253 protein-coding genes, 1 tRNA gene, 1 pseudogene and 2 riboswitches (1 of these 257 cut by a window edge) are annotated in these 230,686 nt (G+C 40.6%); of the genes and pseudogenes, 204 read left to right on the top strand and 51 right to left on the bottom strand.

Annotation, left to right across the window (positions count from 1 at the left end):
- The 4 genes from fdhA to NST01_RS12155 form a co-directional block, all read left to right on the top strand.
- A protein-coding gene (gene fdhA / locus NST01_RS12170) for a formaldehyde dehydrogenase, glutathione-independent (RefSeq protein ID WP_046526825.1) crosses the window boundary here: on the top strand, window positions 1-1,058 show its 3' portion. 157 nt of this gene lie to the left of the window's left edge; only the last 1,058 of its 1,215 coding nucleotides appear in the window; its start codon lies off the left edge, out of view; its stop codon occupies window positions 1,056-1,058.
- A 209-nt stretch (window positions 1,059-1,267) separates the two neighbouring features.
- Window positions 1,268-2,212 carry an ABC transporter ATP-binding protein gene (locus NST01_RS12165; protein ID WP_341041951.1) on the top strand — a complete coding sequence of 315 codons (945 nt, stop codon included), beginning with the start codon at window positions 1,268-1,270 and terminating at the stop codon, window positions 2,210-2,212.
- Window positions 2,213-2,231: 19 nt separating this feature from the next.
- Window positions 2,232-3,398, top strand: coding sequence for an ABC transporter permease (locus NST01_RS12160; RefSeq protein WP_341041949.1), 1,167 nt, complete (start codon window positions 2,232-2,234; stop codon window positions 3,396-3,398).
- The gene (locus tag NST01_RS12155) at window positions 3,391-4,512 is read left to right on the top strand and encodes an ABC transporter permease (protein WP_046344081.1); all 1,122 of its coding nucleotides are present in this window, start codon (window positions 3,391-3,393) and stop codon (window positions 4,510-4,512) included. The genes NST01_RS12160 and NST01_RS12155 overlap by 8 nt, the downstream gene beginning before the upstream one ends.
- 138 nt (window positions 4,513-4,650) lie before the next feature.
- Here the strand turns inward: NST01_RS12155 and NST01_RS12150 are convergent, their stop codons facing one another.
- A complete protein-coding gene (locus NST01_RS12150) occupies window positions 4,651-5,544 on the bottom strand; it encodes a LysR family transcriptional regulator (protein WP_129547735.1) in 894 nt (297 codons plus the stop codon).
- 130 nt (window positions 5,545-5,674) lie between these two features.
- Between NST01_RS12150 and NST01_RS12145 the strand changes: the two genes are divergently transcribed.
- From NST01_RS12145 to NST01_RS12120, 6 genes are all read left to right on the top strand, one after another.
- On the top strand, window positions 5,675-7,117 hold the full coding sequence (locus NST01_RS12145; protein WP_025207691.1) for an alanine/glycine:cation symporter family protein: 1,443 nt from the start codon (window positions 5,675-5,677) through the stop codon (window positions 7,115-7,117).
- A complete protein-coding gene (locus NST01_RS12140; protein ID WP_056705384.1) occupies window positions 7,114-8,271 on the top strand; it encodes an iron-containing alcohol dehydrogenase in 1,158 nt (385 codons plus the stop codon). The genes NST01_RS12145 and NST01_RS12140 overlap by 4 nt, the downstream gene beginning before the upstream one ends.
- 237 nt (window positions 8,272-8,508) lie before the next feature.
- Window positions 8,509-9,258 carry an SDR family oxidoreductase gene (locus NST01_RS12135; protein WP_326115831.1) on the top strand — a complete coding sequence of 250 codons (750 nt, stop codon included), beginning with the start codon at window positions 8,509-8,511 and terminating at the stop codon, window positions 9,256-9,258.
- Window positions 9,259-9,629: 371 nt separating this feature from the next.
- Window positions 9,630-10,850 (top strand): MFS transporter, encoded by a 1,221-nt coding sequence (locus NST01_RS12130; protein ID WP_048001496.1) that lies wholly within the window; start codon window positions 9,630-9,632, stop codon window positions 10,848-10,850.
- Between the two features lie 70 nt (window positions 10,851-10,920).
- Window positions 10,921-11,961 (top strand): 2,3-butanediol dehydrogenase, encoded by a 1,041-nt coding sequence (locus NST01_RS12125; protein WP_008342621.1) that lies wholly within the window; start codon window positions 10,921-10,923, stop codon window positions 11,959-11,961.
- Between the two features lie 128 nt (window positions 11,962-12,089).
- Window positions 12,090-12,920 carry a manganese catalase family protein gene (locus tag NST01_RS12120; protein ID WP_007501404.1) on the top strand — a complete coding sequence of 277 codons (831 nt, stop codon included), beginning with the start codon at window positions 12,090-12,092 and terminating at the stop codon, window positions 12,918-12,920.
- Window positions 12,921-12,955: 35 nt separating this feature from the next.
- Here the strand turns inward: NST01_RS12120 and NST01_RS12115 are convergent, their stop codons facing one another.
- Genes NST01_RS12115 through NST01_RS12100 form a run of 4 tightly spaced genes read right to left on the bottom strand, consistent with a single transcriptional unit; the run spans window position 12,956 to window position 15,998 of the window.
- Window positions 12,956-13,669, bottom strand: a complete 714-nt coding sequence (locus NST01_RS12115) for an amino acid ABC transporter permease (protein ID WP_255835830.1) — start codon at window positions 13,667-13,669, stop codon at window positions 12,956-12,958.
- Window positions 13,670-13,681: 12 nt separating this feature from the next.
- A complete protein-coding gene (locus NST01_RS12110) occupies window positions 13,682-14,380 on the bottom strand; it encodes an amino acid ABC transporter permease (RefSeq protein WP_008342617.1) in 699 nt (232 codons plus the stop codon).
- Window positions 14,377-15,237, bottom strand: a complete 861-nt coding sequence (locus NST01_RS12105) for an amino acid ABC transporter substrate-binding protein (RefSeq protein WP_125589849.1) — start codon at window positions 15,235-15,237, stop codon at window positions 14,377-14,379. Before NST01_RS12105 ends, NST01_RS12110 begins: the two co-directional genes overlap by 4 nt.
- A complete protein-coding gene (locus NST01_RS12100) occupies window positions 15,234-15,998 on the bottom strand; it encodes an amino acid ABC transporter ATP-binding protein (RefSeq protein WP_034646521.1) in 765 nt (254 codons plus the stop codon). The genes NST01_RS12105 and NST01_RS12100 overlap by 4 nt, the downstream gene beginning before the upstream one ends.
- Window positions 15,999-16,142: 144 nt before the next feature.
- Between NST01_RS12100 and NST01_RS12095 the strand changes: the two genes are divergently transcribed.
- From NST01_RS12095 to NST01_RS11985, 23 genes are all read left to right on the top strand, one after another.
- Window positions 16,143-17,312, top strand: a complete 1,170-nt coding sequence (locus tag NST01_RS12095) for an acyl-CoA dehydrogenase family protein (protein WP_136944780.1) — start codon at window positions 16,143-16,145, stop codon at window positions 17,310-17,312.
- Between the two features lie 115 nt (window positions 17,313-17,427).
- Window positions 17,428-18,216: a BPU family class D beta-lactamase gene (blaBPU, locus tag NST01_RS12090; protein ID WP_081114540.1), complete on the top strand. Its 789-nt coding sequence runs from the start codon at window positions 17,428-17,430 to the stop codon at window positions 18,214-18,216.
- Between the two features lie 304 nt (window positions 18,217-18,520).
- Window positions 18,521-25,369 carry a DNRLRE domain-containing protein gene (locus NST01_RS12085; RefSeq protein ID WP_411801840.1) on the top strand — a complete coding sequence of 2,283 codons (6,849 nt, stop codon included), beginning with the start codon at window positions 18,521-18,523 and terminating at the stop codon, window positions 25,367-25,369.
- A gap of 15 nt (window positions 25,370-25,384) precedes the next feature.
- Window positions 25,385-26,143, top strand: a complete 759-nt coding sequence (locus tag NST01_RS12080) for a hypothetical protein (protein ID WP_254000680.1) — start codon at window positions 25,385-25,387, stop codon at window positions 26,141-26,143.
- Window positions 26,144-26,326: 183 nt separating this feature from the next.
- Window positions 26,327-26,563 carry a hypothetical protein gene (locus NST01_RS12075; protein WP_235633542.1) on the top strand — a complete coding sequence of 79 codons (237 nt, stop codon included), beginning with the start codon at window positions 26,327-26,329 and terminating at the stop codon, window positions 26,561-26,563.
- Between the two features lie 371 nt (window positions 26,564-26,934).
- Window positions 26,935-27,330 (top strand): hypothetical protein, encoded by a 396-nt coding sequence (locus NST01_RS12070; RefSeq protein ID WP_235633541.1) that lies wholly within the window; start codon window positions 26,935-26,937, stop codon window positions 27,328-27,330.
- A gap of 293 nt (window positions 27,331-27,623) precedes the next feature.
- Window positions 27,624-28,382 (top strand): Imm26 family immunity protein, encoded by a 759-nt coding sequence (locus NST01_RS12065; protein ID WP_008342601.1) that lies wholly within the window; start codon window positions 27,624-27,626, stop codon window positions 28,380-28,382.
- 47 nt (window positions 28,383-28,429) lie between these two features.
- Window positions 28,430-28,672: a DNA-binding protein gene (locus NST01_RS12060; protein ID WP_254000679.1), complete on the top strand. Its 243-nt coding sequence runs from the start codon at window positions 28,430-28,432 to the stop codon at window positions 28,670-28,672.
- A 65-nt stretch (window positions 28,673-28,737) separates the two neighbouring features.
- Window positions 28,738-29,121 carry a DUF2750 domain-containing protein gene (locus NST01_RS12055; protein ID WP_322535883.1) on the top strand — a complete coding sequence of 128 codons (384 nt, stop codon included), beginning with the start codon at window positions 28,738-28,740 and terminating at the stop codon, window positions 29,119-29,121.
- A 24-nt stretch (window positions 29,122-29,145) separates the two neighbouring features.
- Window positions 29,146-29,775, top strand: coding sequence for a hypothetical protein (locus NST01_RS12050; protein WP_056705355.1), 630 nt, complete (start codon window positions 29,146-29,148; stop codon window positions 29,773-29,775).
- 56 nt (window positions 29,776-29,831) lie between these two features.
- Window positions 29,832-30,440: a hypothetical protein gene (locus NST01_RS12045; RefSeq protein WP_017358071.1), complete on the top strand. Its 609-nt coding sequence runs from the start codon at window positions 29,832-29,834 to the stop codon at window positions 30,438-30,440.
- 23 nt (window positions 30,441-30,463) lie between these two features.
- Complete coding sequence (locus tag NST01_RS12040) at window positions 30,464-31,147, top strand: DUF7003 family protein (protein ID WP_046344065.1); 684 nt, start codon at window positions 30,464-30,466, stop codon at window positions 31,145-31,147.
- A 39-nt stretch (window positions 31,148-31,186) separates the two neighbouring features.
- Window positions 31,187-31,663, top strand: a complete 477-nt coding sequence (locus NST01_RS12035; protein WP_017358069.1) for a hypothetical protein — start codon at window positions 31,187-31,189, stop codon at window positions 31,661-31,663.
- 47 nt (window positions 31,664-31,710) lie between these two features.
- The gene (locus NST01_RS12030; RefSeq protein ID WP_255835831.1) at window positions 31,711-32,109 is read left to right on the top strand and encodes a YxiG family protein; all 399 of its coding nucleotides are present in this window, start codon (window positions 31,711-31,713) and stop codon (window positions 32,107-32,109) included.
- 58 nt (window positions 32,110-32,167) lie between these two features.
- Window positions 32,168-32,515 carry a YxiJ-like family protein gene (locus tag NST01_RS12025; RefSeq protein WP_255835832.1) on the top strand — a complete coding sequence of 116 codons (348 nt, stop codon included), beginning with the start codon at window positions 32,168-32,170 and terminating at the stop codon, window positions 32,513-32,515.
- 18 nt (window positions 32,516-32,533) lie between these two features.
- Window positions 32,534-32,911, top strand: a complete 378-nt coding sequence (locus tag NST01_RS12020) for a hypothetical protein (RefSeq protein WP_081114544.1) — start codon at window positions 32,534-32,536, stop codon at window positions 32,909-32,911.
- Window positions 32,912-32,964: 53 nt separating this feature from the next.
- Window positions 32,965-33,834, top strand: coding sequence for an alpha/beta hydrolase (locus NST01_RS12015; protein WP_035390910.1), 870 nt, complete (start codon window positions 32,965-32,967; stop codon window positions 33,832-33,834).
- 71 nt (window positions 33,835-33,905) lie between these two features.
- On the top strand, window positions 33,906-34,262 hold the full coding sequence (locus NST01_RS12010) for a winged helix-turn-helix transcriptional regulator (protein WP_012010675.1): 357 nt from the start codon (window positions 33,906-33,908) through the stop codon (window positions 34,260-34,262).
- A gap of 338 nt (window positions 34,263-34,600) precedes the next feature.
- The gene (gene hxlA / locus NST01_RS12005) at window positions 34,601-35,233 is read left to right on the top strand and encodes a 3-hexulose-6-phosphate synthase (protein WP_024718772.1); all 633 of its coding nucleotides are present in this window, start codon (window positions 34,601-34,603) and stop codon (window positions 35,231-35,233) included.
- Window positions 35,230-35,787 (top strand): 6-phospho-3-hexuloisomerase, encoded by a 558-nt coding sequence (gene hxlB, locus NST01_RS12000; protein WP_052321112.1) that lies wholly within the window; start codon window positions 35,230-35,232, stop codon window positions 35,785-35,787. Before hxlA ends, hxlB begins: the two co-directional genes overlap by 4 nt.
- Window positions 35,788-35,935: 148 nt before the next feature.
- A complete protein-coding gene (locus NST01_RS11995; RefSeq protein ID WP_341041946.1) occupies window positions 35,936-36,661 on the top strand; it encodes a DsbA family oxidoreductase in 726 nt (241 codons plus the stop codon).
- Between the two features lie 94 nt (window positions 36,662-36,755).
- Window positions 36,756-37,211 carry a MarR family winged helix-turn-helix transcriptional regulator gene (locus NST01_RS11990; protein ID WP_340969079.1) on the top strand — a complete coding sequence of 152 codons (456 nt, stop codon included), beginning with the start codon at window positions 36,756-36,758 and terminating at the stop codon, window positions 37,209-37,211.
- 10 nt (window positions 37,212-37,221) lie between these two features.
- Complete coding sequence (locus NST01_RS11985; RefSeq protein ID WP_272511838.1) at window positions 37,222-38,238, top strand: serine hydrolase domain-containing protein; 1,017 nt, start codon at window positions 37,222-37,224, stop codon at window positions 38,236-38,238.
- Between the two features lie 5 nt (window positions 38,239-38,243).
- Here the strand turns inward: NST01_RS11985 and NST01_RS11980 are convergent, their stop codons facing one another.
- Window positions 38,244-39,356 carry a GntR family transcriptional regulator gene (locus NST01_RS11980; RefSeq protein ID WP_254000674.1) on the bottom strand — a complete coding sequence of 371 codons (1,113 nt, stop codon included), beginning with the start codon at window positions 39,354-39,356 and terminating at the stop codon, window positions 38,244-38,246.
- A 272-nt stretch (window positions 39,357-39,628) separates the two neighbouring features.
- On the opposite strand from NST01_RS11980, the gene NST01_RS11975 reads away from it, so the two are divergent.
- The 4 genes from NST01_RS11975 to NST01_RS11960 all read left to right on the top strand — a co-directional run bounded on the left by NST01_RS11975 (window position 39,629) and on the right by NST01_RS11960 (window position 44,816).
- Window positions 39,629-41,254 (top strand): xylulokinase, encoded by a 1,626-nt coding sequence (locus NST01_RS11975; protein ID WP_254000673.1) that lies wholly within the window; start codon window positions 39,629-39,631, stop codon window positions 41,252-41,254.
- On the top strand, window positions 41,248-41,952 hold the full coding sequence (locus NST01_RS11970; RefSeq protein ID WP_007501382.1) for an L-ribulose-5-phosphate 4-epimerase: 705 nt from the start codon (window positions 41,248-41,250) through the stop codon (window positions 41,950-41,952). The genes NST01_RS11975 and NST01_RS11970 overlap by 7 nt, the downstream gene beginning before the upstream one ends.
- A 17-nt stretch (window positions 41,953-41,969) precedes the next feature.
- The gene (gene araA, locus NST01_RS11965) at window positions 41,970-43,391 is read left to right on the top strand and encodes an L-arabinose isomerase (protein WP_254000672.1); all 1,422 of its coding nucleotides are present in this window, start codon (window positions 41,970-41,972) and stop codon (window positions 43,389-43,391) included.
- An 84-nt stretch (window positions 43,392-43,475) separates the two neighbouring features.
- Window positions 43,476-44,816, top strand: a complete 1,341-nt coding sequence (locus tag NST01_RS11960) for a sugar porter family MFS transporter (RefSeq protein ID WP_007501378.1) — start codon at window positions 43,476-43,478, stop codon at window positions 44,814-44,816.
- 36 nt (window positions 44,817-44,852) lie between these two features.
- Here the strand turns inward: NST01_RS11960 and NST01_RS11955 are convergent, their stop codons facing one another.
- Window positions 44,853-45,074: a hypothetical protein gene (locus NST01_RS11955; protein WP_224558471.1), complete on the bottom strand. Its 222-nt coding sequence runs from the start codon at window positions 45,072-45,074 to the stop codon at window positions 44,853-44,855.
- A 27-nt stretch (window positions 45,075-45,101) separates the two neighbouring features.
- Window positions 45,102-45,419, bottom strand: a complete 318-nt coding sequence (locus tag NST01_RS11950) for a hypothetical protein (protein ID WP_039964179.1) — start codon at window positions 45,417-45,419, stop codon at window positions 45,102-45,104.
- A 183-nt stretch (window positions 45,420-45,602) separates the two neighbouring features.
- Between NST01_RS11950 and NST01_RS11945 the strand changes: the two genes are divergently transcribed.
- Entirely contained in the window at window positions 45,603-45,896 is a 294-nt protein-coding gene (locus NST01_RS11945; RefSeq protein WP_017358055.1) for a CotD family spore coat protein, read from the top strand.
- Between the two features lie 52 nt (window positions 45,897-45,948).
- Here NST01_RS11945 and NST01_RS11940 read toward each other — a convergent pair whose 3' ends face one another.
- The 5 genes from NST01_RS11940 to NST01_RS11920 form a co-directional block, all read right to left on the bottom strand.
- Window positions 45,949-46,617, bottom strand: a complete 669-nt coding sequence (locus NST01_RS11940; protein ID WP_048003086.1) for an ABC transporter ATP-binding protein — start codon at window positions 46,615-46,617, stop codon at window positions 45,949-45,951.
- Complete coding sequence (locus tag NST01_RS11935; protein WP_017358053.1) at window positions 46,610-47,155, bottom strand: hypothetical protein; 546 nt, start codon at window positions 47,153-47,155, stop codon at window positions 46,610-46,612. Before NST01_RS11935 ends, NST01_RS11940 begins: the two co-directional genes overlap by 8 nt.
- 21 nt (window positions 47,156-47,176) lie before the next feature.
- The gene (locus NST01_RS11930) at window positions 47,177-47,677 is read right to left on the bottom strand and encodes a stage II sporulation protein M (RefSeq protein ID WP_025207663.1); all 501 of its coding nucleotides are present in this window, start codon (window positions 47,675-47,677) and stop codon (window positions 47,177-47,179) included.
- Between the two features lies 1 nt (window position 47,678).
- Window positions 47,679-49,217 (bottom strand): hypothetical protein, encoded by a 1,539-nt coding sequence (locus NST01_RS11925; protein ID WP_234823396.1) that lies wholly within the window; start codon window positions 49,215-49,217, stop codon window positions 47,679-47,681.
- Window positions 49,218-49,516: 299 nt separating this feature from the next.
- Entirely contained in the window at window positions 49,517-49,843 is a 327-nt protein-coding gene (locus NST01_RS11920) for an uberolysin/carnocyclin family circular bacteriocin (RefSeq protein ID WP_017358050.1), read from the bottom strand.
- Window positions 49,844-50,089: 246 nt separating this feature from the next.
- On the opposite strand from NST01_RS11920, the gene NST01_RS11915 reads away from it, so the two are divergent.
- The 3 genes from NST01_RS11915 (at window position 50,090) to NST01_RS11905 (ending at window position 52,791) form a co-directional block, all read left to right on the top strand.
- On the top strand, window positions 50,090-50,734 hold the full coding sequence (locus tag NST01_RS11915; protein WP_445662196.1) for a GNAT family N-acetyltransferase: 645 nt from the start codon (window positions 50,090-50,092) through the stop codon (window positions 50,732-50,734).
- The gene (locus tag NST01_RS11910; protein WP_017358048.1) at window positions 50,688-51,242 is read left to right on the top strand and encodes a hypothetical protein; all 555 of its coding nucleotides are present in this window, start codon (window positions 50,688-50,690) and stop codon (window positions 51,240-51,242) included. The genes NST01_RS11915 and NST01_RS11910 overlap by 47 nt, the downstream gene beginning before the upstream one ends.
- Before the next feature lie 154 nt (window positions 51,243-51,396).
- A complete protein-coding gene (locus tag NST01_RS11905) occupies window positions 51,397-52,791 on the top strand; it encodes a polysaccharide deacetylase family protein (RefSeq protein WP_048003090.1) in 1,395 nt (464 codons plus the stop codon).
- 109 nt (window positions 52,792-52,900) lie between these two features.
- Here NST01_RS11905 and NST01_RS11900 read toward each other — a convergent pair whose 3' ends face one another.
- Window positions 52,901-53,407 carry a restriction endonuclease gene (locus NST01_RS11900; RefSeq protein ID WP_048003091.1) on the bottom strand — a complete coding sequence of 169 codons (507 nt, stop codon included), beginning with the start codon at window positions 53,405-53,407 and terminating at the stop codon, window positions 52,901-52,903.
- A gap of 345 nt (window positions 53,408-53,752) precedes the next feature.
- Here NST01_RS11900 and NST01_RS11895 point away from each other — a divergent pair, with 345 nt between their 5' ends.
- On the top strand, window positions 53,753-54,163 hold the full coding sequence (locus tag NST01_RS11895) for an Imm1 family immunity protein (protein WP_048003092.1): 411 nt from the start codon (window positions 53,753-53,755) through the stop codon (window positions 54,161-54,163).
- 45 nt (window positions 54,164-54,208) lie between these two features.
- Entirely contained in the window at window positions 54,209-54,490 is a 282-nt protein-coding gene (locus tag NST01_RS11890; protein WP_048003093.1) for a DUF3986 family protein, read from the top strand.
- A gap of 150 nt (window positions 54,491-54,640) precedes the next feature.
- Here NST01_RS11890 and NST01_RS11885 read toward each other — a convergent pair.
- The 4 genes and pseudogenes from NST01_RS11885 to sigK all read right to left on the bottom strand — a co-directional run.
- Window positions 54,641-55,039: pseudogene (locus NST01_RS11885) on the bottom strand (sigma-70 family RNA polymerase sigma factor); the annotation flags it as partial.
- A gap of 21 nt (window positions 55,040-55,060) precedes the next feature.
- Window positions 55,061-55,720, bottom strand: coding sequence for a hypothetical protein (locus tag NST01_RS11880; RefSeq protein WP_048003094.1), 660 nt, complete (start codon window positions 55,718-55,720; stop codon window positions 55,061-55,063).
- A gap of 100 nt (window positions 55,721-55,820) precedes the next feature.
- On the bottom strand, window positions 55,821-56,291 hold the full coding sequence (locus NST01_RS11875; RefSeq protein WP_048003095.1) for an ImmA/IrrE family metallo-endopeptidase: 471 nt from the start codon (window positions 56,289-56,291) through the stop codon (window positions 55,821-55,823).
- 562 nt (window positions 56,292-56,853) lie between these two features.
- The gene (gene sigK, locus NST01_RS11870) at window positions 56,854-57,582 is read right to left on the bottom strand and encodes an RNA polymerase sporulation sigma factor SigK (protein WP_058014952.1); all 729 of its coding nucleotides are present in this window, start codon (window positions 57,580-57,582) and stop codon (window positions 56,854-56,856) included.
- 231 nt (window positions 57,583-57,813) lie between these two features.
- Between sigK and NST01_RS11865 the strand changes: the two genes are divergently transcribed.
- The 4 genes from NST01_RS11865 (at window position 57,814) to NST01_RS11850 (ending at window position 60,870) form a co-directional block, all read left to right on the top strand.
- Window positions 57,814-58,935, top strand: a complete 1,122-nt coding sequence (locus NST01_RS11865; RefSeq protein WP_007501361.1) for a response regulator aspartate phosphatase — start codon at window positions 57,814-57,816, stop codon at window positions 58,933-58,935.
- Window positions 58,936-59,101: 166 nt separating this feature from the next.
- Window positions 59,102-59,842, top strand: coding sequence for a polysaccharide deacetylase family protein (locus tag NST01_RS11860; RefSeq protein ID WP_048003096.1), 741 nt, complete (start codon window positions 59,102-59,104; stop codon window positions 59,840-59,842).
- Window positions 59,843-59,913: 71 nt separating this feature from the next.
- Window positions 59,914-60,642, top strand: a complete 729-nt coding sequence (locus tag NST01_RS11855; protein ID WP_230677074.1) for an SGNH/GDSL hydrolase family protein — start codon at window positions 59,914-59,916, stop codon at window positions 60,640-60,642.
- A gap of 78 nt (window positions 60,643-60,720) precedes the next feature.
- Window positions 60,721-60,870 (top strand): hypothetical protein, encoded by a 150-nt coding sequence (locus NST01_RS11850; protein WP_003217499.1) that lies wholly within the window; start codon window positions 60,721-60,723, stop codon window positions 60,868-60,870.
- Window positions 60,871-61,006: 136 nt separating this feature from the next.
- Here NST01_RS11850 and NST01_RS11845 read toward each other — a convergent pair whose 3' ends face one another.
- On the bottom strand, window positions 61,007-61,147 hold the full coding sequence (locus NST01_RS11845) for a sporulation histidine kinase inhibitor Sda (RefSeq protein WP_003217327.1): 141 nt from the start codon (window positions 61,145-61,147) through the stop codon (window positions 61,007-61,009).
- 362 nt (window positions 61,148-61,509) lie between these two features.
- Here NST01_RS11845 and NST01_RS11840 point away from each other — a divergent pair, with 362 nt between their 5' ends.
- The 8 genes from NST01_RS11840 to NST01_RS11805 are packed head-to-tail and all read left to right on the top strand — an operon-like array spanning window position 61,510 to window position 66,527.
- A complete protein-coding gene (locus tag NST01_RS11840; RefSeq protein ID WP_008356191.1) occupies window positions 61,510-62,031 on the top strand; it encodes a YqeG family HAD IIIA-type phosphatase in 522 nt (173 codons plus the stop codon).
- Between the two features lie 2 nt (window positions 62,032-62,033).
- Window positions 62,034-63,134 (top strand): ribosome biogenesis GTPase YqeH, encoded by a 1,101-nt coding sequence (gene yqeH, locus NST01_RS11835; RefSeq protein ID WP_007501357.1) that lies wholly within the window; start codon window positions 62,034-62,036, stop codon window positions 63,132-63,134.
- 21 nt (window positions 63,135-63,155) lie between these two features.
- A complete protein-coding gene (aroE, locus tag NST01_RS11830) occupies window positions 63,156-63,998 on the top strand; it encodes a shikimate dehydrogenase (RefSeq protein WP_019743209.1) in 843 nt (280 codons plus the stop codon).
- Window positions 63,992-64,282 (top strand): ribosome assembly RNA-binding protein YhbY, encoded by a 291-nt coding sequence (yhbY, locus tag NST01_RS11825; RefSeq protein WP_008342507.1) that lies wholly within the window; start codon window positions 63,992-63,994, stop codon window positions 64,280-64,282. The genes aroE and yhbY overlap by 7 nt, the downstream gene beginning before the upstream one ends.
- A gap of 13 nt (window positions 64,283-64,295) precedes the next feature.
- Window positions 64,296-64,865, top strand: coding sequence for a nicotinate-nucleotide adenylyltransferase (locus NST01_RS11820; protein ID WP_045034392.1), 570 nt, complete (start codon window positions 64,296-64,298; stop codon window positions 64,863-64,865).
- The gene (yqeK, locus tag NST01_RS11815; protein ID WP_017358029.1) at window positions 64,855-65,418 is read left to right on the top strand and encodes a bis(5'-nucleosyl)-tetraphosphatase (symmetrical) YqeK; all 564 of its coding nucleotides are present in this window, start codon (window positions 64,855-64,857) and stop codon (window positions 65,416-65,418) included. The genes NST01_RS11820 and yqeK overlap by 11 nt, the downstream gene beginning before the upstream one ends.
- Window positions 65,419-65,430: 12 nt before the next feature.
- On the top strand, window positions 65,431-65,787 hold the full coding sequence (gene rsfS, locus NST01_RS11810; protein WP_326115787.1) for a ribosome silencing factor: 357 nt from the start codon (window positions 65,431-65,433) through the stop codon (window positions 65,785-65,787).
- On the top strand, window positions 65,784-66,527 hold the full coding sequence (locus tag NST01_RS11805; protein ID WP_341041945.1) for a class I SAM-dependent DNA methyltransferase: 744 nt from the start codon (window positions 65,784-65,786) through the stop codon (window positions 66,525-66,527). Before rsfS ends, NST01_RS11805 begins: the two co-directional genes overlap by 4 nt.
- 48 nt (window positions 66,528-66,575) lie before the next feature.
- Here NST01_RS11805 and comER read toward each other — a convergent pair whose 3' ends face one another.
- Window positions 66,576-67,424 carry a late competence protein ComER gene (gene comER, locus NST01_RS11800; protein ID WP_008342498.1) on the bottom strand — a complete coding sequence of 283 codons (849 nt, stop codon included), beginning with the start codon at window positions 67,422-67,424 and terminating at the stop codon, window positions 66,576-66,578.
- Between the two features lie 215 nt (window positions 67,425-67,639).
- Between comER and NST01_RS11795 the strand changes: the two genes are divergently transcribed.
- From NST01_RS11795 to NST01_RS11785, 3 genes are all read left to right on the top strand, one after another.
- Window positions 67,640-68,146, top strand: a complete 507-nt coding sequence (locus NST01_RS11795) for a ComEA family DNA-binding protein (protein WP_341041944.1) — start codon at window positions 67,640-67,642, stop codon at window positions 68,144-68,146.
- A gap of 64 nt (window positions 68,147-68,210) precedes the next feature.
- On the top strand, window positions 68,211-68,780 hold the full coding sequence (locus NST01_RS11790) for a ComE operon protein 2 (RefSeq protein ID WP_008342495.1): 570 nt from the start codon (window positions 68,211-68,213) through the stop codon (window positions 68,778-68,780).
- Entirely contained in the window at window positions 68,773-71,100 is a 2,328-nt protein-coding gene (locus tag NST01_RS11785) for a DNA internalization-related competence protein ComEC/Rec2 (protein WP_326116049.1), read from the top strand. The genes NST01_RS11790 and NST01_RS11785 overlap by 8 nt, the downstream gene beginning before the upstream one ends.
- A gap of 39 nt (window positions 71,101-71,139) precedes the next feature.
- Here NST01_RS11785 and NST01_RS11780 read toward each other — a convergent pair whose 3' ends face one another.
- On the bottom strand, window positions 71,140-71,274 hold the full coding sequence (locus NST01_RS11780; protein WP_008342491.1) for a YqzM family protein: 135 nt from the start codon (window positions 71,272-71,274) through the stop codon (window positions 71,140-71,142).
- A 238-nt stretch (window positions 71,275-71,512) separates the two neighbouring features.
- On the opposite strand from NST01_RS11780, the gene holA reads away from it, so the two are divergent.
- Entirely contained in the window at window positions 71,513-72,532 is a 1,020-nt protein-coding gene (gene holA / locus NST01_RS11775; RefSeq protein WP_017358025.1) for a DNA polymerase III subunit delta, read from the top strand.
- 133 nt (window positions 72,533-72,665) lie between these two features.
- Here holA and rpsT read toward each other — a convergent pair whose 3' ends face one another.
- Entirely contained in the window at window positions 72,666-72,932 is a 267-nt protein-coding gene (gene rpsT / locus NST01_RS11770) for a 30S ribosomal protein S20 (protein ID WP_008342485.1), read from the bottom strand.
- 198 nt (window positions 72,933-73,130) lie between these two features.
- On the opposite strand from rpsT, the gene gpr reads away from it, so the two are divergent.
- The 12 genes from gpr to mtaB all read left to right on the top strand — a co-directional run bounded on the left by gpr (window position 73,131) and on the right by mtaB (window position 87,131).
- The gene (gene gpr, locus NST01_RS11765) at window positions 73,131-74,246 is read left to right on the top strand and encodes a GPR endopeptidase (RefSeq protein ID WP_008342483.1); all 1,116 of its coding nucleotides are present in this window, start codon (window positions 73,131-73,133) and stop codon (window positions 74,244-74,246) included.
- Window positions 74,247-74,312: 66 nt separating this feature from the next.
- Window positions 74,313-75,521, top strand: a complete 1,209-nt coding sequence (locus NST01_RS11760) for a stage II sporulation protein P (protein ID WP_050827433.1) — start codon at window positions 74,313-74,315, stop codon at window positions 75,519-75,521.
- Window positions 75,522-75,534: 13 nt separating this feature from the next.
- Window positions 75,535-75,867, top strand: a complete 333-nt coding sequence (locus tag NST01_RS11755) for a YqxA family protein (RefSeq protein WP_017358024.1) — start codon at window positions 75,535-75,537, stop codon at window positions 75,865-75,867.
- A gap of 165 nt (window positions 75,868-76,032) precedes the next feature.
- Entirely contained in the window at window positions 76,033-77,871 is a 1,839-nt protein-coding gene (gene lepA / locus NST01_RS11750) for a translation elongation factor 4 (protein WP_008342476.1), read from the top strand.
- Window positions 77,872-77,985: 114 nt separating this feature from the next.
- Window positions 77,986-79,125: a radical SAM family heme chaperone HemW gene (hemW, locus tag NST01_RS11745; RefSeq protein ID WP_181891665.1), complete on the top strand. Its 1,140-nt coding sequence runs from the start codon at window positions 77,986-77,988 to the stop codon at window positions 79,123-79,125.
- A gap of 81 nt (window positions 79,126-79,206) precedes the next feature.
- Window positions 79,207-80,238 carry a heat-inducible transcriptional repressor HrcA gene (gene hrcA, locus NST01_RS11740; RefSeq protein ID WP_008342473.1) on the top strand — a complete coding sequence of 344 codons (1,032 nt, stop codon included), beginning with the start codon at window positions 79,207-79,209 and terminating at the stop codon, window positions 80,236-80,238.
- A gap of 63 nt (window positions 80,239-80,301) precedes the next feature.
- The gene (gene grpE / locus NST01_RS11735; protein ID WP_008342471.1) at window positions 80,302-80,859 is read left to right on the top strand and encodes a nucleotide exchange factor GrpE; all 558 of its coding nucleotides are present in this window, start codon (window positions 80,302-80,304) and stop codon (window positions 80,857-80,859) included.
- A 24-nt stretch (window positions 80,860-80,883) separates the two neighbouring features.
- On the top strand, window positions 80,884-82,722 hold the full coding sequence (gene dnaK / locus NST01_RS11730) for a molecular chaperone DnaK (RefSeq protein WP_008342469.1): 1,839 nt from the start codon (window positions 80,884-80,886) through the stop codon (window positions 82,720-82,722).
- A 165-nt stretch (window positions 82,723-82,887) separates the two neighbouring features.
- Entirely contained in the window at window positions 82,888-84,021 is a 1,134-nt protein-coding gene (dnaJ, locus tag NST01_RS11725; protein ID WP_008342467.1) for a molecular chaperone DnaJ, read from the top strand.
- Between the two features lie 22 nt (window positions 84,022-84,043).
- On the top strand, window positions 84,044-84,979 hold the full coding sequence (gene prmA / locus NST01_RS11720) for a 50S ribosomal protein L11 methyltransferase (RefSeq protein ID WP_035390850.1): 936 nt from the start codon (window positions 84,044-84,046) through the stop codon (window positions 84,977-84,979).
- Window positions 84,980-85,002: 23 nt separating this feature from the next.
- The gene (locus tag NST01_RS11715) at window positions 85,003-85,773 is read left to right on the top strand and encodes a 16S rRNA (uracil(1498)-N(3))-methyltransferase (RefSeq protein ID WP_046344016.1); all 771 of its coding nucleotides are present in this window, start codon (window positions 85,003-85,005) and stop codon (window positions 85,771-85,773) included.
- Window positions 85,773-87,131, top strand: a complete 1,359-nt coding sequence (gene mtaB, locus NST01_RS11710) for a tRNA (N(6)-L-threonylcarbamoyladenosine(37)-C(2))-methylthiotransferase MtaB (RefSeq protein ID WP_341042557.1) — start codon at window positions 85,773-85,775, stop codon at window positions 87,129-87,131. The genes NST01_RS11715 and mtaB overlap by 1 nt, the downstream gene beginning before the upstream one ends.
- Before the next feature lie 40 nt (window positions 87,132-87,171).
- Here the strand turns inward: mtaB and NST01_RS11705 are convergent, their stop codons facing one another.
- Complete coding sequence (locus NST01_RS11705; RefSeq protein ID WP_007501320.1) at window positions 87,172-88,101, bottom strand: Na/Pi symporter; 930 nt, start codon at window positions 88,099-88,101, stop codon at window positions 87,172-87,174.
- A 178-nt stretch (window positions 88,102-88,279) separates the two neighbouring features.
- Here NST01_RS11705 and rpsU point away from each other — a divergent pair, with 178 nt between their 5' ends.
- The 25 genes from rpsU (at window position 88,280) to NST01_RS11580 (ending at window position 111,629) form a co-directional block, all read left to right on the top strand.
- A complete protein-coding gene (rpsU, locus tag NST01_RS11700; protein WP_003152957.1) occupies window positions 88,280-88,453 on the top strand; it encodes a 30S ribosomal protein S21 in 174 nt (57 codons plus the stop codon).
- A 14-nt stretch (window positions 88,454-88,467) separates the two neighbouring features.
- Complete coding sequence (locus NST01_RS11695) at window positions 88,468-88,917, top strand: GatB/YqeY domain-containing protein (protein ID WP_007501319.1); 450 nt, start codon at window positions 88,468-88,470, stop codon at window positions 88,915-88,917.
- A gap of 141 nt (window positions 88,918-89,058) precedes the next feature.
- Window positions 89,059-90,372 (top strand): NfeD family protein, encoded by a 1,314-nt coding sequence (locus NST01_RS11690; protein ID WP_073413896.1) that lies wholly within the window; start codon window positions 89,059-89,061, stop codon window positions 90,370-90,372.
- 27 nt (window positions 90,373-90,399) lie between these two features.
- On the top strand, window positions 90,400-91,392 hold the full coding sequence (gene floA, locus NST01_RS11685) for a flotillin-like protein FloA (protein WP_007501317.1): 993 nt from the start codon (window positions 90,400-90,402) through the stop codon (window positions 91,390-91,392).
- A 31-nt stretch (window positions 91,393-91,423) separates the two neighbouring features.
- A complete protein-coding gene (locus NST01_RS11680) occupies window positions 91,424-91,921 on the top strand; it encodes a hypothetical protein (RefSeq protein ID WP_035702737.1) in 498 nt (165 codons plus the stop codon).
- 206 nt (window positions 91,922-92,127) lie between these two features.
- Window positions 92,128-92,409 carry a sporulation protein YqfC gene (gene yqfC / locus NST01_RS11675; RefSeq protein WP_003217398.1) on the top strand — a complete coding sequence of 94 codons (282 nt, stop codon included), beginning with the start codon at window positions 92,128-92,130 and terminating at the stop codon, window positions 92,407-92,409.
- Window positions 92,410-92,427: 18 nt separating this feature from the next.
- Window positions 92,428-93,618: a sporulation protein YqfD gene (yqfD, locus tag NST01_RS11670; RefSeq protein WP_041090989.1), complete on the top strand. Its 1,191-nt coding sequence runs from the start codon at window positions 92,428-92,430 to the stop codon at window positions 93,616-93,618.
- Between the two features lie 3 nt (window positions 93,619-93,621).
- Window positions 93,622-94,581, top strand: coding sequence for a PhoH family protein (locus tag NST01_RS11665; protein ID WP_008342419.1), 960 nt, complete (start codon window positions 93,622-93,624; stop codon window positions 94,579-94,581).
- Between the two features lie 114 nt (window positions 94,582-94,695).
- Window positions 94,696-96,810: an HD family phosphohydrolase gene (locus NST01_RS11660; RefSeq protein WP_370648338.1), complete on the top strand. Its 2,115-nt coding sequence runs from the start codon at window positions 94,696-94,698 to the stop codon at window positions 96,808-96,810.
- Complete coding sequence (ybeY, locus tag NST01_RS11655) at window positions 96,811-97,290, top strand: rRNA maturation RNase YbeY (RefSeq protein WP_007501310.1); 480 nt, start codon at window positions 96,811-96,813, stop codon at window positions 97,288-97,290.
- Window positions 97,268-97,654 carry a diacylglycerol kinase family protein gene (locus tag NST01_RS11650; protein ID WP_024718818.1) on the top strand — a complete coding sequence of 129 codons (387 nt, stop codon included), beginning with the start codon at window positions 97,268-97,270 and terminating at the stop codon, window positions 97,652-97,654. Before ybeY ends, NST01_RS11650 begins: the two co-directional genes overlap by 23 nt.
- A gap of 112 nt (window positions 97,655-97,766) precedes the next feature.
- Window positions 97,767-98,165, top strand: a complete 399-nt coding sequence (locus NST01_RS11645) for a cytidine deaminase (RefSeq protein WP_008342410.1) — start codon at window positions 97,767-97,769, stop codon at window positions 98,163-98,165.
- Window positions 98,158-99,063 carry a GTPase Era gene (era, locus tag NST01_RS11640; protein ID WP_007501305.1) on the top strand — a complete coding sequence of 302 codons (906 nt, stop codon included), beginning with the start codon at window positions 98,158-98,160 and terminating at the stop codon, window positions 99,061-99,063. The genes NST01_RS11645 and era overlap by 8 nt, the downstream gene beginning before the upstream one ends.
- Window positions 99,064-99,210: 147 nt before the next feature.
- A complete protein-coding gene (locus NST01_RS11635; RefSeq protein ID WP_008342408.1) occupies window positions 99,211-99,354 on the top strand; it encodes a YqzL family protein in 144 nt (47 codons plus the stop codon).
- A 35-nt stretch (window positions 99,355-99,389) separates the two neighbouring features.
- The gene (gene recO, locus NST01_RS11630; protein ID WP_007501304.1) at window positions 99,390-100,160 is read left to right on the top strand and encodes a DNA repair protein RecO; all 771 of its coding nucleotides are present in this window, start codon (window positions 99,390-99,392) and stop codon (window positions 100,158-100,160) included.
- 329 nt (window positions 100,161-100,489) lie between these two features.
- Window positions 100,490-101,377: a glycine--tRNA ligase subunit alpha gene (glyQ, locus tag NST01_RS11625; protein WP_003217487.1), complete on the top strand. Its 888-nt coding sequence runs from the start codon at window positions 100,490-100,492 to the stop codon at window positions 101,375-101,377.
- Window positions 101,370-103,415, top strand: a complete 2,046-nt coding sequence (glyS, locus tag NST01_RS11620; protein WP_341041942.1) for a glycine--tRNA ligase subunit beta — start codon at window positions 101,370-101,372, stop codon at window positions 103,413-103,415. Before glyQ ends, glyS begins: the two co-directional genes overlap by 8 nt.
- 166 nt (window positions 103,416-103,581) lie before the next feature.
- Window positions 103,582-104,220 carry a helix-turn-helix transcriptional regulator gene (locus NST01_RS11615; protein ID WP_024423017.1) on the top strand — a complete coding sequence of 213 codons (639 nt, stop codon included), beginning with the start codon at window positions 103,582-103,584 and terminating at the stop codon, window positions 104,218-104,220.
- Window positions 104,221-104,245: 25 nt separating this feature from the next.
- Complete coding sequence (locus NST01_RS11610) at window positions 104,246-105,067, top strand: pyruvate, water dikinase regulatory protein (RefSeq protein WP_008342399.1); 822 nt, start codon at window positions 104,246-104,248, stop codon at window positions 105,065-105,067.
- 261 nt (window positions 105,068-105,328) lie between these two features.
- Window positions 105,329-105,829 (top strand): YaiI/YqxD family protein, encoded by a 501-nt coding sequence (locus tag NST01_RS11605; protein ID WP_008342395.1) that lies wholly within the window; start codon window positions 105,329-105,331, stop codon window positions 105,827-105,829.
- Window positions 105,830-105,862: 33 nt separating this feature from the next.
- On the top strand, window positions 105,863-107,692 hold the full coding sequence (dnaG, locus tag NST01_RS11600) for a DNA primase (protein ID WP_008342393.1): 1,830 nt from the start codon (window positions 105,863-105,865) through the stop codon (window positions 107,690-107,692).
- Between the two features lie 203 nt (window positions 107,693-107,895).
- On the top strand, window positions 107,896-109,017 hold the full coding sequence (rpoD, locus tag NST01_RS11595; RefSeq protein WP_008342392.1) for an RNA polymerase sigma factor RpoD: 1,122 nt from the start codon (window positions 107,896-107,898) through the stop codon (window positions 109,015-109,017).
- 301 nt (window positions 109,018-109,318) lie between these two features.
- Window positions 109,319-109,678 carry a cytochrome c550 gene (cccA, locus tag NST01_RS11590; RefSeq protein ID WP_008342390.1) on the top strand — a complete coding sequence of 120 codons (360 nt, stop codon included), beginning with the start codon at window positions 109,319-109,321 and terminating at the stop codon, window positions 109,676-109,678.
- 120 nt (window positions 109,679-109,798) lie between these two features.
- Complete coding sequence (locus NST01_RS11585; RefSeq protein WP_250026298.1) at window positions 109,799-110,515, top strand: tRNA (adenine(22)-N(1))-methyltransferase; 717 nt, start codon at window positions 109,799-109,801, stop codon at window positions 110,513-110,515.
- Complete coding sequence (locus NST01_RS11580; RefSeq protein ID WP_048001530.1) at window positions 110,508-111,629, top strand: Nif3-like dinuclear metal center hexameric protein; 1,122 nt, start codon at window positions 110,508-110,510, stop codon at window positions 111,627-111,629. Before NST01_RS11585 ends, NST01_RS11580 begins: the two co-directional genes overlap by 8 nt.
- A 36-nt stretch (window positions 111,630-111,665) precedes the next feature.
- On the opposite strand, the gene NST01_RS11575 is transcribed toward NST01_RS11580, so the two are convergent.
- Together NST01_RS11575 and vrrA are read right to left on the bottom strand one after the other, a co-directional pair.
- On the bottom strand, window positions 111,666-112,610 hold the full coding sequence (locus NST01_RS11575; RefSeq protein ID WP_007501283.1) for a 4-hydroxy-3-methylbut-2-enyl diphosphate reductase: 945 nt from the start codon (window positions 112,608-112,610) through the stop codon (window positions 111,666-111,668).
- A gap of 156 nt (window positions 112,611-112,766) precedes the next feature.
- A complete protein-coding gene (gene vrrA, locus NST01_RS11570) occupies window positions 112,767-113,489 on the bottom strand; it encodes a VrrA/YqfQ family protein (RefSeq protein WP_017367618.1) in 723 nt (240 codons plus the stop codon).
- A 155-nt stretch (window positions 113,490-113,644) separates the two neighbouring features.
- Between vrrA and NST01_RS11565 the strand changes: the two genes are divergently transcribed.
- Window positions 113,645-114,964, top strand: coding sequence for a DEAD/DEAH box helicase (locus NST01_RS11565; RefSeq protein WP_007501280.1), 1,320 nt, complete (start codon window positions 113,645-113,647; stop codon window positions 114,962-114,964).
- A gap of 9 nt (window positions 114,965-114,973) precedes the next feature.
- Window positions 114,974-115,867 (top strand): deoxyribonuclease IV, encoded by an 894-nt coding sequence (locus NST01_RS11560; RefSeq protein WP_017358005.1) that lies wholly within the window; start codon window positions 114,974-114,976, stop codon window positions 115,865-115,867.
- Between the two features lie 49 nt (window positions 115,868-115,916).
- On the opposite strand, the gene NST01_RS11555 is transcribed toward NST01_RS11560, so the two are convergent.
- Complete coding sequence (locus NST01_RS11555; protein ID WP_008342377.1) at window positions 115,917-116,171, bottom strand: DUF2624 domain-containing protein; 255 nt, start codon at window positions 116,169-116,171, stop codon at window positions 115,917-115,919.
- Between the two features lie 140 nt (window positions 116,172-116,311).
- Here NST01_RS11555 and NST01_RS11550 point away from each other — a divergent pair, with 140 nt between their 5' ends.
- The 5 genes from NST01_RS11550 to NST01_RS11530 all read left to right on the top strand — a co-directional run bounded on the left by NST01_RS11550 (window position 116,312) and on the right by NST01_RS11530 (window position 120,431).
- Window positions 116,312-117,193 (top strand): YitT family protein, encoded by an 882-nt coding sequence (locus NST01_RS11550; RefSeq protein ID WP_007501276.1) that lies wholly within the window; start codon window positions 116,312-116,314, stop codon window positions 117,191-117,193.
- A 136-nt stretch (window positions 117,194-117,329) separates the two neighbouring features.
- Window positions 117,330-118,106 carry a metal ABC transporter ATP-binding protein gene (locus NST01_RS11545; RefSeq protein ID WP_008342368.1) on the top strand — a complete coding sequence of 259 codons (777 nt, stop codon included), beginning with the start codon at window positions 117,330-117,332 and terminating at the stop codon, window positions 118,104-118,106.
- On the top strand, window positions 118,106-118,966 hold the full coding sequence (locus NST01_RS11540) for a metal ABC transporter permease (RefSeq protein ID WP_341041940.1): 861 nt from the start codon (window positions 118,106-118,108) through the stop codon (window positions 118,964-118,966). The genes NST01_RS11545 and NST01_RS11540 overlap by 1 nt, the downstream gene beginning before the upstream one ends.
- On the top strand, window positions 118,944-119,372 hold the full coding sequence (locus NST01_RS11535) for a Fur family transcriptional regulator (protein ID WP_003217433.1): 429 nt from the start codon (window positions 118,944-118,946) through the stop codon (window positions 119,370-119,372). The genes NST01_RS11540 and NST01_RS11535 overlap by 23 nt, the downstream gene beginning before the upstream one ends.
- A gap of 141 nt (window positions 119,373-119,513) precedes the next feature.
- Complete coding sequence (locus tag NST01_RS11530) at window positions 119,514-120,431, top strand: ROK family protein (RefSeq protein WP_025207635.1); 918 nt, start codon at window positions 119,514-119,516, stop codon at window positions 120,429-120,431.
- Window positions 120,432-120,455: 24 nt separating this feature from the next.
- On the opposite strand, the gene NST01_RS11525 is transcribed toward NST01_RS11530, so the two are convergent.
- Window positions 120,456-121,034 (bottom strand): 5' nucleotidase, NT5C type, encoded by a 579-nt coding sequence (locus NST01_RS11525; RefSeq protein WP_008342361.1) that lies wholly within the window; start codon window positions 121,032-121,034, stop codon window positions 120,456-120,458.
- A 139-nt stretch (window positions 121,035-121,173) separates the two neighbouring features.
- Here NST01_RS11525 and NST01_RS11520 point away from each other — a divergent pair, with 139 nt between their 5' ends.
- Window positions 121,174-121,536: a DUF308 domain-containing protein gene (locus NST01_RS11520; protein WP_008342359.1), complete on the top strand. Its 363-nt coding sequence runs from the start codon at window positions 121,174-121,176 to the stop codon at window positions 121,534-121,536.
- Window positions 121,537-121,584: 48 nt separating this feature from the next.
- On the opposite strand, the gene ispG is transcribed toward NST01_RS11520, so the two are convergent.
- Together ispG and NST01_RS11510 are read right to left on the bottom strand one after the other, a co-directional pair.
- Entirely contained in the window at window positions 121,585-122,700 is a 1,116-nt protein-coding gene (gene ispG / locus NST01_RS11515) for a flavodoxin-dependent (E)-4-hydroxy-3-methylbut-2-enyl-diphosphate synthase (RefSeq protein ID WP_008342357.1), read from the bottom strand.
- Between the two features lie 106 nt (window positions 122,701-122,806).
- Window positions 122,807-123,109, bottom strand: coding sequence for a hypothetical protein (locus NST01_RS11510; RefSeq protein ID WP_007501268.1), 303 nt, complete (start codon window positions 123,107-123,109; stop codon window positions 122,807-122,809).
- Window positions 123,110-123,301: 192 nt separating this feature from the next.
- Between NST01_RS11510 and NST01_RS11505 the strand changes: the two genes are divergently transcribed.
- Window positions 123,302-123,838: a GNAT family N-acetyltransferase gene (locus NST01_RS11505; protein ID WP_236810496.1), complete on the top strand. Its 537-nt coding sequence runs from the start codon at window positions 123,302-123,304 to the stop codon at window positions 123,836-123,838.
- A 39-nt stretch (window positions 123,839-123,877) separates the two neighbouring features.
- Here the strand turns inward: NST01_RS11505 and NST01_RS11500 are convergent, their stop codons facing one another.
- Complete coding sequence (locus NST01_RS11500; protein ID WP_341041938.1) at window positions 123,878-124,630, bottom strand: DUF1189 domain-containing protein; 753 nt, start codon at window positions 124,628-124,630, stop codon at window positions 123,878-123,880.
- 143 nt (window positions 124,631-124,773) lie between these two features.
- Between NST01_RS11500 and NST01_RS11495 the strand changes: the two genes are divergently transcribed.
- The 9 genes from NST01_RS11495 (at window position 124,774) to pstB (NST01_RS11455) (ending at window position 134,375) form a co-directional block, all read left to right on the top strand.
- Window positions 124,774-125,259 carry a DUF456 domain-containing protein gene (locus tag NST01_RS11495; RefSeq protein WP_025207633.1) on the top strand — a complete coding sequence of 162 codons (486 nt, stop codon included), beginning with the start codon at window positions 124,774-124,776 and terminating at the stop codon, window positions 125,257-125,259.
- 183 nt (window positions 125,260-125,442) lie between these two features.
- Window positions 125,443-126,051, top strand: coding sequence for a superoxide dismutase SodA (sodA, locus tag NST01_RS11490; protein WP_007501264.1), 609 nt, complete (start codon window positions 125,443-125,445; stop codon window positions 126,049-126,051).
- A gap of 123 nt (window positions 126,052-126,174) precedes the next feature.
- Window positions 126,175-127,461, top strand: a complete 1,287-nt coding sequence (locus tag NST01_RS11485) for an MFS transporter (RefSeq protein WP_025207632.1) — start codon at window positions 126,175-126,177, stop codon at window positions 127,459-127,461.
- A 122-nt stretch (window positions 127,462-127,583) separates the two neighbouring features.
- Window positions 127,584-129,719: a peptidoglycan D,D-transpeptidase FtsI family protein gene (locus tag NST01_RS11480; protein WP_017358000.1), complete on the top strand. Its 2,136-nt coding sequence runs from the start codon at window positions 127,584-127,586 to the stop codon at window positions 129,717-129,719.
- A gap of 214 nt (window positions 129,720-129,933) precedes the next feature.
- Window positions 129,934-130,851, top strand: coding sequence for a phosphate ABC transporter substrate-binding protein (locus NST01_RS11475; protein WP_017367609.1), 918 nt, complete (start codon window positions 129,934-129,936; stop codon window positions 130,849-130,851).
- A gap of 79 nt (window positions 130,852-130,930) precedes the next feature.
- On the top strand, window positions 130,931-131,857 hold the full coding sequence (gene pstC, locus NST01_RS11470; RefSeq protein WP_017367608.1) for a phosphate ABC transporter permease subunit PstC: 927 nt from the start codon (window positions 130,931-130,933) through the stop codon (window positions 131,855-131,857).
- Window positions 131,857-132,741, top strand: a complete 885-nt coding sequence (gene pstA / locus NST01_RS11465; protein ID WP_035390827.1) for a phosphate ABC transporter permease PstA — start codon at window positions 131,857-131,859, stop codon at window positions 132,739-132,741. The genes pstC and pstA overlap by 1 nt, the downstream gene beginning before the upstream one ends.
- Window positions 132,742-132,764: 23 nt before the next feature.
- Complete coding sequence (pstB, locus tag NST01_RS11460; RefSeq protein ID WP_007501258.1) at window positions 132,765-133,577, top strand: phosphate ABC transporter ATP-binding protein PstB; 813 nt, start codon at window positions 132,765-132,767, stop codon at window positions 133,575-133,577.
- A 15-nt stretch (window positions 133,578-133,592) separates the two neighbouring features.
- Window positions 133,593-134,375 carry a phosphate ABC transporter ATP-binding protein PstB gene (gene pstB / locus NST01_RS11455; protein WP_017367606.1) on the top strand — a complete coding sequence of 261 codons (783 nt, stop codon included), beginning with the start codon at window positions 133,593-133,595 and terminating at the stop codon, window positions 134,373-134,375.
- A 44-nt stretch (window positions 134,376-134,419) separates the two neighbouring features.
- On the opposite strand, the gene NST01_RS11450 is transcribed toward pstB (NST01_RS11455), so the two are convergent.
- Together NST01_RS11450 and NST01_RS11445 are read right to left on the bottom strand one after the other, a co-directional pair.
- Window positions 134,420-134,920: an endolytic transglycosylase MltG gene (locus tag NST01_RS11450; RefSeq protein WP_008342335.1), complete on the bottom strand. Its 501-nt coding sequence runs from the start codon at window positions 134,918-134,920 to the stop codon at window positions 134,420-134,422.
- Window positions 134,917-135,264 (bottom strand): hypothetical protein, encoded by a 348-nt coding sequence (locus NST01_RS11445; protein WP_003217285.1) that lies wholly within the window; start codon window positions 135,262-135,264, stop codon window positions 134,917-134,919. The genes NST01_RS11450 and NST01_RS11445 overlap by 4 nt, the downstream gene beginning before the upstream one ends.
- Window positions 135,265-135,715: 451 nt before the next feature.
- On the opposite strand from NST01_RS11445, the gene rpmG reads away from it, so the two are divergent.
- From rpmG to NST01_RS11390, 11 genes are all read left to right on the top strand, one after another.
- Entirely contained in the window at window positions 135,716-135,865 is a 150-nt protein-coding gene (gene rpmG / locus NST01_RS11440; protein ID WP_008360061.1) for a 50S ribosomal protein L33, read from the top strand.
- Window positions 135,866-135,914: 49 nt separating this feature from the next.
- Window positions 135,915-136,475 (top strand): 5-formyltetrahydrofolate cyclo-ligase, encoded by a 561-nt coding sequence (locus NST01_RS11435; RefSeq protein WP_025207630.1) that lies wholly within the window; start codon window positions 135,915-135,917, stop codon window positions 136,473-136,475.
- A 160-nt stretch (window positions 136,476-136,635) separates the two neighbouring features.
- Window positions 136,636-136,959 carry a hypothetical protein gene (locus tag NST01_RS11430; RefSeq protein ID WP_223255640.1) on the top strand — a complete coding sequence of 108 codons (324 nt, stop codon included), beginning with the start codon at window positions 136,636-136,638 and terminating at the stop codon, window positions 136,957-136,959.
- Between the two features lie 100 nt (window positions 136,960-137,059).
- Entirely contained in the window at window positions 137,060-137,233 is a 174-nt protein-coding gene (locus NST01_RS11425; RefSeq protein WP_165378921.1) for a hypothetical protein, read from the top strand.
- 87 nt (window positions 137,234-137,320) lie between these two features.
- Window positions 137,321-138,859 (top strand): rhomboid family intramembrane serine protease, encoded by a 1,539-nt coding sequence (locus NST01_RS11420; RefSeq protein WP_341041936.1) that lies wholly within the window; start codon window positions 137,321-137,323, stop codon window positions 138,857-138,859.
- A gap of 71 nt (window positions 138,860-138,930) precedes the next feature.
- Window positions 138,931-139,134, top strand: a complete 204-nt coding sequence (locus NST01_RS11415) for a YqgQ family protein (RefSeq protein WP_008342322.1) — start codon at window positions 138,931-138,933, stop codon at window positions 139,132-139,134.
- 13 nt (window positions 139,135-139,147) lie between these two features.
- Window positions 139,148-140,101, top strand: coding sequence for an ROK family glucokinase (locus NST01_RS11410; RefSeq protein ID WP_035390822.1), 954 nt, complete (start codon window positions 139,148-139,150; stop codon window positions 140,099-140,101).
- Window positions 140,102-140,313: 212 nt separating this feature from the next.
- Window positions 140,314-142,233 (top strand): LTA synthase family protein, encoded by a 1,920-nt coding sequence (locus NST01_RS11405; protein ID WP_025207626.1) that lies wholly within the window; start codon window positions 140,314-140,316, stop codon window positions 142,231-142,233.
- Between the two features lie 85 nt (window positions 142,234-142,318).
- Window positions 142,319-143,440 (top strand): M14 family metallopeptidase, encoded by a 1,122-nt coding sequence (locus tag NST01_RS11400; RefSeq protein WP_035390821.1) that lies wholly within the window; start codon window positions 142,319-142,321, stop codon window positions 143,438-143,440.
- 330 nt (window positions 143,441-143,770) lie between these two features.
- Window positions 143,771-145,024, top strand: a complete 1,254-nt coding sequence (locus tag NST01_RS11395; RefSeq protein WP_035702765.1) for an MFS transporter — start codon at window positions 143,771-143,773, stop codon at window positions 145,022-145,024.
- A gap of 77 nt (window positions 145,025-145,101) precedes the next feature.
- Complete coding sequence (locus NST01_RS11390; protein WP_008342314.1) at window positions 145,102-145,416, top strand: MTH1187 family thiamine-binding protein; 315 nt, start codon at window positions 145,102-145,104, stop codon at window positions 145,414-145,416.
- A 24-nt stretch (window positions 145,417-145,440) separates the two neighbouring features.
- Here the strand turns inward: NST01_RS11390 and NST01_RS11385 are convergent, their stop codons facing one another.
- Window positions 145,441-145,614: a DUF2759 domain-containing protein gene (locus NST01_RS11385; protein WP_003217333.1), complete on the bottom strand. Its 174-nt coding sequence runs from the start codon at window positions 145,612-145,614 to the stop codon at window positions 145,441-145,443.
- Window positions 145,615-145,774: 160 nt separating this feature from the next.
- On the opposite strand from NST01_RS11385, the gene NST01_RS11380 reads away from it, so the two are divergent.
- Window positions 145,775-146,413 (top strand): MBL fold metallo-hydrolase, encoded by a 639-nt coding sequence (locus NST01_RS11380; RefSeq protein WP_017357989.1) that lies wholly within the window; start codon window positions 145,775-145,777, stop codon window positions 146,411-146,413.
- Between the two features lie 48 nt (window positions 146,414-146,461).
- On the opposite strand, the gene NST01_RS11375 is transcribed toward NST01_RS11380, so the two are convergent.
- Window positions 146,462-146,704, bottom strand: coding sequence for a DUF2626 domain-containing protein (locus tag NST01_RS11375; RefSeq protein ID WP_003217440.1), 243 nt, complete (start codon window positions 146,702-146,704; stop codon window positions 146,462-146,464).
- A 212-nt stretch (window positions 146,705-146,916) separates the two neighbouring features.
- On the opposite strand from NST01_RS11375, the gene NST01_RS11370 reads away from it, so the two are divergent.
- Complete coding sequence (locus NST01_RS11370) at window positions 146,917-147,297, top strand: Spx/MgsR family RNA polymerase-binding regulatory protein (protein ID WP_007501232.1); 381 nt, start codon at window positions 146,917-146,919, stop codon at window positions 147,295-147,297.
- A 55-nt stretch (window positions 147,298-147,352) separates the two neighbouring features.
- On the opposite strand, the gene NST01_RS11365 is transcribed toward NST01_RS11370, so the two are convergent.
- A tRNA-Gln gene (locus NST01_RS11365) sits at window positions 147,353-147,423 on the bottom strand.
- Window positions 147,424-147,522: 99 nt separating this feature from the next.
- Between NST01_RS11365 and NST01_RS11360 the strand changes: the two genes are divergently transcribed.
- The 9 genes from NST01_RS11360 to NST01_RS11320 all read left to right on the top strand — a co-directional run bounded on the left by NST01_RS11360 (window position 147,523) and on the right by NST01_RS11320 (window position 153,064).
- Window positions 147,523-148,392: an STAS domain-containing protein gene (locus NST01_RS11360; RefSeq protein ID WP_007501231.1), complete on the top strand. Its 870-nt coding sequence runs from the start codon at window positions 147,523-147,525 to the stop codon at window positions 148,390-148,392.
- A gap of 465 nt (window positions 148,393-148,857) precedes the next feature.
- On the top strand, window positions 148,858-149,928 hold the full coding sequence (comGA, locus tag NST01_RS11355; protein WP_017357987.1) for a competence type IV pilus ATPase ComGA: 1,071 nt from the start codon (window positions 148,858-148,860) through the stop codon (window positions 149,926-149,928).
- A complete protein-coding gene (gene comGB / locus NST01_RS11350) occupies window positions 149,909-150,949 on the top strand; it encodes a competence type IV pilus assembly protein ComGB (RefSeq protein WP_341041933.1) in 1,041 nt (346 codons plus the stop codon). The genes comGA and comGB overlap by 20 nt, the downstream gene beginning before the upstream one ends.
- A gap of 16 nt (window positions 150,950-150,965) precedes the next feature.
- Window positions 150,966-151,259 (top strand): competence type IV pilus major pilin ComGC, encoded by a 294-nt coding sequence (gene comGC / locus NST01_RS11345; RefSeq protein WP_008342186.1) that lies wholly within the window; start codon window positions 150,966-150,968, stop codon window positions 151,257-151,259.
- The gene (gene comGD, locus NST01_RS11340) at window positions 151,252-151,698 is read left to right on the top strand and encodes a competence type IV pilus minor pilin ComGD (protein WP_035702770.1); all 447 of its coding nucleotides are present in this window, start codon (window positions 151,252-151,254) and stop codon (window positions 151,696-151,698) included. The genes comGC and comGD overlap by 8 nt, the downstream gene beginning before the upstream one ends.
- Window positions 151,682-151,996 (top strand): competence type IV pilus minor pilin ComGE, encoded by a 315-nt coding sequence (gene comGE / locus NST01_RS11335; protein ID WP_035702773.1) that lies wholly within the window; start codon window positions 151,682-151,684, stop codon window positions 151,994-151,996. The genes comGD and comGE overlap by 17 nt, the downstream gene beginning before the upstream one ends.
- The gene (gene comGF, locus NST01_RS11330; RefSeq protein WP_341041932.1) at window positions 151,938-152,435 is read left to right on the top strand and encodes a competence type IV pilus minor pilin ComGF; all 498 of its coding nucleotides are present in this window, start codon (window positions 151,938-151,940) and stop codon (window positions 152,433-152,435) included. Before comGE ends, comGF begins: the two co-directional genes overlap by 59 nt.
- Window positions 152,432-152,815, top strand: a complete 384-nt coding sequence (locus tag NST01_RS11325) for a competence type IV pilus minor pilin ComGG (RefSeq protein ID WP_035702776.1) — start codon at window positions 152,432-152,434, stop codon at window positions 152,813-152,815. Before comGF ends, NST01_RS11325 begins: the two co-directional genes overlap by 4 nt.
- Window positions 152,816-152,875: 60 nt before the next feature.
- Window positions 152,876-153,064, top strand: a complete 189-nt coding sequence (locus NST01_RS11320; protein WP_008360237.1) for a YqzE family protein — start codon at window positions 152,876-152,878, stop codon at window positions 153,062-153,064.
- A 33-nt stretch (window positions 153,065-153,097) separates the two neighbouring features.
- Here NST01_RS11320 and NST01_RS11315 read toward each other — a convergent pair whose 3' ends face one another.
- Window positions 153,098-153,424, bottom strand: a complete 327-nt coding sequence (locus NST01_RS11315) for a DUF3889 domain-containing protein (protein WP_048001387.1) — start codon at window positions 153,422-153,424, stop codon at window positions 153,098-153,100.
- A gap of 252 nt (window positions 153,425-153,676) precedes the next feature.
- On the opposite strand from NST01_RS11315, the gene tapA reads away from it, so the two are divergent.
- The 3 genes from tapA to tasA are packed head-to-tail and all read left to right on the top strand — an operon-like array spanning window position 153,677 to window position 155,685.
- Window positions 153,677-154,204, top strand: a complete 528-nt coding sequence (gene tapA, locus NST01_RS11310) for an amyloid fiber anchoring/assembly protein TapA (RefSeq protein ID WP_046527018.1) — start codon at window positions 153,677-153,679, stop codon at window positions 154,202-154,204.
- Window positions 154,205-154,253: 49 nt separating this feature from the next.
- Window positions 154,254-154,826, top strand: coding sequence for a signal peptidase I SipW (gene sipW / locus NST01_RS11305; RefSeq protein WP_017357979.1), 573 nt, complete (start codon window positions 154,254-154,256; stop codon window positions 154,824-154,826).
- 58 nt (window positions 154,827-154,884) lie between these two features.
- On the top strand, window positions 154,885-155,685 hold the full coding sequence (gene tasA, locus NST01_RS11300) for a biofilm matrix protein TasA (RefSeq protein WP_035390805.1): 801 nt from the start codon (window positions 154,885-154,887) through the stop codon (window positions 155,683-155,685).
- Between the two features lie 67 nt (window positions 155,686-155,752).
- Here tasA and sinR read toward each other — a convergent pair whose 3' ends face one another.
- The 4 genes from sinR to NST01_RS11280 form a co-directional block, all read right to left on the bottom strand.
- Window positions 155,753-156,088, bottom strand: a complete 336-nt coding sequence (gene sinR, locus NST01_RS11295; RefSeq protein WP_017357978.1) for a transcriptional regulator SinR — start codon at window positions 156,086-156,088, stop codon at window positions 155,753-155,755.
- A gap of 33 nt (window positions 156,089-156,121) precedes the next feature.
- A complete protein-coding gene (locus NST01_RS11290; protein WP_008342197.1) occupies window positions 156,122-156,286 on the bottom strand; it encodes an anti-repressor SinI family protein in 165 nt (54 codons plus the stop codon).
- A 184-nt stretch (window positions 156,287-156,470) separates the two neighbouring features.
- Complete coding sequence (locus NST01_RS11285; protein ID WP_017367588.1) at window positions 156,471-157,268, bottom strand: YqhG family protein; 798 nt, start codon at window positions 157,266-157,268, stop codon at window positions 156,471-156,473.
- Window positions 157,269-157,282: 14 nt separating this feature from the next.
- Window positions 157,283-158,953, bottom strand: a complete 1,671-nt coding sequence (locus NST01_RS11280; protein ID WP_008342199.1) for a DEAD/DEAH box helicase — start codon at window positions 158,951-158,953, stop codon at window positions 157,283-157,285.
- 250 nt (window positions 158,954-159,203) lie between these two features.
- A riboswitch (glycine riboswitch) is annotated at window positions 159,204-159,311 on the top strand.
- Between the two features lie 3 nt (window positions 159,312-159,314).
- A riboswitch (glycine riboswitch) is annotated at window positions 159,315-159,410 on the top strand.
- A 104-nt stretch (window positions 159,411-159,514) separates the two neighbouring features.
- On the opposite strand from NST01_RS11280, the gene gcvT reads away from it, so the two are divergent.
- Genes gcvT through gcvPB form a run of 3 tightly spaced genes read left to right on the top strand, consistent with a single transcriptional unit; the run spans window position 159,515 to window position 163,428 of the window.
- Window positions 159,515-160,612: a glycine cleavage system aminomethyltransferase GcvT gene (gene gcvT / locus NST01_RS11275; protein WP_072367814.1), complete on the top strand. Its 1,098-nt coding sequence runs from the start codon at window positions 159,515-159,517 to the stop codon at window positions 160,610-160,612.
- Window positions 160,613-160,628: 16 nt separating this feature from the next.
- Window positions 160,629-161,975, top strand: coding sequence for an aminomethyl-transferring glycine dehydrogenase subunit GcvPA (gene gcvPA / locus NST01_RS11270; protein ID WP_065460690.1), 1,347 nt, complete (start codon window positions 160,629-160,631; stop codon window positions 161,973-161,975).
- Complete coding sequence (gcvPB, locus tag NST01_RS11265) at window positions 161,968-163,428, top strand: aminomethyl-transferring glycine dehydrogenase subunit GcvPB (RefSeq protein WP_017367585.1); 1,461 nt, start codon at window positions 161,968-161,970, stop codon at window positions 163,426-163,428. The genes gcvPA and gcvPB overlap by 8 nt, the downstream gene beginning before the upstream one ends.
- Before the next feature lie 40 nt (window positions 163,429-163,468).
- On the opposite strand, the gene NST01_RS11260 is transcribed toward gcvPB, so the two are convergent.
- On the bottom strand, window positions 163,469-163,849 hold the full coding sequence (locus tag NST01_RS11260; RefSeq protein WP_024718853.1) for a rhodanese-like domain-containing protein: 381 nt from the start codon (window positions 163,847-163,849) through the stop codon (window positions 163,469-163,471).
- 219 nt (window positions 163,850-164,068) lie between these two features.
- Between NST01_RS11260 and NST01_RS11255 the strand changes: the two genes are divergently transcribed.
- The 3 genes from NST01_RS11255 to NST01_RS11245 all read left to right on the top strand — a co-directional run bounded on the left by NST01_RS11255 (window position 164,069) and on the right by NST01_RS11245 (window position 166,607).
- A complete protein-coding gene (locus NST01_RS11255) occupies window positions 164,069-164,905 on the top strand; it encodes a lipoate--protein ligase family protein (protein ID WP_017357972.1) in 837 nt (278 codons plus the stop codon).
- An 85-nt stretch (window positions 164,906-164,990) separates the two neighbouring features.
- Complete coding sequence (gene mntR, locus NST01_RS11250; protein ID WP_003215946.1) at window positions 164,991-165,425, top strand: transcriptional regulator MntR; 435 nt, start codon at window positions 164,991-164,993, stop codon at window positions 165,423-165,425.
- Between the two features lie 306 nt (window positions 165,426-165,731).
- Window positions 165,732-166,607 carry a patatin-like phospholipase family protein gene (locus tag NST01_RS11245; protein ID WP_008342205.1) on the top strand — a complete coding sequence of 292 codons (876 nt, stop codon included), beginning with the start codon at window positions 165,732-165,734 and terminating at the stop codon, window positions 166,605-166,607.
- Here the strand turns inward: NST01_RS11245 and NST01_RS11240 are convergent.
- Together NST01_RS11240 and NST01_RS11235 are read right to left on the bottom strand one after the other, a co-directional pair.
- On the bottom strand, window positions 166,604-166,999 hold the full coding sequence (locus tag NST01_RS11240; RefSeq protein WP_007501201.1) for an SA1362 family protein: 396 nt from the start codon (window positions 166,997-166,999) through the stop codon (window positions 166,604-166,606). The genes NST01_RS11245 and NST01_RS11240 overlap by 4 nt on opposite strands.
- A gap of 38 nt (window positions 167,000-167,037) precedes the next feature.
- Window positions 167,038-167,994 (bottom strand): DUF1385 domain-containing protein, encoded by a 957-nt coding sequence (locus tag NST01_RS11235; RefSeq protein ID WP_046527015.1) that lies wholly within the window; start codon window positions 167,992-167,994, stop codon window positions 167,038-167,040.
- A 221-nt stretch (window positions 167,995-168,215) separates the two neighbouring features.
- Here NST01_RS11235 and NST01_RS11230 point away from each other — a divergent pair, with 221 nt between their 5' ends.
- The 29 genes from NST01_RS11230 to NST01_RS11090 all read left to right on the top strand — a co-directional run bounded on the left by NST01_RS11230 (window position 168,216) and on the right by NST01_RS11090 (window position 193,738).
- Entirely contained in the window at window positions 168,216-168,743 is a 528-nt protein-coding gene (locus NST01_RS11230) for a YqhR family membrane protein (protein WP_035702799.1), read from the top strand.
- Between the two features lie 109 nt (window positions 168,744-168,852).
- Window positions 168,853-169,296, top strand: coding sequence for a type II 3-dehydroquinate dehydratase (aroQ, locus tag NST01_RS11225; RefSeq protein ID WP_007501195.1), 444 nt, complete (start codon window positions 168,853-168,855; stop codon window positions 169,294-169,296).
- Entirely contained in the window at window positions 169,293-170,354 is a 1,062-nt protein-coding gene (locus tag NST01_RS11220; RefSeq protein ID WP_007501193.1) for a M24 family metallopeptidase, read from the top strand. Before aroQ ends, NST01_RS11220 begins: the two co-directional genes overlap by 4 nt.
- Window positions 170,355-170,379: 25 nt before the next feature.
- On the top strand, window positions 170,380-170,937 hold the full coding sequence (efp, locus tag NST01_RS11215; protein WP_007501192.1) for an elongation factor P: 558 nt from the start codon (window positions 170,380-170,382) through the stop codon (window positions 170,935-170,937).
- 171 nt (window positions 170,938-171,108) lie between these two features.
- Entirely contained in the window at window positions 171,109-171,390 is a 282-nt protein-coding gene (locus NST01_RS11210) for a YqhV family protein (protein WP_017367580.1), read from the top strand.
- A 66-nt stretch (window positions 171,391-171,456) separates the two neighbouring features.
- On the top strand, window positions 171,457-172,380 hold the full coding sequence (gene spoIIIAA, locus NST01_RS11205) for a stage III sporulation protein AA (protein ID WP_041091756.1): 924 nt from the start codon (window positions 171,457-171,459) through the stop codon (window positions 172,378-172,380).
- Window positions 172,374-172,889, top strand: a complete 516-nt coding sequence (gene spoIIIAB / locus NST01_RS11200; RefSeq protein ID WP_007501189.1) for a stage III sporulation protein SpoIIIAB — start codon at window positions 172,374-172,376, stop codon at window positions 172,887-172,889. Before spoIIIAA ends, spoIIIAB begins: the two co-directional genes overlap by 7 nt.
- Window positions 172,890-172,908: 19 nt before the next feature.
- A complete protein-coding gene (gene spoIIIAC, locus NST01_RS11195) occupies window positions 172,909-173,115 on the top strand; it encodes a stage III sporulation protein AC (protein ID WP_003153142.1) in 207 nt (68 codons plus the stop codon).
- Window positions 173,112-173,525, top strand: coding sequence for a stage III sporulation protein AD (spoIIIAD, locus tag NST01_RS11190; RefSeq protein ID WP_087978339.1), 414 nt, complete (start codon window positions 173,112-173,114; stop codon window positions 173,523-173,525). The genes spoIIIAC and spoIIIAD overlap by 4 nt, the downstream gene beginning before the upstream one ends.
- A 19-nt stretch (window positions 173,526-173,544) precedes the next feature.
- Window positions 173,545-174,738 carry a stage III sporulation protein AE gene (gene spoIIIAE / locus NST01_RS11185; protein WP_017357967.1) on the top strand — a complete coding sequence of 398 codons (1,194 nt, stop codon included), beginning with the start codon at window positions 173,545-173,547 and terminating at the stop codon, window positions 174,736-174,738.
- Between the two features lie 14 nt (window positions 174,739-174,752).
- On the top strand, window positions 174,753-175,385 hold the full coding sequence (gene spoIIIAF, locus NST01_RS11180) for a stage III sporulation protein AF (RefSeq protein WP_007501185.1): 633 nt from the start codon (window positions 174,753-174,755) through the stop codon (window positions 175,383-175,385).
- Between the two features lie 28 nt (window positions 175,386-175,413).
- Entirely contained in the window at window positions 175,414-176,049 is a 636-nt protein-coding gene (gene spoIIIAG, locus NST01_RS11175) for a stage III sporulation protein AG (protein WP_370539206.1), read from the top strand.
- Complete coding sequence (locus NST01_RS11170; protein ID WP_024718861.1) at window positions 176,049-176,681, top strand: SpoIIIAH-like family protein; 633 nt, start codon at window positions 176,049-176,051, stop codon at window positions 176,679-176,681. Before spoIIIAG ends, NST01_RS11170 begins: the two co-directional genes overlap by 1 nt.
- Window positions 176,682-176,875: 194 nt before the next feature.
- Window positions 176,876-177,358: an acetyl-CoA carboxylase biotin carboxyl carrier protein gene (accB, locus tag NST01_RS11165; RefSeq protein ID WP_008342216.1), complete on the top strand. Its 483-nt coding sequence runs from the start codon at window positions 176,876-176,878 to the stop codon at window positions 177,356-177,358.
- 11 nt (window positions 177,359-177,369) lie between these two features.
- On the top strand, window positions 177,370-178,719 hold the full coding sequence (accC, locus tag NST01_RS11160; protein ID WP_008342217.1) for an acetyl-CoA carboxylase biotin carboxylase subunit: 1,350 nt from the start codon (window positions 177,370-177,372) through the stop codon (window positions 178,717-178,719).
- Between the two features lie 25 nt (window positions 178,720-178,744).
- Window positions 178,745-179,152 (top strand): Asp23/Gls24 family envelope stress response protein, encoded by a 408-nt coding sequence (locus tag NST01_RS11155; RefSeq protein WP_017357965.1) that lies wholly within the window; start codon window positions 178,745-178,747, stop codon window positions 179,150-179,152.
- A gap of 209 nt (window positions 179,153-179,361) precedes the next feature.
- A complete protein-coding gene (nusB, locus tag NST01_RS11150) occupies window positions 179,362-179,754 on the top strand; it encodes a transcription antitermination factor NusB (protein ID WP_008342218.1) in 393 nt (130 codons plus the stop codon).
- A gap of 14 nt (window positions 179,755-179,768) precedes the next feature.
- Window positions 179,769-180,620, top strand: a complete 852-nt coding sequence (folD, locus tag NST01_RS11145) for a bifunctional methylenetetrahydrofolate dehydrogenase/methenyltetrahydrofolate cyclohydrolase FolD (protein WP_007501171.1) — start codon at window positions 179,769-179,771, stop codon at window positions 180,618-180,620.
- Between the two features lie 70 nt (window positions 180,621-180,690).
- A complete protein-coding gene (xseA, locus tag NST01_RS11140; protein WP_046343949.1) occupies window positions 180,691-182,049 on the top strand; it encodes an exodeoxyribonuclease VII large subunit in 1,359 nt (452 codons plus the stop codon).
- Window positions 182,033-182,293 (top strand): exodeoxyribonuclease VII small subunit, encoded by a 261-nt coding sequence (locus NST01_RS11135; protein ID WP_003215880.1) that lies wholly within the window; start codon window positions 182,033-182,035, stop codon window positions 182,291-182,293. Before xseA ends, NST01_RS11135 begins: the two co-directional genes overlap by 17 nt.
- Window positions 182,277-183,173, top strand: a complete 897-nt coding sequence (locus tag NST01_RS11130; protein ID WP_393919932.1) for a polyprenyl synthetase family protein — start codon at window positions 182,277-182,279, stop codon at window positions 183,171-183,173. The genes NST01_RS11135 and NST01_RS11130 overlap by 17 nt, the downstream gene beginning before the upstream one ends.
- A gap of 151 nt (window positions 183,174-183,324) precedes the next feature.
- Complete coding sequence (gene dxs, locus NST01_RS11125; protein WP_007501165.1) at window positions 183,325-185,226, top strand: 1-deoxy-D-xylulose-5-phosphate synthase; 1,902 nt, start codon at window positions 183,325-183,327, stop codon at window positions 185,224-185,226.
- Complete coding sequence (locus NST01_RS11120) at window positions 185,223-186,077, top strand: TlyA family RNA methyltransferase (protein WP_249476727.1); 855 nt, start codon at window positions 185,223-185,225, stop codon at window positions 186,075-186,077. The genes dxs and NST01_RS11120 overlap by 4 nt, the downstream gene beginning before the upstream one ends.
- A 366-nt stretch (window positions 186,078-186,443) precedes the next feature.
- On the top strand, window positions 186,444-186,893 hold the full coding sequence (gene ahrC, locus NST01_RS11115) for a transcriptional regulator AhrC/ArgR (protein ID WP_007501163.1): 450 nt from the start codon (window positions 186,444-186,446) through the stop codon (window positions 186,891-186,893).
- 34 nt (window positions 186,894-186,927) lie between these two features.
- Window positions 186,928-188,661, top strand: coding sequence for a DNA repair protein RecN (gene recN, locus NST01_RS11110; RefSeq protein ID WP_008342224.1), 1,734 nt, complete (start codon window positions 186,928-186,930; stop codon window positions 188,659-188,661).
- Window positions 188,662-188,859: 198 nt separating this feature from the next.
- Complete coding sequence (gene spoIVB / locus NST01_RS11105; RefSeq protein WP_008342225.1) at window positions 188,860-190,137, top strand: SpoIVB peptidase; 1,278 nt, start codon at window positions 188,860-188,862, stop codon at window positions 190,135-190,137.
- 283 nt (window positions 190,138-190,420) lie between these two features.
- Entirely contained in the window at window positions 190,421-191,224 is an 804-nt protein-coding gene (gene spo0A, locus NST01_RS11100) for a sporulation transcription factor Spo0A (RefSeq protein ID WP_008342226.1), read from the top strand.
- A 449-nt stretch (window positions 191,225-191,673) separates the two neighbouring features.
- Window positions 191,674-192,774, top strand: coding sequence for a Rap family tetratricopeptide repeat protein (locus tag NST01_RS11095; RefSeq protein WP_019743381.1), 1,101 nt, complete (start codon window positions 191,674-191,676; stop codon window positions 192,772-192,774).
- A 226-nt stretch (window positions 192,775-193,000) separates the two neighbouring features.
- Entirely contained in the window at window positions 193,001-193,738 is a 738-nt protein-coding gene (locus NST01_RS11090) for a glycerophosphodiester phosphodiesterase (RefSeq protein ID WP_017367573.1), read from the top strand.
- A gap of 33 nt (window positions 193,739-193,771) precedes the next feature.
- Here the strand turns inward: NST01_RS11090 and NST01_RS11085 are convergent, their stop codons facing one another.
- Complete coding sequence (locus tag NST01_RS11085; RefSeq protein ID WP_017357960.1) at window positions 193,772-194,008, bottom strand: DUF2627 domain-containing protein; 237 nt, start codon at window positions 194,006-194,008, stop codon at window positions 193,772-193,774.
- 149 nt (window positions 194,009-194,157) lie between these two features.
- Between NST01_RS11085 and NST01_RS11080 the strand changes: the two genes are divergently transcribed.
- The 9 genes from NST01_RS11080 (at window position 194,158) to NST01_RS11040 (ending at window position 204,582) form a co-directional block, all read left to right on the top strand.
- A complete protein-coding gene (locus NST01_RS11080; protein WP_017367572.1) occupies window positions 194,158-196,230 on the top strand; it encodes a sigma-54 interaction domain-containing protein in 2,073 nt (690 codons plus the stop codon).
- 125 nt (window positions 196,231-196,355) lie between these two features.
- Entirely contained in the window at window positions 196,356-197,249 is an 894-nt protein-coding gene (gene yqiS / locus NST01_RS11075; protein ID WP_008342231.1) for a phosphate butyryltransferase, read from the top strand.
- A 25-nt stretch (window positions 197,250-197,274) separates the two neighbouring features.
- Window positions 197,275-198,369, top strand: a complete 1,095-nt coding sequence (gene bcd / locus NST01_RS11070) for a branched-chain amino acid dehydrogenase (protein WP_007501155.1) — start codon at window positions 197,275-197,277, stop codon at window positions 198,367-198,369.
- Between the two features lie 33 nt (window positions 198,370-198,402).
- Complete coding sequence (buk, locus tag NST01_RS11065; protein ID WP_017357958.1) at window positions 198,403-199,524, top strand: butyrate kinase; 1,122 nt, start codon at window positions 198,403-198,405, stop codon at window positions 199,522-199,524.
- Entirely contained in the window at window positions 199,514-200,938 is a 1,425-nt protein-coding gene (lpdA, locus tag NST01_RS11060; protein ID WP_035390778.1) for a dihydrolipoyl dehydrogenase, read from the top strand. Before buk ends, lpdA begins: the two co-directional genes overlap by 11 nt.
- Before the next feature lie 17 nt (window positions 200,939-200,955).
- The gene (locus NST01_RS11055; RefSeq protein ID WP_017367570.1) at window positions 200,956-201,948 is read left to right on the top strand and encodes a thiamine pyrophosphate-dependent dehydrogenase E1 component subunit alpha; all 993 of its coding nucleotides are present in this window, start codon (window positions 200,956-200,958) and stop codon (window positions 201,946-201,948) included.
- Window positions 201,949-201,960: 12 nt separating this feature from the next.
- Window positions 201,961-202,944: an alpha-ketoacid dehydrogenase subunit beta gene (locus NST01_RS11050; protein WP_007501148.1), complete on the top strand. Its 984-nt coding sequence runs from the start codon at window positions 201,961-201,963 to the stop codon at window positions 202,942-202,944.
- Window positions 202,945-202,963: 19 nt separating this feature from the next.
- A complete protein-coding gene (locus tag NST01_RS11045; RefSeq protein ID WP_255835854.1) occupies window positions 202,964-204,220 on the top strand; it encodes a dihydrolipoamide acetyltransferase family protein in 1,257 nt (418 codons plus the stop codon).
- Window positions 204,221-204,288: 68 nt separating this feature from the next.
- Window positions 204,289-204,582, top strand: a complete 294-nt coding sequence (locus tag NST01_RS11040) for a YesK family protein (protein ID WP_008342236.1) — start codon at window positions 204,289-204,291, stop codon at window positions 204,580-204,582.
- Window positions 204,583-204,596: 14 nt separating this feature from the next.
- Here the strand turns inward: NST01_RS11040 and NST01_RS11035 are convergent, their stop codons facing one another.
- Window positions 204,597-205,490: a YegS/Rv2252/BmrU family lipid kinase gene (locus NST01_RS11035; protein WP_008342237.1), complete on the bottom strand. Its 894-nt coding sequence runs from the start codon at window positions 205,488-205,490 to the stop codon at window positions 204,597-204,599.
- A 167-nt stretch (window positions 205,491-205,657) separates the two neighbouring features.
- On the opposite strand from NST01_RS11035, the gene NST01_RS11030 reads away from it, so the two are divergent.
- The 6 genes from NST01_RS11030 to NST01_RS11005 all read left to right on the top strand — a co-directional run bounded on the left by NST01_RS11030 (window position 205,658) and on the right by NST01_RS11005 (window position 210,179).
- Window positions 205,658-206,095, top strand: a complete 438-nt coding sequence (locus tag NST01_RS11030) for a BrxA/BrxB family bacilliredoxin (RefSeq protein WP_007501138.1) — start codon at window positions 205,658-205,660, stop codon at window positions 206,093-206,095.
- 196 nt (window positions 206,096-206,291) lie between these two features.
- The gene (locus tag NST01_RS11025; protein ID WP_008342238.1) at window positions 206,292-207,056 is read left to right on the top strand and encodes a transporter substrate-binding domain-containing protein; all 765 of its coding nucleotides are present in this window, start codon (window positions 206,292-206,294) and stop codon (window positions 207,054-207,056) included.
- A 127-nt stretch (window positions 207,057-207,183) separates the two neighbouring features.
- Window positions 207,184-207,837, top strand: coding sequence for an amino acid ABC transporter permease (locus NST01_RS11020; protein ID WP_008342239.1), 654 nt, complete (start codon window positions 207,184-207,186; stop codon window positions 207,835-207,837).
- Window positions 207,830-208,552 (top strand): amino acid ABC transporter ATP-binding protein, encoded by a 723-nt coding sequence (locus NST01_RS11015; RefSeq protein WP_017357952.1) that lies wholly within the window; start codon window positions 207,830-207,832, stop codon window positions 208,550-208,552. Before NST01_RS11020 ends, NST01_RS11015 begins: the two co-directional genes overlap by 8 nt.
- A gap of 111 nt (window positions 208,553-208,663) precedes the next feature.
- On the top strand, window positions 208,664-209,617 hold the full coding sequence (locus NST01_RS11010) for an aromatic acid exporter family protein (protein WP_024718896.1): 954 nt from the start codon (window positions 208,664-208,666) through the stop codon (window positions 209,615-209,617).
- A gap of 52 nt (window positions 209,618-209,669) precedes the next feature.
- Entirely contained in the window at window positions 209,670-210,179 is a 510-nt protein-coding gene (locus tag NST01_RS11005) for a L,D-transpeptidase (RefSeq protein ID WP_326115730.1), read from the top strand.
- A 39-nt stretch (window positions 210,180-210,218) separates the two neighbouring features.
- Here NST01_RS11005 and prli42 read toward each other — a convergent pair whose 3' ends face one another.
- On the bottom strand, window positions 210,219-210,311 hold the full coding sequence (prli42, locus tag NST01_RS11000) for a stressosome-associated protein Prli42 (protein WP_017357951.1): 93 nt from the start codon (window positions 210,309-210,311) through the stop codon (window positions 210,219-210,221).
- A gap of 101 nt (window positions 210,312-210,412) precedes the next feature.
- Between prli42 and mce the strand changes: the two genes are divergently transcribed.
- Genes mce through NST01_RS10980 form a run of 4 tightly spaced genes read left to right on the top strand, consistent with a single transcriptional unit; the run spans window position 210,413 to window position 213,908 of the window.
- Window positions 210,413-210,835: a methylmalonyl-CoA epimerase gene (gene mce / locus NST01_RS10995; protein ID WP_035702812.1), complete on the top strand. Its 423-nt coding sequence runs from the start codon at window positions 210,413-210,415 to the stop codon at window positions 210,833-210,835.
- Window positions 210,828-212,291, top strand: coding sequence for an acyl-CoA carboxylase subunit beta (locus NST01_RS10990; RefSeq protein ID WP_017357949.1), 1,464 nt, complete (start codon window positions 210,828-210,830; stop codon window positions 212,289-212,291). Before mce ends, NST01_RS10990 begins: the two co-directional genes overlap by 8 nt.
- A 16-nt stretch (window positions 212,292-212,307) precedes the next feature.
- Window positions 212,308-213,429 (top strand): tripeptidase T, encoded by a 1,122-nt coding sequence (locus tag NST01_RS10985; RefSeq protein ID WP_048003058.1) that lies wholly within the window; start codon window positions 212,308-212,310, stop codon window positions 213,427-213,429.
- Window positions 213,430-213,443: 14 nt separating this feature from the next.
- On the top strand, window positions 213,444-213,908 hold the full coding sequence (locus NST01_RS10980) for a chemotaxis protein CheW (protein WP_008342245.1): 465 nt from the start codon (window positions 213,444-213,446) through the stop codon (window positions 213,906-213,908).
- Between the two features lie 126 nt (window positions 213,909-214,034).
- Here the strand turns inward: NST01_RS10980 and NST01_RS10975 are convergent, their stop codons facing one another.
- Together NST01_RS10975 and NST01_RS10970 are read right to left on the bottom strand one after the other, a co-directional pair.
- The gene (locus tag NST01_RS10975; RefSeq protein WP_024718902.1) at window positions 214,035-214,853 is read right to left on the bottom strand and encodes a membrane protein insertase YidC; all 819 of its coding nucleotides are present in this window, start codon (window positions 214,851-214,853) and stop codon (window positions 214,035-214,037) included.
- Between the two features lie 25 nt (window positions 214,854-214,878).
- The gene (locus tag NST01_RS10970) at window positions 214,879-215,160 is read right to left on the bottom strand and encodes a hypothetical protein (protein ID WP_008342247.1); all 282 of its coding nucleotides are present in this window, start codon (window positions 215,158-215,160) and stop codon (window positions 214,879-214,881) included.
- Window positions 215,161-215,280: 120 nt separating this feature from the next.
- Here NST01_RS10970 and NST01_RS10965 point away from each other — a divergent pair, with 120 nt between their 5' ends.
- The 4 genes from NST01_RS10965 to NST01_RS10950 all read left to right on the top strand — a co-directional run bounded on the left by NST01_RS10965 (window position 215,281) and on the right by NST01_RS10950 (window position 219,809).
- Window positions 215,281-216,537, top strand: a complete 1,257-nt coding sequence (locus tag NST01_RS10965; protein ID WP_216099380.1) for a DNA polymerase IV — start codon at window positions 215,281-215,283, stop codon at window positions 216,535-216,537.
- Between the two features lie 98 nt (window positions 216,538-216,635).
- On the top strand, window positions 216,636-218,045 hold the full coding sequence (gene gndA, locus NST01_RS10960; RefSeq protein ID WP_017357947.1) for an NADP-dependent phosphogluconate dehydrogenase: 1,410 nt from the start codon (window positions 216,636-216,638) through the stop codon (window positions 218,043-218,045).
- Between the two features lie 118 nt (window positions 218,046-218,163).
- Complete coding sequence (locus NST01_RS10955; RefSeq protein ID WP_024718904.1) at window positions 218,164-219,009, top strand: GRP family sugar transporter; 846 nt, start codon at window positions 218,164-218,166, stop codon at window positions 219,007-219,009.
- A 14-nt stretch (window positions 219,010-219,023) separates the two neighbouring features.
- A complete protein-coding gene (locus NST01_RS10950; protein WP_056705213.1) occupies window positions 219,024-219,809 on the top strand; it encodes an SDR family oxidoreductase in 786 nt (261 codons plus the stop codon).
- A gap of 119 nt (window positions 219,810-219,928) precedes the next feature.
- Here NST01_RS10950 and NST01_RS10945 read toward each other — a convergent pair whose 3' ends face one another.
- Window positions 219,929-220,927, bottom strand: coding sequence for a hypothetical protein (locus NST01_RS10945; RefSeq protein ID WP_341041928.1), 999 nt, complete (start codon window positions 220,925-220,927; stop codon window positions 219,929-219,931).
- A gap of 438 nt (window positions 220,928-221,365) precedes the next feature.
- Here NST01_RS10945 and NST01_RS10940 point away from each other — a divergent pair, with 438 nt between their 5' ends.
- The 5 genes from NST01_RS10940 to NST01_RS10920 all read left to right on the top strand — a co-directional run bounded on the left by NST01_RS10940 (window position 221,366) and on the right by NST01_RS10920 (window position 225,673).
- Window positions 221,366-221,677 carry a PTS sugar transporter subunit IIB gene (locus tag NST01_RS10940; protein WP_008342261.1) on the top strand — a complete coding sequence of 104 codons (312 nt, stop codon included), beginning with the start codon at window positions 221,366-221,368 and terminating at the stop codon, window positions 221,675-221,677.
- Window positions 221,678-221,680: 3 nt separating this feature from the next.
- On the top strand, window positions 221,681-222,013 hold the full coding sequence (locus NST01_RS10935) for a PTS lactose/cellobiose transporter subunit IIA (RefSeq protein WP_017357943.1): 333 nt from the start codon (window positions 221,681-221,683) through the stop codon (window positions 222,011-222,013).
- 25 nt (window positions 222,014-222,038) lie between these two features.
- Complete coding sequence (celB, locus tag NST01_RS10930; RefSeq protein WP_007501108.1) at window positions 222,039-223,385, top strand: PTS cellobiose transporter subunit IIC; 1,347 nt, start codon at window positions 222,039-222,041, stop codon at window positions 223,383-223,385.
- The gene (locus NST01_RS10925) at window positions 223,369-224,775 is read left to right on the top strand and encodes a glycoside hydrolase family 1 protein (RefSeq protein WP_138826037.1); all 1,407 of its coding nucleotides are present in this window, start codon (window positions 223,369-223,371) and stop codon (window positions 224,773-224,775) included. The genes celB and NST01_RS10925 overlap by 17 nt, the downstream gene beginning before the upstream one ends.
- Window positions 224,776-224,950: 175 nt before the next feature.
- On the top strand, window positions 224,951-225,673 hold the full coding sequence (locus tag NST01_RS10920) for a GntR family transcriptional regulator (RefSeq protein ID WP_326115718.1): 723 nt from the start codon (window positions 224,951-224,953) through the stop codon (window positions 225,671-225,673).
- 50 nt (window positions 225,674-225,723) lie between these two features.
- On the opposite strand, the gene zwf is transcribed toward NST01_RS10920, so the two are convergent.
- Window positions 225,724-227,199 (bottom strand): glucose-6-phosphate dehydrogenase, encoded by a 1,476-nt coding sequence (gene zwf / locus NST01_RS10915; protein WP_008342269.1) that lies wholly within the window; start codon window positions 227,197-227,199, stop codon window positions 225,724-225,726.
- A 222-nt stretch (window positions 227,200-227,421) separates the two neighbouring features.
- Here zwf and rnz point away from each other — a divergent pair, with 222 nt between their 5' ends.
- Window positions 227,422-228,351, top strand: coding sequence for a ribonuclease Z (rnz, locus tag NST01_RS10910; protein WP_035702824.1), 930 nt, complete (start codon window positions 227,422-227,424; stop codon window positions 228,349-228,351).
- 139 nt (window positions 228,352-228,490) lie between these two features.
- Window positions 228,491-229,798 carry an aminotransferase class I/II-fold pyridoxal phosphate-dependent enzyme gene (locus NST01_RS10905; protein WP_017357939.1) on the top strand — a complete coding sequence of 436 codons (1,308 nt, stop codon included), beginning with the start codon at window positions 228,491-228,493 and terminating at the stop codon, window positions 229,796-229,798.
- A 45-nt stretch (window positions 229,799-229,843) separates the two neighbouring features.
- Here the strand turns inward: NST01_RS10905 and NST01_RS10900 are convergent, their stop codons facing one another.
- Window positions 229,844-230,608, bottom strand: coding sequence for an alpha/beta fold hydrolase (locus tag NST01_RS10900; protein ID WP_017367554.1), 765 nt, complete (start codon window positions 230,606-230,608; stop codon window positions 229,844-229,846).
- Between the last annotated feature and the right edge of the window lie 78 nt (window positions 230,609-230,686).

Raw genomic sequence — 230,686 nt, 5'->3', positions numbered from 1 at the left:
CAAACATTTGCGGGAGCGACCAGCACATGGTAAGAGGGCGTACAACTGCGCCTGAAGGACTTGTCCTTGGTCATGAAATTACTGGTGAAGTCGTTGAAGTTGGACGAGATGTAGAGTTTATCCAAAAGGGTGATCTCGTATCAGTTCCATTTAATATTGCCTGTGGTCGCTGCGTCATGTGTAAAGAACAAAAAACCCATGTGTGTTTAAATGTGAACCCCGATCGACCTGGCTCAGCTTATGGATATGTAGATATGGGCGGATGGGTTGGCGGCCAATCGGAGTACGTCATGGTGCCATATGCTGATTTCCAGCTACTCAAATTTCCGGACAAAGATCAGGCGATGGAAAAAATACTTGATTTGACGATGCTTTCTGATATATTCCCGACAGGTTTTCATGGTGCTTATACGGCTGGCGTAAAGCCGGGCTCTACCGTCTATATTGCTGGTGCAGGGCCAGTAGGTCTTGCAGCAGCGCATTCCGCTCAGCTCCTTGGCGCTTCTGTTGTCATCGTAGGTGATCTTAATGAACAAAGGCTCGAGCAGGCGAGAAGCTTTGGCTGCGAAACGATTAACTTACGAAAACATGATCGAATCGGTGAACAAATGACAAACATCCTTGGAGAGCCAGAAGTCGACTGTGCGGTCGATTGTGTCGGCTTTGAAGCTTCAGGTCATGGAGATCAAGGAGAAGCACCAGCCACTGTTTTAAATACAATTATGGATATTACCAAAGTTGGCGGTAAACTTGGAATTCCAGGACTTTACGTCACAGAAGATCCAGGTGCTGTGGATGAAGATGCAAAAGTTGGATCTCTGAAAGTGCGAATTGGACTTGGCTGGGCCAAAGCCCATACCTTTGTGACAGGCCAAACCCCTGTCATGCAATATCACCGCAGCTTGATGAAATCTATTTTAAGCGGAAGGGCACAAATCGCCAAAGCCGTTAATGCGACCGTCATTTCCCTTGATCAAGCCCCTAAAGGATATAGCGATTTTGATTCGGGTGTGGCGAAGAAATTTGTGATTGACCCGCATGGCATGATTTCTAAATAATGATCCATCGAAAAAAACTTACAGGATTTTTCCTGTAAGTTTTTTTGTTTATAAATATAAAAAGACCTATACTGTTCTTCTACATTTCATAACGTGGTAAAATGAGTAAATTGGAAAAAATGATCTTTAGTTGAAAGACATACCATAAAACAGTTGGCAATGATTGGACAGGATTATGATAGATAGGAAGAATAGAGGAGAGATTGCGATTGCTAAAAGTACAAAACATCATCAAAAATTATGAAGGTAAACAAGTATTAAAAGGGATTAGCTTCCACTTAAAACAAGGTGAATCATTTGGATTGTTGGGCCCTAATGGTGCAGGGAAATCAACCTTAATCGGTATCATGACAGGACTTATACATGCAACGAGCGGGACTGTTAAGATTGGAGGCATTGATCTACATAAAGAAACAAAGCATGCACAGCAATTGATTGGCATTGTTCCGCAAGAGATCGCTTTATATTTAGATATGTCAGCAAAAGAAAATTTAACGTTTTGGGGGAAAATGTATGGACTTAAAGGAGAAGAATTAAAAAGCAGAGTACAAGAAATCCTTGAATTAATTGGTCTGGGTAATAGAGCGAATGATAAGGTGAAAGTATTCTCAGGAGGGATGAAAAGAAGAGTGAATATAGGATGTGCGATTTTGCATCGGCCAAAACTATTAATAATGGATGAGCCTACAGTGGGTATAGACCCGCAATCCAGAAATCATATATTAGAAACAGTTAAAACGTTAAATGGTGAAGGAATGACGATTATTTATACGAGTCATTACATGGAGGAAGTCGAATATCTATGTGAAAAAATAGCTATTATGGATCAAGGTTCTTTCATTAAGGTAGGTGATTTAAGTGAATTGGCTGAGCTTGTTGGAGAAAAGAGAGAAATCATTTTTACGATTAAATGTGAACAAGGACAAAAGGATATGGAGCGAGTGTGCCGATATATAAATGAATACCACCCATTGAATGACTTTACGGTGCAGGAAAATCAAATCAAATTATTTGATGACAATCCTCAGCATTTACTAAGTCAACTTATTCAAGGTGTAACCGCATTACATGTTCAATTAATTTCAGCAGAAGTTGTAGAACCAAATTTAGAAAATGTATTCTTGTATTTAACAGGTAAGAAATTACGAGACTAGACCGAATAGAGGTAAGTATATGAGTATTTGGGTTGTACTGAAAGATCTATTATTGTTTTTTAGGGATAAGAAAAGCTTTTTTACACTTTTTTTTATGCCTATCATATTAATTGCTATTTTAGGTGCAGCATTTGGAGATAACATGAAGAAAGATAGCGAAATTAGGATCAATTCATTTCGAGTAGGAATAACAGATCAAGATAAGTCCGCTACAAGTAAAATGTTTCTTTCAACATTGTCTAAGAGTGAACTCAGTGACATATTTGAAGTGAAGGTCACCTCGAAAAATCAGCTAGAGAAAGATTTAAATAGTAGAGACATTACAATGGGTATAATCATCAAGCCGAATTTTGAAAAAAGCCTATTAAATCATGATCATGTGCAATTGAATATTTTGAAAGGACCTAATTCAAGCTTACAGGAAATGGTCCTAGAAAATGTGGTTTTGCAATTCTTTCAAAATTATCATATGAATCGTATTCTGGTGCCGTTGAATCAAGGTAAAGAAGTGGAGGTCGTGTCTGATCAACTGAAAAAAGAACTAGTGAACGAAAGGAATATTCATATCAACAGCCAGCCGATTACATCCTTCCAATACTACGCAGGCGGGATGGGTGTGCTTTTTTTATTAATGACTGTTGTTTTCTTGGTTGGCAGTATGATAGAGGAAAAAGAAGAAGAAGTTTATAAAAGACTACTAGTATCAAAATTAAACAATACTAGTTATATCATTGGAAAGTTATTGGGCATTATTTTAATGAGTATGATTCAACTTGCGGTCATTATTTTATTTACTAGCTTTGTCTTTAAGGTGAACTGGGGAGAGCCTTTTACTGTTGTTATGATCGGATGTAGTTTTATATTAAATGCTGCGGGTTTCGGGGTGCTGATTGGTTCTTTTATCAAAAGAGAAAAAACGTTTAATAGTGTGGGGATTTTAGGCACTCAAGTGTTAGCTGCTTTAGGCGGGAGTATGGTGCCCTTATACTTATTCCCACAATGGGTGATTGATATCAGCTATTTTTTACCTAATTCTCTTGCACTTCAAATGTTTTTGAAAAGTATGGCAGGTGCTGATTTTAGTGAAATACAAAACGGATTATTACTTAGCTGTGGGATGGGAATGGCTTTCTTCATCATTGCTTTATTAAGAATGTCTTTTGAAAGGAAGCATCGTTATGCATAAAATATTAGCCATTATCACGTTAAAGTTAAAAGAAACATTAAAGTCCCCATTGACCCTCATTTTTTTATTTGTGATGCCAATTGTATTTAGTTTTATCTTTGGTAGTACCGCATCTGATACAAAGAAACCGACAGTTGCTTTTATTCTAGAGCCCAGTCAAGGTAAACTAGATCAAGAAATTTTTCAAATTCTCGAAAAAAACACCAAATTTCTCTGGGTAAAGGCAACTGAAAGCGACGCAAAAGATTTAGTATCTGAAGAAAAGGTAGTTGCGTCTGTGAAAGTCGTAAACCAATTAAAGTCCCATCTAAAAGAAAATAAAGAGATTTTTGATGTGACAGTTTATAAAAAAACTGAAGAATATGCAGTCTTATCTCCCTATTTAAAAGAGACAGCTGCCATCATTTATCAAATCAATCAGGGTGTGAAAGAGCAGAAAAGTGTTTCTCTCACCAATGCATTGAACAAGTTAAATGAATCTGGTACGATTTCATTGGCCGAAAAAAATCAAAATGGTCAAGCAAGCCAACAACCAAATTTAATACCGCTTGGCTTTACCATTATGTTTATGATGTTTGCGATTTCAAGCTCTTTGTCATCTATACATTCGGAGTATAAAAATTATACATGGCAAAGATTGCTTTCGAGTCCAATCCATAAAATATATGTACTTCTGGGCTATTTAATGGCATATTTCCTTCTTGGATGGATACAATTGGGTGTTCTTTTGACCATCTTATCTATTTTCTTTAATGTCTACTTAGGCAACCTGTTTCTTATCTTATTGTTCGGATCATTTGTTATAGGCCTTGTCGTAAGTTTAGGATTTATGATAGCTACTTTATCTCAAACAAAAAAACAAGCTGAAATCTTTAGTGCAATTGTCATTGTAGGATCGTGCATGCTGGGTGGTATTTATTGGCCTTTAGATATCGTTCCAGACATTATGAAGAAGATTTCTTTGACTATACCGCAAACATGGATGATGTCTGGTTTTGGTGAGATCATGAGCGGCAATGTTAATCTTTCTATCTTATTATTAGATGCGACGGTTTTAATTGCTTTTACGGTGGTCTTTATGATCATTGGTTTGAAGAGCATCAGATCCTATTAATCCTTTGTTCTTCTAAAAAGCCCTCTATAGCTATGTAGAGGGCTTTTTGTATACACGTGATTTACTTTAAATGATTGGATAACTCGTTAATATTTAATGGTGAAAGAAATTGAAGGCTGCCCAAGTAAATATTTCACATTACCCATTGAGAAGGATATATTCCTCTGTTAAATCAACAAACGCCTTCAAAGCAGGAGACATCCATTTATTTTTATGCCAGAATAGTTGGATTTTCGTTGTGAGACAGGGTCCCATCCAATTGATTTTAATCATATGGCCTTCTGTTATTTCTCTTTTTATAGAAATTTCGGGAAGTACAGCAATTCCTAGACCAGCCATTACACATTTTTTAATGGCTTCTACATCTGCTAGTTCTAGTTTACTTCTCGGTTTTGCTCCTGTCTGTGTCAAAGAGTGTTCGAAGGCATAACGATAATCGCAGTCTTCAGTTAACAACAATCTTTGCTCGTCTAAATCGATAGGATATACTTTTTGTTTTTTGCTCAATGGATTTGTTGGACAGCATACAATGGCCATCGGTTCATCTTTTAATTCTTTTACAATTAAATGTGAGGATACGACAGGATTCATCGATAATAGGGCGACATCAATTTGTCCTTCTAGTAATAGATTTAAAACATCCTTTTCAGCTATTCCGGGACGGAAAATCAGTTCTACTTTAGGATACGTTGTTTGAAAGTCCGTTAAAATATGAGGAAGTCGATAGGTACATTGTGTTTCAGATGCACATATTCTCAAAATGCCGCTTGGCTCACTCATCCCGCCAACAGCCTCTAATGCTTCTCCTGTTAAACCTAAAATCTTATCCGTATAATCTTGAAACTTCATACCAACTTCTGTTAAAATCACCCTTTTTCCAAGCCTTTCAAAAAGAGGGGTTCCTAACTCTTCTTCTAATGCAGCGATATTTGCCGTGATACTAGATTGAGCATAGCCAAGTATTTGTGCTGTTTTTGTAAAGTTTAATACTTTTGATGCTGTTTGGAACATCATCAGTTGCTTTATTTCCAACGTCAATCCCTCCTAAATCGGATGAGCCGATTGATGCAATCAGAAAACTTCTATAGATAGATCATAACATTTTTACTATGATAAAAGTAGGCGCTTTCATTATTTAGAATGTTCAGATTTTATAGGGGGGATGGCTTTGTTTGAAACGATTGTCAATTCAATAAATGACTTTTTATGGACATATATTTTAGTCGTTATGTTAATAGGGATTGGAATCTACTTTACGGTGAGAATGAAGTTTATGCAAATTGTCTTACTAAAAGAGATCTTCCGTTCTATTTTTGAAAAAGCCCCAAAAATAAAAGGGAGTCAAGACATTTCTTCAATGCAAGCTTTCTTTATCGGAGCAGCGACGAGGATTGGAACTGGAAATATGGCAGGTGTTGCTATTGCCATCACAGTTGGTGGTCCTGGAGCTATTTTTTGGATGTGGTTTGCAGCAGTTTTAGGGGGAGCTTCTGCATTTGTCGAAAGCACACTCGCTCAAATATATAAAGTGAGAACAAGTGATGGTTTTAAAGGGGGGCCAGGCTATTATATACAAAAGCAATTTGGACTGAAATGGCCAAGTAGGATCTTTGCCTTTTCTGTTATTCTTAGTTTTGGCTTGATTTTTAATGCAGTACAAACGAACACCATCACAAATGCCTTTCGATATTCATTTGGTATCAATCCAATTGGTATGGGGGTATTCGTAACCATTCTTACGGCTCTCATCATTTTTGGTGGTGTAAAGAGAATTGCCCGCTTTACCCAAATCATTGTGCCAATCATGTCCTCGTTTTATATTATCTTAGCACTTTATGTGATAGTGACAAATATCGCTGATGTACCCGCAGCATTAGCAAGTATTATGAAAAGTGCGTTTGGATTAGAGCAAATGGTTGGAGGCGGAATCGGCGCTGCAATAATGAACGGTGTCAAACGCGGTTTATTTTCCAATGAAGCAGGAATGGGAAGTGCGCCAAATGCAGCAGCTGCTGCCCATGTTTCACACCCAGTAAAACAAGGGTTTGTTCAATTATTAGGCGTATTTTTTGATACATTAGTTGTTTGTAGTTGTACAGCATTTATTATTATGCTATCAACAGTAGAAACAGCAGGTGATTTGTCAGGTATTGAAATCACTCAAGCTGCAATGGCGCAGCATTTCGGTTCTTGGGCTAGTATTTTCTTAGCATTTGCGATCTTTACTTTTGCATTTAGCTCCATTGTAGGTGGCTACTATTACGGTGAAGCCAATATCGGTTTTATTCATCACAGTGTAACCGCGCTATTCGTGTATCGAATCACTGTTTTAATGATGATCATGTTTGGTGCTCTCGCCAACTTACAAATCGTTTGGACGTTAGCGGACTTGTCGATGGCGATTATGGCTATTGTTAACTTGGTTGCTATTGCGATTTTAGGCAAATTTGCTTTTGCGGCTCTAAATGATTACATGGGACAAAGAAAGGTAGGAAAGAACCCTGTTTTTTACGCTTCTACCATTCCAGGTTTAAAAGGAATAGAATGGTGGGGAGCAGAAAAACAAGCGATTAAATCAACAAATGAAGGGGTAGAAAATCAATGATAAATTTTGAATATGATTGTCATACGAAAATGATCATGGGGACTGGAAAATCTAAAGATATTGCCTCTATTGTAGAGGACATGGTTTTGCCTAGTGCTACAATTATGATTGTGACTGACCCTGGTGTAAAAAGCGCAGGATTGGTGACGCCTATTGAAGCATATTTGCAAGAAGCTGGTTATTCCGTTGTCGTCTTTGATCAAGTATCTCCAAACCCTAGAGATCATGAATGTCTAACGGGTGCAGAGCTCTTTAGAAAAGTACAAGCATCAGCGGTAATTGCGATTGGTGGAGGAAGCCCAATGGATACGGCAAAAGCCATTGCTTTATTAGGTCCAAATGGTGGTAATCCTGAAGAGTATATAGCAGGGAAGAAGGCGTACACAAATGTATCACCCTTAATTTGTATTCCAACCACGGCTGGAACTGGCTCTGAGGTGACCCGTTCATCTGTGATTACGTTAGCTGCTTCACATAAAAAAATCACCTTAAAACATGCCTTGCTTCGACCAACTATTGCGATTTTGGATCCTGCTCTTACTTCAACGGTGCCAAAAAGTATAACAGCGGCAACAGGTGTTGATGCACTGGTCCATGCGATTGAAGGCTATACATGTAAAGAAACAAACCCTATTTCTAAGGCGATGGGGGCAAGCGCAATGAAAACCATTGTGACCTATTTACCGAAGGCGTATGAAGACGGGTCTGATTTAGAAGCAAGATACAAAATGCAGGAAGGCAGTTTACTCGCTGGCTTATGCTTCGGTTCTGCTGATGTAGCAGCCGTACATTGTTTAGCCGAAGCGCTCGGCAGTCTTTATGATACGCCTCATGGTATCGCAAATGCTGTGTTTTTACCTTATGTCATACAATTTAATGCAGCTGAAAACAAATCATTGCACATAGAGCTTGCAAACATCATGGGCTTTGCAGATAAAACGGATGCAGATGATGTGGCGATTCAAAAATTAATGGATGGTATGTATACATTCACAAAGAATTTAGGTATTCCATCACTAAAAGAATTATCTTATGTAAAAGTAGAAGATTTTGAAAAAATGGCTGAACTAGCAGAACAAAATAACTCTACAAAAAGCAATGTTCGTGCCGTTACGAAAGCGGATTACTTAGATATACTAAAGGCTGCTTTTTAATTATAGTCATACAGAAAAAGAGCCGAATAGAATGACTGAATGATAAACACAAACTTTCCCAGACTTTACACAAGAAGCAAACGACTATGTCGTCAATATGGAGAATTACAAATATACCACCCTCCTAATGTATGATTTAGGTGGTGGTTTTTCTATGTCCCATTTGACTAGGTATCGTGTATACATGAGTGGTATGATAGACGACAACATCTCATGAGAGAAAGGATAGGATAAACGATGAATTTTCACAATAAAACAGTCGTTATCACTGGCGCAGCAAATGGAATTGGTGAGTCGATCGCGTATGGCTATGCGAAAGAAGGGGCGCGTGTTGTGCTTGCGGATATTGACGAAGAGAAGGGCAAGCGCTTGGAAGATCAGCTGAAAAAGGAGTCCTTTGAGGCTTTTTTTAAAAAAACGGATGTGAAACAAGAGAAGGATATTCAAGACATCATGTCAGCTGCTGTGGCTCGTTATCAAACGATCGATATTCTCATCAATAATGCAGGGGTTATGTGTACAAAATCGCCTTATGAGCTAACGGTTGATGAGTTTGATCATGTGCTGCATACAAACCTACGAGGTGCTTTTTTATGTGCAAGGGAAGCGGCACGTTATATCAAAGAGAATCCAAACGGCGGTTCCATTGTGAATATTTCATCTACCCGTGCGACCATGTCAGAGCCTCATACAGAAGCGTATGCTGCATCAAAAGGCGGGATATCAGCACTTACTCATGCGCTGGCTGCTTCTTTTAGTCAGAATCATATAACAGTAAACAGCATTTCCCCTGGGTGGATTGAAACGAAGGATGAGAAAAATTTGCGAGAAATTGATCATCAGCAGCACCTTTCCAATCGAGTAGGAACGCCAAAGGATATTGTCAAAGCTTGTTTTTATTTAACAGATGAAGACAATCAATTTGTGACAGGAACCGATGTGGTTGTTGATGGCGGCATGACTAGAAAAATGATTTATGCGGATTAACATGAAAAAACATTGACGCCTTGACGGAGACGCAGTACAATATAGAACAACTCAGCTGAAGATCGTGATGAAAAAAAGATAAAGCGCAAATAGAGAAGAGTATGTAATGGCTGCCTCACACAGAGAACTCCGTGAAGCTGAGAAGGAGCTGGGAAGCGTTACAGAACCAAGCCTCTTAGCTCTGCACCGGATTCATTGTGATGGTGGTGCAGCGGCATTCTCCCGTTATAGAGATGGGTTAGCGATAACCTGCTAAGGTTCATCTGGTAACAGGTGAATGAACTGAGGTGGCAACGCGGAGTCAATCCCGTCCTCAAGACAGAAATGTCTTGGGGGCGGGATTTTTTTATGACAAAAAGGAGGGCACCACGATGAAAAAACATTGGCGGGATATGAGCATGTTACTTGGAGCGATTGGTATTGCGAACATAGGAGAATGGATTTATATGATTGCTCTCCATCTGCTGATTTTTCAGGAAACGGGCTCCGTTCTTGCTGTAACAGCCGTCTATATGTTAAGACCTGTCTCGGCTCTTTTAACAAATAGCTGGTCTGGTAGTTTAGTAGATAGACTGAATCAGCGGAATGTCATGATCAGTCTAGATCTATGCCGGGCCGTTCTGATTGCTTGTTTACCCTTTGCCTTATTTTCAGGCCACTTATTGATCGTATATGTGATGCTATTTCTCATTCATATGGCACAAGCCATGTTTCATCCAGCTTCGATGGTGTATATGACAGCACTAATCCCGGCGGATAAACGAAAACGGTTTAATGCCATTCGATCTTTGCTTCAGTCTGGTGGATTTTTACTCGGACCCGCCGTAGCAGGGCTGCTTTTTCTCATTGGTACACCAGTCCTTTCAATTTATGTAAATGCAATCTGCCTTTTGATATCTGCTGTTTTGACGATGTGTTTACCGATTTTGTCAAAAGCAGACGGGGCACAAAAGGGTTTTTCTCTCTCGGTATTAAAGGAAGATGCAAAACTTGTCTTTCATTTCAGTCTCACATCCCGTCAAGTGATGGCCGTGTATTTATTATTTAGTGCTGCCATCACGGTGCTGCCGACTGCAATTGACTCACTTGAAGCAGCTTTTGCAAAGGAAGTGCTGATGTTGTCCAATACCGAATATGGGTTTCTTGTCAGTGTAGCTGGAGCAGGGATTATCTTAGGGGCATGTCTCAATACGGTCATTGTCGAAAGGCTGCCTATTTCAGTGATGCTTGGTGCGGGGAGTTTGTTTGTGGCTTTTGGATACTTGATCTATGCTTTTTCAAGCACATTGACTATCGCAGCAGCTGGCTTTTTTGTTCTCGCTTTCTTTTTAGCATTTGCAAACACTGGTTTTATGACTTTTTATCAAACGAATATCCCGGTAGAGGTCATGGGGAGAGTGGCAAGTTTTTATGCGTTATGTGAAGCAGTTCTGACGATGATGATGACAGGAATATGCGGCGCATTGGCGCATGTTTTATCGATACGTACTTCTGTCATAATTGGCTGCCTATGTATGCTTCTTATTTGTCTGTTGCTATGTTTTGTCATTTTTCGTCCATTGACTGTCAAAAAAATAGTGCATCTTACTTAGAAAATTAAAAAAATTATGTTATCATTATTTAAGTAAGTTAATTAAATTGATGAGAAAAGGAGTCTTACAAATGAAAGCACTACGCTGGCACGATCAAAAAGACATTCGACTAGAGGAAATTGACGAACCAACAGTTGCTCCAGGAAAAGTGAAACTGAAAGTAAAATGGTGCGGCATTTGTGGTAGTGATTTACATGAATATTTAGGCGGGCCGATCTTCATTCCTGTGAACGAACCTCATCCACTTACAAAAGAAAAAGCACCCATTACACTGGGACACGAGTTCTCTGGTGAAATTGTAGAAGTTGGAGAAGGCGTGAGTAATTACAAAGTAGGCGATCGAGTGGTTGTTGAACCTATTTTTGCAACTCACGGGCACCAAGGTGCTTACAACTTAGATGAAAACATGGGCTTTTTAGGACTTGCTGGTGGCGGTGGAGGATTCTCTGAATATGTATCTGTCGATGAAGAATTACTTCATTTGTTACCAGACGAAATTTCATATGAGCAAGGTGCACTTGTTGAACCTTCTGCAGTTGCTTTATATGCGGTTCGTTCTAGTAAAGTGCAAGCTGGGGATACAGCAGCTGTGTTTGGCTGTGGACCAATCGGTTTACTTGTCATTGAAGCATTAAAAGCAGCTGGTGCTACTGACATTTATGCAGTGGAATTATCAAAAGAGCGCCAAGAAAAAGCAAAAGAACTTGGAGCGATCATTGTAGATCCTTCTCAGTATGAAGATGTTGTTCAAGAAATCGCACGCCGTACAAATGGTGGAGTCGATGTTTCTTTTGAAGTGACAGGTGTACCTGTTGTATTGAAGCAAGCAATCCAATCAACTAGAATTTCAGGTGAAACAGTCATTGTAAGCATTTGGGAAAAAGGCGCAGAAATTATGCCGAATGACATTGTCATTAAAGAACGTACAGTCAAAGGAATCATCGGCTACAGAGATGTTTTCCCATCTGTATTAAACTTAATGAGAAAAGGCTATTTCTCTGCAGACACACTCGTCACGAAAAAAATCAAGCTGGACGATGTGATCGAAGATGGCTTCCATGCATTAATCAATGAAAAAGATCAAGTGAAAATTTTAGTCAGTGCTGAATAAGTAGGACGATAAAGAGAATGGCAGATGCCGTTCTCTTTTTTTTATAAGAGCATGCGATTTTTCATAAAGAGGGGATCGGCTGAATAGTGATAAGTGCAAAGGTGTTTGTAAATAAAGGAGATGACATCATGTTTTATCACATTAAAGAACTGCAATATGAAGCAAAGCCCTCTAAGCCGGACCCTCTTTATGCGAAAAAATTACAAGAGGTGTTAGGCGGTCAATATGGAGAAATCAGCGTGATGATGCAATATTTATTTCAAGGGTTTAACTGCCGAGCGGATCAAAAATATAAAGATTTGCTCCATGACATTGGAACGGAGGAAATCGGTCATGTCGAAATGCTGGCAACGATGATTGCTCGATTACTTGATAATGCCCCAGTTAAAGAACAAGAAGAAGCGTATCAAAGTGATCCAGCACTTGCAGCCGTCATGGGCGGAATGAATCCTCAACATGCAATTGTTGCAGGCTTAGGGGCAATGGCAGCAGATAGTCAAGGGTATCCGTGGAATGCAAAATATATCATTGCAAGCGGAAATTTAATGGCTGACTTCCGGGCAAATTTGAATGCGGAGTCACAAGGCAGACTTCAGGTTACACGGCTTTATGAAATGACCGATGACCGCGGAGTGAAGGATATGCTCTCCTTTCTCATTGCTCGTGATACATATCATCAAAATATGTGGCTGGCTGCAATTAAGGAATTAGAAGAACGAGAAGGGGATGTCGTTGTTCCAACCACCTTCCCGCGCTCACTGGAAAAACAGCAAGTATCCTATGATTTGTTTAACTTCTCAAGAGGAGAAGAAAGCAAAGAAGGCAGATGGGCACATGGCCGAAGTATGGATGGAAAGGGAGAATTCAGATATATTTCTGCTCCTGTCGTGTTCGGCTCTGCGCCTAAACTCAAACCAGCACCGAAAGAACTATATAACACACCGAAAAAAGGAGAATAAAAAAGTCGATCAGGGTTTGTGCCTGATCGACTTTTTTAACGTCCAAGAGATTTTCCGTACACGCTGACTCGTTTCTCTAACAAAGCAAAAGCGAGTTCTAAGAAAATACTAAGCATCCAATAGATCAAAGCAGAGACGAGATACGTTTCTAAAAATTTGTAGCCGTCATTTGCAATGATGCGAGAGATCCCCATGATTTCCAGTACACCAATTGTAAACGAAAGGGATGTGGCTTTTAACAGCTGAATGAGCTGATTCCCTAGGTTTGGCAGGGCAACCACAAACGCTTGCGGTAAAATAATGCGCATCATCGCCTGTCTGGTGGTCATGCCAACGATTTTCGCCGCTTCAAGCTGCCCTCTGTCTACCGCAAGGAGTGCGCTGCGGACCACTTCTGTTAAATGTGCGGCTGAATGCAGGCTGAAGGTGATAAGGGCAACGGTAAGCGGGGAGACCATATCCGGGTGAAAGGTCAACCCAAAAGTGCTATTCATTTTGGTCAGAACAAATGGAATGCCATAAAAGAAAGCAAACAACTGAACAATGAGAGGTGTTCCTCTAAAAAATGAGACATAGAGCGTGACCAGCTGGCGGAGCACAGGGATACGAAAGAGGCGAATGAAAGCAAAAATAGATCCAATCAAAAGGCTCACAGCCATAGAAACAAGTGCAATCAATAAGGTAAAGGGAACGCCTTTTAGAATATGTGGTATTTGGTCAATCGCAAATGATATATCAATGGTTTGCATCAAATCGCCTCCTTAGCGTGACAGGCTGGTGCGGCCTTTCACAAATTTTCTTTCCAGTAGCATCGTGATCAGTTCAATACTGATGCAAATCAGCCAATACACAATTGCAATGATGACGTACACTTCAAACATCCCTATCCCGTAGTTATTACCTAGTATGATTTTGACCTGTCCCATCATATCAATGAGTCCGATTGTAAATGCAATGGCGGTATCTTTCACGAGATCAATGGTGTAATTTCCGAGGTTCGGAAGTGCAATGAGAAAGGCTTGCGGAATAATGATCCTCATTAATGCCTGCGTATCTGTCATCCCAACAATGTAAGCTGCTTCAAGCTGATCTTTCCCAACAGAGGAATATGCACTGCGAAAGACTTCAGATAAATAAGCGCCCGTATGTAACGAGAATGTGATCATCACAAATAACACACGATCCCAATGATTGATTTGAATTCCCGCCATGAGTAAAAGCTGAGGCAGGCCAAAATAAATGAGGAATAACTGAACAATGAGCGGTGTACTTCGTGTAAATGACAAATAAATGACCGCCAATTGTTTCAGCACTGGAATTTGTTTGATTCGAATGCAAGCAAACAGCAATCCGATGATGATGGCAAAAAACAATGACACCACAATCATCAGAAATGTGAGTGGCAGGCGATCAACCACCTGTAAAAAGATTCTTAACCAATCTCCAGCTGTAAACGTCATGGCACTTCCTTCCTTTCTTCATATTGATAGCCTTGCTCTGATATATAGTCAATATCTTGAAAGAAATCAACGCCAAACCATTTCTTCGCAAGGTCAGGTAATGTTCCGTCTTCTATCATCTCTTGTGTCACTCGGTCCAATTGTGATGCTAGTTTCTTTTGACTAGGCTGTAAGACAAGATAAATAGGTTCCTTTGAGACAATGCCGCCCACTTTGACTTTCAGGTGAAGATGTTTTTGAATCGTATCAAAGGTCGAAATATTCATAAAAGCCGCATCGGACCGTCCACTTTCGACTCGTTTTAAATTGAGTTCGTTTGAAGGGCTTTCAATGGTCGTGAGCGGAATTTTCCGATCATTTTCTTCATTATATTGATTTAATATGGAACGAAGGCCGCCGCTAGGACTGACGGGAGCGAGCTTTTTTGATGTCATATCGTCTAGAGATTGAATATCTTGCTCTGATTCATTCACAATTAAACCTGTCATCGAATAGCCGTATGGAACCTTAGGATAAAGAAAGCGTTTTTCACGTTCAGGATTACTAAAAAACCAATTAGCCGCCATTTCAAATTTCCCAGCGCCGATCCCAATTAAATTGGATTCTTCCTCGCCGAAGATATAATCAAAATGAATGTGTGGCAAACGTTTCTCGACTTCATTTAAATAATCGATGTTATAGCCAATCGGTTCGTTGCGGTCATTTGTGGCTAAAAAAGGCGGATTGACTTCTGCGCTTAGTGCGACTTTGACAATTTGTCTGCCATCATCTGTTGTCGTTTTCACACTGCTGCAGCCAATGAGAGAGAGGAGAAACAGAAGGATACTAGCGGCGGTGAATAAAGTCTTGCGCTTCATCTGTCTTCCTCCAATCCTTGCCACATCCCGCGATGAATTCTTGATAAAAATTGTTTCGTCCGTTCATGCTGAGGCTTCATCAGGACGTCTTCTGGTGAGCCTTTTTCAACGATTTCCCCATCTGCCATAAAGATCACTGTATCCGCTACATCTTTTGCAAACGAGATTTCATGCGTCACAATGACCATCGTCATGCCTTGGCTCGCAATATCTTTCATCATTTCAAGGATTTCTCCGACCATCTCTGGGTCTAGTGCGGACGTTGGTTCATCAAACAAAAGCACCGCAGGATTCATGGCAAGAGCACGAGCAATCCCAATCCGCTGCTGTTGACCGCCGGATAATTCACTTGGAAACGCATCTTTTTTATGAAGCAGCCCAATTCGCGTTAACAATTGCTCTCCGATTTTTTCCGCCTCTTTTTTAGACATGTTTTGAGACACAATCAATCCTTCTGTGATGTTTTCAAGTGCTCGTTTATTTTGAAACAAGTGATAATGCTGAAACACCATAGACGATTGCTGTCTGAGTTTTAGAAGATCTTTTTTTCGATATTGTTCAAATTGAATCGTGGCTTCTCCAACTGTCAGCGTTCCTTTGTCTGGGATATCAAGGCTGTTTAAACTGCGGAGAAGGGTTGTTTTTCCTGATCCGCTCGGTCCAATAATGGCGACCACTTCACCTTCTTGTACGGTGAAATCAATTCCTTTTAACACATGAGTTGACCCATAGGATTTATGTAGATTAATAGCAGAAATCATAAAAGCATCACGTTCCTTTGACATATGTACTTAATATTGATAAAATTTAACACATTAAATCCTATAAGTAAAGTGTGTTTTAATAATACCTATTGGATAAATCGGATATGATAGATTGCGAGAAACAGAGGAGTTGGATACGTTTTGTCTAAAGCATTATTTGTCGATACAGATTTTCAAAAAAATTGGCTGAATCAACTAGAATCCCTTCGTGAAACGATCGAACAGTCTGCAAAAGAACATGATGAGGGTGCCTATTTTCCTAAACAGAATATCGAATCATTAGTAGAACTGGGCTATACAACGTTGTCTCTGCCTGTTGAGTACGGGGGCGGGGGTCAATCTGTAAAGGATATGGTCCTTTTTCAAGAAACACTAGGAAGTATGGATGGAGCAACTGCCTTATCGATCGGTTGGCACCAAGGAGTTGTTGGTGAAATTTATGAAAAGAAACTATGGAATGAGAAGCAGCTGCAATTTTTTGCTGAAGAAATCAAAAATGGGGCTCTTGTGAACCGGGCCGTCAGTGAGGCGCAGACAGGGAGTCCAACAAGAGGAGGCAAACCTGGAACAACTGCAACGAGATCAGGAGATCAATGGGTGATCAGTGGCAGGAAAACATTCACAACGATGTCACCAGCACTCACATATTTTCTTGTCGGTGTATGGATCGAAGAAAAAGAAGCGATGGGCTTCTTCTTAATTCACCGTGATACAAAAGGTGTTTCTATAGAAGAAACGTGGGATGTTGTTGGCATGAGAGGAACGGAGAGCCATGATTTAATTCTAGATCAAGTGGAAGTCCCAGATGACATGTTGGTTGAAGTGCAGAAAGGACCTCGGGGGGGTACGTTAAACCCTTGGATCGCACATATCCCTTCCTGTTATTTAGGGATTGCGCAAGCGGCAAGAGACTATGCTGTTCAATATGCCATCACCCATTCACCGAACAGTATTAGCGGAACGATTAGCGAACTGCCAAATGTCCAAACACTGATTGGCGAAATTGATTTACTACTAAAGCAAGCACGCCATGTCATCTATTCAACGACAACATTGTATGAGCAGCCAGAGAAAAGAGAGCTGTTAATCAATGAATTCGGTGCTGTGAAGCATACAGTCGTCAATCATAGTCTGCAAGTGGTCGATAAAGCCATGCGTTTAGTCGGTGCAAAAAGCTTAAGCCTTAGCTGCCCGCTTCAACGTTACTATCGAGACATTCGTGCTGGCCTTCATAACCCACCAATGGACGATATGACGATTTCGAAAATTGCAAAGCAAGCGATAGAAGAGAAAAAATTGAGCATACAATAAACAGAAAGCCGGATAAAACCGGCTTTTTTTATTGAAAAAGAGGACGAGCGGCTCTTATTTCTGATCAGCCAGCATGCTACAATCGATTGCAATCATGAGCAAAGAGGGTGATTGTTTGCAAAAAAAGAAGATGAAATGGCTGATTGCTGGCGCGATGCTTGTAGCACTTTGTATGAGCAAGCCTGCATCAAGTGAAGGAACATCTCCAAAATGGTCCGTCGATGAATTTATGAAAGATCGGGAAGGCACATTTGTGATTCAAGAAGTAAAAGAAAAATCACCATGGGTGTATAACAAAAAAAGAGCGAACAAGCGCTTTGCACCTCAATCAACGTTTAAAATAGCAAATGCCTTAATCGGACTTCAAACAGGTGCAGTTAAAGATGAATACGACATTAAATATTGGGACGGAGTAAAAAGAGAGATTGATAATTGGAATAAGGACCATACACTGGGCTCTGGCATGAGAGATTCAGTCGTCTGGTATTATCAAGCTATGGCACGTGACATCGGGGAAGAGCGCATGGCCCATTGGATAAAAGCCATTCATTATGGGAATCAAGACATATCTGGCGGAATCGATCAATTTTGGCTAAGCAGTACGTTGCGCATTTCTCCAGTAGAACAAGTCCATTTCCTAAAACAGTTATATGAAGAAAGTCTCCCATTTGACCTATCGGTTATGAGAACCGTCAAACGAATGATGATACAAGAAGAAGAGAAACACACCACGCTATACGGAAAAACAGGCTCCGGATCAGGCATAGGCTGGTACGCAGGCTTCATCAAACATGAAAACAAAACCTACATCTTCGCCACAAATATAGAAGGCACCGGACTAGAAGCAAAAGAAATCACCTATCGTATTTTGAAAAAATATCATTTGGTAGAAGCATCCGTTTAGGGTGCTTTTTTTATGAGTGAATTTGGGGATATATTGATAAAAAGATGATACTTGGGTTAGTTTGAAAGGATGATATATTTTTAGAAAAATATTGAAACGTTATCTTAAATATATTATGATATATGACGTATTGTTACAAATGTTACAAATATATGATAAGGAGATTAATATGAACCTAAAAAGAAAAGTAAATTGGAAAAGAAATATTGCAGCGCTTCTAGCCTTTGTGATGCTTATATCAATGTTACCTTCTGACATTTTTGCAGAAGAACATGTAGAAAATACAAAATCAAGTCATAACAGCATGCCAGAAACAGACGATTCAAAAACCCTTGAAATAGCAGGGATTGATGAAGCTGAAATTGGTAAAGACGGAGAAGTTCTTTCGGAAAGAACAGCCAATAGCAAACTTTTCTATGAAGGAGAGGGAGTATTTACGCAAGAAGTATATCCTGACCCCATTCATATAAAAGAGTCACCAGATGCTGAGTGGGAGGACATCTCTCCAGAGTTAAAAGCAACTTCGAAAAAAGAAATAGAAACGGAAAATGCAAGGTTAGATTCAACCTTTCAAAAACAAATGAAGCAAGGGCTTTATGCTACATTCGAACACAAGAAGCATCAAATTGAATTTTCAATTTTAAAAGCTTCAGGAACAAACAAATCAGAAATTCGTTCCAAAGATACCTCTGCACAATTTAAAGAAAACACCAACGAACTTACATACGAAGAGGTATTTCCACATATTGATTTACGATCATTTACTTTTAATGAAAATATCAAAGAAGATATTGTACTCAAACGATATGATGGCTACAATTCTTTTACATTTAAAATAAAGACAGATCTAACTGGAGAAATTGAGGAAGATGGTTCTATTAGATTTTTTGATCAGAAAAAACAGACCATTTTTCAAGTTCCAAAACCGTTTATGACCGATTCAAATCTAGATGAAAAGTCAGGCGAAGTGGCTCGATCAGAAGATGTGAGCTTTGAATTGCAAAAAGAAGATGATGGCTATTTACTTCGTGTAACTGCTGATGAGAAATGGCTTAAGGATCCTGAACGAGTTTATCCTGTGTCTATCGATCCATCGACTTCTTTATCTGTTTCATCAGACACATTCATTATGAGTGCATACCCAACAACAAACTATTCAACATCTACGCAAAAATGGGATGCTAATCTGAAAAGTTATGTCCTGAAAACCGGTTATTATGATAAAACAACTGGTACAAACTACGCGTTCATGAAGTTTAATTCATTCAAACCGATTCAAAATATGAATGTAACAAAAGCGACGCTCAAAACGTATGTTGCTCATTCATATTACGGGACGAAAGCAACTGGTCTTTGGCTTGATACAGTGAATGCCAACTATGATCATACAAAGCTAACATGGAACAATAAACCAAGTTCTAAAAACATCGGTAAGGCCAACGTATATAAAGGACAATGGGCGAGTTATGATGTGACATCGACCATCAAAGCTTGGAATAGTGGAACAGCTAACTACGGCTTTAAATTACATGCTAATGGAAATGGACAAGACCATTGGAAAAAAATAATCTCATCAACAAACTCAACCAAAAAACCAGTCATTGAAGTCACATATACCATTCCACAAGCAAATGCACCAACTGTAAAAGGTTTTAGTAATGGAAATGGGACAGGTTACTTAAACTTAAGTTGGAAAAAGGTGTCTGGCGCAAAAGGTTACAAAGTGTGGCTATACAACGGAAAAGAATATGAAGCCATTTCAGTTGGGAATGTAGCATCATGGAGTACAAAAGGAAAGAATATTTGGCCGACAGCAAGCGAGATTGCAGCTAAGAAATATAAACTTCATTTAGATGGAAAAGGGGGGACAGAATTAGCAGTTGATCCTTCCCCGGTTTACAAAAACTCAGGTGGTAATTATGCGACAAGCAAAAATTATTGGGTAGCTGTAAGTGCGATTTTCGACCAAGGTGAAGGCGCAATGTCAGCAAAAGTAAAACCTGTCGTGCCGAATGTGGCTAGAGCGAAAGCACCTAGTACAAAAGGATTCAATAATAATAACGCAACAGGTTACTTTGATCTTTCTTGGACTTCAGTTTCCGGTGCGACCGGTTATAAAATACAAATGTTTAATGGGAAAAGCTATGAGACATTGGATCTCGGTAATCAAACATCATGGTCAACAAAAGGAAAAAAAGTATGGCCAACAGCTGCTGAGATTAAAGCAGGTAAATTTGCATTGCACCTCCAAGATGGAAAAGGGGCTGAGCTTCCAATTCATCCTGGTGCGACTTATAAAAATGCTGGAGGAGATGCGGCTCAAAAACATTATTCCTTCAGAGTGATCGCCTACAATAAAGATGGAGAAGCTATTGCTTCACCGCCATCTGGACCAACTTTACCTGATCTATCTAGACCAAAAGCTTTATCTGGATATGCTTATACGAATACGAAAGAGAGCCAAACAGGTTATATCAATTTACATTGGGACAAAGTAAAAAATGCAAAAGGATATAAAATTAACATCTATAATGGTAAGGCATATCAATCATTTGATGTTGGTGATGTCGATCATTGGACAACACAAAATAAGAACATTTGGCCGACTCCTACTGAAGTTACAAGTGGGAAATATGTGCTTCATACAGATGGTAAAGGCGGGGAATTAGCGCTAGACCCATCACCAGTTTATGAAAATGCGAATGGAAATTATAAAGGACGCAAGAACTACTCCTTTACCCTTTCCGCATACGATGCAAATGGAGAAACCATTCCGACACCAGCCTTTAACCCGACATTCCATGAAGGTGCCGAATTCCTTGGAATAGAGGATTACTGGTCGATTATTGATATACCAGACGGCCAGCTGAATGGTGCAACTGGTAATGTGATTGTCAGTGAAGAAGAAATGTCGATCGATGGAAGAGGACCGGGACTTGGAATTGGTCGCACGTATAACAGTTTAGATGCAGCTGACCATCTGTTTGGTCAAGGGTGGTACGCAGATGTAGAAACTAGTATCACTCCAACAAAAGAAGGTGCCATCTATCTTGATGAGGATGCCACAACTCATATTTTTACAAAAAAAGCAGATGGTACGTATCAACCACCAACAGGTATTTTCCTTGAATTAACGGAATCAAAAGATGAATACATGTTAAAAACGAAGGATCAAACCTTTGCACACTTTAGTAAAAATGGTGGGAAAATCACCAAGATTGTAGATGGACATAAAAATACAACGACATACAAATATAACGAAAACAATCAGCTCACTTCAATGGAAGATGCATCTGGCCGAAAAATAACAATGGAATATGATGAAGATGGTCATATCACCTCGGTTCAAGGACCAAAAGGAAAAAAACTTTCATATGAGTATGATGCAGGCTTTCTAATAAAAGTCATTGATTCAGATGGAACGAGTATCTCATATGAATACGACAAAGAAGGCAGATTGATTAAACAATTCTCTCAAAACAGCACAGAAGATCAGCCTGTTTTTACAGAATACCAATATGAAAATCACCGTTTAGTCAAAGCGATCAATGCAAAAAAAGAAACCTTTGAGTATGCATATGATATGTCTAAAAAGACACTCATGCTGACGCAGCCAAATGGTCGAAAAATACAGTATACGTATAACGAAGCAGCCAATCCAATTCAAGTTGTAGATGATGCGGAAGGTTTGAAGATTACGACCAAAACCAAATATGAAGGAAATCAAATCGTTGAAGAAACTGATCCCAATGATGTAGAAAAAGGAAAAGCTACAGAAAGCTATTCGTATGACAAAAATGGCAACGTCATTCAAGCGAAAGATGCTTACGGGACAGAAACCTACGAGTATAACAAAAACAACGATGTCACTAAAGTAAAAGATACAGAAGGAGATATTACAGATATCGCCTATGATGGATTAGATGCTGTATCTGAAACGGATCAAAGTGGAAATATGTCTTCAGCAAGTATTTATGATTCGTATGGGAATTTGGTACAAACGAGTAAAGAACTTGCTGCAGGTGCGAGTATATTAAAAAATGGCAGTTTTGAAGATACGCTAACTGGCTGGAAGCTTACAGCATCTAAGGATGATGGGAAATTAGCGCAAACAGCTGGAAAAAGTGGTGCTTTGTCTGGCAGTCGAGTGTTAGAGATCAGTTCACAATCGACAACTGAAGGAACTGAACTTGGCTATTCTTCTGCTACTCAAGAAGTGACACTAGAGCCAAATACGACGTATACACTGAGTGGAAAAATCAAGACAGAGCTAACGAAAGCAAGAGCATTTTTTAACATTGATTTAAGAGATACAAACAACAAACGAATTCAATGGATCAGCAACGGCTACAGCACATTATCAGGCAAAAACGATTGGACTAAACGCCAAGTCACGTTTACGACGCCATCTCATGCAGGTAAAGCTGTGATCTATATGGAAGTGGATCATCGAGATAAGGCTGGAAAAGGAAAAGCCTGGTTCGATGAAATTCAGTTAGAAAAAGGCGAAGTTTCATCAAGTTATAATCCAGTCAAAAATAATTCCTTTACGGATAAAACAACAAGCTGGAGTGGGTCAGGTGGTTCATTAGATAATGAAGAAGGCTTTAACGATGACGTTTCGTTAAAAATGACCAGAACATCTTCATCTCAAGCGAATGTCATCTATAAACAATCTGTCCCGATTGAACAAAGTGCGAATGATCAATCTGTGTATGTCACCTTGACTGGGATGTCTAAGTCTGAAGATGTCAAAGCCTCAAATGAAAATGATTACTCACTTCAAGCGTCCGTCACGTATACAGACGGCACAACAGGAACGTTTAATGCAAAATTCCCAACCGGTACACAAGAATGGAACCGAGCGGCGGTTGTCATACCAAAAACAAAACCATTGAAAAAAGTCGACGTTCAGATTGTTTTCCAAAAAAGCGCGATTGGAACGGTTTGGTTTGATGATATCCGTCTAGTAGAAGGTAGTCTGTTAACGAAAACTACTTACGACGAGAAAGGGAACTATGCTGTTAAAGAAGAGGATGAGCTTGGTTACTCATCTCAATCTGCCTACGACGAAACGGGCAAAAAGCTTTCAGAAACAGATGCGAAAGGCGAAAAAACAACATTCGAATACGACCAGGCAGACCAGCTGAAGAAAATCACTTTATCTAACGGGACATCCATTGTGAGAACCTACGATAAAGAGGGCAATGAACGGTCGAAAACCATTCGTGCTGATTCAGATCAGACGTATCAATTTGAATATGACCTGATGGGCAAATTGACGAAAACCATTGATCCTTTAGGAAATGTGTTAAAAAGTGAATATGATGCGAATAGCAACTTAATCAAAACCATTTCTGCTAATGGACATGAAGTGTCTCTCACGTATGATGGAACAGACCGAGTGAAATCCAAGTCATACAATGGAACAGAAAAATATAACTTTAGCTATGATAAAAACGGAAACGAAACAACGGTTGTCAACAAAGAACAAAACACAACCAAAAACAGAACGTTCGACCAACAAAACCGCATCACAAAGTTAGCAGAGCGTGGCAGCAGTCAAACTTGGACGTATCCAGCCGATTCAGATAAACTGAAATCCTTTGAATGGACACACGGAAATCAAAAAGGGACGAACCAATTCAGTTACAATAAGCTTGATCAAATGACGCAGATGAAGGATTCGAGTTCTACGTATTCGTTTGATTATGATGAAAATGGAAATGTTCAGTCCTTTATTACAGGTAACGGCAGTGGTGCTAGCTTTGCTTATGATGAGCGCAATTTAATTAATGATTTGCACATTGGAACAAGCCAAGGGGCAACGATCTTAAACGAAGCTTACGAATATGATCAAAATGGAAACAGAATAACGATTGATCAAGGAAGCAATGGGAAGATTCGTTATGAATATGGAAAATTAGATCAATTGATCAAAGAAACTCATCCAGAAGGCACGGTCATTGAGTACACATATGATGGGTTTGGAAACAGAAAAACCGTTACGATTGAAAAAAATGGCACTAAAAAAACAATCAACGCATCATTCAACATCATGAACCAACTGACAAAGGTAAATGATGAGACTTTAACTTATGACAAAAATGGCAACCGAACGTCTGACGGGCAATTCCTTTATGAATGGGATGCAGAAGATAACATAACGGCCATCACGAAAAAAGGCGAAGACAAGCCATTTGTCACTTACAAATATGATGAGCGTGGATATAGAATTCAAAAAACAGTGAATGGAAAAGTCACCAATTATTTTTATGATGGTGATAGTCTGAATGTTTTATACGAAACAGATGGAGACAACGAAGTCACAAAAACATACACATACGGTGAGAGTGGACAACTCCTTGCATTCACGCAAAATGGAAACAAATATTTCTATCACTACAATGCACACGGTGATGTCATAGCCATCACAAATAGTGCAGGAAAAATCGTTGCTGAGTACGAATACGATACATGGGGCGTTCCAACAAAAGTAAAAGAAAATGAAGAAGTAAAAGGAAACCCATATCGCTATGCTGGTTACCGCTTCGACGAAGAAACAGGACTTTACTATCTAATCGCCCGCTACTATGAACCAAAAAATGGCGTATTCCTATCACTTGACCCAGACCCAGGAAGCGATGGAGATGCACTAGATCAAAACGGATATACCTATGGAAACAACAACCCAGTCATGAATGTAGACCCAGACGGCCATTGGGTATGGTTAGTTGTCAATGCAGGATTTGCGGTATATGATGGATACAAAGCTTATAAATCGGGCAAGGGCTGGAAAGGCGCAGCTTTAGCAGCAGCATCTAATTTTGGACCAGGGAAGATATTTAAGGGTGCAAGCCGAATTTTAAAAGGTGCACATTCTGTATATACATTAAGAAAAGGTAAAAAGGTCGTTTATGTAGGAAGAACAAAAAATGTTAAGAAAAGAAAAGCTGCACATAAAAAGAAACACGGTGATGCTTTCTTTAAAAAAGAAGAAAGTGGTTTAACCTATGCTGAAGCAAGGGGGTTAGAGCATCGTTTGTATCTACAACATGGTGGAAAGAAAAAGCTTCGAAATAAAATAAGACCAATTAGCAAAAAGAACAAAAAGTATAAATATTACTTGTCGGAATCAAGAAAATATAAATAAGGAGTGTGCTTTCAAATGGGTTTTTGGGAAGAAGAACATAAGAAAAAGAACATTATGATCGGTGATGACGGGTTAGATATTTTTGAAGAAGCGATCGAACAATTTTATGAAATGACTGAGGAACATTTGGAGAGAAAGCCAACGATGGATGAGATGCTTTTGACCATCATGACGGTCTTAAATAACGGAGGCAGCCACTATTTTGATGATTTAAATGAGAAAGAAGTAACGGATATTAAAGTAACAACTAAAAAAGCAAAAACTTTAAGTAAAGTAGAACCAGGAGCTATTATTGAACTCCCGTTAGAAGAAATTGGAAAATTGAGCTATGCTTTAATCATTTCAGGTGAGGGAAAAAATCAATATGATGATATTTTAATCCAATACTATGATTTGTTTGTTGATGACAGAATAGAAAAAAGTGAGTTAAAACAATTGATAAAAAAAGAGAATGGACTATTTGTTGCAAGTACAGGATTGACAGGATTTTTAAGTGGTTCATGGAAAGTCATTACAAAAATAAAGCAAGATTTTATAAAAGAAGAGGATCTTCAAAATCTGAAATTCGTGGAATACCGAGATGGAAATTATTATGTAAGCAAGGGTAAAGAAGGTCACGATGCACCTGTTAGGTCCTTAGAGGTTGCTGATCCAAAAACCGCTAAAATGATATTTAACCCGATTGGTATGTATGGCGAATACATTATTAAAAGTATTCTTACTTTATATTTTAAAGGTATGTCAATGGAAGATATTATTAAATACGAAATATAGGCATCTATCATGAGGGTCAGCTGATAAAGATGATTTGTTTTAAAAGCCTTATGGAATAGTAGTATTTCAAAAAGTAAGCAATATAGCTTTCTATCGTTTAGCAAACAAACCTCCACTTTATCAGTAGGAGGTTTGTTTGCTTTAAAGATCATTTGAGTTTCTACAGTAATTGAGGTGAAAAAATTGAAGAAAGTTAAATTAAACACAATGACCAAAGAATCTATCGCAGATATCGAAAAAGAAATAACAAATATCGCACTGAATCTAGTGAAAGAAAAACAAGCAAAATTTAAAGATTTAGGTTTAACAATCAATGCTGAATTTGGAAGATTCGTATATGGAAAAAAATATAGAGGGAGAGAAATTCAAGTCTCAGATTGTTTTACAACAGGATATCATTCATCCATATATTTTCAGTAGAATATCTAAATGGTGAAGAGCTTCATGATGGTGAAGAAGGTGATCAAGGTTATTGTATAGACCATCTCGATATTTGGATTTGTGTATCGAATAATCTCGTGAGCAAAAAAGGAGATTTAATAGAATTTGAAAATGAAGCAGATTTGCGGGGAATGATTTTACCATTAATTGATGAACTTTATGAAGAAGCAACAGAAATTCTTCAATTTCTAAGCAGCTAGGATTTTTTCAACCGGTCTAAAAAGAAGAGAAATGGTGCTTCAATGGGAACAAGATAAAGTAGAGCATTTGCAGTAAAGAAAGCAAAGGAATAATATAAGCAAACATTCAAGGCTAAGGTGATTAAAATTTTATTAGGAGGCTTATAAGCAGTGCATTTGAAAAATATACAATTAATGTCAGATGACGATCGTGGAATTTTAGCTAGTCAATCTCTTTGTATGACTGAAATGTTTTTATACGAATTAGAAAAGAAATTTCAAACGAAAGATTGTGAGGCTATTGTTTTGATATGTGGATCTTTTAAAGACTACAAATTAATTAGTACCTCAAAAGAAGAACCTAACATGTTATTTTTAAAAAATACGTATGAGCTAGAAGTACCCTTTTGTTACAGTGAATTTGAACATGCAATAAATAAGAAAAAGATCTTAGCTGACACTTTGGAAAAAGCGATGCTCTATCTGTGTGAACTGAAAAATTGGGAAAGTCAGCAAGTCAAAGCGGCATTTCAAAAAATGAAAGAAAAGGAATATAAAGAAAATTAAGTCCTGATAAAACAAAGAAAGCATATCCTCTGATTGAATTAGATTTAAAGCAGTTTACTCTTTATCTTGTAGTTGAAGACAATAAAAGAAATATCTTAAATAAAAAATTAATTGCTAAAACCGATATCTATTTAGAAGACATTTCGTATCACATGAGAGAGCTAAAGTGGCTAACTGATCATGAAGTGGCACTTTTCAAACGTGCAAATAAAACAGTTTATACAAGTATACATTTATCGTGATAAATCAAAATGAGAAAATAAAGAACCCAATATATAAGGAGGGTATTCTAAATGGGCTTTTGGGAAGAAGTACATAAGAAAAAGAACATCATAATTGGTGATGATGGATTAGATATTTTTGAAGAAGCGATTGAACAATTCTATGAAATGACTGAGGAACATTTGAAGAGAAAGCCAACGATTGATGAGATGCTTTTGACAATTATGATGGCTTTAAACAATGGAGGTAGTCACTATTTTGATGATTTAAACGACAAAGAAGTAACGGATATTAAAATAACAACTAAAAAAGTAAAAACTTTAAGTAAAGTAGAACCAGGAGCTATATTTGAACTCCCATTAAAAGAAGTTGGGAAATTGAGCTATGCTTTGATCATTTCGGGTGAGGGGAAAAATCAATATGATGATATTTTAATCCAATACTATGATTTGTTTGTTGATGAAAGAATAGAAAAAAATGAGTTAAAACAATTGATAAAAAAAGAGAAAGGACTATTCGTTGCAAATACAGGCCTGACAGGCTTTTTAAGTGGTTCATGGAAAGTCATCACAAAAATAAATCAAGATTTTATAAAAGAAGAGGATCTTCAAAATCTGAAATTCGTGGAATACCGAAATGGAAATTATTACGTAAGCGAGGGTAAAGAAGGTTCCGATACACCTGCTATGGACTTAGAGGTTGCTGATCCAAAAACGGCTAAGACTATATTTAACCCGATGGGTATACGTAGCGAATACACTATTAAAAACATTCTTACTTTATATTTTAAAGGTATGTCAATGGAGGATATTATTAAATATGAAATATAGGCAGTTTACAGCGTAAAATGAGTTTTGAGAAAGGAATGGTGTAATAAATGGCTGAACCAAAAATGCTAGACTGTTTAAATAAAATACGAAATGTCTTAAAGGGGACGATCACAAGAGAACAAGTGTCTGATTGGGCTGAAATTTACGTTTCTGCAGACGATCCAGAAATAGACGATGATGAAGTTTGGGATATGCTGATTCTTTTAAGTGGAATTGATTTGAAAGATTCACCTAATTCTTACTTACATTCTGTAGATGATTTGAATGACTGGTTAGAAGAATACAAATAGTTCCTATGTATGAGCTTGCTAAATTCTTATGATTAAGCCCATTTATAAATAAAAGGCGTGACGCAATGTCTATGCATCCGAAAGAATTAGAAACCACCATGCAATTACCTGCGAAAAAGTGTTATGACTATTTCATCAAAAAGATTGTTGATTTTGAAGAGGTTTGGTCATTAAGAAACGAGAAGGGGTGGGTGATGTCAGAGGATGATTATCGTGTACCGCAGCTTCATTTTTGGCCGACAGAGGAACATGCCGCTTATTGTGCGATCGACCAATGGGAAAAAACAGTGCCAGAAATGATTGATTTAGACGATTTTATAGAAGAGTGGCTGCCGGGAATGTTAGCAGATGGAATCAATCCGTCCATTTTCTATAATCGAAATAATTCGTTGTCAATTGAAATTCAAACATTAAAAGAAGATATAGAGGAAGAATTAAAAAACTACTAGTTCGACAAGAGTGGAGGTAGTTGTTTGAAACGGCTTGAAGATTTATTTATTCGTTCAGAAAAAGAATTCAAATTCTATCAGAATTTAGTAGACCATGTGTTTGAAACAAGTAAAGAGCTGCCACAACAAGTTTTTCGTAAGACATTTGATTGTTTTTTGTTTCAAGAGTTTGATTGGGCATTGAGTGATGATATTTTACCAACCATAAAAGAGTTATCAACTGTTACACAAGATAGAGAATTTTTGACTGCAGTCCTTCAACCAGATCCAACCGCATATTATTTGAAGGAATTTGGTTATTATCATTGGCTGAAAGCGAGTGTGAACATTTCAGGTGAGGATTATGTAAATGCACTATGGATGCACCCAAAAGGTTCCATAGCGGATAATATAATCACGCATTCGAATATAGTTGTCTGGTTAGCTCATTCTTTGCAGTGGGCGATTTGGGCAGATAGAGATATGGAAATTTGTATCATAGGAATGGTATCAACAAAAGATTCTGTGAAAAATAGGTTATTAAAAGAAGGGTGGAAACCAATGGATCACCCTGTTTTAGCAAATTGGTTTGAAGGATTATTGAAGGATCAAAAAACATTCAATGATTATTACACTCAAATGCTCTCTCATTATGCGTCATGTTACAAGCGGTGAAATGGATTATTAATGACTGATGATAGACTTACCCGAAGATATGAAAGGAGCATAAAGTGAAACATTTGTTTATATCCGATCCAAAAGAATTTGAACATGTTCTATCGTTTGTTCATTCGCTCATTCACAGTACGAAGACATTCCCTGATCAAGTGTTGAAAACGAAAACCCCTCATTATTTATTCGAAGAATTCCATTGGTTGTTATCAGATGATGGTTGGGAAATGTTAAAAGGTTTAGCTTTGAATCATCATGATGACTATATACTCATGGCTGTATTAGATGAGCAGAAGAGCATGGATGATTATTATCATGATTTTGGTTATTATCCTTGGGTGAAAGTACCGTTAAACCTTACTCCAAGTGATTACCTCGATCTCTTAACGGATTATCCGATAGAGAGTGTAAATGATAGCATAATGGATATTGCTTCACGTGTGATATGGGTTTCCCCTTCTGCGAAATGGATCATTTATGGCGACAGAGGTTATGAGATAGGAGTACTAGCGATTCTTCAATTAGAACAAATGAATAAACAATTGTTAAAAACGTGGAGAATTTTAGATGAGATTGTATTAGGCTGGATTTCAGTTGTATTTCCGAATCAAAAACTTCCTGATGATTTTAAAAAAGAACTGATTCGAAATTATACAAACGTAGAATGAAATAACTTCATAAGGAGGAAGACATGAATCAAATAGACAGTGTGTTATCTATACTAGATGAGTCTTTTCTAAATAAAGAGTTTCCATTATTAGATAATGGGAACTTTGATTTTGCCAAAGGGAAGCTTTCTCTATTTACTAGAGAGGAAAATTGGCTGATCACGATTCAATTATTCGGTTTATCGAAGGTAGGACCGTCTATTGATTTTTTTGCGATTGGTCATGATTTGAAGAATGGATCAATCAATTTTCTACTGGATGAGCTTTTTGATTTCGTGGATCATCATCATGAAATAATAGATGATGATGAGATAGAACATGGGTTCACAAAGCATCCTTTACGGATTAGATTAAATGGAGACTATTTTCATGTTCAAATACCAGAGTCATGCCAAGCTGATGTAACAGAGGAAAATGAATGGATTACTTTGTTAAGAGAAATGGCCAAACATCAAGATTTGCTGGATAGTTTATGGATGACAGATCAAGAACAATTTGACATCGTTCAGCATGTATATGATAAACCGCTCTACACAACTGAATCATGGTTTCATCCAGAAACGCATAGCCAACTCCCTAGTCAATCTCCTTTTTTTCAATCGGTTGCGAAGAGTTTGATCTATCAAGATCCAACATGCATTGTAAATATAAACACGAACACTGACTGGAGATTATGGTCAGATTTTGATACTGTGGAATATTTTTAGTTTCGTCTGATGTTTTAAATCGGTGAGGTGGAGCAAGTAATGAGAATCGTATTAGCAAAAGAGGAAAATCTATTCGAAGTAAATGAATTAATAAAGAAAATCAATTTAAACGTAGAAGAGTATCATTGGGTCATAAGTGATGTGACACTCCCAATGCTTCATGATCGGAATAATCAATCTCATTCAGAAGTCATGCCGGATTATACGGATTTTTTATTTCTGAAGGGTGAACATTTCAAAAAATTCTTACATGACTATTCTTATTCTTTTATTTTCGCTGTTTTGACCGCATTGCCTCGTCATATAGATCATTTGAATATTATTTCAATACCTCAAATTGAAGATAATGAACGATATTGGAACGTAAATTATACACCCGTTATCCCTCAAGCCGTGTTTGAAATCGGATTTTTTGATTCGACAGATGTTATTTTTACAGGAGATCAGAAAATCTTAAGCGAATTTCGAAAAAAAGCGGACTTTATTTCATTTGAAGAATATTTACAAACTCCGTGACACGATAAGAATAGAGTTCATCCTGAAAAAATAGGAGAGTGAATGAGATGTTTAATAGTGTACAAAAATGGATCGATTATCTAGATGGTGGTTGTAATGTACTTGGAGTCACATTTGATTTGTTTCATAAAGAATTAGTACTGAGCGTAAAAGTATCAGAATTAAATAAAGTTACTCAACATGAAATACGATTTATGAATGTGGCGAGTCTTTATTATAATGGGGGTGAAGGTAATGATAGATTTGAAGAATTGATACAAGAAGAGATGAATTGGCAAATTTTTGAATGTAGTTACCATCCTAATGGGATAGGGAACCTTAAAAATGTACTTCTTGAAGAATTTGATTCAAATGCAAATTTTCTATTTAACATCAATGGGATGTTACTCGCAATAGAATCGAAAAACGTATGTTTCGATTCACAAGAATTTATTTGCAGTGTATAGGAAGATCTCATTAGCGTCTAAATAAGAATTAAAAATAATGAGAGATTGGGGAAAAACCATGAGAATCAGCCGTGATAAACAAGGTTTATTCGATGATTTAAAACAACGTTATCAATACTTATTAGATTCATCTTATCCAGATGAAATCGTCTCTTTTGAAGAAGAAACCGGTATGTACTCAGATGATTTTTATATGTTTTTTTCACTTGTTGCAGGCAGCTTAAGTTATGTGGTCGATCATAAACGAATACCGAAAAAACAGTTAAACGTGCTGCGTCAGTCATTTGAAGAGCAATACCCTCAAATCAAATCGTTTCAACACATCCTTGAATCGTATCCTTTATTACATTCCTATATCCAGTACTATGAAGAAACAAGAAAACGAATCATTGCATTTATACAATAACCTCTTGGAGGATAAACGATGACATGGTTTTTAAATGAAAAAATCCAGAAACAAATCCCTGATTTCAATATCAACCATCTAAAGCAAATCAATGAATTTCACTACTTTAAAGAGTATAATGAACATTACGACTTGATCAACTGTATTCATCTACACATCCCATACGAATCTGCAACCCATAAAGCAGACATTCATCTGAAATTTACCAACGTCTCTTCTGTTCAAATCAAAGATTTGGAGTTAACAAACGATTCCTATCTTTTTTTGAACATTCAACTTTTGGATAGAGGCTGGGAATATTTGAATTACTTTGTCGAAGATTATGAAGAACAGTATTTTTCTTTTTACTGTCAAACGGTTCAAGTCATACAAGTCGTATCAAATGAATCGGGCTAGTCGCTCTACATATGTGCGAATCATACTTCCCCATCCCAACACAGAAAGGTGCAATGACATTGAATCGAATCATGAAATGGCTCTTATTTGCGGCGGTCATCGCTGGATTATTGGTATGCGCATTCTTTGTGTTCCGTTTCAACCAGCCTAAGCCGACGACGAACATCCATTATGCAGACACACAAAACAAACAGCAAACACTGGATATATATATGCCAAAGGGAAAAGATGAAGACAAAAAGAAGAAGCATCCAGTCATGATCTATCTCCATGGCGGCGGCTGGACAGGCGGCGATAAGAATAGAGTCGCTTCAAAGGCCGATTATTTTACGGGTCAAGGGTATGTGTTTGTTTCAATGAATTACAGGCTTCACCCTGATGCCAACTTCGAGCAGATGGCAGATGATACGGCAAGCGCTATTAAATGGGTCAAGGATCATGCAGATGAATATCAAATCGATTCGTCAAAAATCAATGTCATGGGTCACTCAGCGGGCGGTCATTTGACGGCATTGGTTGCTACAGATTCGACTTACTTAAAACGTGTGGGGCTGTCGCCAAAAACGATCAATTCTATCGTGATTTTAGATGGACCGTTAAACATCAATCAATTTATACAAGCCATTCCATCGTACAAAAAAGTCTTTGGCAAACAAGAGGAAAACTGGACAAAAGCATCACCGGTCACTTATATGAATCAAACGAATGTACCGCCTGTTTATTTGGTCACAGGCTGGGAAAATCCTGAGGTGTACCGATTTGCAGAAAAACTGAATCATGAGAAAGGCTCACGGTTTGTGTTTCGGGTTCATTCGCTGAGCCACAGTGATTTAAATAAATGGTTTGGATCTGACAGAGCGCCAAAAGAAGCGCAAGAGATGACAAAGGCTGTGATGGCTTTCGTCAAAAAACAAAATCAATAATAAAGACTGTATGCTAGGGCAATCCATTTTGCCGCAGTATATGATAAAGTGGTTTGAGATTAAAGGAGTGTATGTCGTTGTCATCAAGAATGGAAAATAAAGTGTTCAATTGCGAAAAAGAGCTGACGCTGAATATTATTGGCGGGAAGTGGAAAATGCTGATCTTATGGCACCTTGGCAGAGAAGGGACAAAACGGTTTGGTGAGTTAAAGTCGTTAATGCCTGGGATTACGCAAAGAATGCTTGTCAATCAGCTAAGAGAATTAGAGGAAGATCACATTGTGCACCGGGAGGTTTATCCCGTCGTTCCGCCAAAGGTTGAGTACTCTCTCACAGAACTTGGAGAAAGCTTAATGCCAATTTTAGAGGCGATGTATGATTGGGGAAAACAATATCTCGACAGCAATTTTTTAAAGGATGATAAATAGAAAGACGATAGATGTAGACAAAGAGCTAAAATCATTTTATTTTAGCTCTTTGTTTTCTTTTCAGCGTGACTTGAAAACCTTTGCAGTTTAGGAAGGACGAGTACTGGAGCGGCATCACAACACAGACTTGACACCGAATGCGAGGATTTGTCAGTACGTTTAGATACTGGTCGAAAAGACAGTGTCTTTTTTGTAACCATATGCGAAAAAGTATAGTATGTAAAAAAAAAGTGCGTACTTGGATTGCTTCCATCCTGTTGTTATACTCATTTCATCGTTTAAGAAGCCCTATTCACGGAGCTCTTGAAGATGAGATGAAAAAACGGGAGTGAACGTTCATGAAATTACAATTAGCGTTAGATTTAGTGAATATACCAGAAGCGATCGAGCTGATCAAAGAAGTAGAAGCGTCTATTGATGTGGTGGAAATTGGGACACCTGTTGTGATCAACGAAGGACTTCGTGCTGTAAAAGAAGTCAAACAGGCGTTTCCGAATTTACGTGTGCTGGCGGATCTCAAAATTATGGATGCTGCCGGTTATGAAGTGCAGCAGGCATCCGAGGCTGGAGCGGATATTGTGACTATTCTTGCGGCGGCGGAAGATATGTCTATCCAAGGAGCGGTGAAGGAAGCAAAAGCAAGAGGGAAACAAATTTTAGTCGATATGATTGGGATCAAAGATATCGCCGGCCGCGCGAAAGAGCTTGATGAGCTTGGGGTAGATTATATTTGTGTGCACACAGGCTATGACCTGCAAGCGGTTGGTCAAAACTCATTTGCTGACCTCATGACCATAAAACAAGTGGTCAAACAGGCAAAAACAGCGATTGCAGGCGGTATTAAGCTTGATACATTGCCTGAAGTCGTCAAATTAAACCCTGATTTGATTATTGTCGGCGGCGGCATAGCGAGCCAAGACAATAAAGCAGAAGTGGCTGCGCAAATGAAGCAGTTGATTGCACAATCATGAAAACAAGTGACTATGTGAGAGCGATTCTAAGCGAGCTTTCTGAGCACTCGCCCGCGATTCAAGACGAACAAGCAGAGCAGCTTGTCAAAAGCATTTTAGCGGCTCGAAAGGTCTTCGTCGCAGGGGCTGGCAGGTCTGGTTTGATGGGAAAATCGTTTGCGATGAGACTCACGCATATTGGTCTCGAAGCTTATGTGATCGGTGAAACGAATACGCCTGCTTTTACATCTGAGGATTTATTGATTGTAGGGAGCGGTTCTGGCCGAACAGAGACGCTGCTTGTGCTCGCGAAAAAGGCAAGGGCGATTGGCGGAAGCGTGGCGTCGTTCACACTTTCAACTGAGTCACCTATAGCTGATCTATCGGATGAAGTCATCTTACTGTCAGGTGCGCCAAAGGATCAACATGAAGGAAACCATCATACGATTCAGCCGATGGGCTCATTATTTGAGCAAACTTTGCTTCTTATGTACGATGCGGTCATCTTGAGATTGATGGAAATGAAAGAGCTCGACACCCATAAAATGTACGGTCACCATGCGAATTTAGAATAGCCGTGATGAAAACCTTTCCTTTTTTGAAGGAAAGGTTTTTTTAATACATGGAACTTAAAAAGAAGGATCACTTGACATAAAGGATAAGATGTAACTATAATAGTTACATCTTGAAAGAAAAAACGTAAGCAACGGAAGGAAGATGAAGATGAAAGTGCAAATTTGGTCAGATATCGCCTGTCCTTTTTGTTATATAGGGAAAAAACAGTTGGAAACAGCGCTTGAGCAATTCCCTCATAAAGAACAGGTAGAAGTAGAGTTTAAAAGCTTTGAGCTTGATCCGAATGCACCTGTTGCAGTGGATTATGATGTGCATGATATGCTTGTCAAAAAATATGGCATGAGCCGTAGCCGGGCCATCGCGATGAATGAACAGGTGAAACAGGCGGGCAAGGAGAAAGGAATCGATTTTCAATTCGATCCACTCGTTTTGACAAACACCTTTGATGCCCACCAGCTCGCACAATATGCTGGAAAAATGGGAAAAGGCGATCTCGTCATGGGTGAGCTGTTTCAAGCGTATTTTACAGATGGAAAGCATGTTGGTGATCGTCAAACCCTTTTAGATATCGCAGAAAAAGCAGGCCTTGATCAGAACGAAGTACAGAAGGTTCTAAACGGGCAAGAATTTGCAGACGATGTGCGAGAAGACGAAAAAGAAGCAAGACAGCTCGGGATTTCTGCTGTGCCTTTTTTCTTGATCAATGATCAATATTCGGTTGCTGGTGCACAGCCAGCAGATACGTTCCTTCGTGCACTTGAAACGGCTTGGACAGAAGAGGCAGCGCAAACGGAGAAAGCGGCTGATGCTTCATTTGAAGAAGCATGTGCAGATGGCGTATGTGCAGTACCTTCACCTAAAGAAGAAGTATAATCGGCATTTTCCCTATCTTTGATAAAAGATAGGGATTTTTGTTGATTAATCATAAAGATACCTTTATACTTAAGGTATCTTAATTATAAAGGTGATGACAGTGACATCCAAAACAACGATGATCCAAGAATTAAACCAAATCGAAGCGCGCATTCATCAAAAGCTCCGATTAGAGTTTGAAGAATTATTTGTAGATGAGTTAACTGATAAGCAGCATATTGTCCTTGATTTCGTAGAGCGAACAGGGGGAAGCTCGCCTATTCAAATTGCTCAGCAACTAGGCATCACCCAAAGTGCTGTGAGCCAGTTATTAAACACGCTTGAAAAAAAAGAATGGATTCGCCGCAGCATCAACCCGCAAAATCGTCGGGAATTGCACGTTGAACTTTCTGAAAAGGCAAAGACGTACTTGGAGAATATGAGAAAGATAGAACTTGCGATCATTGAAAAATACTTTTCAAAATTAAGCCTCGAAGAGATCAACACATTGACATCCATTTATACAAAGCTAGATCAATTGATTGTAGATCAAAATGAAGGGGAAGGATGATGATCCATTGATGATGCTCAAACAAGAAGTACAGCGAATTGCCTCTTCTTATACGGAGAAAAAGAAACAGGCACTGCTTGTGATCGGACTGATTCATCAAGGAGAAAGACATGTTTTTCATTTCGGAGATCACCCCATACGGCAGCGCGTCCAGCCTGAGGAGGTCATTTTTGAAATCGGCTCTATTTCAAAAGTCTTTACGACAAGTATATTGGCAAGCATGATTCAAAAAGGGCAGATGAAGCTAGACGATTCCATTTCACTGTATTGTCCTGAAATAAGAAAGAATCACCCCATTCAAATAGAACAGCTAGCAATCCATACGTCTGGACTTCCTTCATATCGTTTTCTCAGAGATTTACAACTAAGGTTCCTTCCAAAAGTGAGAAGAGATATGTACTGTCAATACTCCCTTGATGAATTAATGAAACTGTTACACTCGAAAAAATGGAATGAGCGAAAAGAATACCCATCTCGTTACTCCAATGTAGGGATGGGACTCCTCGGGTTGATCATGGGATGGTCTCTTCACAAAACATATGAAGAGCTGCTGACTGAATATATCGTGGATGAGCTGAAACTATCGAACACCTTTATTACGATCAAGGAGGACGTCAAAGAGAAGATGATCCTCGGTCATCAAGAGAATGGAAAAGAGGTTCCTCCGCTTCAGATGCATGACTATCAAGGGGCTGGTGCGATTCGGTCGACGGTCACTGATTTGCTTTCATTTCTCTCTGCACACATGAGTGCAGACGCCGCTTCTCCATGGAAAATGACCCACGAGCCAAAGGTGAAGATAGGGAAAAACATGTCAATGGGACTCGGGTGGGTCATAGATGATACGGGATTGATTTGCCATAATGGTGCAACTTCTGGTTTCTCCAGCTTCATGGGCTTCCGCCCACATTCAAAAACAGGAGTGGTCGTCTTGTCTAACTATCGCAATCGTATCACGCAAGACTCTCCCGACCGAATTGCCTATGATGTGATGAATATGCTTGAACAAGAGCCTAAAGCTAAATGAGCCTCCTATGAAGAGGGCTCATTTTTTCTTGTGTTCAGCTCTTTAATCGTTTCACCAGGAACGAGTTCAGGCTCATAAAATGTTTGATCAGGGAGATTCTTTTTCCCTTGTACTTTTTTAATCATCCAGTCTGCCGCATCTCGTCCCATTTGCTCTTGAGGATGTGTCAGCGTTGTCAGTTTCACATGGGCATTTTTTTGGGCAATATACGAGTTATCCTGTCCAATAATGGAAAGATCATCTGGAATAGATAAACCCATTTCACTACATACATTTGCTACTTCTAATCCTACCTCATCGTTATAGCAAACAAGGGCGGTCAGCTCGTGCTGGTGCGCCTGTAAAAAGGTTTTGATATGATCCCCTAAATACTGCTTCGATTCTGTATCGAAAAAAAGGACATGCTCTGGTAGGAAATTCAGCTTCGCTTCACCGAGTGCCTGAATATAGCCTTTCATTCGATATTTTCCTTGTAAATCATCTGTTTTTGAAATCAGTCCAATGTGCTGATGCCCAGAGGTGATCAGCTCCTTTGTCGCTAAATAGCTGGACTTTACATCATCCAAACAAAGGAAGGGGACCTCTAACTGCTCATAGTAGGCATTGATCATAATAAGCGGGACATCCTGTTCTTTAAAGGATAGGTAGTACGAAATGTTTGGATTATATAAGTTGCTTTTTGTCGGTTCGACAATTAATCCGTCCACACCAAAGGACAGCATCATTTCAAGAGCTTTTTTCTCCTGCTCCACATCGTTATTCGTACTCGCCAGTAACAAAGAATAGTTCTCTTCATTTAATCGGCTTTCGATGCCCCGAATGATCGACGGGAAAATGTAATCGGATATGTATGTGGTGATGACGCCAATCGTTTTCATATGAGCATGTCCAGCAGGTTTTGTTTGATATTGATTGGTGACAAATGTGCCTGAGCCTTTTTCACTTCGTAAAAAACCTTCACTCGATAATTCCAAGATGGCTTTTCGCACCGTATGCCGGCTTACTTGATACATCTCTTGTAAGCTTGATTCGGTTGGAATACGCTCCCCGATCCTGTAATCTCCTGTCAGTATTTTGCTTTTTATATCATCTATAATGATCTGGTACTTCTTTTTCATCGTTTCACTTCTTTCACAGTTGATCCTCTACTCGGGTTGAGAAGAACTTGTATGGACATATTCTAACATGGTTGCTTAATCAAAAACAGGCGCTTACAGTGTCTATCGTCTGTTCCTTAGAGAATATGAAAGTTTTTGTCTAATTTTGTATGCACAATTATATTTATTATTGACATATGTACGTACAAATATTATATTGTTTTTGTGCACAGGTAAAGATGAATCAAACGAAAAAGATATTTGAAACCGCTATCATCTTGGAGGTGAACAAAATGAATCGTGAAAAGACGGCCAAAGCCATTAGAGAAGGACGGACATCTTTGGGCATTGAATTTGGTTCCACACGAATTAAAGCGATTTTAATAGATGAAGAGTTTCAGCCAATTGCGCAAGGTGCATTTGAATGGGAAAGTTCTCTTCAAGAAGGAATATGGACGTACAATTTAATTGAAATCATTACAGGTCTTCAAGTGGCGTACCGTCAGATGAAAGAACAGGCTGCACAATTGTATGGGGTGACGATTCAAACCATTGGCTCCATCGGGATATCTGCGATGATGCATGGCTATGTCGCCTGTCATCATACAGGAGAAGTCCTCGTCCCGTTTCGAACGTGGCGGAATGGAACAACGACCGAGGCGAGTCAAAAGCTGACAGATGTATTCCAATTTCATATTCCAGAAAGATGGAGCATCGCTCACTTATATCAAGCGATATTAGGAGAGGAAAAACATCTGTCCCGGTTAGAGTATGTGACCACTTTGTCCGGCTACATTCACTGGCTGCTAACAGGGAAGCAGGCCATCGGAATTGGCGATGCGTCGGGAATGTTCCCCATTGATGAAAAAACGAAGGATTACAACGAAGTGATGCTTCATCAATTTGAAGCATTGATTGAAGAAAAAGGCTATCCGTGGAAGCTTCGTCATCTTTTGCCGCGCGTCTATTTAGCAGGCGAAGAAGCTGGTGTGTTAACAGCAGCTGGAGCAGCGATTTTAGACCAAGGCAAACAGTTGCAGCCAGGTATCCCTTTTTGCCCACCAGAGGGTGATGCAGGAACAGGAATGGTCGCAACAAACAGTGTGGAAAAGAGAACTGGGAATATTTCAGTTGGGACATCTGTATTTGCCATGATTGTGTTAGAGCATCATCTAAAAGGTGTGTACCCAGAAGTGGATCTTGTCACGACACCAGATGGCCTGCCAGTCGCGATGGTTCATGCCAACAATTGTACAAGTGACCTCAACGCTTGGATGAATCTATTCAGAGAAGCGTTTGAAGCAATGGGTCAGCCAGTTGAAACAGAAAGATTGTACGAAACTCTATTAAATCAAGCTTTAGAAGCAGATCATGATGGGGGCGGGCTTTTAAGCTATGGCTATTATTCTGGTGAAAATATTACGAGACTAAAAGAAGGAAGACCTCTTTTTGTTAGATCTCCTCAAAGCCGGTTTACCCTTGCTAATTTCATTCGGACGCATCTCTTCTCTGCATTTGGCGCAATGAAAATTGGGATGGATCGTTTAAAAGCACATGAACAAGTCAAGATTGATCGCTTACTAGGACATGGCGGTTTATTTAAAACACCCATAGTTGGGCAAAAAATGGTCGCTGCTGCACTCGGGACACCTGTATCCGTCGTATCAACTGCGGGAGAAGGCGGTGCGTTTGGGATGGCGGTCCTTGCTTCATATATGCTCAATCACCAGCAGCAAACACTGAGCCATTTTCTCAAGCATCAAGTGTTTGCCCATACATTAGAAGAGCTTATTGATCCTGATCCACTGGATGTTAAAGGTTTTGAGGAATTTATAAAGCGCTATCAAGAAGGACTCCCGATAGAAAAGGCGGCAGTAGAACATTTGACGCCACAGAAAGGAGCGGCACCTGTATGTTAGAGCGGTTAAAAGAAGAAGTGTTTCAAGCGAATCTAGATCTGCCAAAGTACGGACTTGTGAAATTTACATGGGGCAATGTCAGTGCGTGCGATCGTGACAGTGGACTGTTTGTCATTAAGCCAAGCGGCATAGCGTATGACAAATTATCAGCAAAAGACATGGTCGTGGTCGATTTTGACGGTCAAGTGGTCGAGGGAGAATTCAATCCTTCTTCCGATACTGCCACACATGCTGTTCTTTACAAACATTTTGAGGAAATTGGCGGCATTTCACATAGCCATTCGATGTGGGCAACGGTATGGGCGCAAGCTGGACTTGATTTACCAGCAATGGGCACAACACATGCCGATACATTTTACGGACCTGTTCCGTGCGCTCGATTTCTCACAGAAGAAGAGGTGAATCGCGGGTATGAGGTGGAAACAGGACACCTGATCATTGAAACGTTTGAGAAAAGACAGATAGATGTCATGGCGGTTCCTGGTATTTTGCTGCAAGGTCATGGTCCCTTTACGTGGGGAAAAGATGCAAAAAGTGCGGTAACGAACAGTGTCATTTTAGATGAAGTAGCGAAAATGAACCTGTTTGCAAAGCAATTGAACGAATATGCGGAGCCTCTTCCGCAGGTGATTTTAGATAAACATTATTTAAGAAAACATGGAACACATGCGTATTACGGACAAAAACCTTCAAGATAAAGAAAAGAGGGATTTCTATGTTAACAAGTCAGAAGAAAGAATGTTGGTTTGTCGTCGGTTCACAGCACTTATATGGGGACGAGGCACTAAAGCAAGTGAAGGCAGATGCGCAAAAGATAACAGATGCCTTAAATGAGAGCGGTTTGCTGCCTTATCCAATTATTCTGCAGGAACTGTCGGTTAGTGCGGATCAAATCACACAGCTGATGAAAGAGGTCAACTATCGTGATGAGGTCATCGGTGTGATGACTTGGATGCATACGTTTTCTCCAGCAAAAATGTGGATACGTGGTACGTCTCTTTTGCAAAAGCCTCTTTTGCATCTCGTCACGCAATACTATGAAAACATTCCGTGGGACACGATTGATATGGACTATATGAATCTCCATCAATCGGCACATGGAGACAGAGAGTACGGCTATATCAATGCACGTTTAAATAAGCAAAACCAAATCGTTGCAGGTCATTGGTCGAAGCAGGAGGTGAAGCAGCAAATCGCTGATTGGATGGACGTTGCGGCTGCCTATCATGAGAGCTTCCACATCAAAGTGGCTCGGTTTGGTGACAATATGCGCCACGTTGCGGTGACAGAAGGAGATAAAATTGAAGCGCAGATCCAGCTGGGATGGACCGTTGATTACTTTGGAATAGGCGACCTTGTTAATTATGTAAATGCCGTGGAAGAAGCAGAAGTTGATGCTCTATTTGCTGAGTACTTAACTTTATATGACGTGGATTATGGGAGCTATTCGGCAGAAGAATGGGAACAAAGTGTAAAAGTGCAAGCACGATATGAAATTGCCATCAAACGTTTCTTAGATGAAGGCGGCTACAATGCCTTTACGACAAACTTTGAAGATCTACATGGCATGAAGCAGCTTCCGGGTTTAGCAGTTCAGCGGCTGATGGCAAAGGGATATGGCTTTGCGGGTGAAGGGGATTGGAAAACCGCCGCACTGGATCGTTTATTAAAGGTGATGAGCCATCATCAATCCACAGGTTTTATGGAAGATTACACATATGAAATGACCTCTGGTCAGGAAGCAGTGCTGCAATCTCATATGTTAGAAGTAGATCCTGCGCTTGCACATACAAAACCTGTCATTGTCGTGTCTCCGCTAGGCATTGGAAACCGGGAAGACCCAGCACGTCTTGTGTTTGATGGAAAAGCAGGCGAGGGCGTTGTTGTCTCCATTGCTGATTTTGGAACACATTTCAAATGGCTGATTCAAGAAGTGGAAGCCTTTGAGCCGCAGGAAGCAGCACCACATTTACCGGTGGCACGAGTCCTCTGGAAAATCAAACCGAACTTTCAAGATGGCGTCAAAGCATGGATTAAGCACGGCGGAGGTCATCATACAGTCGTATCTCTCAATTTAACGGTTGATCAAATTGTTCATTTTGCAAAGCTTGTGAATGCAGAATATGTGGTTTTATAAAGAAGGGTGAAATGCATTCTACTGTGAACGGTAGAATGGCAGGGAGAAATGAAAGCGGTTTATTAAGTGAGGGGGGTCATCCACTTGGAGAAAAAAGTATCAAGTAAATTTATCTTCTTTTTCGGGTCCTTTGCAGGTATCTTATTTGGATATGATATTGGCATTATCGCAGGAGCGGAAGGGCACATTCAGGAAGAATTTCAGCTCAGCCCGTTATGGCTTGGCATCGTCGTTTCTTCATTAATGGGCGGGGCGATCATTGGTTCCATTTTAAGCGGTCTGATGGGGGATAAGTTTGGTCGCAGAAAGCTCATTTTGGTGTCATCGATTATCTTTTTTGTCGGTGCGCTTGGCTCAGCCATTGCACCAGAAGAAATCTCATTAACCATTGCCCGGATTTTCTTAGGAACAGCTGTAGGGACAGCCTCATCGCTCGTGCCTGCTTACATGTCTGAAATCGCTCCAGCTAAAATCCGCGGGAAATTGTCTGGCCTGAATCAGCTGATGATTGTGAGTGGATTATTGCTTAGCTATATCGTCGCATTTGTGTTTGAGCCCATTCCAGACAGCTGGCGCTGGATGCTGGGAAGTGCTGCATTATTTGCGATCGTGCTTTATATTGGCATGCTGAAACTTCCTGAATCTCCAAGATATTTAATTAAACACGGAATGGCTCATAAGGCACGTGAAGTATTAGGATCACTTCGTTCCTCACGTGAAGAGATTGAAGCAGAAATGCAAGAAATTTTAGAAGTGGCAAAAGAAGAACGCTCAGGCATTCGTGAATTATTTCAAAAGAAATTCCGTATGGCTCTCTTTATTGGGGTCGGAATGGCGACACTCCAGCAAATACAGGGGGCGAACTCCATTGTGTATTATGCAACGAGTATCGCAAGAAATGTAGGTCTTGCTCCGCAAGTTGCCGCAGGTTTTACCGTCATTGTTGGAGTCATATTTGTTGTGACGACCGTGATCTTTTTACAATTCGTCGACCGGTTCGACCGCCGAACGATTCTCACAGTTGGGGGAACGGGGATGGCCCTGTCTTTCTTTGCACCAGCGGCATTAGGTGCGCTCGGAGTAAGTGAAGGCATATTAAACTGGGTCACATTGATTTCACTTTGCTGCTTTATTTTGTGCTATGCCTTCTCATGGGCACCGATCACATGGATTATCATCGGTGAAATTTTCCCACTTTCTGTTAGGGGTATTGGAGCAGGCATTTCCTCTGCCTTTAACTGGACGGGATCATTAGCAGTTGGGCTTGTGTTCCCTATCTTGGCTGACCAATTCAGCTTTGGCGTGATTTTCTCCTCATTTGGGGTCATCTGCTTAATTGGCCTGTTGTTCACGCGCTTTGTCTTAGTCGAAACAAAAGGAAGAAGCCTAGAGCAAATCGAAACTGATATGGCTGCACGAGTCTAAAAGAAACCATCTATCCTGTGTGGATAGATGGCTTTTTTAATCAAGTATTTGTTTCAGTTCATCTGGCAGTAAATCCATTAATTGATCAGATGAGGATACGTCCAGCACTTCAAGAAGTGCATAATATTTTGCATAAATTTCACTCAGCTGATCAGGATGATTTGCTTCATATCGATTCAAATGCAATTGCGTCAGTTCAAGTGCAATGTCCAGTTTGTTTCGTTCGATGGTTTGTGTTGTGTTGATCAAATCGTTCACCTCTTATTTTAAAGTTATTGAAAAATGTTACGGTGCAGTTCCGCAGCTGACCTTATATTCATGGTCTTCTACCTTTTTTGAATAACAGACGGAAGGCGTCATTCCCGTCTCACTTTTCCAAGCCTGCCAATACACATCATAAAGCTGACCATATTGAGGGTCTACATCGTCCTTTTTTTGCAAAATAGCAAAATAGCTTTGGTAAGGGTAGCCTTCTTGATAAATGGCATGCCGTATCGCTCCTCTCTCGGTCGCATTTGTAAAAGCCATAGGCGACAGCAAGGGAAGGGTGATAACTACGACGAGCAGGATGAAAAATGAAAAAAGTTTATGTCTTGTCTTCATCAATGAATGTCCTTTCCTTCACAAGAGATCATTTGTATAATATGTTAAATTTGTCCTATTGTAAAGAAAGAGACGACTAGATCACCAGCGGATTTTATCAAAAATAGACAAGCATCTAATCACTAATCGTGCCTCTGACATACGATAGAGTGTAAGTGAAAGACAACTTGAAGGGGTGTTGAGATGAGCCGGAATCGATTAGACAATTTTTTCTTTGGACCTCGCAGGGGGAATCATGGAGAAGTTGAAACGGTTGTATCCCCTACACGTCAAATTGTCAACACGACAACAAATGTACAAACGATCAGAAAAATTCATCCAACTCATATCACAAACGTCAATAAAAACATCAAAAGAATTGAAAACTACTACCCTGTGACGCAATCTACTCGAAATGAGTATATTGTGGAAGAATATGACTGTGGCAGTGATATCAAGAATCCTTGCTGCCGCCCGGTCAAACGCTGTAAGTGGTAGTTTAATGGTAAAAAGAAGTGAGGCAACCTGTGATGGGATGCCTTTTGTATGTTTAACGCTCTATTTCATTTAGTTGTCCGTGATCAAGCTCTAAAAAACGATTTCCTAATTCTGAATAAAGGTAGCGCTGATGGCTTGTAAATAAAACACATTGATCAGAGAATTCTTCTTTTAATAAAGAAATAGACTGCATTTGAGATGCCTCATCAAGAGATGTAAAAGGTTCATCAAGAATGATTAGTTCTGGTGATCTGGCTGCCATACAATTAAAGAAAAGCTTATATCTCATACCTAGTGAATATTGTTTGACAGGCATCTTAAGTGCATGAGTTAAATCAAATGCATCACAAAGCGAGAGAAAGGTCTTTTTGTATACCTCTTTTTCTGACTGATTCATTTTCCATAGTGACTGTATAAGAGTCATATGCTCAATACCAGTCAGCGCATCATAAACCAAAGGCTTATCTGGAATGTACGCGACCAACCCTTTAAAAAGAGCTGACCTAGGATGATGCTGTTCGTTGAGTAAAATCGTTTCGGATACTGAAGGAAGCAGACCTGCGATGATCTTTAAAAGTGTCGATTTACCGCTGCCGTTTTTCCCGATAATACAAGCACGATCACCTTCTTTCAGATGAAAGGATACTTGATCAAGGAGGGGAGAGCTTTCTTCAGTTGTTTCATAACGAAAAGATAGCTGAGACACTTGCAAACTAGCCATTGATAAATCCTCCAATAACAAAAACAGTGGTCACCAGCATATACAAGATGACGGTCGCGAGGGCGGCTTTTTTTGATCCTTCAGCATAATAAATGATCCCATCATATAGGATGCGTAAAAGGTACAAGTTGATCAAAAAAGAAATCGCTTGGATGATGATAAAATAATGATCTAAATCGAGTACCATCACACAATAGATTGCTGCGCTATTCACTAATAGAAGCAACGCATTATAAAGCAAGATGACAAAATACATTTTGCGCAAAATAAACGTTTTATGAAAAAAGTACATATAAATCGAAGTAACGACAGTACCAAGAAAATTCAATATGAAATAAAGCGGGATTGTCAGTAAAAAGATAAACACAATGCTGGCTAATTGTTTTCCAGCAGATAAAGGCTCCTCTACTAACAAATCAATGATAAAAAATGTTAAAAAAACAGTCGAAACAAATAAAGATAGTAAGACAAGACCTACAATGGTTTTGATCGATTGATGTTGATTGAAAAATTGTTTAGGGCGTAGAAGTAGCTCCATAGAACCACATTCTCCTTTCTTCTAAGATAGATGTACATGGCTGACATATTCCTCTAAAAGAGAGGCAATCAACAAGAGCACTACAGCGGAAAAGATTAACTGAACCACAGTCCGAGTCAGCTTTCTTACATCAATGGCCTTACCTTTCATAAACCGGTAAAGATAAATGAATGGAAAAGCACTGACGATTGAAAAGAGGATCAAACCAAGAACCTCAACAAAAGCATGCGGCATGAGGCCAGTGAATAACTGCTGCACTTCATGCTGAGCTATCAAAAACTGAATGAGTTTTCCAATGATATAGCCATTATAAAAAAGAATGCCAGCAGACATAATGCCGCCAGTAAAAGCGCCGATACCTAGTATGGCAAGCCCAACCTGTAAATTGTTTGAAAAAATAGAGAGAAAAAACATGTCTTCATCCTTTTTTAAATAAGGAATCTGATCATAAGGAAGGAGACTTCCAATGAGCAAAGCTACAATAAATACACCGGCGTAAAGATAGCCGAGACGTAGAATCAATCTATTCTCCGATAGAAAATATCTTATTTTTTTCAACATACTCAATTCCTTTATAAATGGTCTTGCGGCATAATATCCAGCAAATCACTGAAACGATCGCAAAATATATAGCGAACAGCACGTTTACGAGCCCTGAGGATTGCTGCAATATAGGGAGAAAAGAGGTCAAAATCAAATAGTACATAAAAGGCAGTACAAGAAAGTTTCTGGCAAATGCCTGACCTTTATCGATGATCTCTAATTCCTCATTTGTTGTCCCTATTTCATGCTCATGAATAAAATTGAATTTCGTTGTGAATGGAAACAAGTAAAGCTGAATCAAAGGAAAAATGAAAAAGCCAACCCCTAATACCACCAGTTGAATGAGCATCTGAACATGAAACAGTTGATACACAGTCATGATAGATAGATTAATGAATAGTAAACAGAGTGCTGGTATGGAAAATAAACAATAAAATAACTGGATTTTTGATAAGAAAAACTGCAATAGAGATATTTGAGAAAGCTCGTAAAGCCAAATGTTCTTTTTTTCAGCACTTAAAGTAAAAATAGAAGGTGTCAGCATTCTCATCTCATAAGATTGATTCGCTAGTATCATAATATTGAGTGTGAATAGCAGCTGAATTTGCAAGGCTTGATGATCGATGATCGAGATCAATCCGGTAAAAACACCAATATAAAAGAAGGCTTCATATGACATGAACATATAATTAAACAATTCTTTAGATAGAAGCCACCTTTTTTCTTTCAACAGCTTGATGTCTTTTTGAATCAACACATTTTGTCTAAACAACAAACCCTGAATTTTATGCAGTACTTGAAAGTACCAATAAAATAAATCCCGAAAATGCTTTGAGCTTTGGTCTTGATCTTTTTCCGTTGGAATCCATCGAACAGGACTTCTCATGACAAGCGCACTACCTAGTATCACAACAATCAATGTAATAGGTGAATTAAAAAGGGCTTGAAATTGTAGAAAAACAGAGCCATCTGAAAATAAAGCATGATGCATTTGCTGAAGATCATGTTGATATAAAGAGATCAGCTTGTTTGAAAGAGTGATCCAAAACGAATCCTCTGCAAGCGATGAGATCGATTGAAATAGTTGCTGGAAGGTGTGATAAAAAGGGAAAATGATGTTTAATATGAGAACCCTTCCGAATAAGAAAAAAAGCAAAGCGATGCTTGCAAAAAAGAGGACACGAATGGCCCCGATTTTTTTCACGACGATGTTATAGATATAAGCACCGAATATCTTATTGCTGATGATAAATAGGAAGATACTTGTCAGCATCACATTGACATGTTTTAACCAGAATGCCAGATCGTGTGTTTGAACAATATCATATTGGAACAAAAAATAGATCAAATAAGTGCTCAAACTCGTAAACACAAGCCAAATCAATTCTGAAAACAGAAGCGTTTGAAAAAGTTGTCTAGAGGAAACAGGTGCTAGCTGTATCAATTCTTTAAAAGGAAGAAGATGAGTTCTTCTATAAGATTCAATTCCTTTGACGATAGAAAATAGAAATAAAAACATCACAAAAGCACTTTCCCATTCTATTTGATAGACGGGGGAGTAAAGAAATGAAGATATAACGAATACAATCATGCATCCGAATATGATATCAAGAATACAAGAAAAAAATATGTACTGTTTTGAAGAAAACGACTTGAGAAATGGAATTTTTCGTATAACGAACTGAGCGATATTAGAATACTGTTGCTCCAGTCTAATGGATAGAAGTAGTGATAATAATGGATATAACATCTTCTCACCTGCACTAAAATTTAAATAGAAGGAGAACAGAGTCTCCTTCTATTGAGTCGTTAAATAAATTACCAAGCGATAACGGCTTTACGGCCTTTTTTCTTAATTTCGTTTTTAAGGTATTGACGAATTGTCTCTTTACCAGCCGCAGCAATAAGAGAAAGACCGCCTGAACCTACAGCAGTTAAAATGGAGACAATTGTAGTGACAGCTCCACCCGCTTCAACCACATTAAGAACTACAGCGGCAACACTGCCTGGAATACCAAATTCTTTTGCTAGATCAGCAACTGGCAGTACTTGTAGCGAGAAGGAAAAAAGAGCTAGCATAAGGAATCCTACTGCTAAAGCACCAAAAAGAACATGTAGTTTGATTTCATTTCTTGTTTCTGTCATATCAAATTCCTCCCTTTTTTGTCTTTTTATTACTATTCTATCTTATGATATGTTTTTGTTCATATCAATCCTTTTTTTTCTTTTTTTTTCATGAATTAGTTATAGGTTAATATAAAATAAGTGAAAAGATAAGTGAGAAAAGAATCGTTTTGGATAGGAAATATCGAGTGAACATGATCGAAATGACCTTGTTTTCACAAAAACGAAAGAGAGCCTAAAAGTCTATAAGAAATGTGCTATATGTAAATGAACCAATATTCTTTGATCAAAAGCGCCTTTCAAGATAAAATTGTAGTATCAATTCATTCTGATGGAGGCGATTTTCTGAATATTCGATTGTTAACACCAGAAGATGCTCAAGAATATGCGAAATTGAGATTAGAAGCACTCCGATTAAATCCAGAGAGTTTTGCTATGAGTTACGAGGAAGAGAAGCTAGATGCGAAGAATAAATATAAGGCTCGTTTTGCCTCTACACAATCTATGTGGACATTCGGTGCCTTTCATCAAGGTCAGCTGGTCGGCTCGGTTACACTCATACAAGAAACCTTGCAGAAATTAAAGCACCGTGCCAATGTGGTAGCGATGTATGTAACGACCGATGGACGCGGAAAAGGAATGGGGAAGGCACTTCTGACAAAAGTACTTTCTTTTGCACGCGAAAAAAAAGACATCGAACAAATATATTTAACAGTGGTCACAACAAACGACCCAGCCAAACATCTTTACAAGTCTGTTGGATTTAAGTCGTATGCGGTAGAGGAAAAAGCACTAAAAATAAATGGTGCATATGTAGATGAGGAAAAAATGGTGCTATGTTTATCATCGTTTGGAGGGGATATAAATGAGCCAGCCAGTCATGCGCATCACATTGGCAGCCGGACCAAATAGTGAGCTGGAATCCTTTGCGCTTCGTGCAGCACTTGAAAACTTTGGCGCAAAAGTCGATATGCATTGGATAGGCAGACCGAATGACCTGATTAATGTTTTATCCGGGAGGAATAGAGGCGAGACGGATTTCATTCTTTTATCCTTTCACGGAGAAGAAGGAGCGTTTCTCATGCCGGAGTTAGGAGAAGATGTATACGAAGAGGGTGAGCCGAGAGGTGCTGCTTTTGGTGCGGATGACATAAAGCGGTATGCTTCGTTAAATGGAGTCCACATTATATGTACAGGCTGTACACTAGGCGAAAAAAAGGTGGCAGAAGCTTTTTTAGAAACAGGGGCGATATCCTATACAGCGCCCGATGACTACATTGATGGAAATGCGTCATTTATTTTTGTTCTCACCATGCTGTATGAGCTGGTGAACAACTCAAAGACAGTCAGAGCAGCTTTTGACCAGGCACGCTCTATTGATGAAGAAACAAAGTTATTCCAACTGTATATGCAAAAATAAGGGCTGAGCGATCAAGCCCTTTTTATATGTCTCTCGTAAAATATGTCAAAAATGTGACAAATGTGTTTTTTGCAAACTAAAAAGGGGCTGCGAAAAGTCTATCCTACAAACACACGTCATCCAGACAGGACGGCATCACGAGAGGAGAATCATTGTGTCAATCAAAGGGAAAGTCATTCTTGTTCTATGCGGACTTGCGATTGTCATCGGAATCGCTGGATTTTATCATAATCAGCAAGCAAGCGGGACAGAGAGGAAAAAAGTAGAACAAGATGCGAGCTACAAACAAGTTGAAATTGTCACCCTTGTGAATGACGGGAAATTCATGAGATATGCTGTCAACTATCCGCTGTTTCATCAAGAAAAACTAGATCAGGAGATCAAAAGATTTGCAGAGACCGCGTTAGAAAAGTTTAAAACATCGTTTAGTCAAGCGAGTGATGTCAATGAAGAGAAACGATACGAATTAAACATCGATTATAAGATCATTCATTATGCCAAGCAAACCGTCGCAATCAAATTCAATACATATGAAGTGAAGGGCGGAAAGCAAGGCGACAATCAAACGAAGGTGATGAACTTTGATTTCAAGAAACAGACATTTTTATCAATCAACGATATCTTTCTATCAAAGAAGGACAATCTTCAAAAATTATCTCATATGACTTTTGAGGAATTAAAAAAAGATCGAACGCTAGCTGAAAATCAGCCGCTGCTCAAACAGGGAACGTCTCCTGTGGCGAAGAATTATCAGTATTTTGCCATCAAGGATCGCTATATCGAATTCTACTTTCCAAGAGGACAAATCGCTCCAAATCATCAAGGCCCTCAAGTGTTAGCGATTAAGAAAACACTGCTGAAAGGAATATTAAAACCTGAATATATTAAGAAAGAATTGAACAAAAACGAGAAAAAAGAACCGATTCCAACAAGAAAGATTGTGAAATTGCCAAAACCATCCACATTTCATCCGAATCAAAAAGCCATTGCACTCACATTTGATGATGGGCCCAATCCATCAACGACCTCAAAAATTTTAACAGCATTAAAAGAGAACAAAGGACATGCTACATTTTTTGTATTAGGCAGCAGGGTTCAGTATTATCCCGATATGTTAAGTGAAATCAGAAAGGGTGGAAATGAAATTGGAAACCACTCCTATAACCACCCTTTGCTCACAAGACTTCCCTTAAAACAAGCGGTCAAACAAGTAGAAGACACGCAGCAAATCATTGAAAAAGCGAGCGGGTTCACACCGACTCATTTTAGACCGCCATATGGCGGGACAAACGGGCAAATCAACGAAGCTCTTCACATGAAAGTGACCCTTTGGGATGTGGATCCTGAAGACTGGAAATATCGAAACAGCCAATACGTCGCGAACTACATTCTAGCCCATGCATCTAGCGGTGAAACGGTCTTAATGCACGACATCTATGACACCTCAGCCAACGCAGCCGTCACGATTATCAAAGAACTCACCAAACAGGGATATCAATTATTGACGGTATCTGAGCTTGAGCAGTGGAAGGAAGAACAGAAAAAATAATTTATTGATAATTAATTGAGAAAACAATTTCGGAACATAGAAATTGTTTTCTGTTTAAGAAGTAATTAGATCCATTATATATGCCTCTTAGAGTTAATCTAGTTAATATTCAATAGGTAATAATTATTTTTTCGTTTGATTCTTTTGACTTTAAAATTAAGTTAACAAGATCATCTCTATCAAATAATTTAACATCTGTTTTTTCAGCTAATTCGATTGCTGGAGATGTAAAATAATTATTAGTAACTACCCATGATGATTCAGATGAATAATAAAACCTTGCTGAAGTGATTTCTTGTACAGATTTCACCCCCACTTTTTTTTTATACCTTTTAGCTTGAACTACAATACTCAAACCAGATTTTTTCAAGATTAGATCAGCACCGTAGTCACCAGAAGCTTTAGTTAATTTTACTTTATAACCTAGGTTCCTAAATAGAACGCTTAAATAGATTTCAAATTCTCTTCCTGTCATAGCATCTATTTGATCGATTCCTGATTTGCTTAATTTTTCAAATTCATTTTTTTCTTTGGTCCTTTCAATGAGGGTCAATATAATAATAATTATTATGGAAATAAGGCTAACAAAAAATATAAATAAGAAAAAATCGTACATGTCATTCCCCTTTGTTCAGAATAAAAATATTGTTTAATATTGATAATGTATCTTTAATTTTATAATCGGTCTGAAAGTAAAGAATTAAAGTTTTTTCATAGGAGTTTAAGATTTTTATAGTTGGTTAAATGAAAACTTTAAACTTATTTAATTTATTTATAAAGAGTTGAAACATAATAAGGAGAATTTAGATTAATGGAGTTTAGTAATTGAATATGAATGGTCTATTAAAAAATATTGAATTTAAGAAGCATTCTTTCAGAATAAATCATCATTTACTTATCCATTTTACACATTTGAAGGAAAGAGAACGAGAAATCAATAGTTGTCGAAGGAGAGAATGGAATGTTTTTGTATTATGGACCAACCGGTGCTCCAGTGGAAAATCCGGGAGAAGAATGGATGAAAGAAATCTTCTTCCATAAGGATGAAGACTATTGGAAACAAGGGAATGGAGAATCTTCTATTGAAGTGGATGAAGATTGGGAAACGGAAAGTCTTGTTTTCTTTTATCATGAACCTTATGGCTTTTTTCTTATGAGATATCCAGGTTTTTTGGTTCCTTTTAAAAAAGAAGAGAAGATAGAAACAATCAAGCATGTCGTTGCAGGCGCACCATTGTATGTACCTTCATGCAGCTACGTCGATCGACATCAAGCCTATGAAATCGTTCAACATTTTCTAAAAACAAAATCGATACCTGATAGTGTTGAATGGGTGGAGTTGAGGACGATTGATTTTCAGCAAAATCTATAAATTTTTTACGAGGGAACCAGATAGACACGTGTTAAGGGGGATGAAATGCATAGTTTAGACGATACGATGCACCTACATGTTGGCTATTATGAACAGGGTGTTGATATTGAAGGGATGTTTTTTAAGAGTTTAGACACAGGAAAATGGCTATTATTTTTTGATCATACATGGTATGGGATCACGCTTTTAAAGCATTATGAAAAATATGAAGATTTAGGGCTGTTGATTGGGGAGTATTCCATTGAAGATGACAAAATTGAAGATGAAGGAAATCAGTTGTTTGAGCGTTTTTTAAAAGAAAACGGGATATTGAAGTCAATGGAGTGAACAGATATTTCTTAGCCTTTAGAGTATTTTTAAATCTAATAAGGGTCAGTCTTATATAAGAAACAAAGAATGGTCAAAATAAAAAACAGACCTAATGTGGTCTGTTTTTTTATCAACCCAAAATGAATGGATTTTTTTATATCTTTCAAATCACTTCCCCTTCTCCCGCTTCCGTTTCTCCTTCTCCGCCCGGTAAAACTCATGAAACATCTTCATCAGCGCGCGTTTCTCTATCCGAGATACATAACTCCTTGATATGCCGAGCTCCTTGGCTATTTCCCGCTGCGTTTTCTCTTTCTTTAAGTCCAAACCGAATCGGCCGACGATGACTTCTTTTTCCCGGCCGTCGAGAATGTCGATATATTCTTTTACTTTTTCAAGCTCCATGTTGAGCTGAATGGTATCGATCACGTCTTCATTTTCTGATTTTAAGACGTCAATTAATGAAATTTCATTTCCTTCTTTATCCTGACCGATGGGGTCATGCAAAGAGACGTCCTTTTTTGTTTTTTTGAGTGCGCGTAAATGCATAAGGATTTCATTATTAATGTCAAGAGGGGAGTGCAGAATTTAAAAATCGAATTTCACTTTTGCCCCATCATGCAATAATTCAGGTTCGTCATTTAGATAAACATCACTTAAGTGAAGTGTGATTGAACTCAAATCCGAAACATCATCTACCAGTAAAGGAACTACAACCATACCTTCATTTTCGACTTTACCATACAAAGAACCAACACCTGTATCCGTAGTCAAATTAGTCTTATAGACTTCGATTTGTTTCTTTGTATTAGTGGTAATAACATCAACACCAGAAAACAAAACATCTTTATCGGAAGTGTTTTCAGTCGTATAAGTGATTTGTATTCTATGATATTTATCTTTTTCAAAATTATTATAAGAAAGAAGCTCTTTATCTTGTTCACCTAAATTACTGTATTCAAATACTTTAACATCGTGTATTTTCATCTTAATAGGACTTAAATCTATTTCTTTTTGTTTGTTATTTATCTTTTTCAAAGTTAGTGTTGAACCATTTTTATCTTTATCCCATTGGCCAATTTTGGTTAGAAGTCCTGATGTTGGTTTATTCTCTTTTTGTGTTGATTCTTTTGAAGCCTCTTTACTCGTTTCTTCTTTTTTTGCCGGCTCAGTTGAGCTGTTAGTGTTACCACAAGCAGTTAGAACTGCCATAAAGCATAAGAATAAAATTAGTTTAGCTTTTTTCATTTGTCTACACCCTTCTATATACACATTTTAGTAATACAGGAAACATTATAATACAAAAAATGTTGAAGTGATGATTTTCGACAAAATTAGACGAAATAATTCATGACTTATAGCATGGGTTTAAAGTCACAAAGCGTTCGGTAGCGAATTTATATGTAACATTGAAAAGAGATGCTATTTCATTTGTGAAATTATTATATGGTTGAATAGCTTTTATTTTTCTAAGCATAAAAGTGGGAATACAAAACTTATATGCAAAACGCTTCGCCTGCATTTCCTGCAGCTCTCTAAACAGTGGGGGCATGATTAATTGATTTCCTTCATGTCTAAGCGCATGACAAAGTTCATGACCAAAATCTTGCCACTGTTCTTGAGGGCTAAGGCGATTATCAATGATAATAGTTCCAGCATAGTACCGGCTGCTGATGTTTAAGAATTCGACTTTTAAATTGGAGCGGTAGGCGATGTCTAATAGATCAAGTTCTGATGGATTTTTAATGTTGATTTGATGATAGAATGCTTCGATCCAGTCATCTAAGTGTGTTGTGTTTTTTGGCAAAATGCGTTCCAACTTAAGCAACTCCTTTAAAATAAGAACGTATGTTCTGAATGTGGGTAAAAAATAAATACTCTTAATGAGCATTTATTTTAAATCAACTGTTAATTCTTTTTTTCGGCAACATTATTTAAATGTTCGTCGAATGGTGAATCTAATACAAGTCTGATACTCTTAATTTTGGAAACATCAGATTCAACCAAAACTGAAACAATTCCTCAATCTTATCATCGGTTGCATCTTTTATATCTTTAAAGAAAAGTTTTGTTTCAGGGTTTAATATCTTTTTCTACATCTCCTCAACTGATTAAAATAATTAGCCATTTTTTCAATGTATCATAATCAGGTTTATAATCTCTAAAATATAGCTGATTTAGAGTCTTAGATGCAGTTTGTTATAAAGCTTATCAAGCGTATAAACTAGAAAATAAATTAGATATTTAATTGGCAATTGATTAGAAACTATTCTTATAACCAAATTCAGATGGAAAGTAGTATAGAGCAAAAATAAAAAACAGACCTCATATGGTCTGTTTTTTATCACACTAACATGAAGGGTTCTTTTACAAAATTCAAATCACTTCCCCTTCTCCCGCTTCCGTTTCTCCTTCTCCGCCCGGTAAAACTCATGAAACATCTTCATCAGCGCGCGTTTCTCTATCCGTGACACATAGCTCCGCGATATCCCGAGCTCCTTGGCTATTTCTCGCTGCGTTTTCTCTTTCTTTAAGTCCAAACCGAATCGGCCGACGATCACTTCTTTTTCTCGGCCGTCGAGAATGTCGATATATTCTTTTACTTTTTCAAGCTCCATGTTGAGCTGAATGGTATCAATCACGTCTTCATTTTCTGATTTTAAGACGTCAATTAATGAAATTTCGTTGCCTTCTTTATCTTGACCGATGGGGTCATGCAGAGAGACGTCCTTTTTTGTTTTTTTGAGTGCGCGTAAGTGCATGAGAATTTCATTTTCAATACACCGCGCCGCATAAGTTGCCAGCTTTGTTCCTTTTCCAGAGGAATAGCTTTCGATGGCTTTAATGAGTCCGATCGTCCCGATGGAGATGAGGTCTTCAGCGTCTTCCCCGGTATTTTCAAATTTCTTGACAATATGGGCGACGAGCCGAAGGTTATGTTCAATCAGCATGTTTCTTGCGTGTTCATCGCCCTCTGCCATGAGGGCTAAGTATTTTTTCTCATCATCTCCCGAAAGGGGTTGTGGAAAGGCATTGTTTTTGACATAGGACACTAAAAACACCAATTCTTTGACCATCAATCCCATCGCTGTAAATACTCCTGCCACGATTTTCACCTCCACCATGTTTAGGCCGCTGCCTATATCCTCAAATGTATGTGAAGGAAGGATTGTCTGTGTCTGTACGATGAAAAAATCATCTTATTTGAAAGAAACGTGCTTCTGTGCGTATGTTTTTGCTGCACCTCTCATATGTTTGCGGTTTCTTTGCGGTGCTTGGCGGTCTAGAAGCGTGCTAAAATATGTAATATTAGACCGAAAAGGAAGGGGTTTTTTCGGAACATGGGGAAGGTTCTTTCTTCACATGTCGGTATGAAAATTAATGAATGGTATCGAATGATACGGCAGTTCAGTGTTCCAGATGCGGAAATCTTGAAAGCGGAAGTAGAAGCGGAAATTGAACGTATGGAAGAGGACCAGCATTTACTGATTTATTATCAGCTCATGTGTTTTCGGCACCAAATTATGCTCGACTATATACACCCTTCAAAATATCAACCTTTCTCAGTATCTAACCTTGTCGATAAAATCGAAAATTCCAATCATGAGTTATCTGATATGCTGCATTATTACCATGCATTTTTTCGTGGCATGCATGAGTTTAGTCAAAAAGAATATTTGGAGGCCGTCAAATATTATCGCATGGCAGAAAAACAGCTATCTATGGTATTTGATGATATTGAGCAGGCCGAGTTTCATTTTAAAGTAGCAGAAGCCTACTATATAATGAAACAAACGCATGTCTCCATGCACCATATTTTAAAAGCGCTTGAAATATACGATCAGCATGATGCATATTCCATTCGCATTATTCAGTGCCTCTTTGTCATCTCGGGAAATTATCAAGATTTAAAACGTAAAGATCGAGCACTGCCTCACTTGAAAAAGGCGAAACAACTCGCATCCGAAATTGACCACCCGCGCATTTATAGCTCAGCACTCTATAATTTAGGGAAATGTTACGGGGAGTTAGGTTATCGAGAAGAAGCAGAACGATATTTAACCGAATCGGCAGACCTCGCCAAAAAAGAGCTGCTTCCCACGCTGCCTCATACACTTTATACACTGGCCAAGCTGCTTTTTAGACAAAATGAGCAGACTGAAGCAAGGCGCATATTAGAGGATGGGAAATTGGCCGCAAAGAAGCATGAAGACCAGCTGTTCTGTCATATGTTTGAGTATCTGGATGCTTTATATGTTCAGGAAATCAATGAAGAACAACTGCAAAAAACCATTGATTATTTGGAAAAACTTAGCCTATACTCTTATATAGAGGATATCTCACTAGAAATTGCGACAGCCTTAGAAACCTCTCAACAATACCAGAAATCCAACCAGTATTATCAAAAATTGCTATGGGCTCAAAATCAAATCCAAGAAGGAGAGTGTCTGTATGAATTCTAAGCAACGTTCGACAGTTGAAGAGAGAAACCAAACGTGAGACAAAAAGCGGGCCTAATGGGCCGGCTTTTTTTATGTGAAAAAGAAGCGTAGACGATCACGAAACTTGAATGAATTCATCAGAAAGCGGGCAATTTAATGTGTAATGATGTTCTGTGGAGGCGGTCTGATGAAAGGGTTGCATATCTTGTTATGTATATTGGTATTATGCGCTTTTGTTCCTGATAACATAGAGGCGCGTACATTAAAAAGAATCGACCTAGAAAAAACGGGACGAGCCTTTTGGGACATGAGAGAGGAACGGAAAAAGATTGCGTTAACCTTTGACGATGGGCCTCATCCGGTATACACAAATCAAATACTAGATGTACTGAGAGAGCATGAAGTGAATGCCAGCTTTTTTGTCATCGGAAGCCGTATTCATGCATATCCCCTCCTCGCAGAGCGGATTGTGAGCGAAGGAAATGAGCTTGGCAATCACACGATGAACCATACGTATTTTGACCTTTTGTCATCGAAAGAAATCAAGCGAGAATTAAAAGAATCAGCGGCTCATATCGCTTCTCTCCAGCCTGGCGGACCCTTATTATTTCGTCCTCCGGGCGGGCGCTTGACGATGAAGTCATTCCGCATTCTTTCTAAGCAAGGATACGATGTCGTGATGTGGTCCTTTACGCAAGATCCGAAGGACTGGTCAAGGCCAGGTGCACACAAAATTGCCAGCCGTATTATTGAGAATATTCAGGGCGGTGATATCATCCTTTTACATGATGGCGGAGGAAATCGTAAGCAGACAGTAGAAGCGCTGAAACAAGTCGTACCTGAACTAAAGAAAAGGGGCTATGAGTTTGTGAAAGTAAGCGAACTACTGCACCATGACAGAGATTATCTGCCGGTTCAATTACAATAAGAAACAGTCATTCATTGAAACCAAAAGTCTTGTCGTTTACTATATGAAGAGGGCTTTTGGAGGTGAATGTTGTGAAGAAATTTGTTTTCCTTTTCATCCTGTTATGTGTTGCGGCTGGGTGCTCAAAACCAGCACAGGAAAGTGTGATTGCATTTGGCGACAGTAACACAAGAGGATCGAACTGGGATTTTCGAGATTATCCCACATCTGAAAAATGGGTGAATCTCATGAAAAATGTCGAGCGCGGCCAAATCAAGGTGCAGAATGCTGGGATTGGCGGGCAGACAACAGAAGATGCGAAGCTGCGCTTTGAGCAGGATATTTTAAAACCAAAACCAACTTACGTCCTCATCATGTTCGGTACAAATGATGCGGCGATTCTAGACGGGAAACATCCCCGTGTGACCAAAAAACGATTTAAAGAAAACTTATCCTACTTCATTTCTGAAAGTAGGAAAGAGGGAATTACCCCGATCCTCATGACGTGCGTGCCTGTGGTGGAAGGAGGCAAAAAGGGCTTGTATTATTATTCTAGATATAAGTCATCTTATTTTGCTGAGAGAGGCGGGGCGAGAGCTTGGCAAAACTCATACAATGACATCACAAGACAAGTAGCTGAAAAACAGCAAGTGCCGCTTGTCGACAATTGGAAAGCGTTCATCCGAGAAGCGGGTGAAGATAGTGACAACGCCTTGATTCAGTCTGGCCTCATTGACCCTTCTGGCAATCATATGACACCAAAAGGGGCAAGAATCATTTATAACGAAATCAAAGAGCGTGATGTCATTAAACATTTTTAAAAGCAGGCCATCTGCCTAAACAAGACGATCCATCTCGCATAGTCTAACAGTATATCTTCCTAGAAGGAGGTAACTGATATGTGGGGATGTCCTTATCCTTACCCTGCGTGTTCGCCTTATCCAGCTCAAGGAGCAGGAATCGGTTACGCTTTTCTTGTTGTGTTCCTTGTCGTCATTTTGGTCGTAGGTGGAGGGTTATGGTTTTGGAATGAACAGCCTTGCAAATAAGACACCTCTTCTTTGATCAGAAGGGGTGTTTTTTACGGAAAATAGTAGTAAGCCTATAGCGCAAGTGATATAATATCAGTCATCTGAGTTTAAAAAAGGAGAGTGCTCGGGAGGCATGGTTCCTGGATATATGGAATTAAGAGGAAACAGAGAGCATATGCCCGAGCGAACGTCTTTTCATTTCTGTCTCAATTAATTCAATGAAGTCGCGATTTAAGTTCATTTCATTTGCTTTATAATACGATTCTATAAGTAAATCATCTGACAGCTTTTTCATACTAGAAACCCATATGATGGGAAAAACACCTCCCCTGAAAAAGTTGGCATAAAACTTGAGGAAAAGACATATCATCATAGGTTGATCGAATGTCTTTGAAGTACCTTTAATCTACCATGAATGGGAAACAAGAACAATCGTTCTGTTATCCACATGGTTAAGTGGATAACTTGTGGGTAGAGTGTTTATAATTGAATGAAAGCGTGATGAAATATAGGTGGATAATGTGTGTAAAATTATCCACACCTGTTGAAGGTCCTCATCATATGTCGAAAACTTTTTCATTGTATTCGATAGACAGACAAATTGTGATTTGATTCGACACAATCGCTGAAAAACCAATGGAAGAAAGGGTGCAAATTGTGCTAAAGAAGTATTTCTTACCGGATGAATTTGTGAAAAGTATTTTCCACATTTCGCCGCAAAAACTAAAAGAACGAAATGTAAAAGGAATTATTACGGATTTAGATAACACACTAGTAGAATGGGATCGTCCAAGTGCGACCCCGCGTTTAATTGAATGGTTTCAAGAGATGAAAGATCACGGGATACAGGTGACGATTGTATCGAATAATAATGAAAAAAGGGTCAAGCTTTTTTCTGAGCCGGTTCATATCCCGTTTATTTATAAAGCGAGAAAACCGATGGGAAGAGCCTTTAATAAGGCCGTCGCTGATATGCAATTGAAGAAAGAAGATGTGGTTGTCATTGGCGATCAGCTTATGACAGATGTGCTTGGCGGAAACAGGCATGGCTTCCATACCATTTTGGTTGTACCTGTTGCGGCATCGGACGGATTTTTCACGAAGTTTAACAGGCAGATTGAACGCAGAATTTTAGGAGCCTTAAAGCGTAAGGGCCACATTCAGTGGGAGGAAGAGTAATAATGGAAAAGGTTGTTTGTATTGGCTGCGGTGTAGCCATTCAGACGGAAGATAAAGATCAATTAGGATATGCGCCGGCAGCATCTCTATTGAAAGAAGATGTGATCTGTCAGCGCTGTTTTAGGTTAAAGAACTACAATGAAATTCAGGATGTGTCTTTAACAGAAGACGACTTTTTAAATATTTTACACAGCATTGGCGAGACTGATTCTCTGATCGTCAAGGTCGTTGATATTTTTGACTTTAACGGAAGCTGGATTAATGGACTGAGCCGTATTGTTGGTGGTAATCCCATTTTACTTGTCGGCAACAAGGTAGATATTTTACCGAAATCCGTGAAAAAAGACCGTCTTGTTCAATGGATGAAGCGGGAAGCAAAAGAAAATGGGCTCAATCCGATCGATGTGTTTTTAATCAGTGCGAGCAGAGGACAAGGTGTGCCTGAGGTCATGGAGGCAATTGATCATTACCGTGAGGGCAGAAATGTCTATGTTGTCGGCTGTACAAATGTTGGGAAATCAACATTTATTAATCGCATTATCAAAGAGGTGTCTGGAGAAGAGAATGTGATCACCACATCCCAATACCCAGGGACAACACTTGATGCGATTGAAATCCCGCTTGATGACGGGTCTGCTTTATTCGATACACCGGGTATCATCAACCGCCATCAAATGGCGCACTATGTCGGCAAAAATGACTTAAAGATTTTAACGCCGAAAAAAGAATTGAAACCGAGAACGTTCCAGTTAAATGAAGCTCAAACGCTTTACTTTGGCGGACTGGCTCGATTTGATTATGTAAAAGGCGGAAGAACATCCTTTGTCTGCTATATGCCAAATGAACTCAATATTCATAGGACGAAGATGGAGAATGCAGATGACTTATATGAAAAGCATGCAGGTGAGCTGCTTTCACCGCCATCAAAAGAGGGGATGGAAGATTTTCCGCCGCTCGTTCCGCACACTTTCACCATAGATCAGCCAAAAATGGACATTGTCTTTTCAGGATTAGGCTGGGTGACTGCGAATGATGCTGGAAAACAAATCAAAGTGTATGCGCCAAAAGGCGTGCACGTGTTTATGAGACGTTCGTTAATTTAAATGTTCAGAGGGGGAGAGACCTTGAAACCTTTATACGGAGTAATCGGTAACCCTGTTGGCCATTCAATGTCTCCGGATATTCATAATGCAGCATTAAAGGATGCTGGAATTGATGGACATTATCATGGCTTTCAAGTAGAAAATGATGACCTGAAAGATGCGATTAGCGGCATGAAAGCGTTAGGAATCAGCGGCATTAACGTCACTGTTCCGCACAAGGTAGACATCATGAAGTACCTCGACAAAATTGATGTGACAGCTGAACGCCTTGGTGCCGTCAATACGGTGCGTCTCGAAGGAGATCAGCTCGTTGGGTACAATACAGATGGAGAAGGCTTTCTTCATTCATTGCTTGAAGCGTTGGATCAGCCGTTATCAGAGCTGTCATTTCTCCTGCTTGGTGCTGGTGGAGCAGCAAGAGCGATTTACACGACAATTGCTGAGTATGCACCGAAACAATTTGATATCGCCAACCGCACCATTGAAAAAGCTGAGGCTTTAATTGAAAGTGCCGATGGGAAAATCACATCTCGTGCCATTGCATTAAATACAGCAGAAGAGCGGCTTGGGGAATATGATGTCATCATCCATACGACCTCAATTGGTATGTATCCGAATGTTGAAGAAACCCCAATTTCTTTAGCGAACGCAAAAAAAACAGCGGTCGTTTGTGATATTGTGTATAATCCAATAGAAACAAAGCTGCTAAGCGAAGCAGCCGGGTTAGGTTTGAAAACAGTCGATGGCGTCGGCATGTTTGTTGGTCAGGCGGTAAGAGCCTTTGAGCTGTGGACGGGCATTACACCTGACGCCCGAAAAATGAAGTCAATTGTCATAGAGAAATTAGGAGGAACACCATGTTAAAAGGTAAGCAAAAACGTTTTTTACGTGCGCAAGCACATCATTTATCACCTATTTTTCAAGTTGGAAAAGGCGGGGTAAATGACAATATGGTCAAGCAAATTTCCGAGGCGCTTGAAGCAAGAGAACTTTTGAAAGTCAGCGTATTGCAAAACTGCGACGAGGACAAAACAGAGGTTGCAAAAGCACTTGTAAAAGGTGCAAAAGCTGAACTCGTTCAAACGATCGGAAATGTGATTGTCCTTTATAAGGAATCAAAGGAAAATAAACAAATTAAGCTGCCGTAAAGGTGGATATGATATGAAAAAAATAGGGTTGTTCGGCGGTACGTTTGATCCCCCGCATAATGGGCATTTGCTGATGGCAAGTGAGGTGCGTTTCCAAGTAGGGCTTGATGAAATTTGGTTTATCCCAAATCACAAGCCCCCTCATAAAACGGGCCGAAAACGAGCAGAGAGTCATCACCGCGTAAAAATGGTGGAAAAAGCGATTCAGTCAAATCCTCATTTTCGAGTTGAGCTTATTGAAATGGAGCGGGAGGGCCCATCTTATACAGTAGATACGGTTGAGCTGTTGAAGAAGCGCCATCCTGAAGATGAGTTCTTTTTTATGATTGGAGCGGACATGGTCGAGTATTTGCCGAAATGGCATAGAATCGATGATTTGCTTCAGATGATCACCTTTATTGGGATGAAAAGACCAGGTTATGAAGGAAGTACGGCATATCCTCTTTTGTTTGCAGATGTTCCGGCTTTTGATGTATCATCGACATTGATTAGGCAGCGAATGAAGCAGGGGAAACCTGTTGATTATTTGATTCCGAAAGCTGTTGAGTGTTATATAAAGGAGCATCATTTATATGAATCGTGAAGAAGCGTTAAACTGTGTCAAACAGCAGTTAACAGAGCATAGATATACACATACAATTGGGGTAATGGAGACGGCCATTTCATTAGCTGAACGTTTTGGTGCAGATGTGAAAAAAGCAGAGGTCGCGGCTATTTTCCACGATTATGCCAAATTTAGACCGAAAGAAGAAATGAAGGGCATCATCCAGCAAGAACAGATGAACCCTCTATTGCTTAAATATTCACCTGAGCTTTGGCATGCCCCAGTTGGTGCCTATTTGGTCAAAAAAGAAGTTGGAATTGACGACCAAGATATTTTAACAGCCATTGAATTCCATACGTCCGGCAGACCGAACATGACATTGCTTGAAAAAGTTATTTATGTCGCCGACTATATAGAGCCAGGACGCCATTTTCCTGGTGTAGAGGAAGTAAGAGAGTTAGCAGAGCAGGATTTGGACCTTGCCTTGATTCAATCTTTAAAAAACACCGTCAGCTTTTTAATGAAAAAGAATCAGCCAGTTTTCCCAGATACACTTGCTACTTATAACTCACTTGTGCAAAAGAACAACTAAGGAGGAATTTTGATGGATGCATCATCAATTTTAAACATCGCAGCAGGAGCGTGCGATGATAAACGGGCAGAGGACATTATTGCCCTGAATATGCAAGGGATCTCACTTGTTGCAGATTATTTTCTCATTTGTCACGGGAATTCTGACAAACAAGTACAGGCCATTGCAAGAGAAGTGAAAAACCTTGCAGAAGAAGGCGGCATCGAAGTTAAAAAGATGGAAGGCTTTGACGAAGCAAGATGGGTCTTGATTGATTTGGGAGATGTCATTGCTCATGTGTTCCACAAAGAGGAAAGAGGATACTATAACTTAGAGAAGCTTTGGGGAGATGCGCCGAGAGAAACGCTTTCGCTTGGCATTAACTCATGATTTATCAAGGGTTTGCAGGTGTGTATGATGAGCTCATGACACATGCCCCTTATGATGAATGGGTTCAGTGGATACAGCGGCATATCAAGCCGAATAGTGCGATTATCGATGTAGGTTGTGGAACTGGAGAGATCTCTCTTCGGTTAGCTGCAAAAGGCCACATGGTCACAGGAATTGATCTAAGTGAAGAGATGCTGGCATTTGCGCAGCAAAAAGCACAGGCTCATAAGCAGTCTATTCAATTTTTACATCAAGATATGAGAGAACTTGAGGGGTTTGAACAAACTTTTCAAGCAGCGGTTATTTGCTGTGATTCTTTGAATTATCTAAAAAACGAAAATGACGTCAAAAAAACCTTTAAAAACATGTTTCAGCTTTTAGAGACAGGTGGGGTTTTATTGTTTGATGTTCATACCCCTTATAAAATGGAAGAGGTATTTCCTGGTTCTACTTATGCCGATCAAGATGAAGAAATCAGCTATATTTGGCAAAGTGATATAGGAGATCGTCCATTTTCGGTCATTCATGATTTAAGCTTTTTTGTAAAAGACGGAGACGTGTATGAGCGTTATGATGAAACGCACGAACAACGTACATTTCCTTTTGAGACATATGCAGCGTTCCTTGAGTCCGCTGGCTTTGAACAGATTGAAGTGACCGCTGATTTTACAAATGAAGCACCTCAGGAATGTGCAGAAAGATATTTTATTTCAGCGAAGAAACCAAAAACCATCGTTTAATGGACGATGGTTTTTTTAAAACCCTTTTTTCGCTTGTTGCGAAGATGTTTAATTTCTGAGATCATCAGTAAACACACTCGGTGGATATTGATGCGCAACCGCTTCTACATCCTCATCGAACTTGTCATGAGTGTTCTGGAAAAGCTGATGGAACATATCTTGAACACCTGCTTCAAGTGCTTTAATACCCTCGCCGGTGACGCCGCCTTTTACACACACCTTCTCTTGCAGTGTAGGCAGGGTATACACCCTTTTTTCAATCAAACGGCCAAGTCCTACAAGCATATCTTCTGATAAGGTGGTGGCTTCTTCTTTTGAAATATCTGTTTCTTCAACGGCGGCTTCGATCATTTTCTGAACAAGAAAGCTAATAAAGGCAGGACCGCAGCTGACAATATCTGAGGCTGCCCGTGTGATTGAATGATGAATTTCGATTGGTGTTGAAATGCGGGAAGCGAGTTGTCTGAGCGCTGCTTTTGTCGTGACATTGCATGATGAACCAAATGTTAAAAGTGATGCGCCTGATAATGCGCGGTTGGTGATGCTTGGGATCAGTCTGGCTGTTTGACAAGGAACAATATCTTGAAGCTGTTCAGGATGAACCGGACTTGTAATGATGACAATGGTTTGCTGTTCTTTTAAAAGTGGGCTCAGCTCTTTTAAAAGCGGATAAATATCAAGTGGTTTGACACAAACAAAGATGAAATCTTTATCCGTTACAGCTCCTGAAAGCTGTTTCGTCACTTCGACCTCTGGGTGATTCTTTTTTATATTGAACGCTTTTTCGATGGTCCGATTTGTAATGGTGATGGATGAGGGATTGACTGCTTTTGATTCAATAAATGCCTCAGTAAGTATGGTACCCATGTTTCCTGTACCGATTAACCCTATATTCAAACGTTCTCCCTCCTTAGACGCATAGGATCTGTTATCTTCTAAACAGTATGTGAAGCAGCGTGAAAATATGATTGAAAGAAGCGTGAACAAGTGAAGCAGCTCATTTCGTTGAAAAAATACAGTCTTTATCTGATAGCGGGAATCATCATCCTCCTCATCATCTGTTTCTTCTTTTTAACAGGAAAAGAGAAAGGCAGCGCCGAGCCAGCCGTGTATTGAAAGAACAACATGAAACGCAAGTCACATTAGAAGAAAAACAAGAGAGTGCAGAAAAAGAGCCAACATCCATCGTAGTAGAGGTCAAAGGAGCTGTACGGAAGCCGGGCGTTTATGTATTTATGGCTGAGGACAGAGTTGAAGAAGCCATTAAAAGAGCAGGTGGTTTTACGAGCAAGGCAGATACAGTTGACATCAATCAAGCAGCAAAATTAGAGGACAGTATGATGATTTATGTACGAAAGAAGGGGGAGGCTGACAAGCAGGGACAAACAGCAGCGGCTGATACGCCGCCGGGAAACGAACAGAGTCAAGGGGTGAATGTCAATCAAGCTGATGCAGCGGAATTGCAGACCATTAACGGAATAGGCCCAGCCAAAGCGGAAGCCATCATTACGTATAGAGAAGAGCATGGAGAATTTCAGCAAATTGAAGATTTGCGGAATATTTCGGGTTTTGGAGAGAAGACCATTGAACGGCTGAAAAATCAACTGACGGTTAAGTAGATTGACGGTATAGAAGAAAGGCATGTACACTTAATACCAACCATCATTCTGGAGGGATCAGCTCGTGGAGAGAATTTCATGGAATCAATATTTTATGGCTCAAAGCCATTTGCTTGCTTTGCGAAGCACCTGTGAGCGGCTAGCTGTTGGGGCAACGATCGTAAGAGACAAGCGCATCATCGCAGGTGGATATAATGGATCCATTGCCGGTGACGTGCATTGTGCAGATGTAGGATGCTATGTGATAGATCATCACTGCGTTCGTACAATCCATGCGGAGATGAACGCTATTTTACAATGTGCCAAATTTGGTGCACCAACAGCTGATGCTGAAATATATGTGACGCATTTTCCTTGCTTGCAGTGCTGTAAAGCGATTATTCAAGCAGGTATTCGAACAGTGTATTATGCGAAGGATTATAAAAATCATCCATATGCTGTTGATTTATTTGAACAGGCCGGAGTTCAAACAGAACAGGTAGAACTAGATGAGATGATTATTGACTTAAAAAACCAAGAAAAATTAGCCTTTGTTGCGGATTTAATAGGCAAACTAAGTGAATCAGGACGTAGCGAAACAGAAATTCGTCAAATGCATGAAAAGGCGAATCAATTATTTACTTCCTATGTTTAAGTATTTGCCGTTCGGGGCGATTTCAGCAGCTGCTGGAATTGCTCTGGCCGCATATCATCTTCATTTGTATTTTCTCCTTTTTCTTCTTGTATGTCTTCTTTTCAGTCTGCTGAAAAAAACACCCCAGTTCTTTTTAATGGTCAGTTTGTGTGGAACGATCTATATGCTCATTTTTATGGTGCATCAGTCTTTTGAAACGGCTCATCCCATGCAAGAAAAAGCATTTTCTGATTCGGTTGTGATTGAAACGATTCCGAAAATAGATGGCAATCGCTTTTCAGCGACTGTTTCATCAGAGAATGGTCGACTAGCGGCATTTTATACGATTCAAACGGAGCGTGAAAAAGAAGCGTTAAAAGATGTTGAGCCAGGTATGAGCTGTCATATGACAGGTGAGGTTCGGTTACCTAAACATGCTACCATACCGAATGGCTTTCAATATGATCAATTTCTAAAAACAAAAGGCATTGATGCTATTTTCTTAACGCAGTCTATGAAAAGCTGCACGAAACATGACAGTCCTTCACATGACCTTTCATCTATTAGGCAGAAGGGGCTGAAATTTCTAGAAGATCATGTCCCGAAGAGTTCTGTTGGGATTGTGCAGGCACTTATTTTTGGCGATCGTGATTTAATAGACCCTGATACATTAAGAGATTATCAAATGCTTGGCATCATTCATTTATTAGCCATTTCAGGACTTCATGTTCAAACATTGCTCGCTTGTCTATTTTGGTGTCTACTCCGTGCTGGCGTGACAAGAGAGACAGCGCGTATTCTTTTATTATCCTTTTTGCCGGTTTATGCTTGTTTAACAGGTGCTGCACCGTCTGTGTTAAGAGCCTGTCTCATGGCTGGAATTTATTTAGTCATCACAAGTCTGCCAAAAGAAATGAAACAGCCTTCTGCGGTCGTGTTAAGTGCAGCGTTCTTGCTTTTATTAGCCATTCAACCACTTTATATATTTGATGTCGGTTTTCAGCTGTCATTTGTGGTGACCTTATTTATTTTGCTATCCACTAGTATTTTATCAAAAGCAAAAAGTTCGGTGATGCAGTTATTCCTCATTTCCTTGATTGCACAGCTTGCTTCGCTTCCTGTTCTTTTATATTATTTTCAACAATTTTCCTTGCTGAGTGTTCCTTTAAATATGATGTTTGTTCCTTTTTATACAATGGTTGTCATGCCTCTGTCCTTATTCTTTTTTCTTTTATCTATCATTTATCTTCCGCTTGGACAAACACTGTTTCAGCTGCTTGATTGGGTGATCCAGTTTAGTCATCAATTGTCTGCACACATGGCTGCTTACGATAGTCTTACTCTCATTTTTATGAAATCGACATGGTGGCATGTGCTCCTAGAGGTTTCCTCCATTGTTTTTCTATTCATTGTGATGGAATGTAAAACTTCTATCAAATCTTATCTTGTGCCGATTTTGATTCTCGTTTGTGTGCTGTCTGTACACTATTTCACGCCGAATTTTCTTCAAAAAGGAGAGGTCACGATGTTAGATGTAGGACAAGGGGATAGTTTGTTTATTCAGCTACCTTATCGAACCGGGCATATATTAGTCGATACAGGAGGCAGACTTTCTTTTGAAGAAGAGCCATGGAAAAAAAGACGTAAAGTATCTACAATTGGGGATCAAACGCTTATTCCATTTCTGCATTCTAAAGGCATAGCAAAACTTGATGTCCTCATCCTTACCCATGCAGATCAAGATCATATGGGAGAAGCGATGCGATTAATAAAGCGAAATAAAGTCAAACGCCTTGCAATCCCAAAAGGCTTTGCTCGAAATCCAGAGGATGCACAGTTTTTAAAGGAAGCGGCTGATCAACGGATTCCTGTAGATGAGTTGGAAAGAGGGGATCAGCTGAGAATTGGAGGACAAAAATTTGACGTTCTGCATCCCGCACGTGACCAGGTGACGAGTAAAAATAATGATTCACTGGTCCTCACCTTTACGCTTGGCGGCAAGCGTTTTATGCTGACTGGGGATCTTGAACAAGAAGGGGAACGAGACATCATTCAAGCTTACCCCAAGCTACGAGCGGATGTCTTGAAGGTTGGACATCACGGGAGTAAAGGATCAACAAGTGAAGAATGGCTTCAGCATTTGAACCCGTCATATGCACTGATTTCAGCAGGTGAACGAAATCGGTATCACCATCCTCATCAAGAAGTTTTGAAAAAATTAAATGATCATCAAACAAAGGTGTATCGTACAGATATCGATGGAAGTGTGACCTATGAATTTCTTGAAGAGGATGGAACATTTTACGCTCATCCTCCATATGATATCTTACAAAATCAATAAAAAAACTGCCAAAACGGCAGTCATCTTGCATTCATGTAGTTAAGATCCAACGAGGTGTATCACAGTTGCCAAAATAAACATTGAGGCGAAAAATCCGAATGTGACGATAAAACCAACAGCTGAGTCGGTCACATCATTCCGCTTGCTTTGAACATTCTTTTCAAATTCATTCATTTTCATCCCTCCTGGCTATTTTTAGTATACTTGAACTCATTTGGAATTGCTAGAAGGTAAAGTAACCGTTTTCCATTTTCATGATCATTTTGTGAATATCGTCTGACTGTAAGCTGACCCGGGAGCTTACGTGAGACGTTTACTATAAATGAGGAGGCGGCACTTTCAGCTTCCTCTTTACTAATGTCTCTACACACTTTAGGATAGAGGAGGAAGTGAAAGAGAGGGATTTAAGCGAATGGTCTTTGAAGTATGGAACAATTTAAAAAAAGGGGATATTCACCCCGTTTATTGCTTATATGGAAAAGAAACGTATTTACTTCAAGAGACAGCTGCAAAATTGAGACAAGCTGTCGTCGACGAAGAAACAAAGGATTTTAATTACTCTGTCTTCGATATGGAAGAGGTGCCGCTTGAGCAGGCTGTGACGGACGCAGAAACATTTCCGTTTATGGGAGAGCGGCGTCTCGTTGTGATCAAAAACCCTTATTTCCTCACTGCAGAAAAGAAAAAAGAAAAGATCGAGCATCAGCTTTCTGTGTTAGAAGCTTATTTAGAAAAGCCAGCACCCTACACGATTCTCGTGTTATTAGCCCCATATGAAAAACTGGACGAACGTAAGAAAATCACCAAATTGTTAAAAAAGAAAGCGGCTGTAGTTGAGGCGAAAGAGTTAAATCCGAAAGAAACAACAGATTTCACCATCACGCTGGTGAAAACAGAAGGAAAAACAATCTCGGCTGAAGCGGCAGAACAGCTTGTCATGTTATGTGGCGGGAGCCTGTCCTCACTTTTTCAAGAGGTTCGAAAGCTAAGTACATATATTGGGCAGCGAGAGGAAATTGAGCTGGCGGATGTCAATCAGCTCGTTGCACGAAGTTTGGAGCAGAATATTTTCGAACTGATTAACCAAATCGTGAACAGGCGCCGGTCTGAAGCGATGCAAATGTTTTATGACCTCCTAAAGCAAAATGAGGAACCCATTAAAATATTGGCACTCATTTCAAATCAATTTCGGTTGATATTGCAGACAAAGTACTTTGCTCAGCAGGGATACGGGCAAAAACAAATTGCGTCAAACCTGAAAGTCCACCCATTTCGGGTCAAACTCGCGATGGATCAAGCAAGACTGTTTTCAGAAGAAGAGCTAAAGTACATCGTCAAAGAGCTCTCCACGATTGATTATGAAATGAAAACGGGTAAAAAGGACAAGCAGCTATTATTAGAATTGTTCCTGCTTCGGTTATTAGGGGCTTGAACATAAAAAAACGACCTTCTCAAAAGAGGGTCGTTTTTGTTTAGATGTATAATTGCCAGTCTGTCCTTAGGCTCGGCCGTTCAGGACGGACGTACAGTTAAACAGGTGCCTCATCACTGAGGCGTTGCAATCATTATGCAGAAAGTCCGTTTACTTGTTTCGCAAGTCTTGATTTGTAACGCGCAGCTGCGTTTTTGTGTACAAGACCAGTTTTAACGGCTTTGTCAATGCGTTTTGCAGCAGAAGAAAGAGCAGCTTTTGCTTGCTCAGCATCGTTGTTAGCTACAGAAACTTCAACTTGTTTAATCGCAGTACGCATCGCAGACTTGATTGTTGCGTTGTGTGCACGGCGTTCGTTATTCGTTTTTGTACGTTTGATCGCTGATTTAATATTTGGCATGTGTTTCACCTCCTAAGATACAACCTAAACACAATTGTCTTAAGGTTAAATCTTCACAATAGAACAAATTGTATTCTATCAAACACACCTTTAGAATGCAATATAAATGTAAAGTATTTTTCATTGATGAAGCGCTCGAATGTTTCTTGAAAGAGATGGAAAGACTACTGTTAATTACTTGATGGAAGGAGCCTTTTCATGAAGAAACAGAAACTCGATTTAAGCGCTTATCAAATCCGGACCGATTTGGCCGTTGAAACAAAAGAGATACTAGAACAAGAGAACGATCCGAATGTGGTCAAAAAGGACGGTATTCAAGGAATTGTTGAGAAGGAGAAGGAAGAGCACGGCATCCGCATCCGCACTGTGGAGATTACGACAGAAGGAGAAGAGTTGACCGGAAAAAAGGCAGGGACATACTTGACGCTTGAGGCGCAAGGAATTCGGGAGAAAGACTCTGAGATGCAAGAAAAAGTGGTCGAAGTTTTTGCCCATCATTTTGCTCAGTTTTTAAAAGATCACGGCATTCAGGCGGATGCTAGCTGCCTTGTCGTAGGACTCGGAAACTGGAATGTCACGCCTGATGCTTTAGGGCCGCTCACAGTTGAAAATTTGCTGGTGACACGCCACTTATTTGAATTACAGCCTGAGAATGTGCAGGAAGGCTATCGCCCAGTGTCTTCACTATCGCCTGGAGTTATGGGACTGACAGGTATAGAAACAAGTGACATTATACAAGGTGTCATTGAACGATCTAAACCAGATTTTGTGATCGCCATCGATGCACTGGCTGCACGTGCAGTAGAACGGGTGAATACAACGATTCAAATTTCTGATACAGGTATACATCCAGGATCGGGTGTCGGAAATAAACGAAAAGAATTAAGCAAAGAGACTTTGGGGATTCCAGTCATTGCCATTGGTGTACCAACAGTGGTCGATGCAGTGACGATCGCAAGTGACACGATTGATTACGTGTTAAAGCATTTTGGTAGAGAACTGAAAGATGATAGACCTTCCCGATCTTTAGTACCAGCGGGTCTGACATTTGGGAAGAAAAAAGTGCTGAATGAAGAGGATTTGCCAGATGATGAAACGCGTCAATCCTTTTTAGGAATCGTCGGAACGCTTCCTGAAGAAGAAAAAAGACAGTTGATCCATGAGGTACTTGCACCACTTGGACAAAATCTAATGGTCACACCGAAGGAAGTGGATACATTCATTGATGACATGGCGAACGTACTCGCCAATGGGTTAAATACAGCACTTCATCAAAAAATCTCTCAAGACAACATGGGTTCCTATAATCATTAATCAGTTCTACTTTCTCTAGCTCGCTCATAGTGTAATTACTAGAAAGCGTGCTGGAGGGAGTAAATCATGAAAAAAAGACCTCGCCGTCCTCGACAGTTGGTCGTTGCGATTAATGGAACAAAAGTAGTGAAGAGTATTTTTTTGTTTATTGTCTCTCTGGTGGTTGTGTTTGTCATGTCAGGGGCTTTGACGTCTTTAAAACCTGAGCTTAGGCCTCAAGCATCATTATATGGTGTGGCAGATGAGCTGTCAGGGGCATTCTTTGCAACTCTAATGGGGATGGAAAATCAATATTTTTCCTCAGCAGTCCCTGAAGATCAAAAAGGATTTCATTTCTCTGGGCTGTCACTCAAACTTGCCACAAGTATCAATTTAGAAGACCCCCGCAGTTTTCTAGGAAGAGAGCTGCCAGGCTTTGAACACTTTGATACAAAAATCATCCTAGCAGGTGAAGGTACAGACTATACGAATATGCCAATGGAATCGCCGCCTCCAAGTGAAGTCATCAAAGATGAAAAAGAAGCAAATCTAGCTGAGCTGGACAAGCTTGATGAAGATGAACCGAAAACGCCTGCAAAAGAGCCGGACCAGTCGACAGGAAAACGAAAAGCTGTGTACATTTATCACACACATAATACGGAATCATATTTACCATTTTTAAAAGGAGAAACAAACCCAAACAATGCGCGCCACTCAAAAGTGAACGTCACCCTTGTCGGGGAGATGTTTGGTAAAGCGCTCGATCAGCAAGGAATCGGCAATACAGTGGATAAAACAGAAATTGAAAAAAGACTGCTGAAAAAAGGGTTGAAGTATCCTCAATCATATAATGAATCCAGATTGGTTGTAAAAGAAGCTCTCGCTAAAAATGATGACCTAGATTACTTAATCGATATTCACCGGGATTCAAGAAGAAAGAAAGATACGACAGTAGAAATCAAAGGCAAGAAATATGCGAGAATCGCGTTTGTTGTAGGGAAGAAGAATCAAAGCTATGAGAAAAACTTAAAGCTGGCGACAGAGTTCCACCATTTGATGGAGAAAAAATATAAAGGACTTAGTGTCGGTGTGTTTGCCAAAGGAGAAATTGGTGATAATGGAATCTATAATCAAGATTTATCTGACAAAGCCCTCCTATTAGAATTTGGTGGTGTGGATAATAATATGGAAGAACTGAAAAACGCATCCAATGCAGCAGCTGATGTGTTCAGTGAAATTTTCTGGGACGCAGAAAAGGTAGACGGCAAAGCAAAGGATGAGAAAAAACGGTCTTAAGGTGGTGGAGGACATGGGCTCATTTATCGGAAAAACCATTATTTTATCGCTCGTATTGCTATTCGGTGTCTTTTTAGGAATGCAGCAAGCCAATAATGGCATGCTGCAAATGAAAGGGTATCATGATCCGCAATTAAAAGGGGCCTTCACTGTCCAAACGAATGATGATCAAGAAAAAGAAGCTTCTATCCTCGGAACAGCTGTCACACAAAAAGACTTAGCAGAAAAACAAAAGCAGCTAGAAGAAATGGAGAGCTTTAATGCCTTCTCTAAGGCCGGAAAAGCATTATCAGATGGTATGACGCATGCAGCCCGTACACTTTACGATTGGGTGAATGGTAAATAAACTGTTGTAAGCATCATGTTGGATGTTATTTCATAAGATATCACACCTTTTCGCAAAAGCCGCTAACCGATGAGCGGCTTTTCTTGATTTCGATTGAATCTTTACAGCCCTATTGATATAATCTAACCTAGCGCAACCCGCGTTTTATAGTAGGAGTGATAGATTGTGACAGATAAAGAAAAACGATTAGAACGGCAATCAAGAATTCGAAATTTCTCCATTATCGCCCATATTGACCATGGGAAATCCACATTGGCTGACCGAATTTTAGAAAAAACAGCGGCGATTACGCAACGAGAAATGAAAGAACAATTACTTGATTCCATGGACTTAGAGCGTGAACGCGGCATTACGATCAAATTAAACTCTGTCCAGCTGAAATATCAGGCGAAGGATGGAGAAGAATATATTATGCACCTGATTGATACACCAGGGCATGTCGACTTCACCTATGAGGTATCTCGAAGCCTAGCTGCCTGTGAAGGTGCAATTCTTGTGGTGGATGCAGCACAAGGCATTGAAGCACAGACACTAGCGAACGTTTATTTAGCTCTTGATAACAACTTAGAAATCCTGCCGATCATTAACAAAATTGATCTGCCGAGTGCAGAACCTGAACGTGTAAGACAAGAAATTGAAGATGTCATCGGGTTGGATGCATCTGAAGCTGTTCTCACCTCTGCTAAGGCGGGCATCGGGATCGAGGATATTTTAGAACAAATCGTCGAAAAGGTGCCGGCACCAGCTGGAGATCCAGAAGCACCACTTCAAGCCCTCATTTTTGATTCTCTCTACGATGCGTATCGTGGCGTCATTGCTTACATACGAATTGTCGAAGGAACCGTCAAACCGGGTCAAAAAATCAAGATGATGGCGACAGGCAAAGAATTTGAAGTACTTGAAGTCGGCGTATTCACACCAAAAGCCATGCCGACAGACGAACTCACTGTTGGAGATGTTGGTTATTTAACAGCTGCTATTAAAAATGTCGGCGATACACGTGTAGGGGATACGATCACAAGTGCGGTAAACCCTGCGAAAGAAGCTCTACCTGGATATAGAAAGCTGAACCCAATGGTGTACTGCGGCCTTTATCCAATTGACACAGCGAAATATAACGACTTGCGTGAAGCGTTAGAAAAGCTTGAATTAAATGATTCTTCACTTCAATATGAGGCAGAGACATCCCAAGCACTTGGCTTCGGTTTCCGCTGCGGCTTCCTTGGCATGCTTCATATGGAAATCATCCAAGAACGGATTGAACGTGAATTTAAAATCGACCTCATTACGACAGCGCCAAGTGTTATTTACGATGTGTATATGACAGACGGAGAAAAAATCGTTGTAGATAACCCATCCAATTTGCCTGATCCGCAAAAGATTGAGCGAATTGAAGAGCCATACGTGAAGGCAACAATGATGGTGCCAAATGATTATGTTGGTTCTGTGATGGAGCTTTGCCAAGGAAAGCGCGGCAATTTCATTGATATGCAATATCTTGATGCAAACCGCGTGAGCATTGTGTACGAAATTCCTCTGGCAGAGATCGTATACGAATTCTTTGATCAATTAAAGTCCAATACAAAAGGGTATGCATCCTTTGATTACGAGCTGATCGGCTATCGCCCATCCACTCTAGTGAAAATGGATATCATGCTTAATGGCGAAAAAATCGATGCACTTTCCTTTATTGTTCACCGCGATTATGCATATGAACGGGGAAAGATCATTGTAGAAAAGCTGAAAGAACTGATTCCGCGCCAGCACTTTGAAGTACCAGTTCAGGCAGCGATCGGTCAAAAAATTGTTGCTCGGTCTACCATTAAAGCAATGCGCAAGAACGTACTAGCGAAGTGTTATGGTGGAGATATTTCCCGGAAAAGAAAGCTTCTTGAGAAGCAAAAAGAAGGGAAAAAGCGCATGAAGCAAGTGGGTTCTGTAGAAGTCCCACAAGAAGCATTTATGGCCGTGCTGAAAATGGACGACAGCACACCGAAAAAATAACATCCTCAAGGCAACCTGCTTTACAATGCTCGCCTTGACGTTTATAGTCGAAAACAAACGAAGAGGCCGCAGCGATAAACTGCGGCTCTTTACCTGTAAAGAAGGTGTCAACAAATGAAAGCAGCATACATTCACATTCCATTTTGTGAGCACATTTGTCACTATTGTGATTTTAATAAATTTTTCATTAAAACCCAGCCGGTCGATGAATACTTAGCCGCTCTTGAAAAAGAAATGCAGCACACGATCGATCAAAAAGGGGAGCAAGAACTAAAGACGATCTTTATTGGCGGGGGAACCCCGACATCACTCACAACCAGCCAATTAGATCAGCTTATGGACAGCATTCACCGCGTATTAAAACCAACCAAAAACTTAATCGAGTTTGCAGTAGAAGCAAACCCAGACGAACTATCGCTTGAGAAATTGAATGTCTTAAAATCAGCAGGCGTTAATCGGCTGAGCTTTGGTGTTCAAACATTTGAAGATGACCTGCTCAAAAAAATCGGACGGGTTCATCAAAAGAAAGATGTTCTCACGTCTTTCGAGCGAGCAAGAGCAGTTGGGTTTGACAACATTAGTCTTGATCTGATGTTTGGTTTGCCTCACCAAGAGAAGCATCATGTCATGCATTCACTAGAGACCGCTTTTTCATTAGGTGCAGAACATTATTCGGTTTATTCACTGATTGTCGAGCCAAAGACGGTCTTTTACAATTTGATGCAAAAAGGGAAACTGCATTTACCACCGCAAGAACGTGAGGCTGAAATGTATGAGCTCGTCATGGATGAAATGGAGCGGCACGGACTCAAACAATATGAGATTAGCAATTACGCCAAACCAGGTTTTGAAAGCCAGCATAACCTCACCTATTGGAGCAACGAAGATTACTTTGGTTTTGGCGCAGGAGCGCACGGGTATGTAGATGGCGTCCGTAATGTGAACGCTGGACCAGTGAAGCATTACTTAGAGCTCATTGAACAAACAGGGTTTCCATATAAGGAAACGCATCAGGTGACAAAAGCAGAACAGATCGAAGAGGAAATGTTCTTAGGTTTGCGGAAAATTGAAGGCGTGAAAAGTGCTCACTTTCAGGCGAAATTTGGAGCATCACCAGAAGCACTCTTTCCCGTCGTTCTTGAAGAATTAGCAGAAAAAGGTCTCATTGAACAGGATGAGATTGGCATTCGTTTAACAAGAAAAGGAAAATTGTTAGGAAATGAAGTATTTCAAGCGTTTCTCGGTGAGTTATAATTGACATTTTAATTTGAGTTTGGTAATTTTGTTTATACAATTAGCACTCGTTGAAAGAGAGTGCTAACAGGGGTGATGATGATGTTAACAAATCGTCAGCTTTTGATTCTACAAGTCATTATTAATGACTTTATTCGTTCGGCGCAGCCAGTTGGATCAAGGACTCTTTCCAAAAAAGAAGACATTACATTCAGCTCTGCGACGATTAGAAACGAAATGGCTGATTTGGAGGAACTCGGTTTTATTGAAAAGACCCATTCTTCATCAGGAAGAATTCCTTCCGAAAAAGGATATCGTTATTATGTAGATCATTTGCTCTCTCCGCGAAAACTGTCATCTAAAGAGCTTGTGCTCATCCAGTCAGTATTTCAGGAGAAAATTTTTGAGCTGGAAAAAACAGTTCAAAAATCGGCGGAAATTTTATCAGATCTCACAAACTACACATCGATTGTCCTTGGTCCAAAGCTAAGTGAAAATCGATTGAAGCAAATTCAGCTTGTCCCTGTCCAGCCTAATAAAGCAGTAGCGATTATGATTACAGACAGCGGGCATGTTGAAAACAAAACCATTACCTTCTCTGAGCATCTTGATGTCTCCGATATTGAGAAGCTAATGAATATTTTAAACAGCCGCTTAGCCGGAGTCCCGATGGATCAGCTGAAGGACAGGATGTATAAAGAAGTAGTGATGCTCCTTCGCACACATTTAAAAGACTATGATCATATTTTAGATGCACTTGGTAACACATTCACTTCAACACAAAATGAATCAAAACTTTTCTTTGGCGGGAAGATTAATATGTTGAACCAGCCAGAGTTTCATGACATTGACCGCATTCGTTCACTCATGATGCTGATTGAACAAAAGAACGATGTCATGCAGCTGTTTCATCCAAATCAGCAAGGAATCACCATTAAAATCGGTTCAGAAAACAATTTGGAAGCAATGGAGAACTGCAGTTTAATCACAGCAACTTATGCGATTGATCAAAAATCACTCGGCTCCATCGCTGTCATTGGTCCAACCCGTATGGATTACGGGCGAGTCGTTAGTCTTTTGCATCATGTATCAAAAGACTTGTCAAACGCACTTTCCAATTTGTATGATGAGTAGGGTGATAAAAGGTGGGGGCACAGCCCCTTCGTATAATTGAATCTTTTGAGGGAGGTGAACACAATGTCAGAAGAAAAACAGACACCTGAGCAAGCAGCAGAGGTTGAAGCACAAGAAGAAGCAGTTCAAGCAGAAACTGAGGAAGTAAAGCACGATGAACAGTCTGCCTTCCAAGAGAAGATTGATGAATTGCAGCAGCTTCTAGATGAAAAAGAAAACAAAATTCTGCGTGTTCAAGCAGATTTTGAAAACTATAAACGCCGTGCTCGAACTGAAGTGGAGACCGTGCAAAAATATCGTTCTCAACATGTTGTCAGCGACCTTCTCCCAGCTCTCGACAACTTTGAAAGAGCGCTTGGAATCGATCCAGACAATGAGCAGACGAAAAGTTTGTTAGAAGGTATGCAAATGGTTTACCGCCAGCTGGTAGAAGCGTTGAAAAATGAAGGCGTTGAACCAATTGAAGCTGTCGGCAAAGAGTTCGATCCAAACCTTCATCAAGCCGTCATGCAAGTTGAAGATGAAAACTACGATTCAAACATCGTTGTAGAAGAATTGCAAAAGGGCTATAAACTCAAAGACCGAGTTATTCGTCCATCAATGGTAAAAGTAAATCAATAACTACATAATGGGAGGTCATCGAATATGAGTAAAATCATTGGTATTGACTTAGGAACAACAAACTCATGCGTTGCAGTACTCGAAGGCGGCGAGCCAAAAGTTATTGCAAACGCTGAAGGAGCACGTACAACACCATCTGTTGTCGCTTTTAAAAATGGAGAGCGCCAAGTAGGTGAAGTAGCGAAGCGTCAATCAATTACAAACCCGAACACCATCATGTCTGTTAAAAGACATATGGGTACAGATTATAAAGTAGAAGTTGAAGGCAAGAACTACACGCCGCAGGAAATCTCTGCAATTATTCTTCAACACCTTAAATCTTATGCTGAAGCTTATCTTGGCGAAGAAGTAACAAAAGCGGTTATTACAGTTCCTGCTTACTTCAACGATGCAGAGCGCCAAGCAACAAAAGATGCTGGTAAAATTGCTGGTCTTGAAGTAGAACGTATCATCAACGAACCAACAGCAGCTGCACTTGCTTATGGTTTAGATAAAACAGATGAAGATCAAACGATCCTTGTATATGACCTTGGCGGCGGTACATTTGACGTATCAGTCCTTGAGCTTGGAGACGGCGTCTTTGAAGTACGCTCAACTGCTGGGGACAACCGTCTAGGTGGAGACGATTTTGACCAAGTCATCATCGATCATCTAGTGGCTGAATTCAAAAAAGAAAACGGCATTGATCTTTCAAAAGATAAAATGGCGCTTCAGCGTTTAAAAGATGCTGCTGAAAAAGCGAAAAAAGATCTTTCTGGTGTATCTTCTACACAAATCTCACTGCCATTTATCACAGCTGGAGATGCAGGTCCTCTTCACCTAGAATTAACGCTAACGCGTGCTAAATTCGAAGAGCTTTCTGCAGACCTTGTAGAGCGTACAATGACACCTGTACGTCAATCACTGAAAGATGCTGGTCTATCTGCTAGCGAGATTGATAAAGTTATCCTTGTTGGTGGATCAACTCGTATTCCTGCAGTACAAGAAGCAATCAAAAAAGAAACAGGTAAAGAGCCTCATAAAGGCGTAAACCCTGATGAAGTGGTTGCACTTGGTGCGGCAATTCAAGGTGGAGTTATCACAGGAGATGTCAAAGACGTTGTTCTTCTTGACGTCACACCACTTTCTTTAGGAATTGAAACAATGGGCGGCGTATTCACAAAGCTGATTGAACGTAATACAACCATTCCAACAAGTAAATCTCAAGTATTCTCAACGGCTGCTGACAACCAAACTGCTGTAGACATTCACGTCTTACAAGGTGAGCGTCCAATGGCAGCAGACAACAAAACATTAGGTCGTTTCCAATTGACTGATATCCCGCCAGCACCACGCGGCGTACCACAAATCGAAGTATCTTTTGATATCGATAAAAACGGTATTGTCAACGTACGTGCGAAAGATATGGGTACAGGCAAAGAGCAAAACATCACAATCAAATCTTCTTCAGGTCTTTCTGATGATGAGATCGAAAAAATGGTCAAAGAAGCAGAAGAAAATGCTGAAGCAGATGCAAAGAAAAAAGAAGAAATCGAAGTGCGCAATGAAGCAGATCAATTAGTGTTTACAACAGAAAAAACATTAAAAGATCTTGAAGGCAAAATCGATGAAGAGCAAGTGAAAAAAGCGAATGATGCAAAAGATGCGCTAAAAGCTGCGATCGAAAAAGGCGAGCTTGAAGACATCAAAGCGAAAAAAGATGAGCTACAAACAATCGTTCAAGAATTAACGACAAAGCTCTATGAAGAAGCTGCAAAACAAGCACAAGCTCAGCAAGAAGGCGCTGAAGGTGCTCAAAAAGCAGATGACAATGTAGTGGATGCAGAATACGAAGAAGTAAACGACGATCAAGAGAAAAAATAATCACCTTTACTTTTGAAAAAGACTGCTGAAACGTACTCGTCAGAAAGTCAAAGTCAGGATCTCTTGGCTTTGACTTTTTTCTTTTCAACGATGAAAAGGAATTGAAAAAGATCAATTTAAAATGATACAATCGTATTTATGTGAGAAAATCGGGAGTGTGAAGAGATGAGTAAGCGTGATTACTATGAAGTGCTTGGCGTGAGTAAGAGCGCCTCAAAGGACGAAATCAAAAAGGCATACCGCAAGCTTTCAAAAAAGTATCACCCTGATATTAATAAAGAAGCTGGCTCAGATGATAAATTCAAAGAAGTAAAAGAAGCCTATGAAACCCTTTCTGACGATCAAAAACGTTCACATTATGACCAGTTCGGTCACACCGATCCAAACCAAGGATTTGGTGGCGGCGGATTTGGCGGTGGAGGAGACTTTGGCGGCTTCGGCGGCTTTGATGATATCTTCTCTAGTATTTTTGGCGGCGGAGCTAGAAGAAGAGATCCAAATGCACCACGTCAAGGAGCGGACCTTCAATATACAATGACCCTTTCATTTGAAGAAGCGGCATTTGGGAAAGAAGCAACGATCGAGATTCCCCGCGAGGAATCATGTGAAACGTGTCATGGATCAGGTGCAAAACCTGGAACACAGGCGAAGACATGCTCACATTGCGGCGGATCAGGTCAACTAAATGTCGAGCAATCCACGCCATTTGGTAAAGTAGTCAACCGCAGAGTATGTAACTACTGTAGCGGAACTGGTAAACAAATTGAGCATAAGTGTTCAACATGTGGTGGATCTGGTAAAGTGCGTAAGCGTAAGAAAATCAATGTGACGATCCCAGCAGGTGTGGACGATGGTCAGCAGCTTAGAGTATCTGGTCAAGGTGAACCAGGTGTAAATGGAGGACCTCCAGGCGATCTATTTGTTGTTTTCCATGTGAGGGCGCATGAATTCTTCGAACGAGATGGAGATGACATCTACTGCGAAATGCCGCTTACCTTTGCGCAGGCTGCACTAGGTGATGAAATTGAAGTGCCGACATTACATGGGAAAGTCAAATTAAAAGTTCCTGCGGGCACACAAACGGGTACGAAGTTTAGACTCAAAGGAAAAGGTGTAAAAAATGTACGCGGTTATGGTCAAGGCGATCAGCATATCGTTGTACGCGTCGTAACACCGACGAATTTAACTGAAAATCAAAAAGATATCATTAGAAAATTTGCTGAAGTGAGCGGAAATAAACCGGACGAACAAGAAATGAGCTTTTTCGATAAGGTGAAACGCGCATTTAAAGGCGAGTAAGACGGATAAGGAGTTGGTAGTATTGAAGTGGTCAGAAATTAGCGTCCATACAACAAATGAAGCGGTGGAACCGATCACCAATATTTTGCATGAAGCAGGTGCAAGTGGTGTCGTGATTGAGGACCCGCTTGATTTAGTCAAGGAACGTGAAAATGTATACGGTGAGATCTACCAGCTCGATCCGAATGATTATCCTGAGGAAGGGGTTATCGTCAAAGCCTACCTTCCGATGAATAGCTTTTTGATGGAAACGGTAGATGAGATCAAAGAAGCCATCAACAATCTTCTTCTATATGATATTGACCTTGGACGAAATACACTGTCAATTTGTGAAGTAAACGAAGAAGAATGGGCGACTGCATGGAAGAAATACTATCATCCTGTGAAAATCTCTGAGAAATTTACCATCGTCCCAACATGGGAAGAGTACACACCCGTTCATTCTGATGAATTAATCATCGAGATGGACCCTGGAATGGCATTTGGAACCGGTACACATCCAACAACGGTTCTTTGCATTCAGGCGCTTGAGCGCTATGTGAAGGAAAACGACACGGTGATTGACGTTGGAACAGGATCTGGCATTTTAAGTGTTGCCGCTGCAATGCTCGGTGCAAAAGACATTCATGCATTTGATCTCGACACCGTTGCAGTGGAAAGTGCAAAGCAGAACATCGAATTAAATGGTGTGAGCGAGCAAGTAACGGTAAAACAAAACAATTTACTTGATGGGATTTCAGGTGAACGCGATGTGATTGTGGCCAACATCCTTGCAGAGGTCATCTTGCGCTTTACAGATCAAGCGTATGATCTATTGAAGAAAGACGGTTACTTTATTACATCAGGCATTATCGGACAAAAGAAATTACAAGTCAAAACGGCTTTAGAAGAAGCCGGTTTTGAGATTGTTGAAGTGCTGTCAATGGAAGATTGGGTCAGCATTATAGCGAAAAAATAAAGCGAGTAGGTGTCAGGACACGTATGCAACGATATTTTATCGACCTCACAAAAGAAGAAGTGACGGAAAAGGGACACATCGTCATAAAGGGTGAAGATGTTCATCACCTTGCAAACGTCATGCGGATGAAAGCAGGAGAAGACATCCTTTGCTTAACGACAGACGGCTTTGAAGCGCTCAGTAAAATTGATACAATAACAAAGGAAGAAGTGATTTGTCACTTGGAAGGCTGGACGAATCAGAATCGAGAGCTTCCGATCAAGGTGACGATTGCAAGCGGTCTGCCAAAAGGGGATAAGCTTGAATGGATTATCCAAAAAGGCACCGAGCTTGGCGCAAGTGCTTTTATTCCGTTTCAAGCGACTCGTTCGATTACAAAACTTGACCAAAAAAAGTCATTAAAAAAACGAGATCGCTGGGAAAAAATTGCGAAAGAAGCTGCTGAGCAGTCTTACCGGAATATCATTCCGCGCGTTCATCCAGTATCAACATTTAAAGAGCTGATTCAACTGGCCGGTGAATTCGATAAATGTGTCGTTGCATACGAAGAATCATCGAAAGAAGGCGAGCAAAGCCGGTTTCAAACGGTGCTCCAACAGATGAAGGGCGGACAAACCTTATTAGTGGTTTTTGGTCCAGAAGGCGGTTTAGCAGAAAAGGAGATTGAAGAACTTGAAGCGCATGGTGCAGTCATTTGCGGGCTTGGACCACGCATTTTAAGAACAGAAACAGCTCCTCTTTACGCGCTTTCTGCTATATCTTATCAAACAGAGTTATTAAGAGGTGAATCATGATGGGAACAGTAGCGTTCCATACACTTGGCTGTAAGGTCAATCACTACGAAACAGAAGCCATCTGGCAACTGTTTAAAGAAGCTGGCTATGAAAGAAAAGATTATGAATCAAAAGCAGACGTATATGTCATTAATACATGTACCGTCACCAATACAGGCGATAAAAAAAGCCGCCAAGTCATTAGAAGAGCCATTCGTCATAATCCGGATGGTGTCATTTGTGTAACAGGCTGTTACGCACAAACGTCTCCGGCAGAAATCATGGCGATTCCTGGTGTTGATATTGTGGTTGGCACACAAGACAGACATAAACTGCTTGGTTATATTGAAGAATACAGAAGAGAAAGACAGCCGATCAACGGAGTTGGCAATATCATGAAAGCACGGGTCTTTGAAGAACTAGATGTTCCTGCGTTTACTGACAGAACACGTGCTTCATTAAAAATCCAAGAAGGCTGTAACAATTTCTGTACATTCTGCATTATCCCTTGGGCTCGCGGATTACTGCGTTCTCGCGATCCAGAAGAAGTCATCAATCAAGCGCAGCAGCTTGTCGATGCTGGCTACAAAGAAATTGTATTAACAGGTATTCATACAGGTGGATACGGTGAAGATTTAAAGGATTATAACTTTGCTAAGCTTCTGAAAGAATTAGATGAACGTGTGGCGGGATTAAAACGAATCCGCATTTCATCCATTGAAGCAAGTCAAATTACAGACGAAGTGATTGAAGTGCTCGATCAGTCAGATAAAATTGTGAGACACTTGCACATTCCGCTTCAATCTGGCTCTAATACTGTACTGAAAAGAATGCGCCGTAAATACACAATGGAATTCTTTGCAGAGCGTTTAACGAAGCTCAAAAAAGCATTGCCAGGTCTTGCTGTCACTTCAGATGTGATCGTTGGATTCCCAGGAGAAACAGAAGAAGAATTTATGGAAACATACAATTTTGTCAAAGACCATCAATTCTCTGAGCTCCATGTGTTCCCTTACAGCAAACGGACAGGTACGCCTGCTGCAAGAATGGAAGATCAAGTAGATGAGAATGTGAAAAACGAACGCGTTCACCGCCTCATTGCTCTTTCTGATCAGCTTGCGAAAGAATATGCATCGGCATATGAAGGCGACGTCTTAGAGATTATTCCAGAAGAATCCTTCAAAGAACAAGACGGATCGCACAATCTGTATGTAGGATATACTGATAACTACATGAAGGTCGTATTTGAAGGAACAGAAGACATGATCGGCCGTTTGGTGAAAGTGAAGATTACGAAAGCAGGTTATCCTTATAACGAAGGACAATTCGTCCGTATAAGTGATGACGTGCAGACGGATCAAGTGAGAATGACCTCATAATGAATGAAAAACCGGCAGCCATTAGGCAAGCCGGTTTCTTTTATGTTGACCGATTCGGAAGAAGGAACAAAATCAAGGCGTAAAAAGGGCGGATGAACGGGAAAAAGAGGAGAGAACTTGCAACATTAAACAGCAGACTAAAGTGCGCAATCTGCTGGGCAGGAGAGCTTGCTAAAAGTGCAACAAACTCTGTGATAAAGGCGAGAAAAGGAAGACATAAAAGAACACCTAGAACATTAAACACGACGTGTGCATACGCGGTTTGGCGGGCTGCATAACCGCCAGAGATAGCAGCCATCACGGCAGTAATACACGTTCCGATATTGGACCCTAAAACAAAGCTGATGCCTTCTTTTAGAGCGACAGTCCCTTCATTCATAAATCCCATCAAAATACCGATACATACAGAGCTTGAATGAACAATCGCCGTGAGCACTGTACCAGAGAGAAGAGCTGTCCAATCGGAGTGCTGCATCATTTCAAGGAAACGCAGTGTCTCTGGCTGACTGGTCATCATCCCTGCAATTTTTGAAAAACCTTGAATACAAAAAAAGATCATGCCAAGCCCAAATAAACTTTTTCCTGCATATCGAAAAGACTTCCTGCCCAAAATGATACATAAAAGACCAGCTGCAATCAGAACCCACATAAACACGTCCATCTTAATGGCAATAAATTCTGTCGTAAATGTTGAGCCGATATTCGTTCCAAGAATCATGGGTATGGATTTTTTAAATGTGAGAATCCCTGTACTCACAAAGCCGATAACGATGACCATAAACGCCGAACTGCTTTGAAGAACCCCTGTAAACACAATACTGACCAAGAATGCTTTGACTGGATGATCTGTAAAGAGAAGAAGTGATTTCTCAATACGAGACGACGTGAGCGCCATTAATCCTTTCCTAAGCAAACCCATTGCCCATAAAAAAATGAAAATAAGTGCACAAAAATAAATGATCGCCATCATAGAAAAGTCCTCCTCTTACCAATGAATATATGGACTTGTCTACCTGCTCATGACGAAAATATATTTCCAAATCACTTAGTTGACCTCAACCTAGGCTTATATTATAATGTTTAGGTACATGTTTTGCATGTATATCTTTTTTTAATGCAGTCGATTGGTGTATTCGGAGGGAAAGAGAATGTCAAAAACGGTCGTTAGAAAAAACGAATCGCTTGAAGATGCTCTTCGTCGCTTTAAACGCAGTGTATCCAAAACTGGAACATTGCAAGAAGCAAGAAAGCGTGAATTTTATGAAAAGCCTAGCGTAAAGCGTAAGAAAAAGTCTGAAGCTGCTAGAAAACGTAAATTCTAAAGAGGGTGGATTTTATGAGTCTTCTTGAGCAATTAAATTCTGATATGAAGCTTTTTATGAAAAACCGAGAGAAAGACAAGCTTATTGTCATTCGTATGGTAAAGGCTTCACTGCAAAATGAAGCAATAAAGCTTAAGAAAGACAGTTTGACCGGAGATGAGGAACTAACCGTCCTTTCCCGCGAGATTAAGCAACGTAAAGACTCCCTCCATGAATTTTCGAAAGCTAATCGCTTAGATTTAGTAGATAAAGTTCAAAAAGAGATTGACATTCTAGACGTTTATTTACCTGAACAGCTTTCTGAAGAAGAACTGCAGGCGGTTGTGAAAGAAACAATCGCCGAAACAGGTGCTTCATCGAAAGCTGATATGGGTAAAGTGATGAGCGCTATTATGCCGAAAGTAAAAGGTAAAGCTGATGGTGCTGTGATTAACAGACTTGTCAGCGAGCAACTGTCTCAATAAAAAAGTATCCTTCTCATGTTAGAAGGGTACTTTTTTTATGCCTCCATAAACTTGTCATATAAAAATGAAACCTATGATACATTTGTAACGTATGTAAAGGAACGGTAAAATGAAAGAAAGAGAGGGGGGATCACCAAATAGATGAAAAAAATGAAAATTTCTATTGCTCTCTTCAGTTGTTTTATAATATGCTTGTTATTAGGGGTTCAATTGACCGCGAAATCAGCAGATCAGAAAGTTCATGTTATCCCAATTGAAGATACAGTAGAAAAAGGACTTTCTAAATTCATTGAACGATCATTTGAGCAGGCAAAGTCGGAACGGGCGAAGCACATCATTCTCGACATCAATACACCAGGTGGTGCAGTCGATGCGGCGCTTGAAATAGCCGATACCATTCGTGCATCCGACATCCCAGTGACAGCGTTTGTGAATCATAGAGCGCTTTCAGCCGGGGCATTCATTGCCCTAAATGCCGATCAAATTTATATGACCCCAAACGGAAAGATGGGGGCTGCTGCGATCATTGACGGTGAAGGCAACGCTGCCGATCAAAAATCTGAATCTCTATGGCTTGCTGAAATGAGTGACGCTGCTGAAAAGCAGGGGCGTGATCCAAAATATGCTCTTGCGATGGCAGATGTAGATATAGACGCAAAAGAAGCTGGTGCACCAAAAGGAGAATTGCTGACCTTTAACACAGATCGGGCGCTTCAGTTCGGTTATGCAGAAGGAGAAGCGAAAAATATGGATGACTTGGTTCAGAAGCTGAACTTAGCAGATGCCTCTGTTCAATACGATGAAGTGAGCTTTGCTGAAAAGGTTGCGCGTTTTCTCACGCATCCGATCGTCATTCCTATCCTTTTATCCATCGCGAGCTTAGGGTTAATTGTTGAATTATATTCTCCCGGGTTTGGGGTCCCAGGCACCATGGGAGTCACAGCGCTTCTTCTATTCTTTTATGGTCATCTCGTGGCAGGTTTTGCAGGATATGAGACATTGTTCCTGTTTTTGGCAGGGATTGTGTTGATCATTCTGGAATTATTTTTGCCAGGGGGAATCGTGGGTGTCATTGGACTAATCTGTGTCGTTGTCAGCTTATTTTTAGCAGCTGGAAGCTTTACAGAAATGGCGATTTCCATCTTGATTGCCACTGCTGTTTCAATCATAGCAGTTATTTTATTGACAAAGGTGTTGGGGAAACGTATGAAATTTTTTAAAAAGTTCATTTTAACCGATTCAACCAATAAAGAAAGTGGTTATGTCTCAAATGAAACAAGAGATGATCTTGTAGGACAAATCGCAGTGACAGCAACAGCACTTCGTCCATCTGGTACGATTGTATTCGGAGACGAGCGCATTGATGTTGTGTCAGAAGGTGCTTTTATCGATAAGGATGAACAAGTAAAAATTGTGAAAGCGGAAGGCTCACGCATTGTCGTGAGGAAAGTATAGATATACTGATTTTATAGGAGGAATAAAATGGATCCATCTACTTTACTATTATTTGTGATTATCGCAGCAGGTTTGATCGTTCTATCGATCTTCTTCACCTTTGTACCGGTGATGCTGTGGATTTCTGCCCTAGCGGCTGGCGTAAGAGTGAGCATTTTTACACTTGTAGGAATGAGGCTTCGCCGAGTGATTCCAAACCGAGTGGTCAACCCGCTCATCAAAGCGCATAAAGCAGGTCTTGATGCGACGATTAACCAATTAGAAAGCCACTATCTTGCAGGTGGTAACGTAGACCGAGTTGTCAACGCACTGATCGCAGCTCAGCGTGCGAATATCGAATTGAACTTTGCTCGCTGTGCGGCAATCGACCTAGCAGGCCGTGACGTACTTGAAGCTGTCCAAATGAGTGTAAACCCTAAAGTCATTGAAACACCATTTATCTCAGGTGTTGCGATGGACGGGATTGAAGTAAAAGCAAAAGCACGTATTACAGTTCGTGCAAACATTGACAGGCTTGTCGGTGGTGCAGGGGAAGAAACGATCATTGCTCGTGTAGGTGAAGGGATTGTTTCTACAATCGGTTCATCAGATAATCATAAAAAGGTTCTTGAAAATCCTGATATGATTTCTCAAACGGTTCTTGGTAAAGGATTAGATTCAGGTACAGCATTTGAAATTCTCTCGATTGATATCGCAGATGTTGATATCGGTAAGAATATCGGGGCGATCCTGCAGACAGACCAAGCAGAAGCCGACAAAAACATTGCACAGGCGAAAGCAGAAGAACGCCGCGCTATGGCTGTTGCACAAGAACAAGAAATGCGTGCGAGAGTTGAAGAAATGCGCGCGAAAGTAGTAGAAGCAGAGGCTGAAGTACCACTTGCAATGGCCGAAGCACTACGTGAAGGTAATATTGGAGTTATGGACTACATGAACATTAAGAATATCGATGCTGATACGGATATGAGAGATTCATTTGGCAAAATGACAAAAGGTCCATCTGATAATGAAAACAAATAAGCATCCTCTCACGCTTTAAGGAGGGAGCCCATTGGACATTCTATTTGAAAATCCGTTACTAATAGCGATTATCATCGGTATTATCTCTGCGGTCTTTGGGAAAATCGGCAAACAAGAGGAGAACGAACAAAAGAACCAGCAAAGCAAACCGGCTCCTCAACGTAAACCAGTGCCGCAAAAGCAAACAAAACAAACAAGTCCAGATCCAGTCGTGACGGACCAGCTCGACGATTTTGGCGATGTACATGATCATGGCGGGATGAAGAAACAAGGTTCACAGTCCTTACAGGATCGTTATACAGCTACACTTGCCGAAATGGAAGAAAGAAAAAGCGAGCTGAATAAAGAGTTTCAATCGCTTGAAAGAGAACTTACAAGGCCAAAGGCAGCATCTGCTGGAATGAAGCCGAAAATGATTGAGAAGCTCAACCAAGATACGGTCGTTCAAGGGATGATCCTTGGTGAAGTATTTGGAGAGCCTCGTGCAAAAAAGCCACATCGAACGATGAAACGGCCATATAAAAGATAAAGAAGTAAGCCCCCTTATTCTTAAGGGGGTTTTTTTGTTGCGTAATGGAGATTTTTCTTAGTCAAAATGATGAAACGGCTGTTTTACGGGATTCATTAGCATGATATGAACCGCTGAGGAATAGGATGATATAGAGGCTTTCTCATCAGTCTCACCATCTTTCAGTTTGATCTCATACACATGAGGTGGGAAGGGGTTCTTATTGAATGGGAAAAAGAAAAAATCAACTTAAAGCATGGCTGACAAGAACACTTGAAATCCCTCCGGACGTGATGATGGATCTTCCCCGTATTACGATGGTTGGCAGACTCCATATTTACATAGAGAACCATAAAGGGCTTTTACTTTTCAGTGATCAAGAGGTAAGGCTGATGCTCAAGCAAGGACAGTGCATTATTTCAGGAAAAGACTTTGTGATTAAAACGATTTTGCCAGAAGAGATCTTATTAGAGGGGAAAATCGATGAGGTCCGTTATATTGATTCTTAACTGACGGAGGGGAGAAACGTGAAGAACAAATGGTTTGCCTATTTTATTGGCAGAGTGGAAGTGGAGATAAGAGGAAGCGGTATTGAGCGGCTAATCAATGAGTGCACGAGACAGGGGATCACAATTTTTCAAGTGAGCCGCCGTCAAGACAGCGTGCGCTTATTTATTCGCCTCTCAGATGTACATGCCTTTAGAAAAGTGCGCAGACATCATGAGGTGAAATGTTCGTTTCATCAAAAGAAAGGGTTCCCGTTTCTTCTTCTATGGTCGAGAAGAAATATTGGCTTCACCCTCGGGATGGCTTTTTTCCTAGTGACGATATTGGCTCTTTCAAATATGGTGTGGAAAATTGAGATTAAAGGTGCGAATCCAGAAACAGAACACCAAATGAGAAAGCATCTGGACGAAATAGGGGTACAAAAAGGGCGTTTTCAGTTTCTCATGGGGACACCTGAAAAAATACAAAAGTCATTGACGACCAATATTCAGAGCATTACATGGGTCGGAGTTGAACTGAATGGAACGACGTTTCAAATGAAAGTGGTCGAAAAAAATGAACCTGAAAAGGAGAAATATACAAGTCCTCAGCACATCGTTGCCAAGAAAAAGGCGGTTATCACGAGAATGTATGTAGAAAAGGGAGAACCGCTTGCCCAGGTCGATGAGCATGTGAAAAAAGGGCAGATGCTCGTCTCAGGTTTAATTGGGAGTGAAGATCAGAAAAAAACGGTCGGAGCTAAAGCGAAAATCTATGGTGAAACATGGTACCGATCTGAAGTTTCTGTCCCTCTCCGAACATCTTTTGATGTCTTTACGGGTAAAATGAAGACAAAGCACAAGCTCTCCTTATTTGGAGGCTCCATCCCATTTTGGGGATTTTCCTTTAAAAAAGATGATTTTCAGCAGCCGAAAACAGAAACAGAAGTTCACCCGCTTCATTTTTTGAATATGCAATTGCCGTTCTCCTATGAAAAGGAAATCACACGAGAAAGTGAAAAAATAAATCGAGAATACACAAATAAAGAAGCGGTTCAAGCAGGGATTAAAATGGGTAAAAAAGAATTAGAAGAAAAGCTAGGTCAAACAGGTGAGGTGAAAAGTGAAAAAGTTTTGCACGAGACAACAGGGAATGGTAAAGTTAAGTTAATCATCCTTTACCAAGTAATAGAAGATATTGTTCAACCAACACCTATTGTTCAGGGAGACTAGAGAATGACAGAACATTTACTTGAGATTCAACAAAAATTGGATAGCCCAAATGAAGCCATTGCTTTATTTGGCAATCAAGATGCTTATCTGAAACTGATGGAAAACGAGCTGAATGTCTCCATTATCACACGTGGAGAGAAAGTGTATGTTTCTGGTCAGGAAGCATCAAGAGATACTGTGAGCCGTTTGATTACATCTCTCTTACATCTCATTCGTAAAGGAATTGAGATTTCTGAGCGGGATGTCGTCTATGCCATTAAAATGGCGCAAAAAGACAAGCTCAATTATTTTGAAAATATGTATGAAGATGAAATTACGAAAAATGCCAAAGGCAAGTCGATCAGAGTCAAAACGATCGGCCAGCGTGAATATGCTGCGGCAATGAAAAAAGATGATCTGGTCTTTGGGATTGGACCTGCTGGTACAGGTAAAACGTATTTAGCAGTGGTCAACGCCGTACATGCCCTCAAAAATGGACATGTCAAACGGATTATCCTGACAAGGCCAGCTGTTGAAGCAGGAGAAAGTCTTGGCTTTTTGCCAGGAGATTTAAAAGAAAAAGTCGATCCTTATTTAAGACCGCTATATGATGCTCTGCACGATGTGCTTGGTAGTGATCATACGGAACGTTTAATTGAGCGCGGAGTGATTGAAATTGCCCCTCTTGCCTATATGAGAGGGCGGACGCTTGATGATGCATTTGTGATTTTAGATGAAGCGCAGAATACAACGCCAGCTCAAATGAAAATGTTTTTGACGAGACTAGGCTTTGGTTCTAAAATGGTCATTACAGGAGATATTACACAAATTGATTTGCCTAAAGGTATGCAGTCAGGCCTTGCAGCTGCAAAGGACATGCTTGCTGAGATCAAGGGTATCTCATTCATTGAATTAGATCAGACAGATGTGGTCAGACACCCGCTTGTGGCGAAGATCATTGGAGCATACGAAAAGCAAAAATGAACTGAGTGACCCGATCGCCTTAATCGGGTCATTTTGTTTCGATCGTGGTTTAAAGTAAAAAAGGAGGTACTTTCCTTGAGAAAGAATCAGAAAGGCAGTAAGCGCAAAAGGCTGCTGTCTAAAAAAGAACCTCAGAAAATGGAGCGCTCACGCTATTTAAACGTACTGCTATACGCTGGTTTAGCGGCCATCCTGTTTGTGGTGCTCTTCTTCCATGTAAAGCCTGAATCGCTCGACCTAGATTTGTTTTCAGTGAGCGAACAGACCATCTATTCTCCGTCTACCGTTGATGACCAAGAAGCAACAGAAGAAAAGAAACAAGAAGCAACGGATCAAGTGGAAGACCAATATACACTCAAAAAAGCGTATTCTGATAATCGTGTTGACCTCATTTCATCCCTCTTTGAAGCCATTAAAGAAGAGAAGAAAGCAGCAGCTGATGACAAAGAGAACCCGCCAACAGATCAAGAGATGGTGAAGCGTGTAAAAGAGAAACTCACAACCGATATGCAGGAAGCTGTTTCGGATCAATCGATTAAAGCGCTGCTCCAAGCAAGTGACGAAAATCTTTCTTTTACAAAAGATTCCATCATCACAGTGGTCAATTCTCTCATGAGTAAAGAAATCACAGCTTCTAAGCTGCAAGATGAAAAGAAACAAGTGAAAGCAGAGCTTGAAAACAATTCGATTCCGTCAAAATATTTAAATGCAGCGAAAGAAATTGGTGAATTTGCGATTATTCCAAACTATGTATTTGACCCGGTCGCAACAGAGAAGAAAAGACAAGAAGCAGCTGATAATATCCAGCCGGTTCAAATTAAGCAAGGGCAAATTTTAGTGGAAGAAGGAGAGCTCATTGACCGCGAAGTGTATCGCAAATTAGAACTGACCGGCCTTTTAAACAGCTCCAATTTGTTTAAGCCTGTAAGCGGTCTTATCATCTTAATTGGTCTCTTCTTAGCGGCGATTGTCCACTCACTGGAATCGAGGAAAAAGTCGCTCGTCCATAAGAATAAATCGTTACTGCTGTACTCGCTTATTTTCACCATTATTTTAATCATCATGGAAGTATTCAGTCTCTTCCAGGAAACCAAATATACAACCATCGGCTACGTCGTGCCTGTGGCACTTGGCACGATGCTGATTAAGCTGCTGATCAATGAGCGGCTGGCGATCTTCTCCGGCCTTGTATTTGCCCTTTGCGGCAGTATGATGTTTAATCAAGGAGTAACAGGCGTCTTTAACTATGTCATCTGTGCTTATTATTTAATAAGCGGGATGGCGGGGATTTTATTTTTGAGAAAACATAATGCGAGATCAAAAATTTTGCAGGCGGGGCTTTGGGTAGCTTTGGTGAATGTACTTGTTGTGCTGTCCATTATGCTGATTCAAAATTCTTCTCCATCAGGGCTTGAAATAGGTGTGAACCTCATCATGGCGATTGTGTCAGGGTTTGCATCGGCTATTTTGGTTATTGGGTTAATGCCAGTCTTTGAGAGCATGTTTGGCATTCTTTCGACCATGAAGCTTATTGAATTATCGAACCCGAATCATCCGCTGCTGAAAAAGATCTTAACAGAGACGCCAGGTACATATCATCATAGTGTCATGGTGGCGAATTTAGCGGATGCTGCATGTGAAGCAGTCGGTGCAAATGGATTGTTAGCAAGGGTTGGAGCTTATTATCATGACATTGGAAAAACGAAAAGACCACAATACTTTATTGAAAACCAAATGAACATTGATAATCCGCACGACAAGCTTTCTCCTCAGCTGAGCAAGAATATTATTATTGCCCATACGACAGATGGTGCTGAAATGCTGAGAGAAAAGAAGTTTCCAGAGGAACTTGTGGACATTGCAGAACAGCATCACGGAAAGTCCTTGCTGAAGTTCTTTTACTATAAGGCAAAAGAACGGGATGATCAGGTGACAGAAGAAGAATTTCGTTATCCTGGTCCAAAACCGCAATCGAAAGAAGCGGCCATTATTTCTGTAGCTGACAGCGTGGAGGCGGCGGTTCGTTCGATGCATAATCCAAACCCTGAGCGGATTGAAAAGCTTGTGAAGGGCATCATTTCAGATAAGATGCAGGATGGACAATTTAGTGAATGTGATCTGACATTTAAAGAATTAAATATTATTAGCCAAACAATTTGTACAACATTAAAGGGGATTTTCCATTCTCGGATTGAATATCCAGATGCCCCGAAGCAGAAGGTGAAGTAAATGACATTGTTAATCGATTTAATAGATGAAACAGGACAAGTATCGAAAGAGCAGCTTGAAGAAGTGGAAAAGCTTCTTCAATTTGCTGCGGATGCTCTTGAAGTAAAAGATCAAGCAGAAGTATCAGTATCGATCGTTTCAAATGAAGAAATTCATCAAATTAATAAAGAATACCGAGGAAAAGATGCACCAACAGATGTGATTTCATTTGCCCTTGAGGAAGAAGGCGAAGGGGAAATTGAAATCATTGGAGCTGATGACATTCCGCCTGTACTTGGTGACATTATCATTAGTGTTGATCGTACGAAAGAGCAAGCAGAGGAATATGGACATTCCTTCATGAGAGAGCTAGGATTTTTAACGATTCATGGTTTTCTTCATTTGCTTGGTTATGATCATATGACAGAAGAAGATGAAAAAGAAATGTTCGCCAAACAGACAAAAATCTTGGATGATTATGGCCTTTCGAGATCATCGTAAGAAGCGAACGCCGCTTGTCCGTTTTTTTCGGAGTTTTTATTATGCATTTAGAGGAATATGGCGAACTTTCTTGAATGAACGGAATTTTCGGTTTCACACAGTCGCAGCCATCATCGTGGTGATTTGCGGCTTTTGGTTTCACATTCATCCGGTTGAATGGATGATCATTCTGCTTTTATGCGGCGGGATGTTTGCGTTAGAACTTGTGAATACAGCGATTGAACATACAGTAGATCTTTTCACAGAAGAGAAGCATCCTCTTGCTGAGAGAGCGAAGGACGCGGCAGCAGGCGCTGTTTGCGTTTACGCCGCCATTTCGGTTATGATTGGGTTGATGATCTTCTTACCGAAGATCATGCAATAGAACAATATTACTATTTATTAACATTTTTAGAAATGGGCGTGAAAATGTCACGTGAATTATGTAAAATATAAATGTGACAGTGGTACCATTTCTTCTGAAAGTGGGAACTAGAATGAACAAACAAGAGTTGATTTCAGAAGCAGTCAAAGCAAGAGATTTTGCATATGTACCCTATTCTAAATTCAAAGTCGGTGCAGCATTATTATCGCATGACGGAAAAGTGTATGGCGGCTGCAATATTGAAAATGCAGCATATGGTATGTGTAATTGTGCGGAAAGAACAGCACTTTTTAAAGCGTACTCAGAGGGCATCACATCTTTTCAAATGCTTGCAGTAGTGGCTGATACAGATCGGCCTGTTTCACCATGCGGCGCATGCAGACAGGTCATTTCAGAGCTATGTGCACCTGATATGCCAGTGATTCTAACGAACTTAAAAGGTCATATATACGAAACGACAGTAAACGAACTATTGCCAGGCGCATTTTCACCGGAGGATTTAAATGACTAACGAAAGCTTCAAATCAGGATTTGTATCAATTATTGGAAGACCAAATGTAGGGAAATCGACCTTTCTTAATCGTGTAATTGGACAAAAGATTGCGATTATGAGTGATAAGCCTCAAACGACTCGAAACAAAGTGCAAGGTGTTCTGACAACGAACACGTCACAAACGATTTTTATCGATACACCAGGAATTCATAAACCGAAGCACAAACTTGGCGATTTTATGATGAGGGTGGCTCAAAATACACTCAAGGAAGTCGACCTGATCTTGTTTATGATCAACGCACAGGAAGGCTATGGAAAAGGTGATGAATTCATCATTGAACGACTAAAGCAAACATCGACACCGGTGTTCCTTGTCGTCAATAAAATTGACCAAATTCATCCGGATGAACTGTTCCTTTTAATTGATGAATACCGTACACGTTACCCATTTAAGGAAATTGTGCCAATTTCAGCACTTGAAGGCAACAACATTGATACGCTTCTTCAGCAAATTGAAGGTTATCTTCCAGAAGGCCCTCAATTTTATCCGGCAGATCAAGTAACAGATCACCCAGAGCGATTTATTATTTCTGAATTAATTCGTGAAAAAGTGCTGCATTTAACGAGAGAAGAGATCCCTCACAGTATTGCGGTTGCGATTGAATCGATCAAGCCAGATGAAAACGGCAAGATTCATGTTGCAGCGACCATCGTCGTAGAACGTGATTCACAAAAAGGGATTGTGATTGGTAAGCGCGGCAGCTTATTAAAAGAAGTGGGACAAAAAGCGCGCAGAGACATTGAAGCACTTTTAGGCTCAAAGGTGTATTTAGAGCTTTGGGTAAAAGTGCAGAAGGACTGGCGTAATAAATCCACACATCTTCGTGATTTCGGATTTAGAGAAGACGAATATTAAAAACCGATACAGTTGTTAGTAGATCTGACAATGGTGCGGTTCGATTAGTAAAAATTGTTTATCATGAAATGGAGGTAGCCTGGTCAAGATAAAATTAATATGTTGGATGTAGCGTTGCTGCTTCTAATAAAGAAAGGTGGGGTTTTTATGTTGAATTTTACATGGAACGTATTTTCACAAACAGGAAGCGTTGACACGTATCTGCTTTTCAAAGAGTTAGAAAAGGAGAACCTGGAAAGACCCGATGTACTTGAAGAAGAAATAGCACGACTTGATTTTCCAATCTTATAATTCTTGACCCCCTCCAATGCTCGGAGTGTAGACAAATGCTCATTAAAAGTGAAGGAATCGTCCTTAGAACAACAGATTATGGCGAAACAAACAAAATTGTCACGCTGCTCACTAGAGAACATGGGAAAATTGGTGTGATGGCAAGAGGCGCTAAGAAATCGAACAGCCGCCTGTCAGCCATAAGCCAGCCGTTTTTATACGGAACCTTCCTGATCCAATCATCAACAGGACTTGGAACGCTCCAGCAAGGTGAAATGATGGAAAGCATGCGAACCATTCGGGAAGATTTATTTCTGACTGCATATGCCGCATATATGACAGAATTACTTGATAAAGGAACAGAAGAAAAGAAGCCAAACCCTTACTTGTTTGAACTTCTTCTTCAATCTTTACGCCATCTCAATGAAGGCACAGATGCTGATATTATTTTATTTATCGTAGAGGTTAAAATGCTGTCAGTGATGGGGTTGAAGCCTGAACTGGACCAATGTGTACACTGCGGTCAAAAAGAAGGGCAGTTCCATTTCTCAATTAGAGATAACGGATTCATCTGTAGGCAATGCTTTTCTAAAGATCCATATAAACTGCCCTTATCCCCAGCAGCAGCAAGACTGCTCCGTTTGTTTCATTATTTTGATTTATCAAGGCTTGGTCAGGTTGACGTGAAACCACAGACGAAACAAGAAATTCGTCAAGTGCTCGATCATTATTATGAAGAGTATTCAGGTCTTTATTTAAAATCAAAAAAATTCATGAATCAAATGGAATCCATGAAAAAGCTAATGGACGGTGAAAACAAAAGTTGACATCTCTCGTGACTTTTTGTAAGATCATCTAAGATCAAATATGTTGCATTGACAGAAAGAAGTACTTACGTATCAGCCATAAAAGCGACCTTAGGACGGTGTGAGCTAAGGATGGACACGTAACGAAAGGCATTCTTGAGCAACGTAAAACAAAGCGGCTGGGTGCTACGACACCAGCAAATAGGGTGGAACCGCGGGAAAAACTCTCGTCCCTATGTTTGCAAGGAACCTTGTGAGCATAGAGACGGGAGTTTTTGTGTTTTGCAAAAAGGTTCTAGGCCCCACCGCCATACATAGCGGATGGTGTAAAAAAGATGGAGGTGCGATCATTGAATATTCAAGACATGATTTTGACACTGCAAAAGCATTGGTCAAATGAAGGCTGCGTATTAATGCAGGCATATGACACAGAAAAAGGTGCTGGAACGATGAGTCCATACACGTTCCTCAGAAGCATTGGACCAGAGCCATGGAAGGTAGCCTATGTAGAACCGTCAAGACGCCCGGCTGACGGCAGATATGGAGAAAACCCAAACAGATTGTATCAACATCATCAATTTCAAGTGATCATTAAGCCATCACCTGACAATATTCAAGAACTGTATCTAGAATCATTGAAGGCGCTTGGCATTGACCCGCTGAAACATGATATTCGTTTTGTTGAAGACAACTGGGAAAACCCATCTCTTGGCTGCGCAGGACTTGGCTGGGAAGTTTGGCTTGATGGAATGGAAATTACGCAATTTACGTATTTCCAGCAAGTCGGCGGTTTAGAATGTAAGCCAGTTTCTGTTGAAATCACATACGGAATTGAGCGTCTTGCTTCTTACATTCAGGACAAAGAAAATGTATTTGATCTTGAATGGACAGATGGCTTTACTGTAAGAGATTTATTCTTAATGGCTGAATACGAGCATTCTGTGTATACGTTTGAAACATCTAATACGGATATGCTGTTCGATTTATTTACAACATATGAAAAAGAAGCACATAGCCAAATGGACAAAGGGCTTGTTCACCCGGCATATGATTATGTACTCAAATGTTCTCACACATTTAACCTGCTTGATGCCAAAGGCGCGATTTCTGTGACTGAGCGAACAGGTTATATCGGAAGAGTACGTCAGTTAGCGAGAAAAGTAGCCAAAACATATTACGAAGAACGAGAAAAACTAGGATTCCCTATGCTAAAAGAGGAGGCGGCTTCTCATGAATAAACAAGATGTATTACTTGAAATCGGCTTAGAAGAGATGCCGGCTCGTTTCATGCCAGAAAGCACAAAGCAGCTAGGTGACAAAGTAAAAGCTTGGTTCGTAGCGCAAAATATTTCATTCGAAGACGTTGCTTTATTTAATTCACCAAGACGTCTAGCTGTACTCGTTAAAGGTGTTGCAGAAAAACAAGAGGACATCAAAGAAGAAGCAAAAGGACCGGCTAAAAAAATTGCTCAAGATGCTGAAGGCAATTGGACAAAAGCTGCCGAAGGTTTTGCCCGCGGACAAGGTGCTTCAACTGATGATCTGTATTTCAAAGACATCAAAGGTGTGGATTATGTCCATGTCCAAAAGTTTCAAGAAGGTAAGCAAGTCAAAGACCTTCTTCCAGCATTGGGGGACATTGCAGCTTCATTGAGTTTTCCAAAGAACATGAGATGGGGAAGCGAAGATTTACGCTATATCCGTCCAATTAAATGGATTGTTTGTTTATTTGGTCAAGAGATCATTCCTGTCGAAATTGCAGGAGTGAAAAGCGGACGGGAGACTAGAGGACATCGTTTCCTAGGGACAACAGCCAGCATTGACACACCAGCTTCTTATGAGCAAACATTAAGAGATCAATTTGTCATTGTAAATTCAGATAAAAGAAAACAATTAATTACTGAGCAATTACATGCGCTTTCTTCCGAAAAAGGCTGGGTCATTCCAGTTGATCCTGAGCTTCTAGAAGAAGTGAACGATCTCGTTGAATATCCAACCGTTCTATTTGGTTCTTTTGAAGAAGAATTTCTTGCGCTGCCGGAAGAAGTGCTTGTCACGACAATGAAAGAGCATCAGCGTTATTTCCCTGTGAAAAATGAACAAGGGGAATTACTGCCGCACTTTATTACGGTCAGAAATGGAAACAGTGAGGCACTTGAAAATGTGGCAAGAGGGAACGAAAAGGTCCTTCGCGCACGTTTATCAGATGCGGCATTTTTCTATAAAGAAGACGAAAAACTCGTCATTGAAGACAACATTCAAAAGCTTGATAAAGTCGTATTCCATGAGAAACTTGGCACGATTGGCGACAAGCTGAAAAGAGTAACAGACATTGCCGTCCGCCTTGCTAGTCATGTGGGTGCAGATGAAGAAACGTCTAAACGCGCTGCAAGAGCAGCCAGTATTTCTAAATTTGACCTTGTGACTCAGATGGTCTATGAATTCCCAGAACTGCAAGGAATCATGGGTGAAAAATATGCTAGAGCACTTGGCGAGCATGAAGAAGTGGCAAAGAGTATCAACGAGCACTATATGCCGCGTTTTGCCGGTGACGATGCGCCGTCAACACTTATTGGGGCGATTGTTGCAGTGGCGGATAAGCTAGATTCTATTTGTTCATTCTTCTCAATTGATGTCATTCCAACTGGCTCTCAAGATCCTTATGGATTAAGAAGACAAGCGAGCGGTATCGTTCAAATCCTGCTCGACCGCCAATGGAATCTTTCATTTAAAGAGCTTTTAGCACTAGCTCAAGTAGATGCAAAACATGAAGCGGCTCTCATTGAATTTTTAACACACCGTTTGAAATATGTCCTCCAAGCAGAACATATCCGTCATGACGTGGTGGAAGCAGTCCTTGATGTTGAAAATATTGAACCATATGCGGTTGTGAAAAAAGCGGCTGTTCTTGAAGAGAGCGTGAAACAGGAGAGTTTCAAAGAAACGGCTGAGGCACTAGGCCGCGTCATTTCAATCAGTAAAAAAGGGGAAGACGCACAGATTCAGCCTGAACTGTTTGAAAATGAACACGAACAAAAGCTATTTGAAGCGTATCAGCAAGCGGAAAAAGCCGTCAACGAGTATATGGCAAGAGGACAGTACCATTCAGCACTTGAAGCGTTAGATACGTTAAAAGCACCAATTGTTCATTATTTTGACCATACCATGGTTCATGCCGATGATGAAAAACTGAAACAAAATCGTTTGGCACAAATGGTCAAACTTGCAAAAGTCATTCAATCATTTGCGAATATGAACAATTTAATTGTAAAATAAATACCTAAGAACGGTTGCCTTTTTCGAAGGGCAATCGTTTTTTACTCATTTAATTCACGGTTTTTGAGTGGATTTTTGTTTCATTCGGACGAAGATGCGCTATAATATGATGAGTTATGAAATTGATATACATAAAGTAAGGATTCGCTCTCTCTATTTAAAGGTGGTGAGTACAATCGAGTTAAATAAACGGCAAGAGCAGATTTTACAGATTGTCAAAGAGAATGGTCCGATCACTGGAGAGCATATCGCCGATCGGCTGAACTTAACAAGGGCTACCCTCAGACCGGATTTAGCCATTTTAACGATGTCTGGCTTTTTAGAAGCAAGACCAAGGGTCGGCTACTTTTTTACAGGCAAAACAGGCACGCAGCTTCTGGCAGATAAGCTGAAAAAACTTCAAGTGAAAGATTTTCAGTCCATTCCGGTCGTGATACACGAGAATGTTTCGGTTTATGATGCGATTTGTACGATGTTTTTAGAGGATGTGGGCACATTATTCGTTGTGGACGATCACTCTATTTTAACAGGCGTGTTATCAAGAAAAGACCTCCTTCGAGCAAGTATTGGGAAACAAGAGCTTCCGTCTATACCTGTCCATATTATTATGACAAGAATGCCGAACATTACCGTTTGCCGCAAAGAAGATTTTATTATGGATGTGGCCAAGCACTTGATTGAAAAACAAATAGATGCACTTCCTGTTATAAAAGATACGGATAAAGGCTTTGAAGTGGTCGGCAGAATTACGAAAACAAACATGACGAAAATACTTGTTAGCTTATCAGAGAACGAAATTATCTAATTACAGAAGACTGCGAGGGGATGTTATGAGTAATCGTGTAATTTTTGTTGTATCAGATTCAGTCGGAGAAACGGCAGAGCTCGTGGTCAAAGCGGCACTTAGCCAATTTGATGGCGGCTCATCCGACCATTCAAATATTAGAAGAATCCCATATGTAGAGGATGTCGGTACGATTAAAGAAGTGATTTCATTGGCGAAAGCAGATAATGGAATCGTTTGCTTTACTCTTGTTGTGCCAGAAATGCGCCAATTCTTAATTGAAGAAGCAGAAGCGAATGGCGTCGTGTACTATGACATTATCGGTCCACTTATTGATAAAATGGAGACGGCATATGGAAATGAAGCGAAACATGAGCCAGGTCGTGTACGTCAATTAGATGAGGACTATTTTAAAAAGGTAGAAGCCATTGAGTTCGCTGTGAAATATGATGATGGCCGGGACCCAAGAGGTATTCTAAAGGCTGATATTGTGCTGATTGGTGTATCGCGTACGTCTAAGACACCACTTTCTCAATACTTAGCACATAAACGCTTGAAGGTAGCAAACGTTCCGATTGTTCCTGAAGTTGATCCGCCAGAGGAGTTATTCTCAGTTGATCCAAAAAAATGCATCGGCCTAAAAATTAGTCCAGACAAACTAAATCATATCCGTAAAGAACGTTTAAAATCACTCGGTTTAAATGACCGTGCCATTTATGCGAATATCGAACGGATTAAAGAGGAACTAGAATATTTTGAAAAAGTGGTTGACCGCATTAACTGTCAAGTTGTTGATGTATCGAATAAAGCAGTTGAGGAGACAGCAAATGTCATTCATCAAATGCTGACCAAAAGAGGTTCCGAATAAACTCAGGATGCTCCTCCTGGGTTTTTCCTATGGTGGGAAACGGGTAAACAAAAACAATAGCATATTTGCTGCATTTGTATTATAATAAAAAATTGTGATAAAATGATTGATTTTAGGTTTAAGTTAAGTCAAGAACGAATAAACTAATATTGGCAGAAGTCAAGTGATTCTGAACATAACTTTTCGACAAAATGAGTTTTACTGTTGATTGCTTTATGGGGGAAAAGTATGGTCTTTTTGCTTCTCTAAAGCAGGAATAAGGTGGAGGGATGGAGAATTAGTCACCTGAATGAACGTAAAAAAGAAAGGACGATTTATGTCGATGCAGATGCTTGTCCTGTAAAAGACGAAATCCTTTCTGTCGCATCTCAATTTCAAGTGCCTGTGACTTTCATTGCTTCATATGAGCATTTTCAAACCAAACGATCACCACTTGAAGATTGGCGGTTTGTTGATACACATAAGGAAGCAGCAGATTTAGTCATTGCGAACTTAGCTGTCAAGCACGATATTGTTGTCACCCAGGATATTGGTCTGGCCTCCTTACTGCTTCCAAGACAAGTCATTGTTCTGTCTGAAAGAGGACGAATGTACACAAACGAAACAATTGATTTTGATTTGGAACGCAGGCATGTTTCCAGTAAACAGCGAAGAAAAGGTGTATACGGAAAAGGTCCCAAAAAGCTTTTAGAAGAGGATAAAAAGCGATTTATTGCCCAACTACAAAAAATCCTGTCGAATCATGAAGGATTTTTGAATTAAAAGGCGAATAATGTACGACGGAGTGTTATTAGGATGAGCAAACGTATACCAGATGAACTTTTGGAGCAAATCCAAAAAAACGCAGACATTGTCGAAGTGATTGGAGAATACGTACAGCTTAGAAAACAAGGTCGGAATTACTTCGGTCTTTGTCCATTCCATGGTGAAAATACTCCTTCATTCTCTGTTTCAGCAGATAAGCAAATCTTCCATTGTTTTGGCTGTGGTGCAGGAGGCAATGTATTTTCGTTCCTCAGACAAATGGAAGGCTACTCATTTATTGAAGCCGTTTCACATGTTGCTGATAAGTACCATATTGATTTGCCGGATCATGTAGCGAATGCGCAGATCAGTTCCTCACAGCAAGAGGATACAGCAGACCATAAAATGATTGAGGCGCATGAGCTTCTTAAGAAATTTTACCACCATTTGCTGGTAAATACAAAGGAAGGTCAAAACGCACTCGATTATTTAAGGTCCAGGGGCTTTACGGATGAAACAATTGCCAAGTTTGAGATCGGGTATGCTCTCGACTCGTGGGATTTCGTGACCAAGTTTTTAGAAAAACGAGGGTTTGATCCTGCGATGATGGAGAAGGCTGGTCTTTTGATTCAACGAGAAAACGGCACAGGTTTTTTTGACCGCTTTAGAGATCGTGTCATGTTTCCAATTCATGATCATCACGGGACGGTTGTCGCTTTTTCTGGAAGATCACTTGGTGATCAGCAGCCAAAGTATATGAATAGTCCTGAAACGCCACTTTTTCATAAAAGTAAGCTGCTTTATCACTTTCATGACGCGCGTATGCATATTAGAAAACGCGAACGTGCAGTCCTTTTCGAAGGATTTGCTGACGTCATCTCGGCTGTCACAAGTGGTGTTGGCGAAAGTGTTGCAACAATGGGTACGTCTTTAACAGAAGAGCACGTAAAGCTTCTTAGACGGAACGTTGAAGAGATCATTTTATGTTATGACTCTGACACGGCCGGGTATGAAGCGACCATGAAAGCATCAGATTTGCTTGGAAAAAGAGGATGTAAAGTTCGCGTTGCCATGATACCAGATGGACTTGATCCAGATGATTACATTCGTAAATATGGCGGCGAGAAATTTAGGAATGACATCATAGATGCAAGTGTGACATTAATGACATTTAAGATGAACTTTTTCCGAAGAGGAAAGAATTTGTCTGACGAAGGAGACCGCCTGACTTACATGAAGCAGGTTCTCCGAGAAATTAGCCGATTAAACGGTTCCTTGGAACAAGAGATTTACATGAAGCAGCTGGCTGGGGAGTTCTCCATTTCACTTGACTCATTAAAGGAGCAATTGGAGCTTTTTGAAAAGCAGCAGCGACAAGAGGCCAAGAGCTCGCAAGAAGAAAATGGACTTGAAAAGCGGCGTGCACATCTGTCAACACAGGTAAGACGAAAACGTCTAAGGCCGGCATATGAAAACGCAGAGCGAATGCTCCTTGCACATATGTTGAAAAATGATGACGTGATCCGAAAAGTGCTTGATAGGATAGGGTTTGAATTTAATATAGATTCGCACAGAGCGCTGGCAACATACATTTATGCATTGTATGAAGAAGGCAAGGAGCCGACCCCGCAGCATCTGATGAACCGTATAGAAGATGATGTGATCAATCAGCTCCTGACGGATATTTTCATGATTCAAGTTGGAGACGAACTAAGTGAAGCTGAATTAAGTGATTATGTAAAAAAAGTGTTGAATCATCGGAATTTGTCAATGATAAAGGAAAAAGAACTAGAACGTGCAGAGGCGGAGAGGCAAAAAGATTTCTTCAAAGCGGCAACACTTGCAAAAGAAATTATTCAGTTGAACCGTTCGCTGAAGTAATACGTCTACTATTTATGACAAGACTTACGGCTGGCAATGAATCCTTTAATGGGAGGAGCATAAGACCGCAAGCATCTTGCCTTCATCATTATTTATTTTATTCCTATTTGCTCATTCTGTTTGATAGAGAGAGAAAGGCAGAGCAGAAGCAAATCGCAAGTTACTTTAGAATTCGTTGCAAGCTTTGGAAGGAGGGATCCATAATGGCTGATAAACAAGCCCACGAAACTGAAACTGAATTAACCTTTGAACAGGTGAGAGATAAGCTCACTGAAACGGGTAAAAAACGGGGCGTTTTAACATACGAAGAAATTGCAGAGCGTATGTCTAGCTTTGAAATTGAATCAGACCAGATGGATGAATACTATGAATACTTAGGCGAACAGGGTGTAGAACTCATCAGTGAAAACGAAGAGACTGAAGACCCAAATGTTCAGCAGCTGGCTAAGGCAGAAGAGGAATTTGACCTGAATGATTTAAGCGTACCACCAGGTGTCAAAATTAATGATCCTGTTCGTATGTACTTAAAAGAGATCGGGCGCGTCAATTTGCTATCTGCGAAAGAAGAGATTACGTATGCTCAAAAGATTGAAGAAGGCGATGAGGAATCAAAAAGAAGATTAGCGGAAGCGAACCTTCGTCTTGTTGTCAGCATTGCGAAACGTTATGTTGGTCGTGGTATGCTGTTCCTTGACTTGATTCAAGAAGGAAACATGGGGCTCATGAAGGCGGTTGAGAAGTTTGATTACCGCAAAGGATACAAATTCTCAACATATGCGACTTGGTGGATTAGACAGGCGATCACACGTGCGATTGCCGATCAGGCGAGAACAATCCGGATCCCGGTTCATATGGTGGAAACCATTAATAAATTAATCCGTGTTCAAAGACAGCTTCTACAAGATCTAGGTAGAGAACCAACGCCAGAAGAAATTGCGGAAGACATGGATTTAACACCAGAGAAAGTAAGAGAAATTCTTAAAATTGCGCAAGAGCCAGTATCTTTAGAAACACCTATTGGTGAGGAAGATGACTCGCATCTTGGTGATTTTATCGAAGACCAAGAGGCGACTTCTCCATCAGACCATGCTGCCTATGAGCTCTTAAAAGAGCAGCTTGAAGATGTATTAGATACGCTAACGGACCGTGAAGAAAATGTGCTGAGACTGCGTTTCGGACTAGATGACGGAAGAACACGCACATTAGAAGAGGTAGGAAAGGTGTTTGGCGTAACAAGAGAGCGTATTCGCCAAATTGAAGCGAAAGCTCTTCGTAAATTAAGACACCCGAGCAGGAGTAAACGATTAAAAGACTTCTTAGAATAGAAACCGGACGGATCTTGAGAGAGATCCGTTCTTTCTTCATCAAAATGAAAACGCTTTTTTGATCTGATTATATTTTACTGAATAACAAATGAATTTGCAACGTTCTTAGAGAAAAGATGTATAAAAAATACATCTAAATGTGCTGAAGGCTTCTTTTCTCATTTTGAATCATTTTTGTCTAATCTGTGAACTTGACCAAAGTTTTGTATCATAATTCGTTTACTTTTTGTAAAATTAAAGTAGAATTAGAATTGTTTGCATAGTCTCAAAGGGGTTTTTCACAAAGGGGAGGATGAAAGAAATGAAACGGAATCCACTTATACCATTCTTATTGATTGCCATTTTAGGTATTGGACTCACTTTTTTCTTATCAATGAAGGGGCTGAAAGATGAAGACAAAATTGCCTCTGGGGGCAAAGAGCAAAAGCAAGAAGAGACCGCAAATGCAACGCCGGAAGAATTGTATAAGCAGAACTGTATTAGCTGTCATGGGGAAAACTACGAAGGTGGCGCTGGTCCTGCATTAAAAGGTGTTGGCGACAAGCTTGAAGTAGCAGACATCAAGAAGAAAATTCAAGAAGGCGGAAATGGGATGCCGGGCGGGCTAATTCCGAATGAAAAGCTCGATGAAATGTCAGAATGGGTATCCAAAATTAAATAATAAAGCGCAAAAAGCTCTTTTTCATCAGAAGAGCTTTTTTCATTTGAAAACGACTTTTAAAAAGTCCATAATTTATATAAGATAGACAAGTATGAACATTAAAGAAAAGTAGTGATATGGATGAATGAAATGAATTTGTCAAAACGATTAAAAAGAGTCGCAGACTTTTTACCAAAAGAGGCGGTCTTTGCTGATATTGGCTCAGATCATGCCTATTTGCCATGTTATGCGATATTACATCATAAAGCATTGAAAGCCATTGCTGGTGAAATTACTGATGGACCACTTCAATCTGCGAAGCAGCAAGTACATAGGCTTGAATTAGATGAGCAGATTTCAGTCAGAAAAGGAAATGGCCTTGAAGTGATTGAAAAAGGCGAGGTAAATGCTGTCACGATTGCAGGGATGGGCGGAGCACTTATTGCAAGCATTCTAAATGAAGGTAAACACAAGCTCACAGGGCAGGAGAGGCTTATTCTTCAGCCTAATATTCATGCCCACCATATTCGTTTATGGCTCTATCAAGAGGGGTATGAATTGATGGATGAAGTGATTTTAGAAGAGGATGGCAAAATATACGAAATCATCATTGCCGAAACTGGCGACAAAGATAAAGCCTATGAAGGCATGTCGATTGAAACAGGCATGCTCGTTGGTCCGTTTCTTGCCAAAGAGCAAAATGATGTCTTCCGGCGCAAATGGATGAATGAGCTTCAGCACATGGAGCATATAGAAGGCCAGATTCAAAAAGCAGCGCCGACGGAAGAGAACAAAGAACGTCTGAAAGAGCTGAATGCGAAAATAAAAATGCTAAAGGAGGTTTTGACTGTTGGCTAAAACAGTGAACGGGCATGAAATCATCCAATTATTTGAGCAATTCTCACCAAAGGCATATGCGGTGGAAGGTGATAAAATTGGGCTCCAGATTGGAACGCTAAATAAAAAAGTGACCAATGTCATGATCACCTTAGATGTATTAGAAAATGTGGTAGATGAGGCAATTGAGCGGAAGGTGGATCTCATTATTGCCCACCATCCGCCAATTTTCCGTCCATTAAAACATGTGGCGACAGATCAGCCGGCAGGACGGATCATTGAGAAATGCATCAAACATGATATTGCGGTGTATGTAGCACATACAAACCTGGATGTGGCTGATGGAGGAGTCAATGACTTGCTTGCAGAGGCTTTAGAGCTCGGGGAAACAAAAGTGCTAGTTCCAACATACGAAGATCCAATTAAGCAGCTAGCTTTGTATGTCCCAGTGGAATTTGAAGAGGCCATCAGGACGGCTTTAGGAAATGCGGGAGCTGGCCATATTGGCAACTACAGTCATTGCGCTTTTTCAAATGAAGGGACAGGCAGTTTTCTGCCATCAGAAGAAGCTGTGCCATTTATTGGTGAGACGGGTAAATTGGAATTTGTGAAAGAAGTACGAATTGAAACCATTTTCCCAGCGAGTATTGAAAAACAAGTGATTCGTGAAATGATCAAAGCACACCCTTATGAAGAAGTGGCTTACAGTGTACACACGACAGATCTTCCTCCTATTCAAAAAGGCCTTGGCCGTATTGGAGAATTAAAAGAACCTATGACACTTAAAGACTTCACTCAATTTGTGAAAACGAAGTTAGATGTGAATGGAGCGCGTTTTGTAGGAGATCAGGAAGCGGTCGTGAAAAAAGTAGCTGTGCTTGGAGGAGACGGAAATAAATATATCCATCAAGCGAAAAGAATGGGTGCAGATGTGTACGTGACTGGCGACCTTTATTTCCATGTCGCTCACGATGCCATGATGCTCGGACTGAATGTAGTGGACCCAGGTCATTACGCAGAAAAGATCATGAAAGAGGGCGTGAAGACAAAGCTAGAATCGCTATGTACAGATAAAAAATATGATGTGCAATTCTTTGTATCAGAATCAAACACAAATCCGTTTCAATTTGTGTAAATAAAAACGTCAGAGCATAGCAGCTCTGACGTTTTTTTATTTCTTTGTTTTCACGCGAGGTAATATCTTAGAAAGAGGAACCGTCCGTTCAATTTTCCATGTCGATTCATCATCAGGTTCATAGTTTTCTAAGAAACGAATGACTTCTTTTGTAATAGGTGTTGGTGTGGAAGCACCTGCAGTAACGGCAACGGTTTTTACACCTTGGAGCCATTCAAGCTTTAACTCACTGAGATCACCAATTCGGTAAGCCTGCGTTCCTGCAATCTCCATTGACACTTGCGCCAGACGATTTGAGTTATTGCTTTTTGGATCGCCGACCACAATGGTCAGATCGGCTTGGCCTGCTTGCTGTGACACAGCTTCCTGACGTACCTGTGTCGCAAGGCAGATTTCTTGATGGTACTCGACGTGAGGATATTTTTCTTTAATGAGCTCCATCAGATCATGAACATCCCACTGAGACATTGTCGTCTGATTGGTGATGAGTAGTTTATCTGACGTTAAATCGAGCGCTTTAATATCAGCTTCTGTTTCGACAAGGTGCACTTTGTCAGGTGCAACACCGACGGCTCCTTCTGGCTCAGGGTGACCCTTTTTCCCGATATAAATAATGTCATATCCATCAGCTGTTTTTTCTGAAATGAGTTCATGTGTTTTCGTGACATCTGGACACGTCGCATCAATGGCGACAAGGCCTTTTTCTTCTGCAATTTGACGGACTTCAGGAGATACGCCGTGAGCGGTGAAAATCACTGTGCCACTTTCAACCTGTTTTAAAATATCCAGACGGTTTGGTCCGTCCAGTGTGTAAATTCCATCTTCTTCGAAGGCATCTGTGACATGTTTGTTGTGCACAATCATACCTAATATATAAATTGGGCGTGGCAAGTTTTTATCAAGTGCGGCATTTTTAGCAATGACCATTGCATCTACAACGCCATAGCAATAGCCACGCGGCGAAATTTTAATTACATTCATTTATTCGTCCTCCTGTAGGGAAGTGCTGCTAGAGAAGAACAATATAAAAAGCCGTGAAAAACGGCTTTTGATCATTCTCTTCCTTCATTATAGCCAAAGTAAGCGCATATATCAAAGATTGTTATACATGGGAAACACTTCGCCTATAAAAGATCACTAGACATATAGTTTCGGAATTGAACTGCCCGATCTTTTTTTCGGTTTTGCTTCAGGAGCAGCTGATGTGTGTACAGTCCCTTTTTTGACAAGGATGTCCTCTGGTTCTTCTTCTTTTCCTTCTTCTATTTCATCATCAACCGGTGCTGCTTGTTCGTGCGGAACGTCTGTTTCTGCAGTGATTTCTTTTGGTTCTTCGTCTGCATCATTCGTATTTGTTTCATCATCATCCGCACTGCCAAGCTGGCTATAGAGTTTAATCATGGCAGGCAAATTTCTGACTAAAGGACCGTATTGCTGAATCATAGGCGTGAATTGCTGCGCCATTCCGAGTACTTTTTGAACATTTCCTAACATGCTTGAAAGGTTCGCAGGGTTTGCGAAGCTCTGGATTCCTTGTAATCCGGCACCACCTCCAGCTCCAGAGATCCCTGCTCCTCCAGCTCCAGGAAGAAATTTTGCCAGCATGCCCTTAATTCCGGCGCCGCCGCCTAGTGCACGGCTTTCGCCTCCAGGAATGCCACCCATCCCGCGTAGACCGCCGCCTTGTACAGACGGAGAGCGAGGCATCATTTGTTGAAATTGGTTGCCTTGCCCTTGAAAAGGCTGTTCGATCGGAGCCTGCTGTCTCCGTTGAAAAATCCCGGGCTGTCCGCCATTTCCAAGGTGCCGGCGTGAGGGGCGATGCGGCTGAAAATCGCCCATAGGCCTTTGCCCTAACATACTTGTACCTCCCTTACTGCATTCTCTTTCTCTTCATAGGTTATGCAGGGAAGTATCATTTGGTTTCCTGTGAGAAAAGCGGACATGGTTTTTTTGCTGAAAATCAGCTATAATGAGGAGATGAGCAAAAAGGCATTGCCTTAAGGAGTGAAAACATGAAAGAAACGAAATTTACGACATATGAATTAAAGTCTTTTATTATAGATGCTATTCATGAACTGGGCTTTTATGAGCCGACTGATATTCAAAAGAGAATCATCCCTGCTGTTTTAAAAGGTGAAAGCGTGATTGGACAGTCTCAAACAGGGACAGGGAAAACCCATGCGTATTTATTGCCGCTTATTCATTCAATTGATCCAAGCAAAGAGCAAGTACAAGTGGTCATTACTGCACCAACACGAGAATTAGCGAATCAAATTTTTAAAGAAGCACAAACGATCTTAAAAAATACGACTCCAGAAGAAGAAATCAAGGCAAAGCTTTACATTGGCGGAACGGACAAGCAGAAATCCATTCAAAAGCTAAAGAATCAGCCGCACTTAGTGGTCGGCACTCCTGGACGTATTGCTGATCTTATTCATGAGCAAGCGCTGAATGTGTACAAAGCAACATCTCTTGTCATTGATGAAGCAGACCTTATGCTAGATATGGGCTTTTTAGAAGATGTGGATCGTATTGGCTCACAAATGCCAGAACAGTTGCAAATGCTCGTGTTCTCAGCAACTATTCCAGAAAAATTAAAACCTTTCCTCAAAAAATATATGGATAATCCGAAATATGCACATGTTGAACCGAAACGCATTACGGCTGAAAACATTCAGCATATTTTAGTTCCATCTAAACAACGTGATAAATTAAAATTACTTCATGAAATGGTGACGAATGTACAGCCTTATTTAGGGATCATCTTTGCCAATACGAAATCAACTGTTGATGAAATTGCCTCATTCCTACAGGAAAAAGGAATGAAAATTGGGGTACTTCATGGTGGTTTAACGCCTCGTGAACGTAAAAAAGTGATGAAACAAATTGAAGATTTGGAGTTCACCTATATTGTGGCATCTGATCTTGCTGCCCGCGGGATTGATATTAAGGGCGTCAGCCACGTGATTAACTATGAGCTCCCATCCGATCTTGATTTTTATGTTCACCGTGTGGGAAGAACGGCTCGCGCTGGTTCATCTGGCATTGCAATGACCATTTATGATCTTGCTGATGAGGATGCACTCGTTCAAATTGAAAAAATGGGTGTTGTGTTTGAAAACAAAACGATTGTTCATGGCGAATGGCGAGATGCAGATGATCGTTTGAAGCGTCAAAGACGTAAAAAAGCACCAAATGAAATTGAAGAAAAAGCAAAACGCCTTGTCAGAAAACCGAAAGCCGTCAAACCTGGATATAAAAAGAAAATGACACGTGAGATGGATAAGATCAAAAGACAAGAACGTAGAAAGTCAAAGCGTAACGGAAAGTAGGGGGACACATTGTTGAAGATTGGATCACATGTATCCATGAGCGGAAAACATATGCTTCTTGCAGCGAGTGAGGAAGCTGCCTCTTATGGTTCAAATACTTTTATGATTTATACAGGTGCACCGCAAAATACGCGCCGTAAAAAAATTGAAGATCTCAATATTGAAGCTGGACAAGCGCATATGAAAGAGCATGGTATGACAGATATCGTCGTTCATGCACCGTATATTATCAATATTGGGAACACAGTGAATCCAGCGACATTTGAGCTTGGAGTGGATTTCCTTCGCTCTGAGATAGAGCGTACAGAAGCGCTAGGTGCAAGACAAATTGTTCTTCATCCAGGTGCGCATGTCGGAGCAGGTGCAGATGCTGGAATTCAAAAAATCATTGAAGGCCTCAATGAAGTCATCGTGAAGGGGCAGGAGGTTCAAATTGCGCTGGAAACAATGGCGGGAAAAGGATCAGAGTGCGGAAGAAGCTTTGAAGAGCTTGCCCAAATTATTGACGGTGTGACACATAACGAAGCACTTTCTGTCTGCTTTGATACGTGTCACACGCACGATGCTGGTTATCCCATTGTGAGTGATTTTGATGGAGTATTAGAAGAATTTGATCGAATTGTTGGGATCGACCGAATCAAAGTTCTTCATATTAACGATAGTAAAAATGTACAAGGCGCAAGAAAAGACCGACATGAAAATATCGGTTTTGGAGAAATTGGTTTTGATGCCCTGAGCTATATCGTTCATCATCCACAGCTTCAAGATGTGCCGAAGATTCTAGAAACGCCTTATGTAGGTGAAGATAAAAAGAACAAGAAACCACCTTATAAATTCGAAATTGCGATGCTGAAAGAAAAGCAATTTGATGAAGGTTTACTAGATAAGATTACGGGTCAATAAAAAGTGCATGCAATGTGATGAGGTGCCGCTAAATGCGGCCCTTTTTTGCCTAATTTGTGAACTGATTAAACAGATCGTTGACGGTCTGTGCAGTTTGTTTAGACGTAATCGCTTCCACTTGCTTAAGCAGCCGGTTGCGCTCTGCATCGTTAAAAATATTGACGTTTTTCCCATTCATGAGTTTGGCGACCTCAGCAGCCTGATTGGATGTTAAACTGACCCCATACTGTTTCGCATACCTTAACAAGTCATTTGCTGTGATCTGATTCAGACGCTGCAACACAATTTTTTGAATTAAAATCAATTCCATTCCTCCCCTCTGTATCAATGTATGGGCGAAAACGGAAAATGTGCAAAAAATTTTATTTTACTCTGTGAAATGATAAAATAGTAAAGTGAATAAAATGTTCATTGAAAACTAAACATGTGTAGAAGGGAGAACGTATGGCAAATAGTAAACAGCATAAAAAGGAATCAGTGCCTCATTTTATTTTGAGAATTTTTCTGATTCTAGTAGGAGCTGCATGTGCAGCAGTCAGCATTGAATTATTTTTAGTGCCAAACAATATTATTGATGGAGGCATCATCGGTATTTCGCTTATTTTGGATTATCTTTTTACGGATAACCCATTCATTAATTTTGCGACGATTGTTGTCATTTTAAATATTCCATTTATGATATCAGGATACAAACATATTGGGAAAACCTTCTTGATTTCCACTGTGATTGGGATTGTCAGCTTGGCCGTGATTGAATCTTCACTCCATCATGTAGAAGCATTTACGACGCAGCCGATTTTAGCTACTGTATTTGGAGGGCTGTTACTCGGGTTTGGCGTTGGGCTTGTGATACGGAATGGAGGCTCAATGGACGGAACGGAAATCTTAGGAATTCTTCTGACGAAAAAAATTCCTTTCTCCGTCGGTGAGTTTGTCATGATCGTCAATGTGTTCATTTTTATTTGGGCAGGCTTTGTCTTCGGACCGGAGCAGGCTATGTATTCTGTCATGACATATTATTTGGCAATGAAAACAATTGATGCTGTCATTCAAGGACTAGATGAAACAAAAGCTGTCATTATCGTTTCGGATTATTATGATGAAATTTCAGATGCGATCCTTCATCGTCTCGGCAGGGGAACCACCAAGCTTAGAGGAAAAGGCGGTTATACTGATGAAGAAAAAGATGTCATTTACGCCGTCGTGACAAGACTTGAAATTACGAAACTGAAATCTATCGTGTTTGAAATTGATGGTCAAGCCTTTATTACGATTATGGATACGCATGAAACAAAAGGCGGTAAATTCAAAACAGCCATTCATTAGCTTTTATTTTACTTTTTTATCTTTCTTTTATATAATGAAATGTATGTATGGACAAAGAAAATGGCTTTTGCCATTTTCTTTTTGTTGTATAAATCGTAATCATTCTTTTTATATTGGATTAAAGGTGGAAAGATTTATGGCAAAGCCAATTATTGAAATGAAGGACATTTCGTATTCATATGGACAGCGAAATGTCATCGATCACATTCATTTAACGGTAGAGGAAGGAAACTTTCTAGCACTTGTTGGACCGAATGGATCTGGTAAAACAACCTTATTAAAATGCCTGCTTGGCTTGATTAAACCCCAGCAGGGAGAATTGAAGCTGTTTGGCACACCTGCTCAAAAATTTAAAGACTGGGATCAAATTGGATTTGTTTCTCAAAAGGCAAATAGCTTTAATACAGGGTTTCCTGCTTCTGTATACGAGGTCGTGGCAAGTGGTTTAACGGCGAAGATTGGTTTATTCAAACGCATGAGTAAGCAGGATAAGCTTCAAGTAGATGAGGCCATCCGCTCAGTTGGCATACAGGACTTAAAACACCAAAACATTGGTGAGCTTTCAGGCGGTCAGCAGCAGCGTACATTTATTGCCCGTGCACTCGTCAGTCAGCCGAAGCTGCTTATTTTAGATGAGCCGACTGTGGGTGTAGACCAAAGAACAGTAGAAGGCTTTTATCAGCTGTTAGAAACATTGAACAAAGAAAAAGGAATGTCTTTAATTCTCGTTACACATGATGTAGGAACCGTTTCTGACAAAGTCACGCATGTGGCTTGTTTAAATCAGACACTTCATTTTCATGGAGATGCGGAAACGTTTGATTCGATGGATGATCAGGCGCTTTCTCAGTTTTACGGGCATGACATTCAAGTGATTCATCACGATCATCACCATCATGGGGGACATGAATAATGCTATTTCCATTTTTTCATTATGAATTTTTACAAAATGCGTTTATCGCAGGTATGCTGATCGGCTTTATTGCGCCCTTACTTGGTGTATTTATTGTCGTGAGAAGGCTCTCTCTCATCGCAGATGCGCTTAGTCACGTATCACTTGCTGGGATAGCGGCAAGTTTATTCCTTGATAAAAAGTTTGGACTTTTGACAGGGGTTAGCCCGCTTTACTTAGGAATGGCTTTTTCTGTGGCTGGCTCGTTGTTTATTGAACGTCTGCGCTCTGTGTATAAACATTATCAGGAGCTGGCGATTCCCATTATTTTATCAGGTGGTATTGGGATCTCTGTTATTTTCATTTCACTTGCAAATGGTTTTAATACAGATTTGTTCAGTTATTTGTTCGGAAGTGTCAGTGCGGTTTCAAGACTCGATCTTTGGATTATTGTTGGAATCTCACTTGTCGTTGTATTAGTGGTTGTGCTCTTGTATAAAGAATTGTTTTTGCTTTCTTTTGATGAAGAACATGCGAAGGCTTCTGGTATTTCAGCGAAGTGGATTCATTTTATTTTTATTTTAGTTGTTGCACTTGTCATCGCAGCATCGATGCGTATTGTCGGTACACTCCTAGTGTCCGCACTCATGACACTGCCAGTTGCGGCAAGTATTCGGATTGCCAAAGGGTTTAAACAGGCGATTTTCTTTTCCATCTTATTTGGGGAATTGTCTGTCATGGTCGGCTTGATTTTAAGTTATTATCTTGATTTAGCGCCGGGTGGAACCATTGTGATGCTGTCTATCTTGATTTTAATCGGGTGTATTAGTATTGGGAAATTCAGAAGGGGGAATCATCATGAACGTACAAGAAGCGCTTGATTTATTAAAGGAAAAAGGCTATAAATATACAAGCAAACGTGAAGATATGCTTCAATTGTTTTCTGATTCTGATAAATACTTGACCGCTAAAAATGTATTAACAGCTTTAAGTGAAGATTACCCAGGGCTTAGTTTTGATACGATTTATCGAAACCTGTCTTTATATGAAGATCTTGGGATATTAGAGACAACGGAATTATCAGGGGAGAAACTGTTTCGTTTTAAATGTTCGTTTTCCCATCATCATCACCACTTTATTTGTTTGACATGCGGTAAAACAAAGGAAATCGACGCTTGCCCTATGGACAAGCTTGATGCTGATCTAGAGGATTATCACATTAGCGGACATAAATTTGAAATTTACGGAACGTGTCCTTCTTGCGAACCGAAGGAAGTTCATTCATGAAAGAAGCCAGCCGATGGGCTGGCTTTTTGTTTTGTCATGTTGAAAACGTTTTACAAAGGATAGCTGTTTCATTAAAATGAGAACAACAGATCATCTATAGAAGCAGATTTGAGTCTTTAGAAATAGGGGGAGGGGTCAAAAGTGGCGTATTATATCGTATTCGATGTAGGCGGGACAAAAACAAAGCATGGGGTCATGGATCGACATGGTGAGCTGATCACGAGCGGCGACTACGAAACAAACTGCCGGCAGCTTGAGCCGTTTTTAGAGGACATGGAGAACGTGGTGAAAGAGTATCAAAGGACTTGGGATATCAAAGGGATTGCGATGAGTCTTCCGGGGTTTGTTGACAGTCAAACGGGTTATACGGAATTTGCAGGAGCGATTATTGCTTTAAATGGCCAAAATGTCAAAACGCTTTTGGAAGAAAAAACATCACTTCGTGTAGAAGTAGAAAATGATGCGAACTGTGCAGCTCTGGCTGAAAAATTTAGTGGTCATGCGAAAGAGTGTGACAGCTTTATATGTATGACGCTTGGGACTGGTGTCGGCGGCGGTATTTTTGCTGGCGGAGAGCTTGTTCGCGGTGCCTCTTTTCGCGGCGGTGAATTTGGCATGATGCTGACAGAAACTGAAAATGGTCAGTTTACCACACTCAACAGCAGTGCTTCGACAGCTGGATTGATACGAAGCTACAAAGAGCAGCAAGGAATTCCACAAAGTCAGCAAATCGACGGTCAAGAAATCTTTGAAAAAGCCAAGCAAGATCCGGCCATTGAGAAGATGATCGATCAGTGGTACAAGCGAATCGCAATTGGCATTTACAATGTGGCAACAGTTCTCAATCCAGAGAAAATCCTCATTGGCGGGGGCGTGAGTGCAAGGCCCGATTTGATTCCAAACATTGAGAAACATTTACATACTTTGCATGCATGGAAAAACATACAGGTGACACTGGAAACGTGCTATTACTTCAATCAGGCAGGTATGATGGGTGCACTTTATCATTTTTTAATAAAAGAAGGACATCATCGTACAATCAAAAAGCCGATACATTAAAAACGTATCGGCTTTTGATCTGTTTTAGTAAGCAGTTTGCAGACGCTTTTCATACTGTTTGATCCATTGGGATGCTTCTTGCCAATTATTCACGCGAATGATCCGTTCATCAATTGGCATTTGATTATACGGTGAGTTAAACAGAATCACTGGAATGTCAGCTTCTTTTGCAATCATTGTGGCATTGCCATGATGATCTTCAAAAAACACATCGATCTTATGTTTTTGAACAGCTTCCACCTTATGATGTCCGCCAACAAGCTCGATATCGTCATAATGGACATGATTCTCCTCAAACCATTTGTAGGTGATGTCTGAGTGATGCTGCCTTCTGGCTGTGATATAAATCAATTGATGATGATGTTTCATTTGATTGAGGATTTCTTTTGCACCCTCGGCAGGCTTTGCCTGTTTATAAATAAGAGGCTCATACTCATTCATCCAGCCCCAAAATTCTTCATTTGAAATCTTTAAAAGCTTCGTCAAATCATATTCCGTCATATCATCTAGTGTGATGTCACATTGAAACGACTCATTTAAGTAGGGGACAAAGGTGTCCTGCGCCGTGACTGTGCCATCGATATCAATTCCTAAACGTAACATGCCCACACTCCTCATATTTATCCTCTTAAAGTGTAACATAATCAATTCACAATTCCAGCAAGTTTTAGCAAACATGAAACAGACATTTTTGCTCATACTAAAAAAGCTCCTTTCTATTAACCAAAAGGGGGAATTGATCATGGAAAGAGACGAAGATTTCAGAAGAAATGATCGTGAAATCGACACACACTTTAGTAATGATGATGGCTATTTAGAGGAAACAGCTGCTGAAATAGCAGAGCCATATCAAGCATCAAGAGATCGTGAAGACAGAAGAGAACGTGACCATGTAGGTGACGATTCAGGCAGTAAGGGGATAGGCTATACAGCACTCGCGATTGCGATTATCTCATTATTTGTCTTGCCGGTGCTATTAGGGGTAGCGGCAATCGTCGTTGGTTATATTGCAAGAAGAAAAGGAGCACATGCGCTTGGCGCGTGGTCAATCGGGATCGGAATCGTTTCCGTCATCCTCGGCATCTTTATCACCCCGTTCTTTTAACAGGATAGGAACAGAAAAACGCCTGACAGTGATGTCAGGCGTTCTTTGTTATGCGTTCGCTTGTTTTGCTTTTTCAGCTTCCATTTTTGCATAATGTTCTTCAGCGATTTTATCGATTTCTTTTTTCAGTTCTTCGACCATTGTTTCTTCTGGCACTTTCCGAACGATTTCACCTTTGCGGAATAAAAGGCCTTCACCTCTAGCGCCAGCGATGCCAATATCAGCTTCACGCGCTTCACCCGGACCGTTTACAGCACATCCGAGAACAGCTACTTTAATTGGTGCTTTAATTTTAGAAATATATTCTTCGACTTCATTTGCAATGCTAATGAGGTCAATTTCAATTCGTCCACAAGTTGGACAAGAGATGAGTGTTGCTGCATTTGATGCAAGGCCAAATGATTTTAATAATTCACGTGCCACTTTGACCTCTTCGACCGGGTCAGCACTTAATGAAATACGGAGTGTGTTACCAATCCCCATATTCAAGATTGCGCCAAGACCAGCTGCACTTTTGACCGTACCTGCAAATAACGTACCTGATTCTGTAATCCCAAGATGAAGAGGGTAATCAAAGGCTTTTGCTGCTTTTTCGTATGCCTCAATCGCAAGGTTTACATCAGATGCTTTCATACTGACAATGATGTCATGAAAATCTAGGTCTTCTAAAATTTTAATGTGATGCAGTGCACTTTCAACCATACCATCTGCTGTTGGATAGCCGTATTTATCAAGAATCTTTTTCTCGAGTGAACCGGCGTTTACCCCAATACGAATTGGAATGCCTTTTTCTTTTGCCGCTTTCACAACAGCTTCGACTTTTTCTCGTCTTCCGATGTTTCCTGGGTTGATACGAATTTTGTCTGCACCTGCTTCAATCGCTTTCAGTGCAAGCTTGTAGTCAAAATGAATGTCGACAACAAGGGGAATGTTGATTTGTTTTTTAATGTCCGCAATCGCATTTGCTGCACGCTCATCTGGGCATGCGACACGCACGATTTGACAGCCAGCTTCTTCTAAACGTTTAATTTCAGCTACTGTCGCTTCGACATCATGTGTTTTGGTTGTCGCCATACTTTGAATGACGACTTCATTGTTTCCACCTATAGTTAAAGGTCCCACTTTGACGGGACGCGTTTTTGTACGATGTGTGACTTCACTCACTTGTCAATCGCTCCTTAGTGTACATGCAATTCGTTTGCAGTGTACGACGTGTTTTACATCTCATATTGTAACAGTCTCTTTATATGAATGACAAGGAATTAACGTTTTATCTCTTATAGACCGGAAACTTGTATGTGCTGCCTGCCCGAATTTCGTTCGCTTTGACGCCTTGATTCAGTGCTTCAAAGTCTTCGATCACTTCATCTAATGGCTTACTTGTATGTACGATAGAGACGACGGTTTGACCTTGTTTAACAGTGACAGTTTTATATGCCTGTTTTTCAGCTGTTTGAAAGGCGCTGGCGGGAACAGCAGGTCCTTCCTGAACGGGGATCGTTCCATTTTTCAAATCAAAAAAGATAATAAAGAGGACAAACAAACTGACTAGTAAAAAAATAATTCGCCGCATTTTACTCACCGCTTTTAAGAGTTTACTTCAGTGTATGTTTGTCCCTGAGTTGATAGAACAAAAAGAGTGAGAAAGCTAGGAAGGGTGGTTCTAGTGAGTTCTATTATGACTTGTAATCGGAAAAAATTTTGATAAGCCAAAGCGCTTTCTTTATTATGATAAAATAAAAAAAGGGGGAGAGTATATGAAGAAATCAGTCAGAATATATATGTAAGAACACTAACAGAAAGTGATGCAGAAGCTCTATTAACACTTGAACGAGAGAATCGCACCTATTTTCAGCAATTTACACCTTTGGTTCAGGATGATTTTTTTACTGTACCTCGTCAAAAGGAACGGATTAACCGCAGTATGCAAAGGCGTGCAAAAGATGAAGCCTATATGCACGGTATTTTCTTAAATGAAACAGATGCATTAATTGGAACGATCTCACTCCATTCTGTTGAAAGAGGACCGATTCAAGGGGCATTGCTTGGATATGTGCTTGATGAAAGGCAAGGCGGGAAGGGGTATATGACAGAGGCGATTCGTTTGATTATCGATTATGCCTTTTATGAACTGTACCTTCACCGTATTGAGGCTGGCGTAAAACCATCTAACATTGGTTCCATTCGTGTGCTTGAGAAGACAGGGTTTGAAAATGAGGGACTTCATCGTAAAAAAGTAAAGATCAATGATAAGTGGGAGGATCACTATTTGTTTGCGATCATCCATCCAGATGAGTCATAGGGTCAAAACAAATAAAAAAGCTCCCCGAAATGAGGGAGCTTATTTTTTTGCAGGTATTTCTTTAACGACAAGATATAAGAAAATAAAGTTAATCACCCAATTTAATAAAAATGAGTTCGCAACCGGCGTGTTTAATGCACTCATGATGGCGAAAAAGACGGTTGTTAATGTGAGTGAATAGGCAGAGAGCTTCCAAAGCATTTGAAAGGACAGCTCTTTTTGCTGCATTCGTTTAATAAATGTACCAAGCATGGCTAGGAATGTTGCGCTGATGAACATGAGAGCAGCAGTAGATAGGTACAGCAGGACACAAATGACAGGGATAATGATCGCTTGATTCTGGTTTGTGACGCTGGCAAGTTCATCTTTTGTGAGTGTTCCGCCAAGCAGCTGGTATGGAATATCTGTCATTTGTCCGTCAATGGCAATCACTGCTTTTTCTTTCAATAACGCAATGGCTGTTTGTTTTGATTCAAGCTCACTTGATTTTATTTTTTCAGCGGGATCAAAGATAATCGTGATGCCGTTTTCTTCTTTTTCGATCTGCGTGCTTTGGTCCGCTTGAAGCGTTCCTTTTTCAATGGAAAAGTCGGGTAAATCTTTTTTAATCACATGCTGAAATCCTGACATCGCATTTGAAATCTCTTGGCTCATATGATAGCCCTGGGGGACAGCTGCGATGATCGAAAGGATAAAGATGAATAAAATGGCCTTTCCAATCCCAGTAAAACGTGCTCTGGCAATATCTTTTGGTGAATAAATTCCTTTTAACAATAAACTAAATACGTTCAACCGATTCACTTCCTACATTCTTTTCTATTTCTCACATTGTATCAATGTCTATCCATCCAGTACAAGTACGGCCTTCATTGCTGGTTAAGATAGAAGGAATGAGGCATAATGTATACAGCATATAAAAAGGAGGCGGCTGCGGATTGGACGTGCTGTATTGGATTTTGATCGGCTGTGCATTTATCATTGCGTTTGTGGGGCTTGTCTATCCAATCATTCCTAGTGTGGTTTTCATGGTTCTTGGGTTTATTTTATATGGGCTTTTTTTTAGCTTTGAGAAATTGACGCTCACCTTTTGGCTCATTCAAGCCATGTTTACAGCTGTGTTATTTGCTGCGGATTATGTCTCCAATCTGATTGGGGTGAAACGCTTTGGCGGCAGCCGGGCGGCCATTTGGGGAAGTACCATTGGGCTTTTAGCCGGTCCTTTTGTGATTCCGATTGCTGGAATTATCATTGGTCCATTTATCGGCAGTGTCATCGCAGAGCTGCTCGTTCATCAAAAAGATCTGAAGACAAGTGTGAAAGTTGGGCTTGGCTCATTAATTGGTTTTGTGTCAGGCGTATTTGCAAAAGGGTTGATTCAAGCACTGATGCTGGGAATCTTTTTGTTTTATGTGCCTCGCTAAATGGAAAATCGGTGTTTAACACTCTTTCAGAAGGGTTAAATACAAAATAAACACTGAAATGTTTCAGATCATGAGCAATAACGTTGAAACAAGCCGTTTCTTTTGATACTCTTTGATTAGGGTGAATTGCTTGCTTACTAAGGAAGCATTTCAGTACATACATTTCTAAGGAGGAATTTAACCATGGCTTTTAAACTTCCAGAATTACCATATGCTTACGATGCATTAGAACCACATATCGACAAGGAAACAATGACGATTCACCACACAAAACACCATAACACTTATGTAACAAACTTAAACAAAGCAATCGAAGGTGTATCAGCTCTTGAAGATCAATCAATTGAAGAGCTAGTGGCTAACTTGAACTCTGTGCCTGAAAACATTCGTACAGCTGTACGTAACAATGGCGGAGGACATGCGAACCACTCATTATTCTGGACGCTTCTTTCACCAAACGGTGGCGGCGCACCAACTGGTGAACTTGCAGATGCGATCGAAAAAGAATTAGGCGGATTTGAAAAATTCAAATCTGATTTCGCTGCAGCAGCTGCAGGACGCTTTGGTTCTGGTTGGGCATGGCTTGTTGTGAACAATGGCAAACTTGAAATCACAAGCACACCAAACCAAGATTCTCCTTTAACTGAAGGAAAAACACCAATCCTAGGACTAGACGTTTGGGAGCATGCTTACTACCTAAACTACCAAAACCGTCGTCCTGATTACATTTCAGCATTCTGGAATGTTGTGAACTGGGATGAAGTGGCTCGCCTTTACAGCGAAGCTAAATAAATGATTTGATTTGAAAAGACCTGCTTCTCTCTGAGAGCGGGTCTTTTTATATTTTCCCTCCTTTTTTTACATATCTGCCTTTTGATGAGACAGACTATTGTGTAGAAAAGGAGAATGAATGATATGAGCAGATTAAAGAAAATGTTCGGGGACATGGATGTCACAAGAGATTTATTGCTCCTCCTCACGATTGGCGGATTATACGCACTTGCGATTGCGCTTTCGAATACGTTTGTGAACGTGTATTTATGGAAACAGTCTGGGCGATTTACAGACCTTGCGATTTATAACTTGGCAATTGTTGTCCTTCAGCCCATTACCTTTTTATTTGCTGGACGGCTCGCTAAAAAAATAGATCGTGCATTTGTCCTTCGTTTCGGTGTCATCTTCTTAGCCGCTTTTTACTTAATTGTTCTCATGGCAGGAGAGCAAGCGGCAGCTCGGCTCGTGTTATTAGGCAGTGTGCTTGGAATCGGCTATGGTTTTTACTGGCTTGCCTTTAACGTGCTCACTTTTGAGATTACTGAACCTGAAACAAGGGATTTCTTTAATGGATTTTTAGGAGTGCTTACCTCTACAGCCGGTATGATCGGGCCGCTCATTGCAGGAATTGTGATTTCTCAATTAACGGATGATACAGGCTATACAGTGATTTTCACTTTATCGCTTTTTTTGTTTTCACTAGCGGTTGTGATGAGTTTTTTCCTCAAGAGGAGACAATCAAAAGGAAAATTTATCATTAAGCAAATTTGGAAAGAGCGCCATGCGGACGAGAATTGGCGTAAGATCACAACTGCTCACTTTTTTCAGGGGCTCCGTGAAGGCGTGTTTGTCTTTTTAATCAGTGTCTTTGTGTTTATTGCAACAAACAGTGAGCTTGCTTTAGGCACATTTGGTCTAGTCAATTCAGGTGTTGCCTTTTTTGCCTATTTTTTTGCTACTCGTTTGATTAAGAAAAAATGGCGCAAAAAAGCGATTATGTTTGGCGGGCTTATTTTATACGGCGCTTTATTTTTAATCGTCTTTCACTTGTCCTATGTATCACTGCTTATGTACGCAGTAGCCATTGCGATCGGCTACCCGCTTCTGCTAGTTCCGTATGTCTCTTTAACTTACGATGTCATCGGTCATGCCAGATATGCAAGAAAAGCCCGAATTGAATATATTGTCGTCAGAGAACTATTTTTAAATGCAGGGCGTATTTGTTCGATTGTCTTTTTTCTTTTATCTGTCACCTTACTGGGCGATCGGCTTGGGATTCCTGCTTCACTTGTCATACTCGGAGCGGGGCACACCCTTATTTATTATTTTGTAAAGGACATTCATTTAAAAGAGAAAACAGCTGATATAGAAGAGGCTGACGGTCAAAAGCCTGTTTCTCAAACGAACCTTATGAAGGGAGAAAGGTAAAATTTCTTACCAATGGAACATCAAATTTCTAGATAAATGATAGAAAAACCGCTAAAATGATGATGGCACCTTTTATACATAAAAAGGGGTGCCATTTCTTTCTTGATAGAAAAGGTGATGTGATGAGAAACAAGAAAAACAAAAAAGACGCGAAGGAAGGGCGCAAAACACTTCCGATCCGGCTGAATTTATTATTTTTAGCTGCGTTCATTATTTTTACCGGTGTTGTGGTCAGACTCGGTTTTGTGCAGATTGTGAATGGAGAAGATTATAAAAAGCAGGCAGAAAAACAAGAAGACGTGAATGTCAGTTCATCTGCTCCGCGCGGAAAAATTTATGATCGAAACTATAACACGATTGTCAGCAATAAAGCGCTAAATGCCATTACATATACGAGAACCTCGACGACTTCACAAGAAGAGCGGCTCAAAGTGGCAACAAAATTAGCGGATATGATTCACGTAAGTACGAAGAAAATCACAGATCGTGATAAAAAAGATTTCTGGATCTTAACCCATCCGAATGAAGCGAAAAAGCTTGTTCAAAAAGAAGCCGATTTAAAGGGTGACGATAAGGTCTCTGATGATAAACTATACGAGCTCCAGCTGAAACGCATCACAGACAAGGAATTAAATCAACTGACGAAAAAAGATTTGCAAGTGCTTGCGATTAAAAGACAAATGGATGCAGGCTATGCACTTACGCCTCAATTCATAAAAAATGAAGACGTTAAACCAAGTGAAATTGCTTACGTCTCTGAGCATTTGGACGAGCTACCAGGTGTAGATGTCACAACAGACTGGTCACGCAGCTATCCTTATAAAGGACTGCTCCGCAGTATGCTCGGCAGTGTGTCTTCAAGTGATGAAGGTCTTCCGTCGTCACTGCTTGAACATTATCTATCACTCGGCTACAGCCGAAATGATCGTGTAGGAAAAAGCTATCTTGAATATCAATATGAAGATGTGCTGCAAGGTCAAAAAGAAAAAGAACAAAGTACAACGGATAAAGAAGGCAATGTCACAAGCTCTAAAGTGTTAACAGAAGGAAAGAGCGGGAAAGACCTTGTGCTGACGATTGATATTCAGCTGCAAAAAGCGGTGGAAAAAATCATCGAAAAGAACTTGAAAAGTGCGAAGCAAAGAGGCGGAACAGAACTTCTTGATCGTGCGTTTGTTGTCATGATGGACCCGAGAAATGGGGAAGTGCTCTCGATTGCGGGTAAACAGATTACCAATAAGAATGGGACATACAAATTTGATGACTATGCACTAGGAACGATGACATCATCATATGCGATGGGATCAGCAGTAAAAGGGGCAACTGTACTGACAGGTTATAAAACAGGCGTCCTTCACATTGGAAGCACCCAATACGATGAACCGCTCTATATCGCTCAGTCACCGCCGAAAAAATCCTATCAAAATATGGGACTCATTAATGATTTAACCGCACTAGAACGTTCATCAAACGTGTATATGTTTAAAACAGCGATTGCAATTGGGAAAGGGGAATATCGTAAGAATCAGCCGCTCCCAATTGATACAAAGGCGTTTGATACGTTCCGTTACAATTTTAGTAAATTTGGTCTTGGAGTTGAGACAGGTATTGACCTGCCAAACGAAGCAACTGGCTATCGTGGAACGTCTACACAATCCGGTCTTTTACTTGACTATGCGATTGGACAATATGACACGTTTACACCGCTACAAATGGCGCAATACGTCTCAACGATTGCCAATGGCGGCTATCGTTTACGTCCTCAGCTCGTAAAAGAAGTGAGAGAGCCAGATCCGCAAAGAGGCATTGGGGCTGTAACGGAGTCCGTCAAGCCGGATGTACTGAATAAGCTCGATATGACAAGTGATGAGATCAAACGCGTACAGCAAGGATTCAAGCTTGTGATGCAGAACCCAAGAGGGACAGCATATTCGAACTTTGGCAACAAAAAATACAATCCAGCTGGCAAAACAGGGACCGCTCAATCATTCTATGACGGCCCGATTAAAAGCAAACGCGGCACACCGACGTATAACACAACACTTGTTGCGTATGCGCCTGCTGATAATCCAGAAGTAGCGATTTCAGTTGTCGTGCCTTGGGTGTATCAAGATTACAACCAGCGCTATCCGATTACAAATGATATTGGTGAACAAGTATTAGACAAGTACTTTGAACTGAAATCGAAACAGGAAAGCAACGACACACAAGCGAAGAACAAAAACAAAATTGAAAATGAAGCAGAAACAAATAACTAGACCTATTCTAGGTAAAAACGCTCACTTTTTGTGGGCGTTTTTTTATATTTTCTTCAAACTTTTCGATATAAATTGACAAAAATCATAAAAAACCCCGCAATTTCTCTACAAATCTTCGACATTTACAAAACCTTAACATTCCATTTAAACGAAATTAATAAAGAACCTTTAATGTATTACTCGTAGGACAAATTATTCAGGGGGTATTCTTGAAATGAAAAAGAACAAATTATGGCTGCTTACTTTCCTTACTATCGCATTGTTAGCATTCGTCACAGCATGCGGAAACAGCAGCTCAAGCGGAGATTCAAAAGACAGTAAAGGAAATGCTTCAAACAAAGATGAGGCATCAGGTTCCATTACCATCTCAGGATCATCTGCGATGCAGCCTTTAGTTCTTGCGGCAGCAGAAAAATTCATGGATAAACATCCAAAAGCCGATATTCAAGTACAAGCCGGCGGTTCAGGAACAGGACTTTCTCAAGTATCAGAAGGATCTGTACAAATTGGGAACTCAGATGTATTCGCAGAAGAGAAAGACGGAATCGACGCAAAAGCTTTAAAAGACCACAAAGTAGCAGTTGTTGGAATGGCTGCAGCTGTTAACCCTGAAGTTGGTGTCAAAGACATCACAAAGGACGAATTGAAAAAAATCTTCACTGGTAAAATCAAAAACTGGAAAGAGCTTGGCGGGAAAGACCAAAAAATCACACTTGTGAACAGACCTGACTCATCAGGAACTCGTGCAACATTTGTGAAATATGCACTTGACGGCGCGACACCTGCAGAAGGAATCACAGAGGATTCTTCAAATACAGTGAAAAAGTTGATTGCAGAAACACCAGGTGCGATTGGGTACCTAGCATTCTCTTATTTAACAGATGACAAAATTACACCGCTTAGCATTGATGGTGTGAAACCAGAAGAAAGCAATGTAGAAAGCGGTAAATATACAATTTGGGCATACGAGCACTCTTATACAAAAGGTGAGCCAGAAGGTTTAGCAAAACAATTTTTAGATTACTTGATGAGTGACGAAGTACAAAAAGAAATCGTTAAAGACCAAGGCTACATCTCAGTCTCTAATATGAAAGTAGAAAGAGACGCAACAGGCAAACAAACAGATAAGTAAAAGGTCTTGAATTGATGATGAAGGAAAAGTGGAGCTTTTCACTTTTCCTTTTATGACATTCATAGGAGTGTAGAAAAAGATGAAACAGATAGAACATACAGAAGCGAGCGATCGACTGATCAGCTCGAAAAAAAATAGGCAAATGGATGAAGTAAGAGGAAGTATTTTGGTGAAGTTTTGCGCATTCTTAATGATTGCTGTATCAATTGCCATCACAATCTTCCTTGGTATTAAGGGTTTACAATCTTTCATCGTAAATGGTGTAAGCCCAATTGAGTTCTTAACCAGTATCAATTGGAACCCTACAGCAGAAAATCCGCAATACGGCGCATTTCCGTTTATCTTTGGATCAATCGCTGTCACGCTTCTATCAGCACTCATAGCAGCACCGCTAGGCATCGCAGGAGCGATCTTTATGACAGAAATTGCACCTGCATGGGGACGAAAAATTCTCCAGCCAGTGATTGAACTGCTTGTAGGGATTCCATCCGTTGTTTACGGATTCATAGGTCTTACAGTATTGGTGCCGTTTATTGGACACTTCAAGTTAAGCGGTTCAGGGCACAGTGTTTTAGCAGGAACGATTGTCCTGTCTATTATGATTCTGCCGACTGTTACATCCATTGCAACTGATGCAATGGCTTCACTTCCAAAAAGTTTACGTGAGGGATCGTATGCATTAGGCGCAACAAGATGGCAAACGATCAGACGTGTTCTTGTACCGGCAGCGCTTCCGACATTAATGACAGCGGTCGTGCTTGGAATGGCAAGAGCATTTGGAGAAGCCCTTGCCGTTCAGATGGTCATTGGAAACACGCGTAATCTACCAGAAAGTATTATGGACACAGCTGGTACATTAACTACCATTATTACGTTAAACATGGGACATACAACGTATGGAAGTGTTGAAAACAATACACTTTGGTCAATGGGACTTGTCCTTCTAGTTGTATCATTTATGTTCATACTCATTATCAGATACTTGTCATCTAGGAGGAAGATTTAATGAATAGCAAAATGACCGATCGTTTTGCCACAATCGTTTTTGGATTATGTGCCGTCATTATTACGGCGATACTTGTTGGCTTGTTTTCTTATATCATCTTCAACGGTGCCAAAGAATTAAATTTTGACTTTTTGACTACCCGCTCAAGTGCGATTGGCTCTGGCGGCGGTATCAGGGATCAGCTGTTTAACTCGTTTTACATTCTATTTATTACGATGCTGTTTACTGTGCCTCTTGGCGTGGGCGGTGGGGTGTACATGGCAGAATATGCACCTCAAAACAAAGTGACTGATTTTATTCGTACATGTATTGAAGTGTTATCGTCTCTGCCATCGATCGTCATCGGTATGTTTGGTTTGCTGATGTTTGTTAATTTAACAGGATGGGGCTATACGATCATCGGAGGAGCCCTTGCGCTGACTGTCTTTAATCTGCCAGTGATGGTCAGGGTGACAGAAGATGCACTTCGATCTGTACCGAAGGATCAAAAGGAAGCATCGCTTGCGCTCGGTGTGACAAAGTGGCATACAGTGAAGACGGTTCTGATCCCAGGTGCGATTCCATCCATTATTACAGGAGCGATTTTAGCATCGGGAAGAGTTTTCGGTGAGGCGGCTGCTCTTCTTTTCACAGCAGGTCTTTCAACACCGCGTCTTGATTTTACAAACTGGAGTCCTTTCTCCGATACGTCACCACTGAATATTTTTAGACCGGCAGAAACATTAGCCGTTCATATATGGAACGTCAATACACAGGGGATTATTCCAGATGCAGAGGCCATTGCAAATGGTGCATCAGCCGTACTTGTGCTCTCTGTATTAGTATTCAACTTAGCAGCTAGATGGCTTGGTTCATTTATTCATAAGAAGCTTACGTCAAAATAAATAGTGAGAGGTGTGAAGGGGATATGGTTCAAATGCTAGCAGAAAAAAAAGAGATTGCAGCAAAAAAGGCTCCACTTCAAGCGGAACAGATTCTACAGGTGCAGGATTTAAGTATTTATTATGGTGAAAAAAGAGCGGTCAATCAAATTTCATTTGAAATTGAAAAAAATGCAATCACTGCATTAATCGGCCCATCAGGGTGCGGAAAATCGACTTTTTTACGCAGTATTAACCGCATGAACGACCTAATTCCAGGTGCACGAAGTGAAGGGGCGATCATGTACGAAGGGTTAAATATTTTGGATGATCGTATTAATGTGGTGAATTTAAGAAGAGAAATCGGGATGGTCTTCCAAAAGCCAAATCCATTTCCTAAATCCATCTACAACAACATTACGCATGCGCTAAAATATGCGGGTGAAAAAAGGAAATCAGTGCTTGATGATGCGGTAGAAGAAAGCTTAACAAAGGCAGCACTATGGGATGAGGTCAAGGATCGCTTGCACCGATCTGCCTTATCATTATCAGGCGGCCAGCAGCAGCGCCTCTGTATTGCACGTACCCTTGCGATGAAACCTAGCGTGCTTTTATTAGATGAACCGGCTTCTGCCTTAGACCCGATCTCAAATGCAAAAATTGAAGAGCTATTATCGGAATTAAAACATGATTATTCGATTGTCATTGTCACACACAATATGCAGCAAGCGTTACGTGTATCTGATCATACAGCCTTTTTCCTGAATGGTGATCTAGTGGAATACGATGCGACTGAACGTATCTTTACACGTCCTGCGCAGCAAAAAACAGAAGACTATATTAATGGTCGATTCGGATAAGGCGGGTGGATTTTGATGAATGCAGTAGCAACTGAAACAGCCAAAAAAGAAGTGTTTCGTGTGAATGATATGAACCTTTGGTACGGACAGCATCACGCACTGAAGCATATTGATTTAGACATTAAAGAGCATGAGGTCACAGCGATTATCGGTCCGTCCGGCTGCGGAAAGTCAACTTTTATAAAGACCTTAAATCTCATGGTCAAAACAGTGCCAGGTGTGAAAATCACGGGGGATATGATGTATAATGGTGACAATATTTTAAAAGGCCGTGTCGATCTAGTGGAACTGCGTAAAAACGTCGGGATGGTCTTTCAAAAAGGAAACCCATTCCCTCAATCTATCTTTGATAATGTCGTCTACGGGCCAAGAATTCACGGGGTGAAGAGCAAGCAGCAATTGAAAGAAATCGCTGAAAAAGCGCTTCGTGATGTTGCCCTTTGGGATGAAGTGAAAGATCGATTAAGTGCGCCTGCATTAGGTCTTTCCGGCGGTCAGCAGCAGCGTCTTTGTATCGCAAGAGCCATTGCCACAAGCCCGGATATTCTATTAATGGATGAACCAACATCTGCGCTTGATCCTGTTTCAACATTAAAGATTGAAGAATTAATCATGAAATTGAAAGAGAAATATACGATTGCCATTGTGACGCATAATATGCAGCAAGCGGCAAGGGTATCAGACCGAACAGCGTTCTTCTTGATGGGCGAGCTTGTTGAGGTCAATGATACGAATGTGATGTTCTCAGAGCCAAATGATCAAAGAACAAATGATTATATATCAGGACGATTTGGATAATCAAAAACCCCCTGGAGGTCAATGCCGCCAGGGGGTTTTTGATGTTATTTTGTTAAGGCTTTGACGATTTGTTTGAATGTCATACCTGTTTTTAAATTGAATTTGCCGGCACGAATTTCTTTATGGTAGCCTGCGTCTATCACATAATCATTAAAATCTTTAGACGAGTTGATGATTCCGTCCTTTTCAAGCATGTCTGAAACATCACTTGTGCTCATACCGTTTTTAATCACGAATTTAACCGTTTTGCCTTTTGGCTTGTCCGTTGTTTGTTTATCGTTCTGAGAATCGCCGTCTTCATTTGCTTTCAGCGCTTTTTCTTTATAATCAAGAAGTTGTTGATATGTTTCACGGCTGACGGAGACTTCTTTTTTAGAGTCTAAGTAATTTTTCACGTCAGTGTCTGTCACTTTCGCTGCGAGGGTTTCTTTTGTTGTAGAATCAGCTGCCGCTTCATCTTTTCCAGTAAGGAAAAAGACGATCGCCAGAACACCAGTTGCAAGAATCATACCTGCTGCAAACGTTTGGATGCTTTTTTTCGTCATACAAGCACCCTCTCGTTGTCTTTAATGATCATGTTCACATCTTCTACAGATACATGCTCAGCGCGCGCAATCGCCTCAGGAGACATGCCATTTTGATGCTTTGAAATGATTTGTCTTGCAATAGATGGATCAATTTCTGAATGCTTGCGGACAACGATGTTTGTTTCAAGCAATTCTTCTTCAAGAACCTTCATTTTCTTTTTCAGTTTATAGATTTCTTGCATTGCAGATAGTTGAAGTGTTTCAAGTTCCTGTTCGACTTCTTTAATCGGCTCTCTTTGAAAATATGAGAATGCGATCAGTACAATACTGACAACAAGCAATCCGATAATTGCAATTTCCATGTTTCATCACCTTTTATTCATATTTTAATGCTGAAAGCCAAAAAAGGCTCTCATGATTGTTTCAGACAGTTTTCGACCCTTCTTTTTTATACCATAAAAAAGCTAGTTTCAAAAGGAATTGCTGAAAAAATCACCTTTTTTTCATCATTTTTCTTTTTATAGGGAAACCAAGTATGAAAACCTTGCCCGCTGTTAAAATAAAAGAAGACGGATCAGATGAAAAAAAGCTGTGGAACAAAGAAGGGGTTCTCATGTATACAGTACGACAAAGAACGTGTTTTTATAGGGGAGAAGGCGATTTTTCATCACATGACCAGACAATATGGATCAGGATGCGGGTGGAATGCATTGAAAAATGAAATTGGTGAAAAAACATTCTAGCATTCCTTAGCTAGAAGTGGTATTATAGTTAGGTCTGAATGTGAATTGATTTTAGTTTGGAGGGAAAAACATGCGCGTAAATATTACTCTAGCTTGCACTGAATGCGGTGAGCGTAACTATATTACTAAAAAGAATAAGCGAAACAATCCAGATCGCGTTGAATTCAAAAAGTATTGCTCACGTGATAAAAAACAAACTTTACATCGTGAAACAAAGTAAGCAGCAGGGAATTTTCCTGCTGTTTTTTTATGATGGGAGATGAACCTGTATGAAAAAGGAGCTCCGCCTTCAAACATTGGCCATGCTTGATCAGATAAGCGCTGAAGAGTTCAATCGCCACGCTTCTCTACTTCATGAACACGTGTTGCAGCTGTCAGAATGGAAACAGGCGAAAACGATTGCTTTGACTATGTCTAGGGGAAAAGAAATACCGACAATGCCTCTGATTGAAAAAGCGTGGGAAGAAGGAAAAACAGTTTGTATTCCCACCTGTTTTCCGAAAACAAAAGAGATGGTGTTTTATGAATATACACCTGAAACAAAGATGACATCCAGCTACTTTGGACTATTGGAGCCAGACCCTCTTGAGTCTACAGTTGTACATAAAGAAGCCATTGATTTGATCATTGTTCCTGGGGTGTGCTTCGATCAACGTGGTTACCGTATCGGTTACGGAGGCGGCTATTATGACCGGTATTTAGCTGATTATCATGGAATCACGCTTGCTCTTAGCCTCTCTGTTCAGCAAGTAGACCATCTTCCAGCTGAACCGCATGACATACCAGTATCTATCATGGTCAGTGAGAAAGGCGCGTTTTATCAAAAGTAAAAGTCCGCTGCCTATGCGTAAGACCGGGCTTTTTTGTGTTGAGACTGTTTGGTTTGATGCGTTGGTCGAAGTGAATACTTTTGACTTACAACTTGATCATGATTATTGGTTCGATTTTTTTCATACCCATCTTGATTTTTTGGGTGTTGGGAAAAATAGCTTGAAAATAAGAAGAGAGCATATTAAAGCTCATGTCGCCTTGTACAATAGAACACTCAAGCTGCTTGAAGGTTTTGAAAAGCCATATCAAACATGGATTTGTATTTACGAACAAGATCCTGCACTAGACGCAGTATACATCCATACACCAAATCCAAACGATCCCAACTTCCCGCACAAGATCGAAGAGTTAGAGTGGAATGGTAAGCTGCTTCATACGTTCAAGGATTTGATTGATCTTCAACAATTTGATGTAGCTTATCTTCACACAGAGTATGGAGAAGAGTTTTATATTCAATCAAAAGAACAAGGGATTAGGCTGTGAAAACTGACTAATAAAAGAGGCCATTGTCAGCGATAAAAATGACGGTTCATGCATAAACAAATCCTATTTAAGCCACGATACGAACATAGGAGGGAATATGATGAATAAAATGATTTGGAGCATTGTGTTCACACTGTTTGCATTCGTACTCGTGCAAAACCGTTATCGGCTGATGAATTTGATTTTAGGTCAAAATCAAGTGCGTCACCTTTTTATTAAATGGCTGATGAAAATCCCATATTTTCGGACGAAATTTATTCGCCAAGCATTCTAATCCCGCAAACGCCGGGATTTTTTTTGTTTAGAAATGCGGATAAGTACGATTCTTGCTATAATAATGTAAAAAATGGAGCGCGAATGAATGAATGTCATAGATAGTCTATTTTGGCGAGTTGTTGATGAACTAAGACAAAAAGGATACGAGATGATTCAAAGTCCGTATCCAGAAGATGAAATATTTTTTGAAGCACCACGAAACTCAGGGTACGATCTCATCCGTCTATATAGAAGAGATGTGAATTTTAGGCAGGAGATCGTTCGAGATATTGAGGAGCAAACGTATCGGATCAATCAGCTGAGAGAAGCTATGCGTAAACGATCTCTTCATCTCTTACAGCTGCAATTTACAGATGATGTTCCAGTAGATGATTGGGAAGACCTAAGCGGCCAGCCGCAAAAAGAGAAAAAGGTGACAGTTACGCCTGTATTACTAAGCGCAGATACTCTTCAAAACGATGTAAACGAACTGCAAAAATGGCTGAATACATCGCTTGCAGTTGATGTAGAAGAAGCGAAGAGAGATACATTTGAGGATGCAATGCAGCTTAAAATGAACGTGCTTCAGGCATTTGATGATCAGGAAAAGCAGCGTGAACGAGAACGGGCCGTTTTTCAAAATGGCAGACCGATTTTTACCTACATGTTAATCGCAGTTCAAGTGATGATGTTTCTTTTACTCGAATTATCTGGTGGAAGTACCAATACAGCCACTTTAACAGCATTTGGTGCGAAAAATAATATGCTGATTTTAGAGGGTGAATGGTGGCGTTTTGTGACACCTATGTTTTTACACATTGGTTTGACGCATTTACTCTTTAATACATTTGCTCTTTGGTCCGTTGGAGCGGCTGTTGAGAGAATTTATGGTTCAGGAAGATTTTTGCTCATTTATTTAATTTCCGGCATCTTTGGCTCCATAGCGAGCTTTGTGTTTAATACAGCCATCGCAGCAGGAGCATCAGGTGCGATCTTTGGCTGTTTAGGCGCATTGTTATATTTAGCGATCTCTAACCGGAAGCTCTTCTTTCGTACGATGGGGACAAATATTATCGTGATTATCCTCATCAATTTAGGGATAGGTTTCACTGTATCAGGGATTGATAATGCAGGGCATCTTGGGGGGCTCGCTGGCGGATTTTTAGCCGCTTTAGCGGTCCGTCTTCCTAAACAGTTTCAGCCTGTCAAAATGCTTCTTGCTAGTCTTCTTCTCCTCCTTATTGGCGGCTTTGGATTGTATACAGGGTTTCATTCAGACGATCAAAAAGAAGCGGCGGCAACTAGCGAGGCAGCGAGTTTATTTGATGAAAAGAACTATAGCGAAGCAAGTCAGCGTCTAGAGGAATATGTAAAGCAAAAGGATGCCTCAGCTGAAGCACTTCATATATATGCGCTTTCCGAAGCGCAGCTTGGACATCTTGACAAGGCCATTGAGTATTTGCAAAAGTCGCTTGAAAAAGATCCAAATGAGCCGAATAAATTGTATCACTTATCGTTGTTATATGTAGAAAAAGGCGAGACAGCGGAAGCAGACGACTTCATCGAAAAAGCATTAAAACAAGATCCGCAAAATGACCAATTTTTAAAGTTGAAACAATATATTGAAAACACTCAAACACGTTGAATGACTTGACTGAAAGCGTATTTATGAATACGCTTATCCTATCTGTTGATTTAGAGAAATGGTGAAAAATAATGAAAACGTTATATGATGTACAGCAGCTGCTCATGAGATTTGGAAATTACGTGTATTTCGGAGATCGTGAAGTGGAATTAGAATTTATGGCAGATGAATTGAAGGAAATGTACACATCGGGCATCATTGATCGAACTGAATGGTCAAACGCAATGACCATCCTTCAAATGGAACTAGCCAAATTAAATCGAAAAACAATGTGAAGGTGGAGGACATATGACAGGGGATTGGTTTGTAGGAGTTGATCTTGGCGGTACGACAATTAAGCTTGCGTTTATTAATCTTTATGGTGAAATTCAGCATAAGTGGGAGATTCCTACGGATAAATCTGGGCAGACAATTACAGTCGACATTGCCAAGTCAATTGACCATAAACTAGTTGAGATCAGCATGCCGAAATCAGCACTAATTGGGATTGGTATGGGGGCACCGGGACCAGTGGATAAAGTATCCGGAATTGTCTATAAAACAACGAATCTGGGCTGGACAAACTATCCCTTGAAAGACCATTTAGAGGCAGAGACAGGACTTCCATCTGTCATCGAAAATGATGCGAATATTGCTGCACTCGGTGAAATGTGGAAGGGTGCAGGTGATGGCGCCAAAAACATCCTGATGGTTACACTGGGCACAGGGGTTGGCGGCGGTATTATTGTCAATGGAGAAGTGGTTCAAGGCGAAACAGGTGCTGGTGGAGAAATTGGTCATATTTGTGCCGTTCCATTTCAAGGAGCACCATGTAACTGCGGGAGAACAGGCTGTATTGAAACCATTGCGTCTGCCACAGGTATCGTCCGAATCGCAAAGGATTCATTACAAACAAAGAGCCATACATCATCACTTGGCTCACTTACTTCGCTGTCTGCAAAGGATGTATTTGAGGCAGCAGAAAACGGAGACGAACTGGGGATGCGTGTCGTAGATGAAGTGACAACCCATCTTGGTCTTGTCCTTGCGAATCTGGCTAGTGCCTTAAACCCAACAAAAATCGTCATTGGCGGGGGTGTATCTAAAGCGGGCGAGCTTCTTCGCAGTAAAGTAGAGCGTGTCGTCAAACATCATGCCTTCCCGCCATGTGCTGAGGATGTTGAAGTGGTAATTGCCTCACTAGGAAACGATGCAGGCGTGATCGGCGGTGCATGGATGGCAAAAAACAAGTGGCTGTCTTGAACAAAAATGTCATAATGATGTCATTTTTATTAAAATCAGCGATAGATAGGCATGAAATTGAATGTTTAGCATATTCATAAGTTTGTCATGGGGAAAAAGACATTGATTTTCCAGCATAGACAGGATAAGATATACTTTAGTTATTTTTGAAGAAGCACCAATAATTGGGGATGTCCCTAACCTGAGTGCGTTTTTAGCATAAGGAGGTTACAATGCGAAAGAAAAGATTAAAGGCGATTTCATTTTTACTGATTGCGACTTTGTTAATGTGGGTGAAAACCTATGTTATCTATAAATCTAGCTTTAATATCAAAATTGAAAATTTCATGCAGGAATTTATCCTGTTTATTAATCCGCTTAGCTTTCTCTTGTTTATCTTCGGTATCGGTTTATTCTTTAAAGAAAAAAATCGCAATCGATATATCATTGTGACGAGTTTTGTTCTGACATTTATTTTGTTAGCTAACATTGTATTTTATCGATTCTACAGTGATTTTCTAACCATCCCCGTCCTATTTCAAACAAACAATATGGGTGACCTCGGGTCAAGTATTACCTCTTTAATTGAACCAGTTGATTTTCTGATGTTTGTTGATATCATCATTTTAATTTGGCTCTATAAAAAACAGCCTTCCTTTAGAACAGATGTAACGATTTCACGTAAGGGACGTGCAGCTTATTATTTATTTGTGGCAGCCACTTTCTTTTTTAACCTTGGTTTGGCTGAAACAGAAAGACCAGAGCTGTTAACTCGTTCATTTGACCGTGAGATGCTAGTGAAAAACATCAGCTTATATAACTTCCATATTTATGATGGGGTTCTGCAATCGAAGCAATCCGCTCAGCGAGCACTTGCCGACAGCAATAGCTTAACGGAAATTGAAAACTATGTAAGCGCAAATCAAACAGACCGTAATGAAAAGACGTTTGGTCAAGCAAAAGGACGAAATGTCATTCTAGTATCGCTTGAGTCTACCCAGAGCTTTGTGATCAATGAAAAATTGAATGGGAAAGAGATCACGCCGTTCTTAAACAAATTGATCAAGAAAAGCTACAATTTCAGTAATTTCTATCATCAAACGGGTCAAGGGAAAACATCCGACTCCGAGTTTATTGTTGATAATTCACTCTATCCGCTTGGAAGAGGAGCTGTATTTTTCACAAATCCAAGCAACGAGTTCAAAGCCGCACCTGAGTTGTTAAAAGAGGAAGGCTATCATTCTTCTGTTATTCATGCGAATAACAAAAGTTTCTGGAACCGTGACCTGATCTATGACAGCTTTGGCTACGACAAATTTTTTGATATTAAATCATTCGATGTAAATGAAGAAAATTCAGTTGGCTGGGGACTAAAAGATGGTCCGTTTTTTGAGCAGTCAGTGGATTTAATGAAAACGATCCCGCAACCGTTTTATACGAGATTGATTACATTAACGAACCATTTTCCATTTGACTTAGATGAAGAAGATAAGCTCATTGATGAATATGACTCAAAGAGCAAAACGTTGAACAAATACTTCCCTACAGTGCGTTATCAAGATGAGGCACTCAAGCTTTTCTTTAAAAAAATGAAGGAAGCAGGGTTATACGATAACTCCATTTTTGTGTTATATGGTGATCACTACGGAATTTCTGAAAACCATAACGAAGCAATGGGACAATTCTTAAACAAAGACATTACACCTTTTGAAGAAGTTCAGCTTCAAAAAGTACCATTTGTTGTACACATTCCTGGTATCACGGATAAACATCCAAAAGAGATTGATACAGTTGGCGGCCAAGTGGATATCCGTCCAACAGTCATGAACCTTCTAGGAATCGATACAAGTAAGCAAATTCAATTTGGTCATGACCTATTATCAAAAGATACAAATGACTTCACAGTGCTTCGAGATGGAAGTTTTATTACGAAGGACAGTGTTTTCACAGCTGGTGTGTGCTACAACAAAGAAACGGGTGAGCCGAGAGAAGATGAGTCTGGTTGTCAGTCTTATGAAGAAAAGGCAAAACAAGAGCTTCAATTCTCTGATCAAATTATCTATGGAGATCTCCTTAGATTTTATGACCGAAACAACTCGGACCATTCACCATCTAAAAAAGAAGATGACACTGAGCTAAAAAAGGCGTCTTAATTTAACAGAAACCTCTGCTATTTACATGCAGAGGTTTTCTTTTTTTACTTACTGGTTCATATAGTGTGAGAGGGGAGGGATGTAAATGAAAAAGTCGTTTGGCACAATTGAATGGCATCTGGATGAGGCAAGGAAGGAGGATGTGGCAAAGCAGCTTGGTATAGGGAAAGAAGCTTTCCGTTTATCCAATCAGTCAAATACGGATCACCTCCTTTTACCGGGGTATAGACTTCCAGAAGGGACCCATTCATTTCAATCGGTAGGTGATGTGCAAAGCTTCATTGCGCCTTACCGGCTCCAGCAATCAGATGAATGGATCAGCGGAACATTTGAATATGATAGCGCTCACTTAGAAGGAGAGCTTCAATATTTGAAAGCTGTTTTTCCTTTTCTTCAGATGAGTGTGATTGGTCAATCAGTGCTTAATACGCCCATTTATGAAATCCGTACGGAGCCTGTACAACATTTACATTCCATACATGTTAATGCCTCTTTTCATGCAAATGAATGGATCACGACCTCTGTTTTATTAAAATGGCTTAAATCACTTTGTTTAGCGGCCTCGGACCCAGTGCAAGCAAGACATCATGAAGCGGTTCGTATATTGCAGACCACTGCTTTGTCTATTGTACCCATGGTAAATCCAGACGGTGTTGATTTGGTTCGCAATGGCCCAGAATCTTTAGGTCTGTGCCGTGAGGAGTTCGCGCCGCTAAATGGTGGATTTTCCGATTATCGAGAATGGAAGGCGAATATTCGAGGAATTGATTTAAACAATCAATTTCCTGCCTATTGGGAAATCGAATATTATCGTAATAAGCCGAAGGCACCGTCTTATAGGGATTTCCCAGGGCATCAGCCGTTAACAGAACCAGAAGCGAAAGCAATGGCACATCTCGCCTTACGAAAACGCTTTGACCGGCTAATTGCCCTTCATACACAAGGAGAAGAGATATACTGGGGGTTTCTTGGCCACGAACCGGCCATTTCAAAAGAGACGGTCGAACGGTTAGAACGGGTGAGCGGTTACAAAGCGATTCAATATCTTGATAGCTATGCAGGTTATCGAGATTGGTTTATTTATCAATGTAAAAGTGAGGGCTATACGGTGGAACTTGGGCGAGGAAAGAACCCGCTTTCTATGAGTCAATTTGATTCGATCTATGAAAAAACAAAGCGGTTATTGTGGGAAGCATGTAAGTATTAAAAGCACCTAATTGGTGCTTTCAGCGTGTAGACAAACCCTCGCATTCTTTGTCAGTCCTGCGTGCCGGTGCTCACGAAGGTAAAAGTCTCTCCGCACCAGTACTCGTCCTTCCTAGGGCTGCAAAGGTTTTCTATCACGCTGAAAAGAAGACAAAGGGCTAAAATTAAGTTCATTTTCGCCCTTTGTCAACAATCTTTTAATCCGTTCAAACCAATCAATTTCTTATGGTCAATAAAAACCGTGCTGATGTGATTGACGAGAGCATCCCTGTAAGCTATTGTGAAAGAGTGGTTGTAAAAAAAAGGATATGAATTAGGGAGATGTCGATGATTGAATGCTCAAAGCCTGTGGAAACGGAATTTTACTTATCTATTTGTTTCTAAAATGTGTAAAATTACTGCTGATAGTTTATCTTTTAACACCATTTTGTGGCTTTTAGTGCTAGGGGGAAAAGGAGCAATTGGAACAGCATTTTTTATTGCCGTTAGTTTTGTCCCTCAAGCCATTATTGGGCCGTTTATTACCCCAATGATGAAGCCGCATCAATTGAAATTTTGGATGTGCTTTGCTGATTTAACTCGGGCGGCGATTATACTTGTGATTGTGGTGAGTTACTTTTATGATTTTTCTCCTTTGGCACTCATCATTGCCGGTATGTTGCTGCATTCAGCGACTGGTGGTTCCTATGAACCAGCTTCCGTGTCCATTATTCCAAAGCTTGTGCATGAAGATGTGATACAAAAGGCGAATGCAACCATTCAATCAGCCAGTCATGTGGTCAGGCTTGTGACTGTGACGATTTGTGGTGTCATGATTGCATTTGTAGGGGTAGGATATACAATGCTTGTCATTATTCCTCTTTACCTCATGTCTGCTTTGCTGGTTTTGCTGATTACATATAAAACGGAAGCGATCATGGATAAAGGAAAAAAAGGATTATCATACGGAAAACGATTAATAAGAGGATTTTCACTTGTGAAAAGTCATCATATTTTGTTTCCATTAGCCATTTTTTGTGTCTGCTCCAATTTTGCTGCGGCACCGTGGGAGGCATTGTCGGTTATTTATTTAACAGAAGATTTACATAGTGGACCAGTAGTATATTCATTCATCAAAGTGACCACGGCATTAGGTGCATTTTTGATGGGATTCGTTTTAACAAAGGTGAAAGTGAATCGATACGGTCTGTTGTTTATCGGGGCAGGGATCGTTGATGGAATTGCATTTTTCATTACAGGGATGAATGCTTTATTACCACTTGTGTTTATATCTGCATTTGCCTTAGGTGCAGCCATCAGTGCAGTCAATGTACCTGAACATACGATGATTCAATTGTCAGTAAAAGCGGAGGATCAGCCGCAAGTGTATGCGATTATTAACATGATCTCGTATTTAATGATACCGTTAGGCGCTCTCATTGGTGGTTATATGGCGACGTTATTCGGTTCAGGTTATGTCATTGCAGCAGGAGGACTGATAGAGGCTATTTCAGGTATATGCTTGCTCCTTTTCACAAATATTGGGAAGGTAGAGAGAGCAGATTTGACGATAGAACGGGACAAACCAAGCTTAAACGCCACATGATCATGGCATTTTTGAATCACGATGGGTTACAATGAGAACGAGAAAGAAATAGGATGTCATTGAAAGGAGCAAGAACCATGGCGATAGCAGATGTCACCATCATTCCAATAGGCACTGATACACCAAGCGTGAGTGCATATGTAGCAGACGTACAAAGACTGTTAGAGGGCTTTCAACAAGAAGGGAAAATCAAATATCAGCTCACACCAATGAATACATTAATTGAAGGGGAGCTATCCGTTTTATTTGAGGTCATTCAGCGTATTCATGAAGCTCCATTTGAAAAGGGTTTACACCGAGTAGCAACCAATATCCGCATAGATGACAGAAGAGATCAAACGACCACCCTTTCAAGCAAATTAGAAAGCGTGAATAAACATTTGAATCAATAGAAAAAGCCTGCTGATTGCAGGCTTTTAATGTGCAGTTGGATAACCGCTATAGATGATGGTCATGACGGTAAACCATCCAAAAACCAAAAATGTGGCGCCAGCGAAAGCAATGGCCAGTACGTTCACTTTTTTGAGTGAGCGATAGATGCCGAGAGCGGCTAAAATCGTGACTAGACCAAAAATAATGACGAGCATCATATGAAAGTCCCCCTTTGTCATCAATCCCCTTGATTTCCTTTCTTTTCATTTTAACCGTTTTCATAAAGCTTGTCGAGTACATTCAAGTTGACGATTGTTTGAATTTTTATTGAATAGCCTTCATAATAAAAAAGAATGAAAAAAGTAGTAGGTGATGAAAATGAATTGGAGAAGAATGCCACTAGGCTATGTGCAAGCGAACGCATATATTTGGAAAAATGAACAAGGAGAATGTTTAATTTTTGATCCAGGCGGCGAAGCGCAAAAGCTAATTTCTTATGTGAAAGAAAAACAGCTGAAACCACTTGCAGTCTTACTGACACATGCCCATTTTGATCATATTGGTGCAGCAGATGAGGTGCGTCAAGAATGGGGAATTCCGCTTTATGTCCATGAAAAGGAAAAAGAATGGCTGACAAATGCTCAGCTAAACGGTTCAGCTCGACTAATTGGTAACGGAATTACGGTCAAAGAAGCGGAACAATTGATTACGTCAGAAGGACCTCTTCAAATTGGATCGTTTACATTAGAAATGTTCCACACACCAGGTCATTCACCTGGCAGTGTGTCTTACTATTCAGCGGAAGAGGGATTTGTGATTTCTGGTGATACTTTATTCCAAGGCGGTATCGGGAGAACTGATTTAACGGGCGGTAATCAAGACGTGCTACTTCAATCGATACATGACAAATTGTTGTCATTGCCAGAATCAACTCTTGTGTTAAGTGGACATGGCGAGGAAACAACTGTGCTTACAGAACAGGAGCAAAATCCGTTTATCAATGGGTTTTCTTTATAATCGCACGCACGAAAAAAGCATCTCTTTCAAAAGAGATGCTTTTTTCTATTAATGTCCGGTACCGGGAACCATGATGAAAATCGAATAATATGTAAATCCGGCAAAGAAAATCGTCAAGTACGCTCCGAAAATGTAAATATACATTCTTTCGGATAAATTCAAGTAGGATAAAAATACAAAAAGAACGGTTTGACCGAAGAACAGCAAGGATGCATCTTTCATATGTCCTAAATAGAACATGACAGCAAAAATACCCGTCCAAAACCCAAGAACGCGGAACATGCGATTCATTTCTTTCCCTCCCCTTAAAAAACCCCTTTGATTCATATTATAGCTGATGATCACTTGTTATGTAAACATTTACATTTTTGACAACGTGTGAACATTCATTCTTTCGTTAGAAAAAATTTTTTTGAAAAAGTGATGAAAAAGTGTTTATGCCTAAATTTATGAGGGTACTTAGTCCATAAGAGAAAAGGTTAACGACCTAAGGAGGAAGACTAATGAGTGACATTACTTTTTATTCATACCCAAGCTGCACGTCTTGCCGCAAAACAAAACATTGGTTAAAGGCGAATCAAATTGATTTTAAAGAGCGTCACCTTTTCAGAGAAACGCCAACTCTAGACGAATTGAAAAAAATCCTTTCCTTAACAACAGAAGGAATGGATGAAATTTTAGCTACTCGAAGCCAAGCTTTTAAAAGCTTAAATTTAAATATTAATGATTTAAAAGTAAATGAGGTACTTCAGCTTCTCATTGAAAAACCAAAGCTGCTCCGGAGACCTATTATCATTGATGGAAATAAATTAGTGGTCGGCTATAATCCAGGAGAACTCATGAAAATTTCAAAAAAGAAAGCGATTCATCAATCGGTTTCCTAATCAAAAACGAAGATCAGCTGAATGATGTTTCAGCCGTCTTCGTTTTTGTGCTGAACTGGGCTAGCTGGGTTCGAACCAACGATCACGGAGTCAAAGTCCATTGCCTTACCACTTGGCTATAGCCCAATATGAAACGTGTAATGCTATTGTTCACCATCTGCGGTCATTTATACATAAAAAGTTGGTTGTCACTAGTTGTAAGTGAAAAAGGAGCGAACGACAGAAATGAAAAATGAAAAATCTGAGCAATTATATGAATTTATTCTTAAAGAAGCCCCTGTCATGACCGAAGAATGGCTGAAAACAAGAACAGAAGAAGGCTCATTATATTCCAAACATGCTTCAGAGGAGACAGAAAAGAAGCTGAAAGAACAAAACACAGCATTTATTCAAACGATTGCAGCAACGTTAGTCACGCTATCAGATAAAGTAGAAGACCATCTAAAAAAGTGGTCAGTTGATATTGCCCGCGATCGAGCTGTTCATGAAGTACCTTTATATGAAATCATCGGACAATTTAAGGTGTTCCGCCACATTTTTTGTTCCAGAATTGAGACCTTTACACAACAAACGGAGCTTGAAGTGACACTCAAAGATGTGTGCGATTGGAATCAGCATTTTCACGCAACATTTGATGACATGATTGCACGTTTATCAGAAGAGTATGACCGCGTGACAATCAATCAGCTTAATGCACAAAGAGAAATGATTCAAGAGCTTAGTGCGCCTGTTATTCCAGTTTCAAAAGAGATCGGTATTTTGCCGCTAATTGGCGAAATTGATACGTACAGGGCGAAAATCATTTTGGAATCAGTACTAGAACAGGCATCTAGACTGCGTCTAACCCATTTATTTATTGATATATCTGGCGTTCCTGTTGTTGATACGATGGTTGCTTATCAGCTGTTTAAAGTGGTTGATAGTGCGAAGTTGCTAGGAATTGAGACGATTATATCAGGCATTCGACCAGAAATCGCTCAAACTGTAGTGAAACTCGGCATTGATTTCTCAAAAGTAAATACTGAACACAGCCTTGCAAAAGCTTTAGAAAAAAGAGGCTTTCGTATCTTTGAAGAGCAGCAAGAAGCAACGTGAACCAAAAAATGTTACTAGTAAAAGTAACGGGTACGTTGACAAGGAGAAACAATATAATGAGCATATGGATGAGATGACCAATTCGCATACAGATTTGGTCTCTTTTTTTATCCATAAATCAGACACGAAAGGATATTCTTTATCTTCAAATCAGTAACCTATTAAGGAGGATTAAATTTGGAGACACCTCCTTGTAACAGATCATCCATAATGAAAGAACAAAATGAAATAATGATGATCATCAAAAAAGAGGTGCCAGTAGCACTTCTTTTTTATTTTCTCCTCTGAACGGAACCCGTTGTTGTAAAAGTCAAATTTTTTGATATGTCTTTCTGTTATTTATAGATGAAATACACCTCAAATTGAACATTTTTAACCCTCTTCAGTCATGAAAATCATGAAATACGTTTTTGTCAGGCACGTTCCACCATCATACAATATGGTCACTGAAAGGAGTGAACACACTTGTATGGTATTGAATATTTGGGGCAAGAGCTGCTAGAAGAGGCGTGCCGCATGAGAGCATCTGATGTGCATATTGTTCCGAGAGAAAAGGAAGCTTCAGTCTCTTTTCGTGTAGACGCTGACCTCATTCAGCAGCGGATCATTGACAAAAAGAGCGGAGAGCGGCTCATTGCTCATTTCAAATTTTTATCTTCTATGGATATTGGTGAAAGAAGGAGACCACAAAATGGATCATTGGCTGTGATGTTAAGACGCGGTCAAGTGTTTGTTCGGCTTTCTACATTACCGACTGTAAATGATGAAAGTTTAGTGATTCGGATTTTACCGCAGGATCATGTTCCGAAAACAAAGTATTTGTCACTGTTCCCGAAGGCTTCAGCGAGATTATTATCGTTTCTGAATCATTCGCATGGGCTCATTTTATTTACTGGACCAACAAATTCAGGGAAAACGACAACACTTTATTCATTGATCCAGTTTGCCAAAAAACATTTTAATCGAAATATTATTACCCTTGAAGATCCTGTGGAAACAAGAAATGAAGAAGTGCTGCAGGTTCAAGTAAATGAAAAAGCTGGTATCACGTATGCGGCAGGTTTACGCGCTATTTTAAGACATGATCCAGATATGATTGTGCTTGGAGAAATAAGAGATGCGGAAACAGCGAGAACAGCTATTAGAGCAGCTTTGACAGGTCATTTAGTCATGAGCACACTGCACGCAAAGAATGCAAAAGGAGCTCTTTATCGAATGCTCGAATTTGGTGTGACGATGAATGAACTCGAACAAACAATGGTTGCCATTGCTGCTCAGCGGTTAATCGAACTCGCATGTCCATTTTGCGGCGAAACGTGTGAGCTTTATTGCAAACTAAATCGGCCAGTCAGACGAACAAATGTATTTGAATTGCTTTACGGAAAGGAGCTTGGTGAGTGTATCAAAGAGGCAAAAGGTGAATACGCTCATTCGTCATACGAAACACTGCAAAGATTAATTCGGAAAGGAGTGGCACTCGGCTATTTATCAAAAAGCACATATCATCGATGGGTTTATGAAGAAGCGAGCCTCTAAAGCCTGGTCTAAAAAAGAACAAGCTGAATTCTTATCGAAACTGGCTCAATTGATTCAAGCCGGATATACATTGGTTGATGCACTAACGATGGTGAATATTCAATTATCAAAAAAACAGCAACAGCGTTTAACGCCAGGCATTAAGTGGCTGCTTGAAGGGGAGCCTTTTTACGTTGTGCTTGAGCGACTTCATTTTCAGCGGGAAGCCGTCGCTATTCTTTGTTTTTCAGAGAAACATGGCAGCCTAGCGCGAGCTCTTGAACAAAGCGCCCGTTTTTTAGAGAGAAAAATTATGCAGATAGACACATTCAAGCGCATGTTACGATATCCAATTTTTCTTATGTTTACGGTTTTTGTTGTGCTCATCATTGTTCAGCAAATGATCGTCCCTCAATTTTCTTTATTATATTCATCTATGAATACAAGCATGTCATGGCTCATTCAAGGAATGTTTGGCCTCTTTCAATTCCTACACGCTTTGCTGCTCATGATCGGTTGTATATGTATCTGTCTTTTTGGATATTATGAGCTTTTTTTTAAGAAAAAATCGACCCTTGAGAAACTGAAAGTCATCAGCAGGCTGCCGGTGGTATTTAAAGGGGTGCAGCTGATGCATACGTATCTTTTTTCCCTTCAGCTAAGCGGACTTCTTCAAGCTGGGTTATCGATTTACGAAAGTTTGCAAGCTTTTAAACAGCAGACCTATTTACCCTTCCTTCAAGAAATGTCTGAACAAATGATAGGAGAGTTAAGAAAAGGTGAGAGTATGGAACATCAAATAAGCCGGTCTCCTTTTTTCGAAAGGCATTTTGCGGCTGTCATTAAGCATGGGGAAGCAAGTGGGATGCTAGCAAGAGAAATGTACACATATAGTCAATTTCTTTTAGAGAATGCAGAATTGAAAATTGAAAAATGGGTTTCATGGCTGCAGCCTGTCATCTATGGCTTAACAGCATTTCTTATACTCATTGTGTATTTATCTATTCTTTTACCAATGTATCAACTAATGGAACAAGTGTGAAAAGGAGGACTAAAGCATGAATGATAAAGGATTTACACTGTTAGAAATGTTAATTGTTATGCTTGTGATCTCCATTCTTTTATTGATCACCATTCCAAATATCACTCGGCATCATCAAAGCATTCAAGCAAAGGGCTGTGAAGGGCTGAAATCAATGGTGAGTACACAGGTAATGGCATATGAATTAGAGCATGACGGCAAGACGCCATCTTTAGCTGAATTAGAAAAAGAAGGCTATGTCAAAAAGGGATTAACTTGTCCGAATGGAAAGGCAATTTTCATTCAAAATGGGGATGTGAAAAATGAATAAATCGCTTTTCCAGGAGAAAGGATTTACACTCATTGAGCAGCTCTTGATCGTCATGATTTTCTCTATCTTATTATCGATAATAGGTGGAAAAGTTCCCAAAATATTAGAAAGTGCTGAAGCAAAAAAGCAAGTGAACTTGCTAAAACAAGATCTTCAATTGGCATCTTATACTGCATTTATTAAAAAAACACGAGTAACTGTTGAGTTTCACCCGACCAATGTATCTTATCAAGTCATCGAGCAGAATAGTGAGCAGATCATTGCTTCTAATCCACATAAAAAAGGCACCATCAAGCAATCCACATTTCAAAAAGGCCTTCACTTTAATAAAAACGGACATCCAAATAGCGGCGGTTCTCTCATTGTTCAATTTGGCAGTCAAATATATAAACTCACGATTTACTTAGGGAGCGGGCGGATTCATGTTCAGCAACAATAAAGGATTTAGTACGTTTGAGATGCTCTTTTCTTGCCACCTCTTTCTATTTGCTGCTCTTGTGCTCGTGCCATCCTTTGAAAAACTGACAATAGGGAAAGAAGAATTAAGAGCCAAACTGGAAGCTAATCAAATTTTACATGAGTATATGAATAAAGCTTTTATAGAAGGTCAAAAGAAAACAAGTACAAAGAAACGAGGCCAGATCACATATGAATTCATTTGGGGTCAGGAGAAGGGATGTGTTTCATACAAAGTACAAAAAAAGAAGACGATTTGCTTTCGACATTTGGAGCGATGAACAAGGCTTTACACTCGCTCAAGCAATATGGCAATTGCAGCTATTTTTGCTGCTTTCTTTTGGCTGCATGCTGCTTTTATCAATTGTTGAAAAAGCTCATCCGTTTGCAGAAATCAACAAATTTTCGCAAATGGAGTGGAAACAAACGGTCCTGCAATTAGAGGAGGATCTAAATTGTGCTGTCGCTGTAAGAGCGGTGAAAAATGGAACAGCACTGGAGTATATTTCTAATCAAGGGCGAGTGGTGACGATTGAGCCGTATCAAGAGATGCTTCGTAAACGAACGGATCAGGCAGGCCATCTCCCTTTATTACAAAAGGTGAAACAATTCCATGTAAGAACAAAAGAGCAAACCACCACTCTCCAAGTCACAGATGTATTTGGTCAAGTACATGAAGCTGTTTTTTTCACTTGCAAAGGAGTGATTCCTAAAACGTGAAAAGAGAAGACGGGTTTATTTATCCTCACGTATTTGCTGTCATTCTTTTATTTTTATTGATTCTAGGCTCGATGACCATTGGGTTTCAAAAAGAGTTGAAAAGTGCAGAGCTCACGATTTCTTTTTATCAAAAACAGCAGTTATTTCGTTTAGGTCTAAGTGAAGCTGCAAACAAATTAAATCGTATTTGTAATCAGCCATTGAGCCCAATTGTCACAGAAGAAGGTCGAGTGACGTTGAAGCGAATTGGGTGCGATGACAGAAAAAAGCTAGTCCGCCTCTTGGTTAACATCGAGACAAAGGGTGGTGTAACTGACGAGCGGGAACTAGAGATGAATAAGGAGACAGGAGAAATCAATCAATGGATCAGCACTCATTAGCGAGTGTATAAAACGATACTCTTCTTGGTAACACTTTAAGGAAGAAGAGGTGAGTGTTCGATGAAGACAAATGATTATGTAAAATATATGACGCAGGAAATTATTAAATATATGAATACACCACGTGACGAGCGGAAAGAACATAAACAGGAAAAAATGGAGACGAAACCACCATTTTCTCAGCGTTTATTCGGTGTTCTGCCTTTTGGCTTTTCAATGATGCTAAAAAAACGTCATCGACAAAAGTAAAAAGCCGCCAGCAGGCGGTTTTTTAATGCCATTTTAGCTGTATTCTTCCACAACAATGACTTTATTGACCTTGTTCGAGTATGGGTTATAGGAAATGGTGACATATACCCCAAATTCTTTGGCCTGATCTTTCAATGTAATATGATATTGCTTCACGGATTCTTTCTCCCGGTGCCGATCCCACACTTTTTGTTTGAATAAAACATGTGCTAACGGATACCGTTTTTTTGCTTCTTTGACTGCCCTTGTTTCCCATTGATCTGCGGCAGCAGTGATTCCTTTTGCCTCCGTTAGATGGGCGCTTTGGATCGAAGGGCTTAACAGTAAACTGAGCATGATCATGATTCTTCCATATTTCAACTAACATCACCTCACCAATTATTATCCTGACCAAATCCTGCACTTTTATGTAAATTTTTAAGAAGTACAAATGTCACAGAAAAAAATATTGAATATGGCGAAAGAATGAGAAAATGGAAGAATTTTCTCGGTAATGTTCTTGTTTAAGAACAAAATGGACTAATTTGACGTTTTGGATTTTATAGGTAATTCCTTATACTGAGTGTAATCGTTCTTTTTAAAGAACAATTGTTCAAGGAGTTGAAAGAATCAATGAAACAGCCGCTCTTTGTACTATTTTGTGCTATTTGTTTGATTTTCACTTCTTTTTTTATTACGTCTACTAATGCTTCTTTTAACGATGTCGAGCATTCGAATTTTGTCATGAAAACATGTGAAAATTTCGAAGAGACAGATCAGCATTGTCAGCCGAAGAAATGGGATAGAAGCCATTTGAAACTGATCGATCAAACGATCATTGAGGGGACAGTCTGTGCGCCTCAAAAGTTGAGCATGTCACTAAAAAATATTGGACAACCCATCGCGCACTCTGAATGGAAGTGGGAACTGTATAAAGTAGAGAGTGCTCAGATGCCATTACAAGATGGCCATGTTATTGAAAAAGGTGCTATACAGTCCCTCTCATCAGAAGAAACGACGACTGTCACGGCAGTTAAAGCAAAAACAAATGGAATCTATTTGTTTAAAATCTATTATCCTAAAGGGTTTGGTGGTTCTGAAAAGCCATTCTTTACGTCTCAACATATGCAGCTTTCGAACTGTCAAGAAAAGGCGTCCTAAATAGGGATTGCCTGCTGAATGAAACATGATATGTAAAGGGGAGAAAGGTATGAAAAAGTGGATGAAAATGTCTGGGAGTATTCTTTACGCGCTGGTCTTCACGATGATGATTGTGTGTATTATTGTCGTGTTGTCATCAAGAACAACAGGAGGAGATCCTCAGATTTTTGGTTATGAGTTCAAGCAAGTATTATCTGGATCAATGGAACCGGAATTTTCGACTGGTTCATTGATTGTCGTGAAACATGTCACCTCACCTGAAACACTCAAAAAAGGGGATATTATTACGTTTCAAACGAAGCAAGACCAATCCTTTGTGACTCACCGCATTGTTGGGGTGAAAGGAAAAGGAGTAAATAAAGCCTTTGAGACAAAAGGAGACCACAATATGTATCAAGACGGCACGCTGGTCAAAGCGAATCAAGTGACTGCGCAGTATACGGGAGTGAACATTCCTTATGCAGGAAAGCTTCTTTCGTATGCAGGAACTTCTGCTGGGACCGCTCTTTTGCTCATCATTCCAGGGGTGATGCTGCTTGTTTATTCAACCATTCATTTTGTTGGTGCTGCCAAACATCGAAGACATACGGCTGAGTTACATATGTCAGAGGAACAAGCATAAATTTTCGTTTGTAACCTAAATCAGGTTTCAATAAAACAATTTATTAGGGGGTTCAATCATGGCAATGAAAAAATCAATTCGTTTAGGTGTTTTATCGGGAGCATTAGGTCTTGCTTTAATTGGAGGGGGAACGTGGGCTGCATTTAATGATGTTGAGACGGCAAACGCGGTCTACTCTACAGGAGAGCTGAATCTATCTGCAAAAGAGAATTCCGGCGCCATCAACCTTGCGAACATAAAACCCGGTGACCGTATAAAGAAGGAATTTAATTTTGAAAATAAAGGGTCTCTTGCAATTAATCAAGTCCTGATGAGTCTTGATTATAGCCAATTTCAAGATGGAACATCAGCGAAAAATGGCGGGAAGAATACAGCTGAAGAATTCCTCAGCCAATTTCAGGTGAGTGTTCTAACGGTTGGAGCCGAAGGTGGGAATGGATACCCGAAAAATATTATTTTAGACCATGCAAACCTGCTTGACCTGCATCTATTAACGTCAAAGCAGGATCAGACCGCATTTGAAAAGCTTCGTCATGCCGTCGATGAGAAGTTTTTACATGAAAGTGGTAAAATTAATGTTGCCACCGTTGATGGGTCAACAGCTCCAGAGTATGACGGCATTCCAAAGAATCCGTTTGATTACGATAAAATGGAAATGATCATTGAATTTGTCAATGACCAGACGAAGGATAAAGCGGGTCACTATATCCAAAATAAATACCAAGGCGATGCGATTCAAATTGATCTTTCCTTCGAAGCGACTCAGTGGAATGGTTTAACGATCAATCCAAAAAAGCATACGGATGAAAAAGGCTACGTGAAAGAAAACGAAAAAGCACACAGCGAAGATAAAAAATAAAGTCAGTCTTTAGACTGATAACAAGATCTGCATAGCAATTGGAGGAGTATGCGCTAAAACATGCGCATTACTCCTCTTCTTGCTTTTTTTTCCAGATTTGATAATCTAAAAATTCACGAAATTGCTTTTTCGAAACCCCTGATGTCATTGCATCTCGAACTAGTTTTTCCCATTCACTATCTAATTGACCATCGTATTCGGTTTCATCATTTTCGTTTAACAGTGTATGAACCGAGACGTCCAGAACAGCGGAGACTTTTTCAAGAAATTGAATGGAGGGGTTTGTTTGCAAGTTTCTTTCTATTGAACTTAAATAAGACTTCGCTACCCCAGCCTTTTCGGCCAGTTCTGATAGTGAGTAGCCTTTTTCATTGCGGTATTGTTTAATACGCTGGCCAATCAATGTCATCACCTTCCTTTCGATATTATAGCACATTCAGAAAGGTTTGATAGAATGACTTCTTGCCATAGGGGGAGACTCAGAGGACTTTTCGCGTGATTTGAGAAAATGACGGACTTCTTCTACTGTTAGTCCTGCTTTGCGCGCTTCGCGTAATAATTGAACCCATTCACTGTCTAATAACTTCGTTTTCTTTTCCATACAAATACCCTCCTAAAATACTGAATCGTGTATTTCAGGCACTTAACGCATGAAATGGAAAAACACAGGTGATAAGACCTCATAGATTGCTTGCGTCATGTTTCCGCCCAATACAAACAGACAAACGTTGCTTTTGATTGATCGAAAATTTGATATCACATGAAAGGGAGGGAGACATGCTAAGTCAGCCCCCTCTTTTTTGCTGTAAGTAAAAAAGTCCGCCATTTTCAATCGTAAGACTGATTTTTGGTTCGTATAAAGTTTTAAGTGCTTGTCTTTCTATTTCATATTCTACAGATGTGTCTGAAGTCCCTTCATAAAATTGGTTTAAAAGTTCCGAGTCTTCTTTCCACTTTTGAACAGCTCTTACCGCCCAATCATCCGGCTCTTCATTGGCATAACGTTCCATCAGGCTGTAAAGCCGTTTGACGCCGCTCTCTGGCTTAATCATCGTACTCATTGTGAAGCAATAATCAGGAATTTGAGACGATAGCTCACGTGCTTCTAGCTTCTCTTGAAATTGTTCGATGACTTCTCCGCGTATTAGATGAAGTCCAAGAGACAGCAGTTTGTCTTTTTTACGGTCTGCCAGATAGGATATTTTGACATTGAGACCAAGCCACGGCTCCAGTGCGATCTGGCTGTTTGTGAGCGGTCTGACTTTTTCATACAGCCGAATAAAACGGCCTTGCTGTTTCACAACCTCGAATATTTGGAATAAACGAGGGGAGCCGAAGTGGACAAATTCTCCTTCGACCGAGTCATCAGCTTTTTTTTGATCGGTGATCAAAGTCAATTGCCGTGGCTCAGGTACGCCTCCCGTTTTTTCGAGCCAATGCCAATAAAAAGGACGGTTCATGATCAATTTATCCATTTCGATTGTCAGCTGTACGGTCATGTGCCCTGCACTTTCTTCAAGTATGTCGCATTGATTTGCCTGAAAGAAACGGAGAAGAAATGTGTGAATCTCGCGCTGCTCCATTGGTCAACTCTCCTTTATGAACCTTGCTGTCTTTCTTCTAAAAGCGGTGTTTGTGCTTCTGTTAAATAGGAAGCAAATTGGGTTAATTTCTTTTTCATGTCTACGTCAGACTCGTGCTGGAAGAGAATTTGATGCAATTCTGTTTCAGCATCTTGGATATCAATTCGGGTTAAAATATCATCTAGATCGCCAATGACGTTTTCAAACAGCTGAATTTTTTCATATAAAAGTTTTAAAATATGTTCTTCGACTGTCCCGCTTGTTGCCATATTGTAAATGTGGACATCCCGCTCTTGACCGAGCCGGTGAATACGTCCAATTCTTTGTTCCAAGCGCATTGGGTTCCACGGAAGGTCGTAGTTGATGATTTGGTTGCAAAATTGAAGGTTGATCCCCTCGCCGCCTGCTTCTGTTGCGATGAGAACTTGCGCCCGCTCTCTAAATAAATCTTTCATCCAGTCTTTTTTACTACGTTTAAACCCGCCTCGAAAAGGAACCGAACTGATGCCGTTTTGCTGGAGAAACCATTGCAAATAAATTTGTGTCGCGCGGTATTCAGTGAAGATAATGACTTTTTCATTTAATTGTTGAATGAGTTTAACGACTTCAAGTGCTTTAGAATTTTGTTCTACCTGGTTGATTTTCTCCATGATGTGCATCATCGCAGAAGCACCTAGAATGTGTTTTTCCTCTTCTTGCATTTTTTTAATGGTCATATAGACGGCCTCACGACTCGAACAGCATTCTCGTTCTAAGGTCATAATTGAAAACATGTGCTTCGTATAGGAAGGGTTTTCTTTTAACTTACAAATTTCATCATATAGTGCTTGTTCTGTCGGGGAGAAATCAATAGAAATCGTCTTTACATGCCGCTTTGACCATTCGATGCCAGTGTCTTGTCTCCGGTTCCGAATCATGACTTTATTGACTAACTGTTTTAGCCGGTCATGATCCTCAAGTTGAAGGTCTTTTTTGGCAAAGAGGTCTTTAAACTGTGTTTCATTACCTAAATGGCCTGGCTTCAACAGAGAAACGAGATTAAAAATTTCTCCTATCCGATTTTGGATAGGTGTGGCTGTGAGCAGTAAGCAGAACTTTTTATTCAAATTTCTCACAAACTCATAGTTTTTCGTTTTATTGTTTTTCAGTTTGTGTGCTTCATCAATAATGACCATATCGTAGGAGATGGATAAGATCGTATCTCGATGTGGCTGTCTTTTGGCTGTATCAATTGAGGAAACCACAACATCGCACTGCTCCCACACATAGCTCTTCTTTTGCTCGACAGCATCTATGTAAAATTTCGTCCGCAGTTCTTGTACCCATTGGGACACAAGGGAGGCGGGTACGAGAATGAGAATCTTCTTGGCAAGTCCGCGAATCATGTATTCTTTGATAATCAGTCCTGCTTCAACGGTTTTTCCAAGACCCACTTCATCTGCTAAAATGGCTTTCCCATTCATCTCTTCTACGACTCTTCTAGCGACTTCGAGCTGGTGTTTTAAAGGAGTAAATGCAGGCAGGTGCGCAGGTGCTTGCAGTCCTTCAAATGAATCAATGGCTGTCACTTTTTGTACCTGTGCTGCTAAACGGTACATATCCCAATTCGCCCAGGGACCGTCTGCTGTAAGCCGCTTTTGAAATTCACTTGCCCATTTTTGATCAAATATCGTTTGAATATTCAATGTGACCGCCTGCCTTTCTGGTAGAGTGATGATAAAATCGTTCTGTTTTTAAACGCTTCATTTTTTCATAGCGATTTAAAAGATGTTATATATCAATAAAAGCGAACGATAATGAATGATTATTTTAAAAATGTTAATGATTTTTCTGTTGCTCTTCATCCAATTCTAATGGTAGGATGTTGGTAAGTGATCTAGAGAATAAGTCACCCATTTTGATAGTATGTCCAATAAAGGTGAAGAATATGAGCGGATGATGGTATGGGGAGAGACCTAGCGGTTATTTTGCACTGACAGGCGCCGAAGGAGCAAGCTGAATTGGTTCAGTGAATCTCTCAGGCAAAAGTACTCTTACCGGACGCAACTCTGGAGAGTGTTTGCGCAGCGATTTTTAGCAAACCACCAAAGGGGAAAACGCACAATGATGTTGTGCTGTAAACTTTCAGGTGCAAGGACAGAGACTTCTTTTTGATAAAAGGGAGCGCTCTGTCCTTTTTTGCTGTGATTTTTTTCTGAAAATTCAGCTTGTGATGTGCACTGTAAGAAAAAAGGGGGAAACGATTGATGTTGAAACGAACACCGCTTTTTCATGCGTATGAAACGTTTGGCGCAAAAACCATTGACTTCGGGGGCTGGGAATTACCTGTCCAATTTTCTTCCATTAAAGAAGAACATGAAGCTGTTCGAACAAAAGCAGGGCTGTTTGACGTGTCTCACATGGGTGAGGTGGAAGTCACAGGTCAGGGAGCCCTTCCTTTTTTACAAAGGTTATTAACCAATGATCTGTCAAAGCTGACAGACGGTAAGGCACTATATACAGCCATGTGTTATGAAGATGGCGGAACGGTGGATGATCTGCTTGTCTACCAAAAAGAAAAGAACAACTATTTACTTGTGATCAATGCTTCAAATATTGAAAAAGATGTGGATTGGCTGCTGAAACATCAAGGTGAGGAAGACGTTTTCATTAAAAATGTCTCTGATCAAACCGCCTTGTTAGCCCTTCAAGGACCTCTTGCTGCTGACATCATCAAAGATGTTGCGGATGAAGAGGTAACGTCATTGAAGCCATTTACGTTTTTATCAAAAGCAATCATTGCGCAAAAAGAGGTGCTTGTCTCAAGAACCGGCTACACAGGAGAAGATGGCTTTGAAATCTACTGCCAGTCAGAAGATGCTGTTCACCTTTGGACCGCTTTATTAGAAGCCGGACAGCCGAAAGGACTGATTCCATGTGGACTCGGTGCACGTGACACCTTAAGATTTGAAGCAAGACTCCCGCTTTATGGCCAAGAGCTCACGAAGGATATTTCTCCTTTAGAAGGCGGCATTGGTTTTGCTGTTAAAACGGATAAAGAAGCAGATTTTATCGGAAAAGATGCACTTAAAAAACAAAAAGAAGAAGGTCCGAAGCGAAAGCTTGTCGGGATTGAAATGATAGATAAGGGGATACCGCGGACAGACTATCCGGTCTTCTCAGGAGATAAGCAGATTGGTGTAGTCACAACCGGTACACAATCTCCAACATTAAAGAAAAATATTGGGCTTGCATTGATTGAAACATCAGAGGCGCAGCTTGGGACAGAAGTGGAAGTGCAAGTTCGTAAAAAACGTCTAAAAGCCAAAATCGTCGCCACACCATTTTATAAAAGAGCCAAATAACGAGGAGGAATAGAGGATGAAGCACAGGTATTTGCCGCAAACAGAGCAAGATCAAAAAGAAATGCTGGATGTCATCGGTGTTCAGTCGATTGATGAGCTTTTCTCAGATATCCCAGAGAAAGTCAGATTCAAAGGTGCATACAACATCAAAGAAGCCGCATCTGAAATAGAGCTAGTGCGGGAATTGTCTCGTCTTGCTGCAAAAAATAAAGATACAGTGGCCTATGCCTCGTTTTTAGGTGCTGGTGTGTATGATCATTACCAGCCTGTGATTGTAGACCATGTGATTTCACGTTCTGAATTTTATACAGCGTACACACCTTATCAGCCTGAAATTTCTCAAGGTGAATTGCAAGCAATCTTTGAATTTCAAACAATGATTGCTGAGCTGACCGGTATGGATCTTGCCAACTCCTCGATGTATGATGGCGGAACGGCATTAGCTGAAGCGGCGATGCTGGCTGCAGGACATACAAAGAAGAAAAAGATTGTGGTCTCTGAAACGGTTCATCCTGAATCAAGAGCGGTGCTGAAAACATATGCGAAAGGACAGCATATTGAAGTCGTCGAGGTACCTGCGCGAAAAGGTCAGACCGATCTAGCTGCATTAGAAGAAGCCGTCTGCGAGGAAACAGCAGCGGTCCTTGTACAATACCCAAACTTCTTCGGTGTTGTCGAACCGTTAAAAGACATTGAACCGATTGCACATAAAGGGAAAAGTCTGTTCATCGTCTCAAGTAACCCGCTTGCACTTGGTTTACTGACACCTCCAGGAAAGCTTGGGGCAGATATTGTCGTTGGTGATGCGCAGCCATTTGGCATTCCAGCTGCATTTGGCGGACCTCATTGTGGATATTTCGCTGTGACGAAAAAATTAATGCGGAAAGTGCCGGGGCGTTTAGTCGGACAAACAGAAGACGAGAACGGTGTGCGAGGATTTGTGCTGACCCTTCAAGCGCGCGAGCAGCATATCCGAAGAGACAAAGCGACTTCAAATATTTGTTCAAACCAAGCATTAAATGCGTTAGCCGCTTCTGTTGCGATGACGGCGCTTGGAAAAACAGGTATCAAAGACATTGCCTATCAAAACGTACAAAAAGCCCATTATGCCAAGACGCAGGCAGAAAAACACGGGTTACAGGCTGAAATAGAGGGCGCTCATTTTAATGAATTTGTGTTGAAACTGAATGAACCTGTGAAAGAAGCCAATAAACGATTACTTGAAAAAGGAATCATCGGCGGATATGACTTGGGACGGGATTATCCAGAGCTTCAGCAGCATATGCTCGTCGCTGTGACAGAACTAAGAACAAAAGAAGAAATTGATACGTTCATCAAGGAATTGGGGGATCGTCATGAATAAACAAGATCAGCCGCTTATTTTTGAATTATCCAAAGAAGGAAGAATTGGTTACAGCCTGCCTGATTTAGACGTACCTGAGGAGAAGCTCCCAGATTTATTTGATGAAACGTATATCCGCCATGAAGATGCGGAGCTGCCAGAGGTTTCTGAGCTGGATATTATGCGTCACTACACAGCATTATCTAGGCGTAATCACGGGGTCGATTCTGGCTTTTATCCTCTAGGCTCTTGTACGATGAAATATAATCCAAAGATTAACGAAAAGGTGGCACGTCTTGCAGGCTTCTCGCATGTGCATCCACTTCAAGAGGCAGACACTGTGCAAGGTGCATTAGAGTTACTTTATGATTTAGGCGACCATTTAGAAGAAATTACAGGAATGGACGCCGTGACATTACAGCCTGCGGCAGGAGCACATGGCGAATGGACGGGGCTCATGATGATTCGTGCATACCATGAAGCAAGAGGAGATCATAAACGAACAAAAGTCATCGTGCCTGATTCTGCTCATGGAACAAATCCCGCATCTGCAACAGTGGCTGGATTTGAAACGATTACGGTGGCATCTAATGAACATGGGCTTGTCGATTTAGACGACCTGCGCCGTGTTGTCAATGAAGAAACGGCGGCTCTCATGCTCACAAATCCAAATACACTTGGCCTTTTTGAAGAAAATATTTTAGAAATGGCTGAAATCGTCCACGGAGCAGGCGGGAAGCTCTATTATGATGGAGCGAACTTAAATGCCGTATTAAGCAGAGCAAGACCGGGGGATATGGGATTTGATGTGGTTCACTTAAATCTTCATAAAACCTTTACAGGTCCACACGGAGGAGGAGGCCCTGGTTCAGGTCCAGTTGGCGTGAAAAAGGATTTGATTCCATATTTGCCAAAGCCAGTGCTTGTGAAGAAAGAAGGTCGTTATTTCTTTGATTACGATCGTCCAGAATCCATCGGCCGTGTGAAACCGTTCTATGGGAACTTTGGTATCAATGTCAGAGCGTATGCGTATATCCGCTCTATGGGACCAGACGGCTTAAAGGCTGTAACTGATCATGCGGTGTTGAATGCAAACTATATGATGCGCCGCTTATGTGCTCATTATGATTTGCCATTTGACCGCCACTGTAAGCATGAATTTGTCCTTTCAGGTAAACGTCAAAAGAAACTAGGTGTGCGGACACTGGATATTGCCAAACGATTACTTGATTTTGGCTATCATCCGCCAACGATTTACTTCCCGCTCAATGTAGAGGAATGTATCATGATTGAACCAACTGAAACAGAATCAAAAGAAACCCTCGATGCATTTATTGAAGCGATGATTCAAATTGCAAAAGAAGCGGAAGAGAACCCAGAAATCGTACAGGAAGCACCACATACAACCGTTGTGAAACGAATGGATGAAACAAAGGCTGCACGGAATCCAGTGCTGGTTTTTGAAAGAAAATAAAAAGACTCATGGGGGGCAATAGCTCCCAGAGTCTTTTTTGTTAGTTCTTTGTTTTAATGCGGCCGCCCCATTTTTTAAAGCCGCCCTTTAAATTATAAATCTCACGACAGCCATTTTTACGTAACGTTTGAGCAGCCTTTCCGCTTCTCAAATTATTTTGGCAATAGAGATAAACAGGCTTGTCAGGGCGTATTTCATTTTTGCGCTGCTTTAATTGTGAAAGGGGAATGTTTCTTGCGCCTAAAATATGTCCACCTTCAAACTCATTTGGTTCTCTCACATCAATGAGTTGGGCTTTGCGGTAACCTTTGATAAATTCTGCTTCCGTCAGCGTTTTCATAATGCGCTGCTGATAAATGTAACTGCCGATGGAATAAAGAACGAAAAGTCCACAAAGTGAGAGGACGATATAGTTGAATATTGGCAATACGACTCGACTCCTTCTTGAGCATCAGCACAGTCACCTGTCTGATGGTACGTTTTAGACAAATACTATTATAGTAAAGCAAAAGAAACTTGTCATCATAAATGGTAAGAATTATTTTCAATTCCTTCCCTATTTGATAGACTGATGAAGAGAGAAAATCGGTGGTCACCACCGTCATCTAACGTTGACTACGTAAAAGAGAAGGGATTTTATATGCAAAAAGAGAAATGGTGTTTCATTGATACAGGAAACCAAGACCCTGCCTTTAACATGGCAATGGACGAAGCCTTGCTTTATTGGCATAGCGAGAAGCTGATCCCGCCTGTGATCCGTTTTTATGGTTGGAATCCAGCGACATTATCTGTTGGATATTTTCAACATGTTGAAAAAGAAATCAACATGGAAGCGGTTGAGCGCTATGGTCTTGGATTTGTTCGCAGGCCTACAGGAGGCCGCGGCGTTCTTCATGATCAGGAATTGACCTACAGTGTCATCGTGTCAGAAGAGCACCCAGAGATGCCGGCGACGGTGACAGAGGCATACCGCGTCATTTCAGAAGGGATTTTAGAGGGCTTTAAAGAACTGGGACTCGATGCGTATTTTGCCATTCCTCGTACAGAAAAAGAAAAAGAAAGCTTAAAAAATCCAAGATCGTCTGTATGTTTTGATGCGCCTTCATGGTACGAGCTTGTTGTAGAAGGCAGAAAAGTAGCAGGCAGTGCGCAAACAAGGCAAAAAGGTGTGATCCTCCAGCATGGCTCGATTTTAATTGATCTTGATGAGGATAAATTGTTTGATTTATTTCTGTATCCAAATGACCGGGTGAGAGAGCGGATGCAGCGCAGCTTTAAAAACAAAGCGGTGGCGATCAATGAAATTTCAGATCGAACATGTACGATAGACGATGCGCGTGTTGCATTTAAACGAGGGTTTGAAAAAGGATTAAATATCGAGCTTGTGCCTTATGAGCTGACAGATGAAGAGTTGGCATTTGTTCATCACCTCGCCAAAACGAAATACGCCACAGATGATTGGAATTACAAGCGTTAAGACGAAGGACTCTTCTTGTTTTTTAATGGGCGATGGTGTAGAATTGTTATGATTATTAAGTAAAGGTGCATTTTGGAGGGGTTTTATGACTACACCTAGTATGGAAGATTATATTGAACAAATTTATATGCTGATAGAAGAAAAAGGATATGCAAGAGTATCTGATATTGCAGAAGCCCTCGCTGTCCATCCCTCCTCTGTAACAAAAATGGTTCAGAAGCTAGATAAAGATGAATACCTCATTTATGAGAAATATCGTGGTCTAATTTTAACCCCGAAAGGCAAAAAAATTGGAAAACGTCTCGTATACAGACATGAACTGCTAGAGCAATTTTTAAGAATCATTGGTGTAGATGAAGAGAAAATTTATGATGATGTAGAAGGTATTGAGCATCATCTCAGCTGGAACAGCATTGACCGCATCGGCGACCTTGTCCAATTCTTTGAAGAAAACGATGAGCGATCCGTTCAGCTGAAAGCGATTCAAAAGAAAAACGAACAAACAAATCAAGAATCTTAAGAAAAAGGACACCTGTCGAAGGGTGTCCTTTTAAATTGTTGACAAAGGGGTAAAATGTACTTTATTTTAGCTCTTTGTCTTCTTTTCAGCGTGAAAGAAAACCTTTGCAGTCTAAGAAGGACGAGCATCGGAGCGGAGCGAATTTGACATTCGTAAGCACCGGAGCGCAGGACTGACACCGAATGCGAGGGTTTGTCTACACGCTGAAAGGACACCCTTAGCATGGGTGTCCTTTTTGAATATAGTTCTAATGAAAGGCAAATGCTCCTACACTATTAATAGTGTGACAGAAAAGGGGGCTCCTTGATGAAGATAGATGGTGTGTTCTCAGGTGGAGGCATTAAGGGTGCAGCACTTGCAGGCGCCTATGAAGCGCTTGAAGCAAGAGGGTTTCAATTTGTCCGTCTCGCTGGAACAAGTGCGGGAGCGATCATTGCTTCACTCATCGCAGCGGGTTTTACGAGTCAGGAGATTCGGGAGCTGTTAGACGAAATGGATGAGCATCAATTGCTTGATCGAAGGTGTCAATTCATTCCGTTTAAAATGCTCAGGTGGGTGTCTATTTATTGGCGTCTTGGCCTTTACAAAGGTGACCGTCTAGAAAAATGGCTGACAGACGTGTTAAAACGAAAAGGCGTCACCGTATTCGGGGATCTGAAAAAAGATACGCTCAAAATCGTCGCTTCTGATTTAACAAATGGCAAAATCCTTGTCCTTCCAGATGACCTTCCTTCCTATGGGTTAAATCCAGAACGGTTTTCTGTCGCCAGAGCCATTCGGATGAGCTGCAGTCTGCCGTATTTTTTCGAACCTGTCAAACTGAGGTCTTCAAAAGGAATTTGTACCATAGTGGATGGCGGCGTGCTCAGCAACTTTCCGATTTGGCTTTTTGCTGAAGAGAAAAAAAGACCGTTTGTCGGTGTCACATTAACCCCAAACGAAAAAGAACGCCCTCAACATTCCATCCGCAATGCGTTTGAACTGTTTGGCGCTCTATTTGAAACGATGCGTGGTGCTCATGACGAAAGACATATTGCCACAAAACACGAACGTCATATTATTTTTATTCCTGTAGAACACGTCATTGCCACTGATTTTCAGCTGATGACAGAAAAGAAAAAGGCGCTCGTCGATCTAGGCAGACAGAAGGCCGAGCAATTTTTAAAGAGCTGGACATTTTAAAATAAGGCGCGATTTTTCTTTTTGTTTTTCTTGCCTTCAATGACTGTCAAATGTGTTTGGCTTTTCTTTTTGAGAAGGACGGGCTTAGACTTGTGGTCAGTCGGCACGCTTCGCAAATGAGTGACCCGGTTTTTCATCTGGCTTTTCGTTTTTGGTTTAGGCTGCTGGTAGCGACGTTTTGATTGTTTGACTGCTTTACGATAAAGATTTCCTTCTGTTCCAGTTCTTCGATTCATCAGCCATCTAAATAAGAAAAATAGAACCGCTCCAACGATCACAACTGATAGCAGCATTGTAAAGAGTCTGCTTGGATTCGTTGTGAGTAAATACACAAATCCCAAAACACCTAAAGCGAAAATAATGGTAAAAGCAGGATGTACTCGGCGATTCATAACTGTCCACCTCCGAAAGAATTTACCGGATTTATAAACTAGATCACTTGATGAGAAGAATCTGATGCTTGTTTCGCAGATGCTTCCTCTAAACGAAGAAGTTCATTAAAACTTGCAATGGCTACCTCGACTTGATCATCAGAGGGTTCTTTTGTTGTGAGCAATTGCAGCCAAAGGCCAGGATAGCCAAGCACTTTAAGCACTGGCACGTCACGGAGTTTGTTTGTGAGCTGAAGCACTTCAAATGAAATGCCCAGAACAACCGGAATAAGCGCCAAGCGATTCAGAACTCTCACCCATAAAGGATCTGTCGGTACGAGTAAATAGACGAACATGCCGACAATGACAGTGAATAAAATAAAGCTGCTGCCGCATCGATAATGCAGGCGAGATTGGCTTTGGACATTTTCCACTGTGATGTCAAGATTCTGTTCATAGCAGTTTATGACTTTATGTTCTGCCCCATGATATTGAAATACCCTTTTAATTAAAGGGGTCATGGAAATAAAGTAAATATAGCCTAATAACAGGATCAATTTAAAGAATGTTTCCACTGCAATTTGTGCGAAGTTTCCAGAAAACACCGGACGCACAAGTTCAGCTAAAAAGACAGGCACTAAAGTAAAGACAAATTTACTAAAAAGAAGAGAGAGAACTCCGATCACAGCAATGCCGAAGATCATTGATAATTTCGAGCTTTTTTGTTCTTTTTCAAGAGAATGATCTTCAGAAGGATCTAAGTCATAGCGCTCGCTGGAGAAGTTTAAGTGCTTACTGCCGTTTGCGCTTGCTTCAACAAGTGCAGCAACACCCCTGACAAAAGGGATTTTCTTAAGAAAGGCGGTTCGTTTATTGGAGGTCCGGGGAAGCTTTAAAAACTCAATCGACTCATCCTTACGCCGAATCGCTGTCACATAGTTCATTTTACCTCCGAACATGACACCTTCCACAACTGCCTGCCCTCCATATGCTGGAGGTTTTGTTTGATTGGACATATTTCATCAACCTGCCTGTTTCCTGTAATTTACATGCATTTCCTTATACCTTTATTGTACAGGAAAAGAGGGGAAATCACTAGCTCACAGGTCGATTATCTACTAGAATTCTATCTACCTCTTTTTAGCCAGTATACCCTGTTATAAAAATTTTACACTCTCGCACGGAAATCCTTTTTTTTCATGACATTTTGGACATACTACTTGCTGGAGGTGTTCATATGAAACGTGATGAAAAGAAAAACCAAGAAGAAAAAAATCAATCAGTACAAATGTCTTCAATGGTGGCAAGGGCAGCAGCCACAGGTTTTGTCGGCGGAGTTTTTTGGGGCTTTATCGGATTTCTGACCCATATGTTTCATTTTTCAGAGGTGAGTCCAAATATGCTGTTGCAGCCATTTGTGCTTGGTGAATGGAAAAAAGGCGGACTTGGTACATTTATGAGTATTGTTCTTTTAGGGATTTTATCTATTGGAGCAGCCTTTATTTATTATGGACTGCTCAAACGGATCAAAGGTTTTTGGATGGGACTGATTTATGGAGGGGTTTTGTGGCTGCTTGTTTTTTATGTATTTAATCCTATATTCCCCGATGTGAAGCAAGTGCAAGATTTGCAGCAAAGCACCATTGTGACGACATTTTGCCTATATATTTTATATGGCATGTTTGTCGGGTACAGTATTTCATTTGAATACAATGAATTAACGAGTCAGAAGCTTGCAAGGGCACTCGGGAAAAAGACAGAATAAAGTGTAAATCCACCATTCATATGATAAAATTATTTTTGGAAACGAAAGGTTTCTAAGGAAAAAGAAACAGACATCGATATAGAGTGAATTAGGGTGAAGGAGTGGTCATATGCCTCATTTTCTAGTGCTGAATGGGCCCAACTTAAATAGGCTCGGCAAGAGAGAGCCAGGAGTTTATGGAAGTAAAACATTAACAGATTTAGAAACGGATTTGTTTCAGTTTGCAGAAAGAGCAAATATTCAATTGACGTTCTTTCAATCGAATCACGAGGGAGATTTGGTCGATGCGCTCCATGAAGCAGAAGATCAGTATGATGGCGTCGTGTTTAACCCGGGTGCTTTTACCCACTATAGCTATGCACTGAGAGATGCCATTGCAAGTATTACGTTACCTGTCATCGAAGTACATATCACAAATGTTCATAAGAGAGAGGAATTCCGCCATCATTCGGTTCTTGCTCCAGTATGCCAAGGTCAAATCGTTGGACTTGGTTTAGAAGGATATAAATTGGCGATTCGTTATTTAGTCAGTGAAGGGGGAGCAGTATCATGAAACTTGAAAAACTAAGAAAACTTTTAGCTGAATTAGACATAGATGGTTTAGTGATTACGAGCAGCTTTAATTTACATTATATGACGAGTTTTACTGGATCAGCCGGTCTTGCCATCGTTTCAAAGGATCGAGCCGCCTTTATTACGGATTTTCGTTACACGGAGCAAGCCAAGGATCAAGTAAAGGGCTATGACATCATTGAACATAAAGGAAACATTGTGGAAACTGCTGTCCAAACGGCAAACGAATTTGGGGTGAAACGTCTTGGTTTTGAACAAAACCATATGACATTTGCCACCTACCAGCAGTACTCGGGGAAAGCAAGCGGTATCGAGCTTGTTCCAGTCTCGGAATCAGTTGAAAAGTTGCGCTTGATTAAGTCTAATGAAGAGATTAAGATATTAGAGGAAGCTGCGAAGATTGCAGATCATGCCTTTGATCATATTCTCACGTACATCAAGCCGGGTCTGACAGAAATTGCGGTCATGAACGAGCTTGAATTTTTCATGAGAAAAGAAGGGGCAGAAGGATCTTCATTCGATATGATTGTTGCCTCTGGCGTTCGTTCAAGCCTGCCACACGGGAGAGCGAGCGAAAAGGTGATTGAATCTGGCGACTTGGTGACACTGGATTTCGGTGCCTATTATAAAGGCTATTGTTCAGACATGACTAGAACCATTGCTGTAGGAACACCAAGCGACAAATTAAAGGAAATTTATCATATCGTATTAGAAGCAGAAAACGCTGGTGTGGATAAAATCAAGCCAGGCTTAACAGGAAAAGAAGCTGATCGCATCACACGAGACATCATTGAAAAGTATGGCTACGGTCAATACTTCGGGCATTCGACTGGACATGGTCTTGGTATGGAAGTACATGAAGCACCTGGCCTTTCCTCGCGCTCAGATGTCGTGTTAGAAGAGGGAATGGTTGTGACAGTTGAACCAGGCATTTACTTGCCGGATGTCGGCGGCGTGAGAATTGAGGATGATATCGTCCTGACAGCTGACGGCAATAAACGATTGACCCACTCACCGAAAGAACTTATCATATTATGATGGTGAAATGTAGGAGGATGACAAAATGATTTCAGTAAACGATTTTCGTACAGGCCTGACAATTGAAGTGGACGGCGGTATTTGGCGTGTAGTGGATTTCCAACACGTAAAACCAGGAAAAGGCGCAGCGTTTGTCCGTTCGAAACTGCGTAACCTGCGTACAGGTGCGATTCAAGAGAAAACATTCCGTGCAGGTGAAAAAGTAGCGAAAGCTCAAATTGAAACAAAAACAATGCAATATTTATATGCAAATGGCGATCAGCATGTATTCATGGATACAAGCTCATACGAACAACTTGAACTAAGCGAAGCGCAAATCAAAGATGAGCTGAAATATTTGCTTGAAAATATGTCGGTTCAAATCGTCATGTACGGTGATGAAACACTTGGAGTAGAACTTCCAAACACTGTAGAACTAGAAGTAGTAGAAACAGAGCCTGGTATTAAAGGCGATACAACATCAGGTGGATCAAAACCTGCAAAAACAGAAACTGGTTTAATCGTGAACGTTCCTTTCTTTGTGAACCAAGGTGATAAACTAGTGATCAATACATCTGACGGTTCATACGTTTCAAGAGCGTAATGAACAGAGAGACTGTAAACCTCGTGTTTACAGTCTTTTTTTATTTGAAAAATAGGACGCCTCGTTATGACACCCCTTACTCTATTCTCTCATCCATCTCTCTTCCTTTTGAAAAACAAGACTACTTCTAGCTAGTGAAGCATATAGTGTAAAAAAAGCTGGAGGTTCTATATGAAACAATTTCTCCCGGGTATACACCCATCAGTCGCTGCCATGGCTGGGATGAGGTTTTTATCTGCCGCGATTGAACTGACGGCCGCCATCCTCATTTTAGTGACAAATGATGTGCGTAAAGCGGTTGTCATCAATAGTATATTAGCGATTATCGGGCCGCTCATTTTTATTATCACGATGACGATTGGAATCTATCAAATTGCAGGGCAGTTATCCTATGCGAAGCTTGTGTTTATTTTCATTGGTGTCGTATTTATTCTTGTTGGAATTTATAAGTGAAATGGCTTGGCATAATTAACGGCATGCATCATACATTTTAGAGAAGAAAAAAAGGAGGGGAATTCGTTGCGGAGTTTGTTGGATATTCTCCCGCACTCAATTGGACAAGAACTCAGCATGTTAAAAGAAGCAGAGTGGGCGCAAATAGAAGAAATCCGCATTCGCACCGATCGCCCAATTGAGCTGATGCAAGGAGGAAAACCCCGCTTTCTTTCCTATCATACAACAGGTGAAGATGCGGCTCAGCTATTAGGCAGGCTCAGTAATTACAGCATGTACACACTTGAGGAAGAGTTAAAACAGGGCTATATCACCATATCTGGCGGACATCGGGTTGGGCTTGCTGGAAAGGTCATCGTCGAAAATGGATTCGTCAAAGGCTTAAGAGATATTTCTTCATTTAATATTCGCATCGCAAAAGAGAAGATCGGAATTGCTCTGCCGTTTCTCCCTTATTTATATGAAAAACATTGGTGTAACACACTGATTATAGGTCCGCCGCAAACCGGGAAAACGACATTGCTGCGTGATCTAGCACGTCTTGTCAGTACAGGAACAACAGCCATTTCTCCTAGAAAAACAGGGATTGTAGATGAACGCTCTGAAATCGCAGGTTGTATAAGAGGAGTGCCGCAGCATTCTTTTGGGCACCGGATTGATGTACTTGATGCGTGCCCAAAGGCTGAAGGATTAATGATGATGATCAGATCCATGAGCCCGGAAGTCATCATTGTCGATGAAATCGGAAAAAGTGAAGATGTACAGGCACTGTTAGAAGCAATCCATGCTGGAGTCACCATTATCGTCTCAGCTCATGGGTATTCACTTGAAGACTTATCTAAACGGCCATCATTTGAACCGTTATGGCAGCTTCGTGTGTTTGAGCGATATGTGGAATTAAATAGAGAAAAAGGGCCTGGCACGATCGGACGGATATTTGACCAAGATGGACAAGAGCTGAAGCGGAGGCGGGGAGTGGACGTATGTTAAAGCTTATTGGTGCTATTTTCATTGTTGCGGCTACGACATGGGGAGGATTCGAGTTTGCGAAGCGGTACAGTGATCGGCCAAAGCAAATCCGCCAGCTCCGATTTGCACTCCAATCTCTTGAAGCTGAAATTATGTATGGTCAAACTCCTTTAGCTAGAGCCGCTGACCAAATTGCGTCCCAAGTAGGACCGCCTGTGAATCGGCTATTTGAACAATTTGCAGAAAAACTCAACGTCGGAACTTTTTCTGCGAGGCATGCATGGAATGAAAGTCTAGAGGATGTATGGAAAAAAACCGTATTAAAAAAAGGCGAATATGAGGCGCTGAAGCACTTTGGAGAAACCCTTGGTCAGCATGATGTGACGGCTCAGCAAAAATATATCAAGCTAGCTTTAGGCCATTTGGAATCAGAGGAAAAAGAAGCTGAAGTTGCCCAAGCAAAAAATGAAAAAATGGTGAGAAGTCTTGGTTTTCTAAGTGGTTTACTACTGATTCTGTTATTGATGTGAGAGGAAGGGAGTCGAGAGCATGGGCGTTGATGTAAACGTCATTTTCCAAATTGCGGGAGTGGGTATCGTCGTGGCTTTTCTCCATACGATTTTAGATCAAATGGGGAAAAAAGAGTACGCACAGTGGGTGACACTGCTTGGATTTATCTACATTTTATTTATGGTTGCTACCATTGTGGATGATTTGTTTAAGAAGATTAAAGCCGTATTTCTATTTCAAGGATAGGGGAGGGCTTACAAATCGAAATTATTCAAATTGTTGGACTTGGTTTAATCGCTACTTTTCTAGCATTAATCGTCAAAGAACAAAAGCCAACCTTCGCCTTTATGCTTGTTGTGTTTACTGGGTGTGTCATTTTCCTTTATTTAATCGATCAAATCTATGCCATTATCTCCATGATTGAAAAAATTGCAGCAAGTGCAGGCGTCAATATGAAATACGTTGAAACCATTTTGAAAATCATTGGCATTGCCTATATTGCAGAATTTGGTGCCCAGCTCACAAAGGATGCGGGACAAGGCGCCATCGCTTCAAAAATAGAGCTTGGCGGCAAAATTCTTATTTTGGTCATGGCGGTACCGATTTTAACGGTCATCATTGAGACGATCCTAGGTATGATCCCGTCCATGACTTGATGGAAAAGAGGTGATGATGATGAAACGGGTGACAGCTGTGCTAGGGTTTATGATGTTCTTTTGGATGATTGTTCCGTATGCAGGTGCAGAAGAAAGTGTGCCTTTATCAAGTGAAGAACCGGTCGCAGAAGAAGTTGCGGGTGGACAGGCTGATGCCTTAGAGCTTCATTCTATCAGTGACTTTTGGGAAACGATATTGGACGAGTATGGCGGCTTTCTGCCTGAAAGCCAAAAAGGTACAGTGAAGGAAATGATCGATGGCGATAAAGAGCTGTCTCCCCAAACGTGGCTGAAGGCTTTTGTTCATTATCTGTTTCATGAGCTGATTGCCAATGGAAAGCTCTTAGGTACACTTATATTACTCACCATCTTTTGTTCGCTTTTGCAGCTTTTGCAAAATGCGTTTGAGCAAAGCACTGTTAGTAAAGTTGCATACGCTCTTGTTTATATGGTGCTTATCATTATTGCATTAAACAGTTTTCATGTTGCGATCTCTTATGCAACAGAAGCCATTCAAACGATGACTAGTTTTATTCTTGCTCTTATTCCTCTTTTATTAGCACTTATTGCCTCATCAGGCGGGCTTGTCTCAGCCGGATTCTTTCATCCTGTGATTTTGTTTTTAATGAACACGAGCGGTGTTTTTATTCAATATGTCGTTCTTCCGCTTATTTTTTTATCAGCGATATTGAGCATTGTCAGTACGCTGACCGAACAATACAAAGTGACCCAGCTTGCCCAGCTGTTAAGAAATGTCGCCATTGGCGGGCTCGCTGTTTTTTTAACTGTATTCCTCGGCGTCATTTCTGTACAGGGGGCATCTGCTGCTATCACGGATGGCATCGCTCTTCGCACAGCCAAGTTTATTACCGGAAATTTCATCCCTGTCCTTGGCAGAATGTTTACTGATGCGACAGATACCGTTATCAGCGCCTCTGTGCTGCTGAAAAATACGGTTGGCCTTGTAGGCGTCGCCATTTTGATTTCAATTGCGGCTTTCCCAGCGATTAAAGTGCTGTCGCTCGCTCTGATTTATAAATTGGCCGCTGCGATTCTTCAGCCTTTAGGGGGCGGGCCGATTATTAGCTGCCTTGATGTCATTTCAAAAAGTGTTCTTTATATATTTGCTGCATTAGCTGTTGTATCGCTTATGTTCTTTTTAAGCATTACCGTTATCATCACAGCTGGCAACCTCACCATGATGATGAAGTAAGGAGGGGACACCATTTGAGTTTTCTCACAGAATGGATCACAAGTATTATTCTATTTATTTTATTTGCGATTGTGATTGATCTTTTGCTTCCCAATTCAAGCATGCAGAAGTATGCAAAAATGGTCGTCAGCTTACTGTTAATTGTGGTGATGCTCAATCCGATCTTTGCGTTATTCCGGGCAGATCCTGACCAAATTTTCTCAGAAATCATGAAAGGGAAGGACCAAGCGCAATCAGAAGAAATAAAAAATCAGATGAATTTAGAAAAAAAAGAAATACAAGCTTCACAGCGTGCATATATTTTAAAGCAAATGGCTGTCCAACTAGAAAAAAGCGCAAAGGAGCCACTGGAGAAGGAGAGCTATGAAATGAAACACGTAGAAGTGTTGGCAGATGAGGAGCACCTTGATCAGAATATGGAGGCAGATCAATTTCGCATCAAAGCAGTCCTTGTCCCGCTCACAGGTGATGCTGTAGAAACGGTGGCAAAGGTCGACATTGATCTCTCCAGGCAAAAGGAGGAAAGCGCCGGGGCGTCAGCAAAAGAGATGGCGAGGGTGAAAGAGACGCTTGCAGATGTATGGAATACACGGCCTGAACACATTGCGCTGAACATTGAGGGAGGTGACGCAGCAGATCATGAATAACAAAGACTGGAGACAAAAACTGAAATCAATGTTCCAAGCACCTGAAAAAGGTGAAGGGAAACCAAAATTAACGAAGCACCATTACTTACTGCTTGTCTTCATCATCGGCGTGTCATTCATGTTAGTCAGTCAGATTCTGTCACCGCCATCAAGCAAACAAGAGGCTGCTGTTCCTGCGTCTAAAAAAACATCCTCAGAAGAGCAGGCGGTGTTCAAACCATCCTCTTCAGGTAAGTCAAACAACTCGATAGAGGATGTTGAACAAGAATACGAAAATCAGCTAAAAGAGATTTTAGAAACGATCATTGGTGTTGAGGATGTATCCATTGTGGTAAATGTAGACGCAACTTCTTTAAAAGTGTTTGAAAAAAACAAATCCAATAAAAGCACTACGACCGAGGAAACAGACAAAGAAGGCGGCGTGCGAAGTGTCACGGATCAAACAAAAGAAGAAGAGATTGTCATTATTAAAAATGGCAATGAAGAAACACCTGTTGTTGTCCAAACGAAAAAGCCAGACATTCGAGGTGTCCTCGTTGTTGCTCAAGGAGTAGACAACGTTCAAATAAAGAAAACCATCATTGAAGCGGTTACACGAGTGCTTGATGTACCGAGCCATAGAGTGGCTGTTGCCCCTAAAAAAATCAAGGAGGATTCGGAATGATGTTAAAAAAACAAACGGTTTGGCTATTAACGATGCTAAGTTTAGTTGTCGTATTAAGTGTGTACTATATCATGTCTCCACAAGGTGAGAATGCTGTGACAGTAGAAGATACAAAATCAAAAGGAATGGAAGAGAAAAAGGCTGAGCCAGAAAAAGGGACTGACAAAGGAACCGAAAAGAACGCAGAAGAGAAATCAACTGACAAAGAAACCAATGCGAAACAAGAAGATGTTGAAACAAGTGGAGAAGAAGGAAAGGCTGTTTCAGAGCAGACCGACGATGAACTTTTCACAACCTACAGACTTGAACTGGAAGATAAGCGCAGCAAGCAGCGTGAAGAGTATAACGAAATCGTGTCTAGCGATGATGCAACAGCGCAAGAGAAAAGTGAAGCTTATGATCAAATGACAGCACTTAGTGAGGCAGAAGGAACAGAGCGTCAGCTGGAGACATTAATCAAAACAAAAGGATATAAAGATGCGCTCGTCAGTGCAGAAGGAGATAAAGTGAACATCACGGTTCGTTCTGATAAAAAATCAAAGTCCCAAGCAGCAGATATTATTGATTTGGTCACAAAAGAAATGAGAGGGCTTGATAACGTAGCCGTCACTTTTGAGCCATCGAATCAATAAAAAATGCACAAGCGCCCTTTTCTGAAAAGGGCGTTTTTTCATGCGGGTTGACGCCCTTTTTCAGGTGCTTGTGCGAGGTGTCTCATCACATTAATAGTTGAATTCAACGAAATCCTCCTGTAAGATGGTTATAGTATGTACTTTTAGTACTAGCCTATAAAAAAAGATAAATCCATACATAGGGGTGCAAATCCATGTTAAAAATTGAAGAGATTCATGAACTAATTAAATTAATTGACGAATCAACAATTGATGAATTTACGTACGAAAACGAAGGTGCAAAAATCAAGTTAAAGAAAAATAAAGAAGTCGTTCAGCAAGTTGCGGCACAAGCACCAGTGGCTCCTGTCCAAGCAGCTCCAGCTCAACAAGCTCCTAAAGCACAAGCTCCAGCTCAGACCGAAGCCCCTGCACAAGAGAAAGCCGCGTCTGAAAACCTGCATAAAATCACATCCCCAATGGTTGGCACATTTTACGCTTCTTCTTCACCAGAAGCAGATCCATATGTGACAACAGGTTCTAAAGTGAAGGAAAACTCAGTTGTATGTATCGTTGAAGCGATGAAACTGTTTAATGAAATCGAAGCAGAAGTAAAAGGCGAAATCGTCGAAGTATTAGCTGAAAACGGTCAGCTTGTAGAATTCGGACAACCCCTCTTTCTAGTGAAAGCAGAGTAAGGAGTACGATCATGATTAAAAAGCTATTAATTGCAAACAGAGGAGAAATCGCAGTTAGAATCATCCGTGCTTGTAAAGAGCTTGGAATTGAAACAGTTGCGGTATTTTCTGAAGCGGATCGTGATGCGCTGCATGTTCAAATGGCTGATGAAGCATATTGCATCGGACCGACTGCTTCAAAAGATAGTTATTTAAATGTAACAAATATTGTCAGTGTGGCAAAACTAACAGGTACAGATGCCATCCATCCAGGATATGGTTTCCTTGCTGAAAATGCAGACTTTGCAGAGCTTTGCGAGGAATGTAATGTCATCTTTGTTGGACCAACTGCGTCAGCAATTTCCAAAATGGGAACGAAAGATGTGGCAAGAGAAACAATGAAGCAAGCTGGTGTTCCAATTGTCCCTGGTTCTCAAGGAATTGTAAAAGATCTTGATGATGCTGTTTCAACAGCAGCTGGTATTGGGTATCCTGTCATTATTAAAGCAACTGCAGGCGGCGGTGGTAAAGGTATCCGTGTGGCTCGCACAGAAGAAGAGCTCATTAACGGTGTCACCATCACGCAGCAGGAAGCAGCACAAAACTTCGGGAACCCAGGTGTCTATTTGGAGAAATTCATTGAAGACTTTAGACACGTTGAAATTCAAGTCCTTGCTGATCAGCATGGGAATACCATTCACTTAGGTGAACGTGATTGTTCTATCCAAAGAAGAATGCAAAAGCTTCTGGAAGAAACGCCATCACCTGCACTAAATGCAGATATTCGTGAGCAAATGGGTGAAGCTGCCGTAAAAGCAGCCGAAGCTGTTGAATACACAGGTGCCGGAACGGTTGAATTCATTTACGATTATAATGAAGAGAAGTTTTACTTCATGGAAATGAATACACGTATCCAAGTAGAGCATCCTGTAACGGAAATGGTCACTGGTGTTGATTTGATCAAAGAACAGATCAAAGTAGCTTCAGGTGAAAAGCTTTCCCTTACGCAAGAGGATGTCGTATACGAAGGCTGGGCGATTGAATGTCGTATTAACGCAGAGAACCCTGAGAAAAACTTCATGCCTTCTGCTGGTGAAATTAAAATGTACCTTCCGCCAGGCGGTTTAGGAGTACGTATTGATTCTGCCGCTTATCCTGGTTATGTGATTCCGCCATATTACGATAGTATGATTGCGAAAGTGATCACATATGGTAAAACGAGAGAAGAAGCAATAGCAAGAATGAAACGTGCGCTTCAAGAATTCGTCATTGAAGGAGTCTACACAACGATTCCATTCCACCTCAGATTACTAGAGCACGAAACATTTGTGAGCGGTAATTTTAATACGAAGTTTTTAGAAACGTATCAAATTATGAAATAATAACAGCTTTCGGAGGTGAATGATCGTGTCAGAAAACAATTTGCTTGAAATGAACCTTGATGAAGATCAATTGGGAAAAGTGCAAATTGCGCCAGAAGTGATTGAAGTCATTGCTGGGATCGCTGCATCAGAGGTCGAAGGAATTGCGGAAATGCGCGGCAACTTCGCTGCTGATGTGGCAGAACGCTTTGGGAAGAAAAATCACCGTAAAGGTGTGAAAGTAGATGTCTCTGATGAAGGCATCACAATTGATGTGTATTGTGTGGTTGAATTTGGCCTATCCATTCCAAAGGTATCCACTGCTGTTCAAGAAAATATCCGTCAAACCCTTTTAAACATGACGGCCTTAACGATTAATGAAATCAACATTCATGTCGTCGGCATTCAATTTGATACAAAAACAGCTGAAGCTGAAGTTGATCAAGAAATGTAAAAATGGTTGAAGTGAAACCAAGGAGGCATTGCCTCTTTGGTTTTTTAAAGCCCATTTTTGGGAAAATTCCACATGATGATTACGTCACGCATGGAGTGATTCGTTTTTCGTCACAGCTCGCATGGATCTTGGTGCGACTGCGGTCAAAATATGTTATGATCTCTGTATGGCTTAACGACAAGCGGATAAAGTGGTTAAAGGAGTAAATAATGAAAAGAAGAACTGCAAGAGAAAAGGCGCTACAAACATTATTTCAAATTGATGTCAGCAATATTGATCCGAAAGAGGCCATTACACATGCGCTGGATGAACAAGAATCAGATCCTTTTTTCGAGGAACTGGTTTTCGGTGTGCTCGAACAAAAGGACAAACTCGATGACATGATTTCACAGCATCTTGTGAATTGGAAACTTGATCGTATTGCGAACGTAGACAGAGCCATTTTAAGGCTGTCTGTGTACGAAATGGTATATCAAGAAGATATCCCGGTGAGTGTTTCAATGAATGAAGCCATTGAACTTGCTAAATTGTTCGGTGACGATAAGGCGCCGAAATTTGTAAATGGTGTACTTTCAAACATTAAAAACGACCTAAAGCAGTAATAGGAGGATTCGACATGACAGCAACAATCATCGATGGGAAAGAAACAGCAAAAGAAAAGCGTGAACAATTAGCAAAAGAAGTAGAAGAGCTAAAACAAAAAGGAGTCACACCTGGTCTTGCCGTTATTCTAATCGGTGATGATCCGGCTTCACTTTCTTACGTACGCGGGAAGAAAAAAGCAGCAGAAGCCATGGGCATGCATTTCCAGCTTGATCATTTAGATGCTTCTTTAACAGAAGAGGAATTGCTAAAGATGATTGATCAGTACAATGCAAATGATCAATTCCACGGAATTCTTGTTCAGCTTCCACTGCCAAAACATATTTCTGAAAAAGCCGTCATTGAACGAATTTCACCAGAGAAAGACGTAGATGGTTTTCATCCGCTAAATATCGGGAAAATGCTACTTGGAGAAGACACATTCCTCCCTTGCACACCAGCAGGTATTGTTGAATTATTGAACAAAACAGGTGTGGATCTCTCTGGCAAAGAAGTGGTCGTTGTAGGACGAAGCAATATCGTCGGCAAACCAGTTGGACAATTGCTATTAAACGAAAATGCAACCGTCACCTACTGTCATTCAAGAACGGCGAACATTTCAGAACATACGTTAAAAGCGGACATTTTAGTTGTTGCCGTCGGTCGAGCAAACTTTATTAAAGCTGACCAAATTAAAGAAGGCGCTATTGTCATTGATGTAGGAGTCAATCGTCTAGAAACAGGGAAACTTGTAGGGGACGTTGACTTTGAAGCAGCAAAAGAAAAAGCTTCATACATCACACCAGTCCCTGGCGGAGTGGGTCCAATGACAATTACGATGCTTGCACACAATACGGTTAAATCAGCAAAACGTACATTATCATAAGCTTGATCCATTCATCCACCTGCGTGCTGCCGGTGGATGAATGTGCGTTTTTGAAGAGGAGGAATACGTCATGAGTGAAAAAGCCTTTGTGACGGTCACAGCCCTTACAAAATACATAAAAAGAAAATTTGATGTTGACCCTCATTTAGAAGATATTTGGATCAAAGGTGAGTTATCAAATGTGAAGATTCATTCAAGAGGGCATGTTTATTTCACCTTAAAGGACGAAAATGCACGTATGCAAGCCGTCATGTTCCAGCGCTCCGCGTCCAAGCTGCCTTTTTCACCAAAGAGCGGGATGAAAGTGTTCGTACGAGGCGGAATTCAAGTCTACGAACCGAGCGGAAGCTATCAATTATATGCAAAAGAAATGCAGCCTGATGGTGTTGGTGCTCTTCATCTTGCCTATGAAGAGCTGAAGAAGAAACTAGCAAGTGAAGGCTTATTTGATGAGCGCTATAAAAAAACAATTCCTGAATTTCCAGAGGTTGTTGGTGTTATTACATCCCCAACAGGAGCAGCTGTTCGAGATGTCATTACCACGATCAATCGGCGCTATCAGCAGGCCAAGATCATTGTGCTTCCGGCATTAGTCCAAGGAGAAAATGCTCCGCGTTCGATTGTGGAACGGATTAAAGAAGCCAATGAAAAACAGCTTTGTGATGTCTTGATTGTCGGGAGAGGCGGAGGATCGATTGAAGAACTTTGGGCCTTTAATGAAGAAGCAGTCGCAAGAGCGATCTTCGCATCAGACATTCCAATCATTTCTGCGGTTGGGCACGAAACAGACTTTACCATTAGTGATTTCACTGCAGACATGAGAGCACCCACACCAACAGGAGCAGCAGAACTAGCTGTTCCAAGCACTTCCGACTTAATCGAACGAATCAAATCAATCGACATTCGGTTAACAAGAGCGGTAAAAAATCGAACGTCACAAGCAAAAGACCGTCTTGTGGCACTTCAATCCTCCTATGCTTTCCGTTTTCCAAAACGATTACAAGAGCAAAAAGAGCAGCAATTCGATATGGTATTTGATCGTTTTCAAAAACAGCTGACAAGACAAATGGAACAAAAACGCAGTCAACTTGACCGCCAAACATATAGACTGAAGCCGCTTCATCCAAAAGAGCAGCTGCTTCAGGCGAAAAAACGTCACGCCAATGAAACAGAACAGCTCGTTCGGAGCATGAATGTGCAAATGAAAACAATTCATTCGCAGTTCCAATCGGTTCTTGGTAAACTAAATGCATTAAATCCGCTTCAAGTCATGGAAAGAGGCTATAGTTTAGCCTATAAAGAAGATGAGCTCATTAAAAGTGTGAATCAAGTAGAAACGAAGGATCAACTGACGATTACAATGAAGGATGGACGTCTGATTTGTGAGGTTATTGAGAAGGAGGGCAATCATCATGACAGAATCAAATAAACAAAAAGAAGAACAAATGACATTTGAAGAGGCCATGAAAGGACTTGAAGAGATTGTGGGAAAGCTCGAAGAAGGCGATGTACCGCTTGAACAAGCCATCCACTATTTCCAAGAGGGTATGACACTCTCAAAACTTTGCCATGAAAAATTACAGCATGTTGAAAAGCAAATGGATTTCATTTTGAAAGAGGACGGTGAACTGGCTCCTTTTTCTGTGAAGGAGGCAGATGCTGGTGACAAGTAACTTAAACGAATTTTTAACAACACGAAAACAAGCAATTGAAGATTATTTATTTACATATGTGCAGGAATTGTCTATTCCAGAAGAGCTGAAATCTTCTATGCTTTATTCTCTGAAAGCTGGCGGAAAAAGACTGCGTCCTGTGCTTGTTCTTGCTCTTTTAAATGCGTATGGAAAAAGGGAAGAAGACGGTATACCAGTAGGCTGTGCAGTGGAAATGATTCATACGTATTCGTTGATACATGATGATCTTCCTTGTATGGACGATGATGATCTGCGCCGAGGAAAGCCGACCAACCATAAAGTATACGGCGAGGCAACAGCTGTTCTTGCAGGTGATGCGCTGCTCACTGAAAGCTTCCGTCTGATTACATCGCAATTATCTGACGATGTACCTGCTGATCAAAAGCTTAGAATCATCGATGAACTTGTTACATCAGCAGGTGCACTCGGAATGGTTGGCGGGCAATTTGATGATATGGAAGCAGAACAGAAACAAATCCCTCTTTCTGAATTAGAATCGATTCATGCCCGCAAAACAGGAAAGCTACTCACCTTTAGTGTGGTTGCTGGTGCGATACTGGCAGGTGCATCTGATGATGAGATCGAAAAGCTGAGAGAATTCAGCTATCATATTGGCATTGCTTTTCAAATCCGTGATGATATTTTAGATCTTGAAGGCAGCGAAGAGAAAATAGGAAAGCGGATCGGCTCCGATACAGCAAATGAAAAGTCGACATATCCTTCTTTATTAACGCTTTCAGGAGCAAAAGAAAAGCTGGATGAACATATCACTCGTGCGAAAGAAATTGTCTCAAATCTTGAGTTGGAGCAAATATTGCTGCATGATTTATGCGATCTGATTGCCTCACGAGATCACTAAAAACAGCCTAGATTTGAGGGTCCTCGAGCAATTGTGGTAAACTGTAAACAGTTTATCATGATGAGACAACTCTTATTCCTGAATTGGTTTTCATAGGAATAAGGCATTATATATGTAGATAGAAATTTTGTTGAAAGCGAGTTGATCCTGATTGGATCTTTTATCAATAAAAAATCCAACGTTTCTAAAAGGAATGTCAAATGCAGAATTAGAGGAGCTGAGTGCGGACATTCGCACGTTTTTAATTGAGTCGTTAGCGAACTCTGGTGGGCACATTGGTCCAAACCTTGGTGTCGTTGAACTTACTGTTGCACTTCACAAAGTATTTGACAGCCCGAAAGACAAATTTCTTTGGGATGTTGGACATCAGTCTTACGTTCACAAGCTGTTAACTGGAAGAGGCGCCGAGTTTGATACACTTCGTCAGTATAAAGGGCTCTGCGGGTTCCCTAAACGAAATGAAAGTGAACATGATGTTTGGGAGACTGGACACAGTTCAACCTCATTATCTGGTGCAATGGGAATGGCGGCAGCGCGTGACATTAAAGGAACAGATGAATACATTCTCCCGATTATCGGCGATGGTGCACTAACCGGCGGTATGGCGTTAGAAGCACTGAACCATATCGGGGATGAAAAAAAAGACATGATTGTGATCTTAAACGACAATGAAATGAGTATTGCGCCAAACGTTGGTGCGATCCATACAATGCTTGGCAGACTACGTACAGCTGGTAAATACCAATGGGTAAAGGATGAGCTTGAATACTTATTCAAGCGTATCCCAGCAGTAGGCGGGAAGCTTGCTGCAACAGCAGAACGTATCAAGGACAGTCTGAAATATTTGCTTGTCTCTGGTATGTTCTTTGAGGAAATGGGCTTTACTTACTTAGGACCAGTAGATGGACATTCCTATGAAGATTTGTTTGAGAATCTTGAGTACGCAAAGAAAACAAAAGGCCCGGTTCTCCTTCATGTCATCACGAAAAAAGGAAAAGGCTATAAGCCGGCCGAATCTGATAAGATCGGCACATGGCACGGAACAGGACCATACAAAATCGACACAGGTGACTTTGTAAAACCGACAGCAGCCGCACCGTCATGGAGTGGTCTCGTCAGTGAAACCGTCAGAAAGCTGGCACGGGAAGATGAGCGGATTGTCGCGATTACACCTGCAATGCCTGTTGGCTCAAAGCTTGAAGGGTTTGCAAAAGAATTCCCAGAGCGAATGTTTGATGTTGGAATTGCAGAGCAGCACGCTGCAACAATGGCAGCTGGACTTGCTACACAGGACATGAAGCCATTTTTAGCGATTTATTCAACATTCCTCCAAAGAGCCTATGACCAAGTGTTGCATGATATTTGCCGTCAAAATCTCAATGTGTTCATTGGAATTGACCGTGCAGGTCTTGTCGGTGCAGATGGAGAAACACATCAAGGTGTGTTTGACATTGCTTTCATGCGTCATATGCCGAATATGGTTCTCATGATGCCAAAGGATGAAAATGAAGGACAGCATATGGTCAACACAGCCATTCAATATGATGATGGTCCAATCGCCATGCGCTTCCCGCGTGGAAATGGACTAGGCGTCAAAATGGATGAACAGCTGAAAACCATCCCAATTGGTTCTTGGGAAGTTCTTCGTCCCGGGAAAGATGCTGTCATTTTAACATTCGGTACAACCATTAAAATGGCGCTGCAGGCAGCAGAAGAACTGCAAAAAGAAGGTAAATCAATCCGTGTTGTCAATGCACGTTTCATTAAGCCTCTTGATGAAGGCATGTTAAATGAGATACTGTCTGAAGGTTTGCCAATTTTAACAATAGAAGAAGCGGTGCTTCAAGGTGGATTTGGCAGCAGCGTATTAGAATATATTCACGACAAAAAAGCGTCTCATATAAAAGTAGAACGTATGGGCATTCCAGATGAATTTATTGAGCATGGAAGTGTCGATGCGCTACTTGAGGAAATTGGACTGACGAAAACGCAGGTTGCTGAAACGTTACGTGACCTGCTTCCCGCAGCACCAAGAAAAGGAATTGGATCATGACATCAAAGAAAGAACGACTTGACGTTTTATTAGTCGAACAAGGACTAATGGAAACGAGAGAGAAAGCAAAACGCGCCATTATGGCAGGGATCGTTTATTCAAATGAAAACCGTTTGGATAAGCCAGGAGAAAAAATCGCTCGTGATACCCCGCTGACTGTGAAGGGGAATCCGCTGAAATATGTCAGCCGAGGTGGGCTAAAGCTCGAAAAGGCACTTCAAGAATTTGATTTAACCGTTGAAGGAAAGCTTTTAATTGATATCGGCTCATCAACAGGGGGATTTACAGATTGCGCACTCCAAAATGGAGCAGTCAAATCCTATGCTGTGGATGTTGGCTACAATCAGCTTGCGTGGAAATTACGACAGGATGATCGGGTGATCGTCATGGAACGCACCAACTTCCGCCATTCTGTTCCGGCAGATTTCACCGAAGGATTACCAGAGGTTGCATCTATTGATGTATCATTTATCTCGCTCAAACTCATTCTTCCTGCATTAAAGCATATTCTTATCCCAGGCGGCGACTGTATTGCGCTAGTAAAGCCGCAGTTTGAAGCGGGCAGAGAGCTTGTTGGAAAAAAAGGCATTGTGCGAGAACCTTCTGTACACCTTGGTGTGCTAGAAGAAATGAATCAATTTGCTGCAAAAGAAGGCTATGATGTAAAGGATGTTTCGTTTTCACCCATTACAGGCGGAGATGGAAATATCGAATTTCTCCTCCACTTGGTCCTGCATCCCGATCAAGAAGAGAATACGGCACTTCCAGTATCTGAACTTGAAATAGTCGTCAAAGAAGCCCATGCCGTATTGAAAGAAAAGAAAAACAGTCCTGAGCCGGCTGACACATGAATTATTGAAACAAAAGGAATAATAGCTCGCTATTATTCCTTTTAGATTGTTTACAAAGGGCTAAAATGAACTTGATTTTAGCCCTTTGTCTTCTTTTCAGCGTGATAGAAAACCTTTGCAGTCTAGGAAGGACGAGCACTGGCGCGGAGCGAATTTGGCATTCGTGAGCACCAGAGCGCAGGACTGACAAAGAATGCGAGGGTTTGTCTACATGCTGAACGGAATAATCGCTCGCTATTATTCCTTTTTACATGGTCAAAAGATCAGAATTAACCGTTTCTCACGTAATGCTTGTTTTTTGAAGTGTGCATCATATAACATAGAACGTAAAGACAAACTGAGATTCTAACGCCTAGGGGGGTCAAAATGAACAAAGGTCAAAGACATATTAAGATTAGAGAAATTATCGCAAGCCAAGAAATCGAAACACAAGACGAATTAGTCGATATTTTGAAAGCGGATGGATATAACATCACACAGGCGACCGTATCAAGAGATATCAAAGAACTGCATTTAGTCAAAGTGCCAACAAATAATGGAACATATAAATACAGCCTTCCTGCAGATCAGCGGTTTAACCCGCTATCAAAATTAAAGCGTTCCTTAATGGACGCATTTATTAAAATGGATGCTGCCAGTCATTTAATCGTTCTAAAAACAATGCCTGGGAACGCTCAAGCCATCGGTGCTTTAATGGATAATTTAGATTGGGAAGAAATTATGGGAACCATTTGTGGGGATGATACCATCTTAATCATTTGCCGCACGCCAGATGATACGGATACCGTTTCGTCTAAAATTTTAGAACTTCTATAAAGAGATCAGGTTTACAAAAAGAGGTGTCAAATGAGTGTTAGCAGAACTAACCATTAAAAACTTTGCAATCATTGAGGAGTTAACGGTTTCGTTTGAAAAAGGACTCACAGTTCTAACAGGGGAAACAGGTGCCGGAAAATCAATCATGATTGACGCTGTCTCACTTCTTGTAGGGGGAAGAGGATCATCCGAATTTGTCCGTTATGGCGAAAAAAAAGCAGAGCTGGAAGGTCTTTTTCTTGTACCAGCAGATCATCCTGTATTTGCCCTTTGCGAGGAGCAAGGAATTGATGCATCTGATGAAATGATGATTCTTCGCCGTGATATCAATCAAAGCGGGAAAAGCATTTGCCGCATTAATGGGAAGCTTGTCACCATCTCGCTTTTAAGAGAAGTTGGCCGTCTTTTGCTTGATATACATGGACAGCACGATAATCAGCTGTTAATGGAAGATGAAAATCATTTACATTTGCTTGATCAATTTGGAGCAGAAGAAATTGCACCTGCTCTCTCACAGTATCAAGAAGCGTATGATCAATATATGAAGACGGCGCAAAAACTCAAACAGCTGTCTGAAAATGAACAGGAAATGGTTCACCGGTTAGACTTATTGCAATTTCAGCTGGAAGAGATTGAAGCGGCACAATTAGAGCCTGGGGAAGATGAGAAGCTTCAAGAGGAACGTCATCAAATCAGCAATTTTGAAAAAATCTTTTCCTCGCTTCAAAACGCATATAATGCTCTGCGTAATGAGCAGGGAGGACTTGATTGGGTTGGGATGGCTTCAAGTGAGCTTGAGCAAGTTTCTGAGATCAACGACGATCTGAAAAAGCTCTCTGAGCAAGTGTCAAACTCCTATTATTTATTAGAAGATTCTACTTTTCAAATGCGTAGCATGCTTGATCAATTAGAATTTGACCCAGCCCGTCTTGATTTTATTGAGTCTAGGCTAAATGAGATGAAGCAGCTGAAGCGAAAGTACGGCACAACCGTTGAGGAAATTTTAGAATATGCAGCTAAGATTGAAGAGGAGATAGACCAAATCCAAAATCGAGACAGCCATTTGCAGACACTTAAAAACAAACTTGATGCGATAAGCCGGGATGCATTGCTTGAAGCGCTTAACGTGTCAGAGCTCCGTAAAAAATGGGCGAAAAAACTGGCGAAGCATATTCAAGCTGAATTGAAGGATTTATATATGGAGAAGTCTTCTTTTGATACCGCTTTTACGATTCGATATGCACCTTTTGGCAGTACGGACTGCCCGCTTTTAGATGGAAAACCTGTACAGCTCGGAAAAAATGGCATAGATCAAGCGCAATTTGTCATTTCTACAAATCCGGGTGAACCGATGAAATCTTTGTCAAAAGTAGCATCTGGAGGAGAAATTTCACGTGTCATGCTGGCAGTGAAAAGTATTTTCTCAGCGAAACAAGAAGTGACGTCCATTATATTTGATGAAGTGGATACGGGTGTTAGCGGCAGAGTCGCACAAGCCATTGCTGAAAAAATTTATAAAGTAGCAGCAGGCTCACAAGTACTCTGTATTACCCATCTTCCGCAAGTCGCAGCAATGGCTGATACACATCTTTTTATTTCTAAACGCGCTAAAGCTGGTAGAACAATGACGAACGTCAAACCACTCAGTGATGATGAAAAAGTGAGTGAAATTGGCCGAATGATTGCTGGTGTAGAAGTCACTGAGCTCACAAAACAGCATGCAAAAGAATTACTGCACCAAGCAAATGATGTCAAAACGACAGGGTAGCTGAAACAACAGCTGCCTTTTTTATATTGTCTCATATTCGCCGTATATACGCATGAAATCGTCTTTTTCTTTTATCAATTTATCCAATCATTTTCTAAAGGTGTCGGTTATAAATCCTCGCTAAGAAGGCAAAAGTAAAGATGTAGCCAAAACATTAATGTTCTGGTGTGGGTAAGGAGCGAGGAGAGTGAAAAATGAATGCCCGAAAAGATGAGAAAAGCCATTGGTGTGATTCTCCTTGTTTCTTTAATAAGTACAGGGTTTATGAGCATAGTGAAGGAATATATCAGCATTCCAACAACTGTCGCAGTATTTGAACACGAGAAGCATTCGATTGATACATCAATTGAAGCGTCAGCCAATGCTTCTTCACCAGCCTTTAGTCTTTCAGAGAAAAAGAATCAACTTGAAGTAACGGGACAAAAGGCGGGAAAAGCCGAAATTGTTTATGATTTTAAAGGATTTCCTATTAAGAAAACAAAAGTCGATGTTCTTCCCGAATTAAAAGTCATTCCTGGAGGACAATCCATTGGCGTCAAACTCCATTCTGTCGGAGTTCTCGTTGTCGGTTTTCATCAAATCACAACAGCAGACGGCAAAAAATCACCAGGTGAAGCTGCAGGCATTCAATCAGGGGATATGATCATTGAGATCAATGGTCAGAAAATGGAGAAGATGAATGACCTCACCCCATTTATTCAGAAAGCCGGAAAAACGGGGGAAACCCTTCATTTACTCATAAAAAGAGACCATAAAACCTTTCAAACGACATTAACACCCGCGAAAGATGCAAGTGAAGGTACTTATCGAATCGGTCTTTATATTCGTGATTCCGCAGCAGGAATCGGGACGATGACCTTCTTTGAACCATCTTCTAAAAAATATGGCGCCCTTGGGCATGTGATTTCTGACATGGATACAAAAAAACCAATCGTAGTCGACAATGGTGAAATTGTCAGATCAACCGTCACATCCATTGAAAAAGGGACAGGAGGCAACCCTGGAGAAAAATTGGCCAGGTTTTCTTCCGAAAGAAAAACGATAGGTGATATTTCACGTAACAGTCCATTCGGTATATTTGGTACGTTAACCGAAAAACTTGAAAATCATGTAGCAGACAAACCACTTCCAGTCGCATTATCAAGTGAAGTAAAAGAAGGTCCAGCCGAAATATTAACGGTCGTGGACCATGATAAAGTAGAGAAATTTGATATTAAAATCGTCAGCACAACACCACAAAAATTCCCGGCAACAAAAGGAATGGTGCTTAAAGTAACAGATGAACGCTTATTAAGCAAAACGGGCGGGATCGTTCAAGGAATGAGCGGTAGTCCGATCATCCAAAATGGCAAAGTCATTGGAGCGGTCACTCACGTGTTCGTCAATGACCCGACAAGCGGATACGGCGTACACATTGAATGGATGCTGTCAGAAGCAGGAATTGACCTTTATCAAAAAAACAAAAAAGCAAGCTGATGAAAAACTGCCGCGAATCTTCCGGCAGTTTTTTTCTACCCTTTCTTTCTCTTCCATCATGTTATAAAATAAGGAAAAAGAGATTTTTCGACAAAATGGAAAACAGTGTGTTGTCAAATTGCAATAATCGTCGATTCATTAAGAAAAACGTAGAAAAAGCTAGATAATGCTCTATTATTCGGAAAATTAAACTTTTTTAAAGGGGATAGCATGGTTTTGTCGAATTGAACACTCAGAAGAGAAATGCAAAAGACTAAGGAATCGACATTGGGGAGGAAAGAACGTGGAGAAAATTAAAGTGTGTGTAGCTGATGACAATCGAGAACTTGTTGGCCTTTTGACAGAGTATATTGAGGGACAGGAAGATATGGAAGTACTTGGCGTGGCGTATAATGGTCAGGAATGTCTGACATTATTTAAAGATAAAGAGCCCGACGTTCTCCTCTTAGATATTATCATGCCTCATTTAGACGGTCTTGCTGTACTGGAACGCCTCCGTGAAAACAATGAAATGACTAAACAGCCAAGTGTCATTATGCTGACGGCTTTCGGACAAGAAGACGTAACGAAAAAAGCAGTCGATTTGGGCGCATCCTATTTCATTTTGAAACCATTCGATATGGAAAACCTCGTAGGTCATATTCGTCAAGTCAGTGGAAACGGCACACAAGTCAGCCATCGATCTTCATCTATCCAAAACAGTGTCCTTCGCAGCAAACCTGAACCGAAACGTAAGAACTTAGATGCGAGCATTACGACGATTATTCATGAGATTGGCGTGCCAGCTCATATTAAAGGTTATTTATACTTAAGAGAAGCCATTTCGATGGTGTACAATGATATTGAACTACTCGGCAGTATTACAAAAGTATTGTACCCAGACATTGCAAAGAAATTTAACACGACAGCCAGCAGGGTAGAACGAGCGATTCGTCATGCCATTGAAGTGGCTTGGAGCAGAGGGAATATTGACTCCATTTCGTCACTCTTTGGCTACACAGTCAGCATGTCAAAAGCCAAACCGACCAATTCCGAATTTATTGCCATGGTGGCTGATCGACTGCGTTTAGAGCATAGAGCAAGCTAAGTCACCTTCCATAAAAAAACGTTTCTTCAATGAGGCGTTTTTTTATTTTCGTAAAATATTGCTAAAAAATGGTTATGTTGATAAAATCATCTTTAATGTTTAAATTGGACAAACGGGCTGCTTTATTTTCAGAATAAAATGAAAAATAAAGCATGAAAGAAATGAATAGGACATAAAATAGTGGTAATCAGCTACGCTAATCAATTGGCTTATAGAAGAAGAAAACGCTCATTCGTAAGAAAAAGGATAAGAGGAAAAGGTCTTATGTAATTAGTAAATAAAGTAAATGAGATCGAAAGTTCTATTTCTATTGACCCGATTGGTTGGCGTTTTAAAGTCACTGGCTTCTTAGAGATTGTGCCATTTGAACTGAATATTCCCATTGTCGAATTTAATAATTTTCACATTCTTTTACTATGCTATAATAATGAAAAGAAGAGGGTGAGGTTATGGGAAAGCTGAAAATCCACTCTGCTGAGGTTGCGAACGAAATTAGCAAGTGGACGAGGGTCATTTCTCAGAATGACCTAGAAAAATCTGCTGTCTATAAAGAGAAAATTCAGAATTTGCTAAAAAATACAGATGAGGATCGAGAAGTTCTTCTTTATTATCAGCTAGTCGACGGCAGACATGAAATGTTACTTGGAAATATTGAAAAAGCCAATCAGATTATGAAAAGTGTCGGAACGCTGGATGAAAAAGCAGATGACATTATTAATTTTTATTTTTACTTTTATAAAGGCCAATATGCTGCCTATGTCAAAAAATATGATGAGGCGATTAGTTTTTATAAGATTGCTGAGCAGCGGCTAAAACGTGTGAATGAAGATCTTGAAGTAGGAACTTTTCATCATAAAGTCGCTTCCATTTATTACGAACTGAAGCAAAATTTCATTTCCATTAATCATATTAAAAAAGCCATTGATACGTTTAAAGCGCATGAAGAATATACCGCACAGGCGATTGACAGCTTAATTTTACATGCAAGCAACTGTATTGATTTACTACAGTTTGATGAAGCTGAGGAAAAGTACCAAGAGGCACTTGAGAAAAGTAAGCGCATTAACAATGAAGTGCTGATTGGGAAGTGCTATCACAATTTAGCGGTTCTTTATTACGCAAAACCTGATTATGAAAAAAGTGCGCAATACGCCAAAAAAGGGATGAGCATTCAAATTCATCGCGACAATAGCCATTATTTCATCCAATCTTTATATGTTCTCGCAAATGCCTTAGTTCATTTAGGAGATCATGAGGCGAAAGAATATATTAAAGAGGGGATTCAATATAGCTGTGATATCCAAAATAATGAATATATAGTAAAATTTGAAATTTTGGATTTGATGTGCGAAAATAGTGGAGCAGCAGACGTATTCTCTGAAAAATTAGACTACATAGAAAAAAATAGATTATATGTGGAGCTTGAGGATTTGTCTGAACAAATATCGAAATACTTCAAGGAACGAAATGATTATCAAAATGCCATTCGTTTTCTTGAAAAGAAATTCGATGCACAAATACTTCAAAAGAAAGTGGAGGTTATCTTATGAAAAAGTTGTTGTTAGGTGTAACAATCGTTACAGCAGTCGCAGTTGTTTCTTCCCTTTTTGCTCTTGACGCAGAGACGACAGAGCAAGCCATCAGAGCGATTACGTGATCGAATTTACCTGTCAACCTCTTCTCTCTTATTAGAAGAGGTTTTTTTATGTGCTCAAACTGGCAAAACGAAAACAGACACGTCATAATATAGGTAATCATCATATTTAGAGGTGGCATATGACGAAAATTTTTGCACATAGAGGCTTTAAAGGAAACTATCCAGAGAACACCATGATTGCCTTTGAGCACGCACTCCATTCTGGAGCGGATGGGATTGAGCTTGATGTTCAGCTCACCAAAGACGGCAGACTAGCTGTCATTCACGATGAAAAGCTGAACCGAACGACCAATATGAAAGGGTTAGTGAAAGACTATACATATGAAGAGTTAAAAAGAGGAGATGCCAGTCATTCTTTCTATGAAGAAACGGGTGCGGTCTCCATTCCTCTATTAGAAGAAGTATTAGAGCTAGTGACGCAGAGACCATCCTTTATGATCAACATTGAATTAAAAAACTCTATTTATCGATATCCAGGGATTGAAGAAAAAGTAAAAGAGCAAATTGAGCACTTTCAAATAGAGGATCGAGTGCTTGTCTCATCATTTCATCACGGCAGCTTAGCTCTTTTTCACAAGCTGATGCCGCACATTGAACTGGCGGTCCTCACGATGGATGTGATTCATCAACCGGACATGTATTTAAAAACAATCCCGGCAAAGGGCTACCATCCGAATATAAAGGGCGCTGGGGTGACAAAAGAAGTAGTATCCGCTCTCCATGCGGACCAACAAGTGATCAGACCGTTTACTGTAAACAGTGAGAAGCAAATAAAAAATATGTTGACCTTGGGTGTTGATGGAATCTTTACTGATTTTCCTGATCGAGCCGTCAAAATAAGAGAAGAAATGAAATAAAGACCTGCTATCAACAGCGGGTCTTTTTCATGATTACCTTTGCTTAAAACGAGTTGTTACTTTATTTCGTTTACGGTCTCTATATAAAATAAATCCTGCAACAACATAAAGACCTCCCCCTAAAAATAACAACCCTGCAATTCCTTGCAGCCATAAATATGGAAATGGTGCAATGATGATGCCGAAAACAGTGTCACGCAGCAGCTTAATGCCAAGTGCTGCAAAGGCTCCAGGTATTAAAATAATCACTAATGCCAGTATTCTCCCCATCAAATGTCCCCTTAAACGTCATTTACTTCCATTGTCTAATTCAAAAAATATTTTGTCAAGAAAGGAAAACGTGGTAATATAGGTGTTGTGCAATTTTTTGCAACGGAAAAATATGGTGTGCAAAATTTTTCATATAAAGGGGTAACGGGATGCAGAGAGTCTTGATTGTCGGTGCAGGACAAGGTGGATCAGCACTGCTTGAAACATTGCTGAAAACAAATACGGTTCAAATCATTGCGATCGCCGACCTTGATCTCGAGGCACCGGGGATGGATGAAGCGAAAAAGAATGGAATTGAGACGACGACGGATTGGAAAGAATACATAAAAGATGACATTGATATCATCATTGAAACCACAGGCAGTTCTGCTGTACTGAAGGAACTAATTGAACAAAAACCAGAGCATGCTGTGATTGTGCCAAGCTCGATGGCATATGTCATGTCAGAATTAATGGCAGAGAAACAACAGCTTATTCAAATATTGAAGGAACAAACCTATAAACATGACCGCATTTTTAATGCAACGAATGATGGCATGATTTTTATTAATATGGATGAAGAAGTGGTCCTGTTTAATCGATCGGCTGCCAAAATGGTGGGGTGTTCGCAAAAGGATGCGATTGGCCGTCACATTCGAGAAGTGATTCCGAACACGAAACTTCCCGATATATTAAGGTCAAGGGAGCCGGAATTTAACCAAAAGCAATTTTTGAATCAGCAAATTCAAATTGTGACCACCCGTCTGCCGATTATTGATGACGCGGGGAGAATGTTAGGTGCTTTATCCATCTTTAAAGACATTACAGATGCGGTGGAGCTTGCGGAAGAAGTGACAAACCTCAAAGAAGTAAGAACGATGCTTGAGGCGATTATTCAATCATCAGATGAAGCCATATCGGTTGTCGATGAGCAGGGGAAAGGTATTTTGATCAACCGTGCTTATACGAAAATGACCGGTTTAACGGATAAAGAGGTCGTAGGTAAACCAGCTGGTGCTGATATTTCCGAAGGGGAAAGCATGCACTTAAAGGTGCTTGAAACAAGAAGACCTGTTCGTGGCGTCAGAATGAAGGTTGGTCCAAATAAAAAAGATGTCATCGTCAATGTAGCACCTGTTATTGTGGACGGCATTCTAAAAGGCAGTGTCGGGGTCATTCACGATGTATCCGAAATTCAATCATTGACGAATGAATTAAATAAAGCAAGACAGCTCATCCGAACACTTGAAGCAAAGTACACATTTGAAGACATTATTGGAGAAAGTGAACAAATGCTTGTCGCACTTGAGCAGGCAAAGCTGGGTGCAAAAACGCCGGCAACCATTTTACTCCGCGGAGAATCAGGTACTGGGAAAGAGCTGTTTGCACATGCCATTCACAATGAAAGTGATCGCAAGTACAACCGCTTTGTCCGTGTCAACTGTGCTGCCTTATCAGAAACTCTTTTAGAGTCAGAACTGTTTGGCTACGAGGAAGGAGCGTTTTCTGGTGCAAGGCGAGGCGGGAAAAAAGGGCTGTTTGAAGAAGCCAATCAAGGCAGCATCTTTTTAGATGAAATCGGTGAAATGACGCCAAGTACACAAGCGAAATTGCTGCGTGTCATGCAAGAAAAAGAAATTGTTCGGGTAGGCGGAACGAAAGCGATACCGGTCGATGTGCGTGTGATCACAGCGACAAATGTCAATATTGAAAAGGCGATGGCAGAAGGGAAGTTCAGAGAGGATTTATATTATCGAATGAATAGATACCCGATATCGATCCCACCGCTCAGACAGCGTCTCGAAGATATTGAATCATTAAGTAAACGCCTCATCCAGAAGATCAATTTAGACTATGGGCGAAACGTCAGCGGCTTAACAGATCGTGCGCTTCATAGACTTCGATCATATAGCTGGCCAGGCAACGTGAGAGAGCTTGAAAACGTGCTTGGACGAGCGATGATCTTTTTGAATCCGCAAGAAGAATGGATCGATGAAGCGCATATCGCCTTCATGGAGTCAGACGAGCATGAGGAAAAAGAGCAGCAGGAACTGGCTGTTAGTCAATTTGAGGGGGAGACGCTCTCAGATGCTGTAGAAGCATTTGAAGCGCAGCTGATCAAACAAACCCTTGAAAAACATCAATTCAATCGCACAAAAACAGCGAAAACGTTAGGGATCAGCATTCGCAATCTTTACTATAAAATGGATAAGTATCAGCTTGCAAAAGATAGCATGCAGTAACATGCACGTAACCTGCAAGAAATTGCATAATTTCTTTGCGGAAAGGCTTATTTTTCACACATTTCAAGCTGGCACGGAACTTGCATATAAAAAGAGGAACCGAGCACAAGGAAAGGTGGGCAAGTATGAAGCTTGACGATCTGATTATCAAAGCCTCGCAGCTGCAGAATAAAACAGCGGCTGTGGCTCATGCAGAAGACGAAGAAGTGCTTCATGCCATCAAAATGGCAATCGAACGAAAAGTCGCTCGCTTCCTGCTGGTTGGAAACAAACGCAACCTAAAGGAGCTAGTCAAACAGCATGAGATTAATGAAGACTGGATAGATATTATTCATTCAGATTCACCCGAAGAATCTGCCAAAATTGCCGTTCAGGCAGTAAGTGAAAATCATGCAGATATTCTCATGAAGGGGCATGTCCCGACAGCCGTACTGTTAAAAGCTGTCCTAAATAAAGAATATGGGCTTCGGACAGCGAGTGTCCTTTCACATGTTGCAGCCTTCGAAGTACCGGGCTTTGACCGTTTTATCTATGTGACGGACTCTGCGATGAACATTGCGCCTGATTTAAATATGCTGAAAGAAATTACGGTGAATTCCGTTCAAGTCGCACAAGCTGTCGGAAATGATATGCCCAAAGTGGCGGTATTATCAGCGGTAGAAGTCGTAAACCCAGCGATGGATTCGACGCTCACAGCTGCAAGTCTTGCGCAAATGAATCGAAGAGGTCAAATTTCTGGCTGCCTGATTGATGGACCGCTGGCTTTAGATAATGCCATTTCTCAAACGGCAGCTTCTCATAAAAATATTACGAGTGATGTGGCTGGTCATGCAGATATTTTGCTTGTGCCAACCATTGAAGCAGGCAACATTCTTTATAAATCTCTCATCTACTTTGCTCATGCAAAAGTGGGAGCTGTGGTGGCAGGAGCGAAAGCACCGATTGCTTTAACAAGCCGGTCTGATTCAGCTGAAAGCAAGCTCTATTCAATTGCACTTGCCATCTGTACATCTAATTAAGCGAAAGTATTAGGAGGAATAGAAAATGGAACTTTTTAAATATATGGAACGATACGATTATGAACAGCTTGTATTTTGTCAGGATGAACAGTCTGGTTTAAAAGCCATCATTGCCATTCATGATACAACACTTGGGCCGGCACTCGGCGGAACAAGAATGTGGACATATGAAAATGAAGAAGCAGCGATCGAAGATGCCTTGCGTCTTGCAAGAGGTATGACTTATAAAAATGCGGCGGCAGGGCTTAACCTTGGCGGCGGTAAAACGGTCATCATTGGCGATCCGAGAAAAGACAAGAATGAAGAAATGTTCCGTGCTTTTGGCCGTTACATTCAAGGATTAAATGGCCGTTATATCACCGCTGAAGATGTCGGTACAACGGTAGAAGATATGGATCTTATCCATGAAGAAACAGACTTTGTCACAGGCATCTCTCCTGCATTTGGTTCTTCAGGAAACCCATCTCCAGTGACTGCTTACGGTGTATATAAAGGCATGAAAGCAGCTGCAAAAGCAGCATTCGGTACAGATTCATTAGAAGGAAAAACAATTGCCGTTCAAGGTGTTGGAAACGTGGCTTACAACCTATGTAAACACCTGCATGAAGAAGGCGCACAGCTTATCGTTACTGATATCAACAAAGACTCAGTTCAGCGAGCTGTAGAAGACTTCGGTGCAAAAGCGGTAGACCCTGATGATATTTATGATCAAGAATGTGATATTTACGCACCATGTGCACTCGGTGCAACCATTAACGATGTGACGATTCCTAAATTAAAGGCAAAAGTCATTGCAGGTGCAGCGAATAACCAGCTGAGAGAAACACATCATGGAGATCTTATTCATGAAATGGGCATTGTGTACGCACCGGATTATGTGATCAATGCAGGCGGTGTGATTAACGTTGCAGATGAGCTTTATGGCTATAATGCCGATCGTGCAATGAAAAAAGTAGAAGGCATTTACCAAAACATTGAGCGAGTGATTGAAATCTCTAACCGTGATGCCATTCCAACTTATAAAGCGGCAGACCGATTGGCTGAAGAGCGAATTGAAAGAATGCGCAAATCAAGAAGCCAATTCCTGCAAAATGGTCAACATATTTTAAGTCGTCGCTAAATGGATGAATGAGTTGAAACGGAGGTTTTGTTTTTGCTGACAAAAGAATGGCGTATACTCACGATTAATCCTGGCTCTACCTCAACAAAAATCGGTGTGTTTCATAATGAACGATCTATTTTTGAAACGACATTAAGACATACAGATGAGGAAATCAAGCAGTTTCCTCATATCATTGATCAATTTTCATTCCGTAAAGAAACCATTTTAAAAACACTGCATGAACAGGGGATGAACATCTCAAAGTTTGATGCAGTTTGCGCACGCGGTGGTCTGCTTCGCCCGATTGAAGGTGGCACATATGAAGTAAATGAGCAAATGGTTGAAGATCTAAAAGAAGGGTATGCTGGCCAGCACGCCTCTAATCTAGGCGGAATCATTGCCCGAGAAATTGCACTTGGTCTTAACATCCCAGCTTTTATTGTTGATCCCGTAGTCGTAGATGAACTACAGCCAATTGCTCGTATTTCAGGACTGCCAACAATTGAGCGGAAAAGCATTTTTCATGCGTTAAATCAAAAAGCAGTCGCAAGAAAAACGGCTGCTTCGTTTGGAAAACGTTATGAAGATTTGAACATGATCATTACCCATATGGGCGGCGGAATTACGATTGGTGTACATCAAAAAGGAAAAGTCATTGATGTGAATAACGGTCTTCATGGTGAGGGTCCTTTCAGCCCAGAGCGGGCAGGTACTCTCCCAACAGGTGACCTTGTTAATTTATGCTTTTCTGGTGAATATTCGCAAGAGGAAATGCTCAAACGCATTATTGGCGAAGGCGGTCTTGCGGGCTATCTTGGCACGACAGATGCAGTAAAAGTAGAGCGAATGATTGAAGCAGGCGATGAGCGTGCGGCGCTTATTTATGAAGCGATGTGCTATCAAATTGCCAAAGAAATTGGTGCGGCTAGTGCGGTCTTAAAAGGAGCTGTAGACGTCATTGTGTTAACAGGCGGCCTTGCCTACAGCAAACAAATTACGTCAAGCATTAGAGGATACATTGACTGGATTTCAGATGTTGTTGTGTACCCAGGTGAAAATGAATTGCAATCCTTAGCAGAAGGGGCGCTTCGCATTTTAAAAGAAGAAGAATCACCAAAAGAATACCCAAATGATCAAAAGGCGGAGAAAGGAGTGACAAGTCATGGCAACTGAATATGACCTCGTCATTCTTGGTGGAGGCACAGGCGGCTATGTAGCGGCCATTCGTGCCTCTCAACTTGGATTGAAAACAGCAGTCGTAGAAAAATCAAAGCTCGGTGGAACATGTCTTCATAAAGGCTGTATCCCATCTAAAGCGCTGCTTAGAAGTGCAGAAGTCTATCAAACGGTCAAACGTGCCGCTGATTTTGGCGTTGAAGCAAGCGGAATTGCCTTACAATTTGCAAGCGTACAAAAAAGAAAAACAGAGATTGTCGACAAATTAGCAGGCGGCGTCAAACATTTAATGAAACAAGGGAAAATTGATGTATACGAAGGAATAGGCCGTATCTTAGGCCCTTCGATTTTTTCGCCAATGCCAGGCACCATCTCGGTAGAAATGGCGAATGGCGATGAAAATGAAATGCTGATTCCTAAGCAGGTCATCATTGCGACTGGATCAAGACCGCGCGTCCTGCCCGGACTTGAAGCGGATGGAACACACATCCTTACATCAGACGAAGCACTTGAACTGCAAGAACTCCCTCAGTCCATGCTGATTGTCGGCGGAGGCGTGATTGGGATCGAATGGGCTTCCATGCTTAACGATTTTGGCGTAAAAGTCACAGTGATCGAATTTGCAGATCGCATTTTGCCAACAGAGGATCAAGATATTTCTAAAGAAATGGAAAAGCTTTTAACGAAAAAGGGCATCACCTTAGTGACAAATGCGAAGGTTCTGCCAGATACTGCAGAAAAGCATGAGAATCTGGTCAAGATCCAAGTGGAACAAGGTGGAGACACTCAGTCGTTTGAAGCAGAGAAACTGCTTCTTTCAGTTGGCCGAGTGCCAAACGTGGAAAGCATAGGTCTTGAAAACACGGACATCCAGACAGAAAATCATGGCATTGTCGTGAATGAGCATTACCAAACGAAAGAGTCGCATATTTACGCAATAGGTGATGTCATTGGCGGTCTTCAGCTGGCGCATGTCGCATCACATGAAGGCATGATTGCAGTAGAACATATGGCTGGTCAAGATCCAAAGCCGCTTGATGAAACGCTCGTGTCTAAATGTGTGTACTCTCACCCAGAAACCGCTAGCGTTGGACTGACTGAACAGGCGGCAAAAGAGCAAGGCTACGAAGTCAAGATTGGGAAGTTTCCCTTTATGGCCATCGGAAAAGCGCTTGTATTTGGAGAGTCTGATGGATTTGTCAAAATCATTGCTGACCAAAAGACAGATGATATCTTAGGGATTCATATGATTGGTCCTCATGTAACAGATATGATATCTGAAGCTGGATTAGCCAAAGTATTAGATGCAACTCCGTGGGAAGTGGGACAGACGATCCACCCGCATCCAACCTTGTCAGAGGCAATTGGCGAGGCAGCACTGGCTGTTGACGGAAAGGCGATCCATTTTTAATCAAGGAGGGAAACATGATGAGTAACATGCGTCATCAGGAATTAGGATTATCAGATGAACAAGCGATTGACATATATAGAACCATGCTTTTAGCAAGAAAAATTGATGAACGGATGTGGCTTTTAAACCGTTCTGGAAAAATTCCATTCGTCATCTCTTGTCAAGGACAGGAAGCGCAGCAAGTCGGTGCCGCTTTTGCCCTCAATAGGGAAGAGGATTACGTTTTACCTTATTACCGTGATATGGGGGTTGTCCTTGCATTCGGGATGACGGCGAAAGATTTAATGATGTCTGGTTTTGCGAAAAAAGACGATCCAAACTCAGGCGGGAGACAGATGCCAGGTCATTTTGGGCAAAGATCAAACCGAATTGTGACTGGATCATCGCCTGTGACAACACAGGTTCCTCATGCGGTTGGCATCGCACTTGCCGGGCGTCTAGAGCAAAAGAATTTTGTTAGCTTTGTCACGTTCGGTGAAGGCTCTTCAAACCAAGGAGACTTTCACGAAGGCGCCAACTTTGCTGCGGTGCATAAGCTGCCTGTTATTTTCATGTGTGAAAACAATAAGTATGCGATTTCTGTCCCGTATGACAAACAAGTGGCATGTGAGCGTATTTCAGATCGTGCAATAGGGTACGGAATGCCGGGTGTGACGGTTGATGGAAATGATCCGCTTGAAGTGTATGCAGCGGTCAAAGAAGCGAGAGACCGTGCGGCAAGAGGCGAAGGCCCAACATTGATCGAAACCATTTCTTACCGGTTAACTGCGCATTCAAGTGATGACGATGATTCTAGCTATCGAGAAAAAGAAGAAGTGCTCGAAGCAAGAAAGAAAGATCCGCTCATTCAATATGAAACGTACTTAATCGAAGGAAATGTCATGACTTCTGAAATGAAAGAAGAGATGACAAAAGAAATCATGCAAATCGTAAACGAAGCCACTGATGAAGCGGAAAACGCAGCTTATGCCGATGCAGAAAGCGCACTTCGTTACGTGTATGCGGAGTAAGGGGGAAGAAAAATGCCTGTTATGTCATATATAGACGCTATCACATTAGCGATGAAAGAAGAAATGGAGCGAGATCCGAAAGTGTTTGTGCTCGGAGAGGATGTCGGGAAAAAAGGCGGCGTATTTAAAGCAACAGCGGGTCTTTACGAGCAATTTGGAGAAGCGCGCGTCATGGATACACCTCTTGCCGAATCAGCGATTGCAGGTGTAGGTATTGGGGCTGCTATGTATGGAATGCGTCCGATCGCGGAGATGCAATTTGCGGATTTTATTATGCCAGCCATCAACCAAATCATTTCAGAGGCTGCAAAAATTAGATATCGTTCCAATAATGATTGGAGCTGCCCAATGGTCATTCGTGCTCCTTACGGGGGCGGCGTACACGGGGCGCTTTATCATTCACAATCGGTCGAAGCCATTTTTGCCAATCAGCCAGGCTTAAAGATTGTGATGCCTTCTACACCTTATGATGTCAAAGGGTTGTTAAAAGCCGCAGTGCGTGATCCAGATCCTGTATTGTTCTTTGAACACAAACGTGCATACCGTCTCATTAAAGGAGAAGTGCCTGAAGAGGATTATACGCTCCCTATTGGAAAAGCGGATGTGAAACGAGAAGGCGATGACATTACGGTCATTACATATGGCCTTTGTGTTCATTTTGCCCTCCAAGCAGCAGAGCGCCTTGCGAAGGACGGAATTTCTGCTCATATTCTCGATTTACGTACAGTGTACCCGCTTGATCAAGAAGCGATTATTGAAGCGGCATCAAAAACAGGGAAAGTACTCTTGTTAACAGAAGATACAAAAGAAGGAAGCATCATGAGTGAAGTAGCGGCCATCATTTCAGAGCACTGCTTGTTTGATTTAGATGCGCCAATTAAACGTCTAGCAGGACCTGATATCCCTGCAATGCCTTATGCACCGACAATGGAGAAATTCTTCATGGTTAATCCGGATAAGGTAGAAGCTGAAATGAGAGAACTAGCGGCGTTTTAAGAAAGAGGAGGGTTTCAAAGTGGCAACTGAACAAATGAAAATGCCTCAGCTTGGTGAAAGTGTAACAGAAGGAACCATTAGCAAATGGCTCGTTTCACCTGGCGATCATGTGAATAAATACGATCCGATTGCGGAAGTCATGACAGATAAAGTAAATGCAGAAGTTCCGTCATCCTATACAGGAACAATCACTAAACTAGCGGCTGCAGAGGGTGATACACTTCAAGTAGGAGAAGTGTTCTGTGAAATTGAAGTAGAAGGCAGTGCGCAGCAGAGTGCGAAAACAGAAGAGGCGCCTGCGCAAGATGAAGCACCAGAACCTGACCAAACAAATGTGGATCAGAGTCAAAAGAAACGATACTCTCCGGCAGTCCTGCGTTTAGCAGATGAGCACGGAATTGATTTAGCGGCTGTTCATGGAACGGGAGCTGGCGGCAGAATCACAAGAAAAGATTTGCTGAAGCTTATCGAAAGTGGAGTCGCACAAGAAACGGCAGCACCTGTGAGTGAAGGTACGGGTCAAACAGAACCTGCAAAGCCGTCACAAGCAAAAGCAGCTCCTTCCATCCCTTCAATGCCTGGAGATGTTGAACTGCCGGTCACTCCGATTAGACAGGCGATTGCCGCAAACATGCTAAGAAGCAAGCATGAAATTCCACATGCCTGGACGATGATGGAAGTGGATGTGACAAACCTTGTGACAAGAAGAAATCAGCTAAAAGATCAATTCAAAGCAAAAGAAGGCTTTAATTTGACGTTCTTTGCGTTCTTTGTCAAAGCAGTGGCTCAGGCCTTAAAGGAATTCCCTGAAATGAACAGCATGTGGGCTGGTGATAAAATTGTTCAAAAGAAAGCGATCAATGTCTCCATTGCTGTTGCGACAGATGACGCTCTTTTTGTCCCAGTGATTAAAGATGCGGATGAGAAAACGATTAAGGGAATCGCCAAGGAAATTCATGAACTTGCTTTCAAGGTCAGACAAGGCAAACTGAAGCAAAGTGACATGGAAGGCGGCACTTTCACTGTGAACAACACAGGATCGTTTGGTTCGGTTCAATCAATGGGGATCATTAACTATCCGCAAGCAGCCATTTTACAAGTAGAATCTATTGTAAAGCGCCCGATGATTGTAAATGGTATGATTGCCGCAAGAGATATGGTGAATCTTTGTCTTTCATTAGATCATAGAGTACTCGATGGTCTTGTATGCGGTAGATTCCTGCAAAGAATTAAACAAATTCTTGAAGGCATTGACGAAGAGACGTCCGTCTATTAAGCTCATTTATATGTCCCCTTCTCACAATGAGAGGGGGATTTCCATATCAATCAGAAAGGAGCGATGAGATGTCTGGATTAGATTTCTTTGCTTTTCTTACGATTGGTCTGATGTTTATCACAGCCATTGCGTTCGCTTTTCTTCGGTATATTTCCAAATCACGCAATCATCCTGAACGCTTACTGCTCATCATATCGATCGTTTCAATCATTCAAATCGCCTATTGCTTGTTGATGATAGGTGGATTTAAAGGAGTCGCCAATAGTTTATTAGGCATTTCCCTTCTGATAGGTACACTGCTAGGGTATGCACTTGAATATTTATACAGACGTTATATCAAAAAAACGCCCGCATCGAAATGATGCAGGCGTTTTCTTTATTCTGCCGGAACAATAAAGGTCAAATGCTGTTTTAATACTTCAAGGGAAGAAGGAGCGGTCATGTATACTTCACCATCTGTATCTGCATCCATTTCCTCTTTAGTATGAATATGAATGCGGGATGCTTGTATAAGAGACAGGTCACCTTTAAAATCTTCTAGCTCTTCGCGGTTCATTGAAAAAATCTCTTTTAAAGCAGAGAAACTCGTATTTCTGCAAATTAAAATTTCGGCTTTTCCATCATCAATTGAAGCATTTGGCAGATCTATTTTATTTGTACCGATAAAGTGCCCATTCATGACAAGGACAATCACAGCTTCTTCTTCCCAGTTTTCCTCTTCCGTTTCAATGCGTACATAGAAAGGTTCTGTCTGCTGAAGGGTTCGAAGAGCGCTCGTGAAGTAACTGATTTTTCCGAGGACAGCTTTTTCTTTATCATTAATATTGTTTGAGGTATCTGCGATGAGACCAATCCCCCAAAAATTTAAAAGGTATCGATCATCTGCTTTGATTAAATCGACCTTTTTTTCAGTGCCATCTATCACCATTTGAGCGGCCTTTGGCATCTGCTGCGGGATGCCTAGCGTTCTAGAAAAGTCATTGCACGTCCCGCCAGGTAAAATCGCTACAGCTGGCCTTTTTTCTAAACCGCCAATTCCATTCATACATTCATGGACGGTTCCGTCTCCGCCTAGTATAATCAACAATTCAATCGACTCATCCATCTCGCGGCAGAAATGATAGGCATCATTCGGCTGTTTTGTAGGCTTAAGGATGAGTTCATCAATATGTAAAGAAAGAAGAGGCACTGTTTGACCTAGTGTTTTTTCCATGTTTTTTTGTCCAGCATTTCCGTTATAAATGAGTATCGCTTTTTTGAATTGTGCCATCACGCAGTTCTCCCTTTCATCACTTTATTATCACTTTTCCCCAATTCCACAGGTCATAAACGACGTTTGAAAAAAGTGAAGGGGGCGAAACAAGACATTTGCCCGCCGGCGTTTTCCTTGATATGATGTAGTTAAAATGGTTTGGTACGTAGAAGGAGTGGACGGTTATGAATATTGATTTTAATTTATTTATGAATGATATTGTGAAACAAGCACGAGAAGAAATTAAACAGGCAGGCTATACGGAACTGACAACAGCTGAAGAAGTTGATGAAGCGCTAACGAAAAAAGGAACGACACTTGTCATGGTGAATTCAGTGTGCGGCTGTGCAGGCGGTATTGCTAGACCAGCGGCTGGTTATTCTGTTCATTACGATAAGCGTCCAGATCAATTGCTCACAGTGTTTGCTGGACAGGACAAAGAAGCAACCGCAAGAGCACGTGAATACTTTGAAGGCTTCCCGCCATCTTCACCATCATTTGCTCTATTAAAAGACGGGAAAATCATTAAAATGGTCGAACGTCACGAAATCGAAGGACATGAACCGATGGAAGTGGTGTCAAAACTTCAAGCCGCTTTCGATGAGTATTGCGAAGAAGTGTAACATGTTACTTTTGAATGAATCATTTAAAGGCAGTCCGGTCTTTTGATCGGTCTGTTTTTTTGTTTTACATGACATAAGAATCAAAATAATTTTAGCAAAATACTATTGCATATCAAAAAGAAAGTGTTTAAAATACATTATAGTGAATAAATATTCAAATCTACTCATGATTTTAAATACTAGGAGGCATTATCATATGAAAAAGTGGTTATTATTACTTATGACAGCTGGTCTTGCAGCTGCATTAGCAGCATGCGGAACTTCTTCTAATAATTCAAACGCATCAGGAGACGACAAAACACTCATTATGGCGACTTCAGCAGATTATCCGCCATTTGAATCAAAAGACGGTGATAAAATTATCGGTTTTGATGTCGACCTTGCTACAGCTCTAGCGAAAAAGAACGGCTACAAGCTAGAAATTCAAGATATGGACTTTGCAAGCCTCGTGTCAGCTCTTAAAACAAATAAAGCTGATATTGTGCTTGCAGGCATGACACCTACTGAAAAACGTAAAAAACAAGTTGATTTCTCAGATGTTTACTACAACGCTGAAAACTTGGTTGTATCTAAAAAATCTAGCGGTATAAAAACAGAGAAAGATTTAAAAGACAAAACGGTTGGCGTTCAATTAGGTTCTATCCAGCAAGATGAAGCAAACGGATTGCAAAAGAAATATAACTTAACAGTTGAAGATCGTAATAAAATTTCTGATATCATTCAAGAAATTAAAGCAGGCCGTTTTGATGCAGCTATTATTGAAGATAAAGTAGCGGCTGGCTACTTGAAAAAGGAAAAAGATTTCCAAGCATTTGGATTGAATAGCTCAAACGAAGGTTCAGCCATTGCATTTAAAAAAAATAGCGACTTAACAGCGAAATTCAATAAATCATTAAAAGAAATGAAGGATAATGGCGAACTTGATAAACTCATTAAAAAATGGTTTGCTGATGAAAAGTAAGTCAGGAAAAGGATCAGCGTCATTCATGAAAATCAAGTAGAAAGCGCTGAAAAGTTCAACATGTGTTGAACTTTTTTCCTGTTTTATTCTTTGATTTTATCTGAAGGAAAAAAAGGAGAATATCATGATGGATTTTAAAGATGTCATACCTCAGATGCCCTTTATTTTAGAAGGTCTTAAAGTAACGCTTTCTATTGTTGTGGTATCACTGTTCCTTGGTTTTATTTTAGGAATCTTATTAACGCTCTGTAAAATTAGTGTATTTAAGCCGCTTATCTGGCTAGCAGATTTTTATACGTCAATCTTCCGAGGCACACCGCTTGTGCTTCAGCTTTTGATTATTTATTTTGGTCTTCCCCAGCTGCTCGGCTTTCAAATTGATCAATACTGGGCAGCTGTAGCAGCATTTTCACTAAACTCGGCGGCGTACGTTTCTGAGATCATTCGTGCAGGAATCAATGCCATTGATAAAGGGCAAAAAGAAGCGGCCGTTGCTTTAGGTATCCCGTATGCTAAAATGATGAAGGACTTATTGCTTCCGCAAGCATTCAAAAATATTTCACCAGCACTTGTGAACGAAACGATTACACTGACAAAAGAATCAGCGATTGTCACAGTCATTGGACTGGGCGATGTCATGAGACGAGCTTATCAAGCAGGTGCCGTCACCTATAACTATCTTGAACCGCTTATTTTTGCGGGTCTCATCTATTATGTCATCGTGCTTATTCTTACCTTCGTCGGCAAATCGGTGGAAAGGAAGTTAAAATCAAATGATTAAAATAGAGAAACTCACAAAATCTTTCGGTAAAAATGAAGTGTTGAAAGGGATTGATACCACGATTAAAGAAGGCGAAGTGGTAGCTGTCATCGGGCCTTCTGGTTCAGGAAAATCAACATTTCTTCGCTGTATTAACTTACTTGAAAAACCGACTTCTGGAGTGATTACGATTCAGGGGACGGAAATTACCAATCCAAAAACAAATGCACTAAAAGTGCGCGAGAATATTGGTATGGTGTTTCAACATTTCCACTTATTCCCGCACAAAACAGTGCTAGAAAATATTACGTATGCGCCAATGAATGTAAAGAACCAATCGAAGGAAGACAGCATCAAGCAGGCAGAGGAGCTTTTAAAAAAGGTTGGACTTTTAGAGAAAAAAGATGATTATCCGAACCGGCTGTCAGGTGGTCAAAAGCAGCGTGTCGCCATTGCACGTGCCCTTGCGATGACACCAGACATCATGCTTTTTGACGAGCCGACGTCTGCTCTTGATCCAGAAATGGTAAAGGAAGTATTAGAGGTCATGAAAGAGCTCGCTCAATCTGGGATGACGCTGATGATCGTCACACATGAAATGGGCTTTGCAAAAGAAGTAGCAGACCGTGTGATCTTTATGGATGATGGGAAAATTGTAGAGGATGCCAATCCTGTAGAATTCTTTGAATCTCCGTCTTCACAGCGTGCTCAAGATTTCTTACAAAAAATATTATAATGAAAAAAACGAGGAGGAGACTTAACATCTCCTTCTTTTTTTGATTATAATGGGGAAAGTAAAAAAAGTTCATCATTTCACAAAAGTAGACAGAAAAGAGTGAATCACATCATGTTTAAAATCGGCTACCGAACGCTGAAAACAGCATTAGGAACAGCTCTAGCCATTTACATTGCACAAATGCTCGGTCTGCAAAACTATTCAGCTGCCGGCATTATTACGATTCTTTGTATTCAGGTGACGAAAAAAAGGTCACTCCTCGCATCTGGGGCCCGCTTTGCCGCATGCAGTCTTGCCATCTTATTTTCTTATTTGTTTTTTGATCTGATTGGGTATCATCCTTTTGTCATTGGACTGATGCTGCTCGTCTTTATTCCAACAACGGTCTTACTTCGGATTAAAGAAGGGATTGTCACAAGTTCAGTGATTATCCTTCATTTGTATATGTCTGGAGGCATTACGCTTCAACTCATCTGGAATGAGCTTTTACTCATCACCATTGGTGTAGGGGTCGCACTCATTATGAACCTGTATATGCCTAGCGTTGATAAAAAGCTGAAACAATACAGTGAACAAATTGAAGCGAATTTTGCGAAAATCTTTGAAGAAATCGAGCAATATTTAATGACCGGAAAACAAGACTGGACAGGAAAAGAAATTCCAGAGACGCATCAATTGATTAAAGAAGCGAAAGCTCTTGCATATCGTGATGTTGAAAATCATGTCTTAAGACATGAAAATCTGTATTATCATTATTTCAACATGAGACAAAAGCAATTTGAAATCATTGAGCGGGTGCTTCCGAAAATTACGTCCATATCTGTTACAACGGAGCATGGGCAAATCATTGCAGAATATATTAGAGATTTACGAGAACATATTCACCCAGGGAACACGGCGCATAAGTTCTTAAGACGCCTGATTGATATGAAAGAAGAGTTCGATGCACTGCCGCTTCCACAAACACGTGAAGAATTTGAAGCTAGAGCCGCACTCTTTCATTTTCTCGGAGAAATGGAACAATATTTGGTGCTGAAAAGTTATTTTAAAGGGATGAAAGAATAAAGACGCATGAGTTCCTCCTTCATTGGTCAATCTAATGAAAAAGGAGGAGCCTATGCGTCTTTTATTTTATACTCTGCTGACCATGTCCCTTTCACCCATCTGGCCGCTTGGGCAAAACCCGCTTCCAGGAGATCCGTATGTCATTATTAATAAACAAACGAACGAGCTTGCGTATATTGATCATGGGAAAATTCAAAAAGTCTACCCAGCTTCTACTGGCAAAACAGCTGATTTAACGCCAGAAGGTGAATTTACGATTATGATCAAAGCGAAAGATCCTTATTACAGAAGAAAAAATATTGAAGGCGGCGCGAAGAATAACCCACTCGGCCGAAGGTGGATTGGATTTGATGCGCGAGGAACCGACGGGAGAACCTATGGCATTCATGGAACAAGTGATGAGACATCGATAGGGAAATTTATTACGGCGGGCTGTGTACGTCTTCATAATCAAGATGTAGAACGGCTATTTGATCAGCTTCCAGTTGGTACAAAGGTATGGATCACGACATCAAGCGATGCATTTGAAAAACTGGCCAAAGACAAACAGGCCATTCGTTAAAAAACGAATCACCTGCTTGTCTGCTTTTTTATCAACACTTTATAAAAAGGCTGCCGCTCCTGCTAAAAGTGAAGAAATTAACAGTAAGCTAATCATGAGCAATACCATAAATTTCATGAATTTCTGAGACATATCGCACCCCTATAATCAAATGTTTTTGCGACGAGCGCACCTTTCTTTATTCTAGCTCGTTTTTACGCAGGCGACAAGTGATGTACAAAGGAAGTGAACGGATGAATCAAATCGATCATATAGCCATTGCCGTTTTTTCAATTCAAAAAACAGCACGTACGTTCTCCAGGCTGTTTAACTGGGAATTTTCAGACATAGAAGTACTTCCGAATCAAGGGGTCAAAGTATCTTTTGCTTCCCTAGGTGATCTGCACATTGAGTTGATTGAACCGATGGAGGATCACAGCACATTACATACCTTTTTAATAAAAAGAGGAGAGGGGCTTCATCATATTGCATTAAAGTCAGGTGACATTCAGGCTGATCTCAGTCAACTTGAGGAGCTCGGCATGCAGCTCATTCAAAAGGGCGCACAAAATGGTGCGAACGGAAATCGCATTGCGTTTATTTCACCAAAAGAAACGTCAGGTGTGCTAATTGAATTGTGTGAACCTTTGAAAGGAGAGAAACAGGAAGATGCATGAATCGTTCAATGACTTGTCTGAATGGCGCGAGAAAGCTTTAAGGGGCGGCGGTGAAAAACGAGCAGCAGCTCACCGAAACAAAGGAAAGCTGACTGTTCGGCAGCGGCTTCATGAACTTCTTGATGAAGGCAGCTTTATGGAAATTCAGTCATTTGCTAAAGGCTCCCGCTCAGAGCATTTAGGGGATGGCGTTGTCACTGGGACGGGACTGATTCATGGGAAACAAGTAGGCGTTTATGCACAAGATGCGACCGTGTACGGGGGTTCACTAGGGGACATGCATGCGAAAAAAATAGCGGCTTTAATGGATTTGGCGGCTAAAAATCAAATGCCTGTTATCGGTCTAAAAGACTCAGGTGGTGCGAGAATTCAAGAGGGTGTGGTATCATTAGAGGGATATGGTCAGATTTTTAAACGGAATGTGCTGTACTCTGGTCAAATTCCGCAAATATCCGTTATTTTAGGCTCCTGTGCGGGAGGTGCAGTTTATTCACCTGCATTGACGGATTTTGTATTCATGACGGAGCAAACAGCTCATATGTTTTTAACTGGTCCGAAAGTGATAGAAAAAGCAACAGGAGAGACGGTCTGTCCTGACCGGCTTGGAGGTGCAGCAGTTCAGCATCAAACAAGCGGGAATGTGCACTATACAGGGAAAGATGAGAGAGACGTGTTAAAAGCAGTTCGAACGCTTTTAACGTACATACCAACGAAACGACGGCCTGTCATTCATCGTAAGGTGCAAAAGCATGATGCGAGCGATCTTGGGAACATCTTGCCAAAGGAGCCATCACGTACTTATGATGTTAAACAAGTGGTGACAGCGATCACCGACCACGGCTCATTTTTTGAAACGCAGCGTTGTTTCTCCAAAAATATCGTCACAGGTTTTGCCAGATTACAAGGGTCTTCCATTGGTCTTGTAGCCAATCAGCCTAAGGTGCTGGCAGGAAGCCTTGACCTCGATGCAGCTGATAAAGCGGCTCGGTTTATTCGATTTTGCGATGCATTTCATATTCCCATTTTAACCCTTGTGGACGTTCCTGGTTTTTTGCCAGGTGAGAAAGCTGAGCATGCAGGCATTATCCGCCACGGCGCAAAGCTTCTGTATGCGTACGCTGAGGCGACCGTTCCAAAGATCACTGTGATTTTGCGAAAGGCATTTGGCGGTGCATACGTTGCGATGAATAGTAAGGGCTTAGGTGCTGACTTTGTATATGCATGGCCAGAGGCAGAAATTGATGTCATGGGAAAATCGTTTGCAGACGAAATTGTTCATCCTGCTTTGCGTGAGGTGGACAATGAACCTAGTGTCATCAAGGCAGCACAATTAGGATTAATCGACGATATTTTAATGCCAGATGAAACGAGAGAGCGGCTCATTCGCTCATTTGACCTGCTTCGCAGTAAGGAAGAAGATAGACCGTTAAAAAAGCATGGAAACATGCCGCTATAAGAGGAGGAACATCATCATGATCAATGAGAAACGCTTAATAGACGAATTTTTAGAACTTGTTCAAATCGATTCAGAAACGAAACATGAAGAAAAAATTGTTGAAGTCCTAAAAGAGAAATTTACTGGTTTAGGGCTTAATGTAGTTGAAGATGATTCAAAAGAGACAACCGGCCACGGAGCAGGCAACCTTATTTGCACACTTGAAGGGAATCAAGAGGCAGATACGATTTATTTTACTTCTCATATGGATACAGTTGTACCAGGTAATGGTGTTAAGCCAGTCATTGAAGACGGCTATGTCAAGACAGATGGCACAACCATTCTTGGTGCTGACGATAAAACAGGGCTTGCTGCAATGTTTGAAGCGATCCGTGTCCTAAAAGAGAAAAATGTACCGCATGGCAAGATTGAATTTGTCATTACAGCTGGTGAAGAATCAGGACTTGTAGGAGCAAAAGCGTTAGATCCGAAACTGATGACAGCAAAATATGGTTATGCCCTTGATTCAGATGGCAAGGTCGGTACCATTATCGTGGCTGCGCCAACACAGGCGAAAGTACGTGCAACCATTTACGGAAAAACAGCTCACGCAGGAGTGGCACCTGAAAAAGGCGTCTCTGCGATTACGATTGCATCAAAAGCGATCGCCAGCATGCCGCTTGGCCGTATTGATGAAGAAACAACGGCGAATATTGGCCGCTTTGAAGGCGGAACACAAACGAATATTGTCTGTGATCAAGTGGATATTTTGGCAGAGGCACGTTCTTTAGAACCGGCAAAAATGGAAGCGCAAGTAGCGAAAATGAAAGAAGCCTTTGAAAAAACCGCTAAAGAAATGGGCGGAAGAGCCGATGTACAAATTGACATCATGTATCCAGGCTTTAAATTCTCACACGGCGATCAAGTCGTTGAAGTGGCGAAAAAAGCGGCTGCGAAAATTGGCCGTCCTTCAGAACTACAGACAAGCGGGGGAGGCAGTGATGCAAACGTCATTGCTGGAAATGGCATCCCGACCGTCAACCTAGCTGTTGGATATGAAGATATTCATACGAAAAATGAGAAAATGCCGATTGAAGAATTAGTCAAGACAGCTGAAATGGTTCTCGCCATTATCGAAGAAACGACAAATCCATCGTAAAGGCAGGAGACTCTGTGAGCACGCAAAAGATCATTATTTTCCAAGTGGGACAAGAGGATTTTGGTATCAGCGTAGAACATATACGCTCAATTGAGAAGGTCCCTTATTTACAAGAAGTATCGAACCTTCCAAAAGAGATTAAAGGACTCATGTCGTTAAGAGGAGAGGTCATTCCAGTCAGTGACACAGGTGTCATGCTGCACGGAAAACCTCTGGATGTAACCGAACAGTCTAAGGTTCTACTATTTGAATTGAACGATCAAATGATTGGCTGCCTTGTTTCTGATGCAAAAGATATCATTGATATCGAGCTAAGTGAGATCAAGCCATTTCATATGAACACAAAAGCATCTGAATATTTCTTCGGCGTCGTTGAGAGAGAGAACAAGATGATTTTACAAGTGGACCCTAATAAGTTTCTAGGGAAAATTGAGGATCTTGATCAATTGCCTGAGCGATTGAAAGAGGAATTGGCATAAACAAAGGCCCCTTATCCATGGATAAGGGGTCATTTTGCGTGCCGGAGCTCACGCATCTTTTATTTGTTGCGCTCTACAGAAGACAAATAAAGCCCCCTTATCATGTTCCGGTAAGGGGGCTATAATTTATTCAGCTGCTGGGTTAATTGAATCGTTTGCCGCAGCTTTTGTTTTTGATTTTTGGTACATCACATTTAAAATAATCGTTTGAATGGTGAGTAAAAGTCCACTTGTCATCCAATATAAAGGAAGAGCAGCGGGAGCATTAATTGATAGAAACAGCATCATGACTGGGAAAATCATGCCCATGATTTTTGCTTGTTTCAGTGCAGCTTCTGTTTGGGTGCCTGATTGCTTTGCGAATTTTTGTGTGACATAAAATTGCAAGAAATACATGGCTCCTGCAAAGATCGCCACCAAAAGATCAGTTTGTCCTAAGTTAAACCATAAGAACGAATGTGTTGCGATCTCAGGTGTTGAGCGGATTGCCGAGTAAAAGCCAAGAACAATTGGAATTTGAATCAGCATCGGCAGACAGCCCATTGCCAGCGGGTTCACATTGTTGTCTTTATATACTTTCATCATTTCCATTTGCAGTTCTTTTTGTTTTTCAGGTTCTTTCGTTTTCTTTAATTTGCTTTGTATTTGGTCAATCTGAGGTTTAACGAGTGCCATTTTCTCTTGCATCACTCTCTGCTTTTTAAATTGGTTTGCAAAAAGCGGGAAAATAAGCAGCCGGACAATCAATGTCACGAACATAATAGATAAACCGTAGTCATCATGGAAAAAGTTCGCAAGCCAGATAATCAACTCAGAAAAAGGCTGAACAAAATAATGATGGAAAAACCCATCAGAGCTTGTATTTGTTTGCGCACTGGCAGCAAATGCCGGTGACGCTACCATCATAAAAAATAAAGTCGTACAAATTGTCAATAAACGTTTCAATTCATTTCCTCCTCAATAATAAAATCTAATAAGAGAGAGGAAGCGAATGGTCTTCATCATCATTTGATGATCTTTTCATTCGAATGACTTTACTAATCCAAGTTGTAATGCGATCATATATGATAAACAGAAAGTCTGTTCGATTCAAACAAGATGCATCCAACTCTTCTAAACGATGTCCTCCGAGGTGCTCGTTCATTCGGCAGTCTTTTAATAAGAAAGCAATACCGATGGCGGTCAGCGCTGGAAGAATAATCGTAAAGAATTCAACAAGGAAAAAGACTTCATTGAATGTATCAATAATCATGATTATCACATCCATTTCATTACTCACAGTGTACTATACACCATATGAAATGTCTAATGGAACAAACAGGTGAAATCACGGTGAAGTGAAGGAAAGTAGATCACCTAAGGAGGCAAGCAAATGGCTGATTCTCAAAAGAAGGGGCGAATCATTTTTCATATTGATATGAATAGTTTTTATGCATCGGTAGAAATGGCGTATGATCCTTCTTTGAGAGGGAAACCTTTAGCCATTAGCGGAAATGCAAAAGAGCGCAAAGGGATAGTTGTGACTTGCAGCTACGAGGCAAGAGCACTCGGGGTGAAGCCGCCGATGCCACTCTGGGAAGCGAAGCGGCTATGTCCGGGACTGATTGTGCGTACACCCAACTTCGACCGGTACCGCAGCTCCTCACAAGAGATGTTTACCATACTAAGAGAATATAGTGACTTAGTTGAACCCGTTTCAATTGATGAAGGCTATATTGATTTAACCGATACCCCTTATGCTGAGCATGCCGTGAAAACCGCTCATGATATTCAAACGAGGCTCGTAGAAGAGCTCATGCTTCCATCGAGTATTGGCATTGCACCAAATAAATTTCTAGCGAAGATGGCGTCTAATTGGAAAAAGCCAATGGGCATTACCATTTTGCGTAAACGAGATGTCCCGACAATGCTCTGGCCGCTCCCTGCAGGTGACATGCATGGGGTTGGACAGAAAACGGCAGATAAGCTGAAAACCATCGGAATTCATACTATTGAAGATTTAGCAAAAGCGAATGAATATGCGCTGAAAGAGTTATTAGGCATCAATGGACCGAGGTTAAAGCAAAAAGCAAACGGAGAGCATGACGGCATTGTCGACCCAGAAAGAATATACGAATTTAAATCTGTCGGCAATTCTTCCACTCTTCCTCACGATTCTGATGATACAGATGAACTCGTCTCATTAATAGAGAAACTGTCGCAATCGGTGAGTGCCAGATTACGAAGAAAAGAAGTGATGGCAAACCGGTTGCTCATTATGATTCGGTATGCAAGCTGGAAAAATATCACACGGAGCGTCACACTCACGAATCCAACTGATCGAAATGAAGATCTATTTGAGGCGGCAAAGCAGCTATTCCTAAAGCATTGGAATGACCAGCCTGTAAGACTTTTAGGTGTGACGGGGACCGATCTTGTGGAACGAAAATCAGCTGTCAAGCAACTTGATTTATTCTCTTATACAGAAGATGCAAAAGACGAACCGCTCCAATCTCTTTTAGACGGACTGAAAGAAAAATACGGTAAACCACTCATCCAAAGAGGAGTAACCATTAAGGAAAAAGAGAGCAAAACAAGTGGTACAAGTTTTAATAAAGACTTTTTTCAGGACGAAAGAGGAAATGACTAGCCTGAAAACTTGATAAAAGAGGTGATGTTGTGGTAATTTCAAAGGGTACATCATTTCAGCAGTAATCAATATAGTGTGTTAGAAGGGACGTCAGAATTATGTCAAAACAACAAATCGGTGTCGTTGGACTAGCCGTTATGGGGAAAAATCTTGCCCTAAATATTGAAAGCCGCGGTTTCTCCGTGTCCGTTTATAACAGATCTAGCAGCAAAACAGAAGAGTTTCTTCAAGAATCACAAGGGAAAAACGTTGTAGGCACATACAGCATTGAAGAATTTGTTCAATCGCTTGAAACGCCGCGTAAAATTCTTTTAATGGTAAAAGCGGGTGCAGCAACAGATGCAACCATTCAATCATTACTGCCTCACCTAGAGAAAGGTGACATTTTAATTGATGGTGGAAATACATATTACAAGGATACACAAAGACGTAACCAAGAGCTTGCGGAAAGTGGTATTCACTTCATTGGTACAGGTGTTTCTGGCGGTGAAGAAGGCGCACTTAAAGGTCCTTCTATCATGCCTGGCGGTCAAAAAGAAGCGCACGAGCTAGTGAAACCAATTTTAGAAGCCATCTCTGCGAAAGTAGATGGTGAGCCTTGTACAACGTATATCGGTCCAGATGGAGCAGGACATTATGTCAAAATGGTTCATAACGGTATCGAGTACGGAGACATGCAATTGATCTCTGAATCATACTTTATCTTGAAGCATGTGGCAGGATTGTCAGCAGAGGAGCTTCATGAAGTATTCTCAGAGTGGAATAAAGGCGAACTTGACAGCTATTTAATTGAAATTACAGCTGACATTTTCACAAAAGTGGATGAAGAAACAAATCAGCCGCTTGTGGATGTGATCTTAGATAAAGCTGGACAAAAAGGAACTGGGAAATGGACGAGCCAAAGCTCTCTTGATCTAGGTGTTCCGCTTCCAATCATTACTGAATCTGTTTTCGCGCGTTACATTTCAGCAATGAAAGATGAGCGTGTTGAAGCAAGTCAATTAATTGAAGGCCCTAAGCCAGCGCAATCAGCAGAGAATAAACAAGAGCTGATCGAAGCGGTTAGAAAAGCCCTATTCATGAGTAAAATCTGCTCATATGCACAAGGTTTTGCGCAAATGAAAGCAGCGTCTGATGAGTATAACTGGGATTTGAAATACGGTGAAATTGCGATGATCTTCCGTGGTGGATGTATCATTCGTGCAGCCTTCCTGCAGCAAATCAAAGAAGCATATGACCGTAACCCTGAATTGAAAAACCTATTGCTTGATCCTTACTTCAAGGATATCGTAGAAAGCTATCAATCATCACTTCGTAAAGTGATTTCACTTGCAGTAGAACAAGGTGTTCCTGTTCCTTCATTCTCAAGTGCACTAGCTTACTTTGATAGCTATCGTACAGCTGTCCTTCCAGCTAACTTAATTCAAGCACAGCGTGACTACTTCGGCGCACATACGTATGAGCGCACAGATAAAGAAGGCGTCTTCCATACTGAATGGATGAAATAAGTATAAAACCTCAAAAGACCTTACCTTTGGTAAGGTCTTTTTTGTGTTTACATCTATTCGGCTAAAAATCCGAAAAAGAGGGATGCTAAGTAAAAAAGAACAGAAAGTAGGGATAGAAGTGGGCATTTTATATGCACTTCTCCCAGCGATATTTTGGGGAAGTATTGTTCTCATCAGTGTCAAACTTGGCGGGAATGCCTATCAGCAAACACTCGGCATTACCCTCGGCGCTTTTTTGTTTTCAATCGGCGCCTATTTGATCAAAATGCCGGAACTGACACCGCTTATTTTTGCGGTTTCCGTTATCTCTGGGATCTTTTGGAGTATTGGGCAAATGAATCAGCTTTCAAGTGTCGCCTTTCTAGGGGTGTCAAAGGCTGTTCCTTTATCAACGGGTATGCAGCTTGTGAGCACGACATTATTTGGTGTCATTGTCTTCAAAGAATGGCAGACCATGACGGTCATACTTATTGGTTCTTGTGCCATTTTATTTATTATTGCTGGCGTTGTCATGACATCCCTCGGTCAAAAAAAGAGTGGCGGGAACGAAGGCGGCAATTTTAAAAAGGGAATCATCATTTTGCTCATCTCAACCGTAGGCTACGTCGGATACGTCGTCATTTTAAGATGGTTTCATATAGATGGCTGGTCTGCGCTCGTTCCGCAATCTGTCGGCATGCTGCTTTCATCGTTAGCGATTAGTCTAAAGCAAGACCCGTTTAGCAAATATACGTTCAGAAATATCATTGCTGGTCTTGTGTGGTCGACAGGAAATCTAGGGCTTCTTTTGGCGATTCCACTCATTGGCGTAGCAGTAAGTTTTTCCATGTCTCAAACAGGAATTGTCATCTCGACTTTAGGCGGTATTTATTTATTAAAAGAGAAAGCATCTAAAACAAGCTTTGTCATTGCAGGCTGCTTGATGATTATCGCAGGTGGTGTGCTACTAGGTTTTACAAAATAGGAGGTTTTAAGCGAATGTATCCAGATTTGGAAGGAAAAACAGTTCTCATCACAGGAGCAGGTACAGGGATAGGTCAGGCGATGGCGCGCCGGTTTGGACAAGAAAAAGCCAATGTAGTGATCAATTATTTCTCAGATAAAGAAAACCCGGACGACACGATTGCTGAGATTCAAAAAAGTGGCGGACAGGCTGTGAAAATTCAAGGGGATGTATCAAAAGAAGAGGATATGAAGGCGATGATTAATCAAGCTGTTGATACATATGGCAGTCTTGATGTCATGATCAATAATGCAGGAATTGAAAATGAAGTTCCTTCAACTGAAATGACGCTAGATAACTGGAACAAAGTGATGTCCACCAATTTAACAGGTATGTTTTTAGGGTGCCGTGATGCATTAAAGTATATGACAGAACACGGGATCGAGGGGTCGATTATTAATATGTCGTCGGTCCATCAGCAAATTCCGTGGCCTCATTTTGTCCATTATGCAGCAAGTAAAGGAGGCGCCAAGCTTTTGACAGAAACGCTGGCACTAGAATATGCCCCTAAAAAAATCCGTGTAAACAGTATTGCACCAGGTGCAATTGATACCCCCATCAATGCCGAAAAATTTAATGATCCAGCATTGAAAAAGGGCGTCATTGAGCTGATACCAATTGGCTATATCGGAAAGCCTGAAGAAGTGGCAGCATGTGCTGTCTGGCTTGCATCAAAAGAAGCGAGCTATGTGACAGGGTTGACGTTATATGTAGACGGCGGTATGACCAAGTACCCGGGATTCCAAGCAGGAAAAGGATAATCGTGCATATGTTGATCACGGGCTGGGCTCAGAGGATAACACAACATCAAATTATGATCTAGTATGTTGTCATGCTAGTGAAAAGCGTGAGCATAAACATTGCACACGCTTTTATCCATTTATTCGCCTTTTTTAAATATGGCTTCTTTGTTCTTCACGATGATGCCTACTTTCGTTTTGACACGAGGAACGCCATCTTTTTGAAGATAATCATATAAAATGGGTTCTATTTCATTGATATCTGTACGAAGTATTTTAGGTGATAACTCCTCGATAAATGGATCGTTTTTAACTGCTAGACAGTTCGCCATTGTATCGAGTGCAATTAAACTGAAAGGTCTTCCTTGGTTTAGCCAAGATTTCATTCTGAGCCATGTTGGAAAGCATGCTGATGCCAACCTGCCCCAACTGTCGTTAAAAGAGGAGCAATGAGACTCCATCCAATCAAGTATGTGATGTGAACGGAAACGATATAGGCTGGAGAGAGCCATCATTGGCAATTCCTTTTCACTTACACATTTCAATTGATCAAAAATACGTCTCATTCCTTCCTCGGCTGGTAAACTACTGGCTGCTGCCCAAGAAAGCGGATGAAAAAATTTATCGGCATCATTCTCCCAAAGCTCTCTTACCCAATCCGAAGTTGCAGTACCTAAAACATCAGCTGCGATCTCCAGCATTCTTGATTTGACTTCATGATTTTCCGTTCCATAAAATCTAGCTTTTACAGACATCAACATTTTTTGTGTATCGTGTTTTTTCAGGGCATTGATGACATCGTATTGAAGAAACCATCTTGTGATTGAGAAATCTAATAAAGACTCCAAATCATGTTGAACCGCTTGTAATGTGGGTATTTTCTCTTCTGCTGTGACCAATACATCTTCTTCTGGCTGACAAGCCTCTCCGTCTTCTTCATAAAAATCATCGTGCAATAAAAATTTCTTTGGAGAGTGGATGATCGCTAAGTGATACCATTCAATTGGCCGTAAAGAATAGGTTAAGAGCCGCCTGTGACAATCATTGCATAAACGATAAGGCTGAGCTGGTTCATCAGAAATTTTTACAACATCAATCTCGTTTCTTTTACAGGCTTCACACAAATGAGTGACTGCCATGATATCGACTCCCTTTGATTGCAAAGATAAGAATAGATTCGAAAAGTAGCAGCAAAAGACGTTTACCTATCCATCAAATTGAGTGGGAATAGAAACTGTTTCCATCTCTGGGCAGTTACTTCTCATGATTTATGGGATGAAAAATTGGGTTTTTGAATGAGCTAAGTCATTCGCACTTATTTTAACAAAGTTCTCAAAGACTGTCTTCAGAAGAAGAAGCTACTTTATGGTTCATTCGGAGAGTATTTTTTAAAAGAAAAGGGTGTCTCGTTCATATCTGGATGAGATCTTTTTTGTTCTGAAAGCTTGTTGTGAGTATTGATACGGTCATTTTTAAAATAAAATACAGACATATATAATTAAATGTCTAGACATTTAAAAATAAAAATATATAATATTAACTGGAAGCGCTTTTATTACAACAATGGGGTGAGAGAAATGAAACGTATTTTATTAGCATGCAGTTCAGGTATGTCTACGAGTTTACTAGTCACAAAGATGAAAGCACATGCTGAGTCTATAGGGGAAGAAGCAGAGATTTGGGCAGTCGGACAAGACCAAGCGAGAAAAGAAATGGCACATGCCGATGTTGTATTAATTGGACCGCAAATGAGCTTTTTAAAAGGGGATCTTCAAAAAGAAGCTCAAAAATATGGGATTGAAGTAGAGGTCATCGATATGCAGGCGTATGGGCTAGCAGATGGACAAAAAGCGTATGAACAAGCGGTTTCATTGATGGGGGAATCTTAAAGGATGGAAAAGAAAACGCTCGAAGGACTCACGGAAGAACAAATCAGTTTTCAATTGATCTTACACAGCGGAAATGCACGAAGCAAATTGCTTCAATCTCTTAAACAATTTAGAGAAGGTCATGAAACAGTAGCATCTGACCTTCTCAAAGAAGCGGAAGATGATTTGCGGAATGCACATGATATCCATTTTCAAATGGTACAGCAAGAGGCAAGCGGAGAAACGATTTCATTCTCCTTGCTGCTCATGCATGCCGAAGATCATTTCATGTCAACGATGACAATAAAAGAGCTTGTGGGAGAGCTCTTACCGATATTGCAATCACTGAAACAATAAAGGGTGTAAACAAGGGGGGAAACCAATGTTTGATAAAATAAGTGCGATTTTGGTTCCGATTGCTGGGAGATTGAACAACAATCGCTATCTAGGGGTATTAAGGGATGCCTTTATGCTTGCGTTCCCATTAACAATTTTTGGTTCCATCATGGTCGTATTAATGAATTTGCCATTTTTAGATAAGATCATGAGTCAAACAGCACTGGAAGGTGTTCAGTCTGCACTGAATATTGCACCTAGTGCGACCATCAGCATTATGAGTGTGTTTGTTGTATTTGGGATTGGCTACTATTTATCGAAAAGCTATGATGTGGAAGCTGTCTTTGGCGGTGTGATCGCTTTAGCCTCTTTCCTGCTCCTTACGCCATTTTTACTAGAACAAGAGGGCGGTGCATCCATTGCAGGCGTCATCCCAGTCGATCGTTTAGGCGCAAAGGGAATGTTCCTTGGAATGATCACAGGCTTTTTGTCAGCTGAAATTTATCGCTATTTTGTCCAAAAGAAATTTGTCATCAATATGCCGCAAGGGGTTCCGCCAGCTGTTTCTAAGTCTTTTGCTGCACTTATCCCGGCTACTTTGACACTTACAACCTTTTTACTGATCAATATCATCATTACACAAGGGTTCAAAACCAACATGCATGACTTGATTTACAATGCGATTCAGGCGCCGCTTGTCGGACTTGGGAGCGGTATCATTCCGACCTTGATCGCTATTTTCTTTATACAAATTCTTTGGTTCTTTGGGCTCCACGGCCAAATTATTATCAACTCTGTCATGGACCCGATTTGGAATACATTGTCCATTCAAAATCTAGAAAGCTACACAAAAACAGGTGAGGTTCCGAACATCATCAGCAAGCAGTTTATCGAAATCTATACAGTGGGTATGGGTGGAACCGGTATGACGCTAGCTGTTGTGTTCACGATTTTAATTTTTCTTAAAAGTAAGCAATTGAAACAAGTAGCAAAGCTCGGCTTAGGACCAGGTTTATTTAACGTCAATGAACCCATTATCTTCGGTTTACCGATTGTGATGAACCCGCTTATTCTCATTCCATGGATTTTGGCGCCAATGGTGATTACTTGTATTTCTTATTTTGCGATGGCCGCAGGTATTGTGCCGCCTCCGACAGGCGTGAATATACCTTGGACAGTACCGATCTTTATTAGCGGAGTCATGGCAACAAATTCATTAGCGGGCGGTCTGCTTCAGCTGTTTAATTTAATGATTGTGTTTGTCATTTGGTTCCCGTTCCTAAAATTTATTGATCGTATGAATGTGAAAAATGAAAAAATAGTCACGACAGAAAAAACGAAACAAACAAACATCAAAGGTGAAGGAGACTCAATACATGTCGATGGAAACTAACAGTCAATCATATACATTTCCAGAAGGTTTCTGGTGGGGATCTTCTGCCTCTGCTACGCAAACAGAAGGCAGTTATCCAGGAGATGGAAAGGGACCGAACATTTGGGATCACTGGTTTGAAAAAGAGCCGAATCGTTTTTTTCAGGGCGTCGGTCCAGGTGTAACCTCACAATTTTATCGTAAATACAAAGAGGATATCCGCCTCATGAAGGAGATTGGGCACAACTCGTTTCGTCTATCTATTTCATGGTCACGCCTTTTACCTGAGGGAAAAGGGGCTGTTAATGAAGAAGCTGTGGCTTTTTACAATGATGTGATCAATGAACTGATAGCGAATGACATTGAACCGTTTGTGAACTTGTATCATTTTGATATGCCAATGGCGCTTCAGGAGACGGGAGGATGGGTAAACAGGCAGGTTGTAGACGATTATGTCAGCTATGCGACATTGTGTTTTCAGCTATTTGGCGACCGGGTGAAAAAATGGTTTACCCATAACGAGCCGATTGTCCCTGTAGAGGGTGGATATATGTATAGCTTCCATTATCCAAACGAAGTTGATTTCCAAAAGGCAGTGCAAGTTGGATTTCATGAGATTTTATCAAATGCTAAGGCCATTGCGGCTTATAAAGAGATGAAGCAGGATGGGAAAATAGGCATTATCCTGAACCTTACTCCTTCGTATCCACGAAGCCAGAATCCGCGGGATGTCGAAGCAGCTGAGATGGCTGACGCCTTCTTTAACCGGTCCTTCCTAGATCCAGCAGTGAAAGGACATTTCCCTGAAAAGCTAGTGGACGTGTTAAAGAAAGAAGGATTGATGCCGGCTATGGAGGAAGGAGACCTTGAACTCATTCAAGAGAACACGATCGACCTTCTCGGCATCAACTATTATCAGCCAAGAAGAGTGAAAGCAAAGGAACATATGCCTCACCCTGATGCACCATTTATGCCAGATCATTATTTTGATTCTTTTGAAATGCCGGGCAGAAAAATGAATGTGTACCGCGGCTGGGAAATCTATGAAAAGGGTATTTACGATATATTGAAAAAAGTCCAGACAGACTATGGGAATATTGAATGCTTTATTTCTGAAAATGGAATGGGTGTCGAAGGAGAAGAGCGGTTTCAGGATGAAGAAGGAATGATTCATGACGATTACCGCATTGATTTTATTTCTGAGCATCTTAAATGGGTGCATCAAGCCATTCAAGAAGGAAGTCATGTAAAAGGCTATCATCTGTGGACGTTTATGGATAATTGGTCATGGTCGAATGCCTATAAAAATCGCTATGGATTTGTCTCAGTGGACCTTGAGAATGACGGGAAACGTACCATCAAAAAAAGTGGCTATTGGTTTCAATCGGTTTCAGAGAATAATGGTTTCTAATCAAGATACTTGCTCTTTCCTTGAAAAGGGCAAGTATTTTTCTTATGTAAAGATGAAAGGGTTGAAATGAAAGTGGCTCGAACCTTTTAAGCGCACTAGGCTTAGTGTAGAATGAGAGGAAGGCTAGAAAGCGCTATAATAGGATATGAAAAAACAAGTCAGTTGGTGGTGTGAGATGACAAAGTACGAACTCATTTCAGAAGAAATTAGAAAAAGAATAGGAACAGCATATTATCCAGAAGATCAACCCATTCCAGATGAAAACTCGCTTGCCGCTGAATTTAAATGCAGCAGAATGACGATGAAGCGTGCGCTCGATCTTTTAGTGGCGGAAGGTCTGCTCTTTAGAAAAAGAGGTCATGGCACATTTATTGTGAAGGCAGCACTAAATCAAGGTGCGATCAACGTATCAGGTCATGAAAATAAAGGGTTCACGAAAGTGATGGCAGATAAAAACGTGACGAGCCAAATCATTCGCTTTGATGTGCATTTTCCAAGTGAAGAGGTGGCAGCTCATTTATCCATTGACTCAAGCACACCCGTCTATGACATTATTCGGCTTCGTTTGGTGGAAGAAGAGCCATATGTATTAGAAAAAACCTTTATGCCTGTCAATGTCATTAAGGGAATAGATGAAGAGGTTTTATTGGGTTCCATCTATAGCTACATTACAAACACACTGCAATTAAAAGTAGCAGGAGCGCACAAAAAAATTAGAGCGGCTAAATCAGATCAGCTTGATCAGCAATATTTAGGCTGTGACCCTTCGGATCCGGTGCTAGAAGTGGAGCAGGTGGCTTATTTAAACACAGGCCGGCCGTTTGAATATTCTTTTAGCCATCATCGCTATGATAAATTTGATTTTTCAACAGTTGAAATTACGAAAACACGACTTTAAAAAAAGAGCAGAACCCCCTCAATCGGGAGACTGCTCTTTTTTTGTTGATTTTATATATTCCACCAGTGATATCCATCTTTTTCAAGAAGCTGATCTGCTTCTTTTGGTCCCATAGAACCAGCAGGATAATTTGGTTTTAACGTTTTGGTTTCAGCCCATTTTTCTGAAATTGGATCAACAAAGTTCCAAGACAGTGCTACTTCATCCCAGTGGGCAAAGTTTGTTGCGTCACCTAGCAAACAGTCATGAATTAGCTTTTCATACGCTTCTGGTGTATTCATGATGTCGTTGTAATTTGTTTGATAGTCAAGCTTAATTGGTTTAGCATACGTTCCGCCATCAAGCTTGCGAGCATTCAGGTGAAGGGTGATGCCTTCGTCTGGCTGAATGTGAATCACAAGTAAGTTTGGATGCATGGAATTCCCGTTTCCGTAGTACAGGTTCATCGGAATGTCTTTAAATTGCACCACGATTTGAGTGGATTTTTTTTCTAGACGTTTTCCTGTACGAATGTAAAATGGTACCCCGGCCCATCTGAAGTTATCGATGAGAAGTTTTCCTGCAACGAATGTTTCTGTGTTGGAGTTTGGGTCCACATTTTGCTCTTCAAGATAGGAAGGAACCATATTGCCATCAATCGTTCCTGCATCATATTGTCCGCGGACAAAGAATTGATCCACTTCATCTTTCGAGAATGGACGAAGCGCACGCAATGCTTTCCGTTTTTCGCTACGGATTTCCTCTGTATTGAGCTTAATCGGTGGCTCCATGGCTAGCAGTGCAACCATTTGAAGCATATGGTTTTGGACCATATCTCTCAGTGCACCAGAACTCTCGTAATATCTCGCACGGTCTTCGACACCTAATGATTCACTCGATGTGATTTGAATGTTTGAGATATAGCGGTTTGTCCAAAGCGGTTCAAAGATCGCATTCGCAAAACGAATTACCTCAATGTTTTGCACCATCTGTTTACCAAGATAGTGGTCAATACGATAAATTTGATCCTCTGTAAATGCATCTCGGATCTCTTCATTTAATGTTTTGGCACTAGGCAGGTCATGACCAAACGGTTTTTCAATAACAAGTCGAGACCATCCAGTCGTTTCTGATACGCCTTCACTTTTTAAAAACTTCGCAATGGTTCCGAAGAATTCTGGTGCCATCGCTAAATAGAACATCCGGTTATTCGGGATACTGTATGTATCTTCAAGACCAGAAAGAAGTGTGTTCAGTGCTTGATAGGAAGCGGGACTTGAAACATCAAAATCATGGTAATAGAAATGAGAAATAAATTCCTCTGCTTTTGCTTCTGCATCATCAGAAGAGACCGATTCTTTTACCACAGCTCTTAGGTCTTCATGAGACCAAGGACGACGTCCAACACCTACAACAGCGAATTGATCTCCAAGCTTTCCGCTATGATAAAGTCTATGTATAGAAGGGTAGAGCTTGCGTTTTGCAAGGTCTCCTGTTGCGCCAAAGATGACAATGACTGCTTTTGGATAGTTAGTTTCTGTATTCACGAAAAGTACCTCACTTTATTCGTAGCATTGTTGTAAAAACCGAGAATGTATGTACATTTTCTTTATTTTAAAGGTTCATTGTTCGTAAAGCAAACATTTGATTCGACTTTTTCTGCCCAAGTTTGACTTTTTTCAAAAATTCCGCTGAATTCACATTTATCCTGTCTTCATGTATTCTATATGAATGAAGAGATTGTATACCGGCTGTAGGAGGAAATCGTAATGGAACTGCTCTTTTTAGGAACAGGTGCAGGCATTCCTGCAAAAACAAGAAACGTCACTTGCACTGCGCTGAAGCTTTTAGAAGAGAGAAAAGCCGTGTGGCTTTTTGATTGCGGAGAAGCGACGCAGCATCAAATATTACATACAACGATTAAACCAAGAAAAATTGAGAAGATCTTTATCACGCATATGCACGGTGATCATGTATATGGTCTCCCGGGTCTGCTTGGCAGCAGGTCCTTTCAAGGCGGAGAGGATAAATTGACGATATATGGTCCAAGCGGCATTAAAGCTTTTGTAAACGCGGCACTTTCAGCGACACAAACGCATTTGACTTATCCGCTGCATATCATAGAAATAGAGGAAGGGATCGTTTTTGAAGATGATACCTTTCAAGTAGAAGCAAAACGAGTGTCTCATGGGATCCCAGCTTACGGTTATCGGGTCGTGGAAAAAGATGTACCCGGTGCACTAAAAGCCGAAGACCTAAAAAAAATCGGTGTAAAACCTGGACCTTTGTATCAGAAGTTGAAAAATGGGGAAACCGTTACACTCGAAGATGGAAGAATGATTGATGGAACCGATTATTTGGAACCCCCTAAAAAAGGGAGAATCGTTGCATTTTCAGGAGATACCCGTTTGTGCGAGAATATAACAAGGCTTGCCAAGAATGCGGATGTGTTAGTCCATGAAGCAACATTTGGGAAAGAAGATGCAGAACTAGCCTATAATTATTATCACAGTACGACAGAACAGGCAGCAAAAACAGCGCAGGAAGCAGGCGCAAAAAGACTGATTTTGACTCATATTAGTGCACGGTACCAAGGGGAAGAGTCAATGAAACAATTACTCAAAGAAGCCCGCGATATATTCCCGCTGACTGAAGCTGCACATGATTTCTTTTCTTTTCCTATAGACCGTACCCTGTAAAAATTGGATGAATCGTCAAAAATAGTTGTGTGATTTTTTTGATATTTATGATGACGCTCTTTTTCAGGTAGTGGTAAAATGGTGAAGAAAAAACAAATGACGAATTACACTATGAAGAATACGGGAGGCACAATCAAAGATGAGCGGTTTTACAGCGTTAAGTGAAGCAGAATTAAATGACCTATATGCAGCACGACAAAAAGAATTTGAAACGTACAAAAGTAAAAACTTACACTTAGACATGTCAAGAGGGAAACCTTCTCCAAAACAGCTCGATTTATCTATGGGCATGCTCGATGTCGTGACATCAAAGGATGCAATGACAGCTGAGGATGGTACAGATGTGCGAAACTATGGCGGCTTGACAGGCCTTCCTGAAACAAAGAAATTTTTTGCAAGTGTGCTCAATCTGAAGCCAGAACAAATCATCATTGGCGGTAATTCTAGTCTGAATATGATGCATGACACAATTGCACGTGCTATGACTCACGGCGTATATGGCAGCAAAACACCTTGGGGAGAGCTTCCAAAGGTAAAATTCCTTGCACCAAGCCCAGGATATGATCGTCATTTTGCCATTTGTGAGCATTTTAACATAGAGATGATTACGGTAGATATGAAGTCGGATGGACCTGACATGGATCAGGTGGAAAAATTGGTTGCAGAAGATGAAGCCATCAAAGGGATTTGGTGTGTACCGAAATATAGTAACCCTGACGGCATTACGTATTCAGATGAGGTTGTTGACCGTCTTGCTTCTATGCAGACAAAAGCAGACGACTTCCGTATTTTTTGGGATGATGCCTATGCAGTCCACCATCTAACAGATACGCCTGATACGTTAAAAGATATTTTTCAAGCAGTAGACAAAGCAGGACATGCAAACCGTGTGTTTATGTTCGCCTCTACTTCTAAAATTACGTTCCCAGGCTCGGGTGTTGCACTGATGGCATCTAGTCAGGACAACGTCAGCTTTATTCAAAAACAGCTATCAGTTCAAACCATTGGGCCAGATAAAATCAATCAATTAAGACACCTTCGTTTCTTCAAGAATCCAGAAGGATTGAAGGAACATATGAAAAAGCATGCAGCGATTATTAAGCCGAAATTTGACCTCGTTCTTTCGATCCTTGATGAAAAGCTTGGTGGAACAGGCATCGCTGAGTGGCACAAACCAAATGGCGGATATTTTATCAGCTTAAATACACTCGATCATTGTGCAAAAGCTGTTGTGCAAAAAGCGAAAGAAGCCGGTGTGACACTAACAGGTGCAGGGGCGACATATCCTTATGGAAACGATCCGCTTGATCGTAACATCCGTATTGCGCCAACGTTCCCAACACTTGAAGAACTAGAGCAGGCGATTGACATCTTTACGTTATGCGTTCAGCTTGTCAGCATTGAAAAGTTGCTGTCTGAGAAAAGTCAATCAGCACCAACGGTATAACGAAAAAAACTCCTTGACTGATGTCCGGTCAAGGAGTTTTTGTTTTTAGTTAGCTGTTTGATAATAAGTGGCAGGCTGTTTTGCTGCACACCATACATCATAAATCGCAAGCTGCACAATATGTGGTTCATCGTGATGAATATAGTGCGAGCTGTTCTGCGCCTGAATCCATCCGCTTTGGGATGACAATGTGAGCATTCGTTTATGAAGCCTGAGCCAAGCTTCATGTGCTGGATGAAACAAGCGGCTTTTGCCTGATGAAATGACAAGAAGGGGCATCATCCCATAATGCGTTTGCTCCTCTTTGGTCGTACGCAGCATTTGCTCAAAGTCCTCATGTGTACATTCTGCTGTGAACTGCGTCATATATGAAGTGCGTTCTTCCTTTGATAAGAGCGGCAGAATGACCTGCTCTTGCTCCTCACTTGCTGGGTCTAGAAGGACCATACCGATAACATCTTCTTTTCTGCGGCTTGCCCATAAGCGGCTGACAAGAGAGCCAAATGAGTGCGCCACAATGAGAAATGGCGGCTGAATATTGGCTTGATGTAAGAGTGTATCTAAATCATCCGCAAGATCATGCAAAGTTCTTCCTTCTTTGCTTTCGCTGCTTTTTCCATTACCTAAACGGTCATATAAGAAAACACCAAGCTCTGGGTCAATATCACGAGCGATATTCGCCCACGTATCGCCTGAAATTCCATATCCTGCTTCAAAAATAATGGTGGCTTCCTTTTTCCCTTGACGATGCTTTGTATAAAAGTGATGTCCATCTATATGATACGTTCTTTCAATCAATGCCGAGTTCATTCTTCCATCTCCTCTAAGTGGTTCTTTAGCTAAAAGACGGCACAAAAGGCAAAGATGTTTCTCTTAAAAACAAAAAAG

It is taken from the genome of Bacillus sp. FSL R7-0166 (assembly GCF_038008935.1).
Lineage (GTDB): Bacteria > Bacillota > Bacilli > Bacillales > Bacillaceae > Bacillus > Bacillus altitudinis.
Note: the sequence above shows the minus strand (reverse complement) of the source record. Positions and strands in the feature narration are given on the sequence as shown.

Excerpts from the sequence above, each read along its gene's own strand:
- NST01_RS12115 (WP_255835830.1), bottom strand. The coding sequence starts at position 13,669 with ATGCAAACCATTGATATATCATTTGCGATTGACCAAATACCACATATT.
- NST01_RS11575 (WP_007501283.1), bottom strand. The coding sequence starts at position 112,610 with ATGAATGTAATTAAAATTTCGCCGCGTGGCTATTGCTATGGCGTTGTA.
- NST01_RS11935 (WP_017358053.1), bottom strand. The coding sequence starts at position 47,155 with ATGGAGCTACTTCTACGCCCTAAACAATTTTTCAATCAACATCAATCG.
- grpE (WP_008342471.1), top strand. The coding sequence starts at position 80,302 with ATGTCAGAAGAAAAACAGACACCTGAGCAAGCAGCAGAGGTTGAAGCA.
- NST01_RS10900 (WP_017367554.1), bottom strand. The coding sequence starts at position 230,608 with ATGAACTCGGCATTGATTGAAAGAACGTATCATATAGATGGACATCAC.
- NST01_RS11135 (WP_003215880.1), top strand. The coding sequence starts at position 182,033 with ATGACAGAATCAAATAAACAAAAAGAAGAACAAATGACATTTGAAGAG.
- aroQ (WP_007501195.1), top strand. The coding sequence starts at position 168,853 with ATGCCTCATTTTCTAGTGCTGAATGGGCCCAACTTAAATAGGCTCGGC.
- comGE (WP_035702773.1), top strand. The coding sequence starts at position 151,682 with ATGTTCAGCAACAATAAAGGATTTAGTACGTTTGAGATGCTCTTTTCT.
- NST01_RS12145 (WP_025207691.1), top strand. The coding sequence starts at position 5,675 with ATGGCTTTGTTTGAAACGATTGTCAATTCAATAAATGACTTTTTATGG.
- NST01_RS11230 (WP_035702799.1), top strand. The coding sequence starts at position 168,216 with ATGAAACGTGATGAAAAGAAAAACCAAGAAGAAAAAAATCAATCAGTA.
- NST01_RS12130 (WP_048001496.1), top strand. The coding sequence starts at position 9,630 with ATGAAAAAACATTGGCGGGATATGAGCATGTTACTTGGAGCGATTGGT.
- hrcA (WP_008342473.1), top strand. The coding sequence starts at position 79,207 with ATGTTAACAAATCGTCAGCTTTTGATTCTACAAGTCATTATTAATGAC.
- NST01_RS11245 (WP_008342205.1), top strand. The coding sequence starts at position 165,732 with ATGAAGATAGATGGTGTGTTCTCAGGTGGAGGCATTAAGGGTGCAGCA.
- spoIIIAE (WP_017357967.1), top strand. The coding sequence starts at position 173,545 with ATGAAACGGGTGACAGCTGTGCTAGGGTTTATGATGTTCTTTTGGATG.
- tasA (WP_035390805.1), top strand. The coding sequence starts at position 154,885 with ATGGCAATGAAAAAATCAATTCGTTTAGGTGTTTTATCGGGAGCATTA.
- NST01_RS10945 (WP_341041928.1), bottom strand. The coding sequence starts at position 220,927 with ATGGCAGTCACTCATTTGTGTGAAGCCTGTAAAAGAAACGAGATTGAT.
- NST01_RS10920 (WP_326115718.1), top strand. The coding sequence starts at position 224,951 with ATGACAAAGTACGAACTCATTTCAGAAGAAATTAGAAAAAGAATAGGA.
- NST01_RS11650 (WP_024718818.1), top strand. The coding sequence starts at position 97,268 with ATGGCCTTTCGAGATCATCGTAAGAAGCGAACGCCGCTTGTCCGTTTT.
- gndA (WP_017357947.1), top strand. The coding sequence starts at position 216,636 with ATGTCAAAACAACAAATCGGTGTCGTTGGACTAGCCGTTATGGGGAAA.
- efp (WP_007501192.1), top strand. The coding sequence starts at position 170,380 with ATGATTTCAGTAAACGATTTTCGTACAGGCCTGACAATTGAAGTGGAC.
- pstC (WP_017367608.1), top strand. The coding sequence starts at position 130,931 with ATGAAACAGATAGAACATACAGAAGCGAGCGATCGACTGATCAGCTCG.
- pstA (WP_035390827.1), top strand. The coding sequence starts at position 131,857 with ATGAATAGCAAAATGACCGATCGTTTTGCCACAATCGTTTTTGGATTA.
- NST01_RS11035 (WP_008342237.1), bottom strand. The coding sequence starts at position 205,490 with ATGGCACAATTCAAAAAAGCGATACTCATTTATAACGGAAATGCTGGA.
- NST01_RS11080 (WP_017367572.1), top strand. The coding sequence starts at position 194,158 with ATGCAGAGAGTCTTGATTGTCGGTGCAGGACAAGGTGGATCAGCACTG.
- pstB (WP_007501258.1), top strand. The coding sequence starts at position 132,765 with ATGGTTCAAATGCTAGCAGAAAAAAAAGAGATTGCAGCAAAAAAGGCT.
- accB (WP_008342216.1), top strand. The coding sequence starts at position 176,876 with ATGTTAAAAATTGAAGAGATTCATGAACTAATTAAATTAATTGACGAA.
- NST01_RS11475 (WP_017367609.1), top strand. The coding sequence starts at position 129,934 with ATGAAAAAGAACAAATTATGGCTGCTTACTTTCCTTACTATCGCATTG.
- NST01_RS11025 (WP_008342238.1), top strand. The coding sequence starts at position 206,292 with ATGAAAAAGTGGTTATTATTACTTATGACAGCTGGTCTTGCAGCTGCA.
- NST01_RS11850 (WP_003217499.1), top strand. The coding sequence starts at position 60,721 with ATGTGGGGATGTCCTTATCCTTACCCTGCGTGTTCGCCTTATCCAGCT.
- NST01_RS11095 (WP_019743381.1), top strand. The coding sequence starts at position 191,674 with ATGGGAAAGCTGAAAATCCACTCTGCTGAGGTTGCGAACGAAATTAGC.
- NST01_RS12055 (WP_322535883.1), top strand. The coding sequence starts at position 28,738 with ATGTCTATGCATCCGAAAGAATTAGAAACCACCATGCAATTACCTGCG.
- NST01_RS11055 (WP_017367570.1), top strand. The coding sequence starts at position 200,956 with ATGAGTAACATGCGTCATCAGGAATTAGGATTATCAGATGAACAAGCG.
- NST01_RS11390 (WP_008342314.1), top strand. The coding sequence starts at position 145,102 with ATGGCGATAGCAGATGTCACCATCATTCCAATAGGCACTGATACACCA.
- NST01_RS11980 (WP_254000674.1), bottom strand. The coding sequence starts at position 39,356 with ATGAAAAAGAAGTACCAGATCATTATAGATGATATAAAAAGCAAAATA.
- NST01_RS11090 (WP_017367573.1), top strand. The coding sequence starts at position 193,001 with ATGACGAAAATTTTTGCACATAGAGGCTTTAAAGGAAACTATCCAGAG.
- rpoD (WP_008342392.1), top strand. The coding sequence starts at position 107,896 with ATGGCTGATAAACAAGCCCACGAAACTGAAACTGAATTAACCTTTGAA.
- yhbY (WP_008342507.1), top strand. The coding sequence starts at position 63,992 with ATGTTAAAAGGTAAGCAAAAACGTTTTTTACGTGCGCAAGCACATCAT.
- NST01_RS11005 (WP_326115730.1), top strand. The coding sequence starts at position 209,670 with ATGCGTCTTTTATTTTATACTCTGCTGACCATGTCCCTTTCACCCATC.
- rsfS (WP_326115787.1), top strand. The coding sequence starts at position 65,431 with ATGGATGCATCATCAATTTTAAACATCGCAGCAGGAGCGTGCGATGAT.
- NST01_RS11120 (WP_249476727.1), top strand. The coding sequence starts at position 185,223 with ATGACATCAAAGAAAGAACGACTTGACGTTTTATTAGTCGAACAAGGA.
- NST01_RS12100 (WP_034646521.1), bottom strand. The coding sequence starts at position 15,998 with ATGATTTCTGCTATTAATCTACATAAATCCTATGGGTCAACTCATGTG.
- NST01_RS11945 (WP_017358055.1), top strand. The coding sequence starts at position 45,603 with ATGAGCCGGAATCGATTAGACAATTTTTTCTTTGGACCTCGCAGGGGG.
- NST01_RS11985 (WP_272511838.1), top strand. The coding sequence starts at position 37,222 with ATGATGCTCAAACAAGAAGTACAGCGAATTGCCTCTTCTTATACGGAG.
- NST01_RS11610 (WP_008342399.1), top strand. The coding sequence starts at position 104,246 with ATGAGTAATCGTGTAATTTTTGTTGTATCAGATTCAGTCGGAGAAACG.
- vrrA (WP_017367618.1), bottom strand. The coding sequence starts at position 113,489 with ATGTTAGGGCAAAGGCCTATGGGCGATTTTCAGCCGCATCGCCCCTCA.
- prli42 (WP_017357951.1), bottom strand. The coding sequence starts at position 210,311 with ATGTCTCAGAAATTCATGAAATTTATGGTATTGCTCATGATTAGCTTA.
- ahrC (WP_007501163.1), top strand. The coding sequence starts at position 186,444 with ATGAACAAAGGTCAAAGACATATTAAGATTAGAGAAATTATCGCAAGC.
- NST01_RS11320 (WP_008360237.1), top strand. The coding sequence starts at position 152,876 with ATGAAGACAAATGATTATGTAAAATATATGACGCAGGAAATTATTAAA.
- NST01_RS11920 (WP_017358050.1), bottom strand. The coding sequence starts at position 49,843 with ATGACAGAAACAAGAAATGAAATCAAACTACATGTTCTTTTTGGTGCT.
- NST01_RS11085 (WP_017357960.1), bottom strand. The coding sequence starts at position 194,008 with ATGGGGAGAATACTGGCATTAGTGATTATTTTAATACCTGGAGCCTTT.
- rnz (WP_035702824.1), top strand. The coding sequence starts at position 227,422 with ATGGAACTGCTCTTTTTAGGAACAGGTGCAGGCATTCCTGCAAAAACA.
- hxlA (WP_024718772.1), top strand. The coding sequence starts at position 34,601 with ATGAAATTACAATTAGCGTTAGATTTAGTGAATATACCAGAAGCGATC.
- yqiS (WP_008342231.1), top strand. The coding sequence starts at position 196,356 with ATGAAGCTTGACGATCTGATTATCAAAGCCTCGCAGCTGCAGAATAAA.
- hxlB (WP_052321112.1), top strand. The coding sequence starts at position 35,230 with ATGAAAACAAGTGACTATGTGAGAGCGATTCTAAGCGAGCTTTCTGAG.
- NST01_RS11485 (WP_025207632.1), top strand. The coding sequence starts at position 126,175 with ATGAGCAGATTAAAGAAAATGTTCGGGGACATGGATGTCACAAGAGAT.
- NST01_RS11970 (WP_007501382.1), top strand. The coding sequence starts at position 41,248 with ATGTTAGAGCGGTTAAAAGAAGAAGTGTTTCAAGCGAATCTAGATCTG.
- NST01_RS11695 (WP_007501319.1), top strand. The coding sequence starts at position 88,468 with ATGAGTCTTCTTGAGCAATTAAATTCTGATATGAAGCTTTTTATGAAA.
- NST01_RS10965 (WP_216099380.1), top strand. The coding sequence starts at position 215,281 with ATGGCTGATTCTCAAAAGAAGGGGCGAATCATTTTTCATATTGATATG.
- NST01_RS11940 (WP_048003086.1), bottom strand. The coding sequence starts at position 46,617 with ATGGCTAGTTTGCAAGTGTCTCAGCTATCTTTTCGTTATGAAACAACT.
- NST01_RS10925 (WP_138826037.1), top strand. The coding sequence starts at position 223,369 with ATGTCGATGGAAACTAACAGTCAATCATATACATTTCCAGAAGGTTTC.
- NST01_RS11240 (WP_007501201.1), bottom strand. The coding sequence starts at position 166,999 with ATGAATCGCCGAGTACATCCTGCTTTTACCATTATTTTCGCTTTAGGT.
- NST01_RS10990 (WP_017357949.1), top strand. The coding sequence starts at position 210,828 with ATGCATGAATCGTTCAATGACTTGTCTGAATGGCGCGAGAAAGCTTTA.
- NST01_RS12105 (WP_125589849.1), bottom strand. The coding sequence starts at position 15,237 with ATGAAGCGCAAGACTTTATTCACCGCCGCTAGTATCCTTCTGTTTCTC.
- NST01_RS12135 (WP_326115831.1), top strand. The coding sequence starts at position 8,509 with ATGAATTTTCACAATAAAACAGTCGTTATCACTGGCGCAGCAAATGGA.
- NST01_RS11890 (WP_048003093.1), top strand. The coding sequence starts at position 54,209 with ATGCATAGTTTAGACGATACGATGCACCTACATGTTGGCTATTATGAA.
- NST01_RS11550 (WP_007501276.1), top strand. The coding sequence starts at position 116,312 with ATGGCAAATAGTAAACAGCATAAAAAGGAATCAGTGCCTCATTTTATT.
- floA (WP_007501317.1), top strand. The coding sequence starts at position 90,400 with ATGGATCCATCTACTTTACTATTATTTGTGATTATCGCAGCAGGTTTG.
- NST01_RS11845 (WP_003217327.1), bottom strand. The coding sequence starts at position 61,147 with ATGAAAAAGCTGTCAGATGATTTACTTATAGAATCGTATTATAAAGCA.
- NST01_RS11645 (WP_008342410.1), top strand. The coding sequence starts at position 97,767 with ATGAACAAACAAGAGTTGATTTCAGAAGCAGTCAAAGCAAGAGATTTT.
- NST01_RS11565 (WP_007501280.1), top strand. The coding sequence starts at position 113,645 with ATGAAAGAAACGAAATTTACGACATATGAATTAAAGTCTTTTATTATA.
- spoIIIAC (WP_003153142.1), top strand. The coding sequence starts at position 172,909 with ATGGGCGTTGATGTAAACGTCATTTTCCAAATTGCGGGAGTGGGTATC.
- xseA (WP_046343949.1), top strand. The coding sequence starts at position 180,691 with ATGAGTGAAAAAGCCTTTGTGACGGTCACAGCCCTTACAAAATACATA.
- NST01_RS11690 (WP_073413896.1), top strand. The coding sequence starts at position 89,059 with ATGAAAAAAATGAAAATTTCTATTGCTCTCTTCAGTTGTTTTATAATA.
- accC (WP_008342217.1), top strand. The coding sequence starts at position 177,370 with ATGATTAAAAAGCTATTAATTGCAAACAGAGGAGAAATCGCAGTTAGA.
- NST01_RS11900 (WP_048003091.1), bottom strand. The coding sequence starts at position 53,407 with ATGTACGATTTTTTCTTATTTATATTTTTTGTTAGCCTTATTTCCATA.
- NST01_RS12160 (WP_341041949.1), top strand. The coding sequence starts at position 2,232 with ATGAGTATTTGGGTTGTACTGAAAGATCTATTATTGTTTTTTAGGGAT.
- NST01_RS12155 (WP_046344081.1), top strand. The coding sequence starts at position 3,391 with ATGCATAAAATATTAGCCATTATCACGTTAAAGTTAAAAGAAACATTA.
- NST01_RS12125 (WP_008342621.1), top strand. The coding sequence starts at position 10,921 with ATGAAAGCACTACGCTGGCACGATCAAAAAGACATTCGACTAGAGGAA.
- cccA (WP_008342390.1), top strand. The coding sequence starts at position 109,319 with ATGAAACGGAATCCACTTATACCATTCTTATTGATTGCCATTTTAGGT.
- NST01_RS11285 (WP_017367588.1), bottom strand. The coding sequence starts at position 157,268 with ATGGAGCAGCGCGAGATTCACACATTTCTTCTCCGTTTCTTTCAGGCA.
- mtaB (WP_341042557.1), top strand. The coding sequence starts at position 85,773 with ATGGGAACAGTAGCGTTCCATACACTTGGCTGTAAGGTCAATCACTAC.
- NST01_RS11895 (WP_048003092.1), top strand. The coding sequence starts at position 53,753 with ATGTTTTTGTATTATGGACCAACCGGTGCTCCAGTGGAAAATCCGGGA.
- NST01_RS12015 (WP_035390910.1), top strand. The coding sequence starts at position 32,965 with ATGACATTGAATCGAATCATGAAATGGCTCTTATTTGCGGCGGTCATC.
- NST01_RS11785 (WP_326116049.1), top strand. The coding sequence starts at position 68,773 with ATGTTTAAGTATTTGCCGTTCGGGGCGATTTCAGCAGCTGCTGGAATT.
- NST01_RS11210 (WP_017367580.1), top strand. The coding sequence starts at position 171,109 with ATGAAACAATTTCTCCCGGGTATACACCCATCAGTCGCTGCCATGGCT.
- NST01_RS12080 (WP_254000680.1), top strand. The coding sequence starts at position 25,385 with ATGGGTTTTTGGGAAGAAGAACATAAGAAAAAGAACATTATGATCGGT.
- NST01_RS12140 (WP_056705384.1), top strand. The coding sequence starts at position 7,114 with ATGATAAATTTTGAATATGATTGTCATACGAAAATGATCATGGGGACT.
- comGC (WP_008342186.1), top strand. The coding sequence starts at position 150,966 with ATGAATGATAAAGGATTTACACTGTTAGAAATGTTAATTGTTATGCTT.
- NST01_RS12025 (WP_255835832.1), top strand. The coding sequence starts at position 32,168 with ATGAGAATCAGCCGTGATAAACAAGGTTTATTCGATGATTTAAAACAA.
- NST01_RS11520 (WP_008342359.1), top strand. The coding sequence starts at position 121,174 with ATGGAAAGAGACGAAGATTTCAGAAGAAATGATCGTGAAATCGACACA.
- NST01_RS11705 (WP_007501320.1), bottom strand. The coding sequence starts at position 88,101 with ATGATGGCGATCATTTATTTTTGTGCACTTATTTTCATTTTTTTATGG.
- NST01_RS11480 (WP_017358000.1), top strand. The coding sequence starts at position 127,584 with ATGAGAAACAAGAAAAACAAAAAAGACGCGAAGGAAGGGCGCAAAACA.
- comGD (WP_035702770.1), top strand. The coding sequence starts at position 151,252 with ATGAATAAATCGCTTTTCCAGGAGAAAGGATTTACACTCATTGAGCAG.
- NST01_RS11050 (WP_007501148.1), top strand. The coding sequence starts at position 201,961 with ATGCCTGTTATGTCATATATAGACGCTATCACATTAGCGATGAAAGAA.
- NST01_RS10985 (WP_048003058.1), top strand. The coding sequence starts at position 212,308 with ATGATCAATGAGAAACGCTTAATAGACGAATTTTTAGAACTTGTTCAA.
- mntR (WP_003215946.1), top strand. The coding sequence starts at position 164,991 with ATGACTACACCTAGTATGGAAGATTATATTGAACAAATTTATATGCTG.
- NST01_RS10905 (WP_017357939.1), top strand. The coding sequence starts at position 228,491 with ATGAGCGGTTTTACAGCGTTAAGTGAAGCAGAATTAAATGACCTATAT.
- NST01_RS11435 (WP_025207630.1), top strand. The coding sequence starts at position 135,915 with ATGAAAAAGGAGCTCCGCCTTCAAACATTGGCCATGCTTGATCAGATA.
- NST01_RS11915 (WP_445662196.1), top strand. The coding sequence starts at position 50,090 with ATGAACCAATATTCTTTGATCAAAAGCGCCTTTCAAGATAAAATTGTA.
- NST01_RS11170 (WP_024718861.1), top strand. The coding sequence starts at position 176,049 with ATGTTAAAAAAACAAACGGTTTGGCTATTAACGATGCTAAGTTTAGTT.
- NST01_RS10970 (WP_008342247.1), bottom strand. The coding sequence starts at position 215,160 with ATGATTATTGATACATTCAATGAAGTCTTTTTCCTTGTTGAATTCTTT.
- NST01_RS11805 (WP_341041945.1), top strand. The coding sequence starts at position 65,784 with ATGATTTATCAAGGGTTTGCAGGTGTGTATGATGAGCTCATGACACAT.
- spoIIIAG (WP_370539206.1), top strand. The coding sequence starts at position 175,414 with ATGTTCCAAGCACCTGAAAAAGGTGAAGGGAAACCAAAATTAACGAAG.
- NST01_RS11415 (WP_008342322.1), top strand. The coding sequence starts at position 138,931 with ATGAAAACGTTATATGATGTACAGCAGCTGCTCATGAGATTTGGAAAT.
- NST01_RS12065 (WP_008342601.1), top strand. The coding sequence starts at position 27,624 with ATGGGCTTTTGGGAAGAAGTACATAAGAAAAAGAACATCATAATTGGT.
- gcvPA (WP_065460690.1), top strand. The coding sequence starts at position 160,629 with ATGAAGCACAGGTATTTGCCGCAAACAGAGCAAGATCAAAAAGAAATG.
- NST01_RS11925 (WP_234823396.1), bottom strand. The coding sequence starts at position 49,217 with ATGTTTTTATTTCTATTTTCTATCGTCAAAGGAATTGAATCTTATAGA.
- NST01_RS11015 (WP_017357952.1), top strand. The coding sequence starts at position 207,830 with ATGATTAAAATAGAGAAACTCACAAAATCTTTCGGTAAAAATGAAGTG.
- NST01_RS11760 (WP_050827433.1), top strand. The coding sequence starts at position 74,313 with ATGAAAAAAAGACCTCGCCGTCCTCGACAGTTGGTCGTTGCGATTAAT.
- bcd (WP_007501155.1), top strand. The coding sequence starts at position 197,275 with ATGGAACTTTTTAAATATATGGAACGATACGATTATGAACAGCTTGTA.
- dnaG (WP_008342393.1), top strand. The coding sequence starts at position 105,863 with ATGAGCAAACGTATACCAGATGAACTTTTGGAGCAAATCCAAAAAAAC.
- NST01_RS11860 (WP_048003096.1), top strand. The coding sequence starts at position 59,102 with ATGAAAGGGTTGCATATCTTGTTATGTATATTGGTATTATGCGCTTTT.
- spoIIIAB (WP_007501189.1), top strand. The coding sequence starts at position 172,374 with ATGTTAAAGCTTATTGGTGCTATTTTCATTGTTGCGGCTACGACATGG.
- NST01_RS11370 (WP_007501232.1), top strand. The coding sequence starts at position 146,917 with ATGAGTGACATTACTTTTTATTCATACCCAAGCTGCACGTCTTGCCGC.
- NST01_RS11755 (WP_017358024.1), top strand. The coding sequence starts at position 75,535 with ATGGGCTCATTTATCGGAAAAACCATTATTTTATCGCTCGTATTGCTA.
- NST01_RS11975 (WP_254000673.1), top strand. The coding sequence starts at position 39,629 with ATGAATCGTGAAAAGACGGCCAAAGCCATTAGAGAAGGACGGACATCT.
- NST01_RS11545 (WP_008342368.1), top strand. The coding sequence starts at position 117,330 with ATGGCAAAGCCAATTATTGAAATGAAGGACATTTCGTATTCATATGGA.
- NST01_RS11405 (WP_025207626.1), top strand. The coding sequence starts at position 140,314 with ATGCGAAAGAAAAGATTAAAGGCGATTTCATTTTTACTGATTGCGACT.
- celB (WP_007501108.1), top strand. The coding sequence starts at position 222,039 with ATGTTTGATAAAATAAGTGCGATTTTGGTTCCGATTGCTGGGAGATTG.
- tapA (WP_046527018.1), top strand. The coding sequence starts at position 153,677 with ATGAAACAGCCGCTCTTTGTACTATTTTGTGCTATTTGTTTGATTTTC.
- NST01_RS11820 (WP_045034392.1), top strand. The coding sequence starts at position 64,296 with ATGAAAAAAATAGGGTTGTTCGGCGGTACGTTTGATCCCCCGCATAAT.
- gcvPB (WP_017367585.1), top strand. The coding sequence starts at position 161,968 with ATGAATAAACAAGATCAGCCGCTTATTTTTGAATTATCCAAAGAAGGA.
- NST01_RS12030 (WP_255835831.1), top strand. The coding sequence starts at position 31,711 with ATGTTTAATAGTGTACAAAAATGGATCGATTATCTAGATGGTGGTTGT.
- NST01_RS12035 (WP_017358069.1), top strand. The coding sequence starts at position 31,187 with ATGAGAATCGTATTAGCAAAAGAGGAAAATCTATTCGAAGTAAATGAA.
- NST01_RS11425 (WP_165378921.1), top strand. The coding sequence starts at position 137,060 with ATGAATAAAATGATTTGGAGCATTGTGTTCACACTGTTTGCATTCGTA.
- NST01_RS11040 (WP_008342236.1), top strand. The coding sequence starts at position 204,289 with ATGTCTGGATTAGATTTCTTTGCTTTTCTTACGATTGGTCTGATGTTT.
- NST01_RS11865 (WP_007501361.1), top strand. The coding sequence starts at position 57,814 with ATGGGGAAGGTTCTTTCTTCACATGTCGGTATGAAAATTAATGAATGG.
- nusB (WP_008342218.1), top strand. The coding sequence starts at position 179,362 with ATGAAAAGAAGAACTGCAAGAGAAAAGGCGCTACAAACATTATTTCAA.
- NST01_RS12010 (WP_012010675.1), top strand. The coding sequence starts at position 33,906 with ATGTCGTTGTCATCAAGAATGGAAAATAAAGTGTTCAATTGCGAAAAA.
- yqfC (WP_003217398.1), top strand. The coding sequence starts at position 92,128 with ATGGGAAAAAGAAAAAATCAACTTAAAGCATGGCTGACAAGAACACTT.
- NST01_RS11020 (WP_008342239.1), top strand. The coding sequence starts at position 207,184 with ATGGATTTTAAAGATGTCATACCTCAGATGCCCTTTATTTTAGAAGGT.
- NST01_RS12085 (WP_411801840.1), top strand. The coding sequence starts at position 18,521 with ATGCCAGAAACAGACGATTCAAAAACCCTTGAAATAGCAGGGATTGAT.
- NST01_RS11220 (WP_007501193.1), top strand. The coding sequence starts at position 169,293 with ATGAAACTTGAAAAACTAAGAAAACTTTTAGCTGAATTAGACATAGAT.
- NST01_RS11990 (WP_340969079.1), top strand. The coding sequence starts at position 36,756 with ATGACAGTGACATCCAAAACAACGATGATCCAAGAATTAAACCAAATC.
- holA (WP_017358025.1), top strand. The coding sequence starts at position 71,513 with ATGGTCTTTGAAGTATGGAACAATTTAAAAAAAGGGGATATTCACCCC.
- comGB (WP_341041933.1), top strand. The coding sequence starts at position 149,909 with ATGAAGAAGCGAGCCTCTAAAGCCTGGTCTAAAAAAGAACAAGCTGAA.
- NST01_RS11380 (WP_017357989.1), top strand. The coding sequence starts at position 145,775 with ATGAATTGGAGAAGAATGCCACTAGGCTATGTGCAAGCGAACGCATAT.
- pstB (WP_017367606.1), top strand. The coding sequence starts at position 133,593 with ATGAATGCAGTAGCAACTGAAACAGCCAAAAAAGAAGTGTTTCGTGTG.
- NST01_RS12120 (WP_007501404.1), top strand. The coding sequence starts at position 12,090 with ATGTTTTATCACATTAAAGAACTGCAATATGAAGCAAAGCCCTCTAAG.
- sodA (WP_007501264.1), top strand. The coding sequence starts at position 125,443 with ATGGCTTTTAAACTTCCAGAATTACCATATGCTTACGATGCATTAGAA.
- NST01_RS11910 (WP_017358048.1), top strand. The coding sequence starts at position 50,688 with ATGAGCCAGCCAGTCATGCGCATCACATTGGCAGCCGGACCAAATAGT.
- NST01_RS11665 (WP_008342419.1), top strand. The coding sequence starts at position 93,622 with ATGACAGAACATTTACTTGAGATTCAACAAAAATTGGATAGCCCAAAT.
- ybeY (WP_007501310.1), top strand. The coding sequence starts at position 96,811 with ATGACATTGTTAATCGATTTAATAGATGAAACAGGACAAGTATCGAAA.
- NST01_RS11535 (WP_003217433.1), top strand. The coding sequence starts at position 118,944 with ATGAACGTACAAGAAGCGCTTGATTTATTAAAGGAAAAAGGCTATAAA.
- mce (WP_035702812.1), top strand. The coding sequence starts at position 210,413 with ATGAATCAAATCGATCATATAGCCATTGCCGTTTTTTCAATTCAAAAA.
- gcvT (WP_072367814.1), top strand. The coding sequence starts at position 159,515 with ATGTTGAAACGAACACCGCTTTTTCATGCGTATGAAACGTTTGGCGCA.
- era (WP_007501305.1), top strand. The coding sequence starts at position 98,158 with ATGACTAACGAAAGCTTCAAATCAGGATTTGTATCAATTATTGGAAGA.
- NST01_RS11255 (WP_017357972.1), top strand. The coding sequence starts at position 164,069 with ATGCAAAAAGAGAAATGGTGTTTCATTGATACAGGAAACCAAGACCCT.
- lpdA (WP_035390778.1), top strand. The coding sequence starts at position 199,514 with ATGGCAACTGAATATGACCTCGTCATTCTTGGTGGAGGCACAGGCGGC.
- gpr (WP_008342483.1), top strand. The coding sequence starts at position 73,131 with ATGAAGAAACAGAAACTCGATTTAAGCGCTTATCAAATCCGGACCGAT.
- NST01_RS11450 (WP_008342335.1), bottom strand. The coding sequence starts at position 134,920 with ATGACGAAAAAAAGCATCCAAACGTTTGCAGCAGGTATGATTCTTGCA.
- yqeH (WP_007501357.1), top strand. The coding sequence starts at position 62,034 with ATGGAAAAGGTTGTTTGTATTGGCTGCGGTGTAGCCATTCAGACGGAA.
- NST01_RS11510 (WP_007501268.1), bottom strand. The coding sequence starts at position 123,109 with ATGCGGCGAATTATTTTTTTACTAGTCAGTTTGTTTGTCCTCTTTATT.
- NST01_RS11360 (WP_007501231.1), top strand. The coding sequence starts at position 147,523 with ATGAAAAATGAAAAATCTGAGCAATTATATGAATTTATTCTTAAAGAA.
- glyS (WP_341041942.1), top strand. The coding sequence starts at position 101,370 with ATGAATAAACAAGATGTATTACTTGAAATCGGCTTAGAAGAGATGCCG.
- NST01_RS10940 (WP_008342261.1), top strand. The coding sequence starts at position 221,366 with ATGAAACGTATTTTATTAGCATGCAGTTCAGGTATGTCTACGAGTTTA.
- NST01_RS11385 (WP_003217333.1), bottom strand. The coding sequence starts at position 145,614 with ATGATGCTCGTCATTATTTTTGGTCTAGTCACGATTTTAGCCGCTCTC.
- spoIVB (WP_008342225.1), top strand. The coding sequence starts at position 188,860 with ATGCCCGAAAAGATGAGAAAAGCCATTGGTGTGATTCTCCTTGTTTCT.
- rpsU (WP_003152957.1), top strand. The coding sequence starts at position 88,280 with ATGTCAAAAACGGTCGTTAGAAAAAACGAATCGCTTGAAGATGCTCTT.
- NST01_RS11375 (WP_003217440.1), bottom strand. The coding sequence starts at position 146,704 with ATGAATCGCATGTTCCGCGTTCTTGGGTTTTGGACGGGTATTTTTGCT.
- NST01_RS11130 (WP_393919932.1), top strand. The coding sequence starts at position 182,277 with ATGCTGGTGACAAGTAACTTAAACGAATTTTTAACAACACGAAAACAA.
- araA (WP_254000672.1), top strand. The coding sequence starts at position 41,970 with ATGTTAACAAGTCAGAAGAAAGAATGTTGGTTTGTCGTCGGTTCACAG.
- NST01_RS10935 (WP_017357943.1), top strand. The coding sequence starts at position 221,681 with ATGGAAAAGAAAACGCTCGAAGGACTCACGGAAGAACAAATCAGTTTT.
- recO (WP_007501304.1), top strand. The coding sequence starts at position 99,390 with ATGCTCATTAAAAGTGAAGGAATCGTCCTTAGAACAACAGATTATGGC.
- dnaK (WP_008342469.1), top strand. The coding sequence starts at position 80,884 with ATGAGTAAAATCATTGGTATTGACTTAGGAACAACAAACTCATGCGTT.
- NST01_RS11400 (WP_035390821.1), top strand. The coding sequence starts at position 142,319 with ATGAAAAAGTCGTTTGGCACAATTGAATGGCATCTGGATGAGGCAAGG.
- NST01_RS11715 (WP_046344016.1), top strand. The coding sequence starts at position 85,003 with ATGCAACGATATTTTATCGACCTCACAAAAGAAGAAGTGACGGAAAAG.
- NST01_RS11420 (WP_341041936.1), top strand. The coding sequence starts at position 137,321 with ATGAATGTCATAGATAGTCTATTTTGGCGAGTTGTTGATGAACTAAGA.
- hemW (WP_181891665.1), top strand. The coding sequence starts at position 77,986 with ATGAAAGCAGCATACATTCACATTCCATTTTGTGAGCACATTTGTCAC.
- NST01_RS11880 (WP_048003094.1), bottom strand. The coding sequence starts at position 55,720 with ATGAAAAAAGCTAAACTAATTTTATTCTTATGCTTTATGGCAGTTCTA.
- NST01_RS12040 (WP_046344065.1), top strand. The coding sequence starts at position 30,464 with ATGAATCAAATAGACAGTGTGTTATCTATACTAGATGAGTCTTTTCTA.
- yqeK (WP_017358029.1), top strand. The coding sequence starts at position 64,855 with ATGAATCGTGAAGAAGCGTTAAACTGTGTCAAACAGCAGTTAACAGAG.
- NST01_RS11445 (WP_003217285.1), bottom strand. The coding sequence starts at position 135,264 with ATGGAAATTGCAATTATCGGATTGCTTGTTGTCAGTATTGTACTGATC.
- NST01_RS11780 (WP_008342491.1), bottom strand. The coding sequence starts at position 71,274 with ATGAATGAATTTGAAAAGAATGTTCAAAGCAAGCGGAATGATGTGACC.
- NST01_RS12020 (WP_081114544.1), top strand. The coding sequence starts at position 32,534 with ATGACATGGTTTTTAAATGAAAAAATCCAGAAACAAATCCCTGATTTC.
- NST01_RS10950 (WP_056705213.1), top strand. The coding sequence starts at position 219,024 with ATGTATCCAGATTTGGAAGGAAAAACAGTTCTCATCACAGGAGCAGGT.
- folD (WP_007501171.1), top strand. The coding sequence starts at position 179,769 with ATGACAGCAACAATCATCGATGGGAAAGAAACAGCAAAAGAAAAGCGT.
- NST01_RS11635 (WP_008342408.1), top strand. The coding sequence starts at position 99,211 with ATGTTGAATTTTACATGGAACGTATTTTCACAAACAGGAAGCGTTGAC.
- NST01_RS11010 (WP_024718896.1), top strand. The coding sequence starts at position 208,664 with ATGTTTAAAATCGGCTACCGAACGCTGAAAACAGCATTAGGAACAGCT.
- NST01_RS11950 (WP_039964179.1), bottom strand. The coding sequence starts at position 45,419 with ATGAAGACAAGACATAAACTTTTTTCATTTTTCATCCTGCTCGTCGTA.
- NST01_RS11995 (WP_341041946.1), top strand. The coding sequence starts at position 35,936 with ATGAAAGTGCAAATTTGGTCAGATATCGCCTGTCCTTTTTGTTATATA.
- dnaJ (WP_008342467.1), top strand. The coding sequence starts at position 82,888 with ATGAGTAAGCGTGATTACTATGAAGTGCTTGGCGTGAGTAAGAGCGCC.
- NST01_RS12060 (WP_254000679.1), top strand. The coding sequence starts at position 28,430 with ATGGCTGAACCAAAAATGCTAGACTGTTTAAATAAAATACGAAATGTC.
- rpsT (WP_008342485.1), bottom strand. The coding sequence starts at position 72,932 with ATGCCAAATATTAAATCAGCGATCAAACGTACAAAAACGAATAACGAA.
- NST01_RS11030 (WP_007501138.1), top strand. The coding sequence starts at position 205,658 with ATGAATATTGATTTTAATTTATTTATGAATGATATTGTGAAACAAGCA.
- sipW (WP_017357979.1), top strand. The coding sequence starts at position 154,254 with ATGAAAAAGTGGATGAAAATGTCTGGGAGTATTCTTTACGCGCTGGTC.
- NST01_RS11540 (WP_341041940.1), top strand. The coding sequence starts at position 118,106 with ATGCTATTTCCATTTTTTCATTATGAATTTTTACAAAATGCGTTTATC.
- NST01_RS11235 (WP_046527015.1), bottom strand. The coding sequence starts at position 167,994 with ATGTCCAATCAAACAAAACCTCCAGCATATGGAGGGCAGGCAGTTGTG.
- NST01_RS11290 (WP_008342197.1), bottom strand. The coding sequence starts at position 156,286 with ATGGAAAAGAAAACGAAGTTATTAGACAGTGAATGGGTTCAATTATTA.
- rpmG (WP_008360061.1), top strand. The coding sequence starts at position 135,716 with ATGCGCGTAAATATTACTCTAGCTTGCACTGAATGCGGTGAGCGTAAC.
- NST01_RS11525 (WP_008342361.1), bottom strand. The coding sequence starts at position 121,034 with ATGTTACGTTTAGGAATTGATATCGATGGCACAGTCACGGCGCAGGAC.
- NST01_RS11585 (WP_250026298.1), top strand. The coding sequence starts at position 109,799 with ATGAATGAAATGAATTTGTCAAAACGATTAAAAAGAGTCGCAGACTTT.
- NST01_RS12110 (WP_008342617.1), bottom strand. The coding sequence starts at position 14,380 with ATGACGTTTACAGCTGGAGATTGGTTAAGAATCTTTTTACAGGTGGTT.
- NST01_RS11410 (WP_035390822.1), top strand. The coding sequence starts at position 139,148 with ATGACAGGGGATTGGTTTGTAGGAGTTGATCTTGGCGGTACGACAATT.